This window comes from Streptomyces sp. NPDC016640 (genome assembly GCF_043076215.1).
Taxonomy (GTDB): Bacteria; Actinomycetota; Actinomycetes; order Streptomycetales; family Streptomycetaceae; genus Streptomyces.
In genome coordinates, this window is the sequence record NZ_JBIBRG010000002.1 from 492792 (window position 1) to 676727 (window position 183936).

General features: G+C 72.8%; 160 protein-coding genes, 4 tRNA genes, 5 pseudogenes and 2 CRISPR repeat arrays (1 of these 171 cut by a window edge). Of the genes and pseudogenes, 73 read left to right on the top strand and 96 right to left on the bottom strand.

Annotated features, from left to right (window positions below; genetic code table 11):
* Positions 1-49, top strand: the end of a protein-coding gene (locus ACF07S_RS05770; protein WP_391962081.1) for a TerB family tellurite resistance protein. 653 nt of this gene lie to the left of the window's left edge; the window shows 49 of its 702 coding nt (coding positions 654-702); its start codon lies beyond the left edge, outside the window; it ends in the stop codon at positions 47-49.
* Between the two features lie 297 nt (positions 50-346).
* Here ACF07S_RS05770 and ACF07S_RS05775 read toward each other — a convergent pair whose 3' ends face one another.
* Together ACF07S_RS05775 and ACF07S_RS05780 are read right to left on the bottom strand one after the other, a co-directional pair.
* A complete protein-coding gene (locus ACF07S_RS05775; RefSeq protein WP_391973509.1) occupies positions 347-667 on the bottom strand; it encodes a hypothetical protein in 321 nt (106 codons plus the stop codon).
* Positions 668-1196: 529 nt separating this feature from the next.
* Positions 1197-1784: a TetR family transcriptional regulator gene (locus ACF07S_RS05780; RefSeq protein ID WP_391962079.1), complete on the bottom strand. Its 588-nt coding sequence runs from the start codon at positions 1782-1784 to the stop codon at positions 1197-1199.
* Positions 1785-1880: 96 nt separating this feature from the next.
* Between ACF07S_RS05780 and ACF07S_RS05785 the strand changes: the two genes are divergently transcribed.
* The gene (locus ACF07S_RS05785) at positions 1881-2930 is read left to right on the top strand and encodes an NAD(P)-dependent alcohol dehydrogenase (RefSeq protein WP_391973510.1); all 1050 of its coding nucleotides are present in this window, start codon (positions 1881-1883) and stop codon (positions 2928-2930) included.
* Between the two features lie 519 nt (positions 2931-3449).
* On the opposite strand, the gene ACF07S_RS05790 is transcribed toward ACF07S_RS05785, so the two are convergent.
* The gene (locus ACF07S_RS05790; RefSeq protein WP_391962077.1) at positions 3450-3749 is read right to left on the bottom strand and encodes a hypothetical protein; all 300 of its coding nucleotides are present in this window, start codon (positions 3747-3749) and stop codon (positions 3450-3452) included.
* 321 nt (positions 3750-4070) lie between these two features.
* On the opposite strand from ACF07S_RS05790, the gene ACF07S_RS05795 reads away from it, so the two are divergent.
* Genes ACF07S_RS05795 through ACF07S_RS05805 form a run of 3 tightly spaced genes read left to right on the top strand, consistent with a single transcriptional unit; the run spans position 4071 to position 5943 of the window.
* Positions 4071-4286, top strand: coding sequence for a hypothetical protein (locus ACF07S_RS05795; RefSeq protein ID WP_391962076.1), 216 nt, complete (start codon positions 4071-4073; stop codon positions 4284-4286).
* A gap of 35 nt (positions 4287-4321) precedes the next feature.
* Positions 4322-5068 carry a DNA repair protein RecO gene (recO, locus tag ACF07S_RS05800; protein ID WP_391962075.1) on the top strand — a complete coding sequence of 249 codons (747 nt, stop codon included), beginning with the start codon at positions 4322-4324 and terminating at the stop codon, positions 5066-5068.
* A gap of 35 nt (positions 5069-5103) precedes the next feature.
* On the top strand, positions 5104-5943 hold the full coding sequence (locus ACF07S_RS05805) for an isoprenyl transferase (RefSeq protein ID WP_391962074.1): 840 nt from the start codon (positions 5104-5106) through the stop codon (positions 5941-5943).
* 95 nt (positions 5944-6038) lie between these two features.
* On the opposite strand, the gene ACF07S_RS05810 is transcribed toward ACF07S_RS05805, so the two are convergent.
* The 4 genes from ACF07S_RS05810 to ACF07S_RS05825 form a co-directional block, all read right to left on the bottom strand.
* Positions 6039-6449 (bottom strand): Fur family transcriptional regulator, encoded by a 411-nt coding sequence (locus tag ACF07S_RS05810; RefSeq protein ID WP_391962073.1) that lies wholly within the window; start codon positions 6447-6449, stop codon positions 6039-6041.
* A gap of 62 nt (positions 6450-6511) precedes the next feature.
* Positions 6512-7414, bottom strand: a complete 903-nt coding sequence (locus ACF07S_RS05815; RefSeq protein WP_391962072.1) for a metal ABC transporter permease — start codon at positions 7412-7414, stop codon at positions 6512-6514.
* Positions 7414-8181 carry a metal ABC transporter ATP-binding protein gene (locus tag ACF07S_RS05820; protein WP_391962071.1) on the bottom strand — a complete coding sequence of 256 codons (768 nt, stop codon included), beginning with the start codon at positions 8179-8181 and terminating at the stop codon, positions 7414-7416. The genes ACF07S_RS05815 and ACF07S_RS05820 overlap by 1 nt, the downstream gene beginning before the upstream one ends.
* Before the next feature lie 19 nt (positions 8182-8200).
* Positions 8201-9223: a metal ABC transporter substrate-binding protein gene (locus ACF07S_RS05825; RefSeq protein WP_391973511.1), complete on the bottom strand. Its 1023-nt coding sequence runs from the start codon at positions 9221-9223 to the stop codon at positions 8201-8203.
* A 160-nt stretch (positions 9224-9383) separates the two neighbouring features.
* On the opposite strand from ACF07S_RS05825, the gene ACF07S_RS05830 reads away from it, so the two are divergent.
* Positions 9384-10766: a glycine--tRNA ligase gene (locus ACF07S_RS05830; RefSeq protein WP_391962069.1), complete on the top strand. Its 1383-nt coding sequence runs from the start codon at positions 9384-9386 to the stop codon at positions 10764-10766.
* A gap of 128 nt (positions 10767-10894) precedes the next feature.
* On the opposite strand, the gene ACF07S_RS05835 is transcribed toward ACF07S_RS05830, so the two are convergent.
* Together ACF07S_RS05835 and ACF07S_RS05840 are read right to left on the bottom strand one after the other, a co-directional pair.
* A complete protein-coding gene (locus tag ACF07S_RS05835; RefSeq protein ID WP_391962068.1) occupies positions 10895-11101 on the bottom strand; it encodes a hypothetical protein in 207 nt (68 codons plus the stop codon).
* A 255-nt stretch (positions 11102-11356) separates the two neighbouring features.
* Positions 11357-12802: an MFS transporter gene (locus ACF07S_RS05840; RefSeq protein ID WP_391973512.1), complete on the bottom strand. Its 1446-nt coding sequence runs from the start codon at positions 12800-12802 to the stop codon at positions 11357-11359.
* A 97-nt stretch (positions 12803-12899) separates the two neighbouring features.
* On the opposite strand from ACF07S_RS05840, the gene dusB reads away from it, so the two are divergent.
* Complete coding sequence (dusB, locus tag ACF07S_RS05845; RefSeq protein WP_391962066.1) at positions 12900-14054, top strand: tRNA dihydrouridine synthase DusB; 1155 nt, start codon at positions 12900-12902, stop codon at positions 14052-14054.
* Between the two features lie 779 nt (positions 14055-14833).
* On the top strand, positions 14834-17596 hold the full coding sequence (ppdK, locus tag ACF07S_RS05850) for a pyruvate, phosphate dikinase (RefSeq protein ID WP_391962065.1): 2763 nt from the start codon (positions 14834-14836) through the stop codon (positions 17594-17596).
* Between the two features lie 140 nt (positions 17597-17736).
* Here ppdK and ACF07S_RS05855 read toward each other — a convergent pair whose 3' ends face one another.
* The 5 genes from ACF07S_RS05855 to ACF07S_RS05875 all read right to left on the bottom strand — a co-directional run bounded on the left by ACF07S_RS05855 (position 17737) and on the right by ACF07S_RS05875 (position 23956).
* Positions 17737-18189, bottom strand: a complete 453-nt coding sequence (locus ACF07S_RS05855) for an LAETG motif-containing sortase-dependent surface protein (protein WP_391962064.1) — start codon at positions 18187-18189, stop codon at positions 17737-17739.
* A 138-nt stretch (positions 18190-18327) separates the two neighbouring features.
* Positions 18328-19485 (bottom strand): alkaline phosphatase PhoX, encoded by a 1158-nt coding sequence (locus ACF07S_RS05860; RefSeq protein ID WP_391962063.1) that lies wholly within the window; start codon positions 19483-19485, stop codon positions 18328-18330.
* 309 nt (positions 19486-19794) lie between these two features.
* Positions 19795-20145 carry a nitrite reductase small subunit NirD gene (nirD, locus tag ACF07S_RS05865; protein ID WP_391962062.1) on the bottom strand — a complete coding sequence of 117 codons (351 nt, stop codon included), beginning with the start codon at positions 20143-20145 and terminating at the stop codon, positions 19795-19797.
* The gene (gene nirB, locus ACF07S_RS05870; RefSeq protein WP_391973513.1) at positions 20142-22739 is read right to left on the bottom strand and encodes a nitrite reductase large subunit NirB; all 2598 of its coding nucleotides are present in this window, start codon (positions 22737-22739) and stop codon (positions 20142-20144) included. The genes nirD and nirB overlap by 4 nt, the downstream gene beginning before the upstream one ends.
* Positions 22739-23956, bottom strand: a complete 1218-nt coding sequence (locus ACF07S_RS05875; RefSeq protein WP_391962060.1) for an NAD(P)/FAD-dependent oxidoreductase — start codon at positions 23954-23956, stop codon at positions 22739-22741. Before ACF07S_RS05875 ends, nirB begins: the two co-directional genes overlap by 1 nt.
* Positions 23957-24160: 204 nt before the next feature.
* Here ACF07S_RS05875 and ACF07S_RS05880 point away from each other — a divergent pair, with 204 nt between their 5' ends.
* Positions 24161-24943, top strand: a complete 783-nt coding sequence (locus ACF07S_RS05880) for a sulfite exporter TauE/SafE family protein (RefSeq protein ID WP_391962059.1) — start codon at positions 24161-24163, stop codon at positions 24941-24943.
* Here the strand turns inward: ACF07S_RS05880 and ACF07S_RS05885 are convergent.
* Entirely contained in the window at positions 24940-25851 is a 912-nt protein-coding gene (locus ACF07S_RS05885) for an NAD(P)-dependent oxidoreductase (RefSeq protein WP_391973514.1), read from the bottom strand. The two genes, ACF07S_RS05880 and ACF07S_RS05885, sit on opposite strands and share 4 nt — an antisense overlap.
* Positions 25852-25958: 107 nt before the next feature.
* Between ACF07S_RS05885 and ACF07S_RS05890 the strand changes: the two genes are divergently transcribed.
* A complete protein-coding gene (locus tag ACF07S_RS05890) occupies positions 25959-26372 on the top strand; it encodes a winged helix-turn-helix transcriptional regulator (RefSeq protein WP_391962474.1) in 414 nt (137 codons plus the stop codon).
* Here ACF07S_RS05890 and ACF07S_RS05895 read toward each other — a convergent pair.
* Positions 26310-26963, bottom strand: coding sequence for a class F sortase (locus tag ACF07S_RS05895; RefSeq protein ID WP_391962057.1), 654 nt, complete (start codon positions 26961-26963; stop codon positions 26310-26312). The two genes, ACF07S_RS05890 and ACF07S_RS05895, sit on opposite strands and share 63 nt — an antisense overlap.
* 118 nt (positions 26964-27081) lie before the next feature.
* Positions 27082-27648 (bottom strand): hypothetical protein, encoded by a 567-nt coding sequence (locus ACF07S_RS05900; RefSeq protein ID WP_391973515.1) that lies wholly within the window; start codon positions 27646-27648, stop codon positions 27082-27084.
* 321 nt (positions 27649-27969) lie between these two features.
* On the opposite strand from ACF07S_RS05900, the gene ACF07S_RS05905 reads away from it, so the two are divergent.
* Positions 27970-28554 carry an NADPH-dependent FMN reductase gene (locus ACF07S_RS05905; RefSeq protein WP_391962055.1) on the top strand — a complete coding sequence of 195 codons (585 nt, stop codon included), beginning with the start codon at positions 27970-27972 and terminating at the stop codon, positions 28552-28554.
* 239 nt (positions 28555-28793) lie between these two features.
* On the opposite strand, the gene ACF07S_RS05910 is transcribed toward ACF07S_RS05905, so the two are convergent.
* Together ACF07S_RS05910 and ACF07S_RS05915 are read right to left on the bottom strand one after the other, a co-directional pair.
* Positions 28794-31049 (bottom strand): molybdopterin oxidoreductase family protein, encoded by a 2256-nt coding sequence (locus tag ACF07S_RS05910; protein ID WP_391973516.1) that lies wholly within the window; start codon positions 31047-31049, stop codon positions 28794-28796.
* A gap of 111 nt (positions 31050-31160) precedes the next feature.
* Positions 31161-31862 (bottom strand): vancomycin high temperature exclusion protein, encoded by a 702-nt coding sequence (locus ACF07S_RS05915; RefSeq protein ID WP_391973517.1) that lies wholly within the window; start codon positions 31860-31862, stop codon positions 31161-31163.
* Between the two features lie 213 nt (positions 31863-32075).
* Between ACF07S_RS05915 and ACF07S_RS05920 the strand changes: the two genes are divergently transcribed.
* The 5 genes from ACF07S_RS05920 (at position 32076) to ACF07S_RS05940 (ending at position 39133) form a co-directional block, all read left to right on the top strand.
* Positions 32076-32873 carry a sirohydrochlorin chelatase gene (locus ACF07S_RS05920; protein WP_391962052.1) on the top strand — a complete coding sequence of 266 codons (798 nt, stop codon included), beginning with the start codon at positions 32076-32078 and terminating at the stop codon, positions 32871-32873.
* A gap of 49 nt (positions 32874-32922) precedes the next feature.
* On the top strand, positions 32923-34242 hold the full coding sequence (locus ACF07S_RS05925; protein ID WP_391973518.1) for a deoxyguanosinetriphosphate triphosphohydrolase: 1320 nt from the start codon (positions 32923-32925) through the stop codon (positions 34240-34242).
* Between the two features lie 93 nt (positions 34243-34335).
* Complete coding sequence (locus ACF07S_RS05930) at positions 34336-35601, top strand: NAD(P)/FAD-dependent oxidoreductase (protein ID WP_391962050.1); 1266 nt, start codon at positions 34336-34338, stop codon at positions 35599-35601.
* A 205-nt stretch (positions 35602-35806) separates the two neighbouring features.
* Positions 35807-37735: a DNA primase gene (gene dnaG, locus ACF07S_RS05935; RefSeq protein ID WP_391962049.1), complete on the top strand. Its 1929-nt coding sequence runs from the start codon at positions 35807-35809 to the stop codon at positions 37733-37735.
* A gap of 114 nt (positions 37736-37849) precedes the next feature.
* Positions 37850-39133 (top strand): RNA polymerase sigma factor, encoded by a 1284-nt coding sequence (locus ACF07S_RS05940; protein WP_391973519.1) that lies wholly within the window; start codon positions 37850-37852, stop codon positions 39131-39133.
* Positions 39134-39356: 223 nt separating this feature from the next.
* Here the strand turns inward: ACF07S_RS05940 and ACF07S_RS05945 are convergent, their stop codons facing one another.
* From ACF07S_RS05945 to ACF07S_RS05960, 4 genes are all read right to left on the bottom strand, one after another.
* On the bottom strand, positions 39357-41285 hold the full coding sequence (locus ACF07S_RS05945; protein WP_391962047.1) for an ABC transporter ATP-binding protein: 1929 nt from the start codon (positions 41283-41285) through the stop codon (positions 39357-39359).
* Complete coding sequence (locus ACF07S_RS05950; protein WP_391973520.1) at positions 41285-43018, bottom strand: ABC transporter ATP-binding protein; 1734 nt, start codon at positions 43016-43018, stop codon at positions 41285-41287. Before ACF07S_RS05950 ends, ACF07S_RS05945 begins: the two co-directional genes overlap by 1 nt.
* A gap of 102 nt (positions 43019-43120) precedes the next feature.
* On the bottom strand, positions 43121-44572 hold the full coding sequence (locus ACF07S_RS05955; RefSeq protein WP_391962045.1) for an FGGY family carbohydrate kinase: 1452 nt from the start codon (positions 44570-44572) through the stop codon (positions 43121-43123).
* A 152-nt stretch (positions 44573-44724) separates the two neighbouring features.
* Positions 44725-45030, bottom strand: coding sequence for a YtxH domain-containing protein (locus tag ACF07S_RS05960; protein ID WP_391962044.1), 306 nt, complete (start codon positions 45028-45030; stop codon positions 44725-44727).
* Positions 45031-45202: 172 nt separating this feature from the next.
* On the opposite strand from ACF07S_RS05960, the gene ACF07S_RS05965 reads away from it, so the two are divergent.
* The 4 genes from ACF07S_RS05965 to ACF07S_RS05980 all read left to right on the top strand — a co-directional run bounded on the left by ACF07S_RS05965 (position 45203) and on the right by ACF07S_RS05980 (position 46451).
* Positions 45203-45275, top strand: a tRNA-Asn gene (locus tag ACF07S_RS05965).
* A 5-nt stretch (positions 45276-45280) separates the two neighbouring features.
* Positions 45281-45353, top strand: a tRNA-Asn gene (locus tag ACF07S_RS05970).
* Positions 45354-45530: 177 nt separating this feature from the next.
* A tRNA-Ile gene (locus tag ACF07S_RS05975) sits at positions 45531-45607 on the top strand.
* A 385-nt stretch (positions 45608-45992) separates the two neighbouring features.
* A complete protein-coding gene (locus tag ACF07S_RS05980; RefSeq protein WP_391962043.1) occupies positions 45993-46451 on the top strand; it encodes a hypothetical protein in 459 nt (152 codons plus the stop codon).
* A gap of 47 nt (positions 46452-46498) precedes the next feature.
* Here the strand turns inward: ACF07S_RS05980 and ACF07S_RS05985 are convergent, their stop codons facing one another.
* The 4 genes from ACF07S_RS05985 to ACF07S_RS06000 form a co-directional block, all read right to left on the bottom strand.
* Positions 46499-46912, bottom strand: a complete 414-nt coding sequence (locus ACF07S_RS05985; protein WP_391962042.1) for a PIN domain nuclease — start codon at positions 46910-46912, stop codon at positions 46499-46501.
* Positions 46909-47166: a type II toxin-antitoxin system VapB family antitoxin gene (locus tag ACF07S_RS05990; RefSeq protein ID WP_391973521.1), complete on the bottom strand. Its 258-nt coding sequence runs from the start codon at positions 47164-47166 to the stop codon at positions 46909-46911. Before ACF07S_RS05990 ends, ACF07S_RS05985 begins: the two co-directional genes overlap by 4 nt.
* Before the next feature lie 335 nt (positions 47167-47501).
* Positions 47502-47657: a hypothetical protein gene (locus ACF07S_RS05995; protein ID WP_391962040.1), complete on the bottom strand. Its 156-nt coding sequence runs from the start codon at positions 47655-47657 to the stop codon at positions 47502-47504.
* A gap of 56 nt (positions 47658-47713) precedes the next feature.
* On the bottom strand, positions 47714-48394 hold the full coding sequence (locus ACF07S_RS06000) for an ANTAR domain-containing response regulator (RefSeq protein WP_391962039.1): 681 nt from the start codon (positions 48392-48394) through the stop codon (positions 47714-47716).
* A 267-nt stretch (positions 48395-48661) separates the two neighbouring features.
* Here ACF07S_RS06000 and ACF07S_RS06005 point away from each other — a divergent pair, with 267 nt between their 5' ends.
* Entirely contained in the window at positions 48662-48958 is a 297-nt protein-coding gene (locus tag ACF07S_RS06005) for an STAS domain-containing protein (RefSeq protein ID WP_391962473.1), read from the top strand.
* On the top strand, positions 48955-49911 hold the full coding sequence (locus ACF07S_RS06010) for an anti-sigma factor RsbA family regulatory protein (protein ID WP_391973522.1): 957 nt from the start codon (positions 48955-48957) through the stop codon (positions 49909-49911). The genes ACF07S_RS06005 and ACF07S_RS06010 overlap by 4 nt, the downstream gene beginning before the upstream one ends.
* 67 nt (positions 49912-49978) lie before the next feature.
* Here ACF07S_RS06010 and ACF07S_RS06015 read toward each other — a convergent pair whose 3' ends face one another.
* The 4 genes from ACF07S_RS06015 to ACF07S_RS06030 all read right to left on the bottom strand — a co-directional run bounded on the left by ACF07S_RS06015 (position 49979) and on the right by ACF07S_RS06030 (position 55620).
* Positions 49979-51016, bottom strand: a complete 1038-nt coding sequence (locus ACF07S_RS06015; RefSeq protein WP_391962037.1) for a rod shape-determining protein — start codon at positions 51014-51016, stop codon at positions 49979-49981.
* A gap of 339 nt (positions 51017-51355) precedes the next feature.
* Complete coding sequence (locus tag ACF07S_RS06020; protein ID WP_391973523.1) at positions 51356-52717, bottom strand: carboxyl transferase domain-containing protein; 1362 nt, start codon at positions 52715-52717, stop codon at positions 51356-51358.
* Positions 52710-54164, bottom strand: coding sequence for an acyl-CoA synthetase (locus ACF07S_RS06025; protein ID WP_391973524.1), 1455 nt, complete (start codon positions 54162-54164; stop codon positions 52710-52712). Before ACF07S_RS06025 ends, ACF07S_RS06020 begins: the two co-directional genes overlap by 8 nt.
* 61 nt (positions 54165-54225) lie before the next feature.
* Positions 54226-55620, bottom strand: coding sequence for an SLC13 family permease (locus ACF07S_RS06030; protein WP_391973525.1), 1395 nt, complete (start codon positions 55618-55620; stop codon positions 54226-54228).
* Between the two features lie 292 nt (positions 55621-55912).
* On the opposite strand from ACF07S_RS06030, the gene ACF07S_RS06035 reads away from it, so the two are divergent.
* Positions 55913-56620, top strand: a complete 708-nt coding sequence (locus ACF07S_RS06035; protein ID WP_391973526.1) for a FadR/GntR family transcriptional regulator — start codon at positions 55913-55915, stop codon at positions 56618-56620.
* Positions 56621-56653: 33 nt separating this feature from the next.
* On the opposite strand, the gene ACF07S_RS06040 is transcribed toward ACF07S_RS06035, so the two are convergent.
* Both ACF07S_RS06040 and ACF07S_RS06045 read right to left on the bottom strand, forming a co-directional pair.
* Positions 56654-57730 carry a MerR family transcriptional regulator gene (locus ACF07S_RS06040; protein ID WP_391962032.1) on the bottom strand — a complete coding sequence of 359 codons (1077 nt, stop codon included), beginning with the start codon at positions 57728-57730 and terminating at the stop codon, positions 56654-56656.
* A gap of 393 nt (positions 57731-58123) precedes the next feature.
* The gene (locus tag ACF07S_RS06045) at positions 58124-59044 is read right to left on the bottom strand and encodes a LysM peptidoglycan-binding domain-containing protein (RefSeq protein ID WP_391973527.1); all 921 of its coding nucleotides are present in this window, start codon (positions 59042-59044) and stop codon (positions 58124-58126) included.
* A gap of 264 nt (positions 59045-59308) precedes the next feature.
* Between ACF07S_RS06045 and ACF07S_RS06050 the strand changes: the two genes are divergently transcribed.
* Positions 59309-60217, top strand: coding sequence for a RimK family alpha-L-glutamate ligase (locus ACF07S_RS06050; RefSeq protein ID WP_391962030.1), 909 nt, complete (start codon positions 59309-59311; stop codon positions 60215-60217).
* A gap of 157 nt (positions 60218-60374) precedes the next feature.
* Here ACF07S_RS06050 and ACF07S_RS06055 read toward each other — a convergent pair whose 3' ends face one another.
* The 9 genes from ACF07S_RS06055 to ACF07S_RS06095 form a co-directional block, all read right to left on the bottom strand.
* Positions 60375-61211, bottom strand: a complete 837-nt coding sequence (locus tag ACF07S_RS06055) for an FkbM family methyltransferase (protein WP_391973528.1) — start codon at positions 61209-61211, stop codon at positions 60375-60377.
* Positions 61208-61447, bottom strand: a complete 240-nt coding sequence (locus ACF07S_RS06060; RefSeq protein WP_391962028.1) for a Trm112 family protein — start codon at positions 61445-61447, stop codon at positions 61208-61210. The genes ACF07S_RS06055 and ACF07S_RS06060 overlap by 4 nt, the downstream gene beginning before the upstream one ends.
* Positions 61444-62376: a hypothetical protein gene (locus tag ACF07S_RS06065; protein ID WP_391962027.1), complete on the bottom strand. Its 933-nt coding sequence runs from the start codon at positions 62374-62376 to the stop codon at positions 61444-61446. The genes ACF07S_RS06060 and ACF07S_RS06065 overlap by 4 nt, the downstream gene beginning before the upstream one ends.
* 15 nt (positions 62377-62391) lie before the next feature.
* Positions 62392-63129 (bottom strand): class I SAM-dependent methyltransferase, encoded by a 738-nt coding sequence (locus tag ACF07S_RS06070; protein WP_391962026.1) that lies wholly within the window; start codon positions 63127-63129, stop codon positions 62392-62394.
* On the bottom strand, positions 63126-64388 hold the full coding sequence (locus ACF07S_RS06075; protein WP_391973529.1) for a condensation protein: 1263 nt from the start codon (positions 64386-64388) through the stop codon (positions 63126-63128). Before ACF07S_RS06075 ends, ACF07S_RS06070 begins: the two co-directional genes overlap by 4 nt.
* A complete protein-coding gene (locus ACF07S_RS06080) occupies positions 64385-68686 on the bottom strand; it encodes an alpha-(1->3)-arabinofuranosyltransferase family protein (RefSeq protein WP_391973530.1) in 4302 nt (1433 codons plus the stop codon). The genes ACF07S_RS06075 and ACF07S_RS06080 overlap by 4 nt, the downstream gene beginning before the upstream one ends.
* Positions 68683-69501, bottom strand: coding sequence for a class I SAM-dependent methyltransferase (locus ACF07S_RS06085; RefSeq protein WP_391973607.1), 819 nt, complete (start codon positions 69499-69501; stop codon positions 68683-68685). Before ACF07S_RS06085 ends, ACF07S_RS06080 begins: the two co-directional genes overlap by 4 nt.
* A gap of 35 nt (positions 69502-69536) precedes the next feature.
* The gene (locus ACF07S_RS06090; RefSeq protein ID WP_391962023.1) at positions 69537-70718 is read right to left on the bottom strand and encodes a glycosyltransferase family 4 protein; all 1182 of its coding nucleotides are present in this window, start codon (positions 70716-70718) and stop codon (positions 69537-69539) included.
* A 205-nt stretch (positions 70719-70923) separates the two neighbouring features.
* Positions 70924-71910, bottom strand: a complete 987-nt coding sequence (locus ACF07S_RS06095; RefSeq protein WP_391962022.1) for a DUF3068 domain-containing protein — start codon at positions 71908-71910, stop codon at positions 70924-70926.
* 214 nt (positions 71911-72124) lie between these two features.
* Between ACF07S_RS06095 and ACF07S_RS06100 the strand changes: the two genes are divergently transcribed.
* From ACF07S_RS06100 to ACF07S_RS06115, 4 genes are all read left to right on the top strand, one after another.
* Positions 72125-72277 carry a hypothetical protein gene (locus ACF07S_RS06100; protein WP_391962021.1) on the top strand — a complete coding sequence of 51 codons (153 nt, stop codon included), beginning with the start codon at positions 72125-72127 and terminating at the stop codon, positions 72275-72277.
* 3 nt (positions 72278-72280) lie between these two features.
* A complete protein-coding gene (locus tag ACF07S_RS06105; RefSeq protein ID WP_391962020.1) occupies positions 72281-73528 on the top strand; it encodes a PucR family transcriptional regulator in 1248 nt (415 codons plus the stop codon).
* 117 nt (positions 73529-73645) lie between these two features.
* Positions 73646-74419: an IclR family transcriptional regulator gene (locus ACF07S_RS06110; RefSeq protein ID WP_391962019.1), complete on the top strand. Its 774-nt coding sequence runs from the start codon at positions 73646-73648 to the stop codon at positions 74417-74419.
* Positions 74416-75270, top strand: a complete 855-nt coding sequence (locus ACF07S_RS06115) for an SMP-30/gluconolactonase/LRE family protein (RefSeq protein ID WP_391973531.1) — start codon at positions 74416-74418, stop codon at positions 75268-75270. The genes ACF07S_RS06110 and ACF07S_RS06115 overlap by 4 nt, the downstream gene beginning before the upstream one ends.
* 64 nt (positions 75271-75334) lie before the next feature.
* Here the strand turns inward: ACF07S_RS06115 and ACF07S_RS06120 are convergent, their stop codons facing one another.
* The 5 genes from ACF07S_RS06120 to ACF07S_RS06140 all read right to left on the bottom strand — a co-directional run bounded on the left by ACF07S_RS06120 (position 75335) and on the right by ACF07S_RS06140 (position 80953).
* Complete coding sequence (locus ACF07S_RS06120; RefSeq protein ID WP_391973532.1) at positions 75335-76738, bottom strand: FAD-dependent oxidoreductase; 1404 nt, start codon at positions 76736-76738, stop codon at positions 75335-75337.
* Positions 76728-77927 (bottom strand): MAB_1171c family putative transporter, encoded by a 1200-nt coding sequence (locus ACF07S_RS06125; protein ID WP_391973533.1) that lies wholly within the window; start codon positions 77925-77927, stop codon positions 76728-76730. Before ACF07S_RS06125 ends, ACF07S_RS06120 begins: the two co-directional genes overlap by 11 nt.
* Positions 77924-79108 (bottom strand): MAB_1171c family putative transporter, encoded by a 1185-nt coding sequence (locus tag ACF07S_RS06130; protein WP_391962015.1) that lies wholly within the window; start codon positions 79106-79108, stop codon positions 77924-77926. The genes ACF07S_RS06125 and ACF07S_RS06130 overlap by 4 nt, the downstream gene beginning before the upstream one ends.
* Positions 79105-79608 carry a toxin gene (locus ACF07S_RS06135; protein WP_391973534.1) on the bottom strand — a complete coding sequence of 168 codons (504 nt, stop codon included), beginning with the start codon at positions 79606-79608 and terminating at the stop codon, positions 79105-79107. The genes ACF07S_RS06130 and ACF07S_RS06135 overlap by 4 nt, the downstream gene beginning before the upstream one ends.
* 109 nt (positions 79609-79717) lie before the next feature.
* Positions 79718-80953, bottom strand: coding sequence for an MAB_1171c family putative transporter (locus tag ACF07S_RS06140; RefSeq protein ID WP_391962013.1), 1236 nt, complete (start codon positions 80951-80953; stop codon positions 79718-79720).
* A 266-nt stretch (positions 80954-81219) separates the two neighbouring features.
* Between ACF07S_RS06140 and ACF07S_RS06145 the strand changes: the two genes are divergently transcribed.
* The 4 genes from ACF07S_RS06145 to ACF07S_RS06160 are packed head-to-tail and all read left to right on the top strand — an operon-like array spanning position 81220 to position 85941.
* Complete coding sequence (locus tag ACF07S_RS06145; RefSeq protein ID WP_391962012.1) at positions 81220-82578, top strand: extracellular solute-binding protein; 1359 nt, start codon at positions 81220-81222, stop codon at positions 82576-82578.
* Complete coding sequence (locus tag ACF07S_RS06150) at positions 82575-83516, top strand: carbohydrate ABC transporter permease (protein ID WP_391973535.1); 942 nt, start codon at positions 82575-82577, stop codon at positions 83514-83516. Before ACF07S_RS06145 ends, ACF07S_RS06150 begins: the two co-directional genes overlap by 4 nt.
* The gene (locus ACF07S_RS06155; RefSeq protein ID WP_391973536.1) at positions 83513-84376 is read left to right on the top strand and encodes a carbohydrate ABC transporter permease; all 864 of its coding nucleotides are present in this window, start codon (positions 83513-83515) and stop codon (positions 84374-84376) included. The genes ACF07S_RS06150 and ACF07S_RS06155 overlap by 4 nt, the downstream gene beginning before the upstream one ends.
* Before the next feature lie 59 nt (positions 84377-84435).
* A complete protein-coding gene (locus ACF07S_RS06160) occupies positions 84436-85941 on the top strand; it encodes an alpha-N-arabinofuranosidase (RefSeq protein WP_391962009.1) in 1506 nt (501 codons plus the stop codon).
* A gap of 37 nt (positions 85942-85978) precedes the next feature.
* On the opposite strand, the gene ACF07S_RS06165 is transcribed toward ACF07S_RS06160, so the two are convergent.
* From ACF07S_RS06165 to ACF07S_RS06185, 5 genes are all read right to left on the bottom strand, one after another.
* Complete coding sequence (locus ACF07S_RS06165) at positions 85979-88816, bottom strand: beta-galactosidase (protein ID WP_391973537.1); 2838 nt, start codon at positions 88814-88816, stop codon at positions 85979-85981.
* Positions 88817-89213: 397 nt separating this feature from the next.
* Complete coding sequence (locus ACF07S_RS06170) at positions 89214-90425, bottom strand: helix-turn-helix domain-containing protein (protein ID WP_391973538.1); 1212 nt, start codon at positions 90423-90425, stop codon at positions 89214-89216.
* Between the two features lie 217 nt (positions 90426-90642).
* A complete protein-coding gene (locus ACF07S_RS06175) occupies positions 90643-91584 on the bottom strand; it encodes a hypothetical protein (RefSeq protein ID WP_391973539.1) in 942 nt (313 codons plus the stop codon).
* A 40-nt stretch (positions 91585-91624) separates the two neighbouring features.
* On the bottom strand, positions 91625-93187 hold the full coding sequence (locus tag ACF07S_RS06180) for a DUF6801 domain-containing protein (RefSeq protein ID WP_391973540.1): 1563 nt from the start codon (positions 93185-93187) through the stop codon (positions 91625-91627).
* A gap of 105 nt (positions 93188-93292) precedes the next feature.
* The gene (locus ACF07S_RS06185) at positions 93293-93928 is read right to left on the bottom strand and encodes a hypothetical protein (protein WP_391973541.1); all 636 of its coding nucleotides are present in this window, start codon (positions 93926-93928) and stop codon (positions 93293-93295) included.
* 717 nt (positions 93929-94645) lie between these two features.
* Between ACF07S_RS06185 and ACF07S_RS06190 the strand changes: the two genes are divergently transcribed.
* From ACF07S_RS06190 to ACF07S_RS06265, 16 genes are all read left to right on the top strand, one after another.
* Positions 94646-95653 carry an ABC transporter ATP-binding protein gene (locus ACF07S_RS06190; RefSeq protein WP_391962003.1) on the top strand — a complete coding sequence of 336 codons (1008 nt, stop codon included), beginning with the start codon at positions 94646-94648 and terminating at the stop codon, positions 95651-95653.
* Entirely contained in the window at positions 95650-96414 is a 765-nt protein-coding gene (locus ACF07S_RS06195) for an MlaE family ABC transporter permease (protein ID WP_391973542.1), read from the top strand. The genes ACF07S_RS06190 and ACF07S_RS06195 overlap by 4 nt, the downstream gene beginning before the upstream one ends.
* 6 nt (positions 96415-96420) lie before the next feature.
* The gene (locus ACF07S_RS06200; protein WP_391973543.1) at positions 96421-97227 is read left to right on the top strand and encodes an MlaE family ABC transporter permease; all 807 of its coding nucleotides are present in this window, start codon (positions 96421-96423) and stop codon (positions 97225-97227) included.
* A gap of 1 nt (position 97228) precedes the next feature.
* On the top strand, positions 97229-98482 hold the full coding sequence (locus ACF07S_RS06205; RefSeq protein ID WP_391962000.1) for an MCE family protein: 1254 nt from the start codon (positions 97229-97231) through the stop codon (positions 98480-98482).
* Entirely contained in the window at positions 98479-99537 is a 1059-nt protein-coding gene (locus ACF07S_RS06210) for an MCE family protein (RefSeq protein ID WP_391961999.1), read from the top strand. The genes ACF07S_RS06205 and ACF07S_RS06210 overlap by 4 nt, the downstream gene beginning before the upstream one ends.
* Positions 99534-100652 (top strand): MCE family protein, encoded by a 1119-nt coding sequence (locus tag ACF07S_RS06215; RefSeq protein WP_391973544.1) that lies wholly within the window; start codon positions 99534-99536, stop codon positions 100650-100652. The genes ACF07S_RS06210 and ACF07S_RS06215 overlap by 4 nt, the downstream gene beginning before the upstream one ends.
* Complete coding sequence (locus tag ACF07S_RS06220) at positions 100649-101692, top strand: MCE family protein (RefSeq protein ID WP_391973545.1); 1044 nt, start codon at positions 100649-100651, stop codon at positions 101690-101692. Before ACF07S_RS06215 ends, ACF07S_RS06220 begins: the two co-directional genes overlap by 4 nt.
* The gene (locus ACF07S_RS06225) at positions 101689-103011 is read left to right on the top strand and encodes an MCE family protein (protein ID WP_391973546.1); all 1323 of its coding nucleotides are present in this window, start codon (positions 101689-101691) and stop codon (positions 103009-103011) included. Before ACF07S_RS06220 ends, ACF07S_RS06225 begins: the two co-directional genes overlap by 4 nt.
* On the top strand, positions 103008-104285 hold the full coding sequence (locus tag ACF07S_RS06230; protein WP_391973547.1) for an MlaD family protein: 1278 nt from the start codon (positions 103008-103010) through the stop codon (positions 104283-104285). Before ACF07S_RS06225 ends, ACF07S_RS06230 begins: the two co-directional genes overlap by 4 nt.
* Positions 104282-104797, top strand: coding sequence for a hypothetical protein (locus ACF07S_RS06235; protein WP_391961994.1), 516 nt, complete (start codon positions 104282-104284; stop codon positions 104795-104797). The genes ACF07S_RS06230 and ACF07S_RS06235 overlap by 4 nt, the downstream gene beginning before the upstream one ends.
* Complete coding sequence (locus ACF07S_RS06240; RefSeq protein ID WP_391973548.1) at positions 104794-105480, top strand: hypothetical protein; 687 nt, start codon at positions 104794-104796, stop codon at positions 105478-105480. The genes ACF07S_RS06235 and ACF07S_RS06240 overlap by 4 nt, the downstream gene beginning before the upstream one ends.
* Before the next feature lie 26 nt (positions 105481-105506).
* Positions 105507-106055 (top strand): nuclear transport factor 2 family protein, encoded by a 549-nt coding sequence (locus tag ACF07S_RS06245; protein ID WP_391961992.1) that lies wholly within the window; start codon positions 105507-105509, stop codon positions 106053-106055.
* Positions 106056-106100: 45 nt separating this feature from the next.
* On the top strand, positions 106101-106937 hold the full coding sequence (locus tag ACF07S_RS06250) for a hypothetical protein (RefSeq protein WP_391973549.1): 837 nt from the start codon (positions 106101-106103) through the stop codon (positions 106935-106937).
* A 62-nt stretch (positions 106938-106999) separates the two neighbouring features.
* Positions 107000-108235: a lytic murein transglycosylase gene (locus ACF07S_RS06255; protein ID WP_391973550.1), complete on the top strand. Its 1236-nt coding sequence runs from the start codon at positions 107000-107002 to the stop codon at positions 108233-108235.
* 432 nt (positions 108236-108667) lie between these two features.
* On the top strand, positions 108668-109645 hold the full coding sequence (locus ACF07S_RS06260; RefSeq protein WP_391973551.1) for an arabinan endo-1,5-alpha-L-arabinosidase: 978 nt from the start codon (positions 108668-108670) through the stop codon (positions 109643-109645).
* Positions 109627-111060 (top strand): family 43 glycosylhydrolase, encoded by a 1434-nt coding sequence (locus tag ACF07S_RS06265; RefSeq protein ID WP_391973552.1) that lies wholly within the window; start codon positions 109627-109629, stop codon positions 111058-111060. The genes ACF07S_RS06260 and ACF07S_RS06265 overlap by 19 nt, the downstream gene beginning before the upstream one ends.
* A gap of 19 nt (positions 111061-111079) precedes the next feature.
* On the opposite strand, the gene ACF07S_RS06270 is transcribed toward ACF07S_RS06265, so the two are convergent.
* From ACF07S_RS06270 to ACF07S_RS06305, 8 genes are all read right to left on the bottom strand, one after another.
* Positions 111080-112708, bottom strand: coding sequence for a pyridoxal phosphate-dependent aminotransferase (locus tag ACF07S_RS06270; protein WP_391973553.1), 1629 nt, complete (start codon positions 112706-112708; stop codon positions 111080-111082).
* A 159-nt stretch (positions 112709-112867) separates the two neighbouring features.
* A complete protein-coding gene (locus ACF07S_RS06275) occupies positions 112868-114016 on the bottom strand; it encodes an aldose epimerase family protein (RefSeq protein ID WP_391973554.1) in 1149 nt (382 codons plus the stop codon).
* Positions 114017-114069: 53 nt separating this feature from the next.
* Positions 114070-115314 (bottom strand): multiple monosaccharide ABC transporter permease, encoded by a 1245-nt coding sequence (gene mmsB, locus ACF07S_RS06280; RefSeq protein WP_391961985.1) that lies wholly within the window; start codon positions 115312-115314, stop codon positions 114070-114072.
* Positions 115311-116861: a multiple monosaccharide ABC transporter ATP-binding protein gene (mmsA, locus tag ACF07S_RS06285; RefSeq protein WP_391961984.1), complete on the bottom strand. Its 1551-nt coding sequence runs from the start codon at positions 116859-116861 to the stop codon at positions 115311-115313. Before mmsA ends, mmsB begins: the two co-directional genes overlap by 4 nt.
* A gap of 33 nt (positions 116862-116894) precedes the next feature.
* The gene (gene chvE / locus ACF07S_RS06290; protein ID WP_391961983.1) at positions 116895-118007 is read right to left on the bottom strand and encodes a multiple monosaccharide ABC transporter substrate-binding protein; all 1113 of its coding nucleotides are present in this window, start codon (positions 118005-118007) and stop codon (positions 116895-116897) included.
* 140 nt (positions 118008-118147) lie between these two features.
* Entirely contained in the window at positions 118148-119116 is a 969-nt protein-coding gene (locus ACF07S_RS06295; RefSeq protein WP_391961982.1) for a hypothetical protein, read from the bottom strand.
* 149 nt (positions 119117-119265) lie between these two features.
* A complete protein-coding gene (locus ACF07S_RS06300) occupies positions 119266-120270 on the bottom strand; it encodes a zinc-binding dehydrogenase (RefSeq protein ID WP_391961981.1) in 1005 nt (334 codons plus the stop codon).
* 34 nt (positions 120271-120304) lie between these two features.
* Complete coding sequence (locus tag ACF07S_RS06305; protein WP_391961980.1) at positions 120305-121468, bottom strand: mandelate racemase/muconate lactonizing enzyme family protein; 1164 nt, start codon at positions 121466-121468, stop codon at positions 120305-120307.
* 240 nt (positions 121469-121708) lie between these two features.
* Between ACF07S_RS06305 and ACF07S_RS06310 the strand changes: the two genes are divergently transcribed.
* The gene (locus tag ACF07S_RS06310) at positions 121709-122725 is read left to right on the top strand and encodes a hypothetical protein (RefSeq protein WP_391973555.1); all 1017 of its coding nucleotides are present in this window, start codon (positions 121709-121711) and stop codon (positions 122723-122725) included.
* Between the two features lie 112 nt (positions 122726-122837).
* Here ACF07S_RS06310 and ACF07S_RS06315 read toward each other — a convergent pair whose 3' ends face one another.
* Entirely contained in the window at positions 122838-123281 is a 444-nt protein-coding gene (locus tag ACF07S_RS06315; RefSeq protein WP_391961978.1) for a MarR family winged helix-turn-helix transcriptional regulator, read from the bottom strand.
* 101 nt (positions 123282-123382) lie between these two features.
* Here ACF07S_RS06315 and ACF07S_RS06320 point away from each other — a divergent pair, with 101 nt between their 5' ends.
* The 3 genes and pseudogenes from ACF07S_RS06320 to ACF07S_RS06330 all read left to right on the top strand — a co-directional run bounded on the left by ACF07S_RS06320 (position 123383) and on the right by ACF07S_RS06330 (position 126056).
* Complete coding sequence (locus ACF07S_RS06320; protein WP_391973556.1) at positions 123383-124405, top strand: NADP-dependent oxidoreductase; 1023 nt, start codon at positions 123383-123385, stop codon at positions 124403-124405.
* A 238-nt stretch (positions 124406-124643) separates the two neighbouring features.
* The gene (locus ACF07S_RS06325) at positions 124644-125447 is read left to right on the top strand and encodes an EI24 domain-containing protein (protein WP_391961976.1); all 804 of its coding nucleotides are present in this window, start codon (positions 124644-124646) and stop codon (positions 125445-125447) included.
* Positions 125444-126056, top strand: a pseudogene (locus tag ACF07S_RS06330) (LysE family translocator). Before ACF07S_RS06325 ends, ACF07S_RS06330 begins: the two are co-directional and overlap by 4 nt.
* On the opposite strand, the gene ACF07S_RS06335 reads toward ACF07S_RS06330, so the two are convergent.
* The 3 genes from ACF07S_RS06335 to ACF07S_RS06345 form a co-directional block, all read right to left on the bottom strand.
* Positions 126028-127308: a pyroglutamyl peptidase gene (locus ACF07S_RS06335; RefSeq protein WP_391973557.1), complete on the bottom strand. Its 1281-nt coding sequence runs from the start codon at positions 127306-127308 to the stop codon at positions 126028-126030. The pseudogene ACF07S_RS06330 and the gene ACF07S_RS06335 overlap by 29 nt on opposite strands.
* Before the next feature lie 494 nt (positions 127309-127802).
* On the bottom strand, positions 127803-128774 hold the full coding sequence (locus ACF07S_RS06340; protein WP_391961973.1) for an aldose epimerase family protein: 972 nt from the start codon (positions 128772-128774) through the stop codon (positions 127803-127805).
* A 15-nt stretch (positions 128775-128789) separates the two neighbouring features.
* Complete coding sequence (locus ACF07S_RS06345; RefSeq protein WP_391973558.1) at positions 128790-129701, bottom strand: SGNH/GDSL hydrolase family protein; 912 nt, start codon at positions 129699-129701, stop codon at positions 128790-128792.
* Between the two features lie 338 nt (positions 129702-130039).
* Between ACF07S_RS06345 and ACF07S_RS06350 the strand changes: the two genes are divergently transcribed.
* Entirely contained in the window at positions 130040-130537 is a 498-nt protein-coding gene (locus ACF07S_RS06350; protein ID WP_391961971.1) for a DUF3145 domain-containing protein, read from the top strand.
* Positions 130538-130784: 247 nt separating this feature from the next.
* Here the strand turns inward: ACF07S_RS06350 and fabF are convergent, their stop codons facing one another.
* The 5 genes from fabF to fasR all read right to left on the bottom strand — a co-directional run bounded on the left by fabF (position 130785) and on the right by fasR (position 135750).
* Complete coding sequence (fabF, locus tag ACF07S_RS06355) at positions 130785-132056, bottom strand: beta-ketoacyl-ACP synthase II (RefSeq protein WP_391961970.1); 1272 nt, start codon at positions 132054-132056, stop codon at positions 130785-130787.
* Between the two features lie 86 nt (positions 132057-132142).
* Positions 132143-132391 (bottom strand): acyl carrier protein, encoded by a 249-nt coding sequence (locus tag ACF07S_RS06360; protein ID WP_004931691.1) that lies wholly within the window; start codon positions 132389-132391, stop codon positions 132143-132145.
* A 102-nt stretch (positions 132392-132493) separates the two neighbouring features.
* Entirely contained in the window at positions 132494-133495 is a 1002-nt protein-coding gene (locus ACF07S_RS06365) for a ketoacyl-ACP synthase III (protein WP_391961969.1), read from the bottom strand.
* Between the two features lie 21 nt (positions 133496-133516).
* A complete protein-coding gene (locus ACF07S_RS06370; protein WP_391962471.1) occupies positions 133517-134455 on the bottom strand; it encodes an ACP S-malonyltransferase in 939 nt (312 codons plus the stop codon).
* A gap of 89 nt (positions 134456-134544) precedes the next feature.
* On the bottom strand, positions 134545-135750 hold the full coding sequence (gene fasR, locus ACF07S_RS06375; protein ID WP_391961968.1) for a fatty acid biosynthesis transcriptional regulator FasR: 1206 nt from the start codon (positions 135748-135750) through the stop codon (positions 134545-134547).
* A gap of 62 nt (positions 135751-135812) precedes the next feature.
* Between fasR and ACF07S_RS06380 the strand changes: the two genes are divergently transcribed.
* The gene (locus ACF07S_RS06380) at positions 135813-136472 is read left to right on the top strand and encodes a pirin family protein (protein ID WP_391973608.1); all 660 of its coding nucleotides are present in this window, start codon (positions 135813-135815) and stop codon (positions 136470-136472) included.
* Positions 136473-136513: 41 nt separating this feature from the next.
* A CRISPR array of direct repeats spans positions 136514-137762; the repeat unit is 29 nt; unit sequence GGGACCATCCCCGCGGGTGCGGGGAGCAG.
* A 92-nt stretch (positions 137763-137854) separates the two neighbouring features.
* Here the strand turns inward: ACF07S_RS06380 and cas2e are convergent.
* The 10 genes from cas2e to ACF07S_RS06430 form a co-directional block, all read right to left on the bottom strand.
* Positions 137855-138217, bottom strand: a complete 363-nt coding sequence (gene cas2e, locus ACF07S_RS06385; protein ID WP_391973559.1) for a type I-E CRISPR-associated endoribonuclease Cas2e — start codon at positions 138215-138217, stop codon at positions 137855-137857.
* Complete coding sequence (cas1e, locus tag ACF07S_RS06390; RefSeq protein WP_391973560.1) at positions 138214-139182, bottom strand: type I-E CRISPR-associated endonuclease Cas1e; 969 nt, start codon at positions 139180-139182, stop codon at positions 138214-138216. Before cas1e ends, cas2e begins: the two co-directional genes overlap by 4 nt.
* Positions 139179-139967 carry a type I-E CRISPR-associated protein Cas6/Cse3/CasE gene (gene cas6e, locus ACF07S_RS06395; RefSeq protein ID WP_391973561.1) on the bottom strand — a complete coding sequence of 263 codons (789 nt, stop codon included), beginning with the start codon at positions 139965-139967 and terminating at the stop codon, positions 139179-139181. The genes cas1e and cas6e overlap by 4 nt, the downstream gene beginning before the upstream one ends.
* A complete protein-coding gene (gene cas5e / locus ACF07S_RS06400) occupies positions 139967-140707 on the bottom strand; it encodes a type I-E CRISPR-associated protein Cas5/CasD (RefSeq protein ID WP_391973609.1) in 741 nt (246 codons plus the stop codon). Before cas5e ends, cas6e begins: the two co-directional genes overlap by 1 nt.
* 5 nt (positions 140708-140712) lie before the next feature.
* Positions 140713-141909 carry a type I-E CRISPR-associated protein Cas7/Cse4/CasC gene (gene cas7e / locus ACF07S_RS06405; protein WP_391973562.1) on the bottom strand — a complete coding sequence of 399 codons (1197 nt, stop codon included), beginning with the start codon at positions 141907-141909 and terminating at the stop codon, positions 140713-140715.
* Positions 141906-142595 carry a type I-E CRISPR-associated protein Cse2/CasB gene (casB, locus tag ACF07S_RS06410; RefSeq protein ID WP_391973563.1) on the bottom strand — a complete coding sequence of 230 codons (690 nt, stop codon included), beginning with the start codon at positions 142593-142595 and terminating at the stop codon, positions 141906-141908. The genes cas7e and casB overlap by 4 nt, the downstream gene beginning before the upstream one ends.
* On the bottom strand, positions 142592-144352 hold the full coding sequence (casA, locus tag ACF07S_RS06415; protein WP_391973564.1) for a type I-E CRISPR-associated protein Cse1/CasA: 1761 nt from the start codon (positions 144350-144352) through the stop codon (positions 142592-142594). The genes casB and casA overlap by 4 nt, the downstream gene beginning before the upstream one ends.
* A complete protein-coding gene (cas3, locus tag ACF07S_RS06420) occupies positions 144339-147263 on the bottom strand; it encodes a CRISPR-associated helicase Cas3' (protein WP_391973565.1) in 2925 nt (974 codons plus the stop codon). The genes casA and cas3 overlap by 14 nt, the downstream gene beginning before the upstream one ends.
* Positions 147264-147481: 218 nt before the next feature.
* Positions 147482-149480: a CRISPR direct-repeat array (repeat unit 29 nt; unit sequence CTGCTCCCCGCACCCGCGGGGATGGTCCC).
* Between the two features lie 51 nt (positions 149481-149531).
* Positions 149532-149729, bottom strand: a complete 198-nt coding sequence (locus ACF07S_RS06425) for a DUF397 domain-containing protein (protein ID WP_391973566.1) — start codon at positions 149727-149729, stop codon at positions 149532-149534.
* Positions 149689-150537 (bottom strand): helix-turn-helix domain-containing protein, encoded by an 849-nt coding sequence (locus ACF07S_RS06430; RefSeq protein WP_391973567.1) that lies wholly within the window; start codon positions 150535-150537, stop codon positions 149689-149691. The genes ACF07S_RS06425 and ACF07S_RS06430 overlap by 41 nt, the downstream gene beginning before the upstream one ends.
* A gap of 94 nt (positions 150538-150631) precedes the next feature.
* On the opposite strand from ACF07S_RS06430, the pseudogene ACF07S_RS06435 reads away from it, so the two are divergent.
* Positions 150632-151074: pseudogene (locus tag ACF07S_RS06435) on the top strand (ATP-binding protein).
* Here ACF07S_RS06435 and ACF07S_RS06440 read toward each other — a convergent pair.
* Positions 151040-151861 carry a serine hydrolase domain-containing protein gene (locus tag ACF07S_RS06440; RefSeq protein WP_391973568.1) on the bottom strand — a complete coding sequence of 274 codons (822 nt, stop codon included), beginning with the start codon at positions 151859-151861 and terminating at the stop codon, positions 151040-151042. The pseudogene ACF07S_RS06435 and the gene ACF07S_RS06440 sit on opposite strands and share 35 nt — an antisense overlap.
* 17 nt (positions 151862-151878) lie before the next feature.
* Positions 151879-152113: pseudogene (locus ACF07S_RS06445) on the bottom strand (GNAT family N-acetyltransferase); the annotation flags it as partial.
* Positions 152114-152188: 75 nt separating this feature from the next.
* On the opposite strand from ACF07S_RS06445, the gene ACF07S_RS06450 reads away from it, so the two are divergent.
* Positions 152189-152653: a MerR family transcriptional regulator gene (locus ACF07S_RS06450; protein WP_391961963.1), complete on the top strand. Its 465-nt coding sequence runs from the start codon at positions 152189-152191 to the stop codon at positions 152651-152653.
* The gene (locus tag ACF07S_RS06455) at positions 152650-153666 is read left to right on the top strand and encodes an aldo/keto reductase (protein WP_391973569.1); all 1017 of its coding nucleotides are present in this window, start codon (positions 152650-152652) and stop codon (positions 153664-153666) included. The genes ACF07S_RS06450 and ACF07S_RS06455 overlap by 4 nt, the downstream gene beginning before the upstream one ends.
* Before the next feature lie 72 nt (positions 153667-153738).
* Here the strand turns inward: ACF07S_RS06455 and ACF07S_RS06460 are convergent, their stop codons facing one another.
* The 3 genes from ACF07S_RS06460 to ACF07S_RS06470 all read right to left on the bottom strand — a co-directional run bounded on the left by ACF07S_RS06460 (position 153739) and on the right by ACF07S_RS06470 (position 156615).
* On the bottom strand, positions 153739-154587 hold the full coding sequence (locus ACF07S_RS06460; protein WP_391961961.1) for a DUF4429 domain-containing protein: 849 nt from the start codon (positions 154585-154587) through the stop codon (positions 153739-153741).
* 66 nt (positions 154588-154653) lie between these two features.
* The gene (locus ACF07S_RS06465) at positions 154654-155871 is read right to left on the bottom strand and encodes an alpha/beta hydrolase (RefSeq protein ID WP_391973570.1); all 1218 of its coding nucleotides are present in this window, start codon (positions 155869-155871) and stop codon (positions 154654-154656) included.
* Positions 155872-155952: 81 nt separating this feature from the next.
* Positions 155953-156615: a TetR family transcriptional regulator gene (locus tag ACF07S_RS06470; RefSeq protein WP_391961959.1), complete on the bottom strand. Its 663-nt coding sequence runs from the start codon at positions 156613-156615 to the stop codon at positions 155953-155955.
* Positions 156616-156726: 111 nt separating this feature from the next.
* Here ACF07S_RS06470 and ACF07S_RS06475 point away from each other — a divergent pair, with 111 nt between their 5' ends.
* A complete protein-coding gene (locus ACF07S_RS06475; RefSeq protein ID WP_391973571.1) occupies positions 156727-158346 on the top strand; it encodes an MFS transporter in 1620 nt (539 codons plus the stop codon).
* 268 nt (positions 158347-158614) lie between these two features.
* Complete coding sequence (locus tag ACF07S_RS06480; protein WP_391961957.1) at positions 158615-158920, top strand: small hydrophobic protein; 306 nt, start codon at positions 158615-158617, stop codon at positions 158918-158920.
* A gap of 96 nt (positions 158921-159016) precedes the next feature.
* Here ACF07S_RS06480 and ACF07S_RS06485 read toward each other — a convergent pair whose 3' ends face one another.
* Positions 159017-159838, bottom strand: a complete 822-nt coding sequence (locus ACF07S_RS06485) for a potassium channel family protein (protein WP_391973572.1) — start codon at positions 159836-159838, stop codon at positions 159017-159019.
* Positions 159839-159927: 89 nt separating this feature from the next.
* Entirely contained in the window at positions 159928-162675 is a 2748-nt protein-coding gene (aceE, locus tag ACF07S_RS06490; RefSeq protein WP_391961955.1) for a pyruvate dehydrogenase (acetyl-transferring), homodimeric type, read from the bottom strand.
* A 404-nt stretch (positions 162676-163079) separates the two neighbouring features.
* Here aceE and ACF07S_RS06495 point away from each other — a divergent pair, with 404 nt between their 5' ends.
* The 6 genes from ACF07S_RS06495 to ACF07S_RS06520 all read left to right on the top strand — a co-directional run bounded on the left by ACF07S_RS06495 (position 163080) and on the right by ACF07S_RS06520 (position 167697).
* A complete protein-coding gene (locus tag ACF07S_RS06495; RefSeq protein WP_391961954.1) occupies positions 163080-163517 on the top strand; it encodes a DUF3052 domain-containing protein in 438 nt (145 codons plus the stop codon).
* A 193-nt stretch (positions 163518-163710) separates the two neighbouring features.
* Entirely contained in the window at positions 163711-164169 is a 459-nt protein-coding gene (locus ACF07S_RS06500) for a peroxiredoxin (RefSeq protein WP_391961953.1), read from the top strand.
* Positions 164170-164282: 113 nt separating this feature from the next.
* A complete protein-coding gene (locus ACF07S_RS06505) occupies positions 164283-164858 on the top strand; it encodes a TerD family protein (protein WP_391961952.1) in 576 nt (191 codons plus the stop codon).
* A gap of 200 nt (positions 164859-165058) precedes the next feature.
* Positions 165059-165634 carry a TerD family protein gene (locus tag ACF07S_RS06510; protein ID WP_391961951.1) on the top strand — a complete coding sequence of 192 codons (576 nt, stop codon included), beginning with the start codon at positions 165059-165061 and terminating at the stop codon, positions 165632-165634.
* A 51-nt stretch (positions 165635-165685) separates the two neighbouring features.
* Entirely contained in the window at positions 165686-166825 is a 1140-nt protein-coding gene (locus tag ACF07S_RS06515; protein WP_391973573.1) for a DUF475 domain-containing protein, read from the top strand.
* 134 nt (positions 166826-166959) lie between these two features.
* The gene (locus tag ACF07S_RS06520) at positions 166960-167697 is read left to right on the top strand and encodes a Tellurium resistance (RefSeq protein WP_391961949.1); all 738 of its coding nucleotides are present in this window, start codon (positions 166960-166962) and stop codon (positions 167695-167697) included.
* 99 nt (positions 167698-167796) lie between these two features.
* Here ACF07S_RS06520 and ACF07S_RS06525 read toward each other — a convergent pair whose 3' ends face one another.
* Positions 167797-168762 (bottom strand): TerD family protein, encoded by a 966-nt coding sequence (locus tag ACF07S_RS06525; RefSeq protein WP_391961948.1) that lies wholly within the window; start codon positions 168760-168762, stop codon positions 167797-167799.
* 171 nt (positions 168763-168933) lie between these two features.
* On the opposite strand from ACF07S_RS06525, the gene ACF07S_RS06530 reads away from it, so the two are divergent.
* The 3 genes from ACF07S_RS06530 (at position 168934) to ACF07S_RS06540 (ending at position 173583) form a co-directional block, all read left to right on the top strand.
* The gene (locus ACF07S_RS06530) at positions 168934-170100 is read left to right on the top strand and encodes an HpcH/HpaI aldolase/citrate lyase family protein (RefSeq protein ID WP_391961947.1); all 1167 of its coding nucleotides are present in this window, start codon (positions 168934-168936) and stop codon (positions 170098-170100) included.
* Positions 170101-170182: 82 nt separating this feature from the next.
* Positions 170183-172771, top strand: coding sequence for a phosphoribosyltransferase (locus tag ACF07S_RS06535; RefSeq protein ID WP_391973610.1), 2589 nt, complete (start codon positions 170183-170185; stop codon positions 172769-172771).
* Positions 172771-173583 (top strand): HAD family hydrolase, encoded by an 813-nt coding sequence (locus ACF07S_RS06540; RefSeq protein WP_391961945.1) that lies wholly within the window; start codon positions 172771-172773, stop codon positions 173581-173583. The genes ACF07S_RS06535 and ACF07S_RS06540 overlap by 1 nt, the downstream gene beginning before the upstream one ends.
* On the opposite strand, the pseudogene ACF07S_RS06545 reads toward ACF07S_RS06540, so the two are convergent.
* Positions 173567-173791 (bottom strand): annotated as a pseudogene (locus ACF07S_RS06545) (IS3 family transposase); the annotation flags it as partial. The gene ACF07S_RS06540 and the pseudogene ACF07S_RS06545 sit on opposite strands and share 17 nt — an antisense overlap.
* Before the next feature lie 266 nt (positions 173792-174057).
* The gene (locus ACF07S_RS06550; RefSeq protein WP_391961944.1) at positions 174058-174528 is read right to left on the bottom strand and encodes a MarR family winged helix-turn-helix transcriptional regulator; all 471 of its coding nucleotides are present in this window, start codon (positions 174526-174528) and stop codon (positions 174058-174060) included.
* Positions 174529-174832: 304 nt separating this feature from the next.
* On the opposite strand from ACF07S_RS06550, the gene ACF07S_RS06555 reads away from it, so the two are divergent.
* From ACF07S_RS06555 to ACF07S_RS06565, 3 genes and pseudogenes are all read left to right on the top strand, one after another.
* Positions 174833-175582: an SDR family NAD(P)-dependent oxidoreductase gene (locus ACF07S_RS06555; protein WP_391961943.1), complete on the top strand. Its 750-nt coding sequence runs from the start codon at positions 174833-174835 to the stop codon at positions 175580-175582.
* A gap of 466 nt (positions 175583-176048) precedes the next feature.
* Positions 176049-176258, top strand: a pseudogene (locus ACF07S_RS06560) (IS5/IS1182 family transposase); the annotation flags it as partial.
* A 216-nt stretch (positions 176259-176474) separates the two neighbouring features.
* On the top strand, positions 176475-176849 hold the full coding sequence (locus ACF07S_RS06565) for a cupin domain-containing protein (protein WP_391973611.1): 375 nt from the start codon (positions 176475-176477) through the stop codon (positions 176847-176849).
* A 658-nt stretch (positions 176850-177507) separates the two neighbouring features.
* On the opposite strand, the gene ACF07S_RS06570 is transcribed toward ACF07S_RS06565, so the two are convergent.
* The 4 genes from ACF07S_RS06570 to ACF07S_RS06585 form a co-directional block, all read right to left on the bottom strand.
* A complete protein-coding gene (locus ACF07S_RS06570) occupies positions 177508-178275 on the bottom strand; it encodes a DedA family protein (RefSeq protein ID WP_391973574.1) in 768 nt (255 codons plus the stop codon).
* Positions 178276-178389: 114 nt separating this feature from the next.
* Positions 178390-178614: a zinc ribbon domain-containing protein gene (locus ACF07S_RS06575; protein ID WP_391961941.1), complete on the bottom strand. Its 225-nt coding sequence runs from the start codon at positions 178612-178614 to the stop codon at positions 178390-178392.
* 32 nt (positions 178615-178646) lie between these two features.
* Positions 178647-180068 (bottom strand): hypothetical protein, encoded by a 1422-nt coding sequence (locus ACF07S_RS06580; protein ID WP_391973575.1) that lies wholly within the window; start codon positions 180066-180068, stop codon positions 178647-178649.
* Between the two features lie 74 nt (positions 180069-180142).
* On the bottom strand, positions 180143-180949 hold the full coding sequence (locus tag ACF07S_RS06585; RefSeq protein WP_391973576.1) for a DUF4097 family beta strand repeat-containing protein: 807 nt from the start codon (positions 180947-180949) through the stop codon (positions 180143-180145).
* 219 nt (positions 180950-181168) lie between these two features.
* On the opposite strand from ACF07S_RS06585, the gene ACF07S_RS06590 reads away from it, so the two are divergent.
* Positions 181169-181240, top strand: a tRNA-Val gene (locus ACF07S_RS06590).
* Positions 181241-181346: 106 nt separating this feature from the next.
* Here ACF07S_RS06590 and ACF07S_RS06595 read toward each other — a convergent pair.
* Both ACF07S_RS06595 and ACF07S_RS06600 read right to left on the bottom strand, forming a co-directional pair.
* Positions 181347-181700 carry a hypothetical protein gene (locus tag ACF07S_RS06595; RefSeq protein WP_391973577.1) on the bottom strand — a complete coding sequence of 118 codons (354 nt, stop codon included), beginning with the start codon at positions 181698-181700 and terminating at the stop codon, positions 181347-181349.
* Positions 181701-181821: 121 nt separating this feature from the next.
* On the bottom strand, positions 181822-182721 hold the full coding sequence (locus ACF07S_RS06600) for a ketopantoate reductase family protein (protein WP_391961937.1): 900 nt from the start codon (positions 182719-182721) through the stop codon (positions 181822-181824).
* 106 nt (positions 182722-182827) lie between these two features.
* Between ACF07S_RS06600 and ACF07S_RS06605 the strand changes: the two genes are divergently transcribed.
* A complete protein-coding gene (locus ACF07S_RS06605; protein WP_391961936.1) occupies positions 182828-183061 on the top strand; it encodes a DUF2277 domain-containing protein in 234 nt (77 codons plus the stop codon).
* Between the two features lie 21 nt (positions 183062-183082).
* On the opposite strand, the gene ACF07S_RS06610 is transcribed toward ACF07S_RS06605, so the two are convergent.
* Positions 183083-183685, bottom strand: coding sequence for a DedA family protein (locus ACF07S_RS06610; RefSeq protein ID WP_391973578.1), 603 nt, complete (start codon positions 183683-183685; stop codon positions 183083-183085).
* Between the last annotated feature and the right edge of the window lie 251 nt (positions 183686-183936).

A 183936-nucleotide genomic window follows, 5' to 3' on the forward strand; every position in this document is an offset into this window, starting at 1 on the left:
CTCGGACGACGTGACCCGCCTGCTGGCAGCGGCACGAACCCCGTCCTGACCGCACGCCCCGGATCGGGAGCGGGAGCGGCCGCGTTGTCCGAAGGCCGGCCGGAAGCCTCCGTCACGGGCCGGGCCCGTGGGGTGGCCGAGGGGCCCGGGCGGAGAACCACGTGGATGCGGTCGGCGCCGGGGCGAAGCCTGTCCAAGTTCTCGGAACCAGGTATCCGGTACGGCCGTCCTGCCGTGCGCCCCTCATGCGGGAGGCCGTTCGACGGGGCGCGGGACCGGGCCCGGCCGGTGATCGTGGCGTACGAACCGGGGCCGGTGGCACCGGGGTGGCCGTGAGCCGGCCGGCTCACAGGGAGTGGCTGAGCCAGCGCTGGATGGTGGTGTTGATGCTGCCGGACAGCGCGCTCAGGCTCTCGATGGCCTCGCGGTCCTCCGGGCGGGGCGGGATGCCGGCGGCGGTCAGGGCGGCGTGCAGGTCCAGACGGCGGCGGTCGCGCGGGTCGATGGCGATGTCGATCCGTTCGGCCGGGTGCGGCGGCGGCAGCAGGTAGTCGCCGTCCCGCTGCCCTTCCGCCGGGGGCCACCGGACGGAGTCCGGGCCGGCCCCGCGGGGGTGGGGGCCGGCGAGGGCATGATTCGGGCCGTACTCGAAAGCGGTCGCGGTCATGTCGGTCTCCTCACCAAGCAGTGTCGGTTCCGCAGGACAGGAGGCCGGCCGCACCCGCCCCGGTTGCGACCGGGGCGGAACGTCACGCCGACGGCGTCATCGTCAGTTCATCGTCCGGTCGGACGAATGGCCCGGAGGTCGCCGCCGGCGCCTGCCTCGACCGCCTCGGCTGGACCCTCGTCGGCCTCGGCCTGCGGTTGGCCGCCGCGCCGAGGACACCGGCCCCCGCGCCCCGGAGGGCCGGCGAACCGGCCTTCCGGCGGCAGCGCACGTCCCGGGCGGGGCGTTCGCCGGTGGCGGGAAGCGGAGGACCGCGCGGTCGCCGCAGGCGTTGCCGTCGGCGAGGAGGGCCGGGGGTACGGCCGTGAGGGCGAGGCTGCGCGTGGCCGGTTGCGCGTGGCCGGTGACGTGCTCATGAGCCCCGCGGCATCACGCCCCGGCCCGCACCCGGGCAACGGCCGTGTTCCTCCGGGGAGTACCCCGGGGCGGGGAAAGGCGTCCCCCCGCCGCGGTGCTCACGCCGGGCGGCTCAGCCGGCCGCCATGGCGCGGCGCACGCTCTCGCGGAGCAGGGCGCGGCGCTGCTCGTGCGCTTCCGCGGGCTCCTGGGCGGTCGCCGCGTAGACGTTACTGACCGGCGACCAGGCCATGGACATGGCGATGACGAGGGCCATCACGTCGAACGGGTCCCCCTGCCGCACCAGGCCGGCGGCCTGGGCGTCGGCGATGGCGCGCAGCTTGCCGTCGTGGCGGCTGCCGTGGTTCTCCACCAGGTGGCCGGCCGGGCGGCGCTCCAGCCGCGCCCAGGTGGCCAACCGGATGAGGTCGGGGCGGCGGAGATACTCGTCGTAGAGGCGTACGGCCCAGTCCGCGAGGTCGGCGGCGTCGATCGGGACGACGTCCACGATCCGGTCCAGGGACCCGAGGAAGATGGCGTCGAAGAGCCCTTCCTTGTTCCCGAAGTAGGCATAGAGCTGCGCCTTGTTCGTGCGTGCGGCGGCCACGATCCGCTCGACGCGGGCGCCGGCGATCCCGTGCTCGGCGAACTCCCGGGTCGCCACGTCCAGGATGCGCTGGTACGTCGCCGCTCCGCGCGAGGTCAGGGGTTGGTCTGCCATACCCGGCACGCTACCAACCAGAACAGTTGGTTTGCTTTGCGGCCCGGGTACGCCTACCGTGAAGCAGACAGAACAGTCTGTTTAAGGAGAGGCACTGTGCGGACGACAACCGGCTGGCAGGCGGACGGCACCACGGGGGAGCTGCGGCGCGCACCCCTGGAGCGGCGCGATCTGCGCCCCGACGACATAGCGGTCCGGGTCGACTACTGCGGCGTCTGCCACACCGACCTGCGCGCCGTCGCCGGCCACGACCCCGAGGCGGGCCGCCCCTTGGTGCCGGGCCACGAGTTCACCGGCGTGGTCACCGAGAAGGGCCCCGCGGTCACCCGTTTCTCCGTCGGCGACGCCGTCGCGGTCGGCAACATCGTCGACTCGTGCGGCGAGTGCCCCATGTGCGACGCCGGTCAGGAGAACTTCTGCCACGCCTTCCCCACCCTGACCTACGGCGGCGTCGACCGGCACGACGGATCGACCACCCTCGGGGGCTACTCCCGTGAGTACGTCGTCCGCGAAGGATTCGCCTACCCGCTCCCCGCCGCCCTGGACCCGGCCGCCGCCGCTCCGCTGCTCTGCGCCGGGGTCACCGTCTGGGAACCGCTGCACACCCTGGGCGTGGGACCGCGGACCCGTGTCGCCGTGGCGGGACTGGGCGGCCTGGGCCACCTCGCGGTCAAGTTCGCCGTGGCGCTGGGAGCCGACACCTCGGTCATCAGCCGCTCACCCGACAAGGCCGACGACGCACGCCGACTCGGTGCCCACGGCTTCGTCGTCTCCACGGACCCGGACCGGATGACCGCCGCCCGTGACCGGTTCGACGTCGTCATCGACACCATCTCGGTCCCGCACGACCTCGGCCCGTACCTGCGCCTGGTCGCCATGGACGGCACGCTCAGCCAGGTCGGACACATCGGACCCGTCACCGTGGAGACCATGGACCTGCTGGTGGGGCGCAAGAAGCTCAGCTCCGCGGGCAGCGGCGGCAGGCCCGCGACCGCCGCCATGCTGGAATTCTGCGCCGAGCACGCCCTCACCGCCGACATCGAACTGCTCGCCTCGGCACGGGTGAACGAGGCACTCGACCGATTGCACCGCAACGACGTCCGCCACCGCTTCGTCCTCGACATGTCCGACCTGAGCGGTCCGTGAACACTCGGAGCCGAAGTGTTCACGGTTTCTCGAAGCACCCCCGGCCCCCCACCGGTCGCCGCCGGGCCGCCCGCCCGCTTCCGTCACCTCGCGAGCGGCGCTTCGCCGGCAGCCCGCACACCCGGCCGCGCACGTGCCCGGGTGTCCTTCGCCGGTGGTGTCGGGCCGGTGTGGGTGGCGCAGAAGGCGAGGACGTCGGCCGCCAAGTCCACCCAGCGGGAGGCGGTGCGGAAGCCGTGGCCGACGTCGGCCCCGGTGCGCGGGCGCCGTACCGACGCCGCACGGGCGGGAGCGTCCGTACCGTCCGGGCAGGCCCACGCCACCGGAGCCGTTCCCCGCGGGCCGGGGGCGAGCCGCGGGCGAGGAGGACCGCGAGCGACTCCCCGGCCGTCCTCACCCTGCACCTGACCTACTCGAGCCGAGGCCGGAAAAGGCTTTCCGCCGCATCTCCGGGGACGCACTGACGCTCCATTCGGCCGGACACCTCGTCCTCGGTGTACTCGGCCGACGCGAATGGGTTCACGCCGGCGTGACCGACTCCGGTTCGGCCGCCCTCACGAAGTAATCCGCATACCGCCCCTCGTCAATCGGCTTCCCGCGTGGCCACTCGAAAGCGCCGTCGGTTTGCGGCGCATCGTCAATCCGCTGAGCCACGTCCAATTGGGGCCTGCGAATGGCCTGTTCGAGCCGACCGGCGCAGCCGCCGGACACGAACAGCCGCGCACCCGGCTCCACCTGCGTGAACCTCGCACCCTCCCGCCGCCGTTCCGGCTCCGCGCCGAAAAATTCCCACGCCGGCTGACGCGAACCATTGGCCACGGCCAACCCTCATGTTCCGAACCGCACTTGCAGGGCAGAAGATCCTGCCGAGTATAGGCCGGACACGGCATTCCGGGGACGCGAAGAGTGAAACCGGAAAAGCGCGGGGATCACCGTGAAGGCACGGTACTCGGCGCTCCGCGTCGAAGAAACGGAGGAAGTGGTGAAGGAATTGCGGGCGACACTCGCGAAGGCCGGAATTTCCCTGCCGTCACCGGGGCCGGACCCGGTGAGTCTTGCGCGGGAGGCGCCCTGTCCGCTCATCGAACCGGGGCGGTGCCCCGCGGGGACCGCGCGGCGGATCGCGGCGGCGGTGGCGCGATGAAGCCGCCCGTCGGTGCGTACGTCATGGACACCAGGACCGAGCGGATCGGCATCGTCATGGGGCATGAGGGGCCCTACGTCCAGCTGAGGCCGTACGGCGGCGGCAGGGAGTGGGACGCCGATCCCGGGGTCGTCCGGCGCGCGACGCCCGCCGAGCGGCTGAGCGCGGCGACGGCCTACGCCAACGCCCGCAGCCGCGGTGAGGTGCCCTGAAGGCGGGCGGCGAAGCGTAGGCGACAATGGGTGCCATGAGCCTGTTCCGCGACGACGGCATCGTGCTGCGCACCCAGAAACTGGGTGAGGCGGACCGGATCATCACCCTGCTCACACGCGGTCACGGGCGGGTACGCGCCGTGGCCAGGGGCGTGCGCCGGACGAAGTCCAGGTTCGGTGCGCGCCTCGAACCGTTCTCGCACGTGGACGTGCAGTTCTTCTCCAAGGGGAGCGAACTGGTCGGCCGCGGTCTGCCGTTGTGCACGCAGAGCGAGACGATCGCGCCGTACGGCGGCGCCATCGTCACCGACTACGCGCGCTACACCGCCGGGACGGCCATGCTGGAGACGGCCGAGCGGTTCACCGACCACGAGGGGGAGCCGGCGGTGCAGCAGTACCTGCTGCTGGTCGGGGCCCTGCGGACCCTCGCCCGGGGCGAGCACGCGCCGCATCTCGTCCTCGACGCGTTCCTGCTGCGCTCCCTCGCCGTCAACGGGTACGCGCCCACGTTCACCGACTGCGCGAAGTGCGGGATGCCCGGCCCGAACCGGTTCTTCTCGGTCGCGTCGGGCGGTTCCGTCTGCGCCGACTGCCGGGTGCCCGGCAGCGTCGTACCCTCGCCGCAGGCCCTGGCACTCCTCGGAGCGCTGCTCACGGGAGACTGGGAGACCGCGGACGCGTGCGAGGCGCGCCACGTCCGGGAGGGGAGCGGGCTGGTGTCCGCCTACCTGCACTGGCACCTGGAACGCGGGCTGCGTTCGCTGCGGTACGTCGAGAAGTAAGCCACAGACCAACAGCCGAAGGAGACGAGAAGCACATGGTGGTACGCGGGTTCCTGGGGCGTCAGCGCCGGGAGTACAGGACGCCGGAACCGCACCCCTCCGGCGCGCGGCCCCCCAAGCTCCCCGGGGAGCTGGTCCCCAACCATGTGGCGATCGTCATGGACGGCAACGGCCGGTGGGCGAAGGAGCGCGGGCTGCCGCGCACCGAGGGCCACAAGGTCGGGGCCGAGCGGGTGCTGGACGTGCTGCAGGGCGGGGTCGAGATCGGTGTCGGCGCGATCTCCCTGTACGCCTTCTCCACCGAGAACTGGAAGCGCTCGCCGGACGAGGTGCGCTTCCTGATGAACTTCAACCGTGACTTCATCCGCAGGACCCGGGACCAGCTCGACGAGCTGGGGATCCGGGTGCGGTGGGTCGGGCGGATGCCCAAGCTGTGGAAGTCGGTGGCCAGGGAGCTCCAGATCGCCCAGGAGCAGACGAAGGACAACGACCGGCTGACGCTGTACTTCTGCATGAACTACGGCGGACGGGCGGAGATCGCCGACGCCGCGCAGGCGCTCGCGGAGGACGTGCGGGCCGGCCGGCTCGACCCGTCCAAGGTCAACGAGAAGACGCTGCAGAAGTACATGTACTACCCGGACATGCCGGACGTGGACATGTTCCTGCGGCCGAGCGGTGAGCAGCGCACGTCCAACTACCTGCTGTGGCAGAGCGCGTACGCGGAGCTGGTGTTCCAGGACGTGCTGTGGCCGGACTTCGACCGGCGTGACCTGTGGCGGGCCTGTCTCGAATTCGCCTCCCGCGACCGCCGCTTCGGCGGGGCCGTCCCGAACGAGGAACTGCTGGCGATGGAGGGCGGACAGCCCGAGGGCTGACGCCGGGGCCGCGTGTCGGTGTCCCCGCCCGTGGTCCACCGGGGGCGGGAACACCGGGGCGTCCGCGGCGCCGTGCGGGCGGACGGGCCGCGCCGCTAGGCCGCCGCGCACTCCGCGCAGGTGCCGAAGATCTCGACCGTGTGCGCCACGTTGACGTAGCCGTGCTCGGCGGCGATGGCCTCGGCCCACTTCTCCACGGCCGGGCCCTCCACCTCGACCGCCTTGCCGCAGTTGCGGCAGACCAGGTGGTGGTGGTGGTCGCCGGTGGAGCAGCGGCGGTAGACGGACTCGCCGTCGGCGGTGCGCAGGACGTCGACCTCGCCGGCGTCGGCGAGGGACTGCAGGGTGCGGTAGACCGTGGTGAGCCCGACCGAGTCGCCCTTGTGCTTGAGCATGTCGTGCAGTTCCTGCGCGCTGCGGAACTCGTCGACCTCCTGAAGGCACGCCGACACGGCGGCACGCTGCCGGGTGGAGCGGCCCTTCACGGGCGGTCCTGCGGTCGTCACGGGAATGCCTCCTCACATCTGGCCTCTGCCCGGGCCATTGTGCCAGCCCGGGCTGAGACCGGTCAGGCGCCGACCTCGCCGCGGTCCGTGCGGCTGGCCGGAATCGCGCACTCGGCGGGATCGCCGCCGGGCTGTGCGGCGGCCAGGGCCCGGGCGCGGCGGCGGGCCAGCGGGGTGGCCAGCACGGTGAGCGCGATGAACGCGCCGATCGTCAGCAGCACGATCGTCGCGCCGGGCGGCACGTCCTGGTAGTACGAGGTGACCGTGCCGCCGATGGTCACGCTCACCCCGATGGCGACGGCGACGGCGAAGGTGGCGGCGAAGCTGCGGGTGAGCTGCTGGGCGGCCGCGACGGGCACCACCATGAGCGCGCTCACCAGCAGCAGGCCGACCACGCGCATCGCGACCGAGACCGTCACCGCCGCCGTGACCGCGATCAGCAGGTTCAGGAACCGCACCGGCAGGCCCGTCACCCGGGCGAACTCCTCGTCCTGGCTGACCGCGAACAACTGCCGGCGCAGACCGACGGTGATCAGGACGACCAACGCGGCCAGCAGGCAGATGGCCGTCACGTCGGACTCGGAGACCGTGGACAGGGAGCCGAAGAGGAACGAGGAGAGGTTCGTGGTGGAACCGCCGGGGGCGAGGTTGACGAACATCACGCCGCCCGCCATGCCGCCGTAGAACAGCATCGCCAGGGCGATGTCGCCGCGGGTCCTGGCGTACCAGCGGACCAGTTCCATGAACAGGGCGCCGAGGACGGAGACCAGCGTCGCCATCCACACCGGGGACCAGGAGAGCAGGAAGCCCAGGCCGACGCCGGTCATGGCGACGTGGCCGATGCCGTCGCCCATCAGGGCCTGGCGGCGCTGCACGAGGTAGATGCCGACGGCGGGGGCGGTGACGCCGACCAGGACGGCGGCGAGCAGCGCCCGCTGCATGAAGGCGTAGTCGAGGATCTCCATCAGCTGAGCAGTCCCGTGCGGATCGGTTCGGTGCCCGCCGGTGCGTGCGGGTGTACGTGGTCGTGGCCGGGCAGGGCGTGCTGGCCGACGGCCTTCGGGGGCGGGCCGTCGTGCAGGACGCAGCCGTCGCGGAGCACCACCGCCCGGTCGATCAGGGGCTCCAGGGGGCCCAGTTCGTGCAGGACGAGCAGGACGGTGGCGCCCTCGGCGACCTGGTGCCGCAGCGTGTCGGCGAGGACCTCCTGGCTGGCCAGGTCGACGCCCGCCATCGGCTCGTCCATGATCAGCAGTTCGGGTGCGGCGGCGAGCGCCCGGGCGATCAGCACCCGCTGGTGCTGGCCGCCGGAGAGGGCGTCGACGGAGTCCCCGGCGCGGTCCGCCATGCCGACCAGGTCCAGGGCGTGGCGTACGGCCTCGCGGTCGGCCTTGCGGAAGACGCCGAAGCGGGTGCGGGCCAGGCGGCCGGAGGAGACGACCTCGCTCACCGTGGCCGGGACGCCGCCCGCGGCGGTGGTGCGCTGCGGTACGTACCCCACGCGCGCCCAGTGGCGGAACCGGCGCTGCGGGGTGCCGAACAGCTCGATCCCGCCGGCGCTGACCGGCACCTGGCCGATGACGCTGCGCACGGCCGTCGACTTGCCGGAACCGTTGGCGCCGAGCAGCGCGACGACCTCACCGCGGTGCACGGTGAGGTCGATGCCGCGCAGGACGGGGCGCGAGCCCAGTTCGGCGCGGACGCCGCGCAGGGATATGACGGGCTCGGTCATGCCGTCCTCCGATGGTCGCTCACTTGGCTCCCAGAGCCGTCTGCAGGGCCTTGAGGTTGGCCTCCATGACCTGGAAGTAGTCGTCGCCGCGGGACTTGCCGGTGATGCCCTCGACCGGGTCGAGGACGTCCGTCTCCAGTCCCGCGTCGCCGGCGAGGGTCTTGGCGGTCTTGTCGCTGACGAGCGTCTCGTAGAACACGGTGGTGACGCCGTCGGCCTTGGCCATCTTCTCAAGTTCCTTCACGCGGGCGGCGCTGGGCTCGGACTCGGGGTCCAGACCGCTGATGGCCTCCTCGGTCAGGCCGTAGCGCTCGGCGAGGTAGCCGAAGGCGGCGTGCGTGGTGATGAAGACGTCGGTCCTCGTGTCCTTCAGGCCGGTCTCGAACGTGGTGTCCAGCTCGTTCAGCTTCCCGACCAGGGCCGCGGTGTTCTTCCTGTAGTCGGCGGCGTGGTCCGGGTCGGCCTTCTCGAGGGCCTTGCCGACGCCCTCGGCGACCTCGGCGTACTTGACGGGATCGAGCCAGACGTGGGGGTCCTTGCCGTCCTCCGTCTCGTGGCTGTGCCCCTCTTCCCCGCCCTCGTGGCCGTGCTCCTCCTCGGCGTGGCCTTCTTCGGCGTGCTCCTCCTCGGCGTGCTCGTCCGCGTGGCCGCCGGCCTCGGCGCCGTGCTCCTCGAGCGTGGTCAGGGTGGCCGCGTCGATCTTCGTCCTGACCTCGGACTGGCCGATGGCCTCGTCGACGGAGGGCTGCAGGCCCTTGAGGTAGAGCGCCGCGTCGGACTCCTGGAGCTGCGCGGTCTGCTTGGCGCTGATCTCCAGGTCGTGCGGCTCCTGGCCGGGCTCGGTGAGGCTGGTGACGTTGACGTGCTCGCCGCCGATCTGCTCGGCGAGGAACGCCATCGGGTAGAACGACGCGACGACGTCGAACTTGTCGGTGCCGCCCGCCGCGGCGCTGTCGGAGGAGCAGGCGGAGAGCGTGCCGAGGCCGAGGGCGGTGACCGCGGCCACCGCGGCCGCGGATATGTGGTGTCGTCGTACGTTCATGACACTCATTTTCAACAAATATGGAAACCGTTGTCAACAAAGCACGTGAGAGGCCCGGAGCGGACACCGATTTGGTCGAGGGGCAGCTCGCGCCGGTAACCTGAGGCATTCGCTGGAAGCATCTCGCTCCGTCGCCCGTCGTCGTAATGAAGAGAGCACCGTGGCCGCCGACAAGATCGACACCATCGTCAGCCTGAGCAAGCGCCGTGGCTTCGTATTCCCCTGCAGTGAGATCTACGGCGGCCAGCGTGCCGCCTGGGACTACGGGCCGCTGGGTGTCGAGCTCAAGGAGAACCTCAAGCGCCAGTGGTGGCGCTACATGGTGACGTCGCGCGAGGACGTGGTCGGCATCGACTCGTCCGTCATCCTGGCCCCCGAGGTGTGGGTGGCCTCCGGCCACGTCGCCACCTTCACGGACCCGCTGACCGAGTGCACCTCCTGCCACAAGCGGTTCCGCGCGGACCACCTGGAGGAGGCGTACGAGGAGAAGAAGGGCCACGCCCCCACGGGCGGCCTCGCCGACCTCAACTGCCCCAACTGCGGCAACAAGGGCACCTTCACCGAGCCCAAGCAGTTCTCCGGCCTGCTCTCCACCCACCTCGGCCCGACGCAGGACTCCGGCTCCGTCGCCTACCTGCGTCCCGAGACCGCCCAGGGCATCTTCACCAACTTCGCCCAGGTGCAGACCACTTCGCGTCGCAAGCCGCCGTTCGGCATCGCCCAGATGGGCAAGTCCTTCCGCAACGAGATCACGCCCGGCAACTTCATCTTCCGCACCCGCGAGTTCGAGCAGATGGAGATGGAGTTCTTCGTCAAGCCGGGCGAGGACGAGGCGTGGCAGGAGTACTGGATGGAGCAGCGCTGGAACTGGTACACCGGCCTCGGCATGCGCGAGGAGAACATGCGGTGGTACGAGCACCCCAAGGAGAAGCTCTCCCACTACTCCAAGCGCACCGCCGACATCGAATACCGCTTCTCGTTCGGCGGCAGCGAGTGGGGCGAGCTGGAGGGCGTCGCCAACCGCACCGACTACGACCTCGGCGCCCACGCCAAGGCCTCCGGCCAGGACCTCTCCTACTTCGACCAGGAGGCCGGCGAGCGCTGGACGCCGTACGTCATCGAGCCGGCGGCCGGTGTCGGCCGGGCCATGCTCGCCTTCCTCCTCGACGCCTACGTCGAGGACGAGGCGCCCAACGCCAAGGGCAAGATGGAGAAGCGGACCGTGCTGCGGCTCGACCACCGCCTCGCCCCGGTGAAGGTCGCGGTGCTCCCGCTGTCCCGCAACCCCGAACTGTCGCCGAAGGCCAAGGGCCTGGCGCAGGCGCTGCGGCAGAACTGGAACATCGAGTTCGACGACGCGGGCGCCATCGGCCGCCGCTACCGCCGCCAGGACGAGATCGGTACGCCGTTCTGCGTGACCGTCGACTTCGACACGCTGGACGACAACGCGGTGACCGTGCGCGAGCGCGACACGATGAAGCAGGAGCGCGTCTCGCTGGACCAGATCGAGGGCTACCTGGCCTCGCGGCTGATCGGCGCCTAGCTCCCGACCGGCGCGCGCCGGGCACGTCGGCCCCCGGTACGGGACCCCTCAGCGGTCCCGTGCCGGGGGCTTTCGCGCGTGTCGAACCGGCGGGGTGGAGCCGCACGCATCGCGTTCCCGCCGCCCGCTCACGCCGCCGCGGGATCCACCGTCGCCTGGTGGGCCTCGGCGAGATGCTCCTGCGCCTTGAGCCACGGCAGGAACTGTGCGCCCCTGCGCCAGCCGCACGTGTCACATCTGATCGTGCGCTGCACACCGGTGCGCCGGACCCGTACGACGTGTTCGCGGCCGTGCAGGTCCCAGCGGCTCACCTTGCTCGTGTCGATCTGCGGCATGACTCCTCCGGCCTCCGCGACGGCTGTCGCTGTTCTCCTGCCCCCGATCGGGCACGACAAGGAGTGTGTACCAGGAACGGCGTCAACAGGCGTGCCGGGAAAGGCGGTTCCACTCCCCGGCGGCTCGCGGTACGGTCCCCGCGGGACCGTCGGCGGGCGCGGGAGGGGACGGCGGCAGGGCTGACGTGCCGGGAGTGTTCGCCGCCGCGCACGCGCCGGCGGTGTCGTCGTGGTCCGCTGCTCCCGCCGGACCGATCACGCGTTCGTTCCGGCGGGCCGGGCGATCTCCGCGGACCGGAGGCTCCCGGCGGTCCGCTCCGCGGTCCGGCGGGCCCAGCGGCCCGAGGTCAGCGCGCCCACCAGGAGGACCACCAGGCCGCACCCGGCCAGGATCCACCAGCCGGGCCGTGCCGCCGGCACGAAGGCGTCCGCGTACGACGACGAGCCGACGCCGGCCGCGAGCACCGCGCCGACCACCGCCACGCCCAGCGTCTGGCCCAGCTGGCGGCTGGTGGACGCGACCGCCGAGGCCACCCCGGCCCGCTCGGTCGGCATGCCGGAGACGGCGGTGTGGGTGATCGGGGCGTTGACGAAGCCGAAGCCGATGCCGAAGAGCACGTAGCCGAGGAAGAGGGTGGTGTCGGACGTCTCGGCCTCGAAGAGGGCGAAGAGCAGCCCACTGGCCGTCATCGCGCCGCCGGCGATCAGCAGCGGCAGGCGCGGGCCCCGGCTGCCGACCAGCCGGCCGGAGAGCGGGGCGCACAGGAAGGTCGGGACGGCCATCGGGAGCATCCACAGTCCCGCCTCCAGGGCGCTCAGGCCCCGCACGTTCTGCAGGTACAGCGTGGACAGGAACAGGAAGCCGCCGAGCGCCGCGAACGCGCCGACCGCGATCACCGTGGCCCCGCTGAACGGAGCGGAGCGGAAGAAGCGCAGGTCGACGAGGGGTTCGCGGCGACGGGGCTCGTACCACAGCAGGGTGAGCAGGGCGAGCAGCGCCACGGCGGCGAAGGGGGCGATCACCGGGAGGGCGGCGTGCGGGGCCTCGATGATCGCGTAGGTGAGGGAGCCGAAGAGGACGATCACCAGGAGCTGGCCGACCGGGTCCGCACGGCGGGCCCCGGGCGCGCGGGACTCCGGGACGAGGCGCCAGGTGAGCAGCAGGGCGGCCAGACCCACGGGCAGGTTGATCCAGAAGATGGCACGCCAGCCGACCGACTCCACCAGCAGGCCCCCGATCAGGGGACCCGCGGCCATCGAGATGCCGACGACCGCGCCCCAGACCCCGATCGCGCGGGCCCTCTCGCGCCGGCCGGTGAAGGTGTTGGTGATGATCGACATGGCGACGGGGTTGAGCATCGAGCCGCCCACCGCCTGCACCATCCGGAACACCACCAGCGACGACAGGTCCGGCGCCAGCGAGCACAGCAGCGAGCCCAGGGTGAAGACCACCAGGCCGGCCATGAAGACCCGCTTGCGGCCGATCCGGTCGGCGGTGGAGCCCGCGAGCATCAGCAGCGAGGCCAGGACGAGCGTGTAGGCGTCGATGGCCCACTGCAGACCGGAGGTGCTCGCGCGGAACTCCCTCTGCAGGGCGGGCAGGGCGACGTTGAGGACCGTGTTGTCCAGGCTCACGATCAGCAGGCTCATGCAGCAGATCGCGAGCACCAGCATGCGTCGGCCGTGGCTGAGCTCGGGCATGGACGCCATCGTACGCCCGCTTCGATAGTGCGGCTAACTAATGGCATCTACACGGGCTGCGCACCGGGCACCTCGCGGCATGCGGGACAATGGGGGAATGTCCACGCCCTCGCCGACGACGAACCCGACCCTGCGCATCGGCCCGCACGCGGTCCGGCCGCCCGTGGTGCTCGCCCCCATGGCCGGGATCACCAACGCGCCCTTCCGCACCCTGTGCCGGGAGTTCACCGGCGGCAAGGGCCTGTTCGTCAGCGAGATGATCACCACCCGGGCGCTGGTCGAGCGCAACGACAAGACCATGCAGCTGATCAGGTTCGACGCGAGCGAGGAGCCCCGCTCCATCCAGCTGTACGGCGTCGACCCGGTGACCGTCGGCAAGGCCGTCCGCATGATCGCGGAGGAGGACCTCGCCGACCACATCGACCTCAACTTCGGCTGCCCGGTCCCCAAGGTGACCCGCAAGGGCGGCGGTTCGGCCCTCCCCTACAAGCGGAACCTGCTGCGGGCCATCCTGCGCGAGGCGGTCGCCGGGGCCGGTGACCTGCCGGTGACGATGAAGATGCGCAAGGGCATCGACGACGGCCACCTCACCTACCTGGACGCCGGCCGGATCGCCGTCGAGGAGGGCGTGACCGCCATCGCGCTGCACGGCCGCACGGCCGCCCAGCACTACGGCGGCACCGCCGACTGGGAGGCCATCGCCCGGCTGAAGGAGCACGTCCCGGAGATCCCGGTGCTCGGCAACGGCGACATCTGGTCGGCCGGGGACGCGCTCAGGATGGTGCGCGAGACGGGCTGCGACGGCGTGGTCGTGGGCCGGGGCTGCCTGGGCCGGCCGTGGCTGTTCGCGGACCTGGTCGCGGCCTTCGAGGGGCGCCCCGGGGACAGCGCGCGGCCCGCCCTGCGCGAGGTGGCCGACGTCATGGTCCGGCACGCCGCGCTGCTCGGCGAGTGGCTCGGCGACGAGTCCCGCGGCGTGATCGACTTCCGCAAGCACGTCGCCTGGTACCTGAAGGGCTTCGCGGTCGGCTCGCAGATGCGCAGGCGGCTCGCGGTCACCTCCTCGCTGGCGGAACTGCGGGCCGGGCTCGACGAGCTGGACCTCGGCCAGCCCTGGCCGGACGGTGCCGACGGCCCCCGCGGCCGTACCTCCGGCAACAACCGGGTGGTGCTGCCGGACGGCTGGCTGAAGGACCCCTACGACTGCGCGGGCGTCGGTGAGGACGCCGAACTCGACACCTCCGGCGGCTGATCGGCCCCCGGCCGGGCGGGGGCCGGAGCCGCAGGCGGTCAGGGAGCGCCCGCGCGACGCGTCCGTCCGCCGCACCGGCGCCTCCGCGGCCGGCCTGAGTGCTTCCCCTCCGGTTCCCGTCGCCGGTCCTCTCCCGCTCCTCCGGGTCCTTGGCGGCGGTGTCGGCACCGGCGGGGCGCCGACACCGCGGGCGGCGGCGAGGACGTGGCGGCCCCGGCGGACGGGGCGGGCGGCGAGGGGAGGCGCGGCGGCGCGTGAGGACGGGCGACCCGGGAGTTCCCTCCGTGCGGAGGCGCGGTGAGGGGGCGGACCCGGTGTGGGGCCCGGGCCCGCCGACGTTCCGTACGGGCGGGCCGGTCGGCGCGTTCATCCGCGGGGGCGGGTCAGGTGCGGGAACGGGTCCGCATGGTGGAATCCGGCTCGGTGTGACAGCGTGATTCTCGCCACCCTTGATAAGGGTGGTGCTCAGATGAGCAGATCATGAGCGGCTGCAAGTCTCAAAGGGTGGCACTCGGTGCCACCTCTTGATCGTTCATCGAGCGAAATCAAACGTAGAGGATGTCGCTCGCATGAGCGCTCCCGTGGTCCTCGGGGAGGAGTGTGCGTTCAAGAGGTGAAAACACTCGACCGTGACCGCTTGCCAGCCTTTGACTTTCGATCCGCTGGCGGACGGGTGGTTACAGTCGCATGACGCTCGAGTAGACGTACCCAGACGCCTTTGATCTGGGTATGTTCCTCGCCGTCAGGGCAGCCACCGCGTCCTCGAGGAGTCGAGACCCGTGTCGGAAAACAAAGATCTCCAGGTAGCTCAGCCGGGCGCGAGCGTTGAGGACGTGAAGTTCGTCTACGACTTCACCGAGGGCAACAAGGACCTCAAGGACCTGCTCGGCGGCAAGGGTGCCAACCTCGCCGAGATGACCAAGCTGGGCCTTCCCGTCCCGCCCGGCTTCACCATCACCACGGAGGCTTGCAAGGTCTACCTGGACAGCGGTGAGGAGCCCGCGGCACTGCGTGACGAGGTGAGTGCGCACCTCGACGCCCTCGAGCAGCGGATGGGCAAGAAGCTCGGACAGGCCGACGACCCCCTCCTCGTGTCGGTCCGCTCCGGTGCCAAGTTCTCCATGCCGGGCATGATGGACACCGTCCTGAACATCGGCCTCTCCGACAGGTCGGTGCAGGGCCTGGCCCGGCAGGCCGGCGACGACCGGTTCGCCTGGGACTCCTACCGGCGCCTCATCCAGATGTTCGGCAAGACCGTCCTCGGTGTCGACGGCGAGCTCTTCGAGGACGCGCTGGAGGCGGCGAAGGCGGCCAAGGAGGTCACCGTCGACACCGAGCTGGAGGCCGCCGACCTCAAGAAGCTGGTCACCAGGTTCAAGAAGATCGTCAGGACCGAGGCCGGCCGGGACTTCCCGCAGGACCCGCGCGAGCAGATGGACCTCGCCATCAAGGCGGTCTTCGACTCCTGGAACGGCGACCGCGCCAAGCTCTACCGCCGTCAGGAGCGCATCCCCCACGACCTCGGCACCGCCGTCAACGTCTGCTCCATGGTCTTCGGCAACCTCGGCCCGGACTCCGGCACCGGTGTCGCCTTCACCCGTGACCCCGCCTCCGGCCACCAGGGCGTCTACGGCGACTACCTGCAGAACGCCCAGGGCGAGGACGTCGTCGCGGGCATCCGCAACACCGTGCCGCTCGCGGAGCTGGAGCGCATCGACAAGCGGTCCTACGACCAGCTGATGCAGATCATGGAGACCCTGGAGAACCACTACAGGGATCTCTGCGACATCGAGTTCACCATCGAGCGCGGCCGGCTGTGGATGCTGCAGACCCGCGTCGGCAAGCGCACCGCGGGCGCCGCCTTCCGCATCGCCACCCAGCTGGTGGACCAGGGCCTGATCGACGAGGCCGAGGCACTCACCCGCGTCAACGGCGCCCAGCTCGCCCAGCTGATGTTCCCGCGCTTCGACGACGGGTACGCCCGCGGCGGGAAGGGGGTCGAGCAGGTCGGGCGCGGCATCGCGGCCTCCCCGGGCGCGGCCGTCGGCAAGGCGGTCTTCGACTCCTACACCGCCGTCAAGTGGTCCCGCTCCGGCGAGCAGGTCATCCTGATCCGCCGCGAGACCAACCCCGACGACCTCGACGGCATGATCGCGGCCGAGGGCATCCTCACCTCGCGCGGCGGCAAGACCTCCCACGCGGCCGTGGTCGCCCGCGGCATGGGCAAGACCTGTGTGTGCGGCGCGGAGGAGCTGGAGGTCGACACCAAGCGCCGCCGGATGACCGTCCCCGGCGGGCACGTGGTCGAGGAGGGCGACGTCGTCTCCATCGACGGCTCGACGGGCAGGGTGTACCTCGGCGAGGTCCCGGTCGTCCCCTCCCCGGTCGTGGAGTACTTCGAGGGCCGGATGCACCCGGGCGCCGACGACGCCGACGAACTGGTCGAGGCCGTGCACCGGATGATGGCCTTCGCCGACCGCAAGCGCCGGCTGCGGGTGCGCGCCAACGCCGACAACGCCGAGGACGCCCTGCGGGCGCGGAGGTTCGGCGCCCAGGGCATCGGCCTGTGCCGCACCGAGCACATGTTCCTCGGCGACCGGCGCGGGCTGGTGGAGCGGCTGATCCTGGCCGACACCGAGACCGAGCGCGAGGAGTCCCTCAAGGCGCTGCTCCCGCTGCAGAAGCGGGACTTCGTCGAGCTGTTCGAGGCGATGGACGGCCTCCCCGTCACCATCCGCCTGCTCGACCCGCCGCTGCACGAGTTCCTGCCCGACATCACCGAGCTGTCGGTACGCGTCGCCCTCGCGGAGTCCCGGCAGGAGCCGCACGAGAACGAGCTGCGGCTGCTCCAGGCCGTGCACCGGCTGCACGAGCAGAACCCGATGCTGGGCCTGCGCGGTGTCCGGCTCGGCCTGGTCATCCCGGGCCTGTTCACCATGCAGGTGCGGGCCATCGCGGAGGCGGCGGCCGAACGCAAGGCGGCCAAGGGCGACCCGCGGGCGGAGATCATGATCCCGCTGGTCGGCACGGTCCAGGAACTGGAGATCGTCCGCGAGGAGGCCGACAAGGTCATCGCCGAGGTCGAGGCGGCCACCGGCACCGGGCTGAGGCTCGCCATCGGCACGATGATCGAGCTGCCGCGCGCCGCGCTGACCGCCGGACAGATCGCGGAGGCGGCGGAGTTCTTCTCCTTCGGCACCAACGACCTCACCCAGACGGTGTGGGGCTTCTCCCGGGACGACGTGGAGGCCTCGTTCTTCACGGCGTACCTGGAGAAGGGCATCTTCGGGGTGTCGCCGTTCGAGACGATCGACCAGGACGGTGTCGGCTCCCTGGTGAAGCTCGCCGCCAGGGCCGGCCGGGCGACCCGCCCCGACCTGAAGCTCGGCGTCTGCGGCGAGCACGGCGGCGACCCGGAGTCGGTCCACTTCTTCCACGAGGTCGGCCTGGACTACGTCTCCTGCTCCCCGTTCCGGATCCCGGTCGCCCGGCTGGAGGCCGGCCGCGCGGCGGTCGCGTCGACGGGCAGCGACCACCGCTGAGCCCTCCGGGGCCCGTTGGGCTCCGGAGCCGTTGTCCGCCACCCGGCCCTCACCGGTCGGCGGCGGCTCCGGAGCACGAAGGGGAGGGCGGTACCCGTGCGGGGGTGCCGCCCTCCCGCGTGCCCGGACCGGCTACGGCGTCAGCGGTTCCCGCGCCGCCTGCGGGCCGTGAACAGCACGCCGCCGCCCGCGAGGAGCACGGCGGCACCGCCGGCCGCGATGTACGGGGTGGCGTCGCTGCCACCGGTCTCGGCGAGGTCGGTGCCGCCGCCCCGGTCGTCGGCGCCGGTGTCCGTGCCGGTGCTCCCGGCGCCGTCGCCGGTGCCGGTGTCGCCGGTGTCGCCGGTGTCGTCGTCCTCCGTCGCGGGGACGAAGTCCGCCGGGGGCCGGTCGCAGCCGATGCCGTCGCCGTCCCGGTCCAGGTGCTTGCCGTAGTGGCCGCTCGTCACGGGGATGTGGGCGTGCCCGTTGGCGTACGCCTCGGAGCAGTTCTCGAACGGGGTGTTGCCGCCGTGTGCCTCGGCAGTGACCGGCAGCGCCGCCAGTGCCAGCGCGGCAACGGCCACGGCAGCGGACTTGTGGAACGGATTCACAGGGAGCCCCCCAGATGGTGCGTGTGCGGTGCGAGGCTGTCGAAGCTACTGGGGGGCTCGTGGTGCGACGGGGTTACGGAGGACCCGTGATGCGAACGTGACGTGACCGAAGGGTAACTCTCCGTTTCGAACCCCTCGTTACACTCGGAAGGGTCCCTTCACCTCGTACGTGATGCCGCCGGTCGAACTGCCGCTCGTACCGCGCTGGCTGGAGAAGTACAGGCGGCTGCCGTCCGGGGAGAAGGCGGGGCCGGTGATCTCGGAGCCGGACTGGCCGCCGACGCGCAGGAAGGGGGCCACCACGTCGTCGGGCGTGATGACGCAGATCTCCATGGTGCCGCCGTCCTCGGCCACGAAGAGGTCGCCGGAGGAGGTGCCGGTGACGTTGTCGACGCCGGTCAGCGGGGCCGTGCCGCCCGTCACCAGCGAGTCGTCGTAGGCGAGTTCGACGGTCTGGGCGGAGGCGTCGTACCGCCAGACGCGGTTGTCGCCCTTCGTGGTGAACCAGCAGGTGTCGTCCGCGTAGTAGCAGCCCTCGCCGCCGTTGAAGCGCTTGGCGCCGGAGACCTGGTTGCGGGTGGCGGTCGCCCCCGACGGGTCCGGGACCCGCGACCAGCTCACCGGACCGCTGGTGCCGCTGCCGGCGACCAGCACCTCCAGCGTGCCCGACGACAGGTCGCCCCAGGTGGTGGGCCGGAAGCGGTAGAAGCAGCCGTCCGACACGTCCTCGGTCAGGTAGATCACCTTGCGCACCGGGTCGGCGGCCGCCGCCTCGTGCTTGAAGCGCCCCATGGCGTCCCGGCGGACGGCCGCCTTCACCCCCCACGGGTCGGTCTCGTAGACGTACCCCCGGTCCACCTCCTCGCAGGACAGCCAGGTGTTCCACGGGGTCTTCCCGCCCGCGCAGTTCTGCCGGGTGCCGGACAGCACGCGGTACGCGCCCGTGATCGCGCCGGTGGCCGAGAACCTCAGCGCGCTCGCCCCGCCCGAGGGGTTGATCTCCGAGTTGGAGACGTAGATCCAGCCGGCGCCGTCCGCGTAACAGGCGCCGCCGTCGGGGGCGTTGTGCCAGGTGTACGAGGTGCCGGCGACCGTGCGGCCGGAGCGGGCGACGACCCGGCAGGTGAAGCCGGCGGGCAGGCTGATCCCGTTCGCGTCCGCCGCCCCGAGGGGGCCGTAGGGGCCTGCGCCGGGCTGGGCCGGGGCGGCGTGGGCCGCGCCCCGCCACAAGGTTCCGCCGAGCACGGCGGAGGTACCGCCGAGGGCGGTCGCGCGAAGGAAGGTACGGCGTTCCACTGTCGCTCCCGGGTGTCCCGTGACCGCCCCGCCGCCGGCCGGCGGCGGGGACGTGCGGGGAGGAATCTAAGGGAGTGGAATGAACATGCCATGGACGCGGTGGCACGGGAGGATGGCCGGTGTCCGCGCGGTGGACGCCATGGGCCCGGGACGCCCCCGTGGAGGACGGCGCCCCGGCCGGGGCGCGGGCCGGGGCGGTGGAGCGCGCCGTCGGCGCGGGAGCCCGGGCAGGCGCACGCGCGCCGCCGATGGTGACGCCCTCGGGCGGCCGGCCGCCCGGCAGCGGGAACTCGACGGGCCCCCGCGCCGTCAGGCCGCCTCCGCCTCGTACGCCGTCACCCGCACCGTCTCGTCGTCCAGGCACCGGCCCGACTCCAGGTCGAAGCGCTGCTTGAGCAACGGCGAGGCGACGAAGGGCCGGCCCTGGTGGGTGCCGGTCAGGCCGCGGGAGAGGACCGCCGCGCCGGTGAAGGGGTCGCGGTTGTCGATGGCGTAGAGGCGACCGGCGCGGTCGGCGAAGACGGCGGCCTGCCGGCCGTCGGGGAGGAGGGCCGCCACCCCCCGGCCGGGGAGCAGCGTGCTCAGGTCGCAGACCGTGAACCAGCCCTCCGCCAGGCGGAGCCGGACCTTCAGATCGGTGGTCTCGAGCGTCAGGGTCATCGCGCGGCGCTTCCTTCCAGGATGTCGTCGGAGGGCCGGAGGCCGATGGCCAGCAGCGGCAGGTCGGGCTTGATCTGGTCGCGCTCGGGGACGAACGCGACCACCGGGTCGGGGGTGTCGGGCGCGTTCACGAACGACACGAACCGGGCGAGCTTCTCCGGGTCGTCGATGGTCTCGGCCCACTCGTCGCGGTAGTGGGAGACGTGCGCGGCCATCAGCGACTCCAGTTCGTCGCAGATGCCGAGGGAGTCGTGCACCACCACGTCCCGTACGTGGTCCAGGCCGCCGGGGAGCCGGTCCAGCCACACGCTGGTGCGCTCCAGACGGTCGGCGGTGCGGATGTAGAACATCAGGAACCGGTCGATCAGGCGGATCAGTCCGGCGTCGGAGAGGTCCTGCGCGAGCAGGTCCGCGTGGCGCGGGGTGGCGCCGCCGTTGCCGCCGACGTACAGGTTCCAGCCGCCCGCGGTGGCGATGACGCCGAAGTCCTTGGACCGGGCCTCCGCGCACTCGCGCTGGCAGCCGGAGACCGCCGACTTGAGCTTGTGCGGCGACCTGAGCCCCCGGTAGCGCAGCTCCAGGTCGATCGCCATGCGCACGGAGTCCTGCACGCCGTAGCGGCACCAGGTCTGCCCCACGCAGGACTTCACCGTGCGCAGCGACTTGCCGTAGGCGTGGCCGGACTCGAAGCCGGCGTCCACCAGGCGGGTCCAGATCAGCGGGAGCTGCTCGACCCGCGCGCCGAACATGTCGATGCGCTGCCCACCGGTGATCTTCGTGTAGAGGCCGAAGTCGCGGGCGATCTCGCCGATCACGATCAGCTTCTCCGGGGCGATCTCGCCGCCGGGGATGCGGGGCACGACCGAGTACGAGCCGTTCTTCTGCAGGTTGGCCAGGAAGTGGTCGTTGGTGTCCTGCAGGGCCGCCTGCTCGCCGTCCAGGACGTGGGTGCCGGCGCCGATCACCGGGGCGAGGGAGGCGATGATCGAGCCGACCGCCGGCTTGCAGACCTCGCAGCCGTCGCCGCCCCGGGCCGCTTCACGGCCGTGCCGGTCGAGGAGGTCCCGGTAGGAGGTGATGCGCAGGGCGAGGACGATCTCGTACAGCTCCTCGCGGGTCCGGGCGAAGCAGCCGCACAGGCCCTTGTCGACCTCGACGCCGCTCGCCTCCAGCTCGGCGGTGATCAGCTGGCCGAGCACCTTGACGCAACTGCCGCACGTCGTACCGGCCTTGGTGCACTTCTTCACCTCGGGCACGGTGGTGCAGCGGTGCTCGGTGACCGCGCCGCGGATCGTGCCCTTGCGGACGTTGTTGCAGGAGCAGATGATCGCGTCGTCCGGCAGCGCGGCCGGGCCGAGCTGGGCGGGCGCGCCGGCGCCGGCGGGCAGCACCAGCGACTCGGGGGAGACGGGCGGGACCGAGCCGGTGAAGGCCTTCAGCGTGCCGTACGCCTCCGCGTCGCCGACCAGGATGCCGCCGAGCAGCGTGCCGTCCCGGCCGATGACCAGCTTCTTGTACAGGCCGGCCCGGGAGTCGGAGTAGACGACGTCCAGGCAGCCGGCGGTGGCGCCGTGCGCGTCGCCGAAGGAGGCCACGTCCACGCCGAGCAGCTTCAGCTTGGTGGACAGGTCCGCGCCGGTGAAGGACGCCTCGTCGGCGGCGATCGTCGCGGCGGCCGTCTCGGCCTGCTCGTAGCCCGGGGCGACCAGGCCGTACACCCGGCCGTCGGCGGCCAGCGCGCACTCGCCGATCGCGAAGACGTGCGGGTCGGTGACCGTGCGGCACCGCTCGTCGACCGCGATGCCGCCGCGCTCGCCGACGGTCAGCCCGCAGTCGCGGGCGAGCTGGTCGCGGGGGCGGACACCGGCGGAGAACACCACCAGGTCGGTGGCGAGTTCGGAACCGTCGGACAGCCTCATCCCGGTGACCGCGCCGTCCTCGCCGACCACGATCTCCTGCGTGCCGACGCCGGTGTGGACGGACAGGCCCATGTCCTCGATGGTGCGCAGCAGCGCCGCGCCGCCGCCCTCGTCGACCTGCACGGGCATCAGGCGGGGCGCGAACTCCACGATGTGGGAGGTGAGTCCGAGGCCCTTGAGCGCGCCCGCCGCCTCCAGGCCGAGCAGACCGCCGCCCACCACGGCGCCGGTCGTCGCCCTCCTCGCGTACTCCTCGATCGCGAGCAGGTCCTCGATCGTGCGGTAGACGAAGCAGCCCTCGGCGTCCTTGTTCGGCACCGGCGGCACGAACGGGTAGGAGCCGGTGGCCAGCACCAGGACGTCGTAGTCGACGGTCAGCCCGGAGCGGGCCCGCACCCTGCGCGCCGCGCGGTCGACCGTCTCCGCCGGGTCGCCGATGTGCAGCTCGATGCCGTGTTCCTCGAGGAACGCCGGGTCCGTCAGGGACAGGTCCTCGGGGGTCCTGCCCGAGAAGTACGAGGTGAGCGCCACGCGGTCGTAGGCCGGCCGCGGTTCCTCGCACAGCACGACCACGCGGTGCGTGGCGGTCAGGCCGCGCTGGGCCAGCGCCTGGAGGAAACGCTGGCCGACCATGCCGTGGCCGACGAGCACGATGGTCGGTGTGTCCGTGGACATCAGGAGCCTCCGTCATGGGTGAGCAGGTGGAGCAGGGGCCCGCCGCCGGAGGGGAGCGGCTCTGCTCCCTCCCAGGCGCGCGCGAGGGCGCCGACGGTGCCGAGTTCGCCGACGAGGACCCCGCCGACCAGGCGGTCGTCGCGGACGACGACCTTGCGGTGGGTGCCCCGGGTGGCGTCGGTGAGCTGGACGACGTCGTCGCCCGGCAGCGCCTCGGTCTCGCCGAACGCGGCGAGGTCGAAGGGGCTGTCGGACCCGGTGAGGGTCAGCCGGGTCAGGGAGCGGGTGCCGGTGTAGCGGGCGCCGGTGTCCCCGGCGAGCAGCGCGGCGAGCGCGTCGGCCTGCTCCAGCGCCGGGGCGGCGAGTCCGTACACCGTGCCGGCGTGCTGGACGCAGTCGCCGACGGCGTGGATGTACGGGTCGGAGGTGCGGAGCTCGTCGTCGACGACGATGCCCTTGCGGACCTCCAGCCCGGCCGCCTCGGCGAGCCCGGCCCGCGGGTGCACCCCGCAGGCGAGCACCACGAGATCGGCGTCCAGCGCGTAGCCGTCGGACATCTCCACGGAGCGGACCGCGCCGCCGGCGCAGCGCACGTCCCGCACCCGGCACTCGGTGTGCACCTCGACGCCGAGCCCGGTCAGATGCCGCTCCACCAGCGCGGACGCGGCCGGGTCGAGCTGGCGTTCCATCAGCCGTTCGGACTGCTGGGCGAGGACGACCTGCGCGCCGCGCACGGCGAGCGCGCGGGCCGCGGAGACCCCGAGCAGCCCGCCGCCGATCACCACCGCCCGCACACCGGGCCGTACCGCCTTGGCCAGGCCTAGGCAGTCGTCCATGGTGCGGAACGCGTGCACGCCCTCGGGCAGCTCGTGGTCCTCGGTGAACAGGCCGCGCAGCGGCGGCAGTACGGGGTTGGAGCCGGTGGCCAGGACGAGCCTGCCGTACGCGATCGCCGAACCGTCCGCGCAGGCGACGGTCCGCCCGGCGCGGTCGATGCCGGTGACCCGGGCCCGGGTCAGCTCCGCGGGCGCCGGAAGGGCGATCACCTCGGGGCCGTAGCGCCCGGCCAGCACCTCGGCGAGCAGCACCCGGTTGTACGGGCGGTGCTCCTCCTCGCCGATCAGCGTCACGGGCGTGCCGAGCTCGCCGAGCCGCCGGGCGAGTCGTACGCCCGCGAGGCCGGAGCCGATCACCACCACACGCTCGTTCGAGGTCATGTCATCGAGCGTGCGGTGCGGGTGTTACCCGGCGGCATCCCCTCTGTTTCCCGCGCGGAACGCTGCCCTCAGCGGGGGAGCGGGACGGGTGTGAGGGTTCCGGGGCGCGGCCGGGCGGGGAGGTGAGGAGGACGGCCGGGGCCAACCTCAACAAACGCTCATCTCGATGGACGCCACATCCATCGCGTCCTTAGGGTCGTGGCCATGCCCGACATCTCCTCGACCGCGGTCGTCCTGCTCTGCCTGGCCGCCCTCGCCGCCGGCTGGATCGACGCCGTGGTCGGCGGCGGCGGGCTGCTGCTCCTGCCGGCCCTGCTGCTCGGCCTGCCCGCCGGAACTCCGGCGGCGCACGCGCTGGGGACCAACAAGGCGGTCGCGATCGTGGGCACCACGGGCGCCGCGGTGACCTACGCCCGCAAGGCGCCCGTGGACGTCCGCACCGCCGTGCGCATCGGGCTGGCCGCCCTGGCCGGATCGTCGGCCGGGGCCTTCTTCGCGGCCGGGATGAGCACCGAGGTGCTCAAGCCGGTGATCATGGTGGTGCTGCTCGGTGTGGCGGCCTTCGTCATCCTGCGCCCCGCCTTCGGCACCGCCCCCGCCACCGGCCCGGCGAGCCGCCGCCGCATCCTCGCGGCGATCGGCCTCGCCGGGCTCGGCATCGGCTTCTACGACGGTCTCATCGGCCCCGGCACCGGCACGTTCCTCGTCCTGGCGCTCACCGCCGTGCTCCACCTGGACCTGGTCACCGCCTCCGCCACCGCCAAGATCGTCAACTGCTGCACCAACGCCGGCGCCCTCGCGACGTTCGCCTGGCAGGGCGCGGTGCTGTGGCAACTGGCCGCGGTGATGGCCGTGTTCAACCTGGCGGGCGGCACCCTCGGCGCCCACACGGCGCTGAGGAAGGGCAGCGGCTTCGTCCGCGTCGTCCTGCTGACGGTCGTCTTCGCCCTGGTGGCGAACCTGGCCTACGAGCAGTGGCTGGCCTAGACGGTGCCGCCCCGCAGGTCCAGCCGGCCGATCATGCCCGCCGTGTCCTCGTCGCCGTGGCCGTCGGCGACGTGGCGGGTCATCAGCTCCATGTACGGCCTCAGGAGTTCCGTGCTGACGCCCTGCTCCTCGGCCGTGCGCAGCAGCGTGGCGTTGCCGGCCGCCTGCATCGCCAGGTTGGAGACCACGCCCGTGGTGTAGTCGCCGCTCTCCAGCTGCTCGGCGGTCCGGTGCACGGACAGGGTCATCGCGGTGAGCCAGGAGGCGAGCAGCGGCGCGAAGTCCCCGGGCGCGATGTCCTCGCCGCGGACCAGCGCGAAGGCGTGCGTGACGCCCGCGAACAGTCCGCCCATCGCGCTCAGCAGTGCCACGTCGTGCAGGGCGGCGAAGCCCGGGTCGGCACCCACGTACCGGGTGCCCGCGGGGACCGCGAGGGTGTCGCGGTGCTCCTCGAACAGTTCGCCGGAGCCGCTGTAGAAGACATAGCCCCCGGACTCCGGATGCCCGATCATCGGCGGTACGGCCATGATCCCGCCGTCCAGGAAACGGGCGCCGCGCGAGGTGGCCCAGGCGGCGCGGGCGCGGCCCTCGGCCGGGGTTCCGGTGGTGAGGTTCACCAGGTCCCGTCCGGCCAGGTCGGCGTCCTCGAGGGCGGTGCCGACGGAGGCGTCGTCCAGCAGGCAGGCGATCACCAGGCGGTTCGCGGCCACCGCCCCGGCGGCGCTCGCGGCGACCGTCGCGCCCTCGGCGGCCAGGGCCGCGGTGCGGCCGGGGGTGCGGTTCCAGACGGTCACCGGGTGCCCGGCGGCGAGCCAGGCACGGGCCAGGGCGGTGCCCATGGCGCCGGTGCCCAGGAGGGTCAGGGGAGGGCGGGAAGCAGGGGCGGTGGCGGAGGTGTTGTCGGTCATGACGATCAGGCTCGCCGCGGGGCGGGGCCCGCTCAAGTACGTACTTCGAAGTGGGCGCTTACCCCGGGGAAAGCGTGCAGGCAGCGACGGTGGACGGGATGGCGGGGATGGCGACGGTACGGCGGCCGGGTGCGTACGTGTGCGGGATCGACGCGGCGATGGACGTGATCGGGGGCAAGTGGAAGGTGCTCGTCCTCTGGGCGCTGAACGAGCGGCCGCACCGCTTCGGCGAACTGCGCCGGGGCCTGCCCGGGGTCACCGAGAAGGTGCTCGCCGCGCAGCTGCGGGAGCTGGAGGCGGACGGCATCGTGCACCGCGAGGAGTACGACGAGGTACCGCCCCGCGTCGAGTACTCGCTGACGCCCCGGGGAACGGCGCTCAACGCGGCGCTGGAGCCGCTCGGGGCGTGGGGGCGGCAGAACGTGCTCGGGGACGCCTACCGCGGGGCGCGGCAGGAGTCAGCGGCTGCCGGTCAGGTGGGCGTAGACGACGACGTTCCCCTGGTACCCGGTCGTGCGTGACCAGCCCCCGCCGCAGGTGATGACCCGCAGTTCGGGGCGGGCCGCCGCGCCGTAGACCTTCTCGTCGGGGAAGTCCCGCGCGTCGTACACCTCGACGGCGTCCACCGTGAACTCGGCGACGCCGCCGTCGAGCCGGTCCACCTCGATGGTGCCGCCCTTGCGCAGCGCGCCGAGGGAGTAGAAGACGGCGGGGCCGTCCGCGTCGTCGACGTGGCCGGCGATGACCGCGGTGCCCGTCTCACCGGGGGTGGTGCCGGCCTCGTACCAGCCGGCGAGGTTCTTCCGGCCGGCGGGCGGGACGCCGAGGCTGCCGGTGCCTGTCAGTCCGAGCCCGGTCAGCGGCGCGTCCACGCCGATCGCGGGGATGCGCACCCGCTCGGGCGGGGAGGGCGGCAGCGCGGGCGCCGCGGGCCGGCCCGCGCCGTGGCCGCCGGTCCCGGTGTGCCCCTGGGCGGCGGAGGGCTGCGGCGGGGCGTCGTGCGCCCCGGTCCCGTCGCGCAGCAGCCACGTGCCGCAGCACAGGGCGAGCACGGTGGCGGCGGCTATGGCCGCGTTGCCCGGACCCCCGGTGCGGCGGAACCTGCGGCGCATGACGGGCTGACCTCGTCTCGAGTCGGCCCCGTACCCCCCTCCGGGCCCGCGAGGGGCGTCGGACCCGGAGGGGGAGGGGACGTGCGGTACCGGCGGGACGGGCGGCGGAGGGTGCCCGTCAGATCCCGTCGCCTCTCGCCCGGCGATGCAGGAGCCAGGTACCGCCCGCGGCGGCGACGGCGAGAGCCGTCACACCGGCCGCGGTCTGCACGGGGTCGGGGCCCAGCGCGCCCCCGACCCCCGTCTTCACACTTCCGCGCGGGTACACCCGCTGCGCGCCGGGCGTCAGCGTGACCTCCAGGTCACCGGCCACCCGCCGGTCGCTCCCGGCGCACGTCGCGACGATCTCGTACGTCCCCGGCTGCGCGCCCGGCGGCACCTGGAACAGCCCGGCCAGGCCCGGCTCGTGCGGGCGCGTCGCCAGCGTGAACCGGCCGGCGCCCACGGCGGAGGCGTCGCCCGCCGCCGGCCCTTCGGCGTCGCACGCCGCGGTGTTCACGGTCACCTGTCCGCCCGGCGCGACCGAGGACGGGTACACCTCCAGGCTCCCGGCCGACGTGCCGTGCGGGTGGCCGGCCGGGGCGTCGGCCCCCGCGGCGTGGGCGGGCGCGGCGAGCAGTCCCGCGGCGGCCACGGCGAGCGCGGGGCCGGCCACGCCGGTCAGCAGCCGGGCGGTACGTCGCATCGATGCTCCCTCGAGCTCTCACGAAGGGGCCACGGCCCGCGGCACCCCCATGTGCCGCCGTCGGACGCGTCCCTGCCCCTCCGAGGTAAGTCCCCCCGGGCGGGTACCGCTTCCCGAGGAACGGTCGGGCGCAGGGCCGAACGGGTGCCGGACGCGCCCGGACGCGGCTGCGCCGCAGCGCGTTTCAGCAGGTCACCGGCGTCCTGCCGGACCGGGCGCGGAAAGTGCCCGAAGGGGGCGCGGCGCGGCTGTGAACGGGTGACCGGGGCGGCCGGGGCACGACTTGACCTCAAGTTCGGTCGAGGTATCAGGCTGTGCCGTATGAAGACCGCAACCGATGCCCTCCACGTCACCGTCGTCGTCGGCAGCAACCGGCACGGCCGCTTCGGGCCCGTCGTGGCCGACTGGCTGCTCGACCGTGCCCGTGACCGCGACGACCTGACCGCCGACGTCGTGGACGTCGCCGGCCTCGACCTGCCGACCACCCTGGAACCGACCTCCCGGGCCACCGCCGCGCTGGCCGGCGTCACCCCGAAGCTGGCCCGCGCGGACGCCTTCGTGGTGCTGACCCCGGAGTACAACCACTCCTTCCCGGCGGGCCTGAAGAACCTCATCGACTGGCACTACACCGAGTGGCGGGCCAAGCCCGTCGCGCTGGTCACCTACGGCGGACTCGCCGGCGGTCTGCGCGCGGCCGAGCACCTGCGCCAGGTCTTCGCCGAACTCCACGCCGTCACCGTCCGCGACACCGTGTCCTTCCACAACGCGGGGGCGGCCTTCGACGACGAGGGCCGCCCGAAGGATCCGGCGGGTCCGGACGCGGCGGCGAAGACGATGCTGGACCAGCTGGTGTGGTGGGCGACGGCGTTGCGGGAGGCGCGGGAGCGCAGGCCGTACGCGGGCTGACCGCCGGCCGGGGCGCCGCCGGGGAACCCGCCCCTCTCAGCCGCGCCGCGCCGTCCGGCCACCGCCCGCACCCGGTCCGCTTCCCCGCGCCCGCGCCGCGACGGCGGGCGCGGCGACGTACACCCACGGACCGCGGGGACGCCCCGGTCAGGGACCTCGGCGTCCACCGCCCCTCCGGCGTCGCCGGCCACCTCGCCCACCTGCTCGCCGGGGGCGGCACCGGCGTGGGCCGGCCGGTCTCAGGGCCTGTCGGCCGCCTCCACCCGCACCGCGCACGCCTTGAACTCCGGCATGCGGGAGATCGGGTCGAGGGCGGGGTTGGTGAGGGTGTTGGCGCGGCCCTCGCCGGCCCAGTGGAACGGCATGAAGACCGTGTCGGGGCGGATCGCGGTGGTGATCCGCCCCGGTGCCACCGCCCGGCCCCGCCGGGACACCACGGCCACCGGGTCGCCCTCGGCCACACCGAGGCGTTCCGCGAGCCGGGGGTGCAGTTCCACGAACGGGCCGGGCGCGGCGGCGTTCAGCTCGTCGACGCGCCGGGTCTGGGCGCCGGACTGGTACTGCGCCACGACCCGCCCCGTGGTCAGGAGGACGGGGTACTCGTCGTCGGGCTCCTCGGCGATCGCCCGGTGCGAGACCGGCACGAACCTCGCCCGGCCGTCCTCCGTGGCGAACCGGTCGAGGAACAGCCGGGGGGTGCCGGGGTGGACCGGCCCGGCACCGGCGCGGCGGCCCCCGGCCCGCGCCGGTGCGTCGGGCCGGCCGTCCCGGCTGCCGGGCCGGGCGGCGTCCCCGTCACCGGCGGCCCCGTCCGGACCGTCCGCCCCCGCCTGTGCCCCCGTCCCCGCCTGTGCGTCCGTCCCCGTCCCCGCCTCCGGTGCCGGGCACGGCCAGAACACGCCGTTCTCCTCCGCCAGCCTGCGGTAGGTGATCCCGGAGTAGTCCGCGGGCCCGCCCGCGCTGGCCCGGCGCAGCTCCTCGAAGACCTCCTCGGGATCGGTCGGGAACCCCTTCTCCGGTTCCCGCCCGCCGCCCAGCCGCGCGGCCAGCTCGTGCAGGACCTCCAGGTCGCTGCGGACGCCCTCCGGCGGGGTGATCGCACGCCGCCGCAGCAGCACCCGCCCCTCCAGGTTCGTCGTCGTGCCCGTCTCCTCCGCCCACTGCGTCACCGGCAGGACGACATCGGCGAGCGCGGCCGTCTCCGACAGGACCACGTCGCACACCGCCAGGAAGTCCAGCGAGCGGATCCGCTCCTCGACGTGCGCGGCACGCGGCGCCGACACCACCGGGTTGGAGCCCATCAGCAGCAGCGAGCGGATGTCCGTACCGAGCGCGTCCAGCAGCTCGTAGGCGCTGCGTCCGGGTCCGGGCAGGCTGTCCGGGTCCACGCCCCACACGCCGGCGACGTGCGCGCGCGCCGCCGGGTCGGTCAGCTTGCGGTATCCGGGCAACTGGTCGGCCTTCTGCCCGTGTTCGCGCCCGCCCTGCCCGTTGCCCTGCCCGGTCAGGCACCCGTACCCCGACAGCGGCCGGCCCGCCCGGCCCGTCGCCAGGCATAGGTTGATCCACGCGCCCACCGTGTCGGTGCCCTTGGAGTGCTGCTCGGGGCCGCGCGCGGTCAGCACCATCGCGGCCTCCGGCTCGCAGAACATCCGCACCGCCTCCCGCAGCCGGGGCACGGACACGCCCGTGACGCGCTCCACGTACTCCGGCCAGTGCGCCATCGCCGCGGCCCGGGTCTCCTCCCAGCCGTCCGTGCGCTCCCGGATGTACGCCTCGTCGGTGCGCCCCTCGGCGACGACGAGGTGCAGCAGCCCCAGCGCCAGCGCGAGATCCGTGCCGGGGCGCGGTGCCAGATGCAGGTCGGCCTGCTCGGCGGTCCTCGTGCGGCGCGGGTCGACGACGATCAGCGTGCCGCCGTTCTCCTTCAGCTCGGTGAAGTACCGCATCGAGGGCGGCATGGTCTCCGCCGGGTTCGACCCGACCAGGATCACGCAGCCGGTCCTCGGGATGTCCTCCAGCGGGAACGGCAGCCCGCGGTCCAGTCCGAACGCCCTGCCCCCCGCGGCGGCCGCCGACGACATGCAGAAGCGCCCGTTGTAGTCGATCTGGGAGGTGCCCAGCACCACCCGCGCGAACTTCCCGAGGGAGTAGGCCTTCTCGTTGGTCAGCCCGCCCCCGCCGAACACCCCGACCGCGTCCGCCCCGTACACCGCGCGCGTGTGCCCCAGCTCCCCGGCGATCCGCTCCAGCGCCTCCCCCCAGGAGGCCGGCACCAGCGCGCCGTCCCCGGACCGCACCAACGGCGAGGTCAGCCGCACCCGCGACGACAGCACCCGCGGCGCCGTACGCCCCTTCCCGCACAGCGCGCCCCGGTTCACCGGGAAGTCCGCGCGCTCGCTCACCTCGACGGTCCCGTCCGCGGCGGGCGTCAGATTCATCCCGCACTGCAGGGCGCAGTAGGGGCAGTGCGTGGGCGTCACGGTGTTCTGCATGCGGTTCACCCTGCGCCGCCGGTGTTACGCGGCGCGCCGGCCCCTGTTACACGCCCGGTACGGCGGCCTCCCCGCCCCGCACACCCCGCGGTGAGGGGGGCCCGGCCGCGGTCACTCGCCCCCCGGCGCGGACGCGTCCGCCAGGGCCCGCTCCACCCCCGGCTCCTGCGGTCCCAGGAAGCGCGGGTCCGGGCGGAGGGCCGCGTCCAGGGCCGCCTTGCCCGCCGCGAACAGCTCCCGCACGCCCCCGTGGTACCAGGTGGCGTCGTGCCGCTCGTCGACCCCGACGCCGTACGGGGCGACCCCGGCCGCCCGGCACAGGGCCACCGCGCGGCGGATGTGGAAGCCCTGGCTGATCAGCACCGCGCGGTCCACGCCGAAGACCTTCTTCGCGCGCACGCAGGAGTCCCAGGTGTCGAAGCCCGCGTAGTCGCTGACGATCCGCGCGCCGGGGACGCCGTGCCGGACGAGGTAGGCGCGCATCGCGTCCGGCTCGTCGTAGTCCTCGCGGCTGTTGTCGCCGGTGACCAGGACCACCTCGATCCGCCCCGCGCGGTACAGCGCGGCCGCCGCGTCCAGCCGGTGCGCGAGGTACGGCGACGGCTCCCCGTCCCACAGACCGGCGCCGAAGACGACGGCGACGTCGGCGCGCGGCACGTCGGCGGTGGTGCGCAGCCGGTCGCCCGTCGTCGTGTGCAGCCAGGTCGCCGGCAGCAGCGCCAGCACGCATCCCGCGACCACCGCCCGCACCAGCCGCCGCCGCCCCGCGCGGGTACGCGGCAGCCGCGGTCGTCGGATCCTGAAACGGCGCATCGGACGGGCCCCTCCCCGGTGGTTCCCCGACCGTGCAAGACGCCCCGCAGCGCCTCCCGGTTCGCCGGGCCCCCTGTGACCGGCTTCACGGCACCGGACGGGACCACGGGCCGAACGGCCTCACACCCACCGGGGGCCGCACCGTGAACCGCCGGAAAACACCCGTGATGCCCGCGCAACGGGGAGGCAACGTCCCGCGGTGACGATCGGTGCATGACGGCGTATCCCGAGAACCGCGCCGGCCGGCACCACCCGGCCGCCCCGCCCCCCGCCCTCGTCGTCGTGGCCCACGGCAGCCGCGACCCGCGCACGCCGGGCACCGTACGGCAGCTCCTGGACCGCGTCCGCGCGCTGCGCCCGGGCCTGCCCGTGCACCTGGGCCACATCGAGCTGAACGCGCCGCTGCTCCCCGGCACCCTCGCCGCGCTGGACGCGCGCGGCACCGGGGCCGCGGTCCTGGTACCGCTGCTGCTCGCCCGCGGCCACCACGTCAAGCGGGACATCCCCGAGATGGCCGCCGCGGCGCGGCTGCACACGCGGGTGGCCGCCCCGCTCGGACCGCACCCCCTGCTCGAGGACGCCCTGCACGCCCGCCTCACCGAGGCCGGCTGGCGCACCCCGGCGGACGGGGCGGTCCGCCGCGCGAGCGGCGTCGTGCTGGCCGCCGCCGGCTCCCGGGACCCCGATTCGCGCGCCGACACCGCCCGCACCGCCGAGCGCCTCGCCGCCCGGCTCGGCGTGCCCGTCGTCCCCGCCTACGCCTCCGCCGCCGCCCCCACCGTGCCCGACGCCGTGCGCGCGCTGGCCGCCCGGGGCCGCCACCGCGTCGCCGTCGCCTCCTGCTTCACCGCCCCCGGCCGCTTCGCCACCGAGTGCGCGGCGGCGGCACCCGGCATCGTGTCCGCCCCCCTGGGTACCCACCCCGCGATGGCCCGCCTCCTCCTGCACCGCTACGACCAGGCCCTGACGACGTCCGCGGCGATCACCGAACCGGTCCTCGCGCCGGCGTGAAGCGGCCACCCGCACTCCGGATGCCGGTGGCTGCGTCTACTGTCGGTGCATGGAAGGCATCACGTCCGTCACCCCCGCGCCCGGCGCACCGCAGTTCGAGAACCACGTCCCGCCCGCCGGATACGCCCCCTCGGCCGTCGAGCGATGGGCCCCCGAACCCGACAAACGTCCCGGCCGCACCGCCTTCCAGCGCGACCGCGCGCGCGTGCTGCACTCCGCCGCCCTGCGCCGTCTGGCCGGCAAGACCCAGGTCGTCACCCCGGGGGAGGGCAATCCGGTCTGGGACGCCAGTCCCCGCACCCGCCTCACCCACTCCCTCGAATGCGCGCAGGTCGGCCGGGAACTCGGCGCCGCCCTCGGCTGCGACCCCGACCTCGTGGAGGCCGCCTGCCTCTCCCACGACCTGGGACATCCGCCCTTCGGGCACAACGGCGAACAGGCGCTGAACGAGTTCGCCCAGGACTGCGGCGGCTTCGAGGGCAACGCCCAGTCGCTGCGCCTGCTCACCCGCATCGAGCCCAAGCGGTTCACCCCCGAGGGCTCCGTCGGCCTCAACCTCACCCGCGCCGCCCTCGACGCCGCCACCAAGTACCCGTGGCCGCGCGGCGCCCACCCCACCGACCCGGTCTCGCCGAAGTTCGGCGTCTACGACGACGACCGTCCCGTCTTCGACTGGCTCCGCGAGGGCGCCCCCTCCACCCGCACCTGCTTCGAGGCCCAGGTCATGGACTGGTCCGACGACGTCGCCTACTCGGTGCACGACGTGGAGGACGGCCTGCACGCCGGCCACATCGACCCGAACTGCCTGCACGCCGAACCGGAACGGCAGGCGGTCTTCGCCGTCGCCGTCGGCCGCTACGTCCCCGCGGACACCGACCCGGCCGAGCTCGCCGAGGCCCTCGACCGCCTCCTCGCCCAGGAGTGGTGGCCGCACGGCTACGACGGCACCGCCGTCGCCCAGGCCCGCCTCAAGGACGCCACCAGCCAGCTCATCGGCCGCTTCTGCCTCGCCGCCGAGGGCGCCACCCGCCGGGCCTGGGGGAGCGGGCGCCTCACCGGATACGGCGCCGAGCTGGTCGTACCGCGCGGCACCCGCATGGAGTGCGCCGTGCTCAAGGCGGTCGCCGACCGGTACGTCATGCAGCGCGCCGAGCAGGAGCGGCTCCGCGTCGACCAGCGGATCGTCGTCGCCGAACTGGCCGGGGCGCTCACCGCCCGCGCCCCCGAAGGGCTGGACCCCCAGTTCCGCGCCCTGTTCGACCGGGCCCCCGACGACCGGGCCCGCAAGCGGGTGATCGTCGACCAGATCGCGTCCCTCACGGACGCCTCGGCCCGTTCGCTGCACGCCCGTCTCACGGGGCGGGCATGACCCCCGTGGCCTGATCGGGTCACTCCCCCTTCCGGCAGCACCGCGCGTGCGGGAGGCTCGCAGGTGGCGGCAACCTTACGAGGAGGCATCGACGTGGTCGACGCGGATCAGACATTCGTCATCGTCGGAGGCGGCCTGGCCGGCGCCAAGGCGGCCGAGACGCTGAGAGCGGAGGGCTTCACCGGCCGGGTGATACTGATCTGCGACGAACGCGACCACCCCTACGAGCGCCCGCCCCTGTCCAAGGGCTATCTGCTCGGCAAGGAGGAACGCGACAGCGTCTTCGTGCACGAGCCCGCCTGGTACGCGCGCCACGACGTCGAACTGCACCTCGGCCAGACCGTCGACGCCGTCGACCGCGCCGCGAAGACCGTCCGCTTCGGCGAGGACGGCACCACCGTCCGCTACGACAAACTGCTGCTGGCCACCGGCGCGGAGCCCCGCCGCCTCGACATCCCGGGCACGGACCTGGCCGGCGTCCACCACCTGCGCCGCCTCGCCCACGCCGAACGCCTCAGGGGCGTCCTGGCCTCCCTCGGCCGGGACAACGGCCATCTGGTGATCGCCGGCGCCGGCTGGATCGGCCTGGAGATCGCGGCGGCGGCCCGCCAGTACGGCGCCGAGGTCACCGTCGTCCACCGGGGACCGACCCCGCTGCACTCGGTGCTCGGCCCCGAGGTGGGCCAGCTCTTCGCCGAACTGCACCGCGAGCGCGGCGTCCGCTTCCACTTCGGCGCCACCCTCACCGAGATCACCGGCCAGGACGGCATGGTCCTCGCCGTCCGCACCGACGACGGCGAGGAGCACCCCGCGCACGCCGTCCTCGCGGCGATCGGCGCGGCCCCGCGCACCTCCCTCGCCCAGGCGGCGGGCCTGGAGCTCGCCGACCGCGCGGACGGCGGCGGCGTCCTCGTCGACGCACGGCTGCGCACCTCCGACCCCGACATCCACGCGGCCGGCGACGTCGCCTCCTTCCCGCACACCCTCTTCGGCACCCGGCTGCGGGTGGAGCACTGGGCCAACGCCCTCAACGGCGGCCCGGCGGCGGCCCGCGCGATGCTCGGCCGGGACGTCACGTACGACCGCGTGCCCTACTTCTTCACCGACCAGTACGACCTGGGCATGGAGTACTCCGGGTGGGCGCCGCCCGGGTCCTACGACCAGGTGGTGATCCGGGGCGACGCGGGGAGGCGGGAGTTCATCGCGTTCTGGGTGAGGGACGGGCACGTGCTGGCGGGGATGAACGTGAACGTGTGGAACGTCACGGATCCGGTCCAGGGGTTGGTCCGGTCCCGCACGCGGGTGGACACGGAGGCGTTGGCGAACCCGCGGGTACCCCTGGAGAGCCTCGTCGCCTAGGGTCCTTCCTCCGGACCGGACCCCGCGAGCCCGGCACGATCCGGGGGAGAGGCCCTGGGCGCCCGCCGGGTCCTTCCGCACCGCGGGCGCGGGGCTCCGCGCTCGGGCGCGCCCACGCGGCGGAGCCGCACAGATCACGGCCCCGCGCCCCCGAGGGGGGATGCGGCGGCCCCGGGACGCCGCTCGGCCCCCGTAGAATCCACGCGTGGCCGGACGGATCAACGACGAGGACGTGAAGGCGGTACGGGACGCGGTCCCGATCGACGCCGTGGTGTCCGAGTACCTCCAGCTGCGCGGCGCGGGCGGCGGCAACCTCAAGGGCCTGTGCCCCTTCCACGACGAGAAGTCGCCGTCCTTCCAGGTCAGCCCGAGCAAGGGACTCTTCCACTGCTTCGGCTGCCAGGAGGGCGGCGACACCATCACGTTCGTGATGAAGATCGACCACCTCTCCTTCTCGGAGGCGGTCGAGCGCCTCGCCGGACAGGCCGGCATCACCCTGCGCTACGAGGAGGGCGGGTACAACCCCACCCACCAGCGCGGCGAACGCATCCGCCTGGTCGAGGCCCACAAGATCGCCGCCGAGTGGTACGCGGAACAGCTCGCGACCTCCGCCGAGGCGGACACCGGCCGGGTCTTCCTCGCCGAGCGCGGCTTCGACCAGGCCGCCGCCGTCCACTTCGGCGTCGGCTACAGCCCCCAGGGCTGGGACCACCTGACCCGTTTCCTGCGCGGCAAGGGCTTCAGCGACAAGGAACTGCTCCTGTCCGGCCTCGCCCAGGAGGGCCGCCGGGGCCCCATCGACCGCTTCCGCGGCCGGCTGATGTGGCCCATCCGCGACATCGGCGGAGAGGTCGTCGGCTTCGGCGCCCGCAAGCTCCACGAGGCCGACAACGGCCCCAAGTACCTCAACACCCCCGATACGCCGATCTACCGGAAGTCCCAGGTCCTCTACGGCATCGACCTGGCGAAGAAGGACATCGCGAAGTCCTCCCGCGCGGTCGTCGTCGAGGGCTACACCGACGTCATGGCCTGCCACCTCGCCGGTGTGACGACCGCGATCGCCACCTGCGGCACCGCCTTCGGCGGCGACCACATCAAGATCCTGCGCCGGCTGCTCATGGACAACGGCAGCGCGCGCGTGATCTTCACCTTCGACGGCGACGCGGCCGGGCAGAAGGCGGCCCTGCGCGCCTTCGAGGACGACCAGAAGTTCGCCGCCGAGACCTACATCGCCATCGCCCCCGACGGCATGGACCCCTGCGACCTGCGCCTGGCCAAGGGCGACGACGCGGTGGCCGACCTGGTCGAACCCCGCACCCCCCTCTTCGAGTTCGCCCTCCGCCAGGTCGTGCGCCGCTACGACCTCGACACCCCGGCCGGCCGCGCCGCCGCCCTCGACGAGGCGGCCCCGATCGTCGCCCGCATCAAGAACAGCGGCGCCCAGCACGAGGTGGCCGTCCAGCTCGCCGGCATGCTCGGCATCCTCGACACCCAGTTCGTCGTCAAACGGGTCGCCCAGCTCGCCCGCTGGGCCCGCGACCGCGGCGGCAAGGGCCCCGCCCCCGACCGGCAGCAGCGCGGCGGCGGCCCGCAGCAGTACGCCGCCGCCCCGGCCCGGCCGGCCTCCCGCGGCCCCGCCCTCAACCTGCGCAACCCCGTCTTCGCCACCGAGCGCGAACTCCTCAAGCTCGCCCTCCAGCGCCCCGAACTGGTCTCCCCGGCCTTCGACGCGTACGGCGGCGACGAGTTCACCGCCCCGCCCTACGCGGCCGTACGCCAGGCGATCATGGACGCGGGCGGCGCGGAGTACGGCGTCCAGGACCCGCAGGAGTACCTGGTCCGGGTCCGTGAGGCCGCCCCCGACGACACCGTCCGCGCGATGGTCACCGAACTCGCCGTCGAGGCGATCATGCTGCACCGGGGCGTCAAGGGGGTCGACGAGACCTACGCCGGCGCCCAGCTGGTCACCGTCCGCCGCCGCGCCGTCGAGCGCCGCATCCGCGACATCACCAGCCGCCTCACCCGCCTCGCCACCCACGGCGACCCGACCGAGCTGGCCGCCGTGCAGAACGAACTCTGGGTCCTCCAGCAGTACGACCAGGCCCTGCGGGAACACGGCGCCGCGGCGCTGTGACGGCGGCCGGCGCCGCGGCGCCGGCCCGGGTCACCGCCCCGTCACGGACCGGACGCAAAAAGTCACCGCACGCCCCTCGTGGGGACGATGTGTCGTACCCCACACTGGGTGGCGGTGCCTGAGTCCTCGGAGCGCGGCCCATCCGTCCTCGACGGGTCCCGGACATCCGCGGTTCCGCTCATCGCGTACGGGACGGCCGGCGGCGAGGCCGCCGACTCCGCCCCCGAAGTACCGCTGCCGCACTCCTTGGCAGCGATCATCCTGGAGGTCGCCCCCGTGCAGACCCAGATCCAGACGCAGACCCTCACCCAGCCCGGCGCCGACGTCCTCGTCGCCCTGCCCGCGCAGAGCCGCGCCGCGCACCACCCCGAGGCGCCCCCCGAACCGGCCGAACTCCCGGCGGCGGCCCCGGAAGCCGCCGAACCGCCCGCGGAGCCCCCGGCCGGCCCCGCCGAGCCGGCCGCACCCGTGCGTCCCGAGACCGGCGGTCCCTCCGCGGACCTGTTCCGCCAGTATCTGCGCGAGATCGGCCGCATCCCCCTGCTGACCGCCGCCGAGGAGGTCGAACTCGCCCGCGGTGTCGAGGCCGGGCTGTTCGCCGAGGAGAAGCTGCGTCTGACCCCCGACCTGGACAGCCGGCTCGCCCTCGACCTGGACCGGCTCGTCGTCATGGGCCGGATGGCCAAGCGCCGGCTGATCGAGGCGAACCTGCGGCTGGTGGTGTCCGTCGCCAAGCGGTACGTGGGCCGGGGCCTGACCATGCTCGACCTGGTCCAGGAGGGCAACCTCGGTCTGATCCGGGCGGTGGAGAAGTTCGACTACACCCGGGGCTACAAGTTCTCCACGTACGCCACCTGGTGGATCCGCCAGGCCATGTCCCGCGCGCTGGCCGACCAGGCCCGCACGATCCGCGTGCCCGTCCACGTGGTCGAACTCATCAACCGCGTGGTGAGCGCGCAGCGGCGCATCCTCCAGGAGCGCGGGTACGAACCGACCGCGGACGAGGTCGCCGCCCACCTGGACCTGACGCCCGAGCGGGTCGGTGAGGTGCTGCGGCTCGCGCAGGAACCGGTCTCCCTGCACGCCCCCGTGGGCGAGGAGGACGACATGGCCCTCGGCGACCTCATCGAGGACGGCGATGCGGCGAGTCCCGTGGAGTCGGCGGCGTTCCTGCTGCTGCGGGAGCATCTGGAGGCGGTGCTGTCGACGCTGGGTGAGCGGGAGCGGAAGGTGGTGCAGCTGCGGTACGGCCTCGTCGACGGGCGCCCCCGCACCCTGGAGGAGATAGGCCGCATCTTCGGCGTCACCCGCGAACGCATACGCCAGATCGAGTCCAAGACGCTGAACAAGCTCCGCGACCACACCTTCGCCGACCAACTGCGCGGCTACCTGGACTGAAGTTCCCCCGCCCCGGACGCCGGAGGGGCTCGAACAGCCCTCTCCGGCGTCCGGGGAGTGAGGTCCGGGGCGGAAGCCCCGGGGACGGGACGGGCGGCGGCGGAGGGGCGGGGAAGACCTGGTACTCCACCAGTACCTCGTGGCTCGGGCCGGGCAGACGTGGAGGCGCGCGTCAGCCGACGGCACACCCGGACCGACGACCGCCCGATCCGAACGGAACCGCCTAGTCGACCTCGACCACCGCCTGCGCGAACTGGGCCTTGTACAGGCGCGCGTACGCGCCGTCCGCCGCCAGCAGCTCCTCGTGCGCGCCCTGTTCGACGATGGCCCCGTTCTCCATGACCAGGATCGTGTCCGCGTCCCGGATCGTCGACAACCGGTGCGCGATCACGAACGACGTACGCCCGTTCGCCAGCCGCGCCATCGCCTTCTGGATCAGCACCTCCGTCCGCGTGTCCACGGAACTCGTCGCCTCGTCCAGCACCAGGATCACCGGATCGGACAGGAACGCCCGCGCGATGGTGATCAGCTGCTTCTCACCCGCGCTGACCCCGCCGCCCTCGTCGTCGATCACCGTGTCGTACCCGTCGGGCAGCGTGCGGACGAACCGGTCCGCGTGGGCCGCCCGCGCCGCCTCCTCGATCTCCGCCCGGGTGACCTCGCGCGCCGCGCCGTAGGCGATGTTCTCCGCGATGGTGCCGCCGAACAGCCAGGCGTCCTGGAGCACCATGCCGATGCCCGCCCGCAGTTCGTCCCGGGACATGCGCGCGATGTCCGTGCCGTCGAGGGTGATGCGTCCGCCGGACACCTCGTAGAACCGCATCAGCAGGTTCACCAGCGTCGTCTTGCCGGCGCCGGTCGGGCCGACGACGGCCACCGTCCGGCCCGGCTCGACCGTCAGCGACAGGTCCTCGATCAGCGGCTTCTCGGGGTCGTACCGGAACGACACGTGCTCCAGCACCACCCGCCCGCGCAGTTCCCCGGGCCTCTCGGCCGGCTCGTGGTCGGCCTCCTGCTCCTCGGCGTCCAGCACGTCGAAGACCCGCTCGGCGGAGGCGATACCGGACTGCACCAGGTTCGCCATCGAGGCGAGCTGCGTCAGCGGCATCGAGAACTGCCGCGAGTACTGGATGAACGCCTGCACGTCACCGATGGACAGCGAGCCGGACGCCACCCTGAGGCCCCCGACGACCGCCACCAGCACGTAGTTGACGTTCGACACGAAGAACATCAGCGGCTGCATGACACCGCTGTTGAACTGCGCCTTGAACCCGGCCTCGTACAGCGCCTCGTTCTCCTCGGCGAACCGCCGCGCCGACTCCTCCTGCCGCCCGAACACCTTCACCAGCGCGTGCCCGGTGTACATCTCCTCGATGTGCGCGTTGAGCCGGCCGGTGGTGCGCCACTGCTGCACGAAGTGCGGCTGCGACCGCTTGCCCACGCGCGTGGCGACGACGAACGACAGCGGCACCGTCACCAGGGCGACCAGCGCGAGGATCCACGAGACGTAGAACATCATCGCGAGCACACCGATGACGGTGAGCAGCGAGTTGATCAGCTGGCCCATCGACTGCTGGAGCGTCTGCCCGATGTTGTCGATGTCGTTGGTGGCGCGGCTGAGCACCTCACCGCGCTGCCGCGTGTCGAAGTACGACAGCGGCAGCCGCGACAGCTTCGTCTGCACGTCCTCCCGCATCCGGAACACGGTGCGGTTCACGGCCCGGTTCACCAGCCGGGTCGCCACCGCCATCAGCAGACCGGCGACCGTGAACACCGCCAGCGCGACCAGCAGGACGTTGCCCACCGCCGTGAAGTCGATGCCCTCGCCGGGGGTGAAGTCGGTGCTGCGGAGCATGTCGGCGACATCGCCCTCGCCCCGCTCCCGCATCGAGTCGAGCACCTGTTCCTTGCTCGCGCCGGCCGGCATCTCGCGCCCGACGATGCCCGCGAAGACCAGGTCGGTCGCCTTGCCGAGGATCTTCGGCCCGATCACGCTGAGCGCCACGCTCAGCACGACACAGGCCAGCAGCCCGTACATGGTCAGGCGTTCCGGGCGGAACCGGGCGAGCAGTCGTCTGCTCGACGCCTTGAAGTCGATCGAGCGCTGGTCGGGGCCGCCCCCGGCCATCATCCGGCCTCCGGGCCCCGCCATCAGGCCGCCTCCGCTTCCGTCAGCTGGGAGAGCACGATCTCCCGGTAGGTCTCGTTGTCCGCCATCAGTTCGTGGTGCCGGCCGGTGCCGACGACGCGGCCCTCGTCCAGGACCACGATCCGGTCGGCGTCGCGGATGGTCGCCACCCGCTGGGCGACGATCACCACGGTCGCCTCGGCCGTCTCCCGCGCGAGAGCCGCCCGCAGGGCCGCGTCGGTGGCGTAGTCGAGCGCGGAGAAGGAGTCGTCGAAGAGGTAGATCTCCGGGCGCCGCACCAGCGTCCGCGCGATCGCGAGGCGCTGGCGCTGACCGCCGGAGACGTTCGTCCCGCCCTGCGCGATCGGCGCGTCGAGGCCGCCCTCCAGCCGTTCCACGAAGTCCTTGCCCTGCGCCACCTCCAGCGCGTGCCACAGCTCCGCGTCGGTGGCGTCGGGGTTGCCGTAGCGGAGGTTGGTCGCCACCGTGCCCGCGAACAGGTACGGCTTCTGCGGCACCAGTCCGACCGTCCTCGCCAGCAGCGCCGGATCGATGTCCGCCACCGGCACGCCGTCCACCAGCACCTGGCCGTCGGTCGCGTCGAACAGCCGGGGAACCAGCCCGAGCAGCGTGGACTTGCCGCTGCCGGTCGACCCGATCACGGCGGTGACCTCGCCCGGCCGTGCCACCAGGCCGACCGACTTCAGCACCGGCTCCTCGGCCCCCGGGTAGCAGAAGCCCGCGCCCCGGATCTCCAGATGCCCGTGCCGGCGCAGCTCGGTGACGGGCGCGACGGGCGGGACGACGCTCGACGAGGTGTCCAGCACCTCCTGGACGCGCTCGGCGCACACCTCGGCGCGCGGCACCATCATGAACATGAAGGTGGCCATCATCACGGCCATGACGATCTGCATCAGATAGGCGAGGAACGCGGTCAGGTCGCCGATCTGCATCCCGCCGTCGTCGATGCGGTGCGCGCCGAACCACACCACCGCGATCGACGACAGGTTCACCACCGTCATGACCACCGGGAACATCAGCGCGAGCAGATGGCCGGCGGCCAGCGAGACGTCGGTCAGCTCGGTGTTGGACCTCCGGAACCGCCGCTGCTCGTACTCGTCCCGCACGAAGGCGCGGATCACCCGGTTCCCGGTGATCTGCTCGCGCAGCACCCGGTTCACCGTGTCGAGCCGCTCCTGCATGGTCCGGAACAGCGGACGCAGCTTCCGTATGATCAGCGTCACACAGACGGCCAGCACCGGCACCACCGCGACCAGCACCCCGGACAGCGGGACGTCCAGCCCGAGCGCCATCACGATGCCGCCCACACACATGATCGGCGCCGAGACCATCAGGGTGAACGTCATCAGCACCAGCGTCTGTACCTGCTGGACGTCGTTCGTCGTACGGGTGATCAGTGAGGGCGCACCGAAGTGACCCACCTCACGCGCCGAGAACGACTGCACCCGGTCGAACACGGCGGCCCGCACGTCCCGCCCCAGCGCGGCGGCGGTCCGGGCGCCGTAGTACACGGCACCGACGTTGCACACGACCTGCGCCAGCGAGATGCCGATCATCAGGGCGCCGTAGCGCAGGATGCGGTCCGTGTCCCCCTCGACGACGCCGCTGTCGATGATGTCCGCGTTGAGCGTGGGCAGGTAGAGCGTGGCGCAGGTCTGCAGGAGCTGCAGCAGCACCAGTAAGGCGATGGGTCTCTGGTAGGGCCTGAGGTGGGTACGCAGGAGTCGTATGAGCACGCTGAATCTCTCGGAGTGGACGGCGGGGGCGTCGGTCGCCCCTGGCCCCTATCGTCGAACACTCCACCCGCGTTACCTCAAGCGGATTGATCCGCCGGCCCCCTACTGGCGGAACGCCCCCGGATGCGTCTGCTCGCGCACCGACACGTACTGCTGGCGTACCGCCTGCCCCACCGCCAACTCCTCGCCGGGATCCAGCACCTGCGCCACCGGGCCCTGCCAGACCGGCGGGTTGCGCGGATCGAGCGCCCCCTGCGACACGCCGACCGCCCAGGCGGCCTGCCGGGCCGCGCCGATCGCCGCGTAGTCCGCGGGCTGCGGCACCACCACCTGGGCCCCGAGCAGCGAGGGCGCCGCCGCCTGCACGGCGGGCAGTTCGGCCGCCGGACCCAGCAGGAAGACGCGCCGCACCTCCACGCCCCGGCCACGCAGCACGTCCAGCGCGTCCGCGAGCCCGCACAGCATTCCCTCGAACGCGGCCCGCGCCAGGTGCTCCGGCCTCATCGACTCCCGCCTCAGCCCCGCCAGCGTCCCGGCGGTGTGCGGCAGATTCGGCGTGCGCTCACCCTCCAGATACGGCAGCAGCACCAGCCCGTGCGCCCCCGGCGTCGACTTCATCGCCAGCTCCGACAGGCTCTCCAGATCGGGCACCCCGAGCAGTTCGGCCGTTCCGCGCAGGGCGCGTACGGCGTTCAGGGTGGTGACCACGGGCAGATGCATGCCGGTCGCGTCGGCCAGGGAGGTGATCATCCCGTACTGGTCGACGAGCGCCTCGGGGTGCACGGCCATCACGGACCCGGACGCGCCCAGCGACACCACCGCGTCGCCCAGACCGATCCCGAGCCCGAACGCCGCCGCCATCGTCTCGCCCGTACCGGCGGAGATCAGCAGTCCCTCCGGGGTCGTACCGGCCGCGTCCGCGGGGCCGATCACCTCGGGCAGCATCGCCTGGTGACCGAGCGCCAGCTCGACCAGATCGGGCCGGTACCCCCCGGTGGCCGCCGCCCAGTAGCCGGTGCCGGAGGCGCCGCCCCGGTCGGTGGTGCGCCGCGCCGGCCGGCCGAGCAGCTGCCACACCAGCCAGTCGTGCGCCTGGAGCAGTACGGCGGTGCGCGCGGCGTTCTCCGGTTCGCTGCGGGCCATCCAGCGCAGCTTGGTCACCGGCTGCGCGGCCCCCGGAACACAGCCCACGGCCTGTGCCCAGGCCTCGCGCCCGCCGAGCGCGTCGATCAGGTCGGCCGCCGCGACCTGCGCCCGCTTGTCCCCGCCGACCATGGCGGGCCGTACCGTGTTGCCGTGCGAGTCCAGCGGCACCAGCGCGTTCTGCTGGGCGGAGACCCCGATGGCCTGCACGCCCTCCAGCAGTCCGCCGCCGGCCGCCTCGCCCAGCGACAGCAGCCAGGCCTGCGGATCGACGTCGGAGGAGCGGGCGCCGCCGTCGGAGCTCGCCGGATGGCGGGCATACCCCTGCCTGAGCACGGCTCCGCTGTCCGTGTCACAGACCACGATGCGAGTGAGATCGGGTGCACTGTCCAGCCCGGCGACTATCCCCATGGGTGGAATTCTGCCGCATGCTCCGCTTTGGTTGGGCCGTGGGCGCCACCGGGGCGCGTCGCCGGGCCCCGGGCGTGCGTCGGCCCCGCGGGTCGCGGGAACCGCGCGACCCGCGGGGCCGACGACCCGCCCGGCGCTCTCACGTCCCGCCGCTAGGTGTTGCTGGTGCCCCAGTCGTCCTCGGCCGGGCCGTGGGCGGTGCGCTCGCGCAGGGTGCGCACCCGCTGGGCGACCGAGTCGGGCATGCGGTCGCCGACCTTGTCGCTCACCACGTGGTAGGCCTTGTCCGCGAACTCGCGGCCCTGCTGCGCCGCGCTCTCCGCGGTGTTGCGGACCGCGGGGTTCTGCGCGAACTGCTGCGCGGACCTCTTCAACTGCTCGTAGCGCTCGCGCCCGGCTTTCGTGCCCAGCACGTATCCCACGACGACTCCGGCGACGAACGTGAGCCGGTAACGCATGGCGGCCACCACCCTTCCCGTTGTTCCAGTCTGCTTAGGTCTCCGGTGCGGCGACAGCGCCGGGGAGTACTGATTGGCGGAGCACCCCCCTGCTTGCGCTAATGTATGTGTCGCAGCGACCGCGCGCCCCCTGGCGGATACCCAGGGAGATGCGTTCGATGCAACGAGGCATTCCTCCGTAGCTCAATTGGCAGAGCAGCCGGCTGTTAACCGGCAGGTTACTGGTTCGAGTCCAGTCGGGGGAGCTCAATCCTCCGTAGCTCAATTGGCAGAGCAGCCGGCTGTTAACCGGCAGGTTACTGGTTCGAGTCCAGTCGGGGGAGCATGCTGAACGAGGACCCCTCAGGGGTCCTTTTTCATGTGCGGGGGAACCGTGCGAGGCCCGGTGGAGTCTCCATGGTCACGAGGGCCGCGGGCAGCCGACCAGCCGGAGCAGGAGATCGTATGAGCGGCTATGCTGCGGCAGACGGCGCGCACACATGTACGCGACACGCCGCTATGGGGCGGTAGCTCAGCCGGTTAGAGCAGCGGACTCATAATCCGTCGGCCGTGGGTTCGAGTCCCACCCGCCCCACCACTCGCTACCTGCGCAGAAGCGTTTCTACCCGCGGAACCGTGAGGACGGGGAGCGCCGTGCCGGTGCGACGGCCCCCGTCCACTCTCCCGGGTCAAGGTTCAGGGGACACGCAGGGGCGGCAGGAGCTGGCGTCCGCGGCGCTCAGGCGCAGGCCGTCCGGCCGGACGGCGCGGTACCTGATGGAACGTCTGGTCGAGGCGGGGGGAGACGTCGACGCGCTGGTCGCCCTGCACGCGCAGGACCTCGACCCGTCCGGCGCCACGCATCTGCGCATCGCCGAGGAACTGGAATCGGCGGGCCGCGCGGACGAGGCGCTCGCCCGGGCGGAGCGCGGACTGCAGGACCGCGCCGCCGGACGCACGTCGACGGCCGTCTGGTCGACTACGTGTGCGTCCGGTACGCGAAGGCGGGACGGGCGGCCGACGCGGTCGCGGTGCGCCGGGACCGGTTCCGGGTGGAGCGGTCCCCGGCCGCCTACCGGCAGTTGCGCTCCGCCGCCCGGACGGCGGACTGCTGGGAGGCGGAGCGCGCGGCGGCGCTGGCCACCTTGAGGGAGGACGCCCGCCGGGAGCGCGGCGGCCGGCAGTGGGAGCGGCTTGCCGACCTGGCGCGTGAGACGCACCCGGGCGAGGCGCTCGACGTGTACGCGCGGCCGGTCGAGCGGTCGAGGCGACCGACCGGGGACCGCGCCCACGAGCGCCTGGCGCGGCTGCTGCTGGGTGTCCGTGACTGCCGTCGTGCGCTGGGGGCCGAGGACGCGTTCACCGTGTACCTCACCGGTCTGCGGACGGAACTGAAACGCAGGCGGAAGCTGATGAGCGTCCTCGAGCGGTACGGGCTGTGAGAGTGGTCGTGCCTGACGCCCGCTCACTGCGTGCCGGCCGGCGTCTCTCAGTCCTTGAGATCGATCATCCGTACTGGCTGTCCGGTCGTACGGGCGATCGTCTCGACGTCGCGGTCGTAGTGGAGCAGCGTCAGCCCCGCCTCTTCCGCCGCAGCGGCGACCAGCAGGTCGACAGGGCCCGCACTGCGATGCTCGCCCTTGGCGGTGAGCAGTTCCTGGACGACGCGAGCGCGTCGATGGATGCCGTCGGGCATGGGGCACCAGGTGTAGTGGGCGTTCAGCGTGCGCTTCACGCGCTCCCGGTCCGCCGCCGAGCGTGCGGAGTAGAGGACTTCCAGTTCGGTGACATCGCACAGGGCGACGAGCCCCGCGCCGATCCTGTCGTCCCACTCGGCCGTGGTCCGGCCGAGGAGGACGCGGGCGACGGCGGAGGTGTCGATCAGGTAGTCGGCGACGGTCACTCATCCGCTCCTGCGTCGCGGGCGCCGTCCGGCTCGCCGGTGGACCGGTACATGCTCTTGTCGAGGAGGAGGCCGATGTCCAGGGCGCCTTCGGCGGCCAGTTCGCGGGCTTCTCCGAGAGCGCGCAGTCGCCGGTAGCGGGCGGTGACCTCCCGCAGGGCGGTGTTGACGGTCTCGCGCTTGGTCGCGGTGCCGAGTTCCCTGGCGGCGGCCTCCAGCGCCTCGTCGTCGAGATCGATCACGGTGCGACTCATGGCGCCCCCTTGTGTATACGGCGTTGTATATCAATATGCACGGGCCGGTGTATCCGAAAGGCGGATGGTGCTTGCTCCGGGGTGCCTGCGTGGGGTGACCCGGCGCAATGATGTGGGCAAGGGGCGGGCATCCGTATCGATCTCACGCCGATCGACTCGGTCGTCCGCCGGCCGTGACCGCGGACGCTCACGCACCACGGCGCCCGCCCGTGTCCCGACGGACACGGGCGGGCGCCACTCGTTCCTTCGGGAACGGGTGCCCGCGCGTTGGCTGTGCGCGAGGTCGGCCTCTCTCGGCGCGGTGATGTGTTCACCGGCCGGGGAGGCGGAGGGGTTCAGCCGCCCACGGCGTCGTCGTCCGCCGGGGTGGGAGCCTGTGCCGGGTCGCGTTCGCCCTCGGCCTGGGAGGGGGTCGTGTGCGGTATGTCGGGGGTGGTCCACTCGGTGTCGTCCCGGTCGCCCTCGGCCTGGGACGGAGTGTGCTCGCTCATCGTGCTTTCTCCCTGATCGCGGGGTCTCGTCCGCCGGGTACCCCGCAGGGCCGGGGTCACCGTGACGAGCGGCGGGCGAGGGCCCGGGCCAGCGCCGTGCGGACCTCCGCGGGCGGGGGAGTGCCCTCCGCCTGCGCGGAGGCCGTGAGGGCTGCGGCGACCGCGCGGAGCTTGGTGTTGGACGTCTGCGAGGCCTCCCGGAGGATGTGCCAGGCCTCGTCCGAGGTGCAGCCGTGGGTGGCCATCAGGATGCCGCGGGCCTGGTCGATGACCGGGCGGGAGGCGATCGCCTGCCGGAGCTGCTCGACCTCCTCCTGCAGCAGGTGCAGCCGCTCCTCCCGCTCCAGGGCCACCGCCGAGGACGCCGACGGCGGCCCACCGTCCGGCGCCGGGGAGCGCAGCGGGTCCGTGCTGTCGAGGCCGGCGAGTTCCAGGATGCGGCGCGGCTGGCCGTTCCACTGGGTGGCCGTGACCGGCACCGACCGCCGGTGGCCGTGGTCGCGCAGTACCTCCAGGAAGTCCAGACCCGCCGTGTCCATGAAGTGCACACCGCTCATGTCCAGGTCGACCCGGGCCGTGCCGGCGGGCAGCTGTGCCAGCTTCACGGCCAGGGCCTGCGCGCACCCGCGCACCAGCTCGCCGCGCGGCGTGAGCAGGGCCCGGTCCGCGTCCACGCGAGCGTCGATGACCAGGGGATGGCGCCCGTCCGGGAGGGGGAACGATGCCGCGGAGGTCATGTCACCGCCTTGTCGCTGCTCGGAAGGCCCACGGGGGCGTTCGGTATTTCGGGGGAACTCGGCCGCCATCGGCGTCGGGGAGGTAGGCTGCTACGGTCCCGGCCGCGCTGCGGGTGCGTCTGCCCATCCCGCGGCGTACTACACACGGTGCCGGGCATTGGCCGGGAACCGACGGGGACGTACGGTCCCGGGAGTGTGAGGAGACGGGTGTCGGACACTCGGCATCAGGCACCGGACGGGTCGGGGAGCCCACGGCCGTCGTTGACGGTGTGCCCTTTGGAAGGACGCAGGGGTGTCCGCGCGGCCGGGGAGGTCGCCCTGGCCACCCACATGATCTGGGAACGCGCGCTGGAGCAGGCGGTGCGCGGAGGTGAGGCCGTGTACTACCTGGAGCTGTCCGAGGTGACGTTCGTGGACGTCGCCGGCGCCGGTGCGCTCGCGGCGGCCGCCGGACAGCTCGGTGACGGCCGCCGCTTCGTGGTGCACCAGCCGCCGCTCGCCCTGCGCCGGGTACTGGACACGTTCTGGCCCGACCTGCCGGCGATTGAGGTGACCACGTCATGAGCGTCGCGGCAGAGCCCCTGGAACAGGTCCGGGATCCCTTCGTCCACCCCGCCCTCTTCTACCGGGACGACCAGGAGTACCTCGACGGCACCGTGTCCTTCGTGCGCGAGGGGCTCGCGGCCGGTGAGCCCGTGGCGGTCGCCGTGCCCGGCGACCGGCTGCGGCTGCTCGGGGACGCGCTCGGCGACGACGCCGGGGCCGTCCGGCTCCTCGACATGCGGGAGGCCGGCCGCAACCCGGGCCGGATCATCCCCGGTGTGCTGCGGGCCTTCGCCGACACCTGCCCGGCGGGACGGCGGGCGCGGATCATCGGCGAGCCGATCTGGGCCGACCGGTCCACGACCGAGTACCCCGCCTGCGTCCAGCACGAGGCGCTGATCAACGCCGCCTTCCGGGGCCGCCCGGTGACCATCCTGTGCCCCTACGACGCCGTACGCCTGCCCGGGCACGTCCTCGCCGACGCGTACGCCACCCACCCCACCGTCATCCCCGCCGGCTCCCGCGTGGCGCGGGACAGCGAGGCGTACGCCCCCGACACGGTCGTCTCCCGCTACAACGAGCCGTTGCCGCTCGTTGCGGACGCCATGAGCTTCCCCTTCGTGGCCGAGTCGCTGAGCCTGGCCCGGCACGCCGCCGTCAACGAGGGGCGGCGGCTCGGCCTCACCGGCGTCACCCTGGAGGACCTGGCCCTCACCACCGCCGAGCTGACCACGAACAGCGTGCTGCACGGCGGGGGTTCGGGCGTGCTGCGGATCTGGGGCGAGGACGGGTACGTGCTGTGCGAGGTGCGCGACGGGGGCCGGTTCACCGATCCGCTCGCGGGACGCCGGCCCGCGAGCCGCGACCAGCGCGGCGGGCGGGGGCTGCTGATGGTCAACCTGATCGCCGACCTGGTGCGTGTGCACGCCGGGGACGAGGGCACGACGGTCAGGTGCTGGTTCACCCGCCGGTGACCGCCCACGGAACCCGGTCACCGAGCCCGTCCGCCGGTGGCCCGCCCGCCGGGGGTCCGGCGGGGGCTCAGGCGCCCAGGGGGTCCAGCACCATCGGCGCGATCCTGCCCTCCAGCATGGCGCCCAGCCCCTGCACGGCGCACACGTCCGGCCGTTCCGCGATGTGCACCGGCATGCCCGTCGCCTGACGCAGCATCTGGTCGAGGCCCGGCAGCAGGGCGCTCCCGCCGACCATCATGATCCCGCGGTCGGCGAGGTCGGCGACCAGATCGGGCGGGCACTCCCGCAGCACCTTGCCGATGCCGTCGAGGACGGTGGTGAGCGGTGTCTGGATGGCCCGCCGCACGGCCGCCGTGTCGACCCGCACGGAACGGGCCAGTCCGGTGGCGACGTCCCGGCCGTGGATCTCCGTCGAGTCCGGGCCCTGCGGGGTGAGCCCGTTACCGTGCAGGGCGAGCTGCAGGGGCCGGACGGACTGGCTGGGCAGCATCAGCTGGTGCTGGTGGCGCAGGTGCTGCACGATCGCGTTGTCCACGGCCTCACCGCCGACGGGGACGCGTTGCGCCGTCACGATCGAGCCGAGCGAGAGCACGGCCACCTGCGTGGCCGCCGCCCCGCACACCATGATCATGGTGGCCTCGGGCCGCTCCACCGGCAGACCGCAGCCGACGGCGGCGGCGATGAGCGTGTCGACCAGTTCCACCCGGCGGGCCCCGAGACCCACCAGGGTCTCGATCGCGGCGCGCTGGGCGAGCGGGTCGGCGTCGTGCGGGGTGCAGGCCGCGGCGCGCAGCCGGGGCCTGCGGCGCAGGGCGCGGCGGATCCGGTCGCCGAGCAGCTGCCGCAGCATGCGCTGCGCCATCTCGATGTCGACGACCGTGCCGCCGGTCACGGGCCGCACGACGCGGATGTAATCGGGCGTACGGCCCGTCATCCGCTCGGCGAACTCACCGACCGCGATCAGCGCGCCGTTGCGGGTGTTCACGGCGGCCACGGACGGCTGGTCGACGACGAGTCCGGCGCCCTTGACGTACACCCGGGTGCGGGCCGCCCCCAGGTCGACGGCGAAGTGGCAGCGGCGCAACTGCTCCAGACTTGCGGTCACGGCGGTTCCTCCCGAGTGCGCGCCCAGCGGCCCGCCGGGCGGCGGACCTCTCAGGCATCGTGTGCGCCGGGCGGGGGCGGGCGCCCGTCCTGGGGGGCCGGGTGGGGGGCCGCCGAACGGGGGGCCCGCGTCCCGGTCCGCCCGGCCGGGACAGGGCGTGAACGGTGTCCGGCGGGGGATCCAGGGGGCCGACGGCGAGGTCGCGGCCCGCCTCGCGCAGGCTGCGCCGGTCGCACCTCTCGGCCGGCCGCCGGACACGTCTCTCGGCCGGCCGGCCCACCGTGGTGCGCGGCTTCGGTGAACTCCCCCGTCGCGGAAGGCGCGTGCCGCGTCACCGGGTCAACCGTCCGGGTGCCCCTCCCGGCGGTCCGCCGGTCCGACGACCCCCCGGATCACCCCCAGCTGCACCAGGTCCTGCGGCCGGACACGGAGCTGGTCCGCCGTCGTCTCCACCTCCTCCGGAGGGCGCTTGAGGATGGCCGCCGCGAGTTCCGGGGCGATCACCGAGAAGTAACTGTCCGGAGTGGCCCAGGTGTTGCCGGGAGCCGCCAGGGCCAGCGCGCCGCCGGAGCCGCCCTCGCCGACGACCAGCGTGGTGAGCGGTGTCCGGGCGGCGGCCACGGCGCCGAACAGGTCGGCGATGGCGGCTCCCGCACCCTGCCGTTCGGCCTCCGCGTCGTTCGCCGCGCCCGGGGTGTCCACCAGGGTCAGTACCGGGATGCCCAGCCGGTCCGCGAGCCGGACCAGCCGGGCGGCGGTGCGGTAGCCGGCGGGACGGGTGGCCGCCCCGGTCTGCGCCGCGTAGGCGACCGTACGGCCCTCGTGCTCACCGAAGCCGCAGAGCATGCCGCCGGGATCGGTGCCGCCGCAGCGGTCGCCGCCCACGGTGACGCGGTGGGTGAAGTAGGCGTCCAGGTAGGCCGTGGCGCGCGGACGTCCGGGCGAGCGGGCGCGTCGCACGGCGTCCCAGCCGGTGGCCGGGAGGTCCGGCGCGCCCAGCGGGAGGGGCGGCGGGGCCGGTGCGGTGGAGGGGCGGGTCAGCAGGCGCAGCCAGCGGCCCAGGGTCTCCCGCAGCTCCTCCGGGCGGACCAGCGCGTCCGCCGAGCCCGCCGCCACCTGGGCGTGAGCGGTGTACGCCGCCGGGTCGGCGCCGGCCGGCCGGACCCGTGAGCCGGCGAAGCCGACCTGGGCGCCGGGCAGTGCCAGCACCACGTCGGCGCCCGCACCCAGGGTGGCCCAGCCGCCGCCGGTCGTCGGATCGCGCAGTACCGCGACCTGCGGCAGCCCGGCCTGCCGGGTGAGCGCCGACGCGCGGGCCACCCGCTGGAGCTGGGTGAGCGCGAGCATGCCCTCCTGCATCCGGCTGCCGCCGGTGGCGACCAACGGCACCACCGGCAGCCGGTGCGCGCGGGCATGGGCGTACGCCGCCTCCAGGCGGTCGCCGGTGCGTTCGCCGAGGGAGCCGCCGAGGAAGCCGAACTCGAACACGAGGAGGACGGCCCGGGTGCCCTCGACGTCGCCCGTGCCGCAGACCACGGACTCCCGCTCGCCGGTGCGCTCGGCGGCCCGGGCGCGGGCGGCGTCGTAGCCGGGCCAGCCGAGCGGGCCGTCCTCCGCCGACTCCCGGTCCGGGTGGGGCAGTTCGGTGAAGTCGTCGGTGACGAGGGCGACGGTCTCACGGGCGGAGAGGCGGTCAGTCATGGTGCAGCGCCCGCTTCATGATCTTGCCCATGTCGTTGCGGGGGAGGGCGTCGAGGTGGTGGACGACGCGCGGCCGCTTGTGCGGGGCGAGGCGCCCGGCGACGTGGTCGGCCAACTCGGCCGGGGCGGGCGGGGACTGCGGGTCCGCCGGTACCACCCACGCCACGATCCGCTCGCCCAGATCCGCGTCCGGCTCCCCGGTCACCGCGGCCTCCCGCACCCCCGGGTGCTCCAGCAGCGCGTTCTCGATCTCCCCCGCGCCGATCTTGTAACCCCCGCTCTTGATCAGGTCGGTGGCCTTGCGGCCGACGATCCGTACGTAGCCGTCCGGGTCGCGCACCGCCATGTCCCCGGTGCGGAACCAGCCGTCGGCGGTGAACGCGGCGGCCGTGGCGTCCGGCCGGTTGAGGTACTCGGTGAACAGGTTCGGCCCGCGCACCTGGATCTCGCCGACCGTCTCCCCGTCGTACGCCCCCACCGGGGACCCGTCCTCCTCCACCAGCCGCAGTTCCACGCCCGGCAGCGGCACGCCCACCGTGCCGGGGCGGGCCTCGCCGTCCGCGCGGACGCTGGTGTTCATCAGCGTCTCCGTCATGCCGTACCGCTCGATGACGCGGCGCCCGGTCGCCGCCGCGATCCGCTCGTGGTCGTGCACCGGCAGCGCGGCCGATCCCGACACCAGCAGCCGGGCCCCGGCCAGTGCCTCGGCCAGCTCCGGCGCGGTGGGCAGTGCCTCCGCGAGGCGGTGGTACATCGTCGGCACGCCGAACAGCATGGTCGCGCCGTCGTTCAGTTCGCGCGCCACGCCCTCGGTGGTGAACCTGCCCAGGTGGCGCACGGAGCCGCCGCGGCGCAGCGGGCCGAGGGTGCCGAGGACGAGGCCGTGCACATGGAACAGCGGGAGCCCGTGCACCAGCACGTCGTCGCCGGTCCACTGCCAGGCGTCGGCGAGCGCGTCCAGCGTCGTGGCGATCGCGCGGCGGGGGAGGACGGCGCCCTTGGGCGGGCCGGTGGTGCCGGAGGTGTAGACGATCAGCGCGGGGTCGCCCCCGTCCCGCGCGCGGTCGTCGGGGAGCGCCCCGGGCGCTCCGGCCGCCGGGTCCACGTCGACGCGCGGCAGGTCGTCCAGCGGGGCGGGGAGCTGCGTGCCGGGCGCGGTGAGCACCAGGGCGGGGGCGCTGTCGGACAGGATGTGGCCGAGTTCCTTCTCGCCGGACCGGGGGTTGAGCGGCACCACGGTCACCCCGGCGAGCAGCGCCGCGGTGACCGCGACCGCGGTCTCCATCGTCGGTGTGGCCCACATGGCGACCCGGCGCACCCGCGCCAGCTCCCCGGCCACCGCCCCGGCCGCCGCGGCGAGTTCCCCGTACGTCAGGGAGCGCTCGCCGAAGCGCAGGGCGGGCCGGCCGGCCGGGCCGTCGGTCAGGGCGGGGAAGAGAGAGGACACGCGTCGTACTCCTTGACTAGCTGTCGTTCGAAGGCTGCCAGGTGCTCGTTCCGTCCGGGACCTACCCCCACCCGGGCACGACCATCACCAGCCACACCACCGCCGGGACCGCCGTGACCACGATCCCGCCGTACGCCATCAACTGCCGGAAGAAACGCTCGCGGTCGACGTCCGGCGCGGCGGCCAGGACCAGCGCGCCGTTGGTGGAGAACGGGCTCACGTCCACCACCGTCGCCGACACCGCGAGCGCGGCCACCATGCCGACGGCCCCGATCTCGCCCTGGGCGAGGAACGGCACGGCCAGCGGGATCAGCGCGCCCATGATGCCGACGGAGGAGGCGAACGCCGACACGATCGCGCCGATGTAGCAGAGCAGCACCGCGGCGAGCAGCGGGACACCGATGCCGCCGACGCCCTCACCGGCCCAGGTGATCGTGCCCATCTCGTCCAGGACGCCGACGTAGGTGAGCACACCGCAGATCAGCAGGACCGTGGGCCAGGCGATCTCGGAGACCGCCTTGCGGCTGTCGTCCGGCCAGGCGGTGCTCAGCACGACGGCGAGGGTGATCGCGGTCAGTCCGGCGTCCAGGTCGAAGCCGAGGACGGCGACGACGAGGGCGACCAGCGAGACGAGGGTGGCGACGACGGGGACGGTGAGCGGGACGACCGCGGGGGCGTCGGGGCGAGTGGCCACGGCGGTGGGGGAGGGGACGGTACGGGTGCCGGTGCCGGTGCCGGTGCCGTTCCCCGGGCCCGCGGCGCCGGAGCCGCCGTCACCGCCCGTGCCGCCCGTGCCGCCCGTGTCCTTCGCCTCCGCCGCCTCCGTTCCGGTGTCGGTCACGGCCCCCCGGCTCCACAGCTTCAGCCCGCCGCAGACGACGAACACCACCCCGGCGATGACGAGGTTCGCCAGCAGCGAGGCGAGGAACAGGGTGATCCCGCTGCCGGGCAGCTTCTCGCGCTCGACGATGCCGTTGACGATCGAGCCGTAGATGCTGATCGGCGAGAACCCGCCGGCCTGGGCGCCGTGCACCACCATCGCACCCATCAGCAGCGGGCTGATCCGGTACCGGGCGGCGAAGCTCAGCGCGATCGGCGCGACGATCGCGACCGCGGCCGGGCTGACCGCGCCGATCGCGGTGAGCGCGCCGGTGAGGGCGAACATCACCCAGGGGATCAGCGCGACCCGCCCCCGCACGAGCCGGACGGCGGCGTGCACCAGCCAGTCGGTGGTGCCGTTGGCCCGGGCGATGGCGAAGAGATAGGTGACGCCGACCAGCACGACGAACAGATCGCCGGGGAAGCCGGCGAAGACGCCGTCCGCGTCGAGGCCGGCGACGAGCGTGCCGACCCCGAAGGCGGCGGCGAAGGCCAGCGCGCCCATGTTGACGGAGCGGGTGGTGGCGATGACGAACACCACCGCCAGGACGAGGATCGAGACGAGTTCGGGGGACATGCGGGCTCCCGTCGTTGGGTCCCTGCGGAGCGGAGGAGTCGGGTGGCGGGGAAAGGAAGGGGAAGAGGAGGGGAAGGGGAGGGGGGAGGTAGGGGGAGGTAGGGGGAGGAGAGGAGCCGGGTGGGTCGAGTGGCTGAGTGGCTGAGCCACTCGGCGCGCGCTCGTGGTGCACGCCTGGCTGGAAAGGGTGAGCCCCGCGGGAAGGGACGTCAAGGGGTCGCGCAGGAATTGGCTCAGCCACTCGGCCACCGGGAGGAGCCCGGTGCTAGTCTCGCGACGAGAGGGGGACCCCGTGACCGACGCCCTGCGCCCCGTGTCGAGACCGCGCCTGTACGAACAGGTGCTGGACCGGTTGCGCCAGTACGTCACCGAGGGCGGCCTGCGGGCCGGCGACCGCCTCCCGCCCGAACGGGACCTGGCCGCGCGGCTCGGGGTCAGCCGCGCCTCGGTGAAGCAGGCGATCGTGGTCCTGGAGGTCCAGGGCCTGGTCGAGGCACGGCACGGCGGCGGCACCTACCTCGTACGCGACAGCCTCGACGTCGAGCCCGTCGAGCGGATGGTGGAACGCCGCCGGCGCCTCCCCGACGTACTGGAGGCCCGGGAGGCGCTGGAGACCAAGCTCGCCGAACTGGCCGCCGAGCGGCGCACGGACGACGACCTGGCCGCGCTGCGGTCCGCGCTCGCGCACATGGCCGAGGAGATCGAGGCGGGCGGCCACGGCGTGGAGGGCGACCGCCTGTTCCACGCGGCGGTGACGACGGCCGCCCACAGCGGTCTGCTCGCGGAGTTCATGCGCTCCATCGCCGGGCAGATCGCCGAGAGCCGCACGGAGTCCCTCCGCCAGCCCGGCCGCCCCCACCGCTCCCTGGCCCAGCACCGGGCCATCCTCGACGCCGTCGCCGACGGCGACCCCCGCCGGGCGGCCACCGCGATGCGCCGCCACGTCCGCACGGTGGCCAAGGTCCGCCTGCTGGACTGGGACCCGGAGGCGGACCGCTGACCGCCTCCTGAGGGCCGGGTGTCCTCCCGGCGGTCAGGCCGCCCTGCGCACCACGTCCGCCACCACGCAGCTGATGTTGTCCGGGCCGCCGGCCCCGTTGGCCGCGGTGATCAGGGTGCCGACCGCCTCGTCCGGAGTCGGGGCGGTGGCGAGGAGGTGCCGGACGGTGTCGTCGTCGACCACCGCCGGCAGTCCGTCGGAGCAGAGCAGATAGCGGTCGCCGGGGTGGGCGTCGTGCAGGCGCAGGTCGGGGGAGGCGGCCGCCCCGGTGCCCGTGAGGGCCTTCAGGAGCAGCGTGCGCTGCGGATGGGACACCGCCTCCTCCGGGGTCAGCCGGCCCTCGTCGAGCATCGACTGGACCACGGTGTGGTCGTGGGTGATGCGGAACAGTTCACCGTCGCGGAGGAGGTACGCGCGGGAGTCCCCGATGTGGACCAGCGCCAGGCGCGATCCCGTCCACAGCGCGGCGGTCAGCGTGGTGCCCACCCCCTCCGTGCCGTCCGCCGCGTCCCGCACCGCCTGTGCCGCGCTCCGCACCGCGTCCTCCAGCAGGTTGAGGACCCCGCCCGCCGGGACCTCCTCCGTGTCCAGCAGCCGCAGCGCCTGCACCGCCGCGCCGCTCGCCGTCCCGCCCGCCGCACCGAAGCCGTCGGCGACGGCCAGCAGCCGTCCGCCCGCGTACGCCGTGTCCTGGTTGGACGGGCGGACCAGGCCCCGGTCGGAGTGGGCGCGGTAGCGCAGTTCCAGCGTGCCGTCGGTCATGGTGGTGTCCCTTCTCGATCCTTGCGTCAGGTGATCGACCAGGAACGCGGCGAGGTCCCGTCGTACGGCCGTCTCCGCCTCCACCCGCGCCCAGTGGGCGCGTACCTCCCCGGCGGCGGCCCCGGCGTCCAGCGAGCAGACGTGACGGATCTCGGCCAGCGGCATGCCCAGCCGCCGCAGCCACGCCACCAGCCGGGCCCGCTCCAGCTGCCCGGTCGCGTAGTAGCGGTAACCGGTGTCCGGGTCCACCCGGGCGGGCCGCAGCAGATCCAGCTCGTCGTACAGGCGCAGCGCCTTGGGGGACAGCCGGCACGCCTTCGCGAACGCGCCGATCGTCAGCATCTCCATCCCGGCCTCCATGACCCTGCGCGCACCTCGTCCGTCGGTGCTCCGCGTTCCGCCACCGATGCTGGGGCTTCACCGAAGGGGAAGGTCAAGCGGGGGCCGTCAGCCGTGCGGAGGGGAGGACGCGGAAGGTGGCGCCCGCGCCCGGGGCGGTGCGGAGTCCGTCCCGGCCGTGGTGGGCCGTCGCCGGGGACCCGGCGACCGCGAGGCCCCGGCCCGCGCCCCCGTCGCCGACACGGCCCCGCCCCGCCTCCGACGCAGGCTCCTCGCCGGATCTCCTGGACGTCTTCAACTGACGGCGGGAAGTGGTGCGACCGGAACCGCTTCCCGGATCCGTGGTCGAGACGGCGTGCCCCGCCCTGGGCGCGGCGGGGCGGGCGCGATCACCCGGTCCGGTCAGGACTCCAGGGCCGGGAGCCCGAGCGCCCGCCTGATCTGCTCTCCGAGTCCGGTCGCCAGCTGCTGGTCGACGGCCAGGGCGGCCTGTGCGCAGTAGAGCGCTGGAAGCTCGATCCTCGCCATCAGGCCGGGCGTGTCCGGAAGGAGCCTGGCCCATTCCGTCATCACTTCCGTGAAGGCGAAGGTCTGGTCGGCGATCCCGTCGGGCGTCTCGACCACGAACCGGATCGTCGGTCCCGTGGCCGTGACGGATCCCCCCAGGACGTCGACGACCCGGAGGACACTCGCCGGCAGCACGCCGGCCGTTTTCAGACCGGCGGTGAGGACCGCCTCGCCGACGGCGTCGAGGATCGCCTGGCCGCAGACATCGACGGCTTCCCCGAATCGGACCCTCGGCAGCTCCGGTGTGAGGTCGGGCGTCGTGGCCGGCGCACACGTGGCCCCGGGAACGGTGAGGACCCGGCCGGGGAAGATCCAGTGTCCACGGTTGCTCGTTCCGGACACCGGCGGTCCGGGGTGCTCGCGCGCAGCCGCCTCGATCGACGCCCGGCCGGCGGCGTAGATCCCGGGGTGCCCGGCCGCGTCACCCAGGTACCTGAGAGCGATCGCCGACAGCGTGTCACCGCGCACGATCGTGTGGGTACACGTCGGCCCGGCGGGGGGCGTCGGCCCGTCCGGGGGCGTGGCGCGGGTGCCGGACGGCGTGGGGGCGGGCGACCCGGTGGTGTGGGTGCCGGGCGGTGCAGGCGCCGGCCGGGCGACGGCCGCACCGCCCGACGAGAGGACGACGGAGCCCGCGACCAGGCTGCTGACGGCCGCCAGGGCTATTCGGCGGACGGGGCGTGTTCGAGGACGTGTCGGTTTCTGCAGCGGCTTCTCGTGCACGGTCGGCCTCCCGGGGGTGACACGGAACGTCATCGATGGGTGACGCTATGTGCCCCGACCGGGGGGAGGCCTTCTGTGTTAGCCCGGACGAATTAACGTCGGTGGACCCCGCATCACCGTGACCGGGGCCTCCGGGCCGGTCCGTGCGCATGCGGGCGTCCCATGGGGAACACGGGCAGGGGACGCGGGAAAACCGCAGGTCACGGCAGGGGGAAGGCGCGGAATCCATACGGAACGCCCGGAAACGAGCTGTTAGCCTGCCGGTCGACCGGCTGTTCGCATGAGGAGGGATCCGCCGTGCCCCGTATCGCGCTCGTGACCTGCCGGCCCGGCCCCGAGGTGGCCGAGGACCGGGACCTGCCGGGGCTCGTGCGCGCGCTGCGGGAGGCCGGTGCCGAGGCCTCCGCCGAGGTGTGGGACGACGGCGACGTGGACTGGGGCGGTTTCGACCTCGCCGTGATCCGCTCGACCTGGGACTACAGCTGGCGGGCGGCGGAGTTCACCGCGTGGGCCGAGCGCTGCGGCACGCTCACCCGGCTGGCCAACCCGGCGGACGTGGTGCGCTGGAACACCGACAAGCGGTACCTGGGGGAGCTCGCCGCGGCCGGGGTGCCGGTGGTGGACACCCGCTACCTGGCACCCGGGGACGCCGTCGACCTCCCGGACGCCCACGAGTACGTCGTCAAGCCGGCCTCCGGCGCCGGCGCCCGGTTCGCCGCCCGCTACACGCCCGGGGAGCACGACACGGCCGTACGGCACGTGCGGCGGATGCACGAGGAGGGGTTCACCGCGATGGTGCAGCCCTACGTGCGCAGCATCGACACCGCCGGTGAGCGGGCGCTGCAGTTCTTCGGCGGAAGCCTGCTGCACGCCGGCCGCAAGGGGGCGGTGCTCGCCCCGGGTACGCCCTACGACCGGCGCAAGGTGGCCCACCCCGGGCTGACCGCCTGGACCCCGACCCCCGCCGAACTCGACGTCGCCGGGCGGGCCCTGGCCGCCGTGCCCCTGTCCGGGGCGCCGGAACTGCTGTACGCGCGCGTCGACCTCGTGGACGGCGAGGACGGCCGCCCCCGGGTGATGGAGCTGGAGCTGGTCGAACCGAACCTGTTCCTGTGGCTGCACCCCGGGTCGGTGCCGCGCGTCGTGGAGCACGTGCTCGACGCCGCGGGCCGCCGGCCGCCGTACGCCGCAACAGCCCCCGGGTGAACTCCGCGACCGCGTCACGGAGTGCGCCCCGCCCGTCCGGAGCGGTGCACGCGAGGCCCCGGCGGGTGGGCGCCGAGCACCGGGCGGTACCGGGCCGGGGTCGTGATCGGCCGTGCGGCGCAGCGGCAGGAGCCGGACGTCGAGCGGGGTGAACGGGCTAGCGGGGCGTCGTCCGGTGGGCACGGGACCCGTCGTCGCTCACCGGGCCCGCCCCGGGACGGCGGCCGTCCGGGAGGAACAGCACCGAGTTGACGTAGCGCGGGCCCCGGAGCGGACCGCAGGGCAGCACGCGGCGGAGCAGGCCGTGGGAGGCGACGTACGCGGTGCGCGCCTGGTGCGCCTCCAGGGGGAAGCGGGACAGCGGGACCCAGGTGCCGGCGGGCAGCACCCAGCCGCCGTAGCCGAGGCGGGACAGATACGTCACCACCGGCGCGATCGGCTGGATGCGCGACTCCAGCTCCACGAACAGCGCCGGGCGGTCGCGGGCCAGGACACCGGCCGCCCCGCGCAGCACCGCCGGCTCGTTGCCGTCCACGTCGATCTTGATGAAGCCGACGTCGCGCAGGCCGAGTCCGTCCAGTGCGACGCAGGTGACGTCGAGGGCGTGGCCGTGGATGTCCCGGCGGACCAGCGAGGACACCCCCCGGTCGCCGCCGTCGCCCGGGGGCAGCCACAGGCGGGCGGTGCCGGGACGGTCCGAGGCGGCCGCGCGGATCACCCGGACGTTCGGCGGGGCGGCCGCGGTGAGCAGCCGGGCCAGCCGGGGGACCGGTTCCAGGGTCACCACCCGCCGGGCGCGCCGGGCCAGCCGGTGGGTCCAGGGGCCGTACCAGCCGCCGACGTCCACCGCCGTGCCGCAGCCCGCCGGGCACAGCTCCGCCAGCCGGGCCAGTTCGGGTTCGAAGCGGGGGTAGACCGCCCTGGCCGTCGCGGCCACCAGACGGGTGGGCAGGAAGGACGCCACCCGGGCGGCCGGGGTGCGGCGCGCCGTCATGGCGTGGTCCCGGGGGTCTCGGACGTACGCGTCAGCAGCTGTTCGTGCTCGGCCTGCGACACCTGCTCCCCGGAGGCCGGCAGCAGTTGCGGGATGCCGTCGACGATCGGGTAGCGCAGGCGCAGGCGCGGGTTGTACAGCGCCTCGTCCTCCTCGCCGTCGGCCGCGAGCAGACGCAGCGGCCCCTTGTCGAGCGGGCAGGCCAGGATCCTCAGCAGCGGGTCGTCGGGTGTCACGGGCGCGTCAGCTCCTTCTCGGCGGTGTCCGTGGGCGGTCGCGGTGCGGCGTCGTGCTTCGGCATGGCCAGCAGCACGGCGACCGCGAGCACCGTGCCCGCCACCCGCAGGGCCAGCCGCAGCGGCTCGTCCGGCAGTTCCTCGCCGAACACCGGCGTGCCGAGCACCGCCGTGAACAGGCAGGTCACGGTCGTGCACACCGGCACGACCAGCGAGGCCCGGCAGCGCTGGAGCGCCGCCTGCGACATCACCAGGCCGAACACGCCGGTGAACAGCAGCAGATAGGGGTACGGCGAGCCCAGCAGACCGAGCACCGCGTCGCCGGGGCCGTCGCCCGTCAGCCGGCCCGACACCCCCTTGACGGCGAGTGAGCTGACGCCGTAGAGCAGGCCGACGGCCACCCCGTACGCGACACCCGTCGTGGGCGGCCGGTGCCGGCGGCGGGCGGTGCGCTCGGCGGAACCGTAGAGCCACACCCCGGCCGCCAGCGACGGCACGCACACCAGCAGGATCAGCGGGTACGGCGCCTCCCGGCCCACGGTGTCGGCGCCCGCGCCGCCCTCCCGCAGCGACAGCACCACCATCAGCAGGGCGAGCAGGACGGCGCCCAGCGCGCGGCGCTCCCGGCCGCTGGTCTCCTCGCCCAGCAGCCGGGACGACAACAGCACCAGCAGCACCAGACCGGAGACGAAGATGCCCTGCGCGGCGGCGATCGGCAGCGTGCGGTACACCACGAGCTGGGCGGCGAAACCGGCCGCGAGCGCCAGCGAGCCGCCGATCCACAGCGGACTGCCCAGCACCAGCCGCAGCAGCCGCGCCGGCCGGCGGACCGTCACCTCGGGCAGGGCGGCGAGCGCCCGCTTCTCCAGCACGAACCCGCAGCTGTACAGGACGTTCGCCAACAGGGCCGCGGCCACTCCCCACCACATGGTCCCCGGGCCCCCTCACGTCCGCCGTGCGTGCAGCAGCAGGATCGAGGCGAGCGACGGCCTGGCGCAGGCCAGCCGGTCCAGCGGGCGCAGCGGACGCGGTACGCCGTGGAAGGGGGCCCCTTCGAGGCGTACGACGGTGAAACCGGACGCGGTGACGAACTCCCGCAGTGCGCGGGCCGTGTACAGCCGCAGGTGCCCCACCACCTCCGTGCCCGGCCGCCCGTGGACACCGCGCAGGCTCACCTCGGAGAACACCGGCTGCACCCCGGCGAGCAGCAGCGCGCGGTTGTACCAGGCGGCCAGGTTCGGGGTGGACAGCATCAGATGGCCCCCGGGGCGCAGCACCCGGCGGAGCTCGTCGAGCGCCGCGTCCGGGTCGACGAGGTGCTCGAGCACCTCGCTGAACAGCACCGCGTCCGCCGATCCGGCGGCGAACGGCAGCCCGTCGCCGGTGAGTTCACCGCGCACCGCGTACGGCAGCCGGGTGCGGGCGCGGGTCAGGGCGTCCTGGGACCAGTCGACGCCGACGACGCGGTGGCCGCGCAGGAAGGGCGCGGCGGTGGCGGCGGCCGTCCCGTCGCCGCAGCCGACGTCGAGGACGGTGCGCGGCCCGGTCCTGCCGGCCGGTCCCAGCGCGCGGGCCAGCGTGCGGGCCTGGCGGCGGCTGCGGGAGGGGCCCGAGGCCACCGGGACGTCGGGGTTCTCGTAGAAGTCGCGCAGCTCGCGGGGCGGGGGTGCGGTGGTCGTCACTCGGTCGCCTCCGTGGTGTGCAGATAGTGCGCGAACAGCTCGCGCAGGCGGGCGCCGTCGCCGTGGCCGAGCAGGGAGCGGGACCAGCGCAGGGCCAGATGGAGCCGGCCCGCGGTGGAGGCGGTGGTGACGGTGAGGCCCCGGGGCATCCGGGCGGGCGCCGAGAACCACACCGCCCCGGCCCGGCCCGCCTCCTCGCCGAAGTCCAGCGGGTACGGGATCCGGCCGATGTTGCTGAGCAGCGTGGTCGACGTCCACGGCGCCGCCGCCCTGCGCAGCGCCCGGGTGAACGCGGCACGGCAGCCGACCGGGGCCCAGGGCGCGGTGAGCAGGGCGGCGCCACGGCCGAGCTGCGGGCGCGGCAGGGACTTCAGGGCGCGGGTGCGCGACGCCGTGCGGCGCAGCAGCGGCGTCATCCCGGCGGGGTCCAGCTCCCGCGGCGCGAAGGGCACCTCGACCAGCCGGGTGCCGTTGCCGATGGGCATCGTGGCGTCCCGGGGGCGGTCGTCGACGGGCATGGTGATGCGCAGGGGCCGGCGGGGCGCGCCGTGTTCCCGGTTCCAGTGGGCGATGGTCAGCGCGGTGGCGACCATCAGCTGGTCGTTGACCGTGTACGCGGCGCCCCGGGGACGGCGCGGCAGCGGGAGTTCGGTGACGAGGAGGCCGTTGCCGGGCGAGGGTCCGGGCGTGCCGGGGGCCACCCGGGCCGGCGGGGACCAGGGGGAGGGGGCGTCCGGCGGGTCCTGCGGCGTCCCGGGCGGACGTACGGGCGGGGCGGTGGGGGAGTTGTCCCGGCCGCCGTAGAGCTCGGCCGCGGTGGCCAGCACGCGGAGGCAGGCGGGGCCGTCCAGGGCGGTGTGGTTGACGGTGAGCAGCAGGACGGTCCCCCGCCCGGCCGCCGCCACCACCTCCAGCCGGACCGGCGGGGACGCGGTGAGCGGGGGCGCCTGGGCCAGCGCCCGGGTGCGGGCGTCCTCCAGGGCGTCCTGTCCCGGGGCCGGGAAGCTCACCACCTCCACGTCCGGCTCCCCGGTCAGCTCCCACTCGTAGCGGCGCCGGTACCAGGGGCCCGGGGCCTCGCGCACCAGGACGCGCGGATGCCGCCGCAGGGCCTGCGTGAACGCCCTGCGCATCCGCGCCGGGTCCAGTCCCCCGGGCAGGTGCACCTCGATGTGCACCGTCTCCGGTTCCTCGTCCTGCAGACAGTGCCGGGCGACCTCGTCGACGAGGGGGAAGGGGATCCGCGGGGGCGCGCTCATACGCCGCCCCCGTCCCGCACCGGGCCCCGCGGCCGCGGCACACCCGGCGCGGGGGCGGGTGGCGGGGCCGGGGCGCGTGGTCCGGTGGGCGGTGGTGGTACGGGCGCCGGGGGCGGGACCGTCGTGGCGTCCGGGCCGTCCGGGCCGTCCGGGCCGTCCGGATGGGTGCCCGGCGCGGGCTCCCGGCCCCGGGACCCGCCGAGGGTCACCAGTGCCGCGAACAGACCGAGCAGGGCCAGCGGCTGGGCCACGTGGCCGAAGGCTCCCGAGCCCGAGCCCACCGGTTCGCCCGCCCCGGCCGCCGCCACGAGACCCGCCGCCGCGAGCGCGGTGAACGCGATCGGAACCAGCAGGGCGGCCCGGCGCCGCGCGAGCACCGCCAGCGCGGGAACCAGCAGCGCCCACCAGCCCGCGACGACCACGCCGACCAGCGTCGGCGCCACCGCGCCGAGCCACGTCCCGGGCCCCGGCGCGACCGGCTGCGGCGCGTCGGGGCCGGCGGCCCGACGGCGCCACAGCACCAGCCCGACCAGCACCGCGATCCCCGCGCCGCTGCCGGCCAGCCCGGCCTCGTACGTCGTCGCCGGCCCGTAGGACAGCTTCACCGTGCCGCCCGCGCCCGCCGGGACCAGCCAGCCCTGCTGCCAGCCGTCCAGCCGCAGCGGTGTCAGCTCCTCGCCGTCCAGGGTGGCCGTCCAGCCCTCGTTGTGGTTCTCGTACGTGGTCAGGTACGAGGCCGCCCCCGGGCCGACGCCCACCTCGCGGCGGTCGCCCAGCCAGTCCCGTACCCGCAGCTCACGGCCCGAGGCGGCGGTCTCCGGCACGGTCCCGCGGGTCAGGGTCACGTCGGTCACCGCCAGCGGGCCCGCGTCACCGGCCTCAACCCGGTGCGCCCCCGCCGGCAGCCGCAACTCCCGCTCCACCCGTCCTCCCTGACACGGTGTCACCTCGACCCGGCGCCGTTCCACCAGGTCCCGTACCGTCCCGCGCACGCTCGTCTCGTACAGTTCGCCGTCCACCGCCAGCAGCGGGCCCCTGCCGCACTCCAGCGCGACCTCCCGGGTGCCGGACGGCTGCGGGGTCCGGTACCGGTCGAGGGCGGGGACGTACGCCTCGGTCAGGCCGACCGGCAGTTGCAGGTCCTCGTCGACCACCGGGTTGTGCAGGGTGAGCGGGGCCGTCCCGGTGACCGTGATGTCGAGGCGGTCGGTGGTGATCGGCGGGAAGCGGACCATGCCGTTCTCGTCGACGCCGGCGATCGCCGCGCCGTCCGGGGAGCTGATGTGCACCTCGGCGGCCCGCGCGGAGAGCCCGCCGGCCGGTGCCAGCACCACTTCCCCGACCGGCTGCTTCCCGGTCCAGCTCAGGCGGACGGTCGGCCGGTCGCCCGCGATCCACGCCGTGGTCAGGTCGCCGTCGGTGAGATTGCGCGCGGACAGTCCCGCCCCCAGGTGTGCCGTGGAGTCGGCGGTGGCGACGATCCGGTTCCGCTGCCCGGGCGCCACCTCGTACAGCAGCCGGTCCAGGGCCTCGCCCGGCACCGCCACCGCGCTCGCCCGCACCCGGTACGTCCCCGCCGTCCCCGTGTCGAACCGCCGGTGCAGCCCCGCCTCGGTGCCCGTGGCGGACAGCCCGGTGGGGTCGGCGGCCCGGTGCAGGGAGACGACCCGGGCGCCGGCGGTGGAGTCCGCCGCGTCGGTGGGCAGCCGCAGCAGCCTCGTCACCCGCACGCCGGGCAGGTCGATCTCGGAGAAACCGGCGCCGGTGAGCCCCGGGCGCTCGGCCGTCGAGTCGACGATCGTCAGCTTCATCCAGTCCGTCGGACCCGCGGGCGCCTCGATCCGCTGCTTGCCGCCGCCCGCCCGGAGGAGGGCGGTGTGCGAGCCGTTCTCCGTCTCCACCCGCACCCGGGTCGCCGCCGCCCGCACCCCGTCCCGGGGGAGCGGGGTGAGACCGAGGGAGTCCGGCATGTCGTAGCGGCCGGAGAAGGCGATGCGCAGCCACTGTCCGTCCGGGGAGTCCGCGGAACCCTCCGCCCACGCCGTCCCCGGGTCGCCGTCGAAGGCGTTCACCGGGTCGAACCGCGGCAGGTGGAACAGCCAGTTGCCGTAGGAGGACGCCGTCACCGAGCGGGCGCCGCGCAGTTCGGCCACCGTCTGGTGCTCCTGCCCCCGTACCGGCAGGATCTGCCGCGGCGGCTCACCCGCGTCCTGCGCGGCGTCCGGCGCGTTGCGCTCGCCGCGCGTGTACGTGTACGACGTGTTCGCGTTGACCAGTCCGAACCGGGTGTCCGCGCGCCGCAGCCCGTCGCCGGTCACCTGCACCGGCGCGGTGCCGAGCCCGGGACGGCGGTCACCGGTCAGCACGGCCGGCCGGCCGCGCAGGTCGCCCGCCACAGGCAGCAGCGCCTCGGGCCCGCCCGACACCACGGCCGTGTCGGCGACCGGCGCCAGCCCGGCCTGCCCCGGACGCGGCACGTCCGCGCCCGCCGGGCGGTAGATCTCCACCGCCCGCTGCCGCGGATACAGGCCCTCGACCTGGAGCGGGGTGCCGTGCGCGATCACCCCGCCGGTCGTCACCGGGCCGAGTCCGGTCACCCGCTCGTACCCGGACTGCTCCAGGGCGCGCTTGACCGTCGTCGTCGGCACGTGCCCGATCCGATCGGGGTCGAGATCGTTGCGGACGACGACGTGGAAGACCCCCGCGCGGCTCAGGTAGTCGGCGAGGCCCGGTACTTCGCCGCCGGTCAGCAGGGCCTGCTCGACCGCGTCCATGGCGCGCCGGTTGCCGGGGGTGCCGAAGGGCACGTAGTCGCGCTGCGCCCAGCGGGAGTCGGCGACCGCGTCCAGCGGCTGGTCGATGGTCGATCCCCAGGTGTGGACGCCGTGCGCGGTCGCCGGGACCACCAGGGCGCGCGAGTCCGGGGAGTGCTTCTCCAGCCAGTCGGCCGTGGCCCGCCAGTACGCGGGGATCTCCCGGAACGAACCCGGTGCCAGGATCGAGCCGTTGAGGTACGGCCACATCAGTCCGGGCAGGATCACGGCGGCGGCGAGCAGCGGCGCGAACCGCCGGCCGCGCACCCGGTGCGCCCCGCGCGGCCCCGCCGCCGTGCCCGTCAGATGCGCGAGTCCCAGCACCAGTGCCAGCGCGAGACCCGTCTGGAACTTGTAGACGTTGCGGAACGGCGACAGCCACCCGTCCAGCCAGCCCCGCACCACCGGGTGGAACGGCGCCCCGAACGCGCCGCCGTACCCGGCGAGCAGCACCAGCGCCGCCACCAGCACGGTCAGCACCAGCCAGCGCCGCTCCGGCATGTCCCGGCGGGCCAGCCCCGCGAGCCCCGTTCCGGCCGCGAGCGCCGAGCAGACGATCACCACCGCCGAGGACGCCACGGCCCAGCCGGCCGGCAGCCACGCCTCACCGAAGTGCAGGTACGCCACCCAGTTCCCGGCGCCGCGCAGCGCCTCCGTCGCCGCCATGGTGTCGGTCGTGGTCCGCGCGGTCTCGATGTAGGGGAGGAAGTTCTCGCCGTGGAAGCCGAGCAGCAGCAGCGGGATCCACCACCACGCCGTCGCCACGATCACCGCCGGCGCCCACCAGGCGATCAGCTTGCGCCGCCGGGGGCCGGGCGGCCGGGACAGCAGGTACAGGCCGACGGGAAGCAGGGACGCCAGGGTCGAGGCCGCGTTGACCCCGCCCATGAACGGCACGAGCAGCGCCGAACGCAGCGCCGCGATCCGGGCCGCGTACCGCTCGTCCGTCAGCGGCAGCAGCACCCACGGCAGGAACGCGCCCGGCAGCGCGGCGGCCGACGTCGAACCGACGACGGTGGTGAACACCGGCCACAGCGCGTACGCCGCCGCCGCGAGCAGCCGGGACGCCCCGCCGCCCACGCGCAGCCGCTCCGCCAGCCGCAGCGCGCCCCAGAACGCGACCGACACGATCAGCGACAGCCACAGCCGCTCCGCCAGCCACACCGGAAGGCGCACCAGGTCGCACAGCCGGTAGTACGGCAGCATCGGCCAGAGATAGCCGGCGTACTGGTCGGAGATCCCGCCGAACGAGCCCCGGTCCTGCCACAGCCGGCCCAGGTCGGCGAGGAACCGCCCCGGGTCGACGGTGACGCCGAGCTTGGTGTCGAAGGTCTGCCGGCCCGGCCGCACCGCCAGGAACAGGACGAACACCACGGCCCAGAAGCCGAGCAGCCAGCGGCGCGACCGCGGGCCCTCCGGGGGGCCCGCGGTGGTCGCGCGCGGGGGGACGGCTGCCGGAGGGGGAGCCTGGACCGTGGTCGTCATTCGGGACACCGCCGGAGGATGAGGAGGAGGTTCCAGGTGGCGAACTCGCGCAGGCCGGGCACCTTGACCACGGCCCGGGTGAGGAACGGCCAGTAGCGGGAGCGCGCCGCGACGATCCGCACGTCGTCACGGGACCGCACCTGACGCAGGGTGGTGCCGATGTGCACGCGGAAGAGGTTCTCGCCGAGCGTGTGCTTGGCGGGCCTGCCGGTACGGCGCCGGTAGCGGGCGCGGGCCCGCTCGGCGCCCAGGTAGTGCCAGGGCGCCCACTCGTGACCGCCCCACGGCGAGAGCCAGTTGGTGAACGACACGTAGATCAGCCCGCCCGGACGGGTCACCCGCGCCAGCTCGCTGAGGAAGGTCCCCGGGTCCGCCACGTGCTCCAGCACGTTGGAGGTGAACGTGACGTCGGCGGCCCCGTCGGCCAGCGGCAGCAGATAACCGTCGGCGATCACGGTCCCGCGGGGCGGCTTCCCGGCCAGCTCCCGCGCGTCCGGCTCGAACAGGTAGGCGTGTGCGCCGCGCCGGCGGAACTCCTCGGTGAAGTACCCGCCGCCGCCCCCGACGTCCACCACGACCCGCCCGGCCACGGGACCGCCGTACGCCTCGACCTGGTCGGCGGCGTCCCGCGCGAGCAGCGGGTAACAGACGTCGGGTTCCTCCTGCTCCCGCAGGAAGGCCCGGAAGAGGGCGAGGGAGCGCCGGAACGACGGATCCCGCACCCGGTCGCGCGGCGCGGCGCCCCCGCCCCCTCGCGGGGCCGCGCCCGTGTGCGGCTCCGCCGCGGGGCGCGACCGGGCCCGCCCCGCCCGCAGCCGCGCGACGAGCCCGCCGCCACGGCGCGGGCGCGTCATCGCACCGCCTCGAGGGCCACTGCCCGGAACTGCCGCACCGTGTGCTCCCAGCGGTAGCGCGCCGCATGGTCCCGGGCGGCCGCGCCCATCGACTCCCGCCGGTGCGGCGACAGCGCGAGCGCGCACCACGCCGCCGCGAACGACGACTCCCCGCGCGCGAGCACACCGGTGACGCCGTCCCGTACGGAGTCCCGCAGCCCGGGCACGTCGAAGGCGACGGCCGGGGTGCGGCGCGCGGCGGCCTCGGTGACCACCAGGCCCCAGCCCTCCATGGCGGAGGGGTGCAGCAACAGCCAGGCCGCGCACAGCAGCCGGTGCTTCTCCGCCTCGGGGACGTGGCCGGTGAACTCGACTCCCGGGCCCGCCAGACGCTCCAGTCGTCGCCGTTCCGGTCCGTCGCCGACGACGACCAGCCGGCCGCCGGTGACCGGCCGCACCCGTTCCCACAGCCGCAGCAGCAGGTCGATCCGCTTGTACTCGACGAGCCGGCCCACCGCCACGAACAGCGGCCGCGGGGACCGCTCGGCGCTCGGCTCCGGCTCCGCCACGCCGTTGTGCACGACCCGGATCCGCTCCCGCGGTACGCCGATACCCCGCAGGGCGTGTGCCGTCGACGAGGACACGGCGACCAGCAGTCCGCGCCGGTGCGCACCGGTGAGCGCCCAGTGCTCCAGCTTCCGCCCGATCCGCGCGGCCGGGGCCAGCGGACCGCCGAACCGCATCCGCCACAGATCGGTGTGCACGTGGTTGACCAGGCACAGCGTGGGTCCGCTGTGCCACAGCGGCGCCAGATAGGGCACGCCGTTGCACACCTCGACCAGCAGGTCGCAGTCGCCGACCCGACGGGCGAAGGCGGAACGGGCGCGCAGGTAGTGGCCGTACGTGCCGCCCGCCGACACCACCCGGTAGGCGCGGAAGGCCGCGGGGCCCCCGCACAGCAGGGTGACCTGGTGGCCCAGACGGGTCAGGCCGTCGGCGAGCCGGTCGACCAGCAGCTCGGAGCCGCCGGCCGACGGATTGCCCAGGTCGCGGTGGGCGAGGAAGACGATCCGGCGGGGATGCGGGGGGAGCGCCGGGGTGTGCCGCGGTGTGCTCGGGAGCGCGGTGTGAGGGGGGTGCGGGTGCCCCCGCTCGGACGGGGCCGGGCGCGGGGCAGGGGATGGCACGTGCTGGGGCATCGTCGCTCCAACTCGTCTCGGGTGCGGAACGCGGTGTGGGGACGGCCGGCCGGGGGTGGGGAGCCGGCTGTGGTGGCTCCGGGGGTTCCTGAGGGGGGTGTGGACGGGCTGTGCTCGGGTGGGGATGGGACAGTTTTCGCCCAGCCGTTCCGCACGGCTACTCACGGACGTGACAATTTCCGGCTTTGTTGGATCTGACGTCACGTCATTTCGTGAAGGACGGCCGGGGCGTACCGGACGTATCCGTGCTTTCCTCCCGCTTCCGCCCGCGCGCCACCAGAACACCGCCGATCGCCGCGAGCGCGGCTCCCGCCGCGGCCGCTCCGGCGGGCAGCGTCTCGCCCAGCAGCCGCAGCCGGTCGCCGTCGCGCTTCGCCTGGCGCACGGCCTCCCGCTGGGTCTCCGGCGTGAACACGATCTTCTCGGCGTCCAGCAGCACCGCCGCGTCCTTCGTCCCGCCCGGCGCCCGCAGGGTCTGCCGGGGGCCGGTCCGCGCGCGGATCACCCGGCCGGTGCGCTGGTCCACGATCAGCTCCACGCCGTGGTTGGAGTACCACTCCTCGGCCAGCACCTGCGGCCGGTCCGGCCGGTCCACGAGGCTGCCCGGCACCAGCCGGGTGCCGGCCTTCGTCGGCGGCACCGAGCCGGTGAACCGGTAGCCGGTGTGGCCCTGGACCTTCTCCGTCCCCCGGTAGCGCAGCACCACCGTGTCGCCGAGGGTGTTGTCCCACCACCGGTAGGAGCGTTTCTGCACGTCGAACGGGAACTTCAGATAGGCCTCGCCCTCGATGCGCGGCGTCTCCGCGCAGCAGTGCACCGGCTCGGTGGTCCTGCGGTCCAGCACCCAGCGGTGCGGGGTGAAGTCCAGTGCGTCGTGCGGGTCGGCGGCCGGCAGCGACGCGTCGGTGTCGACCGAGGTCGCCACGTCCCACACCGCGTGCCCGCTGCGCTCGCTGTCCTCGACGTCGCCGCGCACCCGCTGGGTGACGGTGATCCTCCGGCCGGGCACCGTCTCGATCCGTTCGAGGTCGAAGACGCTGCCCCGGCCGGTGTAGACGGCGGTGGTGTCGATGTCGATCGGGTTCACCGCGGCACGCGGCTGCACGTACCACGCCAGCAGGGGCGCGAGCACCAGCAGAAAGGTGCCGAGACCCAGCAGGACCAGGGAAAAGGGGGAAGCTGTACGGCGCATCCGGTCACTCCAGGGATCGGGACGGCGCGGCACGGTCGGGCCGGGCCGTGCGGGACAGTGCGCGTGCGGGAGTTCCCCACCCCCATGGGCCGGGAACCGTAAGCGCCTCTTGACGGAGTGTCAATGTCGCGCCGACACTGAGGACACGACACGCGGGGGTGGCCGGGCGCGGTGCGGGGGTGGGGAACCTCCCGACAGAGAGGCTGACCCTGCGATGTCCAGACTGCTCGCCGCCGCCCTGACGGTCGTACTCGCCGCCGCCCTCGCGGTGGGCGCCGCGCTCGGTGTGGTGGCCCTGCTCGAAGCCCGGCCCGACCAGCCCGACACCCCGCTGATCACCTACGAGCAGGCCGGCCGGGGGAGTTGAGCCGTGACGGCGTCCCGAACCCGCACGGCCCGCTCGGCCTGGCACGACGTGCCGCGCCACCAGGTGCGCCGGTTCGCCGAGACCGCCCTGGCCGAGGCGCCCGCGCTCGCCGAGCAGATCATGAGCGAGATCCGGCGCGAGTACCCGCAGCTGCCCTTCGTCCTCGACGACTCCGGCGAGCCCATGGCCCTGATCGGCATCCGCCGCGCCATCGAGGCCTTCGTCCGGCACCTGGCGCAGGCGGAGTACCCGGCGGGCGGTCCCACCGTGCCGCCGGACGTCTTCCAGGACTTCGGACGCGGCGAGGGCCTGAACGGCCGGTCGCTGGACTCGCTCCAGGCGATCTACCGCATGGGCGTCCGCCTCGCCTGGCGCCGCTTCGCCGACATCGGCCAGCGCGTCGACATCCCGCCGCCCGCCATGTACGAACTCGTCGACGCCGGCTACGGGTACCTGGACGGCCTGGTCGACCAGTCGGTGCGCGGATACGCCGAGGCCGCCGCCCGCCAGGCCGGTGAACGGCTGCGGCTGCAACGCCGGCTGATGGAGCTGCTGTTCGCCGAGCAGCACCGGGGCGACCCGGCCGACGCGCTCGCCGAGCGGGCCGCCCGGATCGGTTGGCCGCTGCCCGCGCGGGTCGCGGTGGGCGTGCTGCTGCGCCCCGCGCGCGAGGCCGTGGCGCCCGCGGTGGGGCAGGGGGTGCTGCTCGACATGGAGTACGAGCGGCCCCGCATGGTCGTGCCCGAACCGGACGCGGCCGGCCGCCCCGAACTCCTGCACCGCGCGCTCACCGGCTGGTCCGGGGCGATCGGACCGCCGGTGCCGCTCACCGGCGCGGCGAAGTCGCTGCGCTGGGCGGAGGCGGCGGTCCGCCTGATGGAGCGCGGGCTGCTGCCCTCCGGTGGGGTGCTGCACTGCACCGAGCACACCGAGGCGCTGGTGCTGCTCCAGCCGGAGGAACTGATCGACGACCTCGCGCTGCGCTGCCTGGCCCCGCTGGCCCACTGCGGCCCGACCCACGGCCGGCGGCTCGCGGAGACGTTACTGGCCTGGCTGGAGACCCGGGGCGGGGCGCCCGAGGTGGCGGCACGGCTCGGCGTCCACCCGCAGACCGTCCGCTACCGTCTGCGCCAGATCCGCGAGCTGTGGGGCGACGGCATCGACGACCCGGACCGCCGCTTCGAACTGGAACTGGTCCTGCGGGCCCGGCGTCTCCGCGGCGAACTGGGGGATCCCCGCGCCCGGCGGTGACGGGGGGCCATTGCCCGGTACGGCCCGTATGGCTAGCCTGTGTGTTCGCCATTCCGATCGCCTGTTGAAATCTCGAACGACCGCAGGCGCCTGAGACACATAGGGAGGGGGCCGGTCGTGGGACGACTCGTACCAGCCGTGACCCGGGCTCTCGACATACTCGAGCTCTTCCTCGACGGGGACGGGACACTCTCCGCCCCCGACATCGTGCGCCGGCTGCAGCTGCCGCGCACCACCGTCCACGAGCTGGTGACCACGCTCGCCGCCCGGAAGTACATCGTCCCGGTGGCCGGCCGGCCCGGACGCTACCGGCTCGGCGTACGCCCGTACCAGCTCGGCGCCCGCTACGCCGAGCACCTGGACCTCGCCGCCGAGGGCCAGCAGGTGGCCCGGTCCGTCGCCGAGACCTGCGACGAGACGGTGCACGTGGCGATCCTGGAGGACACCGACGTCATCTACATCGCCAAGGTCGACTCCACCCACGCGGTGCGCATGGTGTCGGCGGCCGGCCGCAGGCTGCCCGCCCACTGCACCTCCGTCGGCAAGATGCTGCTGGCCTCCCTTCCCGAGCCGGAACTCACCGCGCGCATCCCCGACGACGCGCGGCTGGTCGCGATGACCCCCAACAGCATCACCGACCCGGCCGCCCTGCGCGAGACCCTGGCGGGGATCCGCGCGCGCGGCGTCGCGGTGGAGAGCCGGGAGTCCAATCCGGACGTCAGCTGCGTCGCCGCCCCGGTACGCGACCGCACGGGGCAGGTCGTCGCCGCGCTGTCCATCTCCGTACCGATGATCCGCTGGAGTGAGGAGCGGCGGGCGGAGCTGGAACGGCTCGCCGTCGAGGGCGCCGCCGAACTGTCCGAGCACCTGGGCCACCGGAGCATCGCATGACGAACACGTTCGAGGTCGCCGTCCGCGCGGAGGCGACCCTGGGGGAGGGCCCCACCTGGGACCCGGCGACGGGCCGCCTGCTGTGGATCGACGTCCTCGGCTCCCGCGTCCACACCTACGACCCCGCGACCGGCCGGCGCACCCTGCGCCGCACCGGCCAGCACGTGGGGGCCGTCAAGCCGCGCGCGGGCGGCGGCCTCGTCCTCAACCTGCGCGACGGGATCGGCCTGCTCGACGCCGACGACACCTTCCGCTGGCTGCACCGGGAGGCCGTCCCCGGCCGCCGCGCCAACGACGCCGCCGTCGCCCCCGACGGCAGCCTCTGGGCGGGCACCATGCGCTACGACGAGGCGCCGTGCGGCGGCACGCTCTCCCGCGTCACCGGCGACGGCACGGTCCGGGTCCTCCTCGACGACGTGACGGTGAGCAACGGCACCGGCTGGAGCCCCGACGGCCGGCTGATGTACTACGTCGACTCACCGACCCGCCGCGTCGACGTCTTCGACGTGGGCGAGGCGGACGGCAGGATCACCGGCCGCCGCTCCCTGGTCACCCTCGAGGAGGGCGCCGGCTTCCCCGACGGCCTCACCGTCGACGCCGACGGCTGCGTCTGGGTCGCCCTGTGGGACGGCGGCGCGGTACGCCGCTACACCCCGGCGGGCGTCCTGGACCGCGTGATCGATCTCCCCGTCCCCCGCGTCACGGCCTGCGCCTTCGGCGGCCCCGGCCTGACCGACCTCTACCTCACCACGGCCCGCGTCGGCCTGTCCGCCCCGCACCCCCTCGCGGGCTCGCTCCTGGTGATCCCGGAAGCGGGCGAGGGCCTGCCCCAGCCGGCCTTCGCGGGCTGACCCGCCCCACCCCGGCGGCCGGGCCGGCCGCCGGGGTGGGCGTGGACGCCGTCCGTGCGGGCGGTCACACCCCCGTACGGTCCAGGCCCCGCAGGAGGGTGCGTTCGTCCGGGGTCAGCGGGGGCTCGGTCGACGGGGGGAGCGGGGAGCCGGCCAGGGCCGCCAGGACCGCGTCCGGGCGGAACATGCGGGTCGGGGAGGTGCGCAGACTGGTGACGTCCCAGATCGCCGAGGCCGCCGCGTAGGAGCCCGTGGCCGCCCTCATCATGCGGCGGGTGTAGGCCGTGACGACGCGGTCGCCCGCGCTGGGGCGGCCGCCGCGCACCCCCGGGTAGAGGACGTCCTGGCTGACGGCCATCGACCACGCCGGGTCCGCCGAGCGCGCCACGCCCCGCAGCACCCGCCGGGCGAGACCGGGCGCGGTGGGGCCGCCGGCCCGCTCCAGCTCCCGGGCGAGGACCCGCGCGCCGAACGCGGCCACCGACATGCCGTGCCCGTACGCCGGATTGAACGTGGCCAGCGCGTCCCCGAGCACCACGAACCCCTCCGGCCAGTGCGGCAGCTTCTCCAGATGGCGCCGCACATTGCTGGTCGACCGGCTCAGATGCACGTCGGTCAGCGGCTGGGCGCCGGAGATCAGCCGCCCCACGATCGGGTCCGGCAGCTGAAGCGTGTACCGCAGGAACCCCGCCGGATCCGCCGGCGGTTCCCCGCCGCGCGAGCCGCCGCAGCTCACCAGCCAGCGGCCGCCCTCGATCGGCATGACCATCGCGCTCCGGCCCGGCCGGCAGACGTACGGATCGGCCTGCACGATCGTCAGCGGGAACCGTTCCGCGCCGTCCGGCACCCGGTACACCCGCGACGCGTTGACCAGCCCGGTGTCCACGGCCCGCTCCCGGACGCCGGACACCCCGAGCCCGCCCAGCCAGCCGACGACCCGGGTCCCGCGTCCGCTGGCGTCGACGACCAGGTCCGCCTCGAGGCCGGTCTCCCCGCCGGGCGCCGTGATCCGCACCCCCCGCACCCGCCCCGCGGAGCCCGTCAGCCCCACCACCGCCGCCCTGCGGATCTCCACCGGCGCCCGTTCCCGTACCGCCGTGCGCACCACCCAGTCCAGCAGTGCCCGGCTGCACGTCACCATGGCCGGTCCCGTGCGCCGCCACCGCCGCAGCCAGCCCTCCGGTGTGCGGGCCAGCATGCCGGAGCTGAGCGATATCTCGTGCGCCCCGGCGGCGAGCAGCCGCTCGCGCAGGCCCGCGCCCGGCAGCAGTTCCTCCATGGCGTCCATGCCGCCGGTCATCAGCAGGTGCGCGTGCCGCCCCTGCGGCAGACCCCTGCGGTGCTCCGGCCCCTCCGGCAGCTCGTCCCGGTCCAGCACGATCACCTCGTCCACACCCGCGCCGGACAGCACGGCCGCGGCCAGCATGCCGGCCAGGCCGGCACCGATGACGACAGCTCTACGCGACATGGGGCTCCTCGGGTTCGGCCAGGGAAGACGGCAGCGCGTCGCCGGTCGCGGCGGTCGCGGCGGGCGGACGGTGCAGCGCCTGGGCCAGTTCCACCAGCCCGCCGGTGCCGGACACCTCGGTGGCGTGCAGCCGGTAGGCGCCGGCGGTCTCGGGCGGTTCCTCGCGGGCGGCGGCCCGCCGCGCCGCGTCGGCGAGCATGGCCGCCTCCGCCGCGAGCCGGGCCTGGTGGGGGGTGCGGCCCGCGCGCAGGGCCGCGTCCCGCACCCGCTCGCGGACCCGGTGGTCGAAGTAGGGCGCCAGCGTCAGCAGCGCGTCGTGGATGGACACCTCACGCCACTGCAGCCGCACCCGGGGCAGCTGCCACCAGCCGGTCGGCGGCTTGGGCGCGGTGGACACCGACCTCACCAGGGACCACAGCGGATCCAGCCGCCGGTAGTCGTCGAGCCCCCGCCACTGGGCGAGGGCGGACGGCAGCAGCCTCGGCAGCACGAACCCCGCCGAACACAGCAGCGCGGCCAGCGACGCCATCGGCGGGGCGAGCGTGGTGGACAGGAAGTCGAGGTCGTGCCCCGACCAGCGCGCCATGACCGCGGTGTACTTGGCGAGCTGGAACCCCACCACGTCCAGCAGCGAGCCCACCAGGATCAGCCGCAGCCCGGTCCGCAGCAGCCCGCCGACCTCGCGCCCCCACTTGACGCAGACGGCGCACATCACCAGCATCGCCGCGCTGTGCCCGAGCAGGTACAGCAGGATCATCTCCCGCATGAAGGGGGTGTTGGCGTAGTACGTGTCCAGGTCCCTCAGCCGCTCGGTGTCCGCGTCGGAGAGCGCGAACAGCACGACGATGGCGACCACCAGCAGACCGTAGGCGGCCACGCTGCGCAGCACCAGGCGGCGCACCCGCTCGCGCGGACCGCCCCGCCAGTTGATCAGCAGCACGAGTACCGCGCAGCTGTAGGCGGAGAGCATGCCGTAGGTCAGCGGTGCCCCGAAGTTGGGCACGCCGGTGAGCCGGTTGACGGTGGACAGGGTGGCCGGGGCGGCGCAGACGAAGACCAGCGCGCCGAGCACGATCGCCGCACAGGTGGACAGGGTCAGCGGGTTCCGCATGGCGCTGCGCGGCCGGCGGAACAGCAGCACGGACGTCAGCCCGAACACCAGGGCCGCCAGGTACACGACGAGACTCATACGGACCCCGCCGTGGTCGTACCGCTCGGCACGGCGGAGACCTCCGGCAACGGGACGGTCTCCGCCAGCGCGTCGGCGATCCGGGCGAGGGTGCCCGGGTCCGGCACCCGGCCGGGGAGCCGGCCGGTGCCGACGGGCCGCGCGGTGTCACGCGCCGGGTCCGCCTCGTCCCGTACCGCCGCGGTGATCACCGCGGCCCAGGCGGCGGCCTCGGCCCGCTCCGGGTCCCCCGTCGTCTCCAGCGCACCGGCGCGGGTCCGGTCGTACAGCTCCCGGTCGAAGTAGACGTCCAGGTGGCTCAGCGCGTTGTGGATGCTGGTCTGGCGCCACATCAGCCGGGTGGTGGAGGAGGCGAACCGGGGCCGGGGCAGCCGCAGCGTCCGGCGGGTGAGCAGGTCCTCCAGCGCCCGCTCCAGGGGTTCCAGCCGGGCGTACGTGCGCCGGGCGCGCCGGCACTCGGTCACCCGGGGCGTCGCCAGCGGGACCAGCACCCCGACGACCGTCAGCAGGGCACCGAGACCGGCGGCGGCCGGGGAGACGGTGGTGCCGAGCGCCGACCAGTCCCGTCCGGACCAGCGGGCGCCCACCGCGACCAGCTTGGTCACGCTGTACCCGGCGCCGCACAGCGCACCGGCCCCGAGCAGGACCAGCCCCGTCCGCAGCCCGCCGCGCACCCGGCGCGCCCAGCGCAGCGACGACACCGTGGTGACGGTCACCGTGATGAGGTGCGCGAGCAGGTACAGCACGATCATCTGGGCGATGAACGGTGTGGTGGCGTAGTAGGTGTCGAGGTCGGTGCGGCGCTCCACCGGTGCCTCGCCGAGGGTGAAGGTCACGGCGATGGCGAGGACGACCACGGCGTAGGCGGTCATCCAGCGGCGGGCGGTGCGGTGCACCCGGGGTCCTCCGCGCCAGTGCACGATGAGGACCTGCGAGGCGGCGCAGTAGCCGGTGATCGCCACATAGGTGACCGGCGCCGCGAGGTTCGGCACCCCGCCGATCCGGTTGACCGCGCCGACCGTGGGCGGTGCCCCGAGGAAGAAGCACAGCCCGGCCGTTCCCAGCACCGCGCAGATGGCCCGCAGGTAGGGGTCGTGCCGGTGCCGCAGCAGATCGGGGGCCTTCACCAGCAGCCCCAGCCACAGCACCCCGCAGCTGACGTAGTTGATCAGGCCGCTCATCCCTTCGTCCCGCGGTAGTTGAGCGCGGCCCCGATGCGTCCGGCGAGGTCCTGGGGGTTTCCGTGGGCGCCGCCCTCGGCGGCGAACACCGAGTCGGTGGAGGCCTCCAGCCAGACGCGCAGCCTGCGGCCCATCAGCATGCCGAAGCGGTCCGCGTCCTGTTCCTCGGCCAGGCTGAAGTCGGTGCGCGCGGCGACCGGCCGGGGCCGGTCACCGGTGCCGGCCTCCGCCTGCCGGCGGCTCATGTGCCACACCTCGTGGCAGAGGATCACGATCTGGTGCCACACGGCCGCCCGTTCGTCCACCACCACGTCGTCGTGGCCCTCGCGCTCCAGCCACAGTCCGCTCGCGGTGTGCGGCGGGAACGACGCGCGGTGCACGACCACGTCGCGCCCCCGCCAGGCGCTGACGGACGCGACGAGCGCCTCGAACAGGACCTCGGGATCGGCCGGGACCGGCACCCGGATGGGGTCGATGAGGGCGTCAGCGAGACGACGCATCTCCTTCCTGGTACGCACCGCTGTCTCCCTGTTCCCCTGGGTGTCGCTCGGTCACCTGTGCAATATGCCAAGTCGGTCGCCGCCCCGGCCAGTTCCGTGTGCGGGGCGGTCACTCGGTGACCGCCACGGTGTCCCCGGGTGCCAGGGCGCGGGCGCGGACCTCCCGGATCGCCTCGGGGTGGCGCAGCGCGCGCGAGACGGCCCCGATCTCGCGGAGCAGCTCCGTGGTGTCGGGGTCGTGGGCGCCGTCGCCGTTCCCCGGGCGCTCTCCGGCCCCGACCGCGTCGAGGATCACCACGGCCGCGGCCAGTGCCCTCGCCCGCTCCGGGGGGAATCCCAGGCCGAGGGCGGCGGCCAGGGACCGCTCGCGCAGCCGCTCGTCGGTGCGCCGGGCCAGCGGCAGCAGGACGTCCCGGATGAAGGTCTCGCGGCGGGTCAGGCGCAGTTCGGGGCTGGCCCGCAGCACCAGCGGCACGCCGGAGCCGTGCACGGTCCGCATCAGCAGGTACAGCGGCCGCAGCCGGCGGTGGGCGCGGCGGATCCGCCAGCGCTCGTGCAGATACTGGCCGGCGTGCGGCAGGATGAAGCCGACCGCGATCGACACCGCCGACAGGCACGCCAGCGCCGGGGCCACGTTCAGACTGAGCCAGTCCAGGTCGTTCCCGGTCCAACGGGCCGCCACGGCGGTGATTTTGGCGGCGTCGAAGGCCAGGTTCAGCGCGTAGCCGACGCCCAGGAACTTCAGTCCCCAGCGCAGCCAGGCGTCCAGTCCGTCGGTGCGGATCCAGTTCCAGATCAGCTTCGAGGTGATGAGGGCGGCGGTGGTGTGCGCGAGGAGGTACAGCAGGATCACCTCGCGCATGAACGGCGTGCCGGCGTAGTAGGTGTCCAGGTCCCGGGTCCGCTCCACCGGCACGTCCGCGAGGGCGAACAGCACCCACAGCAGGGCGATCACGCCGCCGTAGGCGCGGACGACCAGGCCGGTGGCCCGGCGGGTCGAGGCGGAGTGCTCGGGCGGACCGTCGCGCCAGGCGATGATCAGCACCAGGCAGGATCCGCAGAACGCGGTCAGCAGCGAGTACACCCAGGGCGCCGAGATGTTCGGCACGCCGGTGACCCGGTTGAGCCAGACGATCGTCGAGGGCGCGACGAACACGAACACGGCGCAGGCGAGCAGCAGCAGCCCGCCGACCGCGCGCAGCAGCGGATCCGTCCAGAGCCGGATGATCGTCGGCAGCTTGATCGCCAGGGCGGCGGCCAGGACGGCGGCCGGGATCCACCAGAAGGACGTGTAGAACCCGCTGAGGAACGAGGCCGGCCCCGTGGCCGCGTCCGCGAACCCCATCGCGTCCCCTCGCTCTCACTCACCGCCGTACTCGAGGCCGTTCGAGCCTACGCGGACGCACGTGCCCGCGTCAGGCGATCCGATGACCGTTCTACCGCCGCACGTGACCGGATCGCACCCGCCCTCGCCCGGTCCGGTGCCCGAGGGGTCCTGCTCCGGGTTCCTGTCCGAAGCATTGACGCGCCGGCACATCACCCCTACGGTCCGTTCGAAGTTACGAGCGATATTCGATATCTCGAACCTTCCATGGACGGATGGGGCAGGGCATGGGACGACCTGACCTGAATCGCAGACAACTCCTGGCCGGACTCGGCGGATCGGCGGTCGCCGGAAGCTTCGGCTTCGCGGCGCTCGGGACGGGAGCCGACGCGCTCGCCTCCGGAGCGGACACCCGGGTGCGCTACTGGAACCTCTTCAGCGGCGGCGACGGATACAACATGATCGCGATGCTGGACTCCTTCCGCGCGGAGAACCCCGGCATCGACGTGAAGGACTCGACCCTCCAGTGGGGCAGCCCCTTCTACACCAAGCTCGCCATGGCGGCCGCCGGCAACCGCGCCCCGGACCTCGGCGTCATGCACCTGGGCCGCGTCACCGGCTTCTCACCCGGCCGCCTCCTGGACCCCTGGGACATCGACCTGCTCGCCGAGTACGGCGTCAGGGAGGGCGACTTCAACCCCGACCTGTGGAAGCGCGCCGTCATCGACGGCAAGCTCTACGCCCTCCCCCTCGACATCCACGTCCAGCTCTGCTTCTACCGCAAGGACGTACTGAGGAAGGCGGGCCTGCTCGGCGCCGACGGGCGCATGGTGCCCGTGACGTCGGACGACGAGTGGTTCGACGTGCTGAAGGAGGCCAGGCGGGCCACCGGGAAGGGGCTGCAGACCATCGGCCTGTGGCACAACGACCAGAACTTCCAGTGGTGGTTCTTCGTCGCTTTCTACACCCAGCTCGGCGGCACCTGGTTCGACGACGCCCACACCGGGGTCACCTTCGACACCGACAAGGCCACCCGGGTCCTGGAGTTCCTGCGCCGGCACGTCGCCGACGGCTACGCCGACCCCGGCTTCGGCGGTGGCGCGGGCGCCGAACAGTTCGTCAACGGCGCCCCCTTCGTCTGGGAGGGCAACTGGTCCGTGCCGGTCTTCGACGGCGCGGGGATCGACTACGGCGCCACCCCGCTGCCGCCCGTCTTCGGCAGGCAGGCCACCCACGCCGAGTCGCACGCCTTCGTCCTGCCGCACCAGTCCGGCCGCGGCGGCGCCACCGACGAGGCCGCGCACCGGCTCGCCGCCTACATCGTCCAGCACGCCCGGGCGTGGGCGGGCGGCGGCCACATCCCCGCCCACACACCGACCCTGTCCACCGACGCGTACCGGCGGCTCGAGCCGCAGAGCGAGTACGTCTCGGCGATGGACCACCAGGCCACCGAACCCAAGGTGTGGTTCGCCGGCTCCACCGGCATCCTCGCCCAGCGCGTCGGCCCGGTCGTCGTCTCCTGCACCACGGGCTCCGCCGAGCCGGACGCCGTCGCCCGCCGCATGAGGAGCATCCTCGGCGAACTGCTCGCCACCGAGAACCCGATGGACGGCCGGACCGCCGCGCAGGGAGGTGCGGTCGCATGACGACGACCAGCGCGGGGACCGTCATCCGCCCGGCACGCGCCGGGACCGCCGCCGGCACCGCCACCGTCCGCCGCAAGCAGGGCCTCCAGCACGGCGGCTGGTTCGTCGCCCCGTTCCTCGCACTGTTCGCGCTGTTCGTCGTCTGGCCGCTGCTGCGCGGCCTCCACCTCAGCCTCACCGACGCCAACATCTCCGGCGAGGGCGCGCGCTTCGTCGGCCTCGACAACTACCGCGAGGCCCTGAAGGACCCGCTGATGTGGGACGCCCTCGGCCACAGCGCGTACTTCACCCTGCTGGTCGTGCCCTGCATCACCGTCATGGCCTTCCTCCTCGCGATGCTCGCCCACCACACCGAGCGCGGCACGCGGCTGTGGCGGCTGTGCTTCTTCCTGCCGTTCCTGCTGCCGTCCACCGTCGCCGCCAACCTGTGGCAGTGGCTGTTCAACCCGGGCACCGGCATGGTCGACCACGTCCTCGGCACCGAGACGCCCTGGCTGACCGACAAGTCGTACGCCATGCTCGCCGTGGTCGTCACCACCCTGTGGTGGACGGCCGGCTTCAGCTTCCTGCTCTACCTCGCCGCCCTCCAGGGCATCCCCGCGCACCTCTACGAGGCCGCCGAACTGGACGGCGCGAACGCCTGGCACCGGATGGCCCACGTCACCCTGCCGATGCTGCGCAACATCACCGGTCTCGTCGTCGCCCTGCAGATCCTCGCCTCGCTCCAGGTCTTCGACCAGGCCGTCGTGATGATGGACTTCGGACCGGGCCCCGAGGAGTCGACCCGCACCCTCGTGCAGTACACCCTCGAACAGGGCTTCACCAGCTACCGCGTGGGCTACGCCTCCGCGATCTCCATCATCTTCTTCGTGATCATCGCGGCCGTCGCCCTGGCGCGGATGTGGCTGCTGCGCAACCGTGAGGAGGGCGGCCGATGACCACCGCCGCACAGCGGATCCGGCGGGGGCCCCGCAGGACCTGGACGCCGAGCCAGATCGTACTCACCCTGCTCGCCACGGCCGTCTCCGCGGTGTTCCTCTCGCCGCTGGCCTGGGCGCTGTTCACCTCGCTGAAGTCGGAGACCGAGGCCGTCGAGGTGCCGCCGCACTGGCTGCCGGAGGACTGGACGGGCCAGGCCTGGACGGCGGTCCTCGAGACCGGCGACATCACCGGCTGGTTCGTGAACTCGCTGGCCGTCTCGGTGTGCGTGACCGCCGTCGTGCTGGTGGTGGCCGCGCTCGCCGGATACGGCTTCGCCCGCACCGAGTTCCGCGGCAGGAACGCCCTGCTGGGCCTGGTCATGGCCGGCCTGATGGTCTCGCCCGCCGTCCTCGGCGTCCCGCTGTTCACCACCGTCCAGCAGATGGGCATGGTCGACACCTACTGGGGCATGATCCTGCCGCAGTGCGCCCCCGCCGCGATGGTCTACATCCTCTACAAGTTCTTCCAGGGCGTCCCCCGCGGACTGGAGGAGGCCGCCTTCATCGACGGCGCGGGCCGCTGGCGCGTCTTCTTCACGATCGTCCTGCCGCTGTCGCGCCCGTCGCTCGCGGCGGTCGGCATCTTCACCTTCATCAGCTCGTGGAACAACTTCCTGTGGCCCTACACGGTCACCAACGACCCCGACCTGATGACCATGCCGAACGGCATCGCGACCGTCATGAACTCCTACGGCATCCAGTGGGCCCAGCTCATGGCGGGCGGCCTCATGGCGGGCTTGCCGCTGATCGTCGTCTTCGTCTTCTTCCAGCGCCAGATCGTGGCGGGCGTCGCCCACACCGGTCTGGCCGGCCAGTGACCGCCGCCCACGACCCGCAGCCGCAACGCGACGCGAACCCCCTGATCCGAAAGGCGCCCATGCGAACCGCCCGCTTCACCCTCGACCCCGCCTTCACCGTCGGCGACGTCAGCCCCCGCCTCTTCGGCTCCTTCGTGGAACACCTCGGCCGCTGCGTCTACACCGGCATCTTCGAACCCGGCCACCCCACCGCCGACGCGGCCGGCCTCCGCCAGGACGTCCTGGACCTGGTCCGGGAACTCGGCGTCACCACCATCCGCTACCCCGGCGGCAACTTCGTCTCCGGCTACAGGTGGGAGGACTCCGTCGGCCCGGTGGAGGACCGCCCCCGCCGCCTGGACCTCGCCTGGCGCTCCACGGAGACCAACCGCTTCGGCCTCTCCGAGTACATCGCCTTCCTCAGGAGGATCGGCCCCCAGGCCGAACCGATGATGGCGGTCAACCTCGGCACCCGGGGCGTCGCCGAGGCACTGGAACTCCAGGAGTACGCCAACCACCCCTCCGGCACCGCCCTGTCCGACCTGCGTGCCGAGCACGGTGACAAGGACCCGTTCGGCATCCGCGTGTGGTGTCTCGGCAACGAGATGGACGGCCCCTGGCAGACCGGTCACAAGACCGCCGAGGAGTACGGCCGCGTCGCCGCCGAGACCGCCCGGGCCATGCGCCAGATCGACCCGGACGTCGAACTCGTCGCCTGCGGCTCCTCCGGCCAGTCCATGGAGACCTTCGCCGAGTGGGAGGCGACGGTCCTGAAGGAGACGTACGACCTCGTCGACTACATCTCCCTGCACGCCTACTACGAGCCGCTCGACGGCGACGTCGACTCCTTCCTCGCCTCCGCCGTGGACATGGAGTCGTTCATCGAGAACGTGGTCGCCACCTGTGACCACGTCGGCGCCCGCCTCAAGTCCAGGAAGAGGATCGACCTCTCCTTCGACGAGTGGAACGTCTGGTACCTCTCCCGTACCGAGGCCCAGGTCGGCGCGCTGGACTGGCCCGAGGCGCCCCGCCTGCTGGAGGACAACTACAGCGTCACCGACGCCGTCGTCTTCGGCTCGCTGCTGATCGCGCTGCTGAGGCACGCCGACCGGGTGACCGTGGCCTGCCTCGCCCAGCTCGTCAACGTCATCGCCCCGATCATGACCGAGCCGGGCGGTCCGGCCTGGCGGCAGACCACGTTCTTCCCGTTCGCCCAGGCCTCGCAGTACGGCCGGGGCGAGGTGCTCGACGTCCGCGTGGACTCGCCGACGTACGAGACGAGGAAGTACGGCGAGACCGACCTGCTGCACGCGACCGCCGTCCGCGCCGGGGACGGCACGGTCACCGTGTTCGCCGTCAACCGCGGCCGCACCGCGCCGCTGCCCCTCGAAGTCGCCCTCGGCGGCCTCGCGGTCTCCTCGGTCGTCGAGCACAGCGTCCTGTCGGACGCCGACCCCGACGCCCGCAACACCCTCGCCGAGCCCGAGCGGGTCGCCCCGCACGCGGCCGAGGGCACGACCCTGGACGGCGGACGCCTCCGTGCCGTCCTGGAGCCGCTGTCCTGGAACGTGATCCGCCTGGCGTGATCCGGCGGCGGCGACGGCGGTGACGGCGGCGGTGGACTCACCTTCCCGGCGGGTCCACCGCCTCCACCGCGACCCCGCCCCGCGCCGCTCCCAGCGTCGTCAGCCGTACCTCGCGCGGGCCCGCGGGTGTGGTCCCGTCGGACAGCACCGCCAGGGCCAGTGTGTTGGCCCCCCGGGTGCGCAGGATGCCGTTCGGCAGGACGAAGGTGTGCTGGGGGCCCACATCGTTGATGTACTGGCCCAGGTTCCAGCCGTTGAGGAAGATCTGGACGCGGTAGGCGCGTTCCGGATCGTCCTCCAGCGTGAGCCCGATCGACGCGTCCACGTCCGGGGCGACGTCCAGCCGGAAGCCCGTCCGGTACCAGGTCACGCCCTGTCGCCGGTCCTCGCGCGGGAAGTCCGCGGCCTGCCACTCCCGGTCGTCGTGTCCCGGCAGGTGCCAGCCCTTCCGCTCCCCGTACAGCCCGCCGTTGTTCAGCGGCCCGCGCACCCGGTCCGCTGCCGCGGCCCCCTGGATCCGCCAGTCCACGTCCCGCGGGCCGCCCTCGAACTCCACGGACACCAGCCCGCGCGCGGCCTTGTGCGTGTCCTTGCCCTGCCCGTCCCCGTCGTGCTGCATCCGCCGTACGAGCACGGACAGCACGTGCCGTCCCCGCTCGCGCAGTTCCTCCGGCACGTCGAAGGTGGCCGTCGCCGTCCAGGTGCCCTTCTCCGCCGTGTCCCGGTCCGGCACCGGCATGCGGTGCGTCCCGATGGGCCGCCCGTCCAGCCAGGCCATCAGCAGCCCCTGCGTGCCGGTGCTGTAGGACAGCGACACCGACTCGACGCCGCGGGCGTCCTCGAACCGCCCCCGGTACCAGACGTCGCCGTAGTGGAAGCCGTAGTCGTCCGCGAAGAGGACGGGCCCGCCCTCCGGCACGCGCGTGGTGCTGTGGGACGAGGTGCGGTCGGCCGCCGTCCACGCCGAGTCGTCGAAGTCCGGCTCGGACTCCGGGTTCTCGCCGCGCCGCCGCCAGTCGTCCAGCGCGGGCAGCGGCACCGCCGGCGCGCCCGGCATCAGCCCTTCCATGAGCAGGCTCCCGGCCCGGCTGAGCTGGGTGCGCACCGGCTGTCCGTTCCAGGTCACGGCGGTGATGCCGCGCGGCCCCCACACCTCGAGGCCGGTCTGGCCCACGACGTCGCCGACGAGGTGCACGGTGGAGCCGCGCAGGGTGGCCGAGCGCAGCAGTGCCGGGCCGTAGACCAGCAGTGAGCCGGAGGGCGTCTCGTAGGGCCACAGCCGCAGCGCGGTCGCGTCGTCGGCGAACAGCAGCACCATGGGCGTCTCGGAGTCCCCGCCCTCGATCAGCACCCGGCTCAGCCCGCCCGGGCCCAGCGGCACCACGATGTTGAGCCTGCCCCGGTCGTAGGACCACGCGGGCTCGTCGTCCAGCCGGTTGGTGACCGGCTGGGTCCCGCAGTCCAGCGCGATCTGCGCGGTCTCGCCGCCGCGGCCCGCGAACACGGCGATGTCCTGCCGGCCGGCGGTCATGCTCAGCATGGGCTGCGCGGTGGTGTACGCCAGTCTCCGCCGGCCCAGTTCCAGTCCGGTGGTGAGCAGTTTGGCGTCGTGCGGTCCCACGGTGACCGGTACGTCGATGCCGCTGCCCGGCAGCATCGAGGCGACCGGCTCGGCGGAGTCGTTGCGCACGACGTACACCTGGGCGCCGGTGTCGGGGTTGGCCAGGTGGCGCACCGTCAGCCGCTCGTCCTCCGCCCGCACCGCACGCGCCCGCTCCAGCCGGGCGAGGTCCGGCACGGTCCGCACCAGGTGCCCGAGCTGCTGGAGCGGGGCGAGCTTCGGCGTCGGCCGGCGGCCCTCGCCGATCGCGGCCCCGTAGTTGTACGAGGTGTAGACCCCCGGCGAGGGCAGCCAGCCCCACGAGGTCCCGCCGACGGCCATGCGGACGTTGTGCACGGTGACGCCGTCGGCCAGGTGGGTGAGGCAGTCACGCCGCATCCGGGCCGCGTCGTGCGCCTGCCGCACCTGCGCGTATCCCTTGCCGCCGGAGGTCGCCCCGCCCCACGGGTCGGCCGCCCCGCCGGCCACCCCGGTCCGGACACCGGGCGTGCGCGGGCCGGCCCGGCGCTCGCCGAGGTGACCGTCCGCGTGGAACAGCGGCACGTCGATGCGGTCGGCGCGCGCCTTGTCGTACAGGTGGGCCAGGTAGGCCCGCCGGGCCGGGTCGTCCCCGGGGACGTCCGAGCCGTCCTCGAACTGGTACAGCAGCACGGTGCCGCCCCCCGCCGTGAACAGGTGGCGGACGGCGATGGCGTCGACCGCGCCCAGCCACTCGTCGACGTGCCGCAGGTACTCCGGGTCGGCGGTCCGCGCGGTGCCCCGGGCGGCTGTCAGCCACCCGGGGAACCCGCCGGCATCGACGTCCGCGCCGATGTACGGTCCCGGGCGCAGGATGACGTACAGCCGTTCCTCGGCGGCCATGCCCAGGAACAGGTCCAGATCCCGCACCCCGGTGAAGTCGTACGTCCCGGGCGCGGGGGAGTGGTAGTTCCACGGCACGGGGACGCTGACCGCGTTGTGCCCGTGGGCGCGCAGCTTCTGCAGTGCGTCCCGCCACAGGGACGGGCTCGGCAGCCGGAAGGGGTGGAACTCGCCGGACCACAGCACCAGGCGCCGGCCGTCGACCAGCAGCGAGTACCGGTCGAAACCGACCTCGTGCCGCCTGCCGTCCGCGCTCGGCGGCGGGGGCGGCGGGCCCGTGGGCACGCCGCGCGGCCCGTGCGCGCCGGTCGCCGCCCCGCCGCTGCCGGCCAGCACCAGACCGAGCGCCGCCGTACCGGTCAGGGCGGTGAAGGTACGCCTGCTGAGCTCCAAGGGAGCGCCTCCTGTTGTGGTGCCACAAGCGGTGCTGGTGGGCCATTGTCCACGAGCCGGCACCACTGCGTTCACACGAGGGTCCCGTTACGTCCTCTTCGTCCCCTCGTGGTGTGACGGACGCGGAGGACCGGAGTTCACTCCGGCCGCGGCTGCCGCGGCTCCGTGCCAGGCGGGCGCTCCCGGCCCTCACCGCGCCTTCACGCCTCCCCCGGCGGAGGCCCACCGGGGGAGGCGCGTGCGTGCAGTTCTGTCATGCGCATGACATTTCCGTCGCGTCGTGATGCGCGTGAGGACGCCGGCTGGGGGCGGGAGGAGAGGGGGCGGCTTCCCGGCAGCCGTTTCCGGAGTCACGCGCCGGCCGTCGTGCGACGGGGCCGCGGCAGGCCGCCGCGGATCACTCCCCGCAGCCGTGACCGCGCAGGTGGAGCGAGCGCAGGGCCACCTCGAGGGCGAAGCGGCGGTCGGGGTCGGTGAGCCGGTCACCCAGGTGGGTGTCCAGGTTCCGCAGGCGGTAGCGGACGGTCTGGGCGTGTACGCCCAGCATCTCGCCGACCTGCTCGGCCGGTGCCCGGGTGGAGACGTGGACCCGGAGCGTCTCGACGAGCCGATGGCGCCGGCCGGCGGGCAGCCCGTCGAGCGGGGCCAGTTCGCGGGCCGCGAGGTGGTCGACGAGGGCGGGGTCGGACAGCAGCCACAGCGTGATCAGGTGGTCCTCGCAGCGGACCAGCGGGGCGTCGGGCACCACACCGTCGTCGACGAACTGGAGCACCCGGCGTGCCCAGCGGACGGAGTCGGCGGCCTGCCCGAGCGGCACGGTCAGGCCCACCGCGGCACGGGTGCCGGCCAGAGCCGTGCCGAGCATCGCGAGGCGTTGCGGGGTGAGGTCCCCGGGGACGAGCAGGTGCGGCTGCGGGATGTCGAGGTCGGCGAGGACGTCGCCGTCGAGAGCCGCCTGGATGTGGTCCGGCACCGGGGGACGGAGGGCGACGAGGGTGCACGTGCGGGGCAGTTCCCAGGCGGCGGCCTCGCACAGTTCGGAGACGGTCGTCCGGGGCAGCGGCGACGAGGCCAGGATCAGGTGCAGCAACCGTCTTCGCACCGCGGACACCTCGGACGCGGCCCGCTCGCGCACCTCCGCGTACCCCTCGCGGGTGACCGCCTCTAGTTCCCCGACGTACGCGAAGAGGGCGTCCGCGAAGGCGAGGATGAGGGTGGGGGAGAGGTTGTACTGCCGCCCCACCGTCCTGGCACGGCGCAGCGCGATGCGGGCACCGAGCCGGTAGGCGCTCTGCAGCGTCTCCAGGTCGCGCCCCTCGTAGGCCTCCACCCGGCCGAACCTGCGCAGCAGCTCGTCCCGCAGTTCCGAGCTCCTGCCCGGGTCGGCCACCCGGTCCACGAAGGCGACCAGCGTCTGTTCCACGCCCTGGCGGATCGCGTCCCCGTCGGGGCCGTTGAGCAGCCGGCCGTACACCGGGTAGGCGCGGGTGACCTCGGTCCGTATCTCGTTCAGCAGCCCCGGCAGTTCCGGCCGTATGAAGGCCGCGAACTTCCTGGGTAAGGGCTCGAGCGGTTCACCGGCCTCCGGGGACCGTGTGATCGAGGGCATCAGCCACCCCTTGCTCTCCGACGTGTCCGGCGGGGTGGCCGGGCGGGCGTCGTCCGGCCGGGTGGCGGACGGCGCCCGGACCGGTCCACCGGGTCGTGCCGGTCTGAAAAGCTGAAGCTAAATCAACTTCCTTACCCTGTACACCGTTTGAGCGGAATCGCTTCACCGGCGCACGGGCCGGCCGCCGTAACGGCCGGGAACCGCTGCTGCGTGGCCGTTACCTGACGGCGGAGTGCCAGTTCTCCGCGAGCACCCTGCCGGCTCCGGGGGCGACGGTGCCTGGCGCGTTGAGGCCGGTGAGGTGGGTCCGGGTGTCGTCGAGGGTGAGGCTGTTGTTCCCGGCGGCGGAGGGCAGCCCGGTCTTCGCGTTGACCGCGGCGTTGATCAGACCGACGTTCAGGCCGCAGCCGGTGGCTCCGGGGACCGCGAAGGCGCTGTCGTTCTGGGTGGCGCCGGTGAGGTTGACCCGGCTCATCTCGCCGGACGCGTCGGCGGTGCCGTCGCCCTTGAAGAAGCTCATCCCGAACTCGGGGTAGTCGAGGTTCTTCGGGCGCAGCAGGATCGGTTGGGACCTCGATCCGATGTAGCAGTTGCCGCCCAGGAGCGGGTTCTCCAGGTGGATGCGGACCGGCAGGGCGACGATGGGCATGCCCGTGAGGACGCCCGCGGTCTGGTCGAAGGCGTAGGGCGCGCCGACGGACTCCATGGTGGCGGTGATCTTGTTGAAGGTGGAGTCGTCGAGCGTCTCGCAGATGGCCGTGATCACCGGCACGTCGCTCGGACACATCAGGCCGAGCAGACCGCCGGGCACGGTGGCGGAGTCGGCGACGAGCGCGCCGGAGGGCGGGGCGACGACGCTGCTGGTGCCGTCCGCGTTCTGGACGACGCCGATCTGGAGATCGGTCCTCCCCGTGACCACGGTGGTCCTGCCCAGTTTGATGGAGCCGCCGTCGGAGGTGGAGACCACGCACTGCGGGGTCTTGTCGAAGCCGTCGGCGGCCAGCATCGCCGGGGCGTCCACGGGGCAGCGGGTGAAGGGGGCCCACTCGCCGTTCAGCGCGGGCTCGGCGGCGGTCGCGGTGCCCAGGGAGGCGAGGGCGCCGAGCGCGGTCAGGGCGGAGACGGTCGCGATCCTGGCGCGGGTGGTGAGCAGGGGCATGGGTGACGGCCTTCCGTGGAGGAGGGAGGGGAGGAACGGCTCAGCGCTCGGGGACGGGGATCTTGAGGGGCTGCAGGTCCTCGGTGCACTCGTCGGCGTTGAAGACCTGCACCGCGCACGTCTGGCCCTGTATCTGCTTGATGTAGTTGCCGGGGCCGGAGACGGAGGCGGTGAGGAGGCGGTCGAGGTTCTCGCCACCGGTTCCGCAGCCGGTGAAGGCGGGGACGGTCACCTCGCCGGTCAGGGGACCGCCGGAACTGAGCAGGTAGCCGACGGGCATGCCGGGTGGGTGATGCGTACTGCTCCCGGACAGCACCACGTGGTCGCCCGGGTACTTCGAGGGCTCGGGTTCGGGGGAGCGCAGGGGCCTCTCCGTCCTGCAGCCGGGCCCGACGTCCAGAGGGGTGCCGTTGACCTCGAGAGCGGTCACCCGGAGTACCAACGGGACCCGGGCGTGGCTCTCGAAGGTGGTGTATCCGGTCTCGAACACGGTCTCGCCGGCGACGTCCAGGGTGAGGGGGCCGGTCTGCTCCAGCACCATCGTGGCCCTCGTCGGCACGAAGCCGAAGGTCAGGAAGTCGGCCTGGAACGGAGGGGTCCGCTCGCGCCCCTGATGGTGGAGCCTGCCCTCCGAGTGCTGTTTCAGGTAGGCGCCGGTGAAGTCCGGGAAGAAGTCGACGATGTCCAGAGGACCTTGTTCGACCAGGAGGCAGGACAAGGGGATGAGCGAGGCCCCCCGCAGCTTCCTCACGTTCGAGTAGCCGGTGATGTAGGCGTTCAGCGACGCCGAGGTGGACGGATTCCCGTCGTCGTAGCGGCAGGGCGGTGCGTCGCGCCCCGCGGTACCGCCGGGCGGGTCCTGCGCCCCCTTCGGCGCCCGGTTCCCCTGCCCGTCCTCCGGCGTCCCGGAGGGCGGGCCCGGCGTCGCGGGGGAGGATCCGGACGCGGACGGCGAACCGCCCGGCTCCGGCGTGTCCGTGCCGACCGGCACGCTGACCAGCAGCCCGTCCTCCGGCGCGTCCCCGGCAGGGGAGCAGTCGAGGGCCGGCGCGCCGGGGCCGGCAGCGGTCCCGTCCGCCGTGCCGAGCGCCAGGTCGACGGCGAGGTTCCCGGCGGAGAACGTCAGGTCGCCGTCGCCCCGTCCGGTCACCGAGGGGACGTCGCCTGTCGTGGTCAGCGTCAGCGGTCCGGAACCGGGAAGGGGGACCGGCTCCGCGGTGCCGCGCCAGATCGCCTCGGCGGCGGCCTCGTTCTGGGTGACGCCGACGGTGAGGCGGGTGGCGGCCCGGACCGTGGCGGCCTCGGGCGCGGTGAGGTCCGCGACCGCCTCCGCCGGGAGTTCCACGGTGGTGGTGACGCCGGTGGGTGAGAACGCCTCGCCCGGCTCCGCCCGGTCCGGGAACACCGCCGAGACCCGGACCGTCACGGGCTGCCGTCCGGACGGCAGCGCGCAGACGTAGGGGAGTTCGGAGTCCACCTCCTGGGTGCCCGCGGCGGACGCCGCAGCCGGGATCGTGGCGGCGAGCACGACGAACGCACCGATCGCCGCCCTTCCGGCACGGACACGGGGCGGCCGCGGCGCGGCGGCACGATGGCCTCTCATACAGCTCCACTCGGGTCGTGAAAGCGGGTTCCGGAGGGCTTGGCCGGGCAGTCCGCGTCCGCCCGGCCGGGAAGGCCGGCCGGGCGGACACGAGCGGGTGGCGCCTTACGGGTTGGAGCCGACGATCCGCGGGATGGCGCCGCTCGACGCCTTGATGGCGTAGTTGCCCTTGAAGAGGGGCTTGGTGGCGGTCGTGACCACCGAGCCGCAGTTGACGGGAGCGGGGCTGGAGCTGACGGCCAGGTCACCGGAGACGCTGCTGACGGCCAGGATGCCGGTGGAGTTGGTGTAGGTGGCCGAGGCCTTGCCGGCCACCGTGAACTTACAGGCGCCGGCGGTGACGTTGGCCTTGACGTTGCCGACGTAGCCCTTGGTGACGCCGGTCGAGGCGGTGTAGTCCTGCGCGACGACGGTCCAGGGGGTGACCGCCACGGTGGTGACGTTGCCCAGGACGCTGGTGCACGGTGAGGCGGAGGTGCCGAAGTTGATGGCGTTGATGGCGGCGACCGTGGCAGGGTTGCCCGTGGCGCTCGCCATGGTGCCCGAGGCGCCCGAGGTCGTGCACGTCATCGGGATGGTGGCGGTCAGCACGATGTTGCCGCTGTTCGTCGCCGTGTAGCTGCCCGTCGGGGTGACGGTCCACACCGTGGAGGGCACTGCCGAAGCGGGCGCGACGGCGAGACCGAAGGCGGCCGCGGCCGCACCCGCCGCGACGGTGAACCGTCTCGTGTTCTTCTTCATGACTCCAGGACTCTCCTTGTGGATTGGCCGGCAGAAGTGGGCCGTGGCCGAAGTGCTCGAGGGAAGGCCGGGCGGCCCGCGGCTCGGTGGTCCCTGTCCGCGGACAACGACGTTACTTGCGGGAAACTTAGTCGAACAATGGCACTGTTCATGATTCTTTGAAAAGGGAAACCATCTGTTCCCCGGGTGAGCGGCGCACGGGCCGACTTAGTCACCTGCTGTCAATGTCGTCGTTTTCGCCCGGTGGCGCGAGGACTTCCGGCCGCCGCTCCGCATCGGGCCGTGATGCTCACTCGGTGACAATTTCGCGACCGTCTTTTGTCTGCTCCCTGACAGGTTCCGGATGGCTGGACCCGGTGTCCTGGAAAACTCGTATTCCGCTCTTGCCCGCCGAGGTTACCCGGCCGTAACGTGCCGGTGTGGTGCTCGGTTCCAGGTCGGCGGCCCCGTCGGCCGGAGCCGTGCGGATGCTTTCCGGCCGCGCCCTTTCGCCGGGAGCGGACATCCGCCGGCGGGTCTCGCGGATCCCCGTCCCCCGGAGCCGCGAGACCCTGCCTGTCTCCCCGGAGACAGGTGCGGGTGCGGCGTGTTGTCTGCGCGGTGACAAAGTCGGGAAGAGCGGAGGGGAACCGGCGCCGCACCCGTTGTCAGCGCGTTCCGCACCGACTTGCCGTGCGCCCGCAGTGCGCACTTTGAAACGCGTCCGCTGGAGGTGGTATGGGAATCGAAGTGGTGGTCGAGGGCCTGACCAAGTCCTTCGGTGAGCAGAGCATCTGGCGGGACGTGACACTCACCCTTCCTGCCGGAGAGGTGAGCGTGATGCTGGGTCCGTCCGGCACCGGGAAGACCGTTTTCCTGAAGTCGCTCATAGGATTGCTCAAACCCGAGAAGGGCCGTGTTCTCATCAACGGGGTGGACATGGTGAACAGCCCCGAAAAGGATATATACGAGACCCGGAAACTGTTCGGGCTCATGTTCCAGGACGGGGCCCTCTTCGGGTCCATGTCCCTCTTCGACAACATCGCCTTCCCGCTGCGCGAGCACACCCGCAAGAAGGAGTCCGAGATCCGCCGCACCGTCATGGAGCGGATCGAGGTCGTCGGGCTGCTGGGTTCGGAGGGCAAGCTCCCGGGCGAGATCAGCGGCGGCATGCGCAAACGGGCCGGCCTGGCCCGCGCGCTCGTGCTGGACCCGCAGATCATCCTGTGCGACGAACCGGACTCCGGGCTCGACCCGGTCCGCACCGCCTACCTCTCCCAGCTGCTGATCGACCTGAACGCGCAGATCGACGCGACGATGCTGATCGTCACCCACAACCTCGACATCGCCGCCACCGTGCCCGACAACATGGGGATGCTCTTCCGGCGCGAGCTGGTCGCCTTCGGCCCGCGCGAGGTGCTGCTCACCAGCGAGGAGCCGGTCGTGGTCCAGTTCCTCGACGGCCGGCGCGAAGGCCCCATCGGGATGTCCGAGGAGAAGGACGCGGCCACCCTCGCCGCCGAGGCGGACGCCGGCGCCGCCATGGCTCCGCCCCGGACGATCGTCCCGCAGCTGGAGCCGTCACCCGGCCTCCCGCCGCGCCGGGCCGTCGCCCGGCGGCGCGAGCGTGTCATGCGCATGATCGACCAGTTGCCGCCCGCCGCGAGCTCCGCCATCCGCAGGACCTACGCGGAGAACGCCGGGGCGCCCGTCCTGCCGGTGCCCGCCGCCGGGAGCGACGCATGATCGTCGGCGCGCTCCGGCAGACCGGCCGGCTCTTCGCGCTCGCCGCGGAAGTGAGCCGCGCCGTCTTCCGAAGACCCTTCCAGTTCCGCGAGTTCGTCGAGCAGTTCTGGTTCGTCGCGGGCGTCACCATCCTGCCCGCCGCCCTCGTCTCGATCCCCTTCGGCGCCGTCATCGCGCTCCAGGTCGGCTCCCTGACCCAGCAGTTGGGAGCCCAGTCGTTCACCGGAGGCGCCAGCGTCCTCGCCGTCGTCCAGCAGGCGAGCCCGCTCATCGTCGCCCTGCTGATCGCCGGCGCCGGCGGCTCCGCCATCTGCGCCGACCTCGGCTCCCGCACGATCCGCGAGGAACTCGACGCCATGGAGGTCATGGGCGTCTCGCCCGTGCAGCGCCTGGTCGTGCCCCGGGTCCTGGCCACCATGGGTGTGGCCGTCCTGCTCAACGGTCTGGTCTCCGTCGTCGGCATCCTCGGCGGCTACTTCTTCAACGTCATCCTGCAGGGCGGCACCCCCGGCGCCTACCTGTCCAGCTTCTCCGCCCTCGCCCAGCCGGCCGACCTGTACATCAGCGAACTCAAGGCGCTGGTCTTCGGTTTCATCGCGGGCGTCGTCGCCGCCCACCGGGGCCTCAACCCACGCGGCGGCCCCAAGGGCGTCGGCGACGCCGTCAACCAGTCCGTCGTCATCACCTTCCTCCTGCTCTTCTTCGTGAACATGGTGATGACGGGCCTCTACCTCCAGATCGTCCCGCCGAAGGGAGGCTGAGGCCCGGTGACCCCCCCGCTCGCCCTGCTCGACCGCTCCGGCGACCACCTGTTCTTCTACGCCCGGGCGCTGCTGTGGATCCCGCGCACCCTGCACCGCTACCTCAAGGAGGTGCAGCGCCTCCTCGCCGAGGTCGCCTTCGGCTCCGGCGGCCTCGGCGTCATCGGCGGCACGATCGGCGTGATGGCCGCGATGACGCTCTTCACCGGGACCGTCGTCGGACTCCAGGGCCATGCGGCCCTCGACCAGATCGGCACGGCCGCGTTCACCGGATTCGTCTCCGCCTACTTCAACACCCGCGAGATCGCCCCCCTCGTCGCCGGCCTCGCCCTCTCGGCGACCGTCGGCGCCGGCTTCACCGCCCAGCTCGGCGCCATGCGCATCAACGAGGAGGTCGACGCCCTCGAGGGGATGGGGATCCGCTCCATGCCCTACCTGGTCACCACGCGCATCATCGCCGGGGTCGTCGCCATCGTCCCGCTCTACGCGATCGGGCTGCTCTCCTCCTACCTGGCCTCCCGCTACGTGACCGTCCTGTTCAACGGCCAGTCTCGGGGCACGTACGACCACTACTTCAACCTCTTCCTCTCCCCGACGGACGTCCTGCTCTCGGTGCTGAAAGTGCTGATCTTCAGCGTGATGGTGATCCTCGCCCACTGCTACTACGGCTATCGCGCCACGGGCGGCCCCGCCGGCGTCGGCGTGGCCGTCGGCCGGTCCGTGCGCAACGCCATCGTGCTGATCAGCGTCACCGACTTCTTCCTGTCGCTCGCCCTGTGGGGCGCGACCACGACCGTGAAGGTGGCGGGGTGAGATGAGCGGAACACGAGGCGAGACGCTGCGCCACCGGTCCGCCGGGCTGGTGTTCCTGCTGGTGCCCGTCCTGCTGGTCCGGCTGGCCGTTGCCGTCTACGACAAGGAGTTCACCGACTCCGACCCGGTGGTCGTCGAGACCGGCAGCGCCGGCAACGAGATGCACCCGGGCGCCGAGGTCAAACTGCGCGGCGTCGTGGTCGGCGAGGTCCGCGCCATCGACGCCACCGGCGACGGGGCCCGGCTCACCCTCGCCATGAAACCCGGCGCCCTCGACGACGTACCCTCCGACGTCCGCGCGCAGATGCTGCCGACCACCCTGTTCGGCGAGCGGTTCGTGGCCCTCGTGCCGCCGAAGGCCCCCTCGGACCGGCCGCTGGCCGCCGGAGCCGTCATCCCCCAGGACCGCTCCGAGAACGCCGTCGAACTCCAGCAGGTCCTCGACGACGTCCTGCCGATGCTCACCGCGGTCCAGCCGCAGAAGCTGTCCGCGACCCTGTCGGCCGTCTCGCGGGCCCTGGCGGGACGCGGTGACCGGATCGGCGACACGCTCGTCCGGCTGGACGCGCACCTCAAGGAGTTCAACCCCCACCTGCCCACCCTGAACCGGGACCTCAAGCAGCTCGTGAAGGTCGGCCACGTCTACGCGGACGCCGCGCCCGACATCATCACGGCGCTCACCGACTTCACCACCACCAGCGGCACCCTCGCCGAGGAGGAGGCCGCCTACGCCCGTACCCTCGGCGCCACCACCCGGACGGCCGAGGACATGACGGCCTTCCTGCGGAAGAACGAGGCCAACATCATCCGGCTCGCCGCCACCGGCAGGCCCACCCTGGAACTGCTCGCCGAGTACTCCCCCGCCTTCCCCTGCACCCTGCGCACCCTCGCCGAGTTCGTGCCCGCCATGGACAAGGCGCTCGGCAAGGGCACCGACCGGCCCGGCATCCACGTCGACGTCACCACCGTGCCCTCGCGCGGCGCCTACCTCCCCGGCCGCGACACCCCGGTGTACGACGCCGGCGGCGGTCCCCGCTGCCCCTCCGTGCCCTACCTCGGCTCACTCGCCCGGCCCGCCGCGCAGGCCTCCGCGGCGGCCGGCCAGGACCTCGGACCCGCCAACTCCCCGCAGGAGAACGACCTCGTCAACGAACTGCTCGCACCCGCCACCGGCCGGCCGCCCGGTGACCTGCCCGACTGGAGCAGCCTGCTCGCCGGCCCGGCCTACCGCGGCACGGAGGTGACCCTCGGATGACCGCCCCGGACAACGCGCACACCCGCCGCCGCCCGCTGACCGGGCCGCTGCTCAAGTCCCTCGCCTTCGTGGTGATCACCGGCATCGCCACGGCCGTGCTCGGCCTCAGTGTCGCCAGCACCGGCGTCAGCACCGGCACCAGCACCTACCGGGCCCTGTTCACCGACGTCACCGGACTCGTCGACGGCGACAGCGTACGGATCTCCGGGGTGGAGGTCGGCGAGGTGACCGACGTCCGCGTCGTACGACGGCGCACCGCGCAGGTCACCTTCACCGTCCGCGACGACCGCCGGCTGCCCCGCTCGGCCACCGCCGCCGTGAAGTACCTCAACATGGTCGGCCAGCGCTACGTCGCCCTCGACCGCGGCACCGGCGACCTCACCGGCACGCTCCAGGCGGGCGACACCATCCCCCTCGACCGCACCACGCCCGCCCTCGACCTGACCCTGCTCTTCAACGGGTTCAAGCCGCTGTTCGAAGGACTGTCCCCGAAGGACGTCAACGAACTCGCCGGTTCGATCGTGCGGGTGCTCCAGGGGGAGGGCGCCACCGTCGGCAGCCTGATCCGCCACGTCGGCTCGCTCAGCACGACCGTCGCCGCCAAGGACGAGGTGATCGGCCGGGTCGTCGAGAACCTCACCACCGTCCTGGACACCCTCAACGACCGCGAGGACGGCTTCGACGACCTCGTCGTCACCCTGCAGGACCTCGTCACCGGCTTCGACGACGACCGCGAACCCCTCGGCGAGGCGGTCGAGGCCATGGGCGACCTGACCACCGTCACCGCGGGGCTCCTCGAGGACGGTCGCGCGCCCCTGAAGCGGGACATCCGCGAACTGGGCCGGCTCTCCACGGGCCTGGGCGAACACGTTCCGCGGATCGAGGACTTCCTCGACCGGACCCCCGCCAAGATGACCGCCCTGGCCCGGCTGTCCTCCTACGGATCGTGGTTCAACCTCTACCTCTGCGAGGCACGCGTGAGCGGAGTGACCACCTCCGACGGCTCCGAACCGCCGACCGGCATCGCGATCACCGAATCGAGGTGCCGCGCATGAGGCTCACCGCACGGCGCGGCCGGACCGACGGGACCGACGGGACCGAGGGGGCGGAGACCGGGAGGGCGGCCGGGCTCCGGCGTCCGCGCATCCGGCCGGTCAAGGAACGCGACCCCGTCGCCGTCGCCGTCGTCGCTCTGCTCGCCCTGGCTCTGCTCACCGCCCTCGTCCACCAGGTGGACCGGCTGCCGTTCGGCGGCGGTACGCACTACAGCGCCGACTTCTCCGAGGCCGCCGGTCTCGACGAGGGCGACGAGGTGCGCATCGCCGGCGTCAAGGCCGGGGAGGTCACCGGCGTCGCCCTCGACGGAGCCGGGGTGAAGGTCTCCTTCGAGGTCGAGGACGCCTGGATCGGCGACCGGACGACCGCCGCCATCGCCATCAAGACCCTCCTCGGAGACAAGTACCTGGCGCTCGACCCGCTCGGCTCCGGCCGGCAGGACCCCGGCAGCCGCATCCCGCTGTCCCGCACCACCTCCCCCTACGACGTGACGCAGGCGTTCCAGGACCTCGGCTCCACCGTCGGGGACATCGACACCCGGCGGCTCGCGGAGAGCTTCGCGACCATCTCCGACACCTTCGAGAACTCCCCGCCCCATGTGCGCAAGGCCGCCGACGGCCTGTCGGCCCTGTCGAAGTCGGTTTCCGGGCGCGACGCGGAACTCTCCGAACTCCTCCGGGGCAGCGCCCGGTTCACCAAGACGCTGCGGAACAGGAAGTCCAGCTTCGAGACCCTCCTGGAGGACGGCGGCTCCCTGCTCGGCGAACTCCGGGACCGCCGCGACGCCATCCGCGCCCTGCTCAGGGGCAGCAGGAAACTCGGTACCGAACTCGGCGGTCTCGTCGACGACAACGACAAGCAGCTCGGCCCCACCCTCAAGGCCCTCGGCCGGATCACCGGCGTCCTGGAGAGGAACAGCGCCCAGCTCGGCAAGACCCTCGCGCTGGTCGGCCCGTACTACCGCCTCGTCGGCAACACCCTGGGCAACGGCCGCTGGTTCGACAGCTACCTGTGCGGCGTCGTCCCCCGCGACTACCTGCCCGAGGCGTCCCTGCCCGAGACCGGCTGCCTGCCGCCGAAACGGACGGCCGCCCAGGGGAACGGTGAGCGATGAGCAGACGCAGAAGAGTCCTCACCGGCGTGCTCGCCCTCGCGGTGCTCGTCGCCGGCGGCCTGACCACCGTCCGCATCCTCGACTCCGGCGGCACCCGCCTCACCGCCTACTTCGACCGCACCGTCGGTGTCTACGCCGGGTCCGACCTGCGCGTCCTCGGTGTACGGGTCGGCGAGGTGGAGTCGGTGCGGCCCCAGGGAACGACGGTACGCGTCGGACTCCTCCTGGACGAGGGCGTGCAGGTCCCCGAGGGCGCGCGGGCCGTCGTCGTCGCGCCCAGCGTCGTCGCCGACCGCTATGTGCAGCTCACCCCCGCCTACAGCTCGGGCCCCACCCTCGCCGAGGGCGCCGTCCTGCCCGCCGCGCGCAACCGCACCCCCGTCGAGATCGACCAGCTCTACGACTCGATCACCGAACTCGGCGAGGCACTCGGCCCGCACGGCGCCAACGCCGGCGGCGCCCTGTCCGGACTGCTGAGCACCGGCGCCGCCAACCTCGACGGCAACGGCGAGGCCATCGGCGACGGCATCGAGGAGTTCGGCAAGGCGGCCAGGACCCTCGACGGCAGCAGCGGCGACCTGTTCGACACGCTGCGCAGGCTCCAGACCTTCACCACCATGCTGAAGGAGAAGGACACCGACGTGCGCACCGCGCAGGAACGCCTGGACGAGGTCGTCGGCTTCTTCGCCGACAACAAGGACGACCTCACCGGCGCGCTCGAGGAACTCGGCACCGCCCTCGGCCGGGTCAAGACCTTCATCGAGGACAACCGGGGCGAGCTGAGGGAGAACGTCGACCGGCTCGTCCCCCTCACCCGGACCCTCGTCGAGCAGCGGACCTCGCTGGCCGAGGCGCTGGACGTGGCGCCGCTGGCCGCGGGCAACGTGGTGGACGCCTACAACCCCGACACCCGCACCCTCGACGGCCGCGCCGACCTCAACGAGATCAGCATGGGCGGACCGCTGCTGCCGCTGCCCGCGACGGGCGGCTCCTCCGCGGGCGGCGCCGGGCCCGCGGCCACCGGGAAGGGGGAGCGATGAGGCGCGGCACACGGCCCTCGGGCCCGAGGGCCGCGGCGGTGAAGCGCGGCGCGCTCACCACGGGCGGCGCCGCCGGCCTCACCCTGGGCGCACTCCTCGCCCTCGGCCTCGGCTTCACCCTGGCCCTCGGCGCGGTCACCGTCGAGCCGCCGCGCTTCGACGGCATCGAGGACCTGCCGCTGCCCGGCGGCGCCGACCTCGGCGAGCGCCCCTACACCGTCACCGCGGAACTCCGGGACGTGCTCAGCCTGGTCCCGCAGTCCGCGGTGAAGGTCAACGACGTCGCCGTCGGCCGGGTCACCGCCGTCGAACTCGGCCGCGACGACTGGTCGGCCCGCGTCACCATGGAGATCAACGGCGATGTGCGGCTGCCCGCCGACGCCGCCGCCCGGCTCGAACAGTCCAGCCTGCTGGGCGAGAAGTACGTCCAGCTCGTCGCGCCCGAGCGGGCGGCCGGAGCCGGGAGACTGGAGGACGACAGCGTCATCCCGGCCTCCCGCACCAGCCGCAACACCGAGGTCGAGGAGGTGTTCGGCGCGCTGTCCCTGCTCCTCAACGGCGGCGGGGTCAATCAGCTCAAGACCATCACCCGGGAACTCGACGCGGCGCTCGGCGGCCGCGAACCCGAGGTCCGCTCCGTGCTGAAACGGGTCGACACCCTGGTGACCGACCTCGACGACCACCGGGGCGACATCACCGACGCCCTCGACGCCGTCAACCGGCTCTCCACGACCCTCGCCACCCGCAAGGACGACGTCGGCACCGTTCTCACCGGCCTCTCGCCCGGACTGAAGACGCTCGAGAAGCAGCGCGGCTCACTGCTGACCATGCTGCGCTCCCTCGACACGCTCTCCGGCGTCGCCGTCTCCACCGTCGAGGCGAGCAAGGACGACATGATCGCCGACCTCAAGGCCGTCGCGCCGACCCTGAAGGCGCTCGCGGACGCGGGCACGGACCTGCCCGGCTCGCTCGAGGTGCTGCTGACGTACCCGTTCACCGACGAGGTGCTGCGCGGGGTGAAGGGCGACTACCTCAACGTGTACCTGGACCTGGTCGCCGTGCCCGGGACCCGGGTGATCCCGCCGCTGGTGCCCCGGAGCACCGCCTCGCCGCCCGCCCCGGCGGACGGCGGGCCGGACGCGGCCGGCCGGGGGCGGTCCGCGGGAAGGGACGGCGGGGAAGGCGAGTCCGGCCCGCCGCCGGAGGCCCCGTCGCGGCGGCCCCCACCGACGCCGTCCTCCCCTCTGCCCCTGCCCTCCGTTCCCGTCACCGGGACGGCGGCGGACCCGGCGGCCACGCGGGGAGGTGAGCCGGGTTGATCACCCCCGCCGTACGGCTGAAGAACCTCGCCTTCCTCCTCATCGCCGTCCTCGCCCTCTCCTTCCTCGGCATCCGCTACGCCGACCTGGGGCGGTACGTCGGCATCGCCGACTACTACACGGTCGACGTGCGACTCCCCCGCACCGGTGGTCTGTTCACCCACTCCGACGTCACCTACCGGGGTGTCTCCGTGGGACGCGTCGGCCCGATCGGCCTCACCGCCGACGGCGTCGTCGCCGAACTCCGCATCAAGAAGTCCGCCCCGCGCATCCCCGCCGACACCCGCGCCGTGGTCGCCGGCCTCTCCGCCGTGGGCGAGCAGTACATCGACCTGCGGCCCGAGAGCGGCGGCGGCCCCTACCTCGCCGAGGGCTCCCGCATCGAACAGACCGACACCCAGGTGCCCGCACCCGTCACCGACGTGCTGGCCAGCGTCGACGACCTCGTCGGCTCCGTCCCGCTCGACGATCTGCGCACGGTCGTGGACGAGTTCGGCAAGGTGTTCGAAGGCCACGGTGACGACCTCCAGGTCCTGCTCGACAGCGGCAGCGGTTTCGTGGAGGCCGCCGACCGCGCCCTGCCGTCCACCGTCCGGCTCATCACCGACGGCGAGACCGTCCTGCGCACCCAGGCCGAGGAGGAGCAGGCCATCCGCGACTTCGCCGTCGGGGCGAAGGAACTGGCCCGCGCCCTCAAGGGCTCCGACGCCGACCTGCGCCGCCTGCTCGCCGTCACGCCCGAGGCCGCCACCCAGGTCAGCGGCGTCCTGCGGGACCTCGACCCGAGCCTCGGCGTCGTCCTCGCCAATCTGCTCACCACCTCGGAGATCGCCGTCACCCGACAGCGCGGCATGGAGGAACTCCTCGTGAAGTACCCGGCGGCCGTCGCCGCCGGCGCCACCGCCGTCGACGGAGGGAAGCTGAACCTCGGCATGGCCGTCACCTTCTTCAAGCCGCTGCCCTGCACCGCCGGATACGGTGCCACGCGCTACCGCAACGGGCTCGACCTCGGCACCACGCCCGCCCTCAACACCGGCGCCGCCTGCACCGCCTCCGCCGCGCGGGGGTTCAACGTGCGCGGCGCGGCGAACGCCCCGAAGGGCGGCGCGGTGCCCGAGCCGGCCAGGCCCGGGACCCTGCCCTCCGGCAGCGGCGGGGCACGGACGGGCGGACCGGCCGCGCTCCCCGGCGCCCTCGCCCTGCCCGGCCAGGACGGCGAGGCACCGGGGGACATGGCGGGACTCCTCGCCCCGGCCGGCGGGAGCACGCGATGAGGCGGGCCCGGATACTCACCGGCGCGGCGCTCGCCCTGGCACTCGGCTGCTGCGGCACCGGCGCGTGGACGTACGCGCAGGCACGCACCGACGACGCGCTCGCCCACGGCCGGGAGCGCGACCGGGCGCTCGCCGACGGACGGGCGGGCATCGCCGTGCTCACCACGCTGGACGCCTCCACCCGGCAGCGGGCGGAGAAGGGCATCCGGGCCTGGCGCGACGCCTCCACCGGGCCGCTGCGCGAGGAGCTGGGCCGCACCGAGGCCAAGGCGGGCGCCTCGGCGCGCGGCACGGTCACGGAGGCCGCCGTCACCGCGCTCGACACGCGGGCCGGTACGGCCAAGCTCATCACCACCGTCCGCGTCGAGGTCACGCCCGCCGGGACGAAGGAGCCGGCCACCGGCCGCAAACGCCTGGAGGCGGTCCTGGCCCGCACGGGCGAGGGGGAGTGGAAGGTGCGGGCGCTGAGCGCGGTACCGCTCTCGGGGGAGAGGGAGGACGGGGACCGATGACACCGGCACGGCTGCCGCGCGGGGGCAGGACGCGGGATTCCGCGCGGGCCCCCGACCCGGTCCCGGTCCCGGTCCCGGTCCCGGTGCCCGCGCGGGACGCGGCCCCGGGAGCGGGCCCCGAACCGCCCCCGGCCTCCGGGACGCGATCCGCGGACGCGTCCGCCGCGGGCGGGATGCCCGCGGGCGGCCGTCCGCGACGGGCCGCCCTCGCCGCCCTCGCCGCGGTGCTCGTCCTCGGCGGCTGCGGCTTCCTCCACGGCGCCCACCAGCTCAGGTCGGCCGAGTCCGCCCGGAACCGCGCGCTCACCGACACCGAGGCCACCGACCGCGTCGCGGGCGAGGTCGGCGACGCCCTCGCCCGTGTCTTCTCCTACACACCGGACGGCACCGCGGCCGCCGAGCGCTCCGCGCGCTCCGTCCTCGGCGGTCGCGCCGCCCGCCAGTACCGGGACCTCTTCGGCCGGGTCCGCGAGGACCTCGTCGGGCAGCGCGTCACCCTGAGCACCCGTGCCGTCCGCACCGGGGTGATCGAACTCGACGGCGAAAGGGCACGCCTGCTGGTCTTCCTCGACCAGACCTCCCGCCGCGGCGAGGGTGAGGCCACCACCGCGGCGGCCCAGCTCACCGTCACGGCCCGGCTGGAGAACGACCGTTGGCGGATCGTCGACCTCAAGGCCCGCTAGACGTGCGCGGGAGACTGGAGCACCCCATGAAACGAGCGGTCCGCGCCCTCACCGCACACCGCCCCCGTCCGCTGCCGTCGCTGGCCGTCGCCCTCACGCTCGCCGCGGGCGGCTTCGCGGCCTGGACGGGGCAGGACTGGTACGGCGCGGCCCACGACGACCGGGCCGCGTACGCCGCGCAACGGGACGAGGCGCTCGCCGCCGGGGAGCAGGCCGTACAGAACCTCAACACGCTCGACCACCGGGACCTGAACCAGGGTCTCGACCTGTGGGAGTCGTCGACCACCGGTGAACTGCACGAACAACTGGCGTCGGGGCGTGAGGAGTTCGCCGAGCAGGTGAAGGCGGCGAAGACGGTCACCACGGCCCGGGTGCTGTCGGGCGCCGTCACCGAACTCGACGACCGCGCGGGGCGCGCCCGGGTGCTGGTCGCCCTGCGCGTCACCGTCAGGGCGTCCGACGGCGCGCGGACGGACAAGGACAGCCGCATGCTCGGCGAACTCACCCGCACCGAGGGCCGGTGGAGGCTGAGCGCCCTGGGACAGGCCCCCGTGGGCGGCGCACCGGCCGGCTGACCCGGTTCCGTACCGCGCAAGCCGCCGTACCGAGAGGAGAGCACGATGTCGACGACCCGCCACCACATCAACCGCCAGCGGCGCCGCCAGGCCCGCGGGACCCGGTCCACCACCGCCGGGTCCCCGGGAAGCGCCGGAAGCCGGATCCGCACGGGCGGCACGGCCCTCCTGCCTCCTCCCGGCCCCTCGCCCTCGGCCTCCGCGCGGACGGCCGGGACGGCCGGGACGGCCGGGGAGGGGAAGGCGTCCGGGACCGGGAACGGGAAGGCGGACCGGAAGGCATCCGGGGACACGGCCGGCGAGGGGACCGCCCGGGCCCGGTCGCGCCGCCCGCGGGGTCTGGTGGCGCTCTGCGCGCTGACCGTGCTCCTCGGCGGCTTCGCCGGCTGGGCGCACGCGGAGGCCGAAGCGCTCCGGGACGACCCCGCGCGGCGCAACACCGCCCTGACCGACCCCGCCCGCACCGGCGACGTCAAGGGGCAGACGTCCAGGGCCGTCGGCCTGCTCTTCTCCTACGATCACACCGATCCCGGCGCCCTTGAGGAAGCCGCGCGGAACATCCTCACGGGAAAGGCCGTCGACCAGCACCGCGCCCTGCTCGCCGACGTCCGGAAGCGGGCCGACGAGCAGAAATCGGTGATCACCACGACGGTCACCGAGAGCGCGGTCGAGCGGATCGACGGCCACCGGGCCCGGGTTCTCCTCTACGCCGACCAGAGCAGCGTCGGCACCGCCGGGGACAAGGCCGCCACGGGCGGGGCGGGCGCGAACGGGAGAGCCGCGAAGGACGAGGGCGTGTACGCGGGCGCCATGCTCGCCGTCGACGTCGTGCACCGCGACGGACGGTGGCTGGTCTCCGGCATCGACACCTTCGGCCGTTGAGGGCCGCGCGACCGACGGAACCCCGGGCGCACCCGCCCCCGCATCCGACAGGAGTGACAGCCATGCCCGTACGCCGCGCACGACGGCCGCGCACCCGGACCCGCAGGGGACTGCGGACGACCGCCATCACCGTGGCGGCCATGGCGGCCCTCACCGCCTCCCGGGCGCCCGGACTCACCGGGGACGCGGACGCCCGCACCGCCCCGCCCGCCGACGGCGCACGCGGGACGGCGGCAGGCGGTCCGTACCCGGCTTCCGCTCCGCCGGGCGACGGTTCCTACCACACCGAACTCCCGCCCCTGACGGCCCCGGACGCCGCGCCGGCCTCCCCGGCGCTCACGCGGGACCTCCGCTCCCGGTCCGGTATCCCGGCCACCGTGCTGCGTGCCTACCGCGCCGCCGAGACGTCAGTGGGCAGGACGGATCCCGGCTGCCGGCTGCCCTGGGAGTTGCTCGCGGCGATCGGCAAGGTCGAGTCCGGCCAGGCGCGCGGCGGCGCGGTCGACCGGAACGGCACCACACGGGGACGGATCACCGGGCCACCGCTCGACGGCCGGGGGTTCGCGCTGATCCGGGACACGGACGGGGGCGCCCACGACGGCGACACGGTCTACGACCGCGCGGTGGGACCGATGCAGTTCCTGCCGTCCACGTGGGCCCGCTGGGGTGCGGACGGCAACGGCGACGGCCGCGCCGACCCGGACAACGTCTTCGACGCGGCCCTGGCGGCCGGGCACTACCTGTGCGCGGGCGACCGGGACCTGAGCCGGGCCGCGGACCTGGACCGGGCGATCCTCGGCTACAACCACTCGCGCCCCTACCTGAGGCTGGTCAGGTACTGGCTGGAGTTCTACAGCCGGGGGGTCCACGCCGTCCCCGACGGCGAGGGCGTCCTCCCGGAGAGCCCCGGCGCGGGCGGCGGCACCCCGGCGGCCGGGCCCGTGGACAAGGGCAGCGGCGGGGACCGGAACGACGGCGGCGGCATCATCATCGGCCCGGACCCGAGCACTCCGGGCCACCCCGGGCCGTCCCCGGGCCCCTCCTCGCCCACTCCGGAGCCCCCCTCCCCGTCTCCCGGCCCCAGCACCTCCCCGACGGCGCCTCCGACGAGCCAGGAGCCCTCGGAGCCGCCCGGCGAGTCCCCCACGCACACCCCGTCGCCGGACCCGACCGACCCGGGCCCCTCGCCCACCGACCCGGACGACTGCTCCACCGGGTCCGAGGCCCCGTCCCCCGACCCCACCGCCTCGCCGGCCGCCTCGCCCTGCCCGGCTCCGTCGGCCGCCCCGTCCGGGTAAGGGGGCTACGGAGAGCCGTGAACACCTCGTCGCCGGGTGTTCACGGTTTTCCGCGGGCCGGCCCGGACTGACCGCACTCGTCCCCCGGCTGTTCTCTCCTCCCGCGCAGTTCGCCTGACCAGGGAATCCTTCCGCAGGAACCGCGTCCGCCGCTCCGTCATGTCCGCGCTCGTGGCGGGCGGCGGGGACGCGGCCGGCCCGGAGCCCGGGACGGTGGGGCGATCCCCCTGCGCTCGCCGGCCGGTGGGAGGTGAGGGGACGGCGCGCCGCCCGCCGGGACGGTCCGTGCCGAGGCCGGTGCCGCAGCGGACCTCGACCGGGCCTGCGCGGGCCATTGACGCGCAAGGGGTTCGATTCTACGGTCCGTTCGAACTTGCGATCGCTGTTCGAGATGTCGAACGCATGGTCACCCCCACCGCAAGGAGAACCCGTATGAGCCGCACGCTCCGCAAGCGCACCGCCCTGCTCGCCCTCCCCACCGCCGCCCTCCTGGCGCTCATGCCGACCACCGCCTCGGCGTACCCCAACCCCGGTCGCGTCACCGGGTCCGTCGTCACGCACGACCCGTCGATGATCCGGACCTCCTCCGGGCAGTACCTGCTCTACGCCACCGGCGGCGGCATCGCCAACAAGACCTCCGGCGACCGCACCGCCTTCTCGGCGGGCGCCGACGCGTTCTCGTCCCGGCCGAGCTGGTGGCGCACCTACTCGTCCGTGCCCGAGGCCTGGGCGCCGGACATCTCGTACCACGGCGGCAAGTACCTGATGTACTACTCCGTCTCGAAGTTCGGCTCGAACACCTCCGCCATCGGGCTGGCCACCTCCAGCACCGGGCAGCCGGGCAGCTGGACCGACCAGGGCACCGTCCACACCTCCGGCTCCTCCAGCGACTTCAACGCGATCGACCCCAACCTCTTCGTCGACGACGACGGCAAGTGGTGGCTGTCCTTCGGCAGTTGGTGGACCGGGATCAAGATGATCCAGATCAACCCGTCCACCGGGAAGCAGCTCTCCTCCAACACCACCCGCTACTCGCTCGCCTCCCGCCCCTCCGGGACCAAGGCCGTCGAGGCGCCGTTCATCGTCAAGCGGAACGGCTACTACTACCTCTTCGCGTCCTACGACACCTGCTGCGCCGGCACCAGCTCGACCTACAAGGTCAAGGTCGGCCGCGCCTCCGCCGTCACCGGGCCGTACCGCGACCGGAACGGCGTCTCGATGACGAGCAACGGCGGGACGCCCGTGCTCGAGTCGCACGGCAGCGTCATCGGCCCCGGCGGCCAGTCGATCATGAACGACGTCGACGGGGACCTGATCGTCTACCACTACTACGACGGGAACGACAACGGCACGCCCAAGCTCGGCATCAACCTCCTGGACTGGAGCAGCGGATGGCCCGTCGCCTACTGACCCTGCTGGCCGCGCTGCTGCTCGCCCTCTCGTTCGGGCAGTCGTCCGCGCAGGCGGCCTCGTTCGGCAACCCCGTCAAGGCGCAGAAGGGCGCGGATCCCTGGATCGTCCGCCACGACGGCGACTACTACCTGATCAGCACGTCCTGGACCGACGTCATCACCATCCGCAAGTCGCCCACCCTCGGCGGTCTCGCCACCGCCCCCAGCGTGCAGGTCTGGCAGGGTGACGCGGCCTCCCGGTGCTGCAACATCTGGGCACCGGAGCTGCACCACCTCAACGGGCGCTGGTACCTGTACTACGTGGCCGGGCAGAACGTCGCCGACTACAACCCCACCCAGCGCAGCCACGTGCTGGAGAGCGCGGGCTCCGATCCCATGGGTCCGTACACCTACCGGGGGCAGCTCAACTCCTCCTGGATGCTGGACCCGACGATCGCCACCATCAACGGGCAGCTGTACCTCTTCGGCAGCACCCACAACGGGACGCAGAACGTCGTCGCGGCCCGGATGGCCAACCCGTACACGGTGAGTTCGTCGTTCTCGACCGTCTCCACGCCCACGTACGACTGGGAGCGGCAGGGCGGGACCGTCAACGAGGGGCCGGAGATACTGCAGCGGGGCGGGCGGACCTTCCTGGTCTACTCGGCGAGCGGCTGCTGGACCCCCGACTACAAGCTCGGACAGCTCACCCTCACCGGGCCGGATCCGCTCTCCGCGTCCTCCTGGACGAAGAAGTCCACGCCGGTCTTCCAGCGCAGTGACGGGAACGGTGTCTACGGGCCCGGGCACAACGGTTTCTTCACCTCGCCGGACGGCAGCGAGAACTGGATCGTCTACCACGCCAACGACTCCGCGTCCGAGGGGTGCGACAACGGGCGCACGGCACGGGCCCAGAAGTTCACCTGGAACAGCGACGGTTCCCCGGACTTCGGTACGCCCGTGCGGCTCGGGGCGAGCCGGGCCGGGCCCTCGGGGGAGCCGTCGGCCGTCTCCACCACCTACACCGTCACCAACCGCAACAGCGGCAAGTGCCTGGAGGTGGCGGGGGGTTCGTCGGCCGACGGCGGCAATGTGCAGCAGTACTCCTGCAACGGCGGGACCCACCAGCGGTGGCGGCTGGAGGATCTCGGGGACGACACCCACCGGCTGGTGAACGTGGCCTCCGGCAAGGTGCTGGACACCGAGAACTGCTCGTCGGCCGACGGGGCGGGGCTGCGGCAGTGGTCGTGGCTGAACAACACCTGCCAGCGGTTCCGGTTCGTGGCGACCGGCAGCGGCTGGGTCCGCGTCGTCAACCAGGCCACCGGCAAGGTCGCCGACGTCGCCGGCTGCTCCACGGCGGACGGCGCCGACGTACGGCAGTGGACCTGGCTGAACAACGGCTGCCAGCAGTGGCGGCTCGAACCCGCCTGACGGCCGGGTGACGGGCCGCTCAGCCCACCTGCCCCATGCCCGCCGCGTTCGGCCGGCTCTGCGGTCCCGGCCAGCCCGTCGCCGGGGCCGCGGAGAGGCCGTCGGTGCCCCTGACCTGCGCGGCCGTGAGTCCGCCGCGGGCGGGGACACCGGGCGGGGTGGGGCCTGCGGGCGGCGGCACCGGAGCCGGTGCGGGCGCGGCGAAGGCTGCGGCTGCGGCTGCGGGCATCGGCGCCGGTGTCCGGGGGGCGGGGGGCATGGGAGTCATGGGAACCGCGGGTGCCATGGGTGCCGCGGGCGCCGCGGGGGGCATGGAAGCCGCCGGTGCCAGGGGCTGTGGCATCGGCTCGGGTGCCGGCCCGGGCAGCTGCTGCGGCATCGGCTGCCGCGGTACGGACTGCCGCACCCCCACCGGGACCGCCGCCGGCAGCGGCACGCCGGCCCCGTTGGTCCGGCTCACCAGCCGGTCGACCGCCGGCGTGCCCGAGCTGTAGCCGGTCCCTGCCGCGGGCTCGGGCCCGGCGGATCCCCTCCTGGACGTCCCGTACAGGACCTGTTCCAGGCCGGTCACCAGGCGGCGCACGTCCACCTGGGGACGTACCACGAGACGCAGGAAGCGGCTGGAGGAACCGATCTTGTTGCCGCACTCGCGGACCAGGATCCGGTGCTCGGTGAGCATCCGGTCGCGGACCACGGTGCCCTCGGCGCCCACGGGGAGACGCACGAAGAGGAAGTTGCCCTGGGAGGGGTAGACCGTCAGCCCGGGCAGCGAGGAGAGCTGGCCGGACATGTCCATGCGGTCGCGGCGGATCTGGTGCAGGCTCCGGGCGTACTCGGCGCCGTGCTCCTTCAGCATGAACACCACGTGTTCGGCGAAGGAGTTGAGGTTCCACTTGGGGAGCATGCTCCTCACCCGCCCGGCCAGGGCCGGGTTGGCGACCAGGTAGCCGAAACGGATGCCGTGCAGGCCGAAGTTCTTGCCGAGGCTGCGCAGCACGATCACGTTGGGCCGCAGCATCGCCTCCTGGACCACGGACGGTTCGGCCTCCGCGTCGGCGAACTCCAGGAAGGACTCGTCGACCACCACCAGGTCGAGGTCGGCCATCGCGTCCATGAACTGCACGACCGCGTGCTTGTGCAGGAAGCCGCCGTCGGGGTTGTTGGGGTTGCAGACGACCGCCACCCGGGTGCCCCGCGCGCGGATGAACTCGGCGTACTGCGCGAGGTCGAGGACGAAACCGCTGGACTCCTGGAGCGGGTACATGTCGACCCGCTTGCCGGTCTCCATGGGCTGGTCGGTCCAGCGGCCGAAGGTGGGCACGGGGACGGCGAGGGACTCGCGGACCAGCAAGTGGTCGATCCAGGTGATGAGTTCCGTCGAGCCGTTGCCCATCGCCACGCACTGCGGCGGCAGCCGGAGCAGGCTGCACAGCTCGGCCGTGATGGTGTCGGCGCTGCTCGGGTAGTACGTGATGATGTCACGCAGCCGGACCGCCATCTCCTCGAACATGGCGGGGGTGGGGAAGTACGGGTTGCAGGGGATGCAGAAGTCCACCGGGCCGGCCCCGTCGCTCTCCCGTGCCAGCGCCGCCATCGACGGACTGTGCGCCGCGGTGCTGCGGAACAGCGAGGTGACGTTGTCGGCCAAGGGAGGACCTCCGTGTGCGGCGGGCCCGCGGGGACGTTCGGGCACCGTCATGCCTGGGTGGCCCGCGCGGGGGAACGCGGGCCACCCAGGGGTACGGAGCGCGGCACGGGGCCGTTCAGCTCATGTGAGGAAAATGTGACCGCCGGAAGCGGCCGGGGCTCATGAGCCGAACGAGTGGACCGTCGTCGTCCGGTAGGTCTGCCCGGGCCGCAGCACGGTCGACGGGAACGACGGCTGGTTGGGCGAGTCCGGGAAGTGCTGGGTCTCCAGGCACAGCCCGTCGCCCTGCCGGTAGACCCGGCCGGAGGTGCCGGTCAGGGTGCCGTCGAGGAAGTTGCCGGAGTAGAACTGCAGGCCCGGCTCGCTGGTGGCGATGCGCAGGGTGCGGCCGGAGGACGGGTCGCGCAGGGTGGCGACGTGCTCGGGACGGGCGGTGACGCCCTTGTCGAGGACCCAGTTGTGGTCGAAGCCCTGGGCGGCGATCAGCTGCGGGTGGGCGGCCCGGATGTCCCGGCCGATCGGCTTGGCCCGCCGGAAGTCGAAGGGGGTGCCGGCCACCCGCGCCCGCTCGCCGGTGGGGATCAGGCCCGCGTCGGTGGGCGTGTAGCGGGACGCGGCGATCGACAGCTCGTGGTCCTCGATGCCGCCGCTGCCCTCGCCGGCCAGGTTCCAGTAGACGTGGCTGGTGAGGTTGACGACGGTGGCCCTGTCGGTGGTGGCCGCGTAGTCGACGCGCCAGTCGCCGTCGCGGGTGAGGGTGTAGGTCACCTCCGTGCGCAGGGTGCCGGGGTAGCCCATCTCGCCGTCGACGGCCGTGTAGTACAGCCGCAGCCCGACGTCGGAGCCCGCGGTGAACGGCTCGACGTCCCAGACCCGCTTGTCGAAGCCCCGCGCGCCGCCGTGCAGGCTGTTCTCCCCGTCGTTGACGGAGAGCTGGTGGGTCGTGCCGTCGAGGGTGAAGCGGCCCTTGCCGATGCGGTTGCCGTACCGGCCGATCAGGGCGCCGAAGTACGGGCTGGAGGCGACGTAGTCCTCCAGGTTGTCGAAGCCGAGGGAGACGTTGGCGGGCCGGCCGCGGCGGTCGGGGATCTCCAGGGACCGGACGATGCCGCCGTAGGACAGGACCGTCATCCGGGTCCCGCCGTTCTCCAGCGACCAGCTGTGGACCCTGGTGCCGTCCGCGAGCGTGCCGAACAGCGTCTTCACCGGCTTCCCCCTGCCTCCCGAGGCGTGTGCCGTCCCGCCGGCCGCGGCGGCGGCTCCGGCCGCTGCGGCTCCTGCGATGACCGTGCGTCTGTCCAGTTCCATGTACGGCTCCCGAAAGAGGAAGGGCCCCGCCTTCCGGCGGGGCCCGAGTCGACCTACGAACCGACCTTGCGCTTGTTCCACACGTCGAAGCCGACCGCCGCCAGCAGGACCAGGCCCTTGATGACCTGCTGCCAGTCGGTGCCGATGCCGACGAGGTTCATGCCGTTGTTCAGCACGCCCAGGACCAGGCCGCCGATGATCGCGCCGAGCACGGTGCCGACACCGCCGCTCATCGACGCGCCGCCGATGAACGAGGCCGCGATCGCCTCCAGCTCGAAGTTCAGGCCCGCCTTGGGCGAGGCCGCGTTGAAGCGGGCGGCGAAGACCAGACCCGCCAGGGCCGCGAGCATGCCCATGTTCAGGAAGACCAGGAAGGTGACCTTCTTGTCCCGCACGCCCGACAGCTTCGCCGCGGGCAGGTTGCCGCCGATGGCGTAGATGTGGCGGCCGATGACGGCGTTGCGCATCACGTAGCCGAAGCCGACGAGCAGCGCGCCGAGGATCAGCAGCACGATCGGGGCGCCCTTGTAGCTGGCCAGCAGCATCGTCACCACGAGGATGGCGGAGCCGAGCGCGACGAGCTTCAGCAGGAACAGCTTGGCGGGCAGGACCTCGAGGGCGAACTCCTTCTGGCGCCGGCGGTCGCGGACCTCCTGGAGGACGACGAGCCCGATCAGCGCGAGGCCGAGGAGCAGGGTGAGGTTGTGGTAGTTGGTCTCCGGACCGACCTCGGGCATGAAGCCGTTGGCGACCTTCTGCAGCCCTTTCGGGAACGGGCCGAGGGTCTGGCCCTCCAGGAAGATCTCCGTCAGACCGCGGAAGGTCAGCATGCCCGCGAGGGTCACGATGAACGACGGTATGCCGCCGTAGGCGATGAACCACCCCTGTATCGCGCCCGCCAGGGCGCCCACGGCCAGGCACAGCAGCACCGCGACCGGCCACGGCATGTCGTTCCTGACCATGAAGACGGCGGCCATCGAGCCGACGAACGCCGTCAGCGAGCCGACCGACAGGTCGATGTGGCCCGCGATGATGACCAGCATCATGCCGATCGCCAGGATCAGGATGTAGCTGTTCTGCAGCACCAGGTTGGAGACGTTGCGCGGCAGCAGCAGGTCGCCGCCGGTCCACACCGCGAACAGCGCCACGATCAGGCCCAGCGCGATCAGCATGCCGTACTGCCGCATGTTGCGGCGCATGCCGTCCAGCATCAGCTGGAGCAGGCCGTCACCGCCGCCCGCCCCGTTCCTGCCCGGCGGCGCGGCGGCCGGGGTCTTGTCGGTGGCTTCCGTGCTCATCGGGATACCTCTTTGTCCTTCGTCATCTGGCGCATCAGCGATTCCTGTGAGGCCTCGGCCCGTGAGAACTCACCGGTCAGCCGCCCGGCGGCCATCGTGTAGATGCGGTCGCACATGCCGAGCAGTTCGGGCAGCTCGGAGGAGATGAAGACGACCGCCTTGCCCTGGGCGGCCAGCTGGTCGATGACCGTGTAGATCTCGTACTTGGCGCCGACGTCGATGCCGCGCGTCGGTTCGTCCAGGACGAGCACATCGGGACCGGCGAAGATCCACTTGCTGAGGACGACCTTCTGCTGGTTGCCGCCGGACAGCTTGCCCACCGGCTCGAAGACCGTCGGCGCCTTGATGTTCATGGACGTGCGGAAGCCCTCGGCGACCTGCCGCTCCTCGTGCTCGTCCACCACACCGCGCCTGGCGACCTTCTTCAGGGCGCTGAGCGAGATGTTGCGGTTGATGGTGTCGATGAGGTTCAGCCCGTAGTGCTTGCGGTCCTCGGTGACGTACGCGATCCCGTGCGCGACCGCCTCCGGGACGGTCCTGGTGCGGATCTCGGTGCCGTCCTTGAGGACGGTGCCGCCCGCGTACCGGCCGTAGGTGCGGCCGAAGACGCTCATCGCGAGTTCGGTGCGGCCGGCGCCCATCAGCCCGGCGATGCCGACGATCTCGCCGCGCCGGACCTCGAGCGACACGTCGTCGACGACCTTGCGCTGCTGGTCGATCGGGTGGTGCACGGTCCAGTTGCGGACCTCCAGGGCCGGGGCGACGCCCTCCTCCGGCCGGTGCGGGGTGCGCTCCGGGAAGCGGTGCTCCAGGTCGCGGCCGACCATCCCGGAGATGATCCGGTCCTCGCTGGTCCCCGCGGCCTTCACGTCGAGTGTCTCGATCGTCCGCCCGTCCCGCAGGATCGTCACCGAGTCGGCGACCTTGCGGATCTCGTTCAGCTTGTGGGAGATGATGATCGAGGTGATGCCCTGTTCCTTCAACTGCAGGATCAGGTCGAGGAGTTTGCCGCTGTCCTCGTCGTTGAGCGCCGCGGTCGGCTCGTCGAGGATGAGCAGCTTCACCTTCTTCGACAGCGCCTTGGCGATCTCCACCAGCTGCTGCTTGCCCACGCCGATGTCGGCGACGCGGGTCTCGGGGTGCTCGTCGAGCCCGACCCGGCGCAGCAGTTCGGCGGCGTGCCTGAGGGTCTCGTTCCAGTCGATGAACCCGCGCGTGGCGTGTTCGTTGCCGAGGAAGATGTTCTCCGCGATCGACAGGTAGGGCACCAGGGCCAGTTCCTGGTGGATGATCACGATGCCGTGCTCTTCGCTGGCCCGGATGTCCTTGAACCGGCAGACCTCTTCCTCGAAGAGGACGTCCCCTTCGTAGGTGCCGTGCGGGTGGACGCCGGAGAGGACCTTCATGAGGGTCGACTTGCCGGCGCCGTTCTCGCCGCAGATGGCGTGGACCTCGCCCTGCCGGACGGTCAGGGTGACGTCCGACAGCGCCTTGACGCCGGGAAAGGTCTTGACGATCGAGCGCATTTCCAGGACGGGTCCCGCCATGGTCGTGCCTTCCAATCCGTGGTGTGCCGGCGGTTACTTGAGGTCGCTTTCCTTGATGTAACCGGAGTCGACGACGGTCTCCTGGTAGTTGGCCTTGTCCACGGCGACCGGCTCGAGCAGGTAGGCCGGCACGACCTTCGCCCCGTTGTCGTAGGTCTTGGTGTCGTTGACCTCGGGCTTCTTGTCGTCGAGCAGCGCGTCGACCATGTTGGAGGCCACCTTGGCGAGTTCGCGGGTGTCCTTGTAGACGGTCATCGCCTGCTCGTCCGAGATGATCGACTTCACCGAGGCGACCTCGGCGTCCTGGCCGGTGACGATCGGCAGCGGCTTGCTCCCCGAGCCGTAGTCGTCCGACTTCAGCGCCGACAGGATGCCGATGGAGATGCCGTCGTAGGGGGAGAGGACGGCGTCGACCCGGGCGCTCTTGTAGGCGGAGGTGAGGATGTCGTCCATGCGCTTCTGCGCGGTGCCGCCGTCCCAGCGCAGGGTGGTGACCTGGTTCAGCCCGGTCTGCTCGGAGCGGACGACGAGCTGCTTCTTGTCGATGTACGGCTGCAGGACGTTCATCGCGCCCTGGAAGAAGTAACGGGTGTTGTTGTCGTCGTTGGAGCCGGCGAACAGCTCGATGTTGAAGGGGCCCTTCTTGCTGCCGTCCTTCAGGCCGAGCTTGTCGACGATGTAGGTGCCCTGGAGTTCGCCCACCTTCTCGTTGTCGAAGGAGGCGTAGTAGTCGACGTTCTCGGTGCCGAGGATGAGGCGGTCGTAGGAGATGACCGGGATGTCGGCGTCCTTGGCCTGCTGCAGCACGTTGTTCATCGACTTGTTGTCGATGGCGGCGACGATCAGGGCGTCCACGCCCTGCGTGATCAGGTTCTCGATCTGCGAGACCTGCTGGTCCGGGTCGTCCTCGCCGTAGACCAGCCTGGTCTCGTAGCCCTTGGACTCCAGGTCCTTCTTGACGTAGTTGCCGTCGGCGATCCAGCGCTCGGAGGACTTGGTCGGCATCGCGATGCCGATGGTGGCTCCGTCCGAGCCCTTCTTGGCGTCCTCGCTGCCGCCCTCGCTGTTCTGGCCGCAGGCGGTCAGGGTCAGGGCGAGGGAGGCGGCTCCGGCTATGGCGGCGAGGGAGGCTCTGCGAATACGCATGATCATCATCCTTGATGTGTGTGCGGGGCCGGGCTGGTCGGGCGAGGGTGCTCCCGGAGTGGGACCAGGAGGGACCGGCAAGAGGTGTGTGCGATTGTGCGCGGCTGTGTCTGCTTCTGTGAAGCCGAGTTTCCGGAACGTTATGACGAAATTTCGAACCGGCTCAGATCGCCCGGAAGGCGCGAACCGAGCGGTGCCATCTCGCCGTCCGCGCCGTGCCGGGCCAGCAGGTCCAGGGCCAGCCGTCCGCGCCGCACGCGCTCCTTCGCGGTCGCCAGGGTCAGCTCCCGCATGTGGTGTCCGTACGGGTAGATCCCGGGTGCCTTGGACAGACCGAACTTCAGGTACAGCGGCGCGCCGCGCCGGATGAGTTCGGCGACCTCGTACATCCGCACGTAGCCGCCGAGGTCGTCGGGCGCCTCGATGTACATGTCCATCGGGGTGGCCGAAACTCGCCGTATCTCGGTGAGGTGGTCGAGGGTCAGATCGCTGGGAACGTTGATCGAGTCCGCGCCGAGCCGCTCGTAGACCGCGTACGAGGCCGGGTTGACCGGTCCGATGAGCGCCGAGACCTTCAGCGTGGTGTCGGCGGGCAGGATGCCGGCCGCGCGCGCCCGGTGCAGCGTCCACAGCACGCCCTCGTCGGCGACGAGCAGGCACTTCACGCCCAGCTCCGTGGCGCGCACGGCGTCCTCGACACAGCCGGCCACCGCGTCGTGGCCCCGGGCGCGCAGTCCGGCGCCGCGCGAGTCGGTGCGGGTCGAGCCGCCGATGTCCCAGGTGCCGCGGGGGCCGGTGAACAGGCAGAGCTCGATGTCCCGGTCCGCGGTGGCCTCGGCCATCTCGGTGATCTCGGCGTCCGTCAGCATCCAGACACCGCTGCCCTGGCTGATCCGGTGGATCGGCACGTCGAGGCGCGAGGCCTCCTTCAGCACCACCGCCAGCGCCTCCGGGCCCTCGCACGAGGGGATCTCGGTGCGCCAGCGGCCACCGCCGGGGAAGGAGTGCGGCGAGGCGTCGGCCGGGTCGAGGGCGGGCGCGCCCAGGCCGAGCGCGGTGAGCGCCTGCTCACCGGGCCTGCGGGGCGCCTTGGTGGAAGCGTCGGTCACAAGGTGTCCTTAGTGTTCGAAATATCGGACGAAGTTCGCCGCTCGGGTGCGGGCCGGGCGGGTGCGGACCGGGCGGGCCCGGGGCGGGGGCGAGGACCGGGTGTACGCCGGTACGGGGGCCGTCAGGTCGCCCCCGTACCGGCGTACGTCTAGGGCCGCAGCAGGACCTTGCCCACCTTCGGATCGCCGGACCCCACCAGCTCGATGGCCTCCGGGAACTCGGCGAGCGGCAGCTCATGGGTGACCAGCGGCGCCGGATCGAGCAGCCCGGCGGCGAAGACCCGCACGGTGTGCGCCCAGGCGTCCGGCGGCGCGCCGAAGACGGTGTGCACCTCCAGCTGCCGCACCACCAGGTCCGTGGGGTCGAGGCCGTCGGCTCCCGGTGCCGGGATCCCGGTCAGGACCAGCCGCCCGCCGCGCCGCAGCAGGGCGGCGGACGTGCGGGCCGCGTCGGCCGACCCGGCGGTCTCGATGACGACGTCGAAGCCGCCGGGGAGGTCCTGGTCCTTGGTGCGGAAGCCGGTGGCGCCGTACCGCCGGGACAGTGCCTCGCGATCGCGCCGGGTGCCCACCACCAGCAGCTCGGAGGGCGAGTTCGCCCTGAGGAACTGCACGGCGAACATGCCCAGGGTGCCGGTGCCGACCACGGCCACCCGCTCGCCGGGCACGGCGTTCGCCTTCAGCGCGGCGGCGGCGACGCAGGCGGCCGGCTCCAGCAGCGCGGCGGCGCTCAGGTCGGCGTCGTCGGGCAGGACGTGCAGGAGGCGGGCGGGCAGGGTCAGCGTGGCGGCCATGGCGCCCGGCTGGGTGAACCCGGTCTCCTCGTACCCGGCCGAGCACAGCGTCGTCTCACCGGCGTGACAGCGGTCGCAGACCTGGCAGTTGCGGAACCCCTCGCCGACGACCTTGCGGCCGACGAGCGGGGCGGGCACCCCCGCGCCCACCCGCAGCACGGTCCCGGACCACTCGTGGCCCGGCGTCAGCGGGTACCGCACGTACCCCTCGGGCCGGTTGCCCTGGTACACCTCGCGGTCGCTGCCGCAGATGCCGGCGGCGTGCACCCCGATCAGGGCCTCGCCCGGGCCCGGTTCGCGCGGCTCGTGCGGGACGAGGCGGTGCTCGCCGGGCGCCTCGACGACGACGGCGGTGCTCATGGTCCCTCCCCGGGACGCCGGTGGCCCGCGGCGGTCACTTGGTGCCCTTGGGCTTGCGCTGCTCCCAGCCCTCGGCCCACAGGTCGAACCGGGCCTGCTGCTGCGGGAACTCGGCCGCCGCGTCGACGTCCAGCTCCACGCCGAGACCGGGGGCGTCGGAGAGGTGGAAGCAGCCGTCCTCCGGGTTCACCTGGGGCGCGCCCTTGACGACCTTCTTGATCTCCGCGTCCGCGAAGTCGTTGAAGTGCTCCAGGATCTTGAAGTTCGGGGAGGTGAAGCCGACCTGGAGGGACGCGGCGGTCAGGACGGGACCGCCGACGTTGTGCGGGGCGACCAGCATGTAGTGGGTCTCGGCGGTCGCGGCGAGCTTGCGGGTCTCCCAGATGCCGCCGATGTGGCCGACGTCCGGCTGGAGGATGTCGACCGCCTGGCTCTCGAACAGCTCGCGGAACTCGATGCGGTCGTGGATGCGCTCACCCGTCGCGACCGGCATGTCGACCTTCGCGGCGACCTTCTCCAGCGCCTTGAGGTTCTCCGGCGGCACCGGCTCCTCCAGCCAGGCCGGCTTGAACGGCGCGAGCTCATGGGCCAGGCGGACGGCGGTGGCGGGGGAGAAGCGGCCGTGCATCTCCAGCATCAGCTCCGCCTCGGGGCCGATCGCGTCGCGCACCGCCTCGATCAGCGAGACGGCGTACAGGGTCTCCCGGTGGTCGAGCTCGAAGTGACCGGTGCCGAAGGGGTCGATCTTCAGCGCCCGGTAGCCGCGCTCCATGACCGTCCGCGCGGCCTTGTGGTACGCCTCCGGGGTGCGCTCGGTGGTGTACCAGCCGTTGGCGTACGCCTTGACCTTGTCGGTGACCTTGCCGCCGAGCAGCTGCCAGACGGGGACGCCGAGGGCCTTGCCCTTGATGTCCCAGCAGGCCATCTCGACGACGGCGATACCGGACATCACGATCTCACCCGCGCGGCCGTAGTCGCCGTACTTCATCCGGCGCACGAGGTCCTCGACGGCGAACGGGTCGGAGCCGAGAACGTGGTTGACCTCGGCCTCCTTCAGATAGCCCAGCAGGGCGTCGGTGTGGCCCAGCATCCGGGTCTCGCCGACTCCGGTGATCCCCTCGTCGGTGTGCACCTGGACGTACGTCAGGTTGCGCCACGGCGTCCCGACCACGTGTGTGCTGATTCCGGTGATGCGCACGGCGGTTGCCCCTCGCTGCGGTTGTGGACCCTGTCATCGGTGTCTGCGGTTCGACGTGTTCGATATTTCGTCACACGTTCGAAATGCTGGCGTGACAGTAAGGACGGGTCGGTGGGGGTGTCAATGGGTCACGCGCATAACGGTTTCGGCACTTTCGAAACCAATGAGTGCCGGTCCGCACCAAACCTTCACAGCAAGGTCTATGAAGCGGACCCGAACGGAACCTACCCTTCCCGCGTCATGGACTTCTGTCACCCGTGCCGACGGCACCTCAACGGCGCCCTCGCCTGTCCTGGCTGCGGCACGCCCGCAGGGGCGCTCCACGCCCATGCGGAGCAGCCCGTCGCGCCGTCGGGGTACGGGGACGCCACGGTGGGGCCACCGGGGGCCGCGGGGGCCGGGGAGTCCGCCGCGGCCGAGGACGACGACGAGGGCCCGGGGCACCGGTACGGCACGGCGGCCGGTCACGCGCACGGTGGCGCGCGGGGAGACGCCTACGGCGGCGCCTACGCCACGGAACCCGGTCACGCGTACGACGGCGGGCGTGGCGACGGCTACGACGGCGGGCCCGGCGACGGCTGTGAGGGTGGGCTCGACGGCGATCGCGGCCCCGCTCGCGACCGCGGCCCCGATGACGACCGGGGCGACGAGGGGCCGCAGGAGCCGCAGGGGCGGCGGGCGGCCCGTCGCGGGCGCGAGCCGGGCGGCGAGGGCCGTGGGGCGGCTGGGGGCCGCCGGGACCGCAAGGCCGCGGCTCACCGCCGAAGACGGCGCCGCACGCTGCTGATCACGGCGGGCTTCCTCCTCGCGGCGGGCGGGCTGAGCCTCGCGGAGCTCGGACTGGACGCGCCCGGATCGGCGCCGAAGCCGTCGGCGGCGGGGGAGGAGTCGACGGACGGCGGCGGGGCGGAGCTGGAGCCGGGCGAGTCCCCGGGCGGTGTCGCGGAAGCGGTCGCGCCCGGGGAGTCCCCCAGTGCGGAGGTGTCCGGCTCCCCGTCGGCCTCCAAGTCCCCCAAGTCCCCCAAGGACGAGAAGAAGTCGAAGGAGACGGAGGACGAGTCCGCGGAGGCGGACGCCTCCTCGGACTCCGCGGACACCCCCTCGGCCGATCCGACGGCGCCCCCGGAGGAGGTCCCGCAGGACCCGGAGGCGCCCGCCGAACCGGGCAGCCCGGCCCCGGAGCCGACCACGCAGGAGCCCGAACCGGAGCCCGAGCCGACGGAGGAGTGCGACCAGTTCCTGTGGTGGTGCACGTAACGGCCGGCTGACCCGTCCCGGCCCCGGCACCCCGCCCGTTTCCGCCCGGCCCCGCCTTCGCTCCGCGCTCGGTCCGGCCCGGCTCCGCCCTCGGTCCGCCCCGGCTCCGCCCTCAGCCCGCGCTCAGCATCCTCCGCAGGGCATCGCGCAGGGCCACCCGCTCCCCCTCCGAGAGCCCCGCCAGCGGCTCGCGCGCGAACCGCAGGGAGTCCTGCAGGTTCCCGGCCACCCGCCGCCCCTCGGCCGTCGCCGCCGCCAGCTTCACGCGCCGGTCCGCCGGGTCCGGGCGGCGCTCCACCAGCCCCCGGGCCTCCAGCCGGTCGACGATGCCGGTGACGTTCGACGGCTCGCACTTCAGCCGCTGCGCCAGCTTCCGCATGGGCAGCGGCTCCAGGGACAGCAGGCTCAGCAGCCGCGCCTGGGCGCCGGTCAGCGCGTGACCGGCGGCCGCCTCCTCGTACTCCTCGTGGTAGCGGGCCACCACCGAGCCGATGAGTTCGACGACCTCCCGGGTGAGCGCGTCGGGACGGCGGGCGGGGGTACGCGGTGTGGCCATGCTCTCCAGGGTACCCAACTGCTTGACATCCTGAAATATTCACCCGCATGGTTGTTTCAGTTGATGAACTATTTCGGAACGCCGAGGAAAGGTGCCAGGTCATGTCCGACGTCCCCACACCCCCCGCCACCGGCCGCGAGTGGCATCTGCTGAGCCGCCCCGTCGGCTGGCCGAAGCCCGAGGACTTCGCGCTCGTCGAGGCGGAGGTCCCGGCCCCCGGTGAGGGCCGGGTGCTGGTGCGGAACAAGTACCTCTCCGTCGACCCGTACATGCGCGGCCGGATGAGCTCCGCCAAGTCCTACGTCGCCCCCTTCGAGCTGGGCAAGGTCATGCAGGGCGGTGCCGTCGGCGAGGTCGTCGCGTCGAACGCCGAGGGGATCGCCGTCGGCGACCACGTCCTGCACTTCCTCGGCTGGCGCGAGTACGCCGTCGTGGACGCGAAGAACGCCGTCGGGGTGGACCCGGAGGCGGCGCCCCTCCCGGCGTACCTGGGCGTGCTCGGCATGACCGGGCTCACCGCCTACGCCGGCCTGCTGCGCACCGCCGCCTTCAAGGAGGGGGACTCCGTCTTCGTGTCCGGCGCCGCGGGTGCGGTCGGCGGCCAGGTCGGGCAGATCGCGAAGCTGAAGGGCGCGTCACGGGTGATCGGGTCCGCCGGGTCCGACGAGAAGGTCCGGCTGCTCGTCGAGGAGTACGGGTTCGACGCCGCGTTCAACTACAAGAAGGGCCCCGTGCGCGACCAGCTGCGCGCCGCCGCCCCGGACGGGATCGACGTCTACTTCGACAACGTGGGCGGCGACCACCTGGAGGCGGCCATCGGGTCGCTCAACCGGGACGGCCGGATCGCCGTCTGCGGGATGATCTCCGTCTACAACGACACCGCGCCCGCGCCCGGGCCGCGGAACCTCGCCCGGCTCATCCAGACCCGGGGCCGCATCGAGGGCTTCCTCGTCGGCGACCACTACGACCTCCAGCCGCAGTTCGTCCAGGAGGTCGGCCCCTGGGTGCGCTCGGGAGCGCTGAAGTACCGCGAGACCGTCGTCGAGGGCATCGAGAACAACCTCGAGGCGTTCCTCGGGGTCCTGCGCGGCGACAACACCGGCAAGATGATCGTCAAGCTCTGACGGCGACTCACGGCGACTCACGGCGACCTTCCCGTGACGTCGGCCCGGTCACGGTCGTTGGTTACGACGGGGCCGCACCCTTGGACGTGGGGTGCGGCCCTTGCCCTTGCCCTTGCCCTTGCCCGCGGCCGCCGGTGCTCGGATCCCGTACGCGTGAGCCGGAACTGCGTGGTGGTCATGTGCCCCCCTGACCGATGCGGGGTGAGGTCATCCGGCCGGCCCTCGGTATGGTTCGGTCATGCGCGATCTCGGGGTGGGCTTCCGGTACCTGCTGAAGGGCCAGCGGTGGGTGGCCCGGCACGGCAAGCAGTACGGGTTCGGGCTGCTGCCCGGGCTGATCACTCTGGTGCTGTACGCGGCGGCGCTCGTCGCGCTGGCCCTGTGGGGCGAGGACTTCGTCACGTGGGCGACGCCGTTCGCCGACGACTGGTCCGGCTTCTGGGCCGGTCTGTTCCGCGGCTTCCTCACCGCCGTCCTGTTCGCGCTCGGACTGCTGCTGTCCGTGCTCACCTTCACGGCGATGACCCTGCTCGTCGGACAGCCCTTCTACGAGAGCCTCTCCGAGAAGGTGGACCGGGACGTGTCCCCCGACGGCACCGCTCCGGAGTCCGGGCTGCCGCTGTGGCGGGAACTGTGGATCTCCGGCCGGGACAGTCTCCGTATCGTCGCCCGCGCCCTGGTGTGGGGCGTGCTGCTGTTCGCGCTGGGCTTCGTCCCCGTCCTCGGGCAGACCGTCGTACCGGTGATCGGCTTCCTCGTCACCGGGTTCTTCCTCACCGAGGAGCTCACCGCCGTCGCGCTCCAGCGGCGCGGGGTCGAACTGCGCGACCGGCTCCGCCTGCTGCGGCGGCGCAAGACGCTCGTCTGGGGCTTCGGCACACCCCTGGCGGTGTCCTTCCTCATTCCGTTCGTCGCGGTGTTCCTGATGCCCGGCGTGGTCGCCGGCGCCACCCTCATGGCGCGTGACCTGCTCGGCGAGGAGACCGCCGGGGACGGCTCGGACGACTCGGAGGAGGCCGGTCCGGAGGGCGTCACCTCGTGACCGAGGTGCTCGCGGTCGCCGTCATCACCGTCCTGGCCGTGATCGCCCCGCGCCGACTTCGCCATGGTGGTCCGCAACAGCTACCTCTACGGCCGCCGCACCGGACTGCTCGGCGCGCTCGGGGTCGCCGCCGGCGTCCTGGTGCACGTCACCTACACCATGCTCGGCGTGGGGCTGCTGATCGCCTCGTCCACCTTCCTGTTCACGGTCGTCAAACTGGTCGGCGCGGCCTACCTGGTGTACGTCGGCGTCCGCACGTTCCGCACGCGGGCCGAGGTCACCGTCGACCTGGGCGACAGGACCGGCCTGACCCCGTTCGCGGCCCTGCGCACCGGCTTCCTGACCAACGTCCTCAACCCGAAGACGACCCTCTTCGTCGTCTCCACCTTCGCCCAGGTCGTCAGCCCCGGCACCCCGGTCCTCCAGCAGGTGGGCTACGGCCTGTTCATGTCGCTGGCCCACCTGCTGTGGTTCGGCGTCGTCGCGGTGTTCTTCTCCCACGACCGCATGCGCGCCCTGATGCTGCGCGGCCAGAAGGTCCTCAACAAGGTGATCGGATCCGTCCTGGCCGGCCTCGGCGTCAGCCTCGCGTTCGCTCCGTCGCACTGACCGCCGCGGTGACGATCGCCCGCACCTGGTCGATGATGTCCAGCCGGTTGCGTACGAACTCCGGGTCGGTGACCTCGGTGGTGTTCCCGGCACCGAACTGCAGGACAGGCGTGTGCACATGCCCGCCCGGCAGCCGGTCCCGCAGCCCGAGCCGGTCCCGCAGCAGCGTCGCCCGGTAGGCGATCTCGTTGGAGAGGTAGTCCCCGCCGCCTCCGGCCCGCGCCGTCGAGCCGGGCGTCGGACCCTCCGGCCGGACGACCGGCCCGGTGCCTCCCGCCGGGATCTCCGTCACGCCCGTGTTGTCGTACACCGGGAACCGCCCGGTGTCCGCGGCGACGATCTCCGCGTACGGCAGCGTGGTGGACGTCCACTGCGGCTGGGAGGCCGGGTCGGTCACCGGGACCGTCTCCGTGCGGCCGATGTTCTCGTTGTCCCCGAAGCCGCCCCGCCAGGCCCCGTTGGTCCGCTCGATGTCGAACCGGCCCACCCGGCCCTGGCTCACGGTGGCGAACAGGTCGACCTCCGGCAGATACGGCCGCAGCGCCCGCTCCACCGCCCCCTGCGTGAAGTCCCGCCAGCGCACCGGGAAGACGGCCGTCTCGACGCGCGCCGGGCCGTCCGCCGTCTGGATCACCGTGCCGTCGAGGGCGAGCGCGGTGGCGCCGGACGGGTTGGAGATACGGATGTCCCGGTCCAGGGTGAACGGGTCGAAACCGGTCACCAGGATCCGCTTCACGTCCTCGCCGCGCGGGACGGGGGTCCCCCCGCTCGAGCGAAGCCGGGAGTGGAGGAGGATCGTGGTCTGCCCGCGCGAGGTCCGCTCCAACTCGTCCAGCAGCCACGCCCGCTGCTGCTCGCTCACCGGGAACCCCGGCTCCCAGGAACGCAGTTCGCGGGTCATCCCGAGGCGCGCCCAGTACAGCGGGCGGTCGTCGTCCCGGCTGAGGTCACCACCCGCCGGGCCGCGCCCCTGCGCCCGGTCGACGGCCCTGCGCCACAGCTCCGTCCCCTCGCGCGCGACGGCACGGCGGGCCTGCGCGTAGGAGCGGGCCCGGTCGAGGACGCGGACGAAGTCCGGTGCGACGGTGTCGAATCCGGACCGGCGCAGTATCTCCTGCGGGGCGGCCGCGTCCAGGCGGCGTTCCTCGACGGTGGGGGCCGTCTCCTCGGCGGCGGTCGCGGTCGTGGGGACGGTGAGACCGGTCAGCAGGGCCAGACCGAGGACACCGATGCGTGCGCGTAGGGATCTCAAGGGGGGTGCGCCTTCCGTCGTCGTCGTGGGGTACGGGGATGCCGGAGGCCGCAGTATCGCGTGACCGCAGTGGTCCACGCCATGGGGACCCCGGCCGGTGCCGCCGCGGACCCGGAACGGGGCGGGGACCGCCGCCGCGGCACAGGGGGCCGGACTCCCCGGCCGCCCGGCGCGCCTGCCGGCCGGATTCGCCTCCGCCGGGGCCGGCCCCGGCGAACGGGCCGAGGTCACGGTCGAGCCGCCGCGCCGCGCGTCCGGGGTCCGGGACGAGGCGGCCGCGGCGCGGTCGTTTGTGAAGGGTTCGTACGGGATCCAGGCGGGGCGCCCGATCGCGGACCGCAGGAACACCGCAGCGGTTAACGTCTGGTCCGGACGGCGACCACATGAGCAGCCCCGGCCCGGGACCCTGACCCCGGACCGGGGCTCATGTGCGTCGGGGGGCCGGCGGGCCGGTGCTGCCCGCGGGCCGGTGTCCGCCGTGGCCGGCCGGTGGGCTACCGCGTGCCGAAGCCGTACACCGTCCCGGAGCGGAACACCTCGCCCGGACGCAGGACCGTGCTCGGGAAGTCCGGCCGGTTCGGCGAGTCGGGGAAGTGCTGGGTCTCCAGCGCGATGCCGTCCCCGGGCGCGAACGGCTCCCCGAGGTGGTCCGCGGTGTACAGCTGCATTCCCGGCTCGGTGGTCGCCACCGTCAGCACCCGGCCCGACGCCGGGTCGTACAGCTCGGCGACCTCCACCGGCGTCGCCGTCACGCCCTTGTCGAGGACGAAGTTGTCGTCGTACCCGCTGCCCGTCTTGCGCGCCTCGCGGAAGTCGAAGCGGGTGCCGGTGACGTCCGCGAGCTCACCGCTCGGGATCAGGTCCGCGTCGGACGGGGTGTAGCGGGAGGCCGCGAGCCGCAGTTCGTGCCCGGTCGCGCTGCCGGAGCCGGCCAGGTTCCAGTACGAGTGATTCGTCAGGTTCACCTGCGTGGGGGCGTCCGTCACCGCCTCGTACGCGATTCCCAGCGCGCCCCGCTCGTCCAGCGTGTACGTCACCGAGACCTCCAGCCGGCCCGGGAAGCCCTCCTCGCCGTCCGGGCTGACCAGGGAGAGCCGCAGACCGTGCTCGACCTCGGTCACGTCCCACACGCGCTTGTCGAAGCCCCGCGCACCGCCGTGCAGCGAGTTCGGCCCGTCGTTCGGTTCGAGCGCGTGGACGGACCCGTCCAGAACGAAGCGGGCGCCCGCGATCCGGTTGGCGTACCGGCCGATCAGGGCCCCCAGGAAGGGTTCCGGGTGCCGGAGGTAACCGTCCAGCTCCGAGAACCCCAGCACCACGTTCCCGGGCCGCCCGTCCCGGTCCGGCACCTCGACGTCCTGCACGATCCCGCCGTACGACAGGACCCGTACCCGGACGCCCGCCCGCCGCAGGGTCCAACGGTGCACCGGGGTTCCGTCGGAAAGCGTGCCGAAGAGTTCGTTCATGTGCGGAACAATAGGTCACGGGCGCTCGGCCGTGACCGTCCGGTGGGCGATCCGGGCCAGCTCGGCCTGCCCGCCGACACTGGGGTGGAACCAGTCCCAGTGGCTCAGCTCCCCGGTGCCGAAGCGGTACTCGTACACCGCGCCGCCGTCGTGGCGGCAGCGGCGGTCCCCGGCGCAGACCTCCGCCAGCACCTCGTTGTAGTCCTCCACCCGCTTCCGCACCGTCTCGCGCCGCAGCGTCGCCGCGGCGTCCAGCGCGTCCGCGTCGCCCAGCATCGACGGGCAGATGCCCAGCTTCCACACCTGTCTGCCCAGCGCACTGGTCCGCCCCTGCGACCACAGCCGCTTCAGGTCCGGCACGCTCGCCACGTACACCTGGGTCTTGGGCAGCGCCGCGCGCAGCGTGCGCATCGCCTCCTCGAAGCCGGCGCGGAAGTCGGCCACCGACGTCATCGCCGACGTGGTCTCCCGGCAGGCGTCGTTCGCCCCGGTCAGCACGGCCACCAGCTCCGGGCGGTGCCGGGCCGCCCGCTCCATCTGCCCGGGCAGATCCGCCATCCGGGACCCGGACACCGCGTGGTTCCAGCTCCGCTCGGCCGCCCCCGCCCGCCCGAGCAGCCGTACGGCGAGACTGTCCACCTTCTCGCTGCCGCCCGTCGCCCACGACACCTCGGGACAGTCCGTCAGCACCGCACAGGCGTCGAAGCCGCGCGTGATGGAGTCCCCGACGGCGGCGACCGAGTCCGGCCCGGTGTCCCACACGGGCGTCGGTGACGGGGACGGCCGGCTCCTCTCCGCCCCCGTGCCGGACGGGCCGGCGGAGTCACCGCCGACGGCGTCGCAGCCGGCCACGCCCAGCACGGCGGCCGTCACCACGGCGAGCACGGTCCGTGAACGGGGGATCCGCCTCCGCGTCGCCTGCCTCATCCGTCGCCTCCCCGCGCGTCGTGGTGTGCCGTGGTGTGCCGTGTGGTGTGTCCGTATGGGTGTGTCCGTCCCTCACCCTCGACAACGCACGAGGGTTCCCGCCCGTCCGGAGGCCCCGCCCGGGGGTCCGGCCGGAGGGCCGCGCCGCAGGCCCGTCCGAAGGTGCCCCACCCGTACAGGCGTCCTGCCGGGTGAATGACGGAGGTTTCCCGGCAGCGGGACCGACAGTACGTCACACTCCTTGCCCCGTCGCACGGTAGCCTCGCCATCAACGCGGCCTGCCCTGGCCGTGACCGTTCCGCCCGTCCCAAGACGACCCGCTCAGCCCGGAGGTTCCGGTGACGACGACCCGTGGAGTCCTGTACGTGCACTCCGCGCCGCGCGCGCTGTGCCCGCACGTCGAGTGGGCCGTCGCCGGGGTGCTCGGCACGCGCGTCGGCCTGGACTGGATCCGCCAGCCCGCCGCCCCCGGCACCTGGCGCTCGGAGTTCTCCTGGCGAGGCCAGGCCGGCACCGCCTCCAAGCTCGCCTCCGCGCTGCGCGGCTGGCAGATGCTGCGCTTCGAGGTCACCGCCGAGCCCTGCCCCACCGCCGAGGGCGAGCGCTACAGCTGCACCCCCGACCTCGGCATCTTCCACGCCGTCACCGGCATCCACGGCGACATCCTCATCCCCGAGGACCGTCTGCGCGCCGCCCTGGCCCGTTCCCGGACCGGCGAGACCGACCTGGAAGCCGACATCGCCAAGCTCCTGGGCAAGCCCTGGGACGACGAGTTGGAGCCCTTCAGACACGCGGGAGAGGGCGCCCCGGTGCGCTGGCTCCACCAGGTGGTGTAGCGAGCGCCCCGAGGACGGCGCCCCGAAAGGGGCGCGGGGAACCGCGCGACACGCCACCACGGCCCCGCACCCGGCCGACCTTCCCCTGGTTCGGTTCGAAGGGGCGAAGCCCCTGAAGGACGGGACAGGCAGGACAGGACGGGGCGGCGGGGGCGGAGAAACTCCCCGGACACCCCGCGGCGCCGCACGGCGAAGGGCTCCCACCCCGGCAGGGGTGGGAGCCCTTCGTATCGCCGGCGGCGGTCGGTCACACCGACCGGAACGCCAGCACCACGTTGTGCCCACCGAACCCGAACGAGTCGTTCAGCGCCGCGATCCGCCCGTCGACGGGCAGCTTCCGCGCCTCGCCCCGGACGACGTCCGCGTTCGCCTCGGCCTCCGGGTCCAGGTTGTCCACGTTGATGGTCGGCGGAGCCAGCCGGTGGTACAGCGCCAGCACCGTCGCCACCGACTCCACACCGCCCGCGCCGCCCAGCAGGTGACCGGTCATCGACTTGGTCGCGGAGACCGCCATGTGGTCCGCGTCGTCCCCGAACACCTTGCGCAGGGCCTTCAGCTCGGCGATGTCACCGGCCGGCGTCGAGGTGGCGTGCGCGTTGACGTGCACGATCTCCGCCGGGTCCAGGTCGGTGCGGTCCAGCAGGTGCCGCAGGGCGACCGAGATGCCGCGGCCCTCCGGTTCCGGCTGCACGATGTCGTGCGAGTCGGCCGAGATGCCCTGGCCGACCGCCTCCGCGTAGACGCGGGCGCCACGCGCCGCGGCGTGCTCGGCGGACTCCAGGACGATCACGCCCGCCCCCTCGCCCATGACGAACCCGTCACGCGCGACGTCGTAGGGACGCGAGGCGCCCTCGGGGTCGTCGTTGTTCTTGGACATCGCCATCATGTTGCCGAACGCGGCGATCGGCAGCGGGTGGATCGCCGCCTCCGTGCCGCCCGCGACGACGACGTCGGCACGGCCGGTGCGGATCATCTCGATGGCGTAGCCGATGGCCTCCGCGCCCGAGGCGCAGGCCGAGACCGGGGTGTGCACGCCCGCGCGGGCGCCCACGGCCAGGCCCACGTTGGCCGAGGGACTGTTCGGCATCAGCATGGGGACGGTGTGCGGGGAGACGCGGCGGACGCCCTTCTCCTTCAGCACGTCGTACTGGTCCAGCAGGGTCGTCACGCCGCCGATGCCGGAGGCGATGACCGCGCCGAGCCGGTCCGGATCCACGTTCGGGTCCTCGCCGGCCCTGGCCTCGAACCCGGCGTCCGCCCACGCCTCCTTGGCCGCGACCAGCGCGAACTGCGCCGAGCGGTCCAGGCGACGGGCCTGTGGCCGGGGGATGACCTCGGTGGGCTCCACGGCGATCTGTGCCGCGATGCGGACCGCCTGCTCGGCGGCCCACTCCTGCTCCAGGGGCTTGACGCCGGAACGCCCGGCGACCAGGCCCTCCCAGGTAGAGGCTGCGTCGCCACCCAGCGGTGTGGTTGCGCCGATACCGGTGACGACCACGGTGCGATTGGTCGAGCTCATCGGAATTCTTTCTCCAACGGATTAAGAGGATGCATACGGCGCCACCGCCGGGTGGCGGGGCCGGGACCCCCCGGCCCAAGCAGTGCTCAGGCCTGGTGCTTGAGGATGTAGTCGGTCGCGTCGCCGACGGTCTTGAGGTTCTTGACGTCGTCGTCCGGGATCTTGACGTCGAAGCGCTCCTCGGCGGCGACGACGACCTCGACCATGGACAGCGAGTCGACGTCCAGGTCGTCGGTGAAGGACTTGTCCAGCTGGACGTCCTCAACCGGGATGCCGGCGATCTCGTTCACGATCTCCGCGAGACCGGCGACGATCTCTTCCTGAGTGGCGGCCATGATGGCGCTCCTTCTTTGTGATTCCAGAGGATGTGGCGCCCGCCGCGTCAACGGCGGGTTGTGCGGTGCCCGTCCCGGACCGGCCGGTCCGGCACGGAGTGCCTAGGGGAGGGTAACGACCGTAGCGGCGTAGACGAGACCCGCCCCGAAGCCGATGACGAGCGCGGTGTCGCCGCTCTTCGCCTCGCCGGTCGCCAGAAGCCGCTCCATGGCGAGCGGAATCGAGGCGGCCGAGGTGTTGCCGGTGGTGCGGATGTCACGGGCGACCGTGACGTGCTCCGGCAGTTTCAGGGTCTTCACCATCGAGTCGATGATCCGCACGTTGGCCTGGTGCGGGATGAAGACGTCCAGTTCGTCCGCGCTGATGCCGGCCGCGTCCAGCGCCTGCTGGGCGACCTTCGCCATCTCGAACACGGCCCAGCGGAACACCGCCTGGCCCTCCTGCGTGAGCGCGGGGAACTTCTCGACCGTCCCGTCGCGGTAGTCCGTCCACGGCACGGTCTGCTTGATGGTCTCGGACTTGTCGCCCTCCGAGCCCCACACGGTCGGGCCGATCGCGGGCTCCCGGGAGGGGCCGACGATCACCGCGCCCGCGCCGTCACCGAACAGGAAGGCCGTGGCCCGGTCCTCCAGGTCGGTCAGCTCGCTCAGCCGCTCCACGCCGATGACGAGGACGTACTCCGCCGAGCCCTCGACGACCATGCCCTTGGCCAGGGTGAGGCCGTAGCCGAAGCCCGCGCAGCCGGCCGAGATGTCGAAGGCGGCGGCCTTGTCCGTGCCCAGCCTGTCGGCGATCTCGGTGGCGATGGCCGGGGTCTGGCTGAAGTGGGACACGGTCGACACGACCACGGCGCCGATCTGCGCGGGGTCGATCCCGGCGTCCGCGATCGCCTTGCCCGAGGCCTCGATCGACATCGCCGCGACGGTCTCCTCGGGCGACGCCCAGTGCCGGGTCTCGATACCGGAGCGCGAGCGGATCCACTCGTCGGACGAGTCGATCGTCTCCAGGATCACCTCGTTCGGCACGACCCGGGTGGGACGGTAGCCGCCCACGCCGAGGATGCGCGCGTACGGGGCGCCCCTGCTGGGCTTGATCTTCGCCATGCGGTCGGCTCCTTAAGGGCGTCAGGCGCCCGCTGCGGCGGCAGCAGGATCGGATGCGGCGGTGATGAACTCGCGGGCCGCGTCGAGGTCGGCGGGGGTCTTCAGGGCCAGCGTCCTGACACCGGGCAGGGCGCGCTTGGCGAGGCCGGTCAGGGTGCCGCCGGGGCAGACCTCGAGGAGGGCGGTGACGCCGAGTTCCTTGAACGTCTCCATGCACAGGTCCCAGCGGACCGGGTTGGCGACCTGGCCGACCAGGCGCTCGAGCACCTCGGCCCCGGTCGCGACGGCCCGGCCGTCCTTGTTCGACACGTAGGTGACCTCCGGGTCGCCCGGCGTCAGGTCCGCGGCGGCCTGCGCCAGCGTCTCGACCGCGGGGCCCATGTGGTGGGTGTGGAAGGCACCGGCCACCTTGAGCGCGACGACCTTGCGCACGCCCTCGGGCTTGTCCGCCTCCAGCGCGGCGAGCTGCTCCCTGGTGCCGGCCGCGACGACCTGGCCCGCGCCGTTGATGTTCGCCGGGGTCAGACCCAGCTTCTCCAGGTGCTCCAGGGTCACCCCGGGGTCGCCGCCGAGCAGCGCCGCCATGCCGGTCTCGGTGACCGCGGCGGCGTCGGCCATGGCCAGACCCCGCTTGCGGACCAGGGAGAGCGCGGCGGTGTCGTCGAGGACACCGGCGAAGGCGGCGGCGGTGATCTCACCGACGCTGTGACCGGCCACCGCACCCGGAACGATGTCACCGAGTGCCGTGGCGGACAGCAGCCCGGCCGCGACCAGCAGCGGCTGGGCGACGGCCGTGTCGCGGATCGCGTCCGCGTCGGCCTTCGTGCCGTAGTGGACGAGGTCGAGTCCGATGGCGTCGGACCACGCGGCGACGCGGTCCGCGGCACCGGGGAGGTCGAGCCATTCGGTCAGAAAGCCGGGCGTCTGGGCACCCTGGCCGGGAGCGACGAGTACGAGCACTCTCACACTCTCTCTTGGAGACGGCCACGGCCGCCGGTGGGGACAGGGACGAAGAACAGGAGGGGGTTTTGTGGGGGCCCGACAAAAAGCTAGGCGTGAGGATCGCCATTGGCCAGACGCCCCAGGATCAGCGCGATCCTCAGTGTGAACGCCGAGCGTACATCGGAGGGTGACCAACCGGTGACATCAGTCACACGTCGGAGCCGGTAGCGAACGGTGTTGGGATGCACGAACAGCATCCGCGCCGCGCCCTCGAGACTGCTCGCCTGTTCGAGATACACACTGAGCGTCTCCAGCAGAGCCGCTCCCGCTTCCTCCAGCGGTCTGTAGATCTCCTCCACCAACTGCTGGCGGGCGGACGGGTCTCCGGCGATCGCCCGCTCCGGGAGCAGGTCGTCCGCCAGGACCGGACGCGGGGCGTCCTGCCAGGCGGAACACGCCTTCAGGCCGGCCGCGGCGGCCTGCGCGGACCGGGTCGCCGCCAGCAGGTCCGGCACCACCGGACCCGCCACCACCGGCCCCGCCGCATACGGCCCGATCAGCGACTTCGCCACGGCCAGCGGGTTGTCGCTGCCCCCCGCGATCACCACGAGCCGGTTCCCGAGCACCCCGGTCAGCACCTGCAGCTTGGCGTGCCGGGCGGCCCGCCGGATGGCCTCCACGGTCAGCTCGGAATCACCGTCGGGCGCGGTACCCAGCACCACGCACACGTGCTCGGGCGAGTTCCAGCCGAGCGCGGCGGCCCGCGACACGGCCCCCTCGTCGGCCTCACCGCTGAGCACGGCGTTCACCACCAGCGACTCCAGCCGGGCGTCCCAGGCACCCCGTGCCTCGGCGGCCTGCGCGTACACCTGGGCGGTGGCGAAGGCGATCTCCCGCGCGTAGACGAGCAGCGCCTCGCGCAGCACGTTCTCGTCGCCCGGGGCCGCGACCTCGTCGATCGCGCTCTCCATGACCTCGATGGTGGTGCGCACCATCTCCACGGTCTGCCGCAGTGTGATCGCCCGGGTCAGCTCGCGCGGCGCGGTGCCGAAGACGTCGGTGGAGATGGCCTGCGGGGCGTCGGGACGCCGGAACCACTCGGTGAAGGCGGCGATGCCCGCCTGGGCGACCAGTCCGATCCAGGAACGGTTCTCCGGCGGCATGGCCCGGTACCAGGGCAGCGTCTCGTCCATCCGCGCGATCGCCTGGGCGGCCAGGCTGCCGGACGACTTCTCCAGCCGCTTCAGCGTCGCGACATGGGGGTGGGCGGGCCGTGCTGCGGCTGCGATGGTGCTGATTTCTGGTTCGGGCACGGGGACAAGACTGCCTTATAGGGACGGGAGGGCATGCCGCAGGGCCTACGGTGGACGCCGTGATGGACGTACGACGCGCGCGGGAGCGCTACCGGGGCGGCGATCCGGCGGCCGGGATCGACACCCGGCACGCCTTCTCCTTCGGCCCCCACTACGACCCGGACAACCTGGGCTTCGGCGCGGTGATCGCCTGCAACGAGGAGCGGCTGGCCCCGGGCGCCGGTTTCGGCGAACACCCGCACAGCCACACCGAGATCGTGACCTGGGTGGTGGAGGGCGAGCTGACCCACCGCGACTCGACGGGCCGGGAGACGGTGATCCGCCCCGGCGACGTACAGCGCCTGAGCGCCGCCTCCGGCGTCCGCCACGTGGAACGCAACGCGGGCTCCACCCCGCTGACCTTCCTCCAGATGTGGCTGACCCCGCTCGCTCCCGGCGGCGACCCGTACTACGAGGTCGTCCCCGGCCTGGCGGACTCCACCCCGTACGCCCTCCCGGAGGCGGGCGCGACGCTCCACGTCCGCCGGCCGGCGGCGGGCGAGCGGGCGGCGGTGCCGGACGCCCCGTACGTGTACGCCCACGTGGTCCGCGGCGGCATCCGCCTGGCCGGCGAGGAACTGGGACCGGGCGACGCGGCCCGCATCACGGACGCCGAGGACGTCGAGGCGGTCGCCGTGAGCCCGACGGCCGAACTCCTCCTGTGGGAGATGCACCCCGCCTGACCCACCCCCTCCCCTCCGACGCCACGACCGCAACGGACACCGGGGCCATCCCCGCGGGCGCGGGGAGCAGAACGCCCGGGAGGGCTCCGGGAAGTCGGTCAGGGGATCATCCCCGCGGGTGCGGGGAGTAGGGGAGGCTGAACTCCAGGGCGAAACCGCTGCCGGGACCATCCCCGCGGATGCGGGGAGCAGCAACTCCGAAACCATCAAAGAGGCCGCGCTCCGGGACCATCCCCGCGGGTGCGGGGAGCAGTAGCGCGCCGCGTTTCGGCGGCGGCCCGCTCCGGGACCATCCCCGCGGGTGCGGGGAGCAGGTCTGAGGGTCCATCCTCAGCAGCGCGTCTGTGGGACCATCCCCGCGGGTGCGGGGAGCAGGCCCTGGACGTCGCGTCGGGGGTCGGTGGGGCGGGACCATCCTCGCGGGTGCGGGGAGCAGACCGTCTTCCTCGCCAAGCTGGAGAGCGGGGAGGGACCATCCCCGCGGGTGCGGGGAGCAGCGCAGCTCCTGCACCGCGTCGTCGAGGGCCTCGGGACCATCCCCGCGGGTGCGGGGAGCAGGCACCCACCAGCCACGGCTCACCCGGCGTGCAGGGACCATCCTCGCGGGTGCGGGGAGCAGTCCACATCGCCCGGCGCCACCCAGACGGGCGGGGGACCATCCCCGCGGGTGCGGGGAGCAGTGCACGGTCACGTTGCGCACGCTCAGCCGGTAGGGACCATCCCCGCGGGTGCGGGGAGCAGCGGATGGACGCCGCAGTGCATGCCCTCACCGAGGGACCATCCCCGCGGGTGCGGGGAGCAGCGAGTCGTCTCGGCCATTCCCGGTGAATTTGGGGGACCATCCCCGCGGGTGCGGGGAGCAGAGGCCCGGAATCGGGAGCCGGTCCGCCGCGAGGGGACCATCCCCGCGGGTGCGGGGAGCAGGGCAAGGGTTTCCTCATGGATATCTCGCGGCAGGGACCATCCCCGCGGGTGCGGGGAGCAGTCTGGAACAGCTTCGGTCCCAGGGCGTGGATGGGGACCATCCCCGCGGGTGCGGGGAGCAGCACGCTGTCCCCCTTCCTAGCGCTTTCTGTACGGGACCATCCCCGCGGGTGCGGGGAGCAGACCCTTGACAGTGACCCCGTATAGCGCTAGCTGGGACCATCCCCGCGGGTGCGGGGAGCAGTGATCGGCCGTAATACGCCCTTGCGTGTTTCCGGGACCATCCCCGCGGGTGCGGGGAGCAGGAGGTCGATCCGACGGTGCAGGAGTTCCAGGAGGGACCATCCCCGCGGGTGCGGGGAGCAGACTGGGTGACCTGCGGTTTTACTGGCGCCGGGGGCGGTTTTCGAGCACTTTCTCCGATTCCGGTGAATGGGGCATAGGGGGCGCGATGTGCATCAGCCGCTTCCGAAGCGTCGGCGTTTGGCGGCCTTGCTCCAGCCGGATGGCGGGCCATGCTGAGACGTTGGGCCGGTAGCGGGTGCGGTCGGGTCCGGACGGCGGATCAAGGTGACACCCTCGTGGTCGGTCGGGTGCCAGGCGTGGTCGTAGGTGCGGAAGGTGAAGCCCTGCTCGTTGTTCGTGGTGTGGGCCAGCAGGGCGCGGCCCTGGCCCGCGTACTGCTGAACTTCTTCCCAGAGCACGTCGCGGATTCGGGCCGAGGGGTTACCCACGAACACGCCGGCGGAGATCTCCAGTAACCAGCGCGTGAGGAAGCCGCGTAGTCCGGCCGGGCAGTTGGTGAGGACGATGACGGTCACCAGAGCTCGTCTCCGTAGTCCTCAGGCCCGTCGTGGTTGACGCCGGAGGCGACCTGGTGGCCGTGGTCGCTCTGGAGCATGACGACGTCCCGGTCGCCGCCGGGGTCGGTGGAGTCGGCCGTTTCCGGCAGCAGGAGACGCTTGATGTCGTCGACGCATCGGTCCAGCAAGGCCGTTTCGCTGATGCGGTCCCGCAGGGCGCGACGGGTGCGCGGGCCCACGTCCTCCTCGCCCTGTGCGGCGGTGTCGAAGGCCACCGGGATGCCGATCTCGGTCTTGTAGAGGTCGGCGACGTCCAGGACGAACGACAGTTCGTGGCCGGAGTGGACGAAGCCGAGGGCCGGACTGCACCCGAGGGAAGTGACGACGGCATGGGCGATGCCGTACATGCACTGGGCGGCGGCGGTGACGGCCTGGTTGACGGCGTCCCCGCTGGTGAAGTCGCCGGGAATGTAGCGGCGGCCTCGCCAGGGGACACCCGCGCGGGCGGCCTCGGCCCGGTAGCAGTCCTTGACCCGTCTCCCCTCACGGCCGAGGAGTTCGTGCCGGGTGAGGTCGGCCGGGTCCTCGTCCGGGAAACGCAGCCGGTACATCGCGCGTGCCACGGCGAGGCGGCTGCGCGGGTTGGCCCACTGCCTGGCCTGGGCCTCCATGAGGGCGGAGGAGCGGCTGAGGGCGCGGCCGGACGCGTAGTAGCGCACGCCCTGTTCACCGACCCAGCAGACCGCCGCGCCGGTCTCGCCCAGCACGCTCATGGCCTGGTGGGTCACGCGTGTTCCGGGACCGAGGAGGAGGGTGCCGATGGTCGCCGAGGGGATGTGGGTGGTGCCCTCCGCGTCCTGGGCCGTGATGGCGTTGGCGTCGCGGTGCACCGTGCAGCGTTCCAGGTAGACGAAGGAGAGCCGTTCGCCGGTGCGGGTGAGCTGTCTCGGGGTGAGTGCCGGGCGCCGGGAGACCGTGCTCATGGTGTGGGCCGCGCCGGTCGAGTGACGGGTGCCAGGGTGAGGAGGCCGCAGCCGTAGGCACGGGCCCGGCCGATGCCCTGGGTGAGGGCGCGGCGCAGGGCCTCGGGGTCGGTGACCTCCAGCCGCCCTTCGAAGGTGACGGTGACGACGGTGACCGGCTTGTCCCGGCGGCCGCCGGAGCCGCGGGACTTGTCGAAGGAGAGGGACCGGGTGTCCCGTACGGCCAGCTCGTACCGGTCGCCGGGGTGGGGCCGCTTGTGGTGGGTGGTTCCTTCGGGCAGGAGCCGTCGGTCCGCGGGCTTCTCGCAGACGCGGAAGCCGAGGCGCTGTTGGCGTTCCTCGTCGAGCAGCCAGCCCATCTGGTGGATGGGCGTCAGGTGCGCGGTGAGCTTGCGGGGTTCGCCCTCCTTACGGCGAATGGTGTGCACGGGGTTCGCGGTCAGGCGGAACGCCCAGTGGTCACCGGCGGCCAGCCCGTCGAGGAGCGGGGCGTAGGGCCGGGTCTGCCAGCCGGGATTCCCGGGGTCGGCGACGGCGGGCCATCCGGCCTGCTCGACCAGATGGGTCATATCGGGACGGTCGGGGCTGACGACGTACAGCAGGACCTCGGCGCGGGCCCGCTGGTCCAGACGCCACAGCACGCGCGGCGCGTCGGGCGCCGGACTGTCCGAGGGCAGGATGTGAGGAAAGGACGACATGACGGCCGCGTGCATGGCCTGAGGCGAGGACAGGAGGCGGCGGGCACCGGGCCGCGCGGTGTTGACGCGGAAGCGGGAGAGGAACATCAGAAGCTCTCATCCTCCAGGGCGTCGAGGGCGGCGAACGGATCGTGCACGTCCTGCGGACCGCCGCCTGACGGGATCGGAGCCGGAACGGGGACGGTGACCACGGTGCGCAGCGCGTGCCGCCGGTGGGCGGCGTCGAAACTGACCGGCTGGTCGCGCAGTACGTCCGCCGCCCCGGCGGACTCGTCGGCGGCCGTCTCGCGCAGCACGGTCAGGGTCTGCGGGGCCCGGTGGCGTCTGCGGTACCAGGCGGAGGCCTGCCACGGCACGTTCGCCAGTACGTCCTCCAAGCGGGCGTCCTCGTGGAGCCCGAGGACGACCGGCTCGGAGGGCGGGCACGAGCGGCGACCGAGGTAGGGCGGGTACGCCGGGGTGCGCAGGGCCTCGTGCAGGCCGGCGAGCAGGGCGTGGTCGCCCTCGACCGCGGCCACGAAGACGGCGTCGGCGAGGTAGAACCGCTCGGACAGCGGCATGGATGCGCCGGTGATGCCGTGGTGGGCGGTGTGGAAGTCCCGTACGCGGGTGCCCGGCTGGTCGATGCGGGTGCCGAACCTGAGTGCCGCCAAGGGGGCGAGGCCCGCGTCGTCGCCGCGTTCGAGGCCGGCCGCCGCGGCGAGCAGGCCGACGACGCCGCTCTTGGTCGGGGCCGATTCGGTGGTGCGGCGGGTGAAGCGGGACGACGCTCCCCAGGACTGCAGGGGACCCGCGAGGCGGAGTGCGAGCACGCTCGTGCGGTCCACGCGGCTCATGCGGGCTTTTCCAGGCGCTCCGTGACGGCTCGGCCGACGGCGTCGGCGAGTTCGCGCAGCGTGCCGGCCTCGGTGCCGAGATCGGCGAGCTTCTGCGTGGCGGTGCCGACCCGCAGGACCCACGTGAGGGTGGTCTCGGGATCGCCGTAGGCACGCTCGACGTCCAAGGCGTAGGCGGCGAGCCGGTCGGCGGCCTCGCGCAGGTGCCCGCCGCCGTCGCTGCGGACCGGGTCCTCGAAGGCGGCGACATAGCTGATCGGCCGGGTCGTGCGAAGCCTGACGAGCACGGCATCGGGCTCGGTGTGGTGACCGAAGGTGTTGATCTTCCCGGTGGGCAGGGAGGAGACGAAGGCGTGCACGAACGCCTCGACGGCGCGACGCACCGGCTCGGTGCGCGGTTCGTCCTCGCGCAGGCCCTGACCGAGGTTGGCGGCGAGCTGGTGCACGCCGAGGGCGGCGTAGCGGTAGAGGGTCGCGGAGTTGAAGTCGACGGTGCCGATCATTCCGGCGCCGGTCTCCTCGTCGGTGTTCTCATCATCGACGGCGGTGTAGTAGTCGGACTCGTTGTCGACACGGTGGACGCCGAGGGCGTGTGCGACCTGCACGGCGGCGTCGACGTTGATGTCGGCGACATCGGCGACCATGCGACCGAAGAGGGCGATGTCCACGGAGTGACGGGTGTCCGCGAGCTCCCTGGCCCGGGCCTTGTTCTCCTTGGTCTTCAGGAACGCCGCGATGTCGGTGGCGCCCTCCAGGGCGAGACGGGCCAGGCCGTCGAGCTGCCGGGAGCTGAGGAAGACCAGGTACTTGCTCTCGGGGGCCGGAGCGGGTTCCCCGTCCCTCTTCGCCTGATCGGCCTTCCGCTTGGGGACCTCGGTCTTGAAGCCCGCGGCCTTCACCGTCTCATCGGCGAGCTTCAGTGCCGTCTCCCGTTCGACGGACGGGTCGGACGTCGCGATCCGGTCGGCCAGCAGCTCCACCACCTTCTTGGTCCGCACGCCCAGCTCGGCGGGGTCGAGCAGGTGCTCCTCCTTGAAGTAGGTGCGGATGGCCCGCTTCCATGCCTGGCTGGAAACACGGGCGCGGGGGACTCCGCCGTAGACGGCCGTCTTGGGTGCGCCCGTGTCGTCCCGGTTGAGGTTGCTGGGCGGGACGGTCTGCAGGGCGTGCACGTCCAGGAAGATGCGGTTCACGAGGCGTCCTTGTCGTCCGTATCAATGTCTGGGGTGGTGTTCTCGTCGTTGGCCGGCCGGGCCCGCCGCTGCTCGTGGAAGGAGCGGCCCCACCGGCGGCGGACGGCGGCGGGGCCGTCGGGCCACTGCCAGAGGTAGAGCTGGCCGGCGAGGAGGGCGTAGTCGAGCGGGATGTCGTCGCGACGCAGCAGGGCGACGATGTCGCGCAGCCGCTGGGCGAGGGTGACGAGGTCGGGGGCGGTACCCGCGCGGACCAGACGCTTGCGGACGGGTTCGTCGACGCCGTCGGCCGGCATCAGGCGCCGGACCGCCGCGCCCAGGCCACCCGGTCGCTCACGGGTGTGCCGGCGGTGCACGGGGACGCCCCGGGACTGCTGGTGGAACGCCCACAGGGTGAGGGCCGCGTGCAGCGCGTTCTCGGCGCGGACCAGCTCCTGCTCGCTCAGCGATCGCGTCCCCTCGGCCGAAGTGTGGAGCGGATCGGTGTCGATCAGGCTCCACAGGTCGGGCACCTCGCCCGCCTCACGGCCCGCGCCGCGGCGCAGGCGGGCGAGAGCGGCGACCGCCGGGGACCGGTCCTTGAGGTAACCCTCCTGCCAGGGGGCGATGTGCGCGGCGGCGAGCTCCGCGACCCGCTGGTGAACCGGGAGTTCGACGGGCGGGGCGGGTGTGGATGCGGTGGTCATACGTGCACCTCCGGGTCGGTCGCGGCGTGATCGGTTTCCGGCAAGCCGGTGGGCCCCGGCCCGGACGGACCGTCGCCGGCCGGGGCGGCGGCACCTCCGCCACTGCTTCCAGGGCCGGGGGAGCCGGGGTCTCCCAGTGCTCTGGCCAGCCGCCCCCGGAACCACACGTCGGCCAGACCCGCGTTCAGCCAGTGGGTGCCGCCCTTGTCGTCGGTGTGGATCCGCCCCTCCCATGCCGCGTCGCCCACGGCGGCGATGAGACGGTCACCGAGGCGGCCCACCCTCTCCCGCACCTGCCGCTGCCAGACGTGCCGGTGCTCGAAGGGATCGGGCTCGTCCACCATGTCGGACAGCCACCCGCGGTACGGATGCTCCAGCGCGTCGAACCCCTCGGCGCGGGCCGCGGACCTGGGCCCTTCCTGCTCGGCGCCGGTAGTCCGAGCGAGGTCAGCAGCGAGGTCTCCCAAGGCTCGCACCGCCCGGTCGGCGTCCTCGGCCGCGCCGATGGCCTGTTGGGCGTACGTGGGGTCTTCCCGATGGAGCAGGACGACGGGCATCGGCAGGCGGTCGTCGACGACCTCGTTGATCACGGACTGCTGGGTTCCGTAAGTGACACCCACGACCCGGGCGCGGACGAGGGAACGGCGGGGAAGGGGGCCCTCGGTCACCAGACGGGCGATCCACTCCAGGATCCGCGGCCGCAAACGCGATGCGGCCTCGGTGCTGCCCCCGCTCTCCGACCGGTCGGCGACGAGCGAGGCGATACCGCGCCAGGCGGAGCGGGCCGGCTCGTGTTCGAGGGGCAGATACACCGGTGTCTGCCCGAGCTTCTTCTCCTGCGCGGGACTGCGCCGCCACGGGGTCATCGGCTCGCGGCGGTGCATGTTCCGGGAGACGAGCGGATCGCCGTACCCGAGGACGACACCGTGGACGCCGTCCACGTCGTGGTGCAGACGCACCCGGCGCGACTGCCAGGTGTACAGGTCACGGGGACCGGTCGCGGAACGCCCGTCGGAACCCGCCCCGCAGGGCTCACGGCGCCAGGCCGGCCGGTCGTCGGGAGAGAACTCGAGCCCTTCCGTGTCCGCCGCCACCAGGTTGAGCAGCAGGGTCTCGCGCAGGGTCTTGCCCTCCACGAAGACGCCGCCCAACCCGCCCGCCCAGCCCGTACCGAGCGGATACACCTTGCCGCCCTTGACCCGGCCGTCGCCGACCATGCCGGTCTTGATGCCGGAGGTGTCGTAGGCGTGGACGTGGACGACCCAGCGGGCGGCCTCGGCGAAGGTCAGCCGTTCCACGTCCGGCATCCGCGCGCTGAAGAACGGCTCCCCGGCAGGGACGTCGGCCACGACCCGGTTGAGGGAGAAGACCTCGTCCCTCGCCGAGCGCAGCCCGGCGGTCTGCAGGAATGGTGTGAGCGGGTGAAGAAGGTCGAACCGCTCCCTCTGCTCCTCAAGATATGCCTGAACGGGGGCGAAACAGTCAGGATCCGCCCACAGCTCCGCCCACTCCTCGATGTCGCCGGGGCCGTCCAGCGCGTCGTGCGCGACGGCCAGGAGGAGACGAATCAGAGCGAACTCCTGAGTGGGCAGCTCACCCACGATGCGTCGAAGTTTCCCGGCATGGGCAAAGACCTGACGGAGCGACAGCTCGTCCTGGGAGCCGTTGCACCGCAGCACTCCGATCCACGGCCGGCTGGTCAGGTCGAAGGACCGCGCTTGACCGGCACCGGCACCGGGGGATTCAGTCGGCAGCATCACGCGTCACCTCAAGACCGTCGGTCGGGCTGTAGCGGAGTGAGAAGCCTGCCAGGTGGGTCTGACAGTTCTCGTCAAGGGCGAGAATCAACTGGTCGGAGAGCCAAGGGCTCTCTTTGCCCTGCCAGTTGGGCAGATACAGCTGTTCCAGTTCCTCGATGGCCCGGTCCATGACTGCGCCGGAGAACTGCAGGGGCAGCCGCAGTCCGCAACTTGCGGCCGTACGGGCCGCGAACCGTGTCGGCGTCGCGTCCTGCGGCAGCTCGACGCCCGCACGCTGCCGCTTCTTGCTGTCCGGCCTGAGCCACGGCAGGGTGGCGAGGCTTCCGTCACCGCGGCGCTGCACGACAACGACCTCCAGGCTGTCCCGGCTGTCGCGGACCTGAGCACGCCCGGTGGGGGTGTCGTCCGTGTCCCCCACACCGGCGGCGACCCAGCCGAACAGCGGACGCCCCGGCTTGCCGACGTCTCCCAGACGGAACACGGCGGCGCGCTCGGCCTGGTCGTCGCGGTGCCGCTCGAACTGCTCGCGTGCCCTCTTCGTCGCGTCCTGCCAATGGTCCGGCCCGACCGTGTCTTCTCCGTATGCGCTCTGCACGAGCGGGCTGATGTCCGCCGGGAGCCGCACCGGTTGCCGGGAACCGCCCTCGAGGTGGGGAAGGAGTACCGCGGCTGACCGCAGCAGGGTGTACCGCCCGTACACGGCGACCGACCCCCGCACCGGGGCGGGCACGTCCGCCGTCCAGTCGGCTCCCGTCACCAGGCAGCGCGCCGCCCGCAGGTGCTCGGGCCGCTCCCTCTGGTCCTGTCCGCGCTGGTGGCGGTGCAGGCGGCCCATGCGCTGCAGGAGCAGGTCGACGGGACACAGATCGCTGACCAGCAGGTCGAAGTCGACATCGAGGGACTGCTCGGCTACCTGGCTGGCCACCACGATGTGCCGACCCGTGGGCCTGGCGTCCGTCTTTTCCGGAGGCCCGAAGAGACGGAGCAGCGTGCTGTCCTTGTCCGCCCGGTCGAGGTCGACGAAGCACGAATGGGCGACGGTCACGTTCTCGGCGCCGAACCTGTCGCGCAGCACCCGAGCCGTCTCCAGTACCCGCTTGACCGTGTTCCGGATCACCAACACGCACCCGCCGTCGGCCAGTTCGCTCTCCAGCCGGTCGGCGAGGACGTCCAGGTCGTCGGCGAGGCGCTCCACCTGTACGGTCGTCGACCGGGCCGACGCCTGCGGGCGGCGGGCCATCGGGGCGCCGCCCGGAACGACGGCGGTCAGCAGCGGGTACGTGTCCGATGCGGTCGTGTCCCCAGGGGTGACCGCGTGGGACCGGCCGGAGTACGCCGCGGCGAGTTCGCGCCTGCGTGTGGCAGGCAGGGTCGCGGACAGCACCACCACCGGGACCCGGTACGCACCCAGCCACGACAGCACCCGGTCCAGGTACACGCTCATGTACGTGTCGTAGGCGTGAGCCTCGTCGATGACGACGACCTTCCCGGCAACGGCGAGATGACGCAGCGCCAGGTGCCGGCTCTTCAGCCCGGCGAACAGCAACTGGTCGATGGTGCCCGCCACGAACGAGGCCAGCATGGCCTTCTTACGCCCACGCAGCCAGGCATGCGCCACGAGTTCGGCGCTCGCGCGACGCCGTTGGTCCTGCCGCTGCCGGGATGAGCTCACCGCCGCGTCAACGTCGACGGCCGTGACCTGTCCCGCACGGGCCATCAGACCGGCGAAGTCCTCGTTGAGAGCCGCCTTTGAATGCGCCAGGTGCACCGAACGGCGTGAGCCCGCCACCCCCGGCAACCGGCCCAACCAGTCGAGCAGGCGAGGGAACATGGCATTCCCCGTGGCCATGGTGGGAAGGGCGAAGAACACCCCTCCCGCGCCCGAGCGCGCCGCGAAGATTTCGGCCACGGCGAGCGCCGCCTCGGTTTTGCCCTCGCCCATCGGCGCCTCGACGATCATGAGCCCGGGCGTCTCCATCTCCCGCGCCAGATCCACGGCGGCTTCTTGGACAGGGCGTACCTTCGCCCCCTCCGGCAGCCTGAACCGCGAGGCGAACAACTCCTGTGCGCTCTGGCCAGGTTCTCCGGCCCGCCAGGGTTCTGGCAGGTCCAACCCCCGCCAGGCCGCGGTCAGACGCTCCTCGTCACCGTGGGACGCCGCGTCCGGGAAGTACGGGAAGAGGTCCGGATTGCTGGCAATCCAGTCGGAGACGATGACCAGTGCGGTGAGCAGCACCTGCACCGGCTGCGGCAACTTCACCGTTCGCCACTGCACCAGCCGTTCCGTCACGCCGAAGCGATCGGCGCAAGCCTCAAGCAGTTCGGTCTGCACTTGCCGCCAGGCACGGCTGCTCGCACCAGGAGTGCGCAGCAACTCCTCGTGGTCGTACAGAGCCTTGATCTGCCCGTGCTCGGGCGGCACACCATGATGTCCGCCCACGACCACGGCGAACTGCCCGGCCCGAGTGGACGCCCACCCGTGCCGCTCCTCCAACCACTCGCCCAGCAGCACTTGCCCGGCCAGACCGTGCGGCGCGATCCGTCGATCCGGCCCCATGGCCTTTGCCGAGCGCATCTCCAGCCCTTGGCCGCGCATGGTGTCGGCAAGCTGATCGACCTGGCAGGCGAACGCGGGAGTGGCTTTGCCGATGTCATGCACACCGGCGAGCCATACGACGAGGGCACGCGCGTCCGACTCACCCTGTGGCAAGGCCTCGTACACCAGCCTCCGCACCCCCGCGGGCAGCCACTGGTCCCATAACAGGCCGGCCACCGCGGCGCTGTCCTCCATGTGCCGCCACAACGGCAGCCAGCCGTCAGTGTCACGGTCATGCTTGGCCCACACCGACCGCGCCGGCCCCCCGAGCCGACGCAACATGCCGGAACGGGCGCTTCCCCCATCGCTCATGAAGGATTGATACAGGGCGAGCCTGGCCCTGCACGTAGAAATGAGCGAAGGAGGAGAATCTCAAGGAAAGCAAGCCCTTCGAAGCCTATGATGATCGGCTCACGGTCCATCCGTTGCAGCCCTCTACGGAACCCGGTTCCCTTATGTGCCATTTGACGGAATCTGCGAAAGTTGCCAAAACGATGCCTGCACGGCAATAAACTCGCAGGTCAGCCAGTCTGCTCCCCGCACCCCCGGGGATGGTCCCGGCGGGGAGCTGTCGGGCGTCGACCGCACCCGCTGCTCCCCGCACCCGCGGGGATGGTCCCTCAAGCCTGGCCCTCACCCACCAGCACAAGCACTGCTCCCCGCACCCGCGGGGATGGTCCCCGCTCTGGAGTGCTGCGACCGTCTGCGCCTGCCTGCTCCCCGCACCCGCGGGGATGGTCCCACCCGCAAGCGGATCCAGGCCGGACTGGACCGCTGCTCCCCGCACCCGCGGGGATGGTCCCCGCCGGTCAGGCCGGCTCCGGATGCGGTCAGGCTGCTCCCCGCACCCGCGGGGATGGTCCCTGGTCGCGCAGATCCTTGTCGATCGTCAGCGCCTGCTCCCCGCACCCGCGGGGATGGTCCCGGCCGGCCGGTGACCATCAAGACGCTGCAGGACTGCTCCCCGCACCCGCGGGGATGGTCCCGCGGCCCCGTTGCCGGTGGAGTCGATGGCGCCCTGCTCCCCGCACCCGCGGGGATGGTCCCCACGAGACAGGACCACCATCATGGCCTTCCGCCTGCTCCCCGCACCCGCGGGGATGGTCCCCTCGTGACGGCGCGCTCCAGGTCCTCGAGCGTCTGCTCCCCGCACCCGCGGGGATGGTCCCCGCTCCGCTAAGCCTCGAGAGGAGTCTGTGCCCTGCTCCCCGCACCCGCGGGGATGGTCCCCAAGGCCGAGCGCGCCCGGCTCGAAGAGGCCGACTGCTCCCCGCACCCGCGGGGATGGTCCCTGCGGCAGCGGCAGCGGCAGCGGCAGCGGCAGCATCGGCAAGGCGAGGCTCTGCTCCCCGCACCCGCGGGGATGATCCCGTCGTCCCGTACCTCCGCTCACGGTGGTAGATCTGCTCCCCGCACCCGCGGGGATGGTCCCCCCAACCGAAACGACGGCCGACCGGTTTGCTTCTGCTCCCCGCACCCGCGGGGATGGTCCCTGCCGTTTGGCGTCGATCTCGCGCAGCACCCGCTGCTCCCCGCACCCGCGGGGATGGTCCCTACAGCGCCCGCTACCCCCAGCACGACGTGGCCTGCTCCCCGCAACCGCGGGGATGGTCCCGAGTCTGTCCCAGACTCCCCTGTGGCCTCCGCCTGCTCCCCGCACCCGCGGGGATGGTCCCAGCCAGTCCGTCTTGTCGTTGACGTGGGTGTACTGCTCCCCGCACCCGCGGGGATGGTCCCCAAGGCGGGGACCGGCCTCTACAACTGACCAGCTGCTCCCCGCACCCGCGGGGATGGTCCCAAGTTCACGAACGTGGGCGCAGCCGCCGGGGGCTGCTCCCCGCACCCGCGGGGATGGTCCCGTCTGAGACCTACTCCGCGGCGTAAGGCTGGTCTGCTCCCCGCACCCGCGGGGATGGTCCACAGGGCGCGGCGCGGGCCCAAGACCGGTCAGGCTGCTCCCCGCACCCGCGGGGATGGTCCCGATCCGCAGTACCGCCTCACGGCCGGCCGGTGCTGCTCCCCGCACCCGCGGGGATGGTCCCTGGAGCAGTTCGAGGAGGTGCAGGGAGGCCCGCTGCTCCCCGCACCCGCGGGGATGGTCCCGGCGGGGACGGGTTCCCGCCCGGCGTAGACGGCTGCTCCCCGCACCCGCGGGGATGGTCCCTGTCAGCGGAGAGTTACAACGACCCGGCACCACTGCTCCCCGCACCCGCGGGGATGGTCCCCACGCCGTCACCGGCCGCGTTCAGGGCGCCGGCTGCTCCCCGCACCCGCAGGGATGGTCCCGGCGCCGGGCCCGGCTCGTCAAAGCCGAGGCCTTGCTGCCCGCACCCGCGGGGATGGTCCGATCCCGTGTGAGGATCCGGTCGAGGTCCGCTGCTGCTCCTCGCACCTGCGGGGATGGTCCCGCCCGCACTTCCGGCAGATGCCCCGGAGTGCCTGCTCCCCGCACCCGCGGGGATGGTCCCCACTCGCCGTTTCTCGGGCTTTCCATCTGTTCCTGCTCCCCACACTTGTGAGGATGTTCGCCGCATTCGCCTCCGCTGCGCACGGAGGGGTACGTATTAGGGGCGGTGTCGGCTACCGCAGACCGTCGAGGAATACCTGCCAGGCGTTGGCGCCGACGGTGATGACCGGGCCGGACGGGGTTTTGCTGTCACGCACGGGAACGGCTCCGGAGGAGCAGCCGTCGGCAACCTCGACGCATTCGCCGCCGTTGCTTCCGCTGTAACTGGACTTACGCCACTGTGCGTTGCTCAGGCCGGAGCTGGTCTCCATAGCGTTCCTCCATCACGCGGGCGATCAGTGCCGCCGAGTCCTCGGGGGAGAGGGCTGAGGCTTGAAGCCGAGCGTAACCGACCGAGCGCTCCTTGATCACGTGTGGATTGGTCGTCATGTGCCCCTGGTCGTAGCCGTCCATGTAGAACAGGTCAGGGTCGTCATCGAACCTCAGCAGGGTGAAGGTTCCCATCATGCCTGTGTGCTGGCCCGTGGCAAACGGGAGGATCTGGACGTTCACCCAAGGGTTCTCCTGGAGGCTCAACAGGTGAAGAAGTTGCCGACGCATGACGTCGCGTCCGCCGATCTCAAGCAGCAGCGCGGCTTCGCTCAGGACGACCCAGAGGGCGGGCGGTTGATCGCGGCGGAGGATGCGCTGCCGCTCCATCCGGGCTGCCACCATCTCGTCGGGCTTGCTGTGGCGCTCCACGCTGAGGACTGCTCGTGCGTACTCCTCCGTCTGCAGCAGGCCGTATACCAACTGCGCCTGGTAGGTCGAGATGTAGGCGGCCTTCGCCTCCATCTCCGCGTACGGCTGGAACCACGTGGGCAGTTGGCTGCGCAGGACCAGGCCGATCAGGCGGGAGAAGAGGCCGTCCGTGCCGAGGGCCGCGTCGACGCGTTCGGAGAAGTCGCGGGTGGGGACCTTCTTCGTGGTCTCGATCTGGCCGATCAGCGAGCCCGTGCAGAAGATGATTTCGCCGAGCTGACCCTGTTTGAGGCCGTGCGCCTCGCGTTGGCGGCGTAGTTCCCAGCCGTAGTAGTCGAGCGGGGAGGCGGTGGGGTCGAGTGACTGGATGTTGACCACGGCAGTACCTCACTTCGGGCTGCGCCCTTCAACGCCGCACAGCGTCCGTTTCTTTGCGTGGTCGAGCGTAAGCGCAGCGTTGCATCATCGTGGCGTGAATCAAGCAACCGGTCCGCAGGCGGCGGACATCCACAGCGAGTACCACGCCGATTTCGCCGTGGGGGAGCACTCGGCCCGGCATCTGCGCCGCATCCTGCGGCTGTACCTCGTCGGCTCGGGGCCGGCCGAGGTGACCGACGCGGCCGAGCCGGCGCTCACCGAGCTGGTAGCCAACGTCGTACGGCACGTGCCCGGTCGCCGCTGTCGCGTCTGCCTCCTGCTCCGGCCGGCGGAGTGCGGGTGGAGGTCGCGGACGACTGCCCGGAGTCGCCCGCGCGGAGCGTCGGCGCAGGGCTCGGCGAGGGCGGGCGCGGGCTGGTGACCGTGGACGCGGTCACCGGCCGGTGGGGCGTTGCCGTCCGCCCCGACGGGCGGGGCGAGACGGTGTGGTCCGAGGCCGGGCTCAGCCGCGCAGTTCCGCCAGCACCGCGTCCGTGAACGGCGGCCACGCCTCGGTCGCCCACGGACCGAAGGCGCGGTCCGCCAGGGCCACGCAGGCCGCGCCCGCGTCCGGGTCGATCCACAGGAACGTGCCCGACTGGCCGAAGTGGCCGAAGGTGCGGGGGGAGGACGAGGCGCCCGTCCAGTGCGGGGACTTGGAGTTGCGGATCTCGAAGCCCAGACCCCAGTCGTTGGGGTTCTGGTGGCCGTAGCCCGGCAGGACGCCCTTGAGGCCCGGGTGCTGCACCGTCATCGCCGCGGCGACCGTGCGGGGGTCGAGGAGGCGGGGGGCCTGCACCTCGGCGGCGAAGCGCAGTAGGTCGTCGACCGTGGAGACGCCGTCCTTGGCGGGGGAGCCCTCCAGGGACGTCGACGTCATGCCCAGCGGCTCCAGCACCGCCTGCCGCAGGTACTCGCCGAACGGGATCTCCGTCGCCTTCGCGAGGTGATCGCCGAGTTGTTCGAAACCGGCGTTGGAGTACAGCCGTCGCTCACCGGGCGCCGAGGTCACCCGGTGCTCGTCGAAGGCGAGGCCCGAGGTGTGGGCGAGCAGGTGCCGGACGGTGGAGCCCTCGGGGCCCGCCGGTTCGTCCAGCTCGATCGCGCCCTCCTCGTACGCCACGAGTGCCGCGTACGCCGCGAGCGGCTTGGTGACCGAGGCCAGCGGGAAGCGGTGGCCGGCCGGTCCGCGGGTGCCCAGGACGGTGCCGTCCGCCCGTACGACACCCGCCGCGGCGGTGGGGACCGGCCAGTTCTCGATCAGTGCGAGGCTCTTCAGCGACATGCCGTGAGCCTAAGCGCTCAGGGCGTCAGCTCCAGCAGGGGGTCGGGCCCGGGCCGGAACCCCATCGAGACGTACAGCGGCTCGGCCCGCGCGGACGCGGTGAGGTTCACCCGCCGGGCCCCGCGCTCACGGAACCAGTCCAGCAGCGCCTCCGTGCAGGCGCGCGCATCCGCGGCGGCGGACGTCGGGATCGGTGGCGACGCCGAACACGCGGTCGTCGGTGCCGTGCGGGTGGTGCGCACCGCCGGTGCGGCGGCCGCCGGGCCTGCCCTTTCCTCATCGGTGTCGCTTGCCTGGAGTGCGCTCCAACGTTCTAGCGTGGGAGTCATGACGGTGATGGAGACCACGGGTGCCCCGACCGACAGCTGCGCCGGACCGCCACAGCGGGACCGGCGGCCGGACGGCGAGGACCAGTACACGATCAGCGAGGTCGCCGCCCTCACCGGGCTGACGGCGCACACCCTGCGCTGGTACGAGCGCATCGGGCTGATGCCGCACATCGACCGTTCCCACACCGGGCAGCGGCGCTACAGCAACCGCGACCTGGACTGGCTGGCCCTCGTCGGCAAGCTCCGGCTGACCGGGATGCCGGTCGCGGACATGGTGCGGTACGCGGAACTGGTCCGCGCGGGCGACCACACCTACACCGAGCGTTTCGACCTGCTCAGGCAGACCCGCGAGGACGTGCTGGCCCGGATCGCCGAACTCCGGGGCACGCTCGCCGTGCTCGACCGGAAGATGGACTTCTACGCGGACGCCGGGCGCGCCCTGGCGTCGGAGAGGACACGATGACCAACGGCAGGATCGGCACGGCGGCCCTGGGCGACGGCGGCCCCGAGGTGGGCGTGCAGGGCCTCGGCTGCATGGGCATGAGCTTCGCCTACGGCCCCGTGGACGCGGACGCCTCCCGGGCGACCCTGGAACGGGCCCTGGAACTGGGCGTCACGCTCTACGACACGGCGGACGCCTACGGCGCGGGGGAGAACGAGCGATTCCTCTCCCCGTTCTTCAAGGCGCACCGGGACGAGGTGGTCGTCGCCACCAAGTTCGCGCTGGCGATCCCGCCGGACGAGCCGGCCCGGCGGATCATCCGCAACGACGCGCCGTACGTCCGCCAGGCCGTCGAGGCGAGCCTGAAGCGCCTGGACGTCGACGTGATCGACCTCTACTACATGCACCGGCGCGATGTGAACGTGCCGATCGAGGAGACCGTCGGCGTCATGGCGGACCTGGTGCGCGAGGGCAAGGTCAGGCAACTGGGCCTGAGCGAGGTCACGGCCGGTGAACTGCGCGCCGCGCACGCCGTGCACCCGATCGCCGCCGTGCAGTCGGAATGGTCGCTGTTCAGCCGTGACATCGAGGCGCGGGTGGTGCCGGCCGCCCGCGAGCTGGGCGTGACCCTCGTGGCGTACTCGCCGCTGGGGCGGGGCTTCCTCACGGGGGCGTTCGTCGACGCCGAGCAGGAGCTGACGGCCGGTGACTTCCGCCGGCAGCAGCCTCGTTTCACCGGCGACAACGCGGCGGCCAACGCGGCCCTGCTGGAGCCGGTCCGCGCCGTCGCCGCCGCCCACGGCGCCACCCCCGGCCAGATCGCCCTGGCCTGGGTGCAGCAGCGGGCGCGGGTGCACGGCCTGCCGGTCGTCCCCATCCCGGGCACCCGCAGGCCGGCCCGGGTGGAGGAGAACACGGCGGCCACCCGCATCACCCTGACGGAGGAGCAAGTGGCCCTCCTGGAGCCCATCGCCGCCAAGGTGGCCGGCACCCGCTATCCGGACATGTCGTTCACTTCCGCGGGCAGGGAGTAGGGCAAGGCCCCCGAAGGGCGCGGGGAACCACGGGCGGGCCGGAGGCCACAGGGCGACCGCAGCCGGCGGACGCTACAGCTCCGCCAGCAACTCCGCCTTCTTGGAGGAGAACTCCTCGTCCGTCACCAGCCCCGCCTGGTGCAGTTCCCCGAGATGCCGGATCCGTTCGGCGATGTCCGCGGGGTCGCGGCGGACCGCCGCCGCGGCCACCGCGGCGACCGGCGTGGACGTCCGCACGGCCGCCAGCACGGCCGCTGCGAACGGCAGTGACTCGTGCACGGGTCCGTAGCCGAGTCCGAACACCACCGCCGCCGGGTCCTGGTCGGCCTGCGCGGGCGGCGCACCCCCGTCCCGCCGCAGCAGCCGCAGGTGCCCTTCGAACACCTCGGGCGACCGCCACTCCACCCCGCTCAGCTCGCCGACGCGGAAACGCTGGTCGCCGGACTTCCACTTCGCCGACGAGGCGCCCGTCCAGAACCACCGGAAGGCCACCGACGTACCGTCGAAGACGGCCTTCCCGTCGTACGCCTTGAACTGCAGCGGTGCTTCGGGCGGCGCCACCAGGTGGCGTTCGGCGGGGCCGGACTCGGTGAGCCGGGCGCGCAGTTCGTCGGCGTAGTACTCGGCGAGCGTCTCGCGCTCGGCGGGCAGCACCAGCCGGTGGGGGTCGCTGCTCTCCTTGAGCTGTCCGGCGGCCGCCTCCATGAGCGGATCTGCGCCGGGCCGGAGTTCGGCGCGCAGGACCACGGTTCCGCGTTTGCCGGGCGTCAGGGTCACGCCCTCGATCGCCTCCAGCGGGACGCGTCGCTCCCCGAGTACCTGGAACAGCTTGGGTGTTCGAATCCCTCGCTCGTAACGGATGAGTACGGAGTCGGACTCGAACTCCCAGGCAGCATGAAATCCGGCCAGTACGTCACCCATGCGGCTCATCGTATGCGGCATGAGCTTCCCCGTCCCCTCCCCGCGCATACCGCAGTATCTCCGCTTCTACGCGCGTCCGATAGCCGTCGTACCGGACAAATTCGCCCGGCAGGTGTCGTTCTCCCGCGCGCAGGAAACCGCGCGGTATGCGCCAACGCCGATCTCGGCGAAGTTCCGCAGGCTGTCCGTGCCCGGTTCGAAGTACCCGGCGTGGCCCCTGGCCTCCCGTGCCGACAGCACCCGCGCCCCGAACCCGGCGGCCACCGGGTCGGCTCCGTGCCCCAGACCGCCGAACTCCAGGTGGGGCACGTCCTGGATCCAGTCGTCGGCGTCCCGCATCGCCCACACCCGTGCGCCGGTGCGCAGTTGCGACGCCTTCTCGACCCGCATGCCGGGGCTGCCGGCCACCGCGATGTCGGCCACCCGCTCCGGCAGCGTGCGCGCGGCGACCCCGCACACCACGGAGCCGTAGCTGTGGCAGAACAGGGAGACCGGAGCCCTGCCGGGCAGTGCGTGCAGCAGCGAGGCCAGCCGCACCGCGCCGTCCTCGGCGCGCATCGCCGTGGCAGCGTCCATGCCCAGCCCGCCGGGGGCGGTGTAGTCGGCCCAGGCGATCACGGCGGTGCGGACCGTGGGGTCGGCGTCGTGCTCGGCCGCGTACAGGGACTCGGCCATGCCGGCGGGGGCCGCGTACTTGCGGTGGGTGCGCTGGAAGGTGAGCAGATCGGTGTCGACGCCGGGGACGACGACCGAGACCCGCTCGGCCGTGCGCAGGTCGCCGAAGACCTCGGCGACCCGGCCGGAGCCCGCCGGATTGAACGCGAGGATGTGCCGCTCCGGGCGCATCAGCGCCTCCAGGCGGTTCATCCGGCGGCCCGCCTGGTGCCGGCCCGACGCCGTGAGGCGGTCGTCGTGCAGTCGTTCCCGTTCGGCCCTGCGGGCCTGTCCCAGCGCGATGCGGTTGGCGAGGTAGCGCAGTTCGACCGGTGCGCCGTTCATGTTGCCGACCGCCAGCGGATAACGGTGGGCGAGACCCGCACGCTGGCCCTCCGTGAGGGAGGCGAAGAACCGGGCCAGCCGCGTGGGCGCCGACTGCGGGTCCGGCAGCCGGTGACCGGCCACCCGGCCGTTCTCCCAGGCGCTGAGCGAGGCCTGGAGGGGGGCGGGGTGCCGCTGGTGGCGCAGTGCCGTCCAGCCGGTGGTCGCCAGCATCACGAAGACGACGGCGAGCGCGAGCAGCGCGCGCCAGGCATTCAGTTGCGGGGAGGTGTCGAAGGAAGTCACTGGAAGGACACACTAGGAGAACGGGGGAGTCTCGCGTGAATCAAGTGATCGGGATCACGTTTCGACGCGTCGAATCGGGGATCAATTCGTACGCCAGTTCCCCACGAGGGCTGGACCCAGCTGGTCCAGATGGGTCGCCAGCAGCTCGCGCATGGCGTCGGCACCGAGGTCGCCCCCGGCCGACCACTGGCGCTCCGTCACCCGCACCACCCCGCCGAAGGCGGCCAGCAGGATCCTCGGCCGGGGGTCGGCGTCCAGGTCGAGCCCCTCGCGGTCGGCGACGATGCGGGCCAGCTCCTCCTCCAGTTCCGCCGCGCGGCGCAGATGGGCGGCGAGCAGGGCGGGCGTCGACTCGATCACCCGGTGGACCCGCAGGTGCAGCTCCAGGGGGACGAGCCGCTCGACGGCCGCGTTGACGCTCTCCCAGCTGTCCAGGACGGCCAGGCGCAGCGCCTCCAGCGGGGCCTCGTCCGGCGGGCGTGCGCGCAGGGCCTCGACGACGTGCGACTCCGCGAGCCGGGGGACGAACAGCGCCACCTCCTCCTTGCTGGCGAAGTAGCGGAAGAAGGTGCGCTGCGAGACGTCGACGGCCTCGGTGATGTCGTCGACGGTCGTCCCGTCGTACCCGCGGGAGGCGATCAGCTCCAGCGCGGTCCGGACCAGCGCGTCCCTGGTGCGCTGCTTCTTGCGCTCCCGCAGTCCCGGCCGCGCCGGGGCGCCCGCGGGAGTCCCGGCCGTCTCCATGGGGCCTCCTCGAACTGTTCCTCCAGTTCAGGCTATAGGCGAGTGTCGTGTCAGTGACCGACCGGTGAACTCGTTTGTCGATTGTCAGCGGCTGACACTAGCCTCGAACACATGACTAGTCAGACCACCATCGACAAGGCGGGGCCGGGGGATCCGACGCCGCCCGCCCCGTCGGGCGCGACACCGGGCAGGGGGCTGCGCGGGCACCCCTGGTTCACCCTCATCACCGTCGCCGTAGGGGTGATGATGGTGGCCCTCGACGGCACCATCGTGGCCATCGCGAACCCGGCCATCGCCAGTGACCTGGGCGCCACCTTCGCCGAGGTGCAGTGGATCACCAACGCCTACTTCCTCGCCCTCGCGGTCGCGCTGATCACCGCGGGCAAGCTCGGTGACCGCTTCGGGCACCGGCAGACCTTCCTCATCGGCGTCGTCGGCTTCGCCGCCGCCTCCGGGGCCATCGGCCTGTCCGACAGCATCGCGCTGGTCATCACCTTCCGCGTGCTGCAGGGCCTGTTCGGCGCGCTGCTGATGCCGGCCGCGCTCGGCCTGCTGCGGGCGACCTTCCCGGCCGAGAAGCTCAACATGGCCATCGGCATCTGGGGCATGGTCATCGGTGCCTCCACCGCGGGCGGCCCGATCCTCGGCGGCGTCCTCGTCGAGCACGTCAACTGGCAGTCGGTGTTCTTCATCAACGTGCCGGTCGGCGTCCTCGCCGTCGCGCTCGGCGCGTGGATCCTGCTCGACCACCGCGCGCAGAACGCCCCGCGCTCCTTCGACCTCCTCGGGATAGGCCTGCTGTCCGGCGCGATGTTCTGCCTGGTCTGGGCCCTGATCAAGGCCCCCGAGTGGGGCTGGGGCGACGGCAAGACGTGGGGCTTCATCGCCGTCTCGGTGGTCGGCTTCGCGCTCTTCGCCGTCTGGGAGACCAAGGTCAAGGAGCCGCTGATCCCGCTGGGGCTGTTCCGCTCCGTCCCGCTGTCGGCGGGTGTCGTGCTGATGGTCCTGATGGCCATCGCCTTCATGGGCGGCCTCTTCTTCGTCACCTTCTACCTGCAGAACGTGCACGGCATGAGCCCGGTCGACGCCGGTCTGCACCTGCTGCCGCTCACCGGCATGATGATCGTCGGTTCCCCGCTCGCGGGCGCGATGATCACCAGGTTCGGGCCGCGCATCCCCCTGGCCGGCGGCATGGCGTGCACCGCGCTCGCGATGTACGGCATGTCGACGCTGGAGACGGACACCGGCAGCGGCCTGATGTCGCTCTGGTTCGCGCTGCTCGGACTGGGCCTCGCCCCCGTCATGGTCGGCGCCACCGAGGTCATCGTCGGCAACGCCCCGATGGAGCTCTCCGGCGTCGCCGGCGGCCTCCAGCAGGCCGCCATGCAGATCGGCGGCAGCCTCGGTACGGCCGTGCTCGGCGCCGTGATGGCCTCCAAGGTCGACAGCGACCTCGCGGGCAACTGGAAGGACGCCGGCCTTCCGCCGCTCACCCCGGAACGGACCGCCCAGGCCAACGAAGCCGTCCAGGTCGGCGTGGCGCCGGTGGCCGAGGGCACGCCCCCGGAGATCGCCGCGAAGATCACCGACGTCGCCCACGACACCTTCATCTCCGGCATGAGCATGGCCTCCCTGACGGCCGCCGCGGTCGCCGCCCTGGCGGTGGTGGTCGCGTTCTTCACCAAGCGCGGTGAGAACGCCGAGGCCGGCGCGGGCGTCGGCCACATCTGAATCTGACGTTCCGCCGGATGCGATGTCGCCCGTCGGAGTGAAGTGACGCGGTGATCCCTCCCCCGCGGGGGACACCGCAGGTCACAGTGGGTCAGGTCCTCCGCAGGACACGGAGGACAGCGGCCGCGGCGCGCCACCGGAGGGGGGTGGCGCGCAGCAGCGCCCCCTCCTTCCTTCCGTACGGCGTGAGTTGCCCGCCGAAGCGGGGGTACCCGCCATCACGACGAACCCCGTACAACCCCAACCGACCGAGGGGTTCGAGGAGTTGATGATGGCGAGCTTCGGACACGGAACGCGCAGGCACCCCCGCTCACGTGGCCGGACGTGGTCACGGACCGGGCCGGATCGCGCGACGCTCGGAATCATCGGAGTCATCTGCGCGGTCGCCGGGTTCTTCGTGCTGGGGATCGTCCTCGGCCCCGTGGCGGTCGTCTGCGGCTGGCTCGCCATGGGCCGCAGCTGGGCGGGCTCCCGCCCGCTCCCGGCCGTGGTCGCCCTCGTCCTGGGCGCCATCGACACGCTCCTGGCCTTCCTCTGGCTGGCCGGAGCGACCCCGGGCCAGGGCATGCTCTGACCCGGGTCCCGGGAGAGGGGCCCCGGTGGGGCGCCGGGGTCCCCCTCCCGTACCGGCCGGCCCGGCCACGTGAAGCCACGTGAGCGGGCCGGCCGGTCAGGTGAGGTCACGTGAGCGGGCCGCCCGGTCAGGTGATGCGGTTGATCCGGCGGCGGCGGCGTCGTCGGCCGTGGCCGTGGCCGCCGTCGCCGGCGGCCCCTTCCGCAGGGCCGCGACCTCCCCGCGCAGCGCCCGCACCTCCTCGGTCAGCGCCTCGATCGCCGCCGTCTGGCGCCGCTCCTCCGCGTCGTCCATCTCGAACCGGGAGATGAACCACGCCGCGATGTTCGCGGTGACCACACCGAGCAGGGCGATCCCCGACAGCATCAGCCCGATCGCCAGCACCCGGCCCAGCCCGGTCGTGGGCGCCATGTCGCCGTACCCGACGGTGGTCATCGTGGTGAACGCCCACCACACCGCGTCCCCCAGCGTGCGGATGGACGCCCCCGGCCTGCCCCGCTCCACCTCCAGCACGGCCAGCGCGCCGAAGACCAGCAGCCCCAGGCAGCAGCCCGCGACGTACGTGGTGACGCGGATCTGCGACGCCAGGCGCGCCCGCTGACCGGCGAGCAGCAGCAACGACACCAGCCGGAGCAGCCGCAGCGGCTGCAGCAGGGGCAGCACGACCGCGAGCAGCGCCAGCGGGTTGCGGCGCACGAAGTCCGTCCGGTCCTCGCTCAGCCACAGACGGACGGCGTAGTCCAGCGCGAACGCGGCCCAGACGCCCCAGTTCACCGCGTGGCAGGCGGTCAGCAGGGCGCCGGGAGCGTCCGGATCCACGATCGGATACGCGTAGGCGATCGCGAAGAGGACGGCCAGGGCCAGCAGTGGTCCCTGGGTGTGCCGCTCCCAGCGGGTCGGGGCAGTCGGTTCGGCCATGTGCGCATCGTAGGAAACGGCGGGAGGCGGCCCCCGGGGGCCACCTCCCGCCGTCCACCGGGCGCGTGCGGAACGCCCTTACCCCTCGCTCACGCGTCGCCGCCCGCCACGCCCGGGTCGGCCGCGGCGACGTCGAGCAGCTGGTAGCGGTCGATGGCCTGCTTCAGCACCGACCGGTCGACCTTGCCCTCCCGGGCCAGCTCCGTCAGCACCGCGACCACGACCGACTGCGCGTCGATGTGGAAGAACCGGCGCGCCGCCCCGCGGGTGTCCGCGAAGCCGAAGCCGTCGGCGCCCAGCGACTGGTACGTCCCCGGCACCCAGCGCGCGATCTGGTCCGGCACCGACCGCATCCAGTCGGACACGGCCACCACCGGCCCCTGCGCCCCGGCGAGCTTCCGCGTCACGTACGGCACCCGCTGCTCCTCCTCCGGACGCAGCAGGTTGTGCTCCTCGCAGGCCACGGCGTCGCGCCGCAGCTCGTTCCAGGAGGTGGCCGACCAGACGTCGGCCCTGACGTCCCACTCCTCGGCGAGGATCCGCTGCGCCTCGATCGCCCACGGCAGCGCGACACCGGACGCCAGGATCTGCGCCGGCAGGGAGCCCGTCGTGCCCTCGCTGAAGCGGTACAGGCCCTTGATGATGCCCTCGGCGTCCACGCCCTCCGGCTCGGCCGGGTGCTGGATCGGCTCGTTGTAGACGGTCAGGTAGTAGAAGACGTCCTCGCCGTTCGGGTGCCGCTCGTCGCCGCCGTACATCCGGCGCAGACCGTCGCGCACGATGTGCGCGATCTCGTAGCCGAAGGCCGGGTCGTAGGCGACGCACCCGGGGTTCGTGGACGCCAGCAGCTGCGAGTGGCCGTCCGCGTGCTGGAGACCCTCGCCGGTCAGCGTCGTACGTCCCGCGGTCGCGCCCAGGACGAAACCGCGCGCCAGCTGGTCGGACATCTGCCAGAACTGGTCACCGGTGCGCTGGAAACCGAACATCGAGTAGAAGACGTACACCGGGATCAGCGGCTCGCCGTGCGTGGCGTACGCCGAGCCCGCTGCGATCAGCGAGGCCGTGCAGCCGGCCTCGGAGATGCCGTCGTGCAGCATCTGCCCGGTCGGCGCCTCCTTGTAGGCGAGCAGCAGCTCGCGGTCCACGGCCTCGTACTGCTGGCCGAGCGGGTTGTAGATCTTCGCGCTCGGGAAGAACGAGTCCATGCCGAACGTGCGGTACTCGTCCGGCGCGATCAGCACGAACCGCCTGCCGATCTCCTTGTCCCGCATGAGGTCCTTGAGGAGCCGGACGAAGGCCATGGTCGTCGCGATGGACTGCTGGCCCGAGCCCTTCTTCACGGTCGCGTACGTCTTGTCCTCGGGCAGTCGCAGCGGTTTCGACCGCACCACCCGCGTCGGCACGTAGCCGCCCAGCGACTTGCGGCGGTCGTGCATGTACTGCATCTCCTCCGTGTCCGGGCCCGGGTGGTAGTAGGGCGGCGGACCGGACTCGAGGTCCTTGTCGGAGATCGGCAGGTGCAGGCGGTCCCGGAAGCGCTTGAGGTCGTCGACCGTCAGCTTCTTCATCTGGTGCGTGGCGTTGCGGCCCTCGAAGTTCGGGCCCAGCGTCCAGCCCTTGACCGTCTTGGCGAGGATCACCGTCGGCTGGCCCTTGTGCTCGACCGCCGCCTTGTACGCCGCGTAGATCTTGCGGTGGTCGTGGCCGCCGCGCCCCAGGTGCAGGATCTGGTCGTCGGTCATGCCCTCGACCATCGCGCGCAGCCGGTGGTCGTCGCCGAAGAAGTGGTCCCGGATGTACGCGCCGGACTCGGTGGCGTACGTCTGGAACTGGCCGTCCGGGGTGGTGTTCATCCGGTCGACCAGGATCCCGTCCCGGTCCTGCGCGAGCAGCGGGTCCCAGGTGCGGTCCCAGATCAGCTTGATCACGTTCCAGCCGGCGCCCCGGAAGACCGACTCCAGCTCCTGGATGATCTTGCCGTTGCCGCGCACCGGGCCGTCGAGCCGCTGCAGGTTGCAGTTGACGACGAAGGTCAGGTTGTCCAGGCCCTCCCGCGCGGCGATGGTCAGCTGGCCCAGCGACTCCGGCTCGTCCATCTCGCCGTCGCCGAGGAACGCCCACACGTGCGAGCGGGAGGTGTCGGCGATCCCGCGCGCGTGCATGTAGCGGTTCATCCGCGCCTGGTAGATCGCGCCGATCGGGCCGAGGCCCATCGACACGGTCGGGAACTCCCAGAAGTCCGGCATCAGCCGCGGGTGCGGGTACGAGGACAGCCCGTACGGCGCCTTGGACTTCTCCTGCCGGAAGCCGTCCAGGTGCTGCTCGCTCAGCCGGTCCAGCAGATACGCGCGGGCGTAGATGCCCGGCGAGGCGTGGCCCTGGAAGAAGACCTGGTCGCCGCCGTCCCCCTCGTCCTTGCCGCGGAAGAAGTGGTTGAAGCCCACGTCGTACAGGGACGCGGAGGAGGCGAAGGTGGCGATGTGGCCGCCGACCCCGATGCCCGGCCGCTGCGCGCGCGAGACCATCACCGCGGCGTTCCAGCGGGTGGCGTTGAGGATCCTGCGCTCGATCTCCTCGTCGCCCGGGAAGAACGGCTCCGCGCGCGTGGGAATCGTGTTCACGTAGTCCGTGCTGCGCATCTCGGGCACGGCCACGCGCTTCTCGCGGGCCCGCTCGATCAGCCGCAGCATCAGGTAGCGGGCCCGCTCCCGGCCGCGCTCGTCGACCGCGGCGTCGAGGGAATCGAGCCACTCCTGCGTTTCCTCGGGATCGAAGTCAGGAACCTGACTCGGAAGGCCGCCAATGATGATCGGGTTGCGATCGGATGCGGAAGCCACGCTGTTCCTTACCTGTCAGAGGGCCGTGAGAGGGCCGCTGTTTCGCCGGGACGGCCGGGTGTGCGCCGCTCCCCATGGTCCACCCCGGGGCCCCGGACGTCATCTCTACCGGGAGGTAATCCGGCGGCGGGAACGGTACGGTGACGCATGGGGCGAACACATTCGAGTCTCGTACCCACAGACGGTTCCCAAACGCCCAAACGGGGCACAAAGGTGTGGTGCGCGTCACTGCGGGCCATGATGGTGTGCCTGGAGTTGCGGTGACCCGGCCAGGATCGTCACTGTTTCGGCGGTCTGGACGGCCGGGTACTTGCGCGATCCGTCCCGCCCGTGTGGACTACGGCCAATGCTTCGCGCACGCGCGTGGCTGAGTTATTTCCCAAGACATGATCAGGAGGCAACCCGTGAGCGCGACCGCGGACCACGCGGAGGAGCGGACGAACCCTGCCGCCAGGCTGGGGTTCCAGCCCGGGCAGGTGGTCCAGGAGATCGGCTACGACGACGACGTCGACCAGGAGCTCCGCGAGGCCATTGAGGGCGTCATCGAGAGCGGCCTCGTCGACGAGGACTACGACGACGTGGCCGACGCCGTTGTGTTGTGGTTCCGCGACGACGACGGCGACCTGACGGATGTGCTGGTGGACGCCACCACGTACATCGAGGAAGGTGGCGCGATCCTGTTGCTCACGCCGAAGACCGGCCGGTCGGGGTACGTGGAGCCGAGCGACATCTCGGAGGCCGCCACCACGGCAGGGCTGACGGCGTCCAAGAGCGTCAGCGTGGGCAAGGACTGGAGCGGCAGCCGCCTGGCGACGCCGAAGGCCGCCAAGTCGAAGCGGTGACCTCCTCCCGCCCGGCGGCCGCCGGCCGAGGGGGCCGGCCCCGGGGGCCGCGCCCCCGGCCCCGCGCCGCCGCCTGAGCGGACTCGTCCACGACCCCCGGACGGGCCGAGCGCACTCGGCCCGTCCGGCGGCCGTCCCGGCCGCTGCGTAGGGTGTCATCGTCCGAACGGCCCAGCGGAGGGATGACACGACGATGGCGATCCAGGTCGGCGAGAAGGCACCCGACTTCGAGCTCAAGGACAACCACGGCCGCACCGTGCGGCTCGCGGACTACCGCGGTGAGAAGAACGTGGTGGTGCTCTTCTACCCGTTCGCCTTCACCGGCGTGTGCACGGGAGAGCTGTGCGAGCTCCGCGACCACCTGCCGCAGTTCTCCGACCGCGACACCCAGGTGCTCGCCGTCTCCAACGACTCCATCCACACCCTGCGCGTCTTCGGCGAGCAGGAGGGACTGGAGTACCCGCTGCTCAGCGACTTCTGGCCGCACGGCAACGTTTCACGCGCGTACGGCGTCTTCGACGAGGACAAGGGGTGCGCCGTGCGCGGGACGTTCATCATCGACAAGGAGGGCGTCGTGCGCTGGACCGTCGTCAACGGTCTGCCGGACGCCCGGGACCTGAACGAGTACGTCAAGGCGCTCGACACCCTGTGATTCCTCGGGTCCAGGGCCTGCGGGCTCCGGGAACCCGTCATTAGGATCGACTCGTTCATCCGACATCCAACGCACTACGGGGCTTCCCGCCCCCGGACACCAATGGAGGACTCGTGGGAGTCAGCCTCAGCAAGGGCGGCAACGTATCGCTGACCAAGGAGGCGCCGGGCCTGACCGCGGTCATCATCGGACTGGGGTGGGACGTCCGCACCACGACCGGCACCGACTTCGACCTGGACGCCAGTGCCCTGCTGCTGAACAACTCGGGCAAGGTCGGCAGCGACGCCAACTTCGTCTTCTTCAACAACCTCAAGAGCCCGGACGGCTCGGTCGAGCACACCGGTGACAACCTCACCGGTGAGGGCGAGGGCGACGACGAGCAGATCAAGGTCGACCTCGCCGGCGTCCCGGCGGACATCGAGAAGATCGTCTTCCCGGTCTCCATCTACGACGCCGAGAACCGCCAGCAGTCCTTCGGCCAGGTGCGCAACGCGTTCATCCGCGTCGTCAACCAGGCCGGCGGCGCCGAGATCGCCCGCTACGACCTGTCGGAGGACGCCTCCACCGAGACCGCGATGGTCTTCGGTGAGCTCTACCGGCACGGCGCGGAGTGGAAGTTCCGCGCCATCGGCCAGGGCTACGCCTCCGGCCTGCGCGGCATCGCGCAGGACTTCGGCGTGAACGTCTGAGACGGCCACGTCCCGGGCGGGCACGCCCGGGCCCGGCCCGTCCCGCACGGCCCGCACCGTCCGGCGCCGCACGGTTTACGTGCGGCGCCGGACGCGCAATACCACCTGAGGAACATCACCGGGCCCGCCTTTCGGGTCAGCCCGGCTCCGAGGCGCCGGAACGATCCGGGGGGCAGGCCCCATGGGGAGGGACCAGCATCATGGGCGTCACGCTCGCCAAGGGAGGCAATGTCTCCCTGTCCAAGGCCGCACCGAACCTCACACAGGTGATGGTCGGGCTCGGCTGGGACGCGCGCTCCACCACCGGAGCCCCCTTCGACCTCGACGCCAGCGCACTGATGTGCTCCGGCGGCCGGGTCATGGGGGACGAGTACTTCGTCTTCTACAACCAGCTCAAGAGCCCGGAGGGCTCGGTGGAGCACACCGGTGACAACCTCACCGGTGAGGGCGACGGCGACGACGAGTCCCTGCTGGTCGACCTCTCCAAGGTGCCGGCCGGGTGCGACAAGATCGTCTTCCCGGTCTCCATCCACCTGGCCGATGAGCGCGGCCAGGCCTTCGGGCAGGTCAGCAACGCCTTCATCCGCGTGGTGAACCAGGCGGACGGTCAGGAGCTCGCCCGCTACGACCTCTCGGAGGACGCCTCCACCGAGACCGCGATGATCTTCGGTGAGCTCTACCGCTATCAGGGCGAGTGGAAGTTCCGTGCAGTCGGACAGGGGTACGCGTCGGGACTGCGGGGCATCGCTCTAGACTTCGGAGTCAACGTTTCGTAAAGCCGACTACGGCAAGCGGGGGAGACCCGTAAAGAGATGATGGGGTAGCCAGTGGTTCTGAAAACCTTCGGCTGGTCGTTCGCGGTCACCGCGCTCGGTCTGGTCGCAGCGGTCCTCTTCGGGGGGTGGACCGCCTTCGGCATCGTGGCGATCCTCTCCATCCTCGAGATCTCGCTGTCCTTCGACAACGCGGTGGTCAACGCCGGCATCCTGAAGAAGATGAATGCCTTCTGGCAGAAGATCTTCCTCACCATCGGCATTCTGATCGCCGTCTTCGGCATGCGGCTGGTCTTCCCCGTCGTGATCGTCGCCGTCAGCGCCCAGCTCGGGCCGATCGAGGCGGTCGACCTCGCGCTCAGCGACAAGGACCGTTACCAGGAGCTGGTCACCGACGCGCATCCGTCGATCGCCGCGTTCGGTGGCATGTTCCTGTTGATGATCTTCCTGGACTTCATCTTCGAGGACCGGGACATCAAGTGGCTGGGCTGGATCGAGCGTCCGCTGGCCAAGCTCGGCAAGGTCGACATGCTGTCGGTGTGCATCGCGCTGATCATCCTGCTGATCTCCGCGATCACCTTCGGCGCCCACGCCCACCAGCACGGCGGCGCGCACGTGGACAAGGCGGAGACGGTCCTGCTGTCCGGCATCGCCGGTCTGATCACCTACATGATCGTGGGCGGGCTGTCCGGGTTCTTCGAGGACAAGCTCGAAGAGGAGGAGGAACGCGAGCACGAGGAGGAGGAGAAGGCCGAGCGCGCGGGCAAGCCCCGCTCCGCGGTCGCGCTGGCCGGCAAGGCCGCGTTCTTCATGTTCCTCTACCTGGAGGTCCTGGACGCGTCCTTCTCCTTCGACGGTGTGATCGGCGCCTTCGCCATCACCAACGACATCGTCCTGATGGCGCTGGGCCTGGGCATCGGCGCCATGTACGTGCGGTCGCTGACGGTCTACCTGGTCCGCCAGGGCACCCTGGACGACTACGTCTACCTGGAGCACGGCGCCCACTACGCGATCGGCGCCCTGGCGATGATCCTGCTGGTCACCATCCAGTACGAGATCAACGAGATCGTCACCGGCCTCGTCGGTGTCGTCCTGATCGGCTGGTCCTTCTGGTCCTCCGTGCGCCGCAACAAGGCACTGGCGGCGGCCGGGGGACAGGCGGGCGAGAAGACCGAGGTCTCCTCCGGGGTGTGACAGCCCCGCGGGTGAGGAACGCTCTCGACGGGGCGGCCACCGAGGACCACTCCTCGGAGCCGCCCCGTCGGCCGTCCGGGACACGTGGTCCCGGCGGTCCGGGCGAGGTTCGGCAACTGGACTTGGGGCGGGGAATGGGATTCCTGGACGGACTGCGGGGCGGACGTGAGAGCGCCTTCGACTCGGGCAACGCGGCCACCAACGCCATCGAACTGACCAAACGGCATGCTCAGGTGTCGTTGACCAAGCAGGGAGCGGCCACCGGCCATCTGCGCATCAACCTGAGCTGGCGGATGCGGACCTCCGACTTCGGCGGTCCCCCGCGCGAGAGCCTGCTGCGCCACCCCTTCAAGGCGCTCAAGCCGCCGGAGGTCGTCGGCCACAGCCAGAGCATGGTCAACGTCGACCTCGACCTGGGCTGCCTGTACGAGCTCCAGGACGGCACCAAGGGCGTGGTCCAGCCCCTCGGCGGCCTCCTCGGCGACGCCAACGCACCGCCGTACGTCAAACTCAGCGGCGACGACCGGTTCGGCTCGGGCTCCGGCGAGACGATCTACGTCAACCTGGACCACCGGGAGAACATCAAGCGCCTGCTGGTCTTCGCCTACATCTACGACCAGACGCCCGCCTTCGACCGTACGCAGGCCATGGTCACGCTGTACCCCAGCAACGGCCCGCGCATCGAGATAGCCCTCGACGAACGGCATCCGCAGGCCCGCTCCTGCGCGGTGGTGATGATCGAGAACATCAAGAACGAGATCTTCGTCCGCCGCGAGGTGAAGTTCGTCTACGGGTTCCAGGGCGAACTGGACCGCCTGTACGGGTGGGGCCTGCAGTGGGGCAGGGGCTTCAAGACCAAGGCCGGGCGATGACGGCACCCCGGTTCCGCACCGGCCCGGATCCCGGGCCGGTGAGCCGGGGCCCGGCGTCCGGGTCACGCCGCGGACGCGGGGCGGTCCGGACGCCGGGGCCTAGCGCCCGATGAACTGCGGCCCCTGCGGCGGCAGCCGGAAATCCGGGTCGGGGGCGGCCGCGGCGGCCGGCGGCGGGAAGCCGTACCCGCCCGGCGCGCCGGGGGCGGCCGTGGCGGGCGCCGGCGGATAGCCGTAGGCGGGCTGGGCGGGCGGCTGCGGGTAGCCGTAGGCCGCCGGCCGGGCGGGCGCGGGCGGCTGCGGCGGGTAGCCGTACGCGGGCTGCGCGGGCACCCCCGCCGGCTGCTCGGGCGGCAGCGGCCGGGACACCTCCGGGGCCGGCGGGACGAGCGGGGCGTGCGGCTGGGTCAGCGCCTGCCCGGATCCCCCCTCGGGGGCCCGGTCCGGGGCGTGCAGCCGCGTCTGCGCCGTGGGGGGCATCTGCTGGGTGACGTCGGCGGGGTCGGGCTCCTGCGCGGCCTCCGACTCGTCCACCGAGATGCCGAAGTCGGTGGCCAGGCCCTTCAGTCCGTTCGAATAGCCCTCGCCGAGCGCCCGGAACTTCCAGCCGTCCCCGCGCCGGTACAGCTCACCGCAGATCAGCGCGGTCTCCTGGCCGGTCTCCGGCTTGACGTCGAAGTACGCCAGCGCGTCCCCGTCGGCGGCCTGCGCGTCGTACAGCAGGATGCGCAGCGACCGCACGCTGTCGAACGTGACGCCGTCCGCCGACGCGACGATCAGAATCCGGCCGACGCCGGACTCGACACCGGCGAGGTCTGTCTGGATCGTGTCGGTCAGGCTCTCGGCGACGCGCTTCTTGCCGAGCCGCCACACCTTTCCGGACGGGTGCCGGGGCTGGTTGTAGAAGACGAAGTCCTCGTCGGAGCGCACGCGACCGTCGAGGCCGAGGAGCAGCGCGGAGGCGTCGACGTCCGGCACCCCCTGCCCGGGCGACCAGCGCAGCACGGCACGTACCGTGGTGGCCTCGAGCGGGACGTTCGATCCCTTCAGCATCGCGTGCGTCATGCGGTCATCCTGCCCTCTCCGTCCTGGTCACGACAACGTGGGGGGTGTGGAGCCGACACAACGGGGTTACCGGAAGTTCACAGCCACGGGGAACCTTCGACATGGACCCCTACGTACTATTACCGGCCAACCTTTCAATCGCAGATCGCCCAGAGGCCACAGGGGAGTTCAATGCGTCATTTCGGGCACATCGCCCCTGCGGTGCGGAAACGTCTCTTCTACCGGGAGCCGGCCGAGTTCACGGCGGATTCCCCGGCCCGGCTGCTCTCCGCGGCCCTGGGCGCCACCCTCTACAGCCCCGCGACCCGGAGCCGGCTCGCCGACGACATCGTCAAGCAGGGCGGACGCGGCGTGGTGTCGATGGTGCTGTGCCTGGAGGACTCCATCGGCGACGCCGAGGTACCCGCCGGCGAGGAGAACCTCGTACACCGGCTCGCCGAGCTGCACGGACGGTCCGAGGCGGATCTGCCGCTGCTGTTCATACGCGTCCGCACCCCCGAGCAGATCCCCGACCTCGTCCGGCGCCTCGGCCCCGCCGCCCGGCTGCTGTCCGGATTCGTCCTTCCGAAGTTCACCGCCGAACGCGGCCTGCCGTTCCTGGAGGCGCTGGCCACCGCCGAGGCCGACAGCGGCCGGCGGCTCTTCGCCATGCCCGTCCTGGAATCGCCCGAGCTGCTCTACCGGGAGACGCGCGTGGAGACCCTGGAGGGCATCTTCGGCGCCGTCGACAAGTACCGCGACCGCGTGCTCGCCCTGCGCCTGGGCGTGACCGACTTCTGCTCCTCCTACGGGCTGCGCAGGGGCCCCGACATGACGGCGTACGACATCCAGGTCGTCGCCTCCGTGATCGCCGACGTCGTGAACATGCTGGGCCGCGCCGACGGCACCGGATTCACCGTGACCGGGCCGGTCTGGGAGTACTTCCGGGTCCAGGAGCGGATGTTCAAGCCGCTGCTGCGGCAGAGCCCCTTCCTCGAGGTGCAGGCCGTGGCGCTGCGCGAGACGCTGATCGAACACGCCATGGACGGTCTGCTGCGCGAGATCTCCCTCGACCAGGCCAACGGCCTGCTCGGCAAGACCTGCATCCACCCCTCCCACGTACTGCCGGTGCACGCGCTGTCCGTCGTCAGTCACGAGGAGTTCAGCGACGCCCAGGACATCCTCCGGCCGGAACGCGGCGGTGGGGGTGTACTGAGGTCGGCCTACACGAACAAGATGAACGAGGTGAAACCGCACCGCGCCTGGGCCGAGCGGACGCTGCTGCGTGCCGAGGCCTTCGGTGTGGCGAACGAGGACGTCGGCTTCGTGGAGCTGCTGGCGGCGGGCCTGGCGGAGTGACCGGACCCGACGCACCGACGGAACCGACCGCACCGACCGCACCGACCGCAGGGAATCCATGGAGAAGGCCGTGAACGAGGGGATGCGCCGCCCGGCGCGCCGCACGACGCCCGCCGGCGAGGACGTCTGGTCCGGCAGCTGGGTCACCGAACGGCTCGGGATCGAGCTGGCCGGGGACGACCGGCTGACCGGACTGCTGGGGCTGGCGCTGCGCCGCAACCCCAAGCGGGCCCACCTGCTGGTGTCCAACGTCCTCGGCAAGCACGTACCCCAGGCGCCGTCCGTCGTGTACGGCCACGGCGTCGCGCTCGGCCGCCGGGTGCGCGAACTGCTCGGCGACGAGGCGGACGGCGCGGTCGTCCTCGGCTACGCCGAGACCGCGACCGGCCTCGGCCACTCGGTCGCCGACGGCCTGGGCGCCGCCCCCTACCTGCACTCCACCCGCCGCCCGGTCGCCGGGGCCGTCACCGCCGGCGGCTTCGAGGAGTCCCACTCCCACGCCACCTCCCACCTGCTGCTCCCCGAGGACCCGCGGCTGCTGGCCGGGGACGGCCCGCTGGTCCTGGTCGACGACGAGTTCTCCACCGGCAACACGGTGCTGAACACCGTCCGGGACCTTCATGCGCGCCATCCGCGGGGGCGGTACGCCGTGGTCGCCCTCGTCGACATGAGGTCGCCCGCCGACGCCGGCCGTCTGGACGGGTTCGCCCGCGAGATCGGGGCGCGCATCGACCTGGTGACGACCGCCTCGGGCACGGTGCGGTTGCCGGACGGCGTCCTGGAGAAGGGACGGAGGCTGGTGGCGCAGTACGAGAGCGCCACGGGGGCCGGCTGGCCGGCCGCGGGTCCGCCGGAGCAGGTCGCGCGGTTCCCCGCGCCCCCGGAGGGTGATGCCGGGGGCACCGCCGCGCGGGCGCGCTCCGCCCAGGACGGCCCGCACCCGGCCGACGGGCCCGGCCGCGTCACGCGGGTGGACCTGCGCTGGCCGGCCGGCCTCCCCGACGGCGGCCGCCACGGCTTCACCCCCGCGCACCGCGCCCGCCTCGAACGCGCGCTCCCCGCCATGGCGGCCCGCCTCGCCGCGGCACTCCCCACCGGCGCGCGCCGCGTCCTGGTCCTCGGCTTCGAGGAACTGATGTACGCCCCGCTCAGGCTCGCCCACGAGCTGGAGCGGATCACGGACGCCGAGGTCCGCTTCTCCACCACCACCCGCTCGCCGGTCCTCGCCGTCGACGACCCCGGCTACGCGATACGCACCCGCCTGGTCTTCCCCGCCCACGACGACCCCGCCGACGGCCCCGGTGAGCGCTACGCCTACAACGTGGCGGGCGGCGGCTTCGACACCGTCGTCGCCGTCGTCGACTCGGTCGCCGACACCCCCGCGCTGCACGCGCCCGACGGCCTGCTCGCCCGGCTCGCCGCGCACACCCCGCAGGTCGTCCTCGCGGTCGTACCGTCGTACGCACCCGCACCCCCGGACGCCCGACCGGACGCCCCCGAAAGGCCCGCCGCCATGCTGCCCGACCCCCTCAGAGGCCCCGCCTTCTCCTCGTACGCGCCCGAGGAGGTCGGCTGGCTGCTCCAGGACCTCTCGGACGTGACGCTGGAGGCGCCGACCGAGGAGCGCGAGGAGGCCATCCAGAGCGGCGGTGCCCACTACGCGGAGTCGCTGCCCGTGGAGTACCAGCCGAGCGAGCAGTACCAGGAGCTGTTCCACACCGCCCTGGACGAATCGGCGGCCCGCCTCGCCCAGGCGGTGGGCGTGGTCACCGAAATGGTGCTCGCCGAGCGCTCCCCCCGCCCGGTGCTCGTCTCCCTGGCCCGCGCGGGCACCCCCGTCGGCATCCTGATGCGCCGCTGGGCGCAGCACCGCCACGGCCTCGACCTCCCCCACTACGCCGTCTCCATCGTCCGCGGCCGGGGCATCGACGCCAACGCGCTGCGCTGGCTGGCCGCCCACCACGACCCCCGGGACGTGGTGTTCGTCGACGGCTGGACCGGCAAGGGCGCCATCACCCGCGAACTCGCGGGCGCCGTCCAGGAGTTCGAGAAGGCCGAGGGCGTCACCGGATTCGACCCGGAGATCGCGGTGCTGGCCGACCCCGGCTCCTGCGTACGCACCTACGGCACCCGCGAGGACTACCTGATCCCCTCCGCCTGCCTCAACTCGACGGTGTCCGGCCTGATCTCACGCACCGTGCTCCGCGCCGACCTGGTCGGACCGCACGACTTCCACGGCGCCAAGTTCTACCGCGAACTCGCCGGCGGGGACCTGTCGGTGGCGTTCCTGGACGCCGTCTCCGCCCGTTTCCCGGAGGTCACCGACGCCGCCTGCGCCCAGGCCAAGGAGCTGCTGGCCACCGACCGCACCCCCACCTGGGAGGGCTGGGCCGCGGTCGAACGCATCAGCGAGGAGTACGGCATCCACGACGTGAACCTCGTCAAGCCCGGCGTCGGCGAGACCACCCGGGTGCTGCTGCGCCGGGTGCCCTGGAAGGTGCTCGCCCGGGCCGGAGCGGGCAGCGACCTCGACCACGTCCGCCTGCTCGCCGGCCAGCGGGGCGTCCCCGTCGAGGAGGTCGACGGGCTCCCCTACACCTGCGTCGGACTGATCCACCCCCGGTACACCCGGGGCGCGACCGGCACCGACGGCAAGGCGGTGGCCCTCTGATGCCCGTCATCGTCGCCAGCGACCTCGACCGCACGCTCCTCTACTCCGCCGCCGCCCTCGCGCTGACCATGCCGGACGCGCGGGCACCCCGCCTGCTGTGCGTGGAGGTCCACGAGAGCAAGCCGCTGTCCTTCATGACGGAGACGGCGGCCCAGCTCCTCACCGACCTCGCCGACGCCGCCGTCTTCGTGCCGACGACGACCCGCACCCGCAAGCAGTACCAGCGCATCAACCTCCCCGGTCCGGCGCCCACTTACGCCATCTGCGCCAACGGCGGCCACCTCCTCGTCGACGGGGTGTCCGACCCGGACTGGCACGCGCGGGTGCTCGCCCGCCTGGCCGACGAGTGCGCCCCGCTGGCGGAGGTGCAGGAGCACCTGCTGCGGACGGCCGACCCGGTCTGGGTCCGCAAGCACCGGGTCGCCGAGGACCTCTTCGCCTACCTCGTCGTCGAGCGTGAGCTGCTGCGCGAGGAGTGGGTGAAGGAACTCGCGGTGTGGGCGGAGAACCGCGGCTGGACGGTGTCCCTCCAGGGCCGCAAGATCTACGCCGTGCCCAAGCCCCTGACCAAGAGCGCGGCCGTGCGTGAGGTCGCCCGCCGCACCGGCGCCGACCTCGTCCTGGCCGCCGGCGACTCCCTCCTCGACGCCGACCTGCTCCTCGCCGCGGACCGGGGCTGGCGCCCCGGCCACGGCGAACTCGCCGACGCGGACTGGACGGCCCCCGCGATCCGGGCACTCCCGGAACGGGGCGTGCTCGCCGGCGAGCGCATCCTGCGCGAGTTCCTGGGGGCGGCGCGCTCACCTCGGTGAGGGCGCCGCCCGGGGAGCTGCGGGACGTACTCGTGCTCGTCGTGCTGTCCTCGCCGTGGCGGGCCCGCTCGGCCCGCACCCGGTTGCGCAGCGTCTCCCGGCCGATCCGCAGATCCCTGCCGATGCCCTCGAAGGTGTGGCTCGGGTCCGACAGGTACAGCGCGACGGCGTCCGCCTTGAACTCGGGCGAGTAGACCTTCATCACCACAGGAGATCCCTCCCGCCCGGCCCCTGCCGGGGCCGGGCTCGGAGGTGTCCACCACTCGGGGACAGGTCCCCGGTACCGGGGCGTTGGCCCGCCCTGTACACATCCTTCGCGCGCAGCCCTGTCCCCGGGATCCCGCGCTGCCGTCCAAGCGCTGCCACGCACTCCGAGGGGAGCGCGAACGACCCGCTCCGCCCACCGGGCCCCGGATGGCGTGTTACGGCCAAGCTGCGAGGGCATGGCCGGGTGGCCGGTCCGCCCCGCATCCCTCAGTCGCTGGAGGCTTCTTCTTGCAGGTTGCCGAGTACGGCTTCCGAGAGGGCCGCCAGGGCATCGAGCTGCCGAGGGCTGGCGACATCGAGGAAGACGCGGCGTACGTGATCGACGTGCAGGGGGGTGGCCTTGCTGATGGCCTCACGTCCCTCAAGGGTGAGGGCCACGTGGTTGCCGCGATTGTCCTCGGAGCAGGGGCGGCGCTCGACGAGTCCCCGCGAGATCATCCGCGAGATTTGATGGGTGACGCGGGTCTTCTCCCAGCGCAGGAGTTCTCTCAGTTCGAACACGCGCAGGGAGCCGTCGGGTTGCTGCGACAGGGCGCTGAGCACGGCGTAGTCCGTCAACGAGAGGCCGGTGTCGCGCAGCAACTGCCTGTTCATGTGGCGGCGGAGGTCCTCCTGCATGGTCAGGAAGCCGTACCACGCGCGCCGCTCGCGCTCGTTCAACTGCTGGGGCTCGTTCACCCCCCAAGGGTACCGAATTAGATGACATATCACCAACATCGGCCGCTTCTTGTGGGGCGCTTGCTTCATCCAGAGCGGTACTTGCCTTCCGTGCAAGGGTGATGCATCATCTAACTAGTAGGTGATGTGTCACCCTTCGTGAGGGCGCTGTGGGTGAGCTCCGCGCCCGTGTGGAGGAGGTCGGAGGCCGTCAGCCTGAGCCGAGGCACTGACTTCGACGGCTGAACCAGGCCGCAAGCAGCCGCAAAAAGCCCGACGAGGCGTTCGTCCCGGACATGTGTTCCGGGCGGGAAGGGAGCTCGCGATGGGGCGAGTGGAGAACAGGACGGCAGTGGTCACCGGTGGTGCGATGGGCATGGGGGCCGCGACGGTCCGCCGGCTCGCCGCCGAGGGTGCCAACGTGGTCGTCGCGGATGTGAACGTTGAGGCCGCGCGGGTCCTCGCCAGGGACCTCGAGGACTCCGTCGTTGTCGAACGGCTCGACGTCCGGTCGGAGCAGGAGTGGGCCGACGTGGTCCGCGGCGCCGAGGAACGCTTCGGGTCCGTGGACATCCTGGTCAACAACGCGGGCATCGCCGACCCGGCTCCCCTGGAGGAGTGGGACACCGCGCGGCTGCAGCGCACCCTGGACGTGAACCTGATCGGCGTCTTCAACGGCATCCAGGCCGTCGTCCCAGCGATGAAGCGGGCCGGCGGCGGCTCCGTCATCAACATCGGCTCTGTAGGTGCCCTGCAAGGAGTGCCGAGAATGTCCGGCTACGTCGTCTCCAAATGGGGCGTACGCGGACTGACCAAGGCTGCTGCCCTGGAGCTGGGAGTGCACGGGATCCGGGTGAACGCGGTGCACCCCGGCCAGACCGACACCCCCATGACCGAAGGCGTCGTGTTCGACACTGGCGACATCGCCCTTGGACGGGTCGGCCAGCCGGATGACATCGCCCGCATCGTTCTGTTCTTCGCAAGCGACGACTCCCGGTTTGTCACCGGCAGCGAAGTGGCTGGCGACGGCGGTCAGAGCGCCGGCCAGGCCAATTACCAGGGTCTGCCCCGATAGAAAATCGGCGGGAACCCGCAACCACACCGACCGGCGGACTCGACCGCGCGAGAAGCGCCGTTTCGGCGCATGCTCTCGTGCCGCACACATCAAGCCCGGCACCCACCTGCTGATGCCGCCATCGGTCCCAGTGGACCAGTGCCCGCGCACAAGCATCAGGAGACAACCGTCATGCGTACTCCCGTCCGGCTCGCCGTCATCACCACTCCTCGACCGGATTCTCCGCCGGGACCGCCAAGGAAATCAGCCAAGCAGCGCAGAAGGCAGGCGCCGACGCACGTCTCCTCAAGGCTGCCGAACTGGCCCCCGATGCGGCCGTCGCATCCGGCGAGGCCTGGGCCGCGCATGCTGCCGCCGGCGCCGGTGTCCCCGTGGCCACGCCAGCCGGTCTGAGGGGGCCGACGCGGTCATTTTCGGCACGCCCACCGTTTCGGGAACATATCTCCTCCCGGCCCGAGCAGTTCATCACAAGGGCTACGACTACGACCACCTGCGGCGATGGCTCCGCAAGCGAGGCATCCGCCACCGCATCGCCCGCAAGGGCATCGAGTCCTCGGCTCGTCCTGGCCGCCACCGCTGGACCACGGGACGCGCGATGTCCTGGCTCGCCGGATGCCGCGGGCTGCACCGCCGCTACGAGCGCAGAGCCGAACACTTCCTGGCCGTCACCAGCATCCCGTCGATCGACCACCTGAGGGCCAGTCCCCAACCTCGGAAACCGGAGTTGCACACCATGACGTTCAATCTCACACTGCCCAGCGAGGACGACCCGGTCTGGACGTCCGCGGATGGCTTCGTCGTCCGCAGCCACGAGGGCACCATCCGGCTGACCGGCGAGGAACGTTTCGCCGTCAAAGTGACGGGCAGGCAGACCGGTGGCCGCCTGGGCATGATGGAGGGCACCATCGCTCCCCGCTTCGGCAACGTCCCGCACACCCACAACAGCCAGGATGAAGGCTTCCTTGTCCTGCAGGGACGCTTCCGGTTCATCAACGGGGACCAGTACATCGACGCCGGCGCCGGCGACTTCGTCTACATCCCGAGCGGCACACGTCACGGCTTCAAGAACCTTCTCGACGTCGAGTCGAGACTGATGGTGTTCTACACGCCTGCTGGTCCGGAGCAGTTCTTCCTCGACTACGGCATGCGAGAGGACAACTACGACCCGGAGTCCTGGGCGCACCGACTGCGGACTGACAGCGCCCTCCAGGAGGCCCTTGCCGGCATGGACGTGACTTTACTGCCAGGGGAGGGCGACTGGGACTAGCCCGACTCTGCCGGGGATCTCGAGGATCCCCGGCGGGGCAGCATGATCAACGGGCATGCTCGGCTCCGTTCGGGGACCGATGCGGTTGTCGAGGTGCCCGTTGTCGCTCCACGCCCGTTCTGGTGGGCAAGTCCCTTCTGCGACCGTGCGGATGGCGTGAGCGCGCAACCCGGGCGGCACGACGGCGATGTGGGTGAGGGACCACCTGGGTGGGCTGTGGCGGGACGAGGACTTCGCCGACCGGTACCCGCGCGACGGCCGCCCGGTCCGTCCGGGTGAGGACCCCGCCCGCCCCAAGACCAGGGTCCTCGCCGCAGGCGGCGACGCCGTCCGGCTGCCGGAGCACGTCGGGGAGCACGGGGCGGGTCGCCTGTCCGGTCCTCGGGTCCGGGCCCTGCGGCGGATCGTGGTGCAGAACCACTACCGCGACGGGGCCGGCCGCCTGCGTTGGCGCACCGCCGAGGAAGGTGGGCTGCCGCCCTCGGCCGCCGCGGTCGTCCCGCCCTGCGACCCGACGGCCCGCTACGCGCGCCGCGGACATGTCACCCGCTGGAAGGGGTTCGTCGCATATCTCACCGAGACCCGTGATCCTGACGGCGTCGACGTGATCACCGATGTGGACATCGCGGACGACACCGAGATCCCCGACGGAGTCGAGCTAGGGGAGGCGCCCCGCCCGGCCGGCGGCGTGGTCGCCCCGGTCGAGGGGGTTCCGCGTGTCCGCGGGGGCCGGCGGGTGTGCGTGGTCCGTGTCCGCCCGTCCGGCCCGCCTCCGGCGGCCGCCCCCCGAGCGCAGGAGACGCAGGACGACGAACACCAGCACCGTCAGGGCGGCCATGCCGAGGACCACCTTCGAGTACGCCGAGACGACGGTCGTCACCTGCTGCCAGTTGTCCCCCAGCGCATAGCCCGCGAGTACGAACACGGTGTTCCAGATCGCGCTGCCCAGCGTGGTCAGCCCGAGGAACAGCGGCAGCCGCATCCGCTCCACACCGGCCGGCACGGAGATGAGACTGCGGAAGACCGGGATCATCCGGCCGAAGAACACCGCCTTCGGCCCGTGCCGCTGGAACCACGCCTCCGTCCGCTCGATGTCCGCGACCTTCACCAGCGGCAGCCGCTCCGCTATCGCCACCGTCCGGTCCCTGCCGAGCAGCGCGCCCACCCCGTACAGCGCGAGAGCGCCGATCACCGAGCCCGCCGTGGTCCACAGCAGCACGGCGAGCAGGCCCATCCGCCCACTGCTCGCGGCGAACCCCGCCATCGGCAGGATCACCTCGCTGGGCAGGGGAGGGAAGAGGTTCTCCAGCGCGATGGCGAGGCCGGCGCCGGGGGCGCCCATGGCGTCCATGAGGTCGTGGACCCACTGCGGTCCCGCGCTCCCGTCCGCGGCCGCCGTGATCAGGTGCGCTGCGATGGCTGTCATGCCGACCACGCTAGAGAACCGGACCTGAAGGAAAGCTGAGGAAATCCGCACGGTGCGCCGCGGCCTGCGGCAACGCCGATCGCGGTGCCGCGCGGCGGGCGCCGTGAGCGGGCGTCAGCCGCAGCAGCCCCCACCGCAGCAGCCGCCGCCACCGCCACCGCCGCCGCGGGGAGCCGGGGCCGGAGCGGAGGCGGTGCCGGCCACCGCGACCGTGGACAGGAGCTTCACCGTGTCGTCGTGACCCGCCGGGCAGGACGCGGGGGCGGAGGACTCCGCCATCGGACGGTTCAGTTCGAAGGTGCCGCCGCAGGTCCGGCAGCGGTACTCGTAACGAGGCATGGGCACAGGTTAACCGGCACGGTGGGCGTCGGTCAGTGGGCGGCGGCGCCCCGTTCCTCCCGGATGCCGGCCACCACACGGCTCACCGCCGCCCGTATCTGCTCCGTCTCCGTCAGAAAGTGCCAGTAGTCGGGGTGGCGGCCCTCCAGGCCGGCGACGGCCCGTCCGAGACGGGCCACGGCGTCGTCCAGGGGGCGCGCATGGCGCGGGTCGGGGGTGTTGCGGCCGGCCATGGCCAGACGCTGGGCGTCGCGGATGGCGAAGCGGGTGCGTTCGATCTCCTGCTCGGGGTCCTTCTGCACCGCGTTCAGCCGCCGCAGCCGGTCACCGGCGGCCGACACGGCCTCGTCGGTGGTGTTCAGCAGCGCCCGCGCGGTCGACAGCAGCGCGGTGGCGTCCGCCCAGCGCTGCTCGTCGCGGGCGGCCCCGGCCTCGGCCAGCCTGGCCTCCGCCCGGCCCAGGTTCTCCGCGGCCACGCCGGGGACGCCCTGCAGGTCCTGCCAGCAGGCGGCGGTGAAGCGGCGGCGCAGTTCGCTCAGCACCGGTTCGACCTGTTCGGAGCGGGTGGTGAGGGCCTGGGCGCGGGTGCGCAGGGAGACCAGGCGGTGGTCGATCTCGGCGGCCCGTTCCGGCAGCCGTTCGGCTTCGACGCGGATCGTCTCGGCCTCGCGTGTGACCCGCTCGGCCCGTTCCAGGGTCTGGGGCACGCCGTGCTGCCCGGCACCCTGGTTCAGTTTGGTCAGTTCCGGGGAGAGCGCGGCGAGCCGGGCGGCGAGGTCGTCGGCCCCCAGCCCGGTGCCGCGTGCGGTGTCGAGGGCGTTCGAGGCGGCGAGCAGCGCCTGCCGGGCACGCTCCACGGCGGGTGCGAGCCGGGCCAGCCGGGTCTCGGCCTTGTCGAGGAGGGGGCCCAGCCCGTCGGTGAACCGGTCCAGCTCCTGCTTGACCCGCCCGAGCTCGTCCTCGGCCCCGGTCAGGTCGGCGCGGGCCCGGGAGGCGGCCGAGGCCTCCAGGTCGTCGCGGTCGAGGTCATGGGCGTCGACGGCGTCGATGTACCGGTGGCTGGCCTCGTCGATCCGCCGGCCCAGCGCCTCGAAGTCGGCGACGGCGCGGCGGGCGGCGGGGGAGTCGTCGACGGCGGCGATCGTCTCGACGGAGATCCGCAGGTCGCGCTGGGCGGTGTCGAGCTCGTAGAACGCGGCCGCGGCGGCGTCCTTGGCGGCCTGGGCCTCGGCCCGCTGGTTCTCCGCCCGCCCGCCGAACCAGCGCCGGGTGCCGCCACCGGCGAACGCGGTGGGCAGCACCAGTGCCGCGACCAGCGGCAGCCCCATGAGGGTGAGCGCGCCGCGCAGCGGGCCGGGAGTCCGGCGCGGGCGCGGCCGCGGGAGGAGGGGAGGCACGGCACGACGCGTGCGCGGCTCCGACGGCGAGCTCGGCTGCGCTGGTGTCGCCGTCACATCCCTCTCCCGTACTGTCGTTCGCCCTGCCCGGTGCCATTCTCCCACCGGTGAAGGACGAACACACGGGTCGGTCAGTTCGCCGTGCGGACGGTGAGTTTGCCGTCGCCGGTGCGGGCGGTCACCACGTGGGGGCTGGAGTCGTCGCGGGGCACGGACACGTCCTCGGCGCCGTCCCCGGTCCCGGTGTCCACCCGGTAGGAGGCCCGGGGCAGCTCGATGGTCAGGGAACCGTCGCCGCTGCGGGAGTCCACCAGGTCGGGTACGGCGCCGAGTTCGAGGCGGACCGAGCCGTCGCCGGTGTGGGTGCGCACCGTGCGGGAGGAGACCTCCGCGCGCACGGACCCGTCCCCGGTGCGCAGCTCCAGGGGGCCGGTGGTGTCCGTGACATGCACCGAGCCATCCGTCGTGCGGATGCTCAGCGCGTCGCGGAACCCCCGGGCCCGCACGCTGCCGTCCTTCTCCTCGACCTCGACGGCGACCCCGCGGGGCACCTCGATGCGGTGCTTGGTGGAGCAGTCGGCGACGACACCGGAGCACTTCTCCCGCAGCACCAGCCGGTCGCCGTCCATGGACCAGGTGACCTCGGGGTCCTCGCCGATGGCGACCGTGCCCTGGAACCACCGGGTGACCTCGATCCTGCCCGGGGGATTCCCCCGCGCGGCCACGATCTCGAGGGAGGAGTCGTCGGAGTCGATGGTGAGGGTGGTGCCGGGCAGGTCGAAGGCGCGGCGGTCGGGGTCGTCGTCGGCGGCGGCCGACGCCCCGCAGGCGGTCAGTCCGGCGACGAGCACCACGCCGGCCCCGGCCAGGACGAGGGCGTGCGTCCGCACCGTACGTGCGGAGCCGATGATGCGGGCGGTACGGGTGGTGCGGGCCATGACGGTCTCCCCCTGGGACGGACGGTGGCGCTCTGGGACGGACGCCGGCGCTCGCCGGTGGTGTCCGAGCGCTCCTCGACCGTACGGACCGGGGGCTCGGCGGGGGATCCGGGCGGCCACCGGATCCGGGGTGGGGACAACCCCCGGTACGCGTTTGCCGGACCGCGGGCCGGGCCATGTAGGCTGTCGACTCGACCTGGGGCGCACGACCCGGGTCCCGGGTGCGTAGCTCAGGGGTAGAGCGCCTGCCTTACAAGCAGGATGTCGGCGGTTCGAAACCGTCCGCGCCCACCGCGGCCCAGGGCCCCCGGAGTGATTCTCCGGGGGCCCTCGTCGTTGTCCCTGCCCTGCCCTGCCTCGCCCCGCCCCCGTCGCCCCGCGCGGGCCCGCCGTCGCCCTACGCGGGCTGCCCCGTGCCGCTCGGCACCTCCTGGTGGACGTGCTTCAGCCGGGAGCGGGCGCGCATCCGGTCGGAGCCGGTGAGTTCGGCCCAGTAGCGGTGGGTGCTGACGAACACCGCGAGCTCGTGCTCGCGCCGTCGCAGCTTCTCGACCTCGGCCTGCTCCTCGTCCGACCAGCCGGGCGAGGCAGGACGCTCGATCTTGCGCCAGCCGCCCTCGTCGCTGAAGCCGTCGAGGGGTACGACCGACCAGGGGAGCCGCTTCAGCAGGGCCGACAGCTCGGCCCGGACCTGATGCAGTTCCTCCTGACCGGCGAGGAGGTCACTCGGAAAATCATAGGTCGCAGACACAGCACAATGATACGCCTGTTCGATTTTGGGTGGCGAGTCGCTCGGGCGTCCGGCCACCGGGTGTCGTGCGTCCTCGCCCGTCCGCGCCGCAGTGCCGTCGGGGACGGGCGAGCGGAGTCCGTCACGCGGTCGTGCCGGCCAACTCCCGGACCACGCCCGCCGTTACGGGAGCCGGTACGCCGTGGCGCCCGGCGGCACGCAGCAACGCGCCGCCGATGGCGTCCAGTTCCAGGGGGCGGCCGGCCTCCGCGTCGCGCTGCATCGACGACTTCATCCGCGGCGGGAAGGTGTCGTAGCGGGCGAGCGCCCGTGCCGGGTCCCCGGGACCGCCGCACGCGCGGCTGATCGCCGCCGTCTCCGTCACCAGGGCCGTCAGCTCCTCGCGGTGGGTGGTGCGCACGACCCCCAGGGGAACGCCGTACCGCGTGGTCAGCAGGGCCATCGGGGCCAGGAACGACAGCTTGGCCCACAGCGCCGCCGTCTCGTCGTCCAGGACCCCGGCCGACGGGCCGGCCGCCTCGAACGCGGCGGCCAGGGCGTCCAGGCGGGCCCTGGGCACGGGATCACCGGTGAGGTCGATCTCCGCGAACGGGCTGCCGTGCTCGACGACACCCGGCGCGACGCGGGTCGACTCGACGCGGATCATGGCGGGGGCCACCCGGTCGGGCCGGAAGCGGGCCCGCAGCGCGGCCGGGTGCTCGACGCCGTTCAGGAACGGGACGACGAGGCCGTCACCCGCGGCCGCCGCGGGGACGCGGGCCAGGGAGGCGTCGAGAGCGGTGTGCTTCACGGCGATCAGGCAGGCGTCGACGGGCTCCCGCAGTTCGGTGTCGGCCTCGACGCGGGCCGTGAAGTCGCCGAACCGCCCGCTGCGGACCCGGACGCCCCTCTCGCGCAGCGTCCTCACCGTCTCGTCGCCCGCCAGGCAGATCACCCGGTGGCCGGCGCGGGACAGCAGCGCGGCGAGCAGTCCGCCCACGCCGCCGGGACCGAGGACGGCCACGGTGAGATCGTTCGCCATGATGACTCCCTCTCCTGGGCCGGCCACTGGACGGTGGCCGCCTGCCGGGATCATCGCAGCCGCCGGTTCCGTGGTCGTCACGCACCCCGCGCGTCACACTGGGGGCATGTGCCGGAGTATCAAGACCCTGCGTCCGCCCGTGCTGCCCGAGGAGGCCACGGAGGAGGACATCCGGGCCGCCGCCCTGCAGTACGTGAGGAAGGTGTCCGGCTTCCGGGCGCCCGCCGCCCACAACCGGGAGGTCTTCGACCGGGCCGTGGACGCGATCGCCGACGCCACCGCCGAACTGCTGGACGGTCTGGAGGTGCGGGGCGCGGTCCCCCGCCGGGCCGCGGGATAGGGACCGGGAGGGCCCGGGGCCTTACGAGGCCCCCGAGGCCCGCGGTCGCCGCCGCATCAGGAAGCCCGCGCCCGCTCCCGCAGCGAACAGCGCGCCCACCGACACCGCCGTCGCCAGCCAGGTCGCGCCCAGCCAGTGGGCGCCGAAGTAGCCGAGGGCCACGCTGTACGCGGCCCAGGACAGCCCGGCCACGGCGGACCAGGGGAGGAAGTCGCGGGCGCGGCGGTGGGCGGCGCCGGCGCCGAGGGAGACCACCGAGCGGCCGGCCGGTGCGAAACGGGCCAGTACGACCAGGGCGCCGCCGCCCCGGACCAGCGCCGCGCCGAGACGTTCCTGCCCGCTCCTCAGCCGCCGGGAATGGGCGAGCGCCCGGTCCAGGCGGGCGCCGCCGCGCCAGGCGAGGCGGTAGGCCACCAGGTCGCCCAGGACGGAGGCGGTGGCGGCGCAGAGCGTGAGCACCAGGATGTCGGGCACGCCGGTCGCCGTGCCGGCGGCGGCCGCCGTGGCCGCCGTGATCACCAGCACTCCGCTGGGCAGGACCGGGAGGAACACGTCGAGCAGGACCGAGAGGGCCACCACCGCGTAGATCCACGGGCTGCCGACAAGCCACCCCACACTCTCCACCCGAACTCCCCGTGATCCCCCATGGGCCAGACCGTGCCGCGATGGCGCGGGGGAACGGCAGGAGTGGCCGGTGACAGCCATACAGCGTACGCCTGAAGTGTGACGGGAGCGTCACGGGGGGTTCGTGTGTTCGTCGCCGGGTGTTCGCCGTCGTGCCCCCCGGGCCCGCGCCCCCCCCCCCGCCCCCCCGCCCCCCCCCCCCCCCCCGGTGGCCCCCCCCCCCCCCCCACCCCCCCCCCCCCGCCCCCGGC

What these genes read in the sequence shown, in the direction of transcription:
- ACF07S_RS05775 (WP_391973509.1), bottom strand. Translation starts at nt 667, where the DNA reads ATGACCGCGACCGCTTTCGAGTACGGCCCGAATCATGCCCTCGCCGGC.
- ACF07S_RS05780 (WP_391962079.1), bottom strand. Translation starts at nt 1,784, where the DNA reads ATGGCAGACCAACCCCTGACCTCGCGCGGAGCGGCGACGTACCAGCGC.
- ACF07S_RS05795 (WP_391962076.1), top strand. Translation starts at nt 4,071, where the DNA reads ATGAAGCCGCCCGTCGGTGCGTACGTCATGGACACCAGGACCGAGCGG.
- recO (WP_391962075.1), top strand. Translation starts at nt 4,322, where the DNA reads ATGAGCCTGTTCCGCGACGACGGCATCGTGCTGCGCACCCAGAAACTG.
- ACF07S_RS05805 (WP_391962074.1), top strand. Translation starts at nt 5,104, where the DNA reads ATGGTGGTACGCGGGTTCCTGGGGCGTCAGCGCCGGGAGTACAGGACG.
- ACF07S_RS05815 (WP_391962072.1), bottom strand. Translation starts at nt 7,414, where the DNA reads ATGGAGATCCTCGACTACGCCTTCATGCAGCGGGCGCTGCTCGCCGCC.
- ACF07S_RS05820 (WP_391962071.1), bottom strand. Translation starts at nt 8,181, where the DNA reads ATGACCGAGCCCGTCATATCCCTGCGCGGCGTCCGCGCCGAACTGGGC.
- ACF07S_RS05825 (WP_391973511.1), bottom strand. Translation starts at nt 9,223, where the DNA reads ATGAACGTACGACGACACCACATATCCGCGGCCGCGGTGGCCGCGGTC.
- ACF07S_RS05835 (WP_391962068.1), bottom strand. Translation starts at nt 11,101, where the DNA reads ATGCCGCAGATCGACACGAGCAAGGTGAGCCGCTGGGACCTGCACGGC.
- ACF07S_RS05840 (WP_391973512.1), bottom strand. Translation starts at nt 12,802, where the DNA reads ATGCCCGAGCTCAGCCACGGCCGACGCATGCTGGTGCTCGCGATCTGC.
- dusB (WP_391962066.1), top strand. Translation starts at nt 12,900, where the DNA reads ATGTCCACGCCCTCGCCGACGACGAACCCGACCCTGCGCATCGGCCCG.
- nirD (WP_391962062.1), bottom strand. Translation starts at nt 20,145, where the DNA reads ATGACCCTGACGCTCGAGACCACCGATCTGAAGGTCCGGCTCCGCCTG.
- nirB (WP_391973513.1), bottom strand. Translation starts at nt 22,739, where the DNA reads ATGTCCACGGACACACCGACCATCGTGCTCGTCGGCCACGGCATGGTC.
- ACF07S_RS05875 (WP_391962060.1), bottom strand. Translation starts at nt 23,956, where the DNA reads ATGACCTCGAACGAGCGTGTGGTGGTGATCGGCTCCGGCCTCGCGGGC.
- ACF07S_RS05880 (WP_391962059.1), top strand. Translation starts at nt 24,161, where the DNA reads ATGCCCGACATCTCCTCGACCGCGGTCGTCCTGCTCTGCCTGGCCGCC.
- ACF07S_RS05885 (WP_391973514.1), bottom strand. Translation starts at nt 25,851, where the DNA reads ATGACCGACAACACCTCCGCCACCGCCCCTGCTTCCCGCCCTCCCCTG.
- ACF07S_RS05890 (WP_391962474.1), top strand. Translation starts at nt 25,959, where the DNA reads ATGGCGACGGTACGGCGGCCGGGTGCGTACGTGTGCGGGATCGACGCG.
- ACF07S_RS05895 (WP_391962057.1), bottom strand. Translation starts at nt 26,963, where the DNA reads ATGCGCCGCAGGTTCCGCCGCACCGGGGGTCCGGGCAACGCGGCCATA.
- ACF07S_RS05900 (WP_391973515.1), bottom strand. Translation starts at nt 27,648, where the DNA reads ATGCGACGTACCGCCCGGCTGCTGACCGGCGTGGCCGGCCCCGCGCTC.
- ACF07S_RS05905 (WP_391962055.1), top strand. Translation starts at nt 27,970, where the DNA reads ATGAAGACCGCAACCGATGCCCTCCACGTCACCGTCGTCGTCGGCAGC.
- ACF07S_RS05910 (WP_391973516.1), bottom strand. Translation starts at nt 31,049, where the DNA reads ATGCAGAACACCGTGACGCCCACGCACTGCCCCTACTGCGCCCTGCAG.
- ACF07S_RS05915 (WP_391973517.1), bottom strand. Translation starts at nt 31,862, where the DNA reads ATGCGCCGTTTCAGGATCCGACGACCGCGGCTGCCGCGTACCCGCGCG.
- ACF07S_RS05920 (WP_391962052.1), top strand. Translation starts at nt 32,076, where the DNA reads ATGACGGCGTATCCCGAGAACCGCGCCGGCCGGCACCACCCGGCCGCC.
- ACF07S_RS05925 (WP_391973518.1), top strand. Translation starts at nt 32,923, where the DNA reads ATGGAAGGCATCACGTCCGTCACCCCCGCGCCCGGCGCACCGCAGTTC.
- ACF07S_RS05945 (WP_391962047.1), bottom strand. Translation starts at nt 41,285, where the DNA reads ATGGCGGGGCCCGGAGGCCGGATGATGGCCGGGGGCGGCCCCGACCAG.
- ACF07S_RS05955 (WP_391962045.1), bottom strand. Translation starts at nt 44,572, where the DNA reads ATGGGGATAGTCGCCGGGCTGGACAGTGCACCCGATCTCACTCGCATC.
- ACF07S_RS05960 (WP_391962044.1), bottom strand. Translation starts at nt 45,030, where the DNA reads ATGCGTTACCGGCTCACGTTCGTCGCCGGAGTCGTCGTGGGATACGTG.
- ACF07S_RS05990 (WP_391973521.1), bottom strand. Translation starts at nt 47,166, where the DNA reads ATGAGTCGCACCGTGATCGATCTCGACGACGAGGCGCTGGAGGCCGCC.
- ACF07S_RS05995 (WP_391962040.1), bottom strand. Translation starts at nt 47,657, where the DNA reads ATGAGCGAGCACACTCCGTCCCAGGCCGAGGGCGACCGGGACGACACC.
- ACF07S_RS06000 (WP_391962039.1), bottom strand. Translation starts at nt 48,394, where the DNA reads ATGACCTCCGCGGCATCGTTCCCCCTCCCGGACGGGCGCCATCCCCTG.
- ACF07S_RS06010 (WP_391973522.1), top strand. Translation starts at nt 48,955, where the DNA reads ATGAGCGTCGCGGCAGAGCCCCTGGAACAGGTCCGGGATCCCTTCGTC.
- ACF07S_RS06020 (WP_391973523.1), bottom strand. Translation starts at nt 52,717, where the DNA reads ATGACTGACCGCCTCTCCGCCCGTGAGACCGTCGCCCTCGTCACCGAC.
- ACF07S_RS06030 (WP_391973525.1), bottom strand. Translation starts at nt 55,620, where the DNA reads ATGTCCCCCGAACTCGTCTCGATCCTCGTCCTGGCGGTGGTGTTCGTC.
- ACF07S_RS06040 (WP_391962032.1), bottom strand. Translation starts at nt 57,730, where the DNA reads ATGGAGATGCTGACGATCGGCGCGTTCGCGAAGGCGTGCCGGCTGTCC.
- ACF07S_RS06045 (WP_391973527.1), bottom strand. Translation starts at nt 59,044, where the DNA reads ATGACGTTCCGTGTCACCCCCGGGAGGCCGACCGTGCACGAGAAGCCG.
- ACF07S_RS06055 (WP_391973528.1), bottom strand. Translation starts at nt 61,211, where the DNA reads ATGACGGCGCGCCGCACCCCGGCCGCCCGGGTGGCGTCCTTCCTGCCC.
- ACF07S_RS06065 (WP_391962027.1), bottom strand. Translation starts at nt 62,376, where the DNA reads ATGTGGTGGGGAGTGGCCGCGGCCCTGTTGGCGAACGTCCTGTACAGC.
- ACF07S_RS06075 (WP_391973529.1), bottom strand. Translation starts at nt 64,388, where the DNA reads ATGAGCGCGCCCCCGCGGATCCCCTTCCCCCTCGTCGACGAGGTCGCC.
- ACF07S_RS06080 (WP_391973530.1), bottom strand. Translation starts at nt 68,686, where the DNA reads ATGACGACCACGGTCCAGGCTCCCCCTCCGGCAGCCGTCCCCCCGCGC.
- ACF07S_RS06090 (WP_391962023.1), bottom strand. Translation starts at nt 70,718, where the DNA reads ATGCCCCAGCACGTGCCATCCCCTGCCCCGCGCCCGGCCCCGTCCGAG.
- ACF07S_RS06095 (WP_391962022.1), bottom strand. Translation starts at nt 71,910, where the DNA reads ATGCGCCGTACAGCTTCCCCCTTTTCCCTGGTCCTGCTGGGTCTCGGC.
- ACF07S_RS06100 (WP_391962021.1), top strand. Translation starts at nt 72,125, where the DNA reads ATGTCCAGACTGCTCGCCGCCGCCCTGACGGTCGTACTCGCCGCCGCC.
- ACF07S_RS06115 (WP_391973531.1), top strand. Translation starts at nt 74,416, where the DNA reads ATGACGAACACGTTCGAGGTCGCCGTCCGCGCGGAGGCGACCCTGGGG.
- ACF07S_RS06120 (WP_391973532.1), bottom strand. Translation starts at nt 76,738, where the DNA reads ATGTCGCGTAGAGCTGTCGTCATCGGTGCCGGCCTGGCCGGCATGCTG.
- ACF07S_RS06125 (WP_391973533.1), bottom strand. Translation starts at nt 77,927, where the DNA reads ATGAGTCTCGTCGTGTACCTGGCGGCCCTGGTGTTCGGGCTGACGTCC.
- ACF07S_RS06130 (WP_391962015.1), bottom strand. Translation starts at nt 79,108, where the DNA reads ATGAGCGGCCTGATCAACTACGTCAGCTGCGGGGTGCTGTGGCTGGGG.
- ACF07S_RS06135 (WP_391973534.1), bottom strand. Translation starts at nt 79,608, where the DNA reads ATGCGTCGTCTCGCTGACGCCCTCATCGACCCCATCCGGGTGCCGGTC.
- ACF07S_RS06140 (WP_391962013.1), bottom strand. Translation starts at nt 80,953, where the DNA reads ATGGGGTTCGCGGACGCGGCCACGGGGCCGGCCTCGTTCCTCAGCGGG.
- ACF07S_RS06145 (WP_391962012.1), top strand. Translation starts at nt 81,220, where the DNA reads ATGGGACGACCTGACCTGAATCGCAGACAACTCCTGGCCGGACTCGGC.
- ACF07S_RS06150 (WP_391973535.1), top strand. Translation starts at nt 82,575, where the DNA reads ATGACGACGACCAGCGCGGGGACCGTCATCCGCCCGGCACGCGCCGGG.
- ACF07S_RS06155 (WP_391973536.1), top strand. Translation starts at nt 83,513, where the DNA reads ATGACCACCGCCGCACAGCGGATCCGGCGGGGGCCCCGCAGGACCTGG.
- ACF07S_RS06160 (WP_391962009.1), top strand. Translation starts at nt 84,436, where the DNA reads ATGCGAACCGCCCGCTTCACCCTCGACCCCGCCTTCACCGTCGGCGAC.
- ACF07S_RS06170 (WP_391973538.1), bottom strand. Translation starts at nt 90,425, where the DNA reads ATGCCCTCGATCACACGGTCCCCGGAGGCCGGTGAACCGCTCGAGCCC.
- ACF07S_RS06175 (WP_391973539.1), bottom strand. Translation starts at nt 91,584, where the DNA reads ATGCCCCTGCTCACCACCCGCGCCAGGATCGCGACCGTCTCCGCCCTG.
- ACF07S_RS06180 (WP_391973540.1), bottom strand. Translation starts at nt 93,187, where the DNA reads ATGAGAGGCCATCGTGCCGCCGCGCCGCGGCCGCCCCGTGTCCGTGCC.
- ACF07S_RS06185 (WP_391973541.1), bottom strand. Translation starts at nt 93,928, where the DNA reads ATGAAGAAGAACACGAGACGGTTCACCGTCGCGGCGGGTGCGGCCGCG.
- ACF07S_RS06190 (WP_391962003.1), top strand. Translation starts at nt 94,646, where the DNA reads ATGGGAATCGAAGTGGTGGTCGAGGGCCTGACCAAGTCCTTCGGTGAG.
- ACF07S_RS06195 (WP_391973542.1), top strand. Translation starts at nt 95,650, where the DNA reads ATGATCGTCGGCGCGCTCCGGCAGACCGGCCGGCTCTTCGCGCTCGCC.
- ACF07S_RS06205 (WP_391962000.1), top strand. Translation starts at nt 97,229, where the DNA reads ATGAGCGGAACACGAGGCGAGACGCTGCGCCACCGGTCCGCCGGGCTG.
- ACF07S_RS06210 (WP_391961999.1), top strand. Translation starts at nt 98,479, where the DNA reads ATGACCGCCCCGGACAACGCGCACACCCGCCGCCGCCCGCTGACCGGG.
- ACF07S_RS06215 (WP_391973544.1), top strand. Translation starts at nt 99,534, where the DNA reads ATGAGGCTCACCGCACGGCGCGGCCGGACCGACGGGACCGACGGGACC.
- ACF07S_RS06220 (WP_391973545.1), top strand. Translation starts at nt 100,649, where the DNA reads ATGAGCAGACGCAGAAGAGTCCTCACCGGCGTGCTCGCCCTCGCGGTG.
- ACF07S_RS06225 (WP_391973546.1), top strand. Translation starts at nt 101,689, where the DNA reads ATGAGGCGCGGCACACGGCCCTCGGGCCCGAGGGCCGCGGCGGTGAAG.
- ACF07S_RS06235 (WP_391961994.1), top strand. Translation starts at nt 104,282, where the DNA reads ATGAGGCGGGCCCGGATACTCACCGGCGCGGCGCTCGCCCTGGCACTC.
- ACF07S_RS06240 (WP_391973548.1), top strand. Translation starts at nt 104,794, where the DNA reads ATGACACCGGCACGGCTGCCGCGCGGGGGCAGGACGCGGGATTCCGCG.
- ACF07S_RS06245 (WP_391961992.1), top strand. Translation starts at nt 105,507, where the DNA reads ATGAAACGAGCGGTCCGCGCCCTCACCGCACACCGCCCCCGTCCGCTG.
- ACF07S_RS06250 (WP_391973549.1), top strand. Translation starts at nt 106,101, where the DNA reads ATGTCGACGACCCGCCACCACATCAACCGCCAGCGGCGCCGCCAGGCC.
- ACF07S_RS06255 (WP_391973550.1), top strand. Translation starts at nt 107,000, where the DNA reads ATGCCCGTACGCCGCGCACGACGGCCGCGCACCCGGACCCGCAGGGGA.
- ACF07S_RS06260 (WP_391973551.1), top strand. Translation starts at nt 108,668, where the DNA reads ATGAGCCGCACGCTCCGCAAGCGCACCGCCCTGCTCGCCCTCCCCACC.
- ACF07S_RS06265 (WP_391973552.1), top strand. Translation starts at nt 109,627, where the DNA reads ATGGCCCGTCGCCTACTGACCCTGCTGGCCGCGCTGCTGCTCGCCCTC.
- ACF07S_RS06275 (WP_391973554.1), bottom strand. Translation starts at nt 114,016, where the DNA reads ATGGAACTGGACAGACGCACGGTCATCGCAGGAGCCGCAGCGGCCGGA.
- mmsB (WP_391961985.1), bottom strand. Translation starts at nt 115,314, where the DNA reads ATGAGCACGGAAGCCACCGACAAGACCCCGGCCGCCGCGCCGCCGGGC.
- mmsA (WP_391961984.1), bottom strand. Translation starts at nt 116,861, where the DNA reads ATGGCGGGACCCGTCCTGGAAATGCGCTCGATCGTCAAGACCTTTCCC.
- chvE (WP_391961983.1), bottom strand. Translation starts at nt 118,007, where the DNA reads ATGCGTATTCGCAGAGCCTCCCTCGCCGCCATAGCCGGAGCCGCCTCC.
- ACF07S_RS06300 (WP_391961981.1), bottom strand. Translation starts at nt 120,270, where the DNA reads ATGAGCACCGCCGTCGTCGTCGAGGCGCCCGGCGAGCACCGCCTCGTC.
- ACF07S_RS06310 (WP_391973555.1), top strand. Translation starts at nt 121,709, where the DNA reads ATGGACTTCTGTCACCCGTGCCGACGGCACCTCAACGGCGCCCTCGCC.
- ACF07S_RS06315 (WP_391961978.1), bottom strand. Translation starts at nt 123,281, where the DNA reads ATGGCCACACCGCGTACCCCCGCCCGCCGTCCCGACGCGCTCACCCGG.
- ACF07S_RS06320 (WP_391973556.1), top strand. Translation starts at nt 123,383, where the DNA reads ATGTCCGACGTCCCCACACCCCCCGCCACCGGCCGCGAGTGGCATCTG.
- ACF07S_RS06325 (WP_391961976.1), top strand. Translation starts at nt 124,644, where the DNA reads ATGCGCGATCTCGGGGTGGGCTTCCGGTACCTGCTGAAGGGCCAGCGG.
- ACF07S_RS06340 (WP_391961973.1), bottom strand. Translation starts at nt 128,774, where the DNA reads ATGAACGAACTCTTCGGCACGCTTTCCGACGGAACCCCGGTGCACCGT.
- ACF07S_RS06345 (WP_391973558.1), bottom strand. Translation starts at nt 129,701, where the DNA reads ATGAGGCAGGCGACGCGGAGGCGGATCCCCCGTTCACGGACCGTGCTC.
- fabF (WP_391961970.1), bottom strand. Translation starts at nt 132,056, where the DNA reads ATGAGCTCGACCAATCGCACCGTGGTCGTCACCGGTATCGGCGCAACC.
- ACF07S_RS06360 (WP_004931691.1), bottom strand. Translation starts at nt 132,391, where the DNA reads ATGGCCGCCACTCAGGAAGAGATCGTCGCCGGTCTCGCGGAGATCGTG.
- ACF07S_RS06365 (WP_391961969.1), bottom strand. Translation starts at nt 133,495, where the DNA reads ATGGCGAAGATCAAGCCCAGCAGGGGCGCCCCGTACGCGCGCATCCTC.
- ACF07S_RS06380 (WP_391973608.1), top strand. Translation starts at nt 135,813, where the DNA reads ATGGACGTACGACGCGCGCGGGAGCGCTACCGGGGCGGCGATCCGGCG.
- cas1e (WP_391973560.1), bottom strand. Translation starts at nt 139,182, where the DNA reads ATGAGCACGGTCTCCCGGCGCCCGGCACTCACCCCGAGACAGCTCACC.
- cas6e (WP_391973561.1), bottom strand. Translation starts at nt 139,967, where the DNA reads ATGTTCCTCTCCCGCTTCCGCGTCAACACCGCGCGGCCCGGTGCCCGC.
- casB (WP_391973563.1), bottom strand. Translation starts at nt 142,595, where the DNA reads ATGACCACCGCATCCACACCCGCCCCGCCCGTCGAACTCCCGGTTCAC.
- casA (WP_391973564.1), bottom strand. Translation starts at nt 144,352, where the DNA reads ATGCTGCCGACTGAATCCCCCGGTGCCGGTGCCGGTCAAGCGCGGTCC.
- cas3 (WP_391973565.1), bottom strand. Translation starts at nt 147,263, where the DNA reads ATGAGCGATGGGGGAAGCGCCCGTTCCGGCATGTTGCGTCGGCTCGGG.
- ACF07S_RS06425 (WP_391973566.1), bottom strand. Translation starts at nt 149,729, where the DNA reads ATGGAGACCAGCTCCGGCCTGAGCAACGCACAGTGGCGTAAGTCCAGT.
- ACF07S_RS06440 (WP_391973568.1), bottom strand. Translation starts at nt 151,861, where the DNA reads ATGTCGCTGAAGAGCCTCGCACTGATCGAGAACTGGCCGGTCCCCACC.
- ACF07S_RS06450 (WP_391961963.1), top strand. Translation starts at nt 152,189, where the DNA reads ATGACGGTGATGGAGACCACGGGTGCCCCGACCGACAGCTGCGCCGGA.
- ACF07S_RS06455 (WP_391973569.1), top strand. Translation starts at nt 152,650, where the DNA reads ATGACCAACGGCAGGATCGGCACGGCGGCCCTGGGCGACGGCGGCCCC.
- ACF07S_RS06460 (WP_391961961.1), bottom strand. Translation starts at nt 154,587, where the DNA reads ATGGGTGACGTACTGGCCGGATTTCATGCTGCCTGGGAGTTCGAGTCC.
- ACF07S_RS06470 (WP_391961959.1), bottom strand. Translation starts at nt 156,615, where the DNA reads ATGGAGACGGCCGGGACTCCCGCGGGCGCCCCGGCGCGGCCGGGACTG.
- ACF07S_RS06475 (WP_391973571.1), top strand. Translation starts at nt 156,727, where the DNA reads ATGACTAGTCAGACCACCATCGACAAGGCGGGGCCGGGGGATCCGACG.
- ACF07S_RS06480 (WP_391961957.1), top strand. Translation starts at nt 158,615, where the DNA reads ATGATGGCGAGCTTCGGACACGGAACGCGCAGGCACCCCCGCTCACGT.
- ACF07S_RS06485 (WP_391973572.1), bottom strand. Translation starts at nt 159,838, where the DNA reads ATGGCCGAACCGACTGCCCCGACCCGCTGGGAGCGGCACACCCAGGGA.
- ACF07S_RS06500 (WP_391961953.1), top strand. Translation starts at nt 163,711, where the DNA reads ATGGCGATCCAGGTCGGCGAGAAGGCACCCGACTTCGAGCTCAAGGAC.
- ACF07S_RS06510 (WP_391961951.1), top strand. Translation starts at nt 165,059, where the DNA reads ATGGGCGTCACGCTCGCCAAGGGAGGCAATGTCTCCCTGTCCAAGGCC.
- ACF07S_RS06520 (WP_391961949.1), top strand. Translation starts at nt 166,960, where the DNA reads ATGGGATTCCTGGACGGACTGCGGGGCGGACGTGAGAGCGCCTTCGAC.
- ACF07S_RS06525 (WP_391961948.1), bottom strand. Translation starts at nt 168,762, where the DNA reads ATGACGCACGCGATGCTGAAGGGATCGAACGTCCCGCTCGAGGCCACC.
- ACF07S_RS06530 (WP_391961947.1), top strand. Translation starts at nt 168,934, where the DNA reads ATGCGTCATTTCGGGCACATCGCCCCTGCGGTGCGGAAACGTCTCTTC.
- ACF07S_RS06535 (WP_391973610.1), top strand. Translation starts at nt 170,183, where the DNA reads ATGCGCCGCCCGGCGCGCCGCACGACGCCCGCCGGCGAGGACGTCTGG.
- ACF07S_RS06540 (WP_391961945.1), top strand. Translation starts at nt 172,771, where the DNA reads ATGCCCGTCATCGTCGCCAGCGACCTCGACCGCACGCTCCTCTACTCC.
- ACF07S_RS06555 (WP_391961943.1), top strand. Translation starts at nt 174,833, where the DNA reads ATGGGGCGAGTGGAGAACAGGACGGCAGTGGTCACCGGTGGTGCGATG.
- ACF07S_RS06565 (WP_391973611.1), top strand. Translation starts at nt 176,475, where the DNA reads ATGGAGGGCACCATCGCTCCCCGCTTCGGCAACGTCCCGCACACCCAC.
- ACF07S_RS06570 (WP_391973574.1), bottom strand. Translation starts at nt 178,275, where the DNA reads ATGACAGCCATCGCAGCGCACCTGATCACGGCGGCCGCGGACGGGAGC.
- ACF07S_RS06575 (WP_391961941.1), bottom strand. Translation starts at nt 178,614, where the DNA reads ATGCCTCGTTACGAGTACCGCTGCCGGACCTGCGGCGGCACCTTCGAA.
- ACF07S_RS06585 (WP_391973576.1), bottom strand. Translation starts at nt 180,949, where the DNA reads ATGGCCCGCACCACCCGTACCGCCCGCATCATCGGCTCCGCACGTACG.
- ACF07S_RS06600 (WP_391961937.1), bottom strand. Translation starts at nt 182,721, where the DNA reads ATGGCGAACGATCTCACCGTGGCCGTCCTCGGTCCCGGCGGCGTGGGC.
- ACF07S_RS06605 (WP_391961936.1), top strand. Translation starts at nt 182,828, where the DNA reads ATGTGCCGGAGTATCAAGACCCTGCGTCCGCCCGTGCTGCCCGAGGAG.